This is a genomic window from Psychrobacillus sp. FSL H8-0487 (genome assembly GCF_038008385.1).
In the GTDB taxonomy this organism is placed as follows: domain Bacteria; phylum Bacillota; class Bacilli; order Bacillales_A; family Planococcaceae; genus Psychrobacillus; species Psychrobacillus psychrotolerans.
Window position 1 is genome coordinate 3,489,042 of the sequence record NZ_JBBOZA010000001.1, and the last position, 230,686, is coordinate 3,719,727.

Below are 230,686 nucleotides of genomic sequence, written 5' to 3' on the forward strand. Positions count from 1 at the left end.
TAATGACATTGCGTCTACCCATCCGATCTGCCATTGGTCCACCAAATAATGTCCCAACAGCTCCTAATGCAAGGAAAACAAAGATAATTAACTGCCCTTCTTTAATGGTCATGCCATAGTTCTTCATCAAATGGAAAATATAAAAGTTGGTCATATTGGTCACATAAAAAGATCGCGCAAAAATTATTACCATAAGAAGCGCCAAAGCCACACCAATTTGTTTTTTAGTTAGTGCAGGGAGTGAAGAAAGAAGCGTTCTCTTTCGGTTGGAAAGTTTCTCTTCCTCCAACTGTTTTTTATACCAAGCAGAAATCTTCGACAAAAGAAATATCCCGACTGCCGCAACTACCAAAAAAAGTGCTGCTCCTTTTTGACCTAAAGGTACTAATATAAAAGCGCTAATAAGTGGCGCAAGAGCTTGTCCAGAATTCCCCCCCACTTGATAAATTGATTGTGAGAGACCTCGCTTTGAACCCGCTGCCATAAAGGACACCCGCGAACCTTCTGGGTGAAATACTGCTGAACCCAACCCCAAAAATATGACCGATACGAGAATCATCCAATATTGTGGCGCTAGTGCTAATCCTGCCATTCCAACAAAGGAGCTCATCATTCCAAGTGGCAATGCATAAGGCATCGGTTTTTTATCACTTATGTACCCTACAACCGGTTGGAGGAGTGAGGCAACAATATTTAATGCGAATGAAATGAGCCCTAATTGGGTAAATGTAAGCCCTAATTCTAATTCCAATACAGGAAACATCGCAGGAATTACTGCCTGCAACGTATCATTAAATAGATGACACACACCTATTGCGAACATTATAGGATAAACTGGATTGCCCATTTTATGTTTCTCTTTAGACATACACTCACATTCTTTCTTCATATTAACGAATAAAGTTATTATAGCGTAAAGTTGACAAATTAATTAATAATGAGTGGAATAACGACTTAATTCATGGAAACACTAAGTTCTAAGTTGAACATGAAATGAGGTTAAAGAGAAAATATGGATACCTTTTTCGAGATGAACTTTTGGGAAATGATTTTGAGATCCACTCTTTCCTTTATTGCTTTGCTGATATTAGCAAGAATATTAGGAAAGAAACAACTGAGTCAACTCACATTTTTCCACTATATCACCGGTATAACAGTTGGTTCTATTGCCGCAGAGATTGCCTCTCAACATGAAACACCTTTTCTTGATGGGTTGATTTCACTTATTTGGTGGACATTACTTACTTGGTTAATGAGTTATGTATCATTGAAAATCCCTAAAATTCGAACAATGATTGATGATGAACCTACCATTATCATAAAAGATGGTGAAATTAGTGTGAAATCTTTAAACTCAGCACGTTTACATACGGACGATTTACTAATGCTGCTAAGAGAGCAATCTATTTTTTCTATCCAAGATGTACATTATGCTGTCCTCGAAACAAACGGTCAACTTAGCGTCATGAAAAAGGTTGGTCAGCAGGGAGCAACCAAGCAGGATGTAAAAGTACCTCTTACTCTTCCTTTATTCATACCCTCTGAAATTATAGCGGACGGCAAAATTGTACAAAAGAATCTACAAGAATTAGATTTAACCGAAGAGTGGGTTATGAAGAAACTGAAAAAGCATGGGGTTGACTCGGTAAGTGACGTGTTTTATGCACAGATACAAACAAATGGCTCGTTGTATATTAGCTTAAAAGATAATGGCATATAAAATAATCTTCATACGTCATTAGTAAATGTTTTAAAAGAAACGACAACAAGTGACATAATCACTTGTTGTCGTTTCTCTTTATTACGCTTGATTTAAATAACTTAGAATGGCACTACTCAACTTTTCTGGTGCCTCATACATACTCATATGACCTGCACCCTTTATAACTACATGTTTGAAGTTTTCGCCACTTGCTGTAAATGTCTTGTCTGCAGGAATAAGTTGATCACTTTCACCAGCTATTAATAGTACGGGTAACTTAGTATTCGCCAAAACTTCAGTACGATCCTTCCTTACTTTCATCGCGTTAAGTGCGTCTTTTGCCCCTTCTGGACTAGTTTCGTAGCCAATCTTCTTCACCTTTGTAAGAGACTGTCTATGAGTTTCTACATTTTCTGGGGCAAACAGCTTCGGAACCAGACCATCTATGAAAGGATCGATACCATCTTTGTCTATTTTACCTGCTGAAGCAGTTCTCCCTTTCTTCGCTTCTTCCGAATCCGGAAAACCTGTGGAATGAATCAATGAAAAGCCGTTTAAATATTGACTATAGCTTTCTGCGAATGCCAGTGTAATATAACCTCCGAGTGAATGGCCAAGCATCGTCACCTTCTCTATTTTCAGTTCTTCTAAGAAACTCTTTATAACGGATGCATATTGGTCAATATCTAGCACACCATCATGATTCTTCGATTCTCCATGACCAGGAAGGTCAATAGCAATTACTCTATAATCAGCAGAAAGTTCGTGGATTACTTCATTCCAATATTCAGCGCTTCCACAAAACCCATGGATAAATAGTAATACTTCTCCTTGACCTTCTTCTATATAAGCAATGTTCGAATTAGTAGTCTTCATAAAGTCATCTCCCTAGTATCTCATTAATCGATTGGTTCAACTCTTGAATGTTTACCCCATCTAGTTGTGTATTACTCAAATTATATTTCTTTTTTATAGAAAGAATTCTGTTCACACTTTCATCAATTCTTTGTTCGGAAATTTCTCCTGTTTTTACCGCTTGGAGAATTGCATCTTTCGCTTTAATAACATTTGCATAGTCATGGGCTACTAACACAATGTCATTTCCAGCTTTAACTGCGGATACTGCTGCTTCTCCTATCTCAAATGTATTTACGATTGCTTTCATCGTCATATCATCTGTGATAATAATCCCCTCGTAACCTAATTGTTTCCTCAAAATACCCTTAATAATCTTCTCAGATAAAGATGCCGGATATGTAGGGTCAATTTTAGGTAGCAAAATATGACCTGTCATTACAACTTCTGTCCCTTGATTTATAGCTTTTTTAAAAGGTATTAACTCTAAGCCCTGTAAATCCTTTAAACTCTTTTGAACGATTGGAAGCTCTTTGTGAGAATCTACTGCAGTATCCCCATGTCCTGGGAAATGCTTTATAACAGGAATAACTTGCTCACTCTGAATACCTTCCATCGTTTGTATACCTAGTTCACTTACCTTCTGAGCATCTTTGCCAAAGGAACGGTCTCCAATTATAGGATTTTCTGGATTGCTATTTATATCAAGAACAGGTGCAAAATCTAAGTTAAAGCCAAATGCACTTAATTGTTTCCCTAAAAGCTTTCCGATGCCATAAGAAAATGATGCGTCATTTCGAAATCCAATTTCTTCGTTTGTTGGTAGTTTAGTTAACTCTGGCAGCCTCGATATTCTCCCACCTTCTTCATCAATCCCTAAAAATAATGGCACTTTATTATTAGAGTTTTCTTGTTTGATGGCGTTTAGTAAAGTAACTGATTGATTGGCTTTCTTTAAATTGTCCTTGAACAAAATAATACCGCCGACTTGATGTGTAGATATAATTTTCTCTGTTTCATTGGTCATGACTTTCCCTTTTATACCTGCAAATATCATTTGACCCACTTTTTCTTCTAGACTTAAATCGGATAAAGAGACTTCTTTATCTTCTTTCACTTCCGTGAATACGGAAATGTGATGAACAGTTGGATTAGGATTTTCTTTCGATGGCTTCGGCAATATCCATTTCATTTGAAAGTCTTCAGTGACGTTATATATAAGTATCGTTTGATCTACTTGATCGTCTTTATAGCTTCTAATATCGTCAGGCTCACCTTTAATAGCTATAATATCTTCCAGATGTATTTGTTGTATCTCGGTGGAACTAGAGCGTATATCAAACACAATCTCGGATTGATGACCAACCGTTACATTGTTTAACAAAAATTCTTCATAAATAGCACTACCATTCTCACTTTTCCGCTCTGGGGCTCCCCAGAGTTCACGCACTTTTTGAATGTTGGTTTCTCCTATGATAAAAGGCGTATTAATCGTTTGCCCTTTCTCCGCTAGTTCGAACAATAGGGATACAATGGACACCGTATCCGAAGACACCTCCAATGACACGTCCTCTTGAATTTTGTTCTCCTCCTTAGATTCTTTAAGCATTACAAATACGGCAATTACCAAAAAGAACAGAAGAAGTATTAACACTTTCTTCGTCATCATAAAAACCTCCAAACAAATGATGATGTAATCTCTACTTCCATAAGCCTAACCAATATATCGTTAATTTAACTGCATTATGTTTGATATATTTGTATTTCTCCAATATAGTACTAGATAAATACTAAAACTAGAAAAGAGGAATAGTTATGTCCATTAAAGATGCTATGATATGTGATATAGAAACGGGTATTTGCGGACCAGCAGAAACAGAGGAAGGTAATTCTGTTATAGGGCTAGTCGACTTAACTAACCTTTCTGCAAATAAGAATCCTGACCCAATTGAACAATTAGAAAAAGACAAATAAATAACCTAAAACGCCCTTCAGTAGTAAGTACTTAAGGGCGTTTCCTATTATCGTACTTCCTTCACCTCTAAATGCTTCATACAATTGTATAAATGACAAACATTTTCGTCATCCTTGAGTTCTACAATTGTAATGGCAGTGTTACCGATATCCCGAGAAAATTCACCATCTGGAACTAAAGCGTATAATAATCTACTGATAAAGCCTCCATGACTAACTACAAGTACTCTTTGACCTAAATGTTTTTTCTTTATTTCTTCTATAAAGGACATTCCACGAGATATAATTACATCTTCCGCTTCAAACCCCAGTTCTAAATCCCTCCAGGCCGGTCCCCACTTTGCAATCCGTTCCTCTTCAGTCGTACCTTCTATAATACCTCCGCCAATTTCCCCTAAGCGTTTATCTTCGTAAAAGTCGACTCTTAGATATTTCTGCGCAATAATTTCAGCTGTTTTTTTCGCACGGATGAGCGGACTTGTATATATAACGTCCCACTCCTCGTTCTGTATTCTTGTTGCTGCGCGCTCCGCCATATGAATTCCTTCCTCATCTAACGGTATATCCGTGTTGCCCTGCGCCCTACCTTCTTTGTTCCAAGCTGTAACTCCATGTCTTACAAACCCTATCGTTGTCATGAAATTTCCCCCTTACTTATTGTTTTATTATACTCAAAGTAAAATAGTTGAACAAATATCGCTTGACCTTCACGCAACGTCAAGGTTTAAGCTAAATGTATGAGGAGGTAATGAAGTGGAATACACAGTACAAACGCTTGGGCAGCTTGCTGGTATTAGTACTAGGACACTTCGGTATTATGATGAAATTGGTCTGCTTAAACCCGCACGCATCAATTCATCCGGCTACCGTATATACGGGGCTACTGAAGTAAATCGTCTGCAGCAAATTCTGTTTTATCGCGAACTTGATGTAAGTTTAGATACTATTAAAGCAATCCTAACTTCCCCTACATTCGATGGAACTACTGCACTTAAACAACATCGGGAGAAATTACTAGAAAAAAGAGCAAAATTAGACACACTTATCAACAATGTGGATAAATCGATTGAACATACGGAAAGGAAGGCAAACATGACAGATAAAGAAAAATTTGAAGGCTTTAAACAAAAGCTTATCGATGACAATGAGGAAAAATACGGTAAAGAAATACGAAAAAAATACGGAGAAAATGCTGTAAGCTCATCTAATGCAAAAGTAAAAAATATGACCGAAGAGCAGTATGCAGAAGTACAGAAGTTAGAGGAGCAACTGTTTACCAACTTAAAAGTTGCTATGAAAACCGGAGATCCTGCCGGGGAACTAGCTCAAAAGGCGGCAGATTATCATAAACAGTGGCTTTGCTTTTACTGGGATCAGTACTCTAAAGAAGCTCACGCTGGCCTAGCTGAAATGTATGTCGCAGATGAACGTTTTACAGCTTATTATGATAAAGTACATCCAGGTGCAACTAAATTTTTACGAGATGCAATTGTAATTTATATAAAGTAAAACTTCAAACAGTGGGGTTTATTCATCCCCACTGTTTGTTAGTTGAACCAATCGACTTGTATGGGTAGTTGTCTCGCACCTACGTTTTATTACTTTTCGACCAATATGGATATCCTCTGAATAACTTATCTATACCATAAACACCAACCAGTAACAAAAAGAAAGCTATGATATAATTGAACAAACTTTTCTCTATATCGAGGATATTTAATCAATATAGAAAAACAACAGCCCAGATAATTATTAATCCAATTTTAATACTATCCAACCTCCATTTAGTTTGGAAGTTCATCCATCGCGTTTTTTATTACTTTCTCTATTATGTGGATATCCTCTGGATAAGCTAAATCCAAGGTTTGAATTTCCTCCAGTGACTTCCAAGCAATATCATGAATAAACTCATCTGGATCCTGAATCGTAATTTCTCCACTTATAATCTCTACTAAAAAGTATTCTACAGAATAGGAAATCCCATGTTCACTTATAACACCATTTTTGTTATGTATTTTATCCAATGTTTTTACTACAAATCCCGTTTCCTCTACAAATTCCCTTATACAGCATTCTTCTATCGTTTCATCCTCTTCAAGCGTCCCAGACGGAACTGTCCATTTCTTCTCTTCTCCTGGAGCCGCTTGAAGTACCATCAACACTTCATTCTGTTCATTTACACAAATACCAGCCGCACCTTTCCAGCTAAACATTAGCATTCACTCCCTCTCTCTTATATCCAATCTTCCTCCGCTACATTAAGATCATAACGTGATTCCTTCAAATCCACACGTCCATTGGCAAGGAATTTGACCCCTTCTTCTTTTAACATGGCTTTTTGTGAGTATGCCGATTCTTCATCAGCTATCACAATCTCTCCTTTTGCATTAATAACACGATGCCAAGGAAGATTATAATTGGCGCTCATGGAGTGTAAAACGCGAACTACCTGTCTTGCTCCTCTAGGACTTCCTGCAACTTTTGCAATCTGGCCATACGTCATTACCTTTCCTTGCGGGATAGACTTTATAATTTGAATTGCTTTTTCAGTAAAAGGATTCATCATGCAACTCCTTTCATTTCAACTTATTATAACTGACAATTTATAAAATTATAACTATATTTAGTCTAGTACCTTGCATAAGATAATACCGTATGTTATATTCTATCCAAGGTACTGTACATTAACTAGTAGTGTCAGGGGGAAAGAAAAGATGAATATTCAATTTAAAAAAGGAGTATTAAATTTATGTGTGCTTGTTTTATTGGATAAGCAAGATCGGTATGGATATGAGCTAGTTCAAAAAATATCCGATCAAATCTCAATATCGGAAGGATCTGTCTACCCATTATTAAGACGATTGACGAAGGAAGGCTATTTTACAACGTATTTACAAGAGTCCACAGAAGGACCCCCTCGTAAATATTACAAGCTAACTGACTTAGGTCGCTCCTACCTACATGAACAAATAATAGAATGGCAAAGTTTTACTAACGGTGTAAATAATCTAATTGAAGAGGGTGTAAAAAATGACTGAGCAACAATTTTTATATGAATTAGAACTTGCATTAACAAGCTTACCCGCTGAGGAAAGAAACGATATTCTTTCTGATATTAAAGAGTATTTCTCGAATGGAAGAGAAGATGGAAAATCTGATAGGGAAATCGCAGCTTCTTTAGGATCTCCAAAAGAAATTGCAGAGGAGCTTTCCGAAAACCAAATTCAAATTCCAGATAAAATTACACCGAGCAATAAAATCATTAAAGTACCTCATGCAAATTTCTCGAATGTAATGATGGATATCGACTTCGGTTCATTACACGTGACCTCTTCAGATACCGAGGAAGCAACTATCGAGTTAGTGGGAGAAAACGACAAATTACAATTGACAGCTGAAGTAGTAAACGACACATTATCGATTCGGTTAAAAACTAAAAAGTATAAATTTTTTAGTTTCATATTCTTAATAAAAGAACTAAGAGTAAACGTTGCTCTACCTAAAAAACTGTATACGACTGTAATCATGAAAACCGATAATGGCCGTATTCGTGCAGAAAAAATACTCGGGAAGAATATTAAGATAACATCAGATAACGGCAGTATTGGACTGAAAGAATTTGCTGCAACTATTCTAGTAGCAGAAACGGACAATGGACGGATTGAAATGGAGAAAATTCAAGCTGATAAACTTACCGCTGAAACGGATAACGGCAGAATAGAACTTCAAAATATTGATGCGGAGCAAGTTCACACGGAGACCGATAACGGTAGAATTATGATGCAATATGTTAACGGCAGTATTACAGGAAAAACAGATAATGGCAGAATCGAGCTATTAACTACTAGCTTGGATCGAATGATTGATTTGGAAACGGATAACGGAAGTATATTAGTAGAAACAGAAACAGATCCTACAAATGTATCGATTCATACAAAAGTGGATTATGGCAAAATAAGTGTGTTCGGCGAAAAAAATTCTCGCACTGTATTTGGTGCAGGTGCAAACAAAGTACGCCTTTCTTCAGATAACGGAAAAATTATAGTTGAGAAGAAGAAAGTACCTGTGTTTGAATGAACAAAAAGGAGGAGATTCGTGACTAACGTCATGGATTCTCCTCCTTTTATATATTGGAAGTATTAAACGATTCTAACGAACAAGATCAATTCCCCAACTAAACTGTTCAACATTCCAGCTAAAGACAATTTTTTAATGAAAAAAACCCTTCAAGACAACGAATGTCTTGAAGGACTTTGAAATAAAACTTTTCTATTTGTCCAGACTTCAACGCCTAGCCCCTCGAGTCGCTTCACACTTGCGGGGCTTGCAAAGGCTCTTGTGCTTTTCTTGTTAGTTTTCTTCTACTTCTTTACGGTTTTTCTTGAATAATTTCGATAAAATCTCATAAACGATTGGTACAACAATTAATGTTAATAACGTTGAACTTGTTAAACCACCGATTACCGTAATACCAAGACCTTTCGAGATTAATCCACCGCCACCTGAACCTATTGCTAACGGTATTAATGCACCAATCGTTGCGATTGCTGTCATTAAAATTGGACGAAGACGAGTTGCCCCAGCTTCCAGAATTGCATCACGCATACTCATACCATCACGTTCCATATGAATGATTCGGTCCACTAATACAATTGCATTTGTTACTACGATTCCTATTAACATGAGCATACCCATCATTACCGATACAGAAATAGTTTCTCCTGCGATCAATAACCCAACGAATGATCCGATAACTGCAAACGGTAAAGAGAATAGGATAGCAAAAGGTGCTACACCCTCACGGAATGTTACAACTAAGATAAAGTAAACAATTGCGATAGCCGCAAGCATTGCAATTCCAAGTTGTGTAAACGTTTCTTCCATGTCAGCTGCTACACCAGCAACACCAACTTCAACACCCTTAGGTAAGTCTAATTTATCAATTGCTTTATCTACTTCAGATGTTGCGACTGAGATATCATCTCCAAGGATTGTTCCTGCTACAGTTGCATAATACTCCCCTTTACTACGTGCAAGCGTATTAAGCGTTGTTCCTTCTTCTACTGTTACAAGCTCAGAAAGAGGCATTGTTGTTCCCAATGCTGTAGGAATTTCTGTAGCTAAAATATCATCTACAGACTTTGGTTGTTCTGCTTTTTCTTGTTGAACTACTACATCTAATGTATTGCCTTCTTTTTCAATAGTCGTCAATACATCTTTTGTATTTGTTGGACTTAACATCATGACAATTTGGCCTGTCGTTAAGCCATATTGTAGTAATTCATCCTGCTCTACTTTGAATGTATATTCGACATAAGCATCTTCAGTACTAGAAGAAACGTCTTCTAAACCGTCATTTTTACTCATTACATCTTCTACCATTTTTACAGCTTCATCTAATTTGTTTAAATCTTCACTGTAGAATGTGTAGCTAACTTCATTTGAAGACATTGACATAGCGGAGAAGTTTTGGCTCTTCCACTCGCCTGATTGCTCAAGATTAAATACGTATTCTTCAATTTCTTCACGAGCTCCTGGGAAATCTTCCATTTCTGGATCGAAGATAAGGTACATTAATGCACCACCTGCTCCGCCACCCATCATCGCAGCCGCTGGATCTATACTATCGCTATCTGTTACAGACAGTTGAAGAATATCGATATCTTTACGCTTTAATAACTCTTCTTCTACTGCAGCAACGTTTGCTAATGTATCATCTTTTAATTCACCAGCTTCTGGTGTATATGTTAAATACATAACCTTTTCTTCTTCACTTCCTAAGAAGCTAAAACCGATTAATGGAGTTAATGCTATACTTCCAGCCAGTAAAACAATAGAAACAATAGAAGTAATTACTTTATGGTTTAGCGTCCATTCCAATATACGCTTATACCCATTTGCTAGCTTACCAGCCTCTTTATGATTACTTTCTTTCTTCTCACCATATAATTTCTTCTTAAATAAGAAGTGAGACAATGCTGGAACGATTGTAATTGCCACAAGTAAAGATGCCAAAAGTGCAAACGACATCGTTAATGCGAAAGGTAAGAACAATTCTCCGACCATGCCACCAACAAATAGTAACGGTGCGAATACTGCAATCGTAACTAAGGTAGAAGATAGTATTGGTTTGAACATTTCAATAGTCGCTTCACGTACAAGTGCACGACCAGATAACTTCTCATCTTTTAAGTGAATACGACGATAAATATTTTCCACTACTACAATGGAGTCATCTATTACCCGTCCTATCGCAACTGTAATAGCTCCGAGGGTCATAATATTTAACGTAATATCCATCCAGTTCAATAATAGTAATGCCATGAATATAGACACTGGTATAGATATGATTGAAATTACCGTAGATTTAAAATCACGTAAAAACAGTAATATGATTAATACAGCAATCAATCCACCAAATAGAGCTTTTTCAATCATTGTAAAGACTGACTCTTCAATTGGCTCACCTTGGTCTAACGATATATCAATAACAAGACCATCAATATTTTTTTGTTCTTCTTTAATCAGTTCTTTCACGCTATTAACAACATCAACTGTATTTGCTTCCTGCCCTTTAACAATCTGAACAGAAATTGCATCTTCTCCGTTTGTACGGGATACAGATTGAACTCTTCCTACTTCTTCAATAGTAGCAATATCATTAAGTTTCACAAATGGAGATGGGTTTGTTGCTGATGGTGTTACTGGGATCAGCATTTCTTTTAACTCATCCGAAGTCATGAATTTACCATCTACTGAAATAGCTTCTTCGCCTTCTTCAAATTCATAAAGGCCTAGTGAAACAGCTAAATCACTTGCTTGAATCATTTGCTTGACGTCGTCTGTTTTTAAACCCAACTCAGTCATTTTTGCTTCATTATACGTAAGCTCAACTTCCTCGATATGCTGACCTGCAATAGTTGCAGAGGCTACTCCATCGATTTTCTCGATTTTAGGAACTAAAAGCTCTGAAACTGTAGATGCTAACTCTACAATGTCCTCTGATTTACTACTAACGCTTAACGCCACAACAGGCATCATATTCAAGCTAATAGCAGTGACGATTGGCTCCTGTGCACCTTCTGGTAATTTAACAGCTTCCAATGCAGATTTTAAAGCTCGATTTGCTTCGTCCATATCTTCGCCATACTCGTACTCTACTTGAATACTAGCCATATTAGAATTCGAATTTGAATATACGGATTTTACTCCTGCTAGGTTTTCTACTGCTTTTTCTAAAGGCATGGATACGTCTTCCATAACCTGCTCAGGTGTTGCACCTGGATAGACATCCATAACCATTAAATATGGAATGGAAATATCCGGAATTGTTTCCATGTTCATACGTGTTCCAGAATAAATACCCGATACAGTAATAATAATTGTAAGTAACCATACCGCTAATTTATTTTGAAGAACAAAATTGACTAAACCTTTCACACTTACACCTACCCCTAATTGACTTTAATTTCTCAATTACTTATAATAATGACTAATTAGTCAGTTGTCAACAATATGAACTAGGAGCGATTGTTTTAAATGGGTAAAAAACAGTTAATTATGGAAAGAGCATTAGAGCTTTTTGCAGAACAAGGATTCGAACCAACCTCTGTTCAACAAATTACAGAACGTTGCGGTATTTCTAAAGGAGCATTTTATTTGTCTTTTAAATCTAAAGACGAATTGATAGTAGCATTAATCGATCAATTTATGAGTCAAATGATTTCAAATACTGACTACCAGGTCACTAACATGCAAAATAATGAATTATCATTATATAATTTTTACTTTACAATGTTTCAAGCCTCCCAAAAACATTCAAATTTCGCTAAAATTTTAATGAAGGAGCAGTCACATTCTTTTAATAGCGAGCTTGTATTAAAGTTTCATGATTATGATAAGTTATTAGAGAAAACTATCCTAACCATGACAGAAAAGTTATTTGGAGAAAGAATCGAAAACACCAAATATGATTTAGTCTATTGTATTAAAGGTTTTATAAGTATCTATTCAGAGTTGATATTATTCAACAATGTTCCGGTAGATTTGGAACAACTTGCACAATCTTTAGTTGAAAAAACAAATTTACTTGCATCCCAGGTCACCATTCCATTTGTCACTAAAGAAATTTTTCAGCTCAGACGGTTGTCTAAAACAGAAATTACAAACGATCAATTGTTAGAAGTTCTAGAACAAAGTTTAAATGAAGCGGAAGAACCACTTGAACAAGAGTCTCTGAGTTTGTTAAAACAGCATTTATTGGAGCCCTCTCTTAGTCCCGCCCTAGTAGAAGGCCTGTTAAAAAATATTCAAGATTACCCTAATTGTAAATGGATTGCATTTTTGCTCCGTAATTATTTAAAGTTAAACTCTATTAAATAAGCATGCTTTATTGGAGATTATTACAAGGTTCGTACTGACATAAATCGGGTATTTTATACACAACACTTCAAATAATAAGAGAGTTGAGATAAAATGTTTGGTTTTTCAGATTTGCTTTCTTTAATAATTTCAGCTTTTATCATCTTGCCTATTGTTATATTTTTGCGAGAAACGGGTTATTTAATAGTAAGTGAGATTTTCGGTGTAAAGAACCCCAGATTGACTATTGGATCTGGACCTAGACTTTTCAAATTTTGGATAATTGATGTACGAAAACATTATCATCTATTTAGTTGGTTTTCATACGATGCTCTAAAAAGAGAAAGTAAACTAGCGTATATATGTATATACGCAGGTCCTATTCTGATGAATCTGTCGGTAGCTTTAGTCCTAAACGCGTTATTGGCAAACGGTCTGTTAGAAGAATATCGAACATTTTGGGATCGCTTTGTGTTTTATGCGTTTTATTATGTTTTGTTCGATATTATTCCTATGAGAACTATAAATGGGATGCCAAACAATGGAATGATCATATACGAAATGCTTCGTTATGGAAAACGAACAGATTACAACCATGAACCTTTTATATACAAGACAACCGATATTGAAGAAGAATACCAAGAAACTCAAGAAGAAATAAGGCAGAAGTATAAAGACGAAAAATGATAAGGAAATACGAAGAGCTAGACAAAAGGGTACTTACTTTACCCCAACTTTGTCTAGCTCTTTTTGTATGACAATAAAGATTAAATTATCTTTCTTCCCATTTGCGCTAACGCATAGTGTATACCGTGCTGTAATGTTTGGAAGCAATCGAAGTTAGATAATTGAACATTTGACTGAGTAATAATAATACTTAACTGCGGGGAGATACCCACTAGTATCGTCGTCACACCTATTAAAGTGGAAGCTGACCCGATTTTTTCGATAAAACTCGCTGTATGTTGACTGATATTTTCATTCAGTCCTGTTAAATCAAGTACTACATACTTTGCCTTGTGTGAAGGTAAATTAGTTAATGTTTTCTCTAGTAATGCTTCTGAACGGTCTTCATCATACTTACCAATCAAAGGTACCACAACTATTCCATCCAACACGGGGATAATAGGTGATGAGAGTTCCTGTACTAATTCAGTTAAGTCCCTTACTTTATCCTCCACTACTGCTTCTAAATGAAGAATCTCATCCATTTCTGTTTTTCGAGCAAGCTGACCAATATTATGATTTACTGTAATAGTAGATGGGAAGTACTTTACTTCTGTAAATTCATCACCTTGTATTTGATCTTTTACTACCTCATACCACATATTTTCATTTAGAAGTCCAGAGAATATGCCAGCATAATGAGCAGGCATGTATTTTCCTCCCACCGACTTTTCTTGCGCTTTATTTATTTTGTATTCCCAGCTATTTTTAAATTTTGCAGTGAAAGTCTTTTCTTCGATATTTAGATTTTCTACTTTAGCTAATCCCCAGCCAGCGGAAGAATATGTGTTTGTAATAAGACCAACTGCTTCTGTAACACTTACGTTTTTCATATTTTGAAAGTACTCACCCACCACTATCCCCTGGCGAAATCCTGTAGCTTCAAAAACTAAGTTTGATGCTTCATCCCCAGAAACCTCTTCAATTGTATCGAAGAAGGATTTCATCGCAGAGGAAACCCAGAAAAGAACAGCGTCCTGTTGTTCAAATAGAAACTCCCCTTTTTCCAGATCCCAGTTAAAACTAATTCCACCTATATCAATACCTGCCTGTTTGTCCATTTATAAGACCCCTTTATATTTTCGAAATTATGTATGTACCAGTAAACTTCCTACACAAAAAGAGATTCTACTATAAATTTAGTTTACTACTACAAGGCATAAAAGGACAAAATTATATAGTTTCCAGCTTCAAATGAACAGAATCTACTAGCTTCTTATACCCAATTTCCTGATAAATTTTATTGGAGGTTGGATTGAGCATATCTGTATACAACACACAAAACTCAAATTCCTTTAATAACTCTTTACTCCCTGCCGCAACCACAGTTCTTCCATACCCTTTTCCTCGTTTTTCTGCTGGTGTAAAAACAAGTGAAACCGTAACCCCTTTTTTTGTTGGCCTAGCCTTTTTCATCATGGATACAACTTCCCCTTGGTTTTCCCAAAGAAAGACTTCATTACCCTCTAACATTTTATTCACTCGTTTTTTTATTTCTACTGGAGCTGTCGTTGATAATCCAGTATCGCGTTCAAACTGGCTATACCATTTCTCTATTAGAAGTGCATCGTTAAGAGTTGCGTAACGCCATGATCCTGGACTCATTTTAAGGGACTCCTCTACTTGGTCCAGTCTATAAAGTCCTTGATCCATCATGAAAGAGTATGTTCCTCCTGTTTTTTCTTTCCACTTTTCCGCAAACATAATAGCCCATTCCTTTACACTGATGATGGATTCTACTCGTATGGAATGTTTAATCAATTCTGCGGTACATAAGTCAATACAAGCAGATATATGCTTTTTATCTACAAATACAATATTTAAGGGATGAGGAGGGGTCATTTGAAAAATTGCTAATAACTCACCTTCCTCTTCAATAGTTGCCATGTAAGGATTATTGTATGCACCAGCTCTTATCCCGTTTAAAACACCAAGAAATAAGCTGAACTTATCCTCGTTTGTTTCCAAAAAAGGTGTTACTTTGCCCGCAAATTTCTCTACACTTTCATAATGCTGAAAATTCATATAATTGACCTCCTCTATATCTTTGTATGTTAATATAACTTAAAACACTAAGGAGGGGTATACTTTTATGAAAGTTGTATCAATTCGAGACATCCATATAGGAATAGGTATTCCAAAAGTCATTGTTCCCCTTATAGGAAGAACAATAGAAGAGCTTCTTTTAGAGATAAAAAGCCTACAAACTAACTTCGAAATTATTGAATGGCGAGCTGACTTTTTAGAGGAAATTGAAGATATTACTAAAGTAAAAAAAACACTATCCACATTGCGAGAAGTACTATATCCAACCCCTCTTCTATTTACTTTTAGAACACATCGTGAAGGTGGAAGTAAAATAATAGAAGACTCCTACTACGAAACCCTTCTAGTAGAAGTGATGAAAACAAAAGAAGTTGATTTGATAGACGTGGAGTTGTTTTCCCCGAAAGTGACGGAAATAATGCAAGCAGCAAAAGGAACGGACCTTTTCATCATTATGTCTAATCACGACTTCGAAAAGACTCCTGCCAAGGAAGAAATCATATGGAGACTTAAAAGAATGCAAGAGTTAGATGCACATATACCTAAAATTGCTGTAATGCCAAACAATCCAACAGATGTTCTGACATTGCTAGATGCAACCTACACAATGTACTCCTTATATGCAGACCGTCCAATTATTACTATGGCTATGGCTTCTACTGGTGCAATTAGTCGACTCGCTGGAGAAGTTTTTGGCTCCGCCGCAACATTTGGTTCTGGCGTAGCTTCTTCTGCTCCAGGGCAAATTCCAGCCGTTGACCTTAAATATATTTTAGGGTTAATACATACAAAACAAGAGTAGCAGCTGTTCTCATTGTGCAGGAGTCACCACCGGTAATTAGAAATTCATCATTAAATACTAATAAAACCCCACCCTTTTCTACTAGAAAAGGACGGGGTTTTGTTTATTTTAATATATCTAGGATTTCTTCTGATACATATGTTTTCTTATCTTTTAACACCGGTTTTTCTAAAAATAATTGTAGGCTCTTATTGTAACTAAAAGCTTTTGTATCGCGAAAAATCTGGAAAGAACTGTTGCCTTTTAAAAGTGTCACTAACTTTTGCGTAGAAGTAGAATAGCTTTTTACTTCATATCCAAGTTGCTCTGCTACTTTACGAAGCGGAATCATTTTTGTCCCATTTTGTATAAAGTGATCATTTTCAATAATATGTTTTAAATCAGGAGAAAGATAATTTAGAGCAACAACCTTCAATGGAGTTGTTTGGTCGGGTACGCCTTCCATCCCTCTTTTAGTAACAGCATAAAAGACAATAAGCTCTTTTTCCACTAAATCCTCCTGAGTTATTACTTCGTTTTTCTCATTACGCAATTCAGTTTCTTCGGAAATAGTTAACTGAAGTTCTCGATCTAAACTAATCATATCTTGGTCAAACTTCGCCACTTTCACAAAACTAAATTCTTCTTTGCCAGGAACAAAGAGAAGTTCCGGAGTTATTTGTGCTGGATAAATTAAAATCATTGGCTTGTTTTTATCATAATCAGCCTCTATTTTCTGCCCTATTTGGAAAGACTCTTTTTTAACTGTCTCTGCGTTTTTTCCTTTAAACAATCGTACATTTTTATCAAGTGTGAAGATAGTCGTAATTGGCTCATCCTCTTCTGTCACTACCGTAAGCGCTAACTTATTTTTATCGTTTGTTATTTCTGTTATAACACCTGAAAATTTTATGAAGTCGGACGTATCACTAACTTCACCAGGTGAGGACATAGCTACTATTTTAATAGGAGATGTTTGAGCAGGAATGCTTTTAGTAGCCATCGTATAGAATACAATAAGCTCTTTTCCGCTTAAGTCTGCTCTTGCTATTTTTTCTCCGTCGGTATTTTCTAGAATTGTTTTGTCATCTACATTCAAATTCAATTCATTGTCTAAACTACGAAGCTCTTCATCAAATTTCCCTACTTTAACAGAACCGAATGTTTTAGCATCATGCACAATAACTAATTCGGGTGAAATTTGTGCTGGATATATCATAATCATCGGTTTATCTTTATCATAATAGGCGTCTATTTGTTGACCTTTTTGAAACGCCACTTTTTCCACTTCCTTCGTGGATCCACTACTGTATACCATTGTTTCATCCGTTACGTTGTAAAAAGTAATCTGCGGCTCTTTACCATTTGTTTCTACCGTTAAAGTAACAGTTCCCTTTTTTTCTTCCACTTTTGTTATAACCCCGGTTGCTTTTATAAAGTTAGTCGTTTCTACTTTTGCTTCATCACTTTGTGCAAAGGCAGAACCTTGGCTCCATACAAGCCCGAACATTAAAATCATTACGAAAGCTCCGTATATTTTCTTCATCCAATCACTCCTCTTTTTTCTTCTCTTTCCATTTGACGGAGTAATTTACAAAAACGTTACAAATTAAATGAAACATTCTTTAAGTTGTTTCGTATAAAGTTTAAAGAGAAAAAAGATAGGAGTTTGAATATGACGTTATCAATAAGCCAAGTAACTAAGAAATATCAAGACTTCGTAGCTGTTAACAGTTTGTCCTTTACAATTGAAAAGGGAGAAATATTTGGACTGATCGGTCAGAATGGTGCCGGTAAAACTACAACATTTCGTATGATTTTAGACTTACAGGAAACAACTGAAGGTAGCATTATGTGGAATGGCCAACATATAAATTCCATTAATAGAGATATTCTAGGCTACTTACCTGAAGAACGAGGCATCTTTCCTGCCATGACTGTGGAAGACCAACTATACTTTTTTGGCGAGTTAAGAGGAAAGCTTAAAAAAGATCTAAAAAAAGAAGTAGATTACTGGATTGATCGTTTTGAATTAGACGATAAGCGAAAAGCAAAAGCAGAAACCTTATCCAAAGGAAACCAGCAAAAAGTCCAATTAATCGCAAGCTTTATACATCAACCAGAGTTCCTTATATTAGATGAGCCTTTTAGTGGCTTGGATCCAGTAAATATGGATTTGCTAAAGTCTGCAATTCTAGACCTAAAGCATAAAGGAACAACTATATTATTTTCTAGTCACCAAATGGATAATGTCGAAGAGCTTTGTGACCATTTATGCCTACTAAAACGTGGCGTATCCTTGTTTACTGGAAGTTTACTAGATTTGAAGAAACAATACGGAAAAACGAAGTTAACTATACGTACAGAAATTCCTAAAGAAGTACTAGCAGGACTACATGGTGTACGAGATGTTCAAACAGGCAGAGATCAATACACACTAACACTTGAGGATGAATCGTATGCACAGCCTATTTTTGACTATGTATCTAATGGCAAATACATAGAAAAATTTAGTTTGGATTATTTATCATTAGATGAAATATTCAAAGATAAGGTAGGTGCTAAGCATGTCTAAGTTCTGGTTGTTAGTTAAGCAACTTTACGTTCAAAAAGTCAAAGCAAAATCATTTATATTTTCTATCATTTTATATGTGGCGGTGATCAGTGGTGTTATGTTCTGGTCAGACATTAAGGAAGCATTTTTCCAAGAAGACGCACTACAAATAGCTCTTATTAACGAAACAGATGTGGAAATTGAGGCATTATTTGAGTCGACTAGCGATCTAGAATTTAGCTTTCCAACCGAGGATCTTGAAAAGGTAGAAAAACAAGTAGTTGACGGGGACTTTGCGGCTGTCATTTTCGTGGAAGATCAAGATAATTCACTCACAGCAGAAATTGCCACCTTCGAACCGCTGACATTTAATGATCAGCTAAGCCTTTCTTCTACCCTTCAATACGCTGGGAAAATATATGAAGTGCAGCAGCTAAATTTAACTGCAGAAGAAGCGGATAAAATTCTGCAATCTGAAACTATCATTACGATGAAAAATCTGAATGAACAATCTGTCTCAGGTAAAAGTGAGGATGAGAAAGCTGCTGGAATTGGTGCTTCCTTTTTAGTAGGTTTTCTAATTTATTCATTTGTTATGACCTTCTTATCGATGATTACAACGGATGTTGCTTCCGAAAAAGGTTCGCGTGTTCTCGAAGTTTTACTTGCTAGCGTGAAGCCAGCTACACATTTTATGGCGAAATTAACTGGAACGTTTCTTTTAGCGTTAACACAAATTGGAGGATTATTAATCGTTCAAGGGTTGTTATTCGCATTTATTGACGGAGGCTCAAAATGGGATGTTGTACAGGAAATTGCCAATGAACTATCTCTTGCATTTATCGGATATTCAGTAGCCTTTTTATTGATCACAATCATTTTATATTTGATATTGGGTGCATTATTAGGGTCGTTAGTATCCAAAGTAGAGGAATCGAGTCAAGCTATGATGCCAGCGATGATGGTTGGAATTATTGGTTTTTACGTGCTAATCTCTGGAATGGCTAGTCCTGATACGATGCTCATAAAAGTATTCTCCTATATTCCGTTTACGTCGGGTATGGTCATGCCACTACGAATTGGCGCCACTGACATATCTACATTCGAACCAATTTTGTCCATGGCTATATTAATAGTAACTGTAGTTCTTATGTTCCTACTAAGCTTGTCCTTCTATAAACGAAGTGTACTAACTTATAGTAGTGGAGGAATAATCCAAAAAATTAAGACCGTGCTTAAAGTAACAACATAAGAAAAGCGTCGCAAAAGTTAAAACTTTTGCGACGCTTTTTTGTGTATACAGTTGAAGTGATATAGGTAAAGTAGTGCATTTTTTAAAGTTAATAATATAGACCTATTACCTAATTATCGTCACGCATATGGAAATTTACAGTATTCCTTTGAAATTTCACAAATAAATCTTATTTTTTTATTATTAATACTATTCTTAAATAATCTTATTGACCTACCAATTAAGACATATATAGTATATAAGTAGCAAAGAAATATTTTGCAGATCATATTGGAGGAAACTACTATGTCTATTAAGACAAAACTTTATTCTGGCTTTGGTATTTTGGTCGCTATCCTCATACTAACTTCAGTTTTGGCATTTACTCAGTTAACTAAGGTTGACAATCAATATTCTAATCTTATTGAAGATAGAGTATATAAACTACTTCAGGTAGACCAAATTTTAAATGCTTCATCGTTACAAGGTGTATACATACGTTCATATATCCTTGACCCCTCGGATGAAACGTTAAAAAACTTAGAAGAACAAAAAAATCTTATTCACGAGAAATCGAAGGAATTAGAAGAGTTATTTTATGATCAAGCCATGCTAGACCATCTTAAGCTGTTAGAGGAAAACCAACTTAAATTCGAAGAAGCCTCAGACGAAATCTTAACTACCTTCTCAACGAACGATTTAGATTCTGCCGTTCAATTATTAGCTGATAAAGCGCGTCCTGCTAACGAAGCAATCGAAAGTGCGGTAAATGCAATCGTAGACTTTCAAACAGCTGAAGTTGACAAGGTCAACCAAAAGTCTACAGAGACAGCTGCGTTCAGTAAGTTACTTATCATAGTTATCGCTATTATCGCTACTATTTTTGCCACCGTAATCGGAATATTTATTACTTCCTCAATCACTCGTCCAGTTAACCGTTTAGCTTCTGCAGCAGCAATTATTGCAGGAGGCGATCTAAGTCAAGAGGACGTTGTTGTTAAAACAAAAGATGAAATCGCTAAGTTAGCTGATTCATTTAACTTAATGAAAAAGAATCTCCATGGTCTTATTGCTAACGTATCAATCAATGTACAACAGACAACTGCAGCTTCAGAAGAGTTAGCAGCAAGTACAGATGAAGTTTCTATTTCTTCTAACGATGTTGCTACGCGTATAGAAACTATGGCTGAAGGTAGTAGTCATTCCGCTGAAATGGGTATAGAAAGCTCTCTAGCAATGGATGAAACTGCACACGGTGTACAAAGAATTGCTGAAGCGACGCAAAGTCTTCACTCGAAAGCTATTGATACGCAGACTGTTGCAACTGACGGCGAAAAAACATTGAAAACTGCCGAGGAGCAGATGGCAGTTATCCAAAAATCTTCTCGCGAAACAAGCGAACGTATTAAGCAGCTAAGTATTCAATCAGCTGAAATTGAAAATATTACAAAAGTTATTACAAATATAACCGAACAAACAAATTTATTGGCATTAAATGCAGCTATTGAAGCGGCTCGTGCAGGTGAACATGGTAAAGGATTTGCAGTAGTCGCAGATGAAGTAAGAAAACTTGCGGAGGAATCGAAAAACTCTGCTAGTCAAATTACAGAGTTAACTACTTTGATCCAACAGGATACAAAACTAGTGGAAAATGCAGTTAACATTACTGTACAGAATGTAGATCAAGGAGTTAACTATATTCAAAATGCACAAAGAGCATTTGATAATATTATGGGCTCGATACAAGAAATGTCTTCTCAAATTGAAGAGGTCTCTGCTTCAACTGAGGAAATCTCTGCAAGCACAGAAGAAGTTTCTGCTTCCGTTAATGAAATGTCTTCCGCGGCAACTAATGCAGCTGAACAATCTGAAATGATTGCTGCTGCTGTAGAGGAGCAAACTGCAACTATCCAAGAGATCACTTCCGTTGCGAAGTCTTTAAGTGAAGGTGCAATGGTAGTTCAGGAAGAAATTAATAAATTTAAAATTTAATTAATATACTAAAGACAATCGTTAGGTGTGAAAAACCTGTGCGATTGTCTTTTTTGATACAATTTTCCACCTCTTGCATAAAATAATGGATGAAAGAAGGGATGCATATATGTGTGGAATTACTGGTTGGATTCATTTTCAAAGGGATTTGAGAAACGAATTATCAGCAGTTGCTAAAATGACGGAAACCTTAAAGAAGCGTGGCCCAGATGACGATAATATTTGGAATTCTCCGCACGCCATATTTGGACATCGCCGTTTAACAGTAGTAGATCCAGTCGGCGGAAAGCAACCGATGACTAAAACCTATCATTCTAATGAATATACACTTACGTATAATGGAGAATTATATAATACAGAGGATCTCCGAAGAGAATTATTGAAACGTGGGCATAGCTTCTCTGGTCATTCAGATACAGAGGTATTATTGACCTCCTATATAGAATGGAAGGAAAATTGTGTTGACCATTTTAATGGAATATTCGCATTTGCTATATGGGATGAGTCGGAGCAAAAAGTGTTTATAGCGCGCGATCGCCTTGGAGTGAAACCACTTTTTTATACAGAAAAAAACGGGGGCTTCCTATTTGGTTCTGAGCAAAAGTCGCTCTTTGCCCATCCTGCTATTTCCCCTATCATTAATAGAAATGGTCTAGCCGAAATCATTGGATTAGGTCCCTCACGTACCCCTGGTTCTGGCGTGTACCAGGATATACATGAATTACGCCCTGCCCATGCACTCAGTTTAACTCGCAACGGCATTCGGACTTGGCGTTACTGGAATGTAGAAAGCAAGGAACATACAGATTCTTTAGATGAAACTACGGAAAAGGTTCATTCATTAGTAACCGATGCTGTAGAAAGACAACTTGTATCAGACGTTCCCCTTTGCACATTCCTATCTGGAGGTTTGGACTCCAGTATTATCACTTCAATAGCAGCCAAATCCTATTCTCAGGATTCCAAATCCCCACTGCATACGTACTCCATCGACTATCAAGATAATGACCATCATTTTAAAGGTAATACTTTTCAACCTTCAAGCGATCTTCCATGGATACAAAAAGTGACGGACCATTTAGAAACGGACCATCATTTTTCTATTATTACCCAACAAAAACTAGCAGAGTATTTAAGAGAGGCTGTTCACGTAAGGGATCTTCCAGGCATGGCCGATATCGATTCTTCTTTACTATGGTTCTGCCGAGAAATAAAACAGGACTTTACGGTAGGTTTATCTGGAGAATGTGCGGATGAAATATTTGGTGGCTACCCATGGTTTCACCAAATAGGAAACGCAGAAAAAGGGTTTCCTTGGATACGATCTACTAGTGAACGCTTCCAGTTATTGAATGATAGTTGGCAAGGTAAATTAAATATTGAAGAATATGTACAAAATGCATATGACACTACTTTAGCTGAAACTCCTCTTTTGGAAGGCGAATCAGAAATTGACGCAAAAAGACGCGCATTATTTTATATGAATATGACGTGGTTTATGACGACCTTGTTAGATAGGAAAGATCGTATGAGTATGGGGGCTAGCTTAGAGGTGCGTGTACCCTTTGCGGACCATCGTCTGGTAGAGTATGCATGGAATATTCCATGGGAATACAAGATGGTCGGCAATCAGGAAAAAGGCATATTACGAAAGGCATTTGAAGGCAGTCTGCCATTTGATGTACTTTATCGTAAAAAGAGTCCATACCCAAAAACACATAATCCTGTTTATACAGCTATTGTGAGTAATTTGTTGAAAGAGCAATTACAAGACAAAAACTCTATTCTACACGAACTGTTCCAAAAGCAACGCTTAGCTGATCTTGTCGAATCCAACGGAGAAGCATTTAAAGTACCATGGTTTGGCCAGTTAATGTCTGGACCGCAGCTTCTGGCATACTTGGTACAGATGGATATTTGGTTTAAAGAATGTAATGTTCAACTAGTGGATTAAAAGATACTAACCAAATAGAATGGAATGTATTTACCGGCTCCTTGAGTAAGTGCATAATGAAAGCAAGCAAATTAAAAAGGATTTACTCTGTACTAAACAGAGTAAATCCTTTTTAGTTTGAAATTTTACGGAAATAGGCATCTATAAATGGAACTAGATAGTCTATCACAGCTTCATCGGGACTGAGCTTCGGATGATGCAGTCCATATGATGAGTTAACTCCAGCCCAAAATAGCAGGCCTGGTATTTCTTGAAGGAAATAACCAAAGTCTTCACCAGTCATAGCCGCATCACATAAAATGGCATTCGTTGCTGAATGTACTTCCGCATAGGCTAAAAACTCGTTCGCAAGTAGCTCATCATTTTTCACCTGATAGTAGGACGAACCGTAGTCTATCTGAACAGAGCATTCAAAAGCAATTTCTGTCGCTCGACAAAACGACTCGATCTTCTCTTTAATAATCGCCATCGTATCTGCATCCATCGTACGAATAGTTCCCTCTAGCCTAGCGTGACCAGAAATAATATTTTGTACTGTTCCAGAAGTGAACTTCCCAATCGTAAGAACCGCTGGGTCCATAGGATTGATAGAACGACTTACAATCGTTTGTAATTGCAATAATAGTGTAGCTGCTGCAACAGACATATCTCTCGCCTGATGCGGAAATGCCGCATGCCCTTCCTTTCCAATTACATCAATAAATAATTCAGATGTATTAGCAAAAAGTAAACCTGGACGAGTGGCTACTGTTCCAACAGGATATTCAGGTGCTACATGAAAGGCAAATATTTTATCGGGCATTAAAGTCGTTTGTTCTTCTTTTAACCACTCTCGCATTGGAAGTGCACCTCCGGGACTTTCCTCTGCTGGTTGAAATAGAATAACTACATGATCCTTGATAGGGTTTTCTACTAGTTTCCTAAGTAAACCAAGGGCCACCGTCATATGAACGTCATGACCACAAGCATGCATTTTACCAGGATGGCTAGATTCAAATGGAAGTCCAGTCACCTCCGTAATCGGTAGACCATCTATATCCGTCCTCCAACCAATAGTTTGTGTAGGTTCTGTTCCCTCTACTTTTACGACAATCCCTGTTTTCCAAGTAATTATGGTTAGTCTATCTTGTGGAAGCGCACGAATTTGTTCCAATAAATAACTTTGTGTTTTTACTTCTTCAAAACCTAATTCAGGTATGCGATGTAAATCTCTCCGAATATCTTGTAAGGTTTTCATCAGCCACCAACTTACAACTGACGTAATTCTTGCATGATTTCCGTTTTCGATCTTGTTTGATCATCTATTTCTTTAATGACTTTTGCAGGTGCTCCTACAGCTACCGTATATGGAGGGATATCCTTAGTAACGATGGCACCCGCAGCTACAACTGCACCTTTACCAACTCTACATCCTTCAAGAACTACCACGTTCGCACCAATCATTACGTCATCTTCTATAATTACCGGAGTTGCAGAAGGTGGCTCAATTACCCCCGCTAACACTGCGCCAGCACCAATATGACAGTTTTTCCCTACAGTTGCGCGTCCACCTAGAACTGCGCCCATATCAATCATCGTACCTTCACCAATAACTGCACCAATATTAATAAGTGCGCCCATCATAATAACACTATTATCTCCAATACTAACTTGATCTCGAATAATTGCACCTGGCTCGATACGTGCGTTTATCCCCTTCAGGTCCAAAAGTGGAATAGCGGAGTTACGACTTTCATTCTCCACGACTACATCATCAATTTGATTTTTATATTCATTTAAAACGGATTCAATTTCAGACCATTCTCCAAATAATACTAGAGAATTTCCCTCCCCAAAAACTTTTGTATGTTCCCCGAAAGAAATCTGATCTATGCCGTTTCCTTTTATGTATACTTTCACTTGTGTTGATTTTTTAGCGTGTTGAATATATGAAATAATTTCATGTGCATCTAATTGTTTCATTCTCCATACCTCCTCAAATATGTATTCATTCTACAGGATTTTTTATTAAAAATCACGAATTTAAATACATTTCACGAAATATAATGTAAAATTAATATTTTCAATTAACTCTTTCCATATGTCACTTGTTTCTACCCGTTTTCTAGGCAAATCAGGTAAAAATATGCTATAATTCAATTAACAAATTTGAAGGGACGATGGGTGGACTATGATTATATAATCTTATTTCTTGCATAATATTCGCTGCTTCATGCAGAAAAAATATTTTATACGCAAACGGAAATAGGATTAGTCTGCCCATTATTCTTACAATACGTACGGTATTCTCTACATAGCACTGAATATGTAGTGTTTTTCGTATATGCTTTATGGTCAGCAACATCCTTCCGTATTATTCGGAGGGATTTTTTTATTCCTCCAAAAGGAGTTGTTTGTATGACACTATTAGGAAAACTAAATGATATAAGCATTATTTTTGGCGACGATGTAATCTTAAAGAATGTAAAAGGAGATATACAAGCAGATGTAGTTATTGGAATTGTTGGTGGAAACGGACAAGGTAAGTCTTCGTTACTCACGATTCTTTCCAATGAAGTCCTTCCTACTAGCGGAAGGGTGGAATGGATCGGAACTCCCCCTTCTATAAGCTACTTTCAGCAAGAAGATGAGCACTTTAGTGAAAAAGAAGATGAAATTGATAAGCTAGCCGCTTTAAGTAAATGGACTGTTCCAGAAGGAAGAGAATATGCACAACTGAGTGGCGGCGAAAAGATGAAAAGAAGATTATCTCGTGCATTCGCAGAGAATTCTCAAGTCTTACTTTTAGATGAACCAACAAATCATTTGGATCAGGAGAGCTTATCCTACTTAAGGAAACAGATTCTCACTTATAATGGCACGATCATTCTAGTTTCTCACGATCGGTACTTCTTAGATGAGGTAGCGGATTATATTTGGGAAGTTGAAAATAAAAAACTGACGGCATACGCTGGGAACTATTCGACTTATAGGGATAGAAAAGCAGAAAAAATCCTGACACAACAAAGACTTTATGATGCGCAACAATCAAAAATACAGCAAGTGGAAAGGCAAATTACCGAACTGAAAAACTGGTCATCCAAAGCACATGCGGATTCTACCAAGCATGAATTCAACAAGGAGTATTATCGAGTTAAAGCTAAAAAAATGGATGTGCAAATACGCTCCAAAAAGAAAAGGCTAGAACTGGAACTTACTAAAAACACTGTCGATAAACCTGATAAAGAAAAAGATGTGTCTTTTTCCATTGAAGGGAACAAGAAAAAAGGTAAACGCATCATCGAAGTAAAAGGTCTTAGAAAAGACTTTAAAAATAGCACCCTCTTCCAACCTACTTCTTTCACCATACAAGCTCAAGAACGCGTAGGGTTATTAGGTTCTAACGGTAGTGGAAAATCAACATTTTTTCGCATGCTATTAGGAGAAGAAAGTTATCAAGGAGATCTTTGGAAAACCGAATCTATGAATATTGGCTATTTACGCCAAACCGTGTTCGACTTACCTGAAAACCTAACACCATTTGAATTTTTTGGACCGACTGACTTTGAGATAAGAGGACTTATCCAAACACTAATGACTAACTTAGGCTTTTCAAAAGAACACTGGACACGGCCTATATCAACAATGAGTATGGGAGAGCGGGTGAAGCTGAAGCTAATGGAGTTCATGCTCGACCAAAAAGATGTCTTACTATTAGACGAACCAACAAACCATTTAGATCTCCCTTCTCGTGAACAGTTAGAAAAAACACTGTCTACTTTTCCAGGCACTATTTTACTTGTGACACATGACCGATATTTCTTAGAAAAATTAACAAATAAATTGCTGATTTTTGAAAATGAATCGATTCGAAAGGTAGAAATGAACTATAACGAATGGATGCGTAGAAACAATGAGTCTTCACTTGAAAAACAACTCTTAACACTAGAAACGGAACGGCAGGCAGTTCTCGGCAAACTCAGTTTCCTAAAAAATAATGACCCTAAGTATAGTGAACTCGATGTACAATTCAATGAACTAACTAAGAAAATAAACGACTTAAAAAAGAAATAATATAGAAGGCAGCTCCTATCTTTAAGTTACTTTTATTGTATTTGTCGTTTCAAATCACATCTTATCAATTTCCCAGGAAATATGATTATATATGTCCCTCTATTTACTTTCATGGACTATCAACATATAATAATATAAAATCCGATAAGAAAAGTAGGTTTTAAAATGAAAACAATTCCTAAACCACTTGTAATGCTCAACCAATGGACTATTGTTTTATCTGTAATCATTGCTCTTCTAACTCAATCTGCATGGATATTACTTATTCCGTTAGTTGCAAATTTATCCAGTCTATTAACAGGTTTCCATCCAATTCTAGTTGTAGCCAAAAGGTGGTTCTTGTCTAAACCTGCCTCTCAATATATTCAAGAAGATTATGCACAACTAAGATTTAATCAGTGGCTGGCAGTTGGTTTCTTGTTAGTAGCTACAATTAGCTTCTTTCTAAACTGGTCGTTATTATTTAATATCGCAACTATTATGGTTGGCCTTGCCGCTTCCATTGCAATAGCAGGATTTTGTATTGGTTGTTTCATCCGATTCCAGTTTCAACAGTGGAACTATCGTAGAAAGAAATCGGTAGCTTAACCAGAAGGACAGAAACGCCTAGGTAGCACCAGAGCTAAACAGACGCTGGCTTCGCTATTAAGAAAAACAGCCTTTCCATCGAAAATGGAAAGGCTGTTTATTTGTCTTCCAATCCGAACATTTTTAATATGTTAAATACCTCCACTAACACTAATGAGATCTAAAATCATATTTTTCCTTTGGGACATTTAAAGTATGATTATTGATAATTACTGTATCATTATCCACCCAAGAAATTTCTGCATCTTCTTCTCTATAATTCCAATATATATTTTTGGTTTTCCCATTTTTTTCATTGAAAACGAGTTCTCCACGAACTGCATAGGAAGTAGTAGCTCCGCCGTTTGTAACATAGGCTTTTAACGTGAATTTCCCATCTGGTGATGACTCCTCCACTAAAAATTCTCCTTTCGGTAGACTTTCCATACTAACAAAAAACGTATAAAGGAAGATTCCTAATAGAACTAGAATCAACGTAATAGGTATACTTGTTACGAGGAGAATTACTTTTACTTTTCTGTTCATCCTTCTCTCCTTTTCCCATAATAATTAGTTCTTACAATTGAAATAATAACTAGTAAAATTGCTCCAATGAAAGCTAGAGTAATAACATTATCTATTCCATATTTGTTTCTAGCGTATTCTCCATCTCTTGTAGCTTGAATATATGTTCCATCGTCCTCCTGTATAGCAATGGCTTCCTCCGTATTTATCCCTTGGATGCTATAATACTTCGTCCCTTTTGGATAGACATTGGAGAAATTCCCAGAATAGGTTCCTTCCCTATCTGAATACTTCGTTACATGACCAATTTCTCTATCTACCTCTTCGACTTTTACATCGGTGATAACATATACGTAGTCATCCCACACAACAAATGCATACGCCCAACTTGCTGAAGACTTATTTGGAAATAAAATTGATATAGAAAGAATAAAGACAATAACAATTCGAAGAATTATTTTACTATTCAAGTAATAACCCCCTCTTCACATTGGACGTATTTGTTAAATTTCTGTTCCATCACTCAAATAAAAAAGCTGATCCAAAGTAGAAAACTACGTTGGATCAGCTTTTTTCACTTTTATTCTCCTAAATCTACATTATGGTAGACTTGTTGAACATCTTCTAAATCTTCAATAGCATCAATCATTTTTTCAAATTGCGCTTGAGCGTCTGCATCTAATGCAATATCGTTTTGAGCAAGCATCGTTAGTTCTGCAACTGTAAAGTCTGTAACTCCTGAAGCTCTGAGTGCTTCCTGTACAGCATGGAATTGATCAGGATCCGCATAAACGATTACTGTATCTTCCTCTTCTAAAATATCGCGTGCGTCAACGTCCGCTTCCATCAAAATTTCCAGAACGTCATCAGCCGTTTTTCCTTCTAAACCAATAACGGCTGTTGCATCAAACATATAAGCAACTGAACCACTGACACCCATATTACCACCATTTTTACCAAATGCAGCACGTACATCGGATGCTGTGCGGTTTACGTTATTTGTAAGTGCATCAACGATTACCATTGAACCACTTGGTCCAAAACCTTCATAACGAAGCTCATCGAAACTTTCTTCGGATCCACCTTTTGCTTTTTCAATCGCTTTATCAATAATATGCTTAGGCACACTGTATGTTTTTGCACGTTCCAATACTACTTTAAGCGCTTGGTTAGATGTAGGATCAGGCTCACCTTGTCTTGCAGCAACATATATTTCACGACCAAATTTCGCATAAATACGACTAGTATTAGCGTCTTTGGAAGCTTTCTTTTCCTTAATATTATTCCACTTACGACCCATAAGTCCCACTCTCTTTCGCTAAGCTAAGTTTTATACTGTAACATTATACATGAAACCCTTATAAACTAGCAAAATAAATACATTAACTTCCATTAATATACTATTGATTTGGATATAATTCTTGTATAAATGCTATGGCATTTCTAATCATTTCCTTCAAAACATCTTCATTTATATCTTCGACTTTATTTATATACACGCATGATTTTCCCGCTGTATACTTTCCCAGTCGTTTAAGTGTTTCATCTCGCGTCGTCTCTCCCGATGCAATATACAAACTGTGCTTTGCTTTTCTCGGCGAGAAGCCCACTAAAGGAGCATCCCCTTCGTGACCTGAAGCGTATTTATAATGATAAGTTCCAAAACCTATAATGCTCGGCCCCCACATTTTAGCCTCATAGCCTGAAGTCTGTTCAAAAATTTTTAAAAGCTTGTAAGCATCTTCTCGTTTTTTCGGATGATCGACAGCCTCTATAAATTCAATTACATCAGCATCTGTTTCTTTCATCTTAGCTTCGTATTTAGCCATTTTTTCTATCCCCAATCTATAACTACTTTTTATAATAAGCCCGTGATACGAGGAGTCCAACCACGCCTAGAACTAAAAATAATAATGCCTTAATAGCTACAGAGACAAATGAAATATCGAATAATATAATTTTTGCTAACGTTACAAATAAAATACTGACACCGACGTATTTACCTTGAGGCAACGAAATACGATTAAAGACCATAAATAAAATAGCGGTGATAATCCACAACGAACTAGTAACGACCCGTTCCATATTGCTTCCACTATCCCCAGAAACTAAGACAGCAATCATGTGCAAGTAATATAGAAGCATAATTGCAACAAAAGATACGCCGATATTTAAAATAGTTTTATCTTTAAATAGCCTTGTTAACAAATAGATTCCATACCCAGTACCTATTAAAAACACTGTCCAGTGTAGCATTTCCCAGGATACCCAGCCCGTAATAGAAAAAGATAGAACTTTGTAGAAAGCCACGATATAACTAATACTCAAAAGAATAAGGTGTAATATATGTTTGAACTTTTTATAGATGAAAAAGTAGATGAAGATAAATCCAATAATTCCTTCAAATAATAAATTGTCTATTTGAAGTTGCATTATATTTAGCAAAGTAACAGATGCATTTGCGATAAAAATAGGTGCTCGAACAGAGTCCTCACGATATACATAATAACAAACCCCATAGATGAGAGTAATAATGGTCATTAAAACCGTTGCTTCGTTATCTGTGAATATTATACGAATCCATATAGCAGTTATAAGCATAATGGAAAATAGAGTGTATGCTTGTTCTTTTAGCATCTGATTTGTTTTCAAAAGAATAGCCAATAATACACCATGTTGTACGAATATAGGAAGCATTGCGATCCATTTATATCCATCAGGTACGTTTGTAAAAATAAAGAATATTAATATTGCTACCTGTAAGAAAACGATCGAAATAAAATATAATACCTTGTAGGAATATTTTAAGGCAATCCATAAAAATACCGTAAAAAGAACTGTTTCATATACAGAAAATAAAGGGATATTCGGTGAAGTACTCTTTATCAAAAATGGAACAAATACGCCCCCTACTATAGCAACAATACCGATCCCTTGCGAGCGGTATTTAAAAGTAAGAAATACCCCTAATATTATCCACATAAGATTGAGAATAAAAGCTATGGTTGGTCCAGATATATCATATAGTTGATGCATTGCAAAAGTGGTCAACATTAGGATCGGAATAGACCCACCAAGAAGCATATGCCCTAAATTCTTGCGACCTTTATTAATTTGCCATATACCTAACACGATTAATGCAAAACCAACAATGTACCCAATAATTACTTTTACGATTGGTTGTAAAAAGCCATAATCCGACACTGCTTTGAATCCCCAAATTACTCCCATTATAAATACGATAATAAATAAAGGGGGAAGTATTTTCTGAAAGATTAACACATCCCATTCCACAGGTTCCTTCGCTTGTTCTTGTTGTTGAATGACAGGTCGATGAGGTGGTGAGGTAGATGGTTTAATATGTATTTGGTCTTCTAAAAATAGAATCCGTTTCTCTAACTCCTCTATTCTCTTTTCAAGAAGTTCGCTCTTCTCCATTCAATCCCTCCTTTTTGAATAATATGTTCTACTCATACTATTAGACAAACATTCAAAATATCCTTTAAACAAAAACCCACTCTTCCATACCTCTTCTTTGTCTTCTTTCATATATAATATAAAATAACTTAATCTTTATAGGATGGTGAGAAAAAATGAGAGATCGTGGAGCAACTATCATTATTGAAAACGGACGAGTAGCACTCATTAAGCGCACGAAACCTCATATGACTTATTATGTATTTCCTGGTGGGGGATTAGAAAAAGGCGAAACTCCAGAGCAAGCAGCGATCCGGGAAACATTTGAAGAAATTGGGGTACATGTAAGAATCCAGCGCCCCTTTAAAATTATTGAACAAAGCGGCACTCAACATTTTTTCCTAGCAGATATAATTGGAGGGAAATTTGGACCAGGTATTGGAGAAGAGTATACGGATCCTTCTCCTCATAGGGGTGGCTATGAACCAATATGGTTGGATGTTAAAGAGCTTTCCTCTTTGGATGTTCGTCCTAAAGAAATTATCGAGCTAATTACAGAAGAATAGGCAGTCCCATAAAAGCACAAAATGACAGGATTGCCTCTATGTATTCCACTAAGATACATATAAGGAGTGAAGTCAATGGGGTGGGTAGAGTCGATTCAACAGGCCATAAGCTATATAGAGGATCATTTACTAGAGGATTTATCTATGGAACAAATTGCTAAGGAAGCTAATTCTTCTGCTTTTCATTTTCAACGGACGTTTTCCATCTTAACGGATATGTCCCTAGGAGACTATATTCGAAGAAGACGACTAACTTTAGCTGCACAAGAACTGCTTAATACGGACAATAAAATAATTGACGTCTCCTACAAATACGGCTACGACACTCCTGAATCATTCACAAAAGCGTTCCGTAAACAACACGGAATTACGCCTAGTGAAGCAAGAAAAAATATAGGGAAAATAAATTCCTATAACCGCTTGATCATTCAGGTAAATTTAAAGGGGGCAGAACCAATGAAGTATAAAATTGTCGAAAAAGAAAGCTTTCAAGCTGTTGGAGTGAAAAGAAAATATAACTGTAAGAATGGAGAAAATACACAGGGTATTCCTTTGTTTTGGAATGATGTACATGCAGATGGAACAAATGATTTATTATTTCAATTAAACAACGGAGACATTGAGGGTGTACTCGGTGTTTGTGTTGCAGACGCAGCTTATCGAGAGAATAGCTTAATTGATTATTGGATTGCAACAGATTATGCAGGTGAAGTACCGGAAAACTTATCAGCTATTACAATCCCTGCTTCTAAATGGGTTGTATTTGAGGTGCACGGTCCGATGCCAGATGCTATGCAAAATACCTGGAAACAAATATATGCGGAGTGGTTCCCCTCTAATCCATATGAACCCGCAGGGACACCGGAGCTAGAAGTGTATTCCGATGATGATCCTTCTAGCGAAAACTGCTATTCAGAAATTTGGATACCGATTAAATAATAGGAACGATCTGCAGAGCACAAGTACTACTTAGTGAGTCATGTAGCAGTATACTTTTTTCAATATAAAACCCAAAAAGCCTCATCCTAAATTAGGACGAGGCTTTAAGTTTATTGAAATAATTCAGGATACACTGTTTTAGCAATCAATTCTACTGCTTCACCAATACGAGGCCCTGGTCGAGAAATAACGTCACCATCTACTAAAAAGACTGAATCGTTTTGTACGGCTTGTATTTTGTCCCACCCTGCACGAGATTTAATCTCTCCAGGTGCATCATCTAAATAATTTGCAGTTGTTAAAATAATTTCTGGGTTTTTGACCGTAACATCTTCCTCTGACACACTGATCCAACCTTCTTGATCGCTAAATACATTGTCGACCGATGCTGCTGCTAAAATTTCTTGTTGGAATGTTTTACTACCAGTTGTATAAATATCTGGAGATGGGCTAATTTCATAATATACCTTTTTTAATGGGGTAGCAGATTTTACTCTTTCTTGAACTCCTTGAATAGTATCCTGAATAGAAGAAATAACTTCTTGCCCTTTTTCTTCAATGCCCATTACGGTAGCCAACTGCTCGATATCTCCGTATACATCTTCAAAAGAAGTTGCAGACTCAATTACAAAGACTTTTAATCCGGTATCTTCCAGAAGTTGCAATGCTTCTTCTTGGCCAATTGTATACGCTATTACTACATCTGGGTTCAGTTCTGTAATTCTTTCCGCATTAAATGCAACTGAATCAGATACTCGCTCTATTTCGAGTGCTTCTGCAGGATATGTATCATAATCTGTTGCTCCTACAATTTTATCGCCTACACCTAAAGCAAAAAGAATCTCTGTATTGCTCGGTTGAAGAGAAACAATCGTTTCGGGTACTTCTTCAAATGTAATTTCATTTCCTACATCATCAGTTACTGTGTACTCTTTTACTTCTTCTACTACTTCCTCTTGTTTTTCCACAGTTGTCTTCTCTTCCGCAGAACACCCTACAAGCAAGAATGAAAATAGCAGCACCGACAACCAATTAAATAAATAATCTTTCTTCATAGTATTATTCCTCCAGTTGTTTCTTTTTTCTCATTGGATATGATTTACTGACAAATTGAATTTCTTCCACTCCATGATGTTTGTTCACATAAACTGCCATCGCAAACAACACATTTGCTAATAACTGTGCATAGTCAAACAAAATCTCAGGAATTTCTCTTTCTAACGAAACTTTATGAAGAGCTCTAACTGACTTTTTTGCTTCACTTCTACAAACATGTAATTCACAAGCTGCAGTCGTACCCTGTGGTAGTACAAATATATCTACTCTACCCTTTACTTCCTCTACATAGAAATCGTACATATTACTTAGAATTTGTAAATCGCCTTCTGTAATGGCAATCTTCCCTCGAACAGACCCGTTTAAATGGTATGCCATTGGTGCCAAATACATCAGATCCTCGTAAATCTTTGGTATATCCTTTGTCAAAGAAGCTGCTAATCCAATACGAGTAGTCAACGAATCTGTACGGATTTCAAAATCTACAGTAGAAGGTGTTTCACGCATGAACGGATAGCAAATATAGCGAATATCTTTTTTCATTACTTCTCCTCATTTCCTTTTATTGGTGAATTTTCAAGCATATAACACTTTGTTAGTTAACAGCACAAAAAAAACGCCACCCAAATAAGGGCGGCGTGATACCTATTTAACGATAAAAAAACAGAAAAATAGAAACGTGCCGTACAATCCCTTAACTTCCGAAGAGTATCTATACGTTCAAGAAAAGGCTGGTCTCCTGGCTTATGCATCAATTTACTCTAAGAACCTTCCCATTGACTAGTCAACAGTGGTATTTTTCTTATTTCATCAGCATTTACAGTTGCGGAAACAGCTTCGGATTTTAACCGAATTCCCAAATTAAGCTAACAAGTTAGCACCTTTTCCCTGCGAAAATTATTCACTTACAATTAGTTTACCATAGCCATCTCCCTAGCAGGCACAATAATTTTCACGCATGTAAACTCACCAGTTTTGTGCTAATGTCAGTATATGAAAAAACTTATCCCGCTTTTAATATTACTTGTTATTGTATTTTTGGCATCAGGGCAGCCAGCTGAACAGCAATCTATGCAAGATGTCTTAAAAGCATGGCTTCCTAACAAACCATTAGAATCTTTTCTTCGTATTTTTCAAGTTCCATACTGGGGCATTCTCGTTTCTGTGGAAGAGCGTGGCTACTATGCTTTTGTAGAATTTTTGATAAGAAAAGGTACCCATTTTGTTTATTTTGGAATCATTGCTTTAGCCATTTATATTGCGTTACCTCCATTTAAGTATCGTAAAATTACAACAGTTGTGATCACTATGCTTCTTGCTGTTGCCGATGAATTTCGACAATCTTTCACAAGTGGTCGTACAGCTTCTCTTCAAGATGTCTTGTTGGATACAACTGGGGCTATTACTGCGCTATTATTAATGTCATTTTTTCAATGGTTCCAACAAAAAAACGTTGACCGATAAAGAGTCAACGTTTTTCACTTGTAAGTACAGTGTTGTCTTCAGGTAATGGATATTTCAAAGCATTTTTCTTCATTTTTTGCTGTGCAGCCTCTATTAAATCAATTCCGAGCACATCAGCAAATTGCAAAAGATAAATAAATACATCTGCTACTTCGTCAGCAATTGCCTGCTTGTCTTTTTTTATCGCATCCTCTGCAGTAACCCATTGGAAATGCTCTAATAACTCACTTGCTTCTAATGATACTGAAATAGCTAGACTACGAGCATCGTGATTTCCTCCCCAACCTCGTTCGTCCCGGAATCTCTTTATTTCTTCTGTTAACTCTTTCATTTTATTCTCCTATTCTTGCTGTGAATGCGTATGTGTTCAGTGATGTGTATTTGTTTTGACTTCTTGCTTCCTCTAATAGATGCATTTCTGATTGTATTAAAGCTTTATATTTGATAGGTAAATGGTCGGCAGCTTCGATTAATTCTTTATAATCTGTTAATGTATATTCTATTTCCCATTTGCCATCTTGAAGATGAGTAGAGTCGATAATTTTTTCCGTTGTAATTTCGAAACCAGCTTTTTCCGCAATTTGTTGAATGTCCTTAGGTGTAAATAACGTTCGAACATTAACTAAACTATTTTCTACAAAGCACTCATATTGAGCTTGGATGAGTACTGACAAGAAGTGTGGAAGCTGCTCATTAGTTTGAACTCTCGTGTCCCACTCGGCAAAGCATAATACGTTTGTCCATTTTTTGATTTTCTTTAACATTCCCAGGAATTCTTCGGGTGATTTTAAGTACCAAGAACAATGAGACAGCACAATATAATCAAAATATTTTTCAGGGAAATCCACTTCTTCTTGAAGGATATCCAATTCAAAATTTACCTTAATCCGATTTCCTAGGGGCGAGTTCTTTAAGAAGGCCATTGAATTACCTAAAGTAACTGGGCTGCCATAGTCCGGTGAAGCTATATCGATTCCATGAACAAATCCTGTCTCTCCAACTGTATAAGCCAAAACTGCTGTCGTATCTCCTTGTCCACAGCCAATTTCTAGCACTTTGCTACCTTCTTTAATATTCCAAAAGTCTACTAGCTTTAGTCGATGCTCTGTCTGTACCTTCTGAATGGTCGAATCAAATTCGTTTATTGGCATACATTTTACAATTTCTTCGATGATGTGAGAATTAATTTCGTTTCCTCCTTCCGCTCAATTCAATATTAGTGACATATGATGTTCACCGTAATAAGTATCCCCAACCTTTAATGCCATGTCTTCTGTCCCAAATACTTTAAAGCCTAGTTGAAGATACAGATTCTTTGCCGCCTCATTACTTGTTACTACTGAGAGGTTTATCTTTTCAATTTCACCACTCTCTCTCGCTTGTTCAATGGCCAATCTCATTAGTGCTTTGCCTGTCCCTTGCCCCCTGCCGATTGGACTGACATACATAGCGAAAATATTTGCACGATGTTTCATTTTTAAGTTACTCTCCTGTGCAAGAGTGACCATTCCTACTAATTTAGATTGATCGAACGCCCCAAATGTATAATTTCCCTTTACGCTTAAATTCCCCTTTACTTGTTCAATTGGATTGTCTCGCTGCATTGCCTCTTCATAGCTCGCACCAAAGGCTTCTGGGCTTGTTTTCAATGCTTCTAATCTTAACTCCCAATAAGCACTCGCGTCTTTTGCTACTAGTTGTCTTAACTCCATTCTCATACCTCCAAGCAATATCTATCATTATATAATTCATGAACTTGTATAACTCTTTACAGTAGAAGGTCCCACTTCATAATTCACTTTCCTACGTAATTATGTTCAAAATATGTACTAGATTCCGAAATATCGACAAAACATGACATATAACACTATTGCTAATATAATGTCTAATGTAAATTAGCACTAATAAGATTGCACAAAAAGGAGTTCTACATTATGAAGAAAAAAGTTGCTTGGATTACTGATACTGCCGCTTTATTAGATTCAACTTTCATTGAAAAACATAATATATATGTCCTTCCCTTAAATATCGTATTTGAAGATGGTGCTTTTAAAGAAACAATTGATATGACTCACGACGAATTTTATGACAAGTTACGCACAGCAAAAATTCATCCAAAAACTTCTCAACCTCCAATTGGAGAGATGGTGCAATTATATGAAGATTTAAAAGCAAAAGGATACGACTGTGCCGTTGCAGTACACACATCCAGTGAATTATCAGGAACCTATAATACCTCACAAACTGCTTCAAAAATAGCAAATTTTAAAGTGTATTCAATTGACTCTAAAATAGGATCTTATCCAATGGTCAAAATGTTAGAAGTCGGCAAGCATATGATAGAAGCAAATCATGACATAGAGGAAGTAGTTACTCACATTGAAAATATGACAAATAACTCCGAGTTATCCTTTATTCCATCTAGTTTAACGCAACTTCATAAAAGCGGTCGTGTTTCAGGTACCCAAGCTTTTCTAAGTAATCTTCTAAATATAAAAGTAGTCATTTCTTTCGATAACGGCAAAGTCGTAATGAAAGAAAAGGTTCGTGCAGATAAGCGAGCTAAGAAATATGTAATGAACTTACTTCGTAAAGACATGAAAATATCCAATGTTCCAGAGGTTGCGGTTATTAACTGCAATAATACGACCGATGCTAGAACTTGGAAAGAAGAATTGCTACAAGAATTCCCTAAACTAAAAGTGATCGTTCTTCCCCTTAGCGCTTGTGTAGGAGTACATGCTGGAGAAGGAACAACAGGACTTAGCTGGGTTAGATATTAATGAGTTTGTGCTACTGCACAAACTCTTTTTTTAATAAGGAACAAATTGCCTCATCACAAAAGCGGCCTTTTTCAAACGCAGATTTTCGAAAAGTACCTTCATAAACAAAACCAGCTTTTTCTAGTGTTTTTTTACATGCTATATTATCAGGAGCAAAGAGAGCTTCAATACGATTTAAATCCATTAACTCGAAACCGTAACGTAAAATGGGCTGTAACACCTCTATCATAATGCCTTTACGCCAAAACTCTGGTGCCACTTCAAAACCAATCTCTGCTTTAAAGTGTTTCTTTTCCCAATTATGATATCCACAACTACCGATAATCTTATTCTCTTCCTTCGTAGCTATCCCCCAGCGAATCCCCTCTTTTTTTTGATATTTCTTTTGCCAATTCCCTATTAATGCCTTTGCTTCTTTAACATCTTTAAATGTGTCCAAATCATAATACTTCGTAACCTCATCTTTTGAAAAATAATAGAAAACCTCTTTTGCGTCACTAATTTCAATGGGGCGTAATATAAATCGTTCTGTTTCTAATGTTGGAAATCTTTTTTTATGATTATCATGGATAAGTAAAGCTACAAATTGGGCAATTGCTATTACACCAGCTAACGTACTGAAAATAATACTGACCCAGACATAATTGGCAATTTCTCCATTCCCAATTGGCCCCACCTTTGGCTGATACATTGAATATATTCCCGATGCATTTCCAACTATAATAGCGAATCCCGCAAACAATAACATCCATTTTGCCATTATACGACCTCCATAGAGTTTCATTCGTTATATATAGCCGAAAATCCTTTTAGTATGACAATATTTAATATTTCACCCTTTCCTAGCCTCTTTTAATTTCTCTATAAATGCTGAAACACTCATTTCTCCCAAAACACCTACTTTATGTTGTCGAACAGAAACTGCGCCATTTTCCATTTCATGATCCCCAATAATGAGCATATACGGATGTTTTTGCATTGCAGCTTCACGAATTTTCAATCCGATTTTCTCTACCCGATTGTCTATCTCTACTCGATACCCATCTTGCTCAAGTTGCCACTTTACGTTCTCTGCATACTCTTTATGTGCATCGGCAATTGGTAATATTTTAACTTGAACCGGAGATAACCACAGCGGAAAGCTACCTTGATAGTGCTCCAATAGAATAGCCATGAATCGCTCAATAGAACCGTAAATTGCACGATGAATCATAATGGGTTGTCGCAATTGATTGTGTTCGTCGACGTACTTACAGTCAAACTTTTCAGGCATTTGAAAGTCTAGTTGAACAGTACCGCACTGCCAGCTACGTCCCAATGCATCTAATATATGAAAATCGATTTTCGGACCATAAAATGCTCCATCCCCTTCGTTTACCTGATATTCTACCTGCTTATTCTGAAGAACTGCTTCCAACGCTTGCTCTGCTTGATCCCAAACCTCTACTGATCCCATATAATTTTCTGGTCGAGTGGATAGCTCTACTTTATAGCTAAAGCCGAACTCCGAGTAAAACTCATCCACAAGGTCTAGTACCTTCGCTATCTCACTTTCAATCTGCTCCTCCAATACAAACAGATGAGCATCATCCTGAGTGAAAGCCCTGACTCGTAGTAATCCATTCAATGATCCAGAGAGTTCATGGCGGTGGACTAATCCAAGTTCTGCATATCGAACCGGAAGCTCCCTATAGCTTCTTCGTTTGCTATTGAAGATTAAAACAGCTCCAGGGCAATTCATTGGTTTAATCGCATATTTTTGGTCATCTACCTCTGCAAAATACATATTTTCATGATAGTGATCCCAATGCCCTGATTTTTCCCAAAGCTCCTGTTTCATCAGAATTGGAGTTTTAATCTCTTGATATTCTGCTCGTTGATGCTTTTCTCTCCACAGGTTTTCCAGTTCGTTGCGCAGTATCATCCCTTTTGGTAAATAAAACGGCATTCCTGGTGCTTCCTCCATCGACATGAACAATTCTAATTGTTGCCCTAAATTTTGATGACTTACTCTTTCTTCTGCTTTCACTTTAATTCCTCCATTTACTATTTTTCTCCTAACAAAAAAGACCACACCCATCCCAGTAAAGGGACGAGTGTGGTCGTGGTTCCACCCTAATTTGCAACACAAAAAAATCTGTTGCGCTCATACAAGATAACGGTTTCCCGATTATGGATAATTACATAAATGTGTTCCCCATAATTGCTCCAAGGTGGTAAATCATTTGCATTTCTTTAAGGGCTTTCAGTCGGTGACCCCATTCTCTGATAAGAAAGTTAAAACAATTCATATCCTTTTCTTCGCTTGAATATTAAATTTATATACAAAAAGACCACACCCATCCCGGTAAAGGGACGAGTGTGGTCGTGGTTCCACCCTAATTTGCAACATAAAAATTCTGTTGCGCTCATGTAAGATAACGGTTTCCCGATTATGGATAATTACATAAATGTGTTCCCCATAATTGCTCCAAGGTGGTAAATCATTTGCATTTCTTTAAGGGCTTTCAGTCGGCGACCCCATTCTCTGATAAGAAGTATTTAAATGATCCATGTCCTTTTCTTCGCTTGTTACTAATTGATTTTTCTAAGTATATGCAACAAAATTCAAATAGTCAACATTACTGTTATATTTTTTGGGTAGTACTTCGCTTTGCCATTTGCTGCAGGGGATCCCAAACCCCATTAAATGGTGGGGCATATGCAAGATCAAGATCCAATAACTCGGAAAAGGTCATATGGTGATAAAGTGCAGTTGCTAATACATCAATCCTTTTATCTACACCATTTCCTCCAATAATTTGACCCCCTAAAATTTGTTGGTTATCCTTCCTGTAAATCAATTTCATATGCATCGTTTCCTTACCTGGATAATACCCTGCAATGTCCGTGGCTTCCTGCGTATGCACGTCATAGGAAATACCGAGCTGCTCCGCTTCTTTCTCAGACAACCCAGTTTTTCCAAGAGCCAAATCAAAAAATTTCATGATGGATGTGCCAACAATTCCTTTAAATTCATTCCTTTGACCTATCATATTTAATCCAGCGATTCGCCCTTGTTTATTAGCAGTTGTTCCTAAAGGAATATAATCATTCAGTTGTTTAATACGATGAAAATGACTTGCACAATCTCCTGCTGCGTAGATATCGTCCAAATTCGTTTTTAAAAAATTATTTACTACAATCGCTCCATTATGGTGCAATTGAATGCCAGTCCCCTCTAAAAAACCCGTTGTAGGTTTAACCCCTGTGGCAACTAAAACTAAATCGGTAGGGTAACTTCCTTTATCTGTCCTCACATCACTTACTCTCGTATCTCCCGTGAAAGATTGAACCTCTTCATTTAATATCACTTCTACATTATGAGCCTTTGCATGTTCATGTATGAAACATGCTATATCGTGATCAAATATACCGGCTAGCTGATCTCCTCTTTGTATAATACGTACTTTTTTTCCAATACTAGCAAAGTTTTCGGCCATTTCTAGTCCAATATATCCTCCACCAATTATAGTAACTTGTTGAACATTTTCTAAATCCGCGATAATTTCCTCTGTATTTGGAATGGTTTTAATCGTATGAATCCCTAACAAATGCCCACCGTTCCAATTAGGAACAACTGGAGTAGCACCCGTCGCAATAAGCAAGCGGTCATAGCTTAAGATGAAATTATCTCTCGTTTGCAGAATATTCCCTGACACTGTTTTATTGTTAGGGTCCACATTGGTCACTTCATATCCTGTTTTTGCATCAATTCCGTATTTACTACGGAACATTTCTACACTTCGTGCTATAACGTCCGTTGAAGATACTACTTGTTTTCCTACTACATAGGGTAAACCACACTGTCCATAGGAATAAATATGTCCTTTTTCCAATGTCGTAATTCGAGCGTCAGGATCATTACGTACAATTTCCATTGCCGCACTCATCCCCGCAGCGTCTCCACCTATTATTACGTAGTGCATGAAGTTTCCTCCTTTGACTTTCCTTATTACTCTTTCTATACCCAACAATAACTTCCCTTCAAGTATTAGTGAATAGCTATGTTTGTTATACACTTAAAATTTTTCTTTTTATTTCCTTCTAAAAGTTCTTCATTATCTTATTCTCTCATTCTATGTAAAAAAGGCATGCCCTAATAGGACATGCCCAAAATAATTGTTTATACTACTCTATTCCAGAAACGATGGGCAGCAATAGCATTTAAGAAACTATCAACAAAGCCTTTACCAGTTTCTTTAGTGAGAACACCAGCCTGACCAGTGAAGTGCAGATTATCAACTAGTTGCTCTCCACTAAATGTAGCACCAATCGGTTTAAAATGGGCATATGCTTCCTTAATGAAGTACGAAGCCTCTTTTTCAAACATGGCCGTTTTGCCATGTGAACTTGCTACATATACTGCATCAAATAATACAGAATCAGCAGTTAAGAAAGTATGGTCAACTGGTAACAGTGTGCCATCCGCTCCAGCAACAGATCCATGATGATCACTCACTATTTCAGGCATTGTTCCGCCTGCTTTTAAGTCTGCTAGAATCGTAGGTAAATCCTCTTCAAATCCTTCTCCGACTAAAACAGCAATTTTTCGTGTCTGAGGTTTCATAATAGTATTTAACTGACTAAGTGCTGGAGAAGACTTAGTATTCGTTGCAGTACTTACACCTTGCACTACTAGTCCTAGGTTTTCTGCTACCTTACTCGCTAGATCCAAATCTACTTGTGCAAACATCTCTAATACTTGCTGACGAACAGTAAGTTCCTTACATTTACCAAGTTCAAAGCTAAATGCATTAATGATATGTTCTTTTTCTGTATCGCTCATACTATTCCAGAATAATGTAGCCTGAGTGAAGTGATCTTTGAAACTCTCACTTCGCGCTCTAACTTTACGCGCATCTATTTTTTCCTCATAATGCGTGTATCCACCTTCCGCTTCGCTAACAGGTGTTGGAGTATTGTTAGCAAGAGAGTTTTTATGGTAGCTCACTCTTCCTACATTAATCGATTGTCTACCATATCCGTCACGTTGGTTGTTATGGAATGGGCAAACTGGTCTGTTTATCGGAAGCTCATGGAAATTAGGTCCTCCAAGACGTATTAATTGTGTATCTGTATATGAGAATAATCGCCCTTGAAGTAGAGGATCATTAGAGAAATCAATTCCCGGTACAACACTCCCTGGATGGAATGCTACTTGCTCGGTTTCAGCAAATACATTATCTACATTGCGATTTAATGTCATTTTCCCTAGAATTTTAACTGGGATTTCTTCCTCAGGCCATAGTTTAGTAGGGTCTAAAATATCAAAGTCATATTTAAACTCATCTTCCTCTGCGATAAGTTGTACGCCGAATTCATACTCTGGATAGTCCCCATTCTCAATCGCCTCATATAGGTCGCGACGGTGAAAGTCTGGATCTTTCCCATTTATCTTTTGCGCTTCATCCCATACAACTGAGTGGGTACCAAGCAACGGCTTCCAATGAAACTTCACAAAATGGGATTTACCCGCATCATTAACGAAACGGAATGTATTTACACCGAACCCTTCCATCATTCGGAAACTACGAGGAATGGCACGATCAGACATTGTCCACATGACCATATGTGCTGACTCCTGATTGTTGGCAACAAAATCCCAAAATGTATCATGAGCACTAGCCGCTTGTGGAATTTCATTATGGGGCTCTGGTTTTAAAGCATGTACTAGGTCTGGAAATTTAATAGCATCTTGTATGAAAAAGACAGGAATATTATTTGCTACTAAATCATAATTTCCTTCTTCCGTATAAAATTTCGTTGCAAAGCCACGAGCATCGCGTGCTAACTCTCCAGAACCACGTGATCCTGCCACAGTGGAGAACCTCACGAATACAGGAGTCTTTTTACCCGGTGTTTGCAAGAACTTCGCTTTTGTAAATTCACTTGCAGATTCATATACCTCAAACTCCCCATGAGCCGCATAACCTCTAGCATGTACTACTCTTTCTGGTATACGTTCATGATCAAAATGAGTCATTTTTTCACGAAAATGGAAGTCTTCCATTAAAGTAGGGCCTCGTTCTCCTGCTTTAAGGGAAAACTCATCCTCCGAAACTTTAAGTCCTTGATTTGTAGTCATTGCTTGTCCTTGATCGTCCACTCGAAATTCTTCTAATTGTTCATTTTTACTATTTCCAGCTACTTTCTTATCCAAACAAATTCCTCCTCTAATTATCTCTTCCCTATTGTTAATACCCAGGATGACTTTCTAAAAAACCTATAAATTCAATTACATATTTAAATCCTATTAAAGCAATATGAATTACTATTGACTTCACCTAGATGAAGTAGTAAGATTATTTAAACAACTACATACTACTTATTAAGAGAAGCGAAGGGACTGGTCCGATGATGCTTCAGCAACCGCCAAAGCTATGGTATGGTGCTACTTCCAGCAAGAAATTGAGAGATAAGTATTTATTTAACCACTTACTCTTCTCATTTTGAGATGGGTTTTTTATTTCCTCTTAATACCCACTTAACTAATCGGAATAATTTAAATTAAAGGAGATAGCAACTGTGATAAATTTATACATCAAAACAGAAAAACAGCAGCAATGGATTAATCGTTTGGAAGAATTAGAAGACAAATTTAAAAGCAAATCAGCAGATATAGACGAGAATTCTATTTTCCCAAAAGAAAATGTGGAGGATTTATTGAAACTAGGTTATGCAAGTCTAACTCTACCGGAATCGTATGGGGGCAAAGGTTTTTCTGTCTACGATATGGTTCTTTCACAGGAAATTCTTGCTAGCTTTGATGCAAATACTGCCTTATCGGTAGGGTGGAGTTTAGGCGTAGTAGGCGAACTATACGAAAAAAAATTATGGACACAGGAAAGATTAGACTTTTTCGCTACAGAAGTATTAAATGGTGCACTCATAAATCGTTCCGTCAGTGAAGCACAAACAGGTAGTCCAACACGAGGTGGCAGACCTGGTACTACCGCTATTAAAAAGGGAGATTCTTGGGTACTAAACGGACGTAAAATATTCACAACCGCTTCCCCCGTACTATCCTACTTTTTAACATCTGCTTGGATTAAGGAAGAAGAAAGAATTGGTTTTTTCCTTATACCTCGTGATACGGAGGGGCTTTCCATTGAGGAAACGTGGGATGTAGTTTCCATGCGTGGAACTAGCAGCAATGATTTAGTACTAAGCAATGTAACCGTTCATAAATCCAATTTAGTAGAGCTTCCTGAATTCGCTAGTGGCGGGAAGATCAATGGTTGGCTGCTTCATATACCTGCAACTTATCTTGGAATTGCACAGGCTGCAAGAGACTATGCAGTCCACTTTGCTAATACCCATTCACCCAATAGCTTGAATGGCTCTATTGCACAGCTACCAAACGTGCAGCAGCTACTAGGTGAAATAGATTTAGAGCTTACGAAGGCTAGACTCGTCATTTACGGAGTTGCGTCCTCTTATGACAATGAATCTACAAAAGAACTTCTAACCAACGAAGTAAGCGTGGCAAAGCATATCGTTACTAATTCAGCAATCACTATTGTCGACAAAGCGATGCGATTAGTTGGTGCCAAAAGCTTACAAAGAACAAACCCATTGCAACGTTATTACCGCGATGTTCGAGCAGGACTCCATAATCCCCCTATGGATGATATGACGATAAAAAAACTTGCACTGACTGCGTTAGAGGAAGATAACAATAAAAAATAGTGAAATGAGGAGATTAGATATGAATAAGTACTTTAAATTGGCTGCATTAGGGTTAGCCTCCGTGACAATTTTAGCTGCATGTAGTTCTGGAAAGGCTTCAACAACTTCAGAAGATGGAGATGTTCGAAAAGTAAAAGTAGCTTATGACATGGCTTCTAAGCCTATCTCTTGGTTAGATGATAAAGGAAATGCTACGGGATACGATGTAGAAGTTATGAAATTAGTAGATGAACTACTTCCTGAATACGAATTTGAATATATAGGAACGACAAGCGATGATCTATTAATCGGTGTGGAACAAGGTAAATTTCAAGTAGGTGTAAAAAATGCATTTTGGACAGAGGAACGCACCGAGAAGTTTATTTTCCCTAAAGATTTCCTAGGTCTGAGCAGTGCCGGTCTTGTATTGAAAAAGGAAAATGAGCATATTAAATCATTAGAGGATTTTGCCTCTGCCGGCTACTCTTTAGCCCCTATTGCGGCAAATAATGCGCAATATACAGTAATTGACGAATATAACAAGACCAACCCAGATAATCCAGTCAAACTAGATGCCGGAGATGCTTTCACAGTGGATGTAGTCCAATGGGTCAATGAGGGTCGCGTGGACGGCGGAGTAATAATCGAAGGACCATTCCAAAAACAAGTATTAGATGAAAGCGGCCCTTACTATAATCTAAAAGATGAAGTTGTTTACAATGAATTTGCAGTGATTAAAACATGGCCTTTATTCAATAAAAAAGAACAAGACTTTGCAAATGCGTATGACAAAGCTATTAAACAGTTGCAAGAAGAAAAGAAAACAAATGAACTTAGTAAAGAGTTCTACGGTCGAGACCTTTTTGAGGTGTTAGATAAAGTAGAAAGATAAACTTCGTATTTCCATCAAGGCTGCCTAGCGTTGGATACCTGGGCAGCCTTTCAAATTTAAAAGGGAGGAATATTGCACAATATGGAAAAATATTTTGATGTATCGTACATATGGAGCTCACTTCCTATATTGCTTCCGTTCTTAAAAGTAACTTTTATGGTTGCTGGATTATCCATTATTTTCGGGACTTTTCTCGGGTTAATCCTTGCTGTGATGAAACTTGGAAAGAATAAAATTGCTCAAAAAACAGCGCTTTTTTATACGACGATTTTAAGATGCACTCCATCTATCGTCTTACTATTTTTAGTATATTATGGCGTTCCTGCCTTAGCAGACAACTTCGGGTTATATTTACATGATTTAAATACAGCAGTATTTGTAGTTATTACCTTTACCCTTCAATTCGCTGCGATTATGTCGGAAGTTATTAGATCTGCCTTCGAATCTATTGAAAAAGGACAATTTGAAGCCGCCGTTAGCGTTGGGTTAAGTCCATTTCAATCGTATAGACGAATTATTTTTCCGCAAGCATTGGTTGTCGCACTTCCTAACTTTGGAAATGGACTTATCGCATTACTTCAAGAAGGGTCTCTTGCATATACCATCGGGCTAATCGATATAGTTGGGAAAGCAAACCTAATCATAGCAGCGAACTACAATACCCATGCATTAGAAATTTTCATCGCTCTTGCTATTGTGTATTGGGTCATCTCTATACTAATCGAGAAATTTTTTGGAAAGCTTGAAAAGGTTTTTAGTAAGGGAAAGCAAACAATTAATACGAACTAAGGAGTGTAAATAATGTCGGAAGGTTTAAATTATACGTTTTTAATTGATACATTTTTCATCGCATTATCCGGTGTCCCAATAACACTTCTCGTAACAATTGTTGCTTTGCTTATCGCATTACCTTTAGGTTTTTTATTGGCATTAACACGTATCAACCAAGTACCCGTATTGAACTGGTTCTCCAGAATATATGTTTCCTTCGTTAGAGGAACACCGATCATTATTCAAATTTTCATCGTTTATGCAAGCGTACCCTTAATACTTTCCCTATTTTTCGAAAAGTATAATATCAATATAAATGTCTACAATATCAACCCTATTTGGTACGCGTTTATCGTATTCTCTTTCAGCACTACTGCTATATTGATAGAAGTATTTAGATCTGCTTTAAGTACGGTCAATAAAGGACAACTAGAAGCGGCCCAATCAGTTGGTCTTTCAAATTTCCATGCCTACCACCGTATCGTAATTCCTCAAGCGCTAGTCGTAGCTCTACCTAATATTTGTACTGCTACCGTGAATTTGATAAAAGCTACATCACTTGGCTATGCAATGTCCTTACAGGAAATTACATTAAAGGCAAAAGTAGCGGCAAACGTAGGTTATAACTATGTGGAAGCTTATATAGATATTTTCCTTGTATATATTATTTTGTGCAGCCTTGTAGAATACGGGTTCAAAATATATGAAAAACGACTACGCAGATACAAATACGTGAGTGCATAAGGAGGATGAGTGAATGTTAAAAATTAATGATATCCATAAATCATTTGGAAACAATGAGATATTAAAAGGAGTCGACCTATCCATTGATAAAGGAGATGTAGTAGTCATTCTTGGTCCTAGTGGCTCTGGAAAAACGACGTTATTACGCTGTATTAACTTCTTGGAAAAAGCAGACAGCGGTCAGGCTGTTTTTGGCGATTTAAAGGTCAATTTGCACGGTGCCTCAAAAAGAGATATACACACAATCAGACAAAAAACAGCCTTCGTTTTTCAGAATTATAATTTATTTAACAATAAAACAGCATTAGAAAACGTAACAGAAGGACTCATCGTCGGTCGAAGAGTACCTAAAGCCGATGCAATTGGTATTGGGAAAAAAGCTTTAGACAAAGTAGGTTTATCAGACAAATATGATTCCTATCCGAGTCAACTTTCTGGCGGACAACAGCAGCGCGTTGGAATTGCACGAGCCGTAGCCTTAAATCCCGATATTATTCTCTTTGACGAACCTACTTCTGCATTAGATCCAGAATTGGTTGGCGAAGTACTGACAGTGATGAAAAATATTGCTAAGGAAGGAACGACCATGTTAGTGGTGACCCATGAAATGTCCTTCGCAAAGGATGTAGCTAACCGGGTTATTTTTATGGACGGCGGAGTAGTAGTGGAAGAAGGTTCTCCTCATGATATTTTCGTGAGCCCTAAAGAAGAACGCACGAAGAAATTCTTAAAACGAGTGTTACCTGAAGATTACACATTTTATATTTAGGACAACAAGAAAAATCAGGCAGTCCTTTAAAAACAAATACGTAGATATGCCATTGACTTCCGCTCTAAGCGGACGCTTTCCGTGGGCACGGCTTCAGCCGCTTATTATCTAAGCGAGAGGCTATGCAATATCTCATAGTTAAGTACTACTCACTTAATTGTTTGGATTGAAATGCTTAAATGTTCTACAAATCTAATGTTCATGCTGTATTTTTATATACTTTCTTAATCTTCAAAAAAATCGGTGAAAAATGACCAGGTCATCTTTCACCGATTTTATGAATATCAAATTAACCCATAATATTGTAGCCAGAATCTACGAAGATGACCTCACCTGTTACACCGCTGGATAAGTTACTTAATAATGCCACTGTCATATCTCCTACCTCTTGCTGCGTGACATTCCGTTTTAAAGGAGCCTTCTCTTCAATTTGGTGCAAAATTGTATTAAAAGAAGATATCCCTTTTGCCGCTAATGTTCTAATCGCTCCTGCTGAAACAGCATTTATACGCACATTGTTTTTCCCTAGGTCTAATGCCAAGTACTTAACAGATGCTTCCAGAGATGCTTTTGCGATTCCCATTACATTGTATCCCTCTAGTACTCGTTCTGCCCCTAAATATGTCATTGTTACGATAGATCCACCTTCAGTCATAAAGGGTGTTGCTTCTCTCGCTGCAGCAATAAGTGAATACGCACTTGTATCTTGTGCGAAAGCATAGCCTTCTCTTGAAGTTTGTAAAAAGTCCCCTTTTAAATCTTCTGCGTGCGCAAAAGCAACAGAATGTACTACGCCATGGATCACTCCAACATCTGATCCAATTTGCCCGAACGCCGATTTAATACTATCATCGCTATTTACATCACACTCTACTACTAGTTTTGCCTCTAAATTATTATCCTTCAGTAACTTTTCAATTTTTCCAAGGGAACGTTCTTTACGGTAAGTAAATATAACATTTGCGCCCACTTCGAATAATGACTTCGCCACTCCCCATGCAATACTACGTTCATTGGCCACGCCCATAACAACAATATTTTTGTCTTTTAGTTGAATTAAGTCTCTCATAAATACCTCCAAATTATTATCCTAGTATATTATACCTGTTATTAGTACCTGGTTATTATTTTAATAATAACATAAATCCTTCTTTTTGTATTAAATCATTTTGTGTTTTTGGACTTAATTACACATCAAAAAACCAACTATCTCAGAAAAAATAGTTGGTTTCTTTATATGAATGGGTTCTGATATTACATACTATACGAGCGAGCCACCCGATTTACTATATTTAATAATTCCTTCTGCACTTCTATAAGCCAGAGCTGCAACTGTTCCTGTAGGATTGTAACCCCCATTATGCGGAAAGTTCCCAGCTCCTACTACAAACAAGTTTTCTGCATCCCAATGTTGTAAAAAAGGATTTACTACACTATTTTCTGGACTAGCTCCCATAATAGTCCCACCCGTATTATGAGTCGTTTGATAACCTACAATATCATAATCAGTTATAGGTGCTTTTCCTTCTACCGTTTTTGCTCCCATTTCCTTCATGATATTTACAGTTTTTTCTGTAATAAACTTATGCAATGCTCTATCCTGATCTGTAAAATTATAGGTCATTTGTAAGAGTGGAAGACCATAGACATCCTTATATTTAGTGTCTAGGGATAGATAGTTCTCCTTATGGGGCATCGATGCACCCTGAGTTCCGATGGATAAAGACCGTGTGTAATTGTAGATAGAATTTTTCTTGAACTCTGCTCCCCAAGTTGGTGTCCCTTGTTGTATCGGATTTGTTTCAATAGGTCTATATCCAGTTTGCGTTATGGAAATACTACCACCATGTATAAAATCTAAGTCACTATGATCAAAATTATCTGCGTTAAAGTCATCAATTGTCATTCCAAGGGCACCAGCCCCCATAAAGGTGTTCATTTGTTCTTCAAAGTATCCATTTGCACCAGGTAATATTTGATAACAATAATTTTTACCAAGCGTTCCCTTACCAGTTTCCGGGTCATATTGTTGACCAATATTAGATACCATAAGCAACTTAGCGTTATTCATAACGTAACTTGCTAGAACAACTACTTCAGCTTCTTGGATAAACTCTTCTCCAGACTCCGTGTCCAAATACCTTACACCGGTAACCTTATTTCCGCTTTTTATGACCTCTACAACATTTGCATGAAATTTTGTCTCAAAATTACCGGTTTTGATTGCGGTCGGAATAACGGTTATTTCCGGCGATGTTTTTGCTCCATATTCACAGCCAAATCGTTCACAAAAACCACAGTATTGACAAGCATTTATGACTTCTCCATCGGGGTTTGTGTAAGCTTCTGATAAATTAGCTGATGGGAGCATAAACGGAGAATACCCTAGTGATTGGGTTGCCCCTTCAAACTTTTTCAAAATAGGCGTTCTTTTCATAGGAGGGGTAGGGAAATCCTGCGCTCTCTTCCCCCAAAAAGGATTTTTATCTTCTCCAGAGATTCCAGCGGTCTGATCATATTTATAAAAATAAGGTTCCATTTCATCATAAGTAACGCCCCAATCTTGAAGCAAATAATCACTAGACAATTTGTTTGGACCATATTTTTCATCTGTCATTGTTTTAATTTGAAAATCATATGGATAGAACCTCCATGTATGACCATTCCAATGTGTTCCCGAACCACCTAACCCATCACCGAGTAGGAATGAGCTCATCTGCCTCATCGGCAACGCTGGCATCTTACGGTTATTGCGAATAGTAATGGTCTCTTTTGCTACGTCCTGCATTAGCTCGTAACGAACGGCATATCTATATTCGTCATGTATTTGCTGAAAGTCTTCTGTACCGCGTTTTCTTCCTCTTTCTAAACCAATTACCTTCAAACCGGCTTTTGCACATTCAGCTGCGATGATTCCTCCGGTCCAACCCAAACCAACGACAACCACGTCAACTTTTGATAATGTTGTAGCCATAAATTTTATCCCTCTACTTTCCTTTACATTCCACCAAGTGGTTGTGGTGCAATTTTTTGGAACTTTTCCTTATCAATTACGTTAATATAGGACATTTGGTGACCAGGAAACTCTTTCATCTTCCAGCCATCCATATTTCGATTTCCACCATACATTGGATCTGCATAAGCACCCTCCAATGTGGCCGTGCGAAGTAGACGGAAGAAAAATGCGGAAGTAACTCCTGTCATGGGAATTTCATCATTTTGAAAAGCTGTTAATATTTCATCCATTTGCTCAGCTTCTATACTGGAAAACCCTTTTTCAAATCGTTTGTTCGCTTCTTCATCCAATACGGCAATTCCCTGTCTAAAAATAGACGCTCTTGTCAATCGACTCTGATAACCTTGAGTTTTAGCACCTACAGCAAACGGTCCTTGCATGTATTCTTTCGTATTACTTCCATATTGTCCCGCCAGCTGACGATCAATAAAATAAGGGACCCCTAAATCTATTGCCCCCGGCCCTATATCATCCTTTGGAAAGATACGTTCCGTTGCATTCGAGATTACATTAAATTCTCTTTGATTTTGAAAGAACTGAAATCCCCCATTAGTGCCCATTTCATGATTGGTATTGCCTGTATCAGATACATGCTGATCATCCTTATCGACATTTAACCCAACTAACCCACCTATTAACCCGCCACCTATTAATGCACCAGTTGCAATTCCTGTAGTCTTAAGAAAGTCTCTTCTTGAATAGTTTTTTGGTTTTTCTGTCATTTTCACTGACTCCTCCAAGATAATGATCTTACTAGTAACTGCTTACAAAAGGATATACAAGTTTATAAATTTCTAAACATTACATACTCAGATATTGATCTAGTAAATTTCCTATATCACTCGACCACATCGGCAAATTTCCATGTTACTAAATACATACAAAAAAAACGTCACTAACTCTCTTCTGAGGAGTTAGTAACGTTTATTATTTTTTTAGAATTTCTTCCAAATCTTCACTTAAGTGAATAGATTTTAATTTTTTTTCTTTTAAATACATATGAGAACCCATTCCCCCTAAATAGAAGGTAACATGTTCCTGTTCACTTGCAAAATGATCGAGCCTTCGGATTAACTTAGGATCTTTTTCAAATGGCAAAGTAGTTGAAGCAGATAGTAACACTAATTTAGGCTTTAACTTTTGGACTAATGACTCTATTGCACCTGGCGCTGGTGAAGCACCAACTAATACAGTTTTCCAACCTCTTAGCATGAACTGAAGCAATACTATATGCATAGGCAGCTCATGATGCTCATCCGGTAAGCATGCACCAATAACTAAAGGTGCATCATCTCTTAATTGAAACGTTTTTCTTATTTGTATCAAATAATCACGAACACTCATACTAGAAACTGCCTCTTGGTATTCGTCCCACTCATCTCTTTCCCATCTATCCCCTACTTCTTGTAAAAAAGGAATAATGACCTTACTAATGAATAACTCTAATCCTAAATGATGATAAGCCTGCTGCAGTATTAGGTTTATCTCGACTTCATCACAATAAGTACCTTTTTCCAGTAACTGAATCACATAATCATTAAATTTTTTATAGTCAGATGGTTCCTCTAAGAAGAGTGACTCTGTTTGCTCCGGTTCTTTTTCTAACATATCCACAGCTTGCTTGATAGAGTAGCCTTTTTCTGAGAGAAGCTTAACTCGTAATAATGCATTTACATCCTTTTCGCTATATACTCTATATCCGTTTTCTAATCGTTCAGGTTGTATAAATTCATAACGCTCTTCCCACTTACGGATAACTTGTTTAGACAAACCCGTGACATTAGAAACTTGTTGGATCGTATATATTCCAGTCATCCCTGTTTGGCTCACAAATGTTACCCCCTCTCTTGCCATTAATTTGTATCTATTAATAATGTATATATGCTACATTATAATAAAAAACAGTATAACACACAATAGACAAACACTATACAATGATTTGACGAATAGAATAATAAACTATTTTACAAGGACGTGAACTGTAATGAATTTACACACTCACAATAAATTCTTACTAAGAGCTGCTATATACGGAATGATTGCAGGCTTAGTATTAACCTTATTTTTAAAAGTAATTCAATTCATGACGGGTTATAAAGTTTATACCTTACTATTAAACATTGACTACATCCCTATTTTAAATGATTTTAAGTTTCCGGAAGTAGTCGAAGTTATATTTCATTTGATTGTTTCTGTAGTACTTTCTATTGTTTTAATATTGATAATACGGCAACTTCCAACGATATCTGCTATTACAATTATAGCCCTCTGCGTCTTTGTTAGTTTTATCATTGGAGGTTTATACTTTCCAACTACTATTTTATCGGAAAGAACTCCACCCATCAGTAGCCTTCCATCTTTTATTTATTGGATGGTAGGACATGTTTTGTATGGTTCTATTCTGGGTATTTTATTGTCAAGCAGGTACTGGAGCAGATAACCTCGTGTGCAGAGGCATTATCTGCTTTTTTATTTAACTAAAAAAGATTAGACAAAGGTTAGACAAAATTAAATTAATATGTTATGATTCATTTATCAAATTAACCTACAGGATGTGACAAAGTATGTTTTTAGCGTGGAATGAAATTAAAAAGAACAAACTTCGATTTGCATTAATCGTTGGAGTATTAATGCTAGTATCCTATTTAGTATTTTTCTTATCTGGTTTAGCAACAGGCTTAGCTAGTCTAAATAGAGAAGCCGTAGACAAATGGGATGCTACGGCAATCGTATTAACCGAGGAGTCCGATAAAAGTTTACCTCAATCTTCTCTAACTACCGAAGAAGCGGATAACATTAAGGACAATGACACTGCCACTCTTGGACAGTTAAATTCAATCGCTAGAAATGGCGATGCAAAACAAAATATCGCTCTTTTCGGTATTGATTCGGAAGAATTTATAATGCCCAAAGTAACAGAGGGTGAAAAGTTTGCAGGCGACAACGAAGTGATTGCTAGCGATACGCTTAAAGAGGACGGATTTAAACTGGGTGATGAACTTGAACTATCCTCTACTGATGAAAAGTTAACCATTGTAGGATTTACAGATAGCGCACGTTTCAATGCCGCTCCAGTCCTTTACGGGGATGTAACTACTTTCCAAAAGGTCAAGTTCGGTGAAGGCGCCGCAGAAAATGAAACACAAATAAATGGGATCGTTGTTCGTGGTGACGACTTCTCTTCCATCTCAACATCGAATGAAGATTTAGAGGTTATTGAAGTAGAAGAGTTTATAGAAAACCTTCCCGGTTATACAGAACAAGCCTTAACTTTAAACTTTATGATTTATTTCTTATTTGGGATTTCGTCTGTTATAGTGGCAATCTTCCTTTATGTATTAACAGTTCAGAAGATTAGTATGTTCGGAGTTATGAAAGCACAAGGTATTTCCAACGGCTATTTATCTCGTTCGGTAATTGCCCAAACATTCTTATTGGCCTTCATTGGTGTAGTTGTTGGCTTTGCTCTAACTCTAATTTCTGGAGAATTCTTACCTAGTGCTGTTCCGGTCGCATTTGATATTCCAACCATGATTATTTACGGAGTAATATTAATAGTCGTGGCAATTCTTGGAGCTGTATTCTCCGTGTTAACAATCGTAAAAATTGATCCGCTTAAAGCGATAGGAGGTTAATGAATTGGCTATTTTAGAACTTAATAATGTAAAAAAATCATTTGGCAGTGGACATATGAAGGTAGATGCTTTAAAAGAAACGAATTTTTCTGCTGAACCAGGAGAGTTAATAGCAGTCATTGGTCCTTCAGGATCAGGGAAAAGTACCTTTTTAACAGTTGCAGGTGGACTACAAACTCCCACAAGTGGAGCAATATTAGTAAATAACAAGGATCTTGCGGATTTAAATGAAAAACAACGCTCCAAAATTAGACTAAAAGAAATAGGTTTTATCTTGCAAGCGTCTAATCTTGTACCATTTTTAAATGTCGATAATCAAATGAAATTATTAGATAATGTAAAAAAAGATAATATGAGCAAAGAGGAATTGAATGCGTTATACGATAATCTTGGCATAAAAGAATTACGCAAAAAATATCCTGCTGATTTATCTGGTGGTGAACGTCAACGTGTTGCTATTGCTAAAGCCTTATATAGCAAACCTTCCATTCTCCTCGCAGATGAGCCTACCGCATCTCTAGATTCGGAGAAGGCTTATGAAGTGATGGAATTATTGAAAAAAGAAACAACACAAAATAAAACAACAACAATCGTCGTGACGCATGATACTCGTCTAATAGAGTATTGCGATAAGGTTTATGAAATGACGGATGGTGTACTAAAATCGAAGGAAACATCTAAAAAATCGCAAGCAATCCTTTAAAGAAAAGCCTTTTCTATCGCTTTCGAATCTGGATGGAATCCCCACTATAAGACTACCGAATTTCTAGGAGTATTGGCTGTGACACCCGTCACAACCAATACTCCTTTTTATCTTGAATTTGATACCTTTGGTTGAGGTGACAAATCGTGGGACTCTTCTTTTTTTACCATTTGTAATATATCGCATTCATCTTTATCACAATTATATTGAAAATTGTGATATCATAAAACATAAAATTTTATTAATGAGTTAGGAGTGCTTATATTGAAAGTTCAACCATCTACTAAAATGTCGTTATTTGAAAAAGCTATTTTTGGAGATTTGAAAGCCGCAGCTGCTGCAAAGCAAGCTCAAGGTTTTGACTTATATGATTTAAGCTTAGGCAGCCCTGACCTTCCACCAGATGAACGTGCTAGAAAAGTATTATCAGATCTTAGCTTTGCAACGGATTCATACGGTTATACACTTACCGGAACTAAACGTTTCAATGAAGCTGTTGCAGATTATTATAAGCGTCGTTCCAATGTTATCTTAAATCCAGAGACGCAAATTGTTCAAACAATGGGTTCCCAAGAAGGACTCGTTCATCTACCAATTGCCTTTTGCGATGAAGGAGATATCATTCTTACGACAAATCCTGGATATGTAGCCTATGATGCTGGCATTAAACTTGCCGGTGCTAAACCCTATTATATGGAGCTATTAGAAGAAAACAATTTTTTACCTAATCTAGATGCAATACCAGAAGAAGTTGCGGTAAAGGCAAAACTAATGATATTGAATTTACCTGGAAATCCGGTTCCAGCAATGCCTGATCCGATTTTCTTTGAGAGAGTCGTAGCTTTTGCTAATAAGTACAATATTATTATTTTGCATGATGCGGCTTATTCAGAATTCTATTTTACTGGCGATGCACCGAACAGTTTCCTCTCAACACCAGGAGCTCTAGAAGTAGGTATGGAGATTAACTCTTTATCGAAGAGCTTTAGTCTAGCAGGAACACGCATTGCTTATATTGCAGGAAATGAAGAGATGATTAATATTATGAAACAATTAAAGTCGAATTTAGACTTTGGGATTTACGGCCCTATTCAAGAAGCTGGTATTGTTGTCTTAAATCACGCAGAGGAAATAACAGATCGACTACGTAAGATATTTTCCGAGAGATATCATTTCCTAACCCAGGCTTTAACTGATCTGGGTTGGAAGGTTGCACCTTCTACTGGAGGGATGTTCGTTTGGGCAAAATATCCCTATGAAATGAATGACAAAGATTTTGTATTTGAAGTAATCGATCAAACTGGTGTTGTAATGGTACCAGGCACTGTTTTTGGATCCGCTGGTGCTGGTTATGTTCGCATTGCATTAGTACAAGATATTAATATACTGAAGCTAGCAGTGGAACAATTAAAGAAGTTAAAGGTACTTTCAATTTGCTGAATATCTTCGTTTTTGAATCTAAAAAATAAAAAAGCAATCTCTAGTCATTCCACGACTTGAGATTGCTTTTTAGTTGGGATGATTAAAACGAACTAAATTTTTTCCGGAATTTTTAGCATCATACATAGCCTTATCCGCTTCTTTAAAAACGGATGTAGCTGTAGAACCACTTATAGAAGAAAATGCAATACCAATACTTGCAGAGATATTCAATGCATAATCATTGATTGACCAAGAAGCCTGGATAGCTTGCTGAATATTTTCTACCTTTTCCAAGATTTGACCTTCCTCGTGGATATTGGCGATTAAGGCGATAAATTCATCTCCCCCTAATCTCGCTACAAAATCTTCGGAATCTATGACTTCCCTTAACCTGCTACCAAACTCTTGAATAACATCGTCTCCTGTTTCATGTCCAAAGTTATCGTTGATTTGTTTAAAGTCATCAATGTCTAGAAGGATTACCGCAAAGCCTTCACCCGTTTTTTCTTCTTGCTCTAAAATTTCCTGAAGGCGATTTGTAAAATAACGCCTGTTTGGTAATCCTGTTAAAGAATCATGGTAGGCATAATACTCTAATTGGTCTACATTCTCTTTTTGCAACGAAATATCACGAGCAATTAGTAGCATGTATTTAAACTTGCCACTGTCATCAAATACCGGGGTACCATTTAGTTCCGTCCATATCCACCCCTTATTTACATGCATCGCTTTTAGCTCAACTTTGTAAGATTTCTTGTCTTTAATAGCTTGTTGAAAACGGTCTTCTAAAAGCACTACATCACCTGGATGTATATTCAAAAACGGATGCTTTTCCCCAATTTGTTGGTCATATTCAAATATTTCTTTGCCAGAAGGTGAGACATATAAATACTCTTGCTTATCGTTCAATAAAATAATAACGTCTTGTACATTTTCTGCTATAATACGAAACTTTTCTTCACTATCAATATATTTGCTTGCAAGCTTGTCTAACTCTCTCATATCTTTTACTCCGACGAAAATGCCCGTTTGCCGTCCGTCTAATATAATTGGAGTTAGTTTTACTAAGCATCCCATTAAAGTTCCCGATTTGCCTAAAAAGTTTAACCGATAGTCCCTCAGTTCACCGTTTAATGCTTGAGCAAGACATTTTTTCGCTTCTTCTTTGTCTTTTGTTTCTACAAAGTCGATAAAAAATTCTCCAATAAGTTCGTTCACTGTATAACCACTCAATTGTTCCAGTGCACGATTTCCACTAGTTATATATCCTTCCAAATCAATTTTAAATATAGCATCGGGATTATGGTCATAGAGAGATCTATATTCGGACTCTGTTGCTGCCAACTGACTTTGACTTTTCACCTTTTCGATTTCTATTAATCTCTCAGTTGTTATGTCCTTTGCTAGAGCCACGATATGCGTACATACTTCATCCTCATTTAGGATTGGTGTTAAAGTTATCTCAACATAAATTCTGTCACCCGTTTTAATCTTAATATATTCCTCAAACAAGTGAATTTTCTTCTTCTTGATTACTTCCATACATTCCTTTTGTAGCTTGTTTGCAGGTTCTTCAGAGAGAATGCCATGTAACGATTTTCCAACTGCTTCATGAGTTAGGTTCAATCTATTTTTCAAAGATGTATTTAAAAACTCACATATAAATTGTTTTTTTTCTTCTACCCTCAATATAAAGACCATTTCTGGAATTCCATACATAAGCGCTTTAACTAATGATAGATTTTCATTCGCCATGTTCATTCACCTCTTAATACAATATTTATATTTAAATATACACTACTAAGCTTATTGAATGGAAAAATAGACCAAGAATGAGCCAGATAGGAAATTATCTAGCTACCTCTTGGTCTGTCTTCCCCTTTTGAAGGTTGTATAAGCGCAAACTTTTCCCAACGTCTGCTTTTCCATCTAAAGAACATAATTGTAGCGCGGGTCCATTCATCTGCTGCTATGGCTAACCAAACTCCAACTAACCCTAGATCGAGTACAAATATTAAAAAGTATCCTAACGGTAAACTCATCATTACCATTGACAAGGCTCCCACAAATACAGGGAAAGTTGCATCACCTGCTGCACGTAAAGAATTGATAATGACTATATTTATCGTCCGACCAGTTTCTAAAAGAAAACTTAATAATAGTACAGATGCACCTATCTCAATTATTTCTTTATTGTCAGTGAATAATCCCATTAATGGATAGCGTAATACTATGACAATCGTCACCATTGTTACTGTAAAAATAACTGCCCATTTCACACTAAACCAGACGGACTTATATGCTTCCTCTTTTTCACTTGCACCTACAAGTCGCCCGACGATAATTGCTGTTCCCATTCCAATAGCAATTGCAAACAAGTATGTGAACATCGATATATTTACTGCATATTGTCTTGCAGCCAATGATTCGGCTCCTAAATAGGTCACATAGTACAGGAACACAATTTGACAACCCTGATACAAAATCTGCTCAAATGCAGACGGAAGACCGATCCGTAAAATTTTTGCAATATATTCTTTCGACAGAGTGAAATAATAATGCACTTGCACACGGTACTCCATTACCCGATAAAGCAACCAGAAAAAGACAAGCAAAGCTAGAAAACGACTTAATACAGATGAAATAGCCGCACCTTGTACTCCTAGTTCTGGAAAACCAAATTTCCCGAAAATTAATGCGTAATTTCCTATTACATGAAAAACATTCATACCAAGAGAAACAAGCATGGTCTGTTTTGTATATCCATGTACACGAATAATAGCTGCGAGAGCATTAATAATGGCTTGTAAAAAAATTGCTCCACCAACAATTGTCAAATATTGATTTGCGTGTGCTAAAACATCGCCTTGCAAATTCATCGCAACCATCATTTTTTTGGAAAATAGAACAAAGCCAATACTCAGGATTACTCCGACACATAAATTTAATGTCACTGCCAAACCTGATATCTTTGATGCTTCTACATAACGTTTCGACCCTAGATATTGAGAAACAACAATCGCCGCACCATTACCGACAACTTCTAAAACCAATATTGCTATGTGAATATACTGATTTGCCGCTCCCACTCCTGATACTGCATCATCCGAGAGTGCACTGAGCATAAAAGTATCGGCTATTCCCATTAACATAAATAAAAATACTTCTAAAAATATCGGCCAAGTCAAAGTAAATAAGCTTAACTTTTCCCCTAAATTGTTCTTTTTAGTGACTACCACTGCTACTCCTTCTTTATCCTGAAATTTTTAATAAGAAGAATCTTACCATAGAAACTGATTTTCTCCTATTGGTTTTATTGACTTAATACTAAATTTCTCCTGATCCTTCATACAAAAATACACGTTTGACTATTGAGGAAGTCAAACGTGCAATTATCTATTATTCAATCCCTATATGTTTATGAATATACTCTTTAATCTCTGGAACAGATAACTCTATTTCATATGTCAAAAGATTATCCTTTACATAAGCTAATTTATTTCGCTCTACAGCATCAGATTGGATGTGTAAAATATTGTCTATATATAATATTCCTTCATTAGTAATCATTTGGTCATGGTCACTCAGCAAACCTTTGTTGTTTAGTGCTTCCTGAATACTAGCCAAATTATCTCCTAATGCCTTTGTTAAAACTTCCCCTAATTCGTCAGCATTTTTATCGTTTTTTTCCAAAAAATTACAAACATAGTAAGCTAAAAGAATCTGTTCTTTCTCTACTAATCTCCCCATAGGTTTTCCCCATTTCATCTTTTTCACTATTATTCCTTTTTTCTCTCAAGATTAAACATAAAAAGTTAAATGGAGTCTTATTTTGTTGAGGGTTATTCAGCAACTACTTTTGCAATGTCGGCTTTTATTGATTCCGGACTATCCGTTGGTGCATATCTTTTTATGATATTACCATTTTTATCGACAAGAAATTTAGTAAAATTCCATTTGATGTTTTTTGACAATATCCCTTTACTATTAGATGTTAAATGTTGAAATAGCGGGTGCGCTTCTTTACCATTTAACTTAGTCATTTCATGCATTGGAAATGTAACACCATAGCTCATTCGACATGCCTGCTCGGCTTCTTCCGCGTTACCTAACTCTTGTTTAAATTGATTCGACGGGAATCCTAAAACAACAAGCCCTTCTTCTTTATACTCATTATATATTTTTTCAAGTCCATCAAACTGACCGCTTAATCCACATTTAGTTGCTGTGTTTACGATAAGCATTGGTTTTCCCTTATACTCATTTAATTCGTACTCTTGGCCGTCCGATTTTTTCACTTTAATATCATAGATACTCAAATTACTCACTCCTTAAGTTGATTTAGAAATGCATTTAACTCTTTAAGGTTAGTCATTAAAGTCTTGGCGTTAATATCTAAATAATTGCAGCTAGTAATTTTACTAATAATTGCCCGTTCGATTGGTTTTTCTTGCTCTAATGCCTTTTCTGTCAATGAAATGACGAATGCTCGTTTATCCTTGTCAGACTGCTCTTTGTTAAGCCATCCATTTGCAATCATTCGGTTAATAATTGGATTTAAGGTTCCAATTCCTAGACCTAATTGATTTCCGATATCCTTCACTAACAAGTTATTCTGTTCCCATAACGTGAGCAATACTAGATATTGAGAGAATGTTAAATGGAATGGCTCCAAAGTTCGTGCATACAATTTAGAAAAGTTACTAGATGCTTTATAAACCTCGAAGCATAGCTGCTGTTCCAACTTGGAAGGATTGTTCATGAAAATCACACCTAAATTATTATTTTACGATTATTTCTACATCAATAGAATTTTTTACTGCTTTTGAATATGGGCAGTAATCATGCGCTTTTTTCACATACTTTTCTTTCAACTCATGATCGTCTAACCCAAAAATCTCTACTTCTAGCTTCGCAGCTAATTTCACTCCGCCGTTTTCTTTGTCCGCGATCAATGAAATAGTAGCAGTAACTTCACTTTTTTCTACTTTTACTTTATCCTGTTCTAACACAAGCTCTAAAGCACTGTTAAAGCAAGAACTGTATCCCGCAGCAAAAAGTTGTTCTGGATTTGATGCTGTAGTCGCTTCCCCGCCTAAAGCTTGTGGTTTAGCAATGTCCAAATAAAATATATTATCTAATGAATGTACCTCACCTTGTCGTCCACCAGTATTTACAATAGTTGTTTCGTATAATGTTTTCATATTCTTTCCTCCTCTAGTTTGTATTGCGTTCCATCTAATTATCAGATTAAACTATATCGTGTACGATGTAAAATAATATGCATTACAAAAAAGTGTATGAAATTTTCCATCAGAAAATTCCACACACTTTTATTTAAGAACCTATAAACAATACACACTGACTAATCGCGATAAAAAATCCGACATTATTTACAGGGGAGTTATCATTCACTTCAAGCTGAATTTTAAATAAATCATTAAGCTCTGCCTTCCACTTCGCGATCTCACTATCATTATAGATAAACTTAGACCAGTCTTCCATTTCCTTATCCAATTTTATCTGTACATTACCATCTGATATTAGTAAGTCTGGAACGAGCTCTTTCCATTTATCATAAGCAACTAAGTATTTATTCTCGTTAATATAGTCATAAACCTCAAAATAAACCCTACCTTTTCGAGATAGTTTTTTACACATGCAAATTAAATTCTCGTTACTATCGTAAACGTTATAGATAAGAAAGTAACGGTAATCCATTATTTTATCTAACCGTTTTTTTAAACCATTAGAATAATATCGTTGAAATATAAAAACAACTTCTCCTCTTTCATTGTAAACAGGGGTTTTCGGATTCTCTGCAATATTAACCGGTTGTTCGTATGTATAGTTAGCCATGTTTATTCCTCCTGTGAAAATTACTACATAACTCGACTAAATTATTTCCCGGGAAACAAATCCCTATTAAGGTCTAATAGATTTAGGCCCTTCTGAATCTATATGTAACAAAGCAATGCTCATGAATCATATTAGCTCATGAGCATTCAACAACATTATCTGCACTTATAGATTTTATCATCTATGCTAGCGATTTACGCTGGTAATTTAGAATATCTTCCATTGATTTATCGAAGGGGATAAAAGATGACATATTTTCTACTATAAGATTAGAAGAATGCATAATCTCTTTTTCTTCTAATTTATCTTCAATAGACTCCACTGTGAACTCAACACTAGAAATGGCCTGCAAACTACTAGTAATTTCTTTTAGGTATCTTGGCAGTCCCGAGGTTATATTATGCATACTACCAGATTGACTTTTATTAAAAATAATTTCATATCCACTAACTGCATCACGCACATCTAGAAAATCGCGTTGGGCCAACAAATTGTTTATCTTGAGAACTTTTTCTGACCCTAGTAATTCCATTTCTGCAACCTTTTTAGCTAAAATAGAGCAAACCCCGTTTGATTTTCCTGGACCTATTAAATTTGACGGATTCGCAATGACGATATCCATTTCATATAATAACTGCCAAGACCTTGCTACTAGTGTTTGTAATGTTTTACTTAAGCTATATGGATGTTCTAAAGTTGTAATATCATTTATATCAAAGTGAAGAGTAGACCCTACGACTACAACCCTACATTCAGGAATTTCGTGTCTAATCGCTTCCAGTAAATAAGCTGTGGACATTGTATTTACTTCTAAAGAAGCGATTGGATTTGTCCAGGATGAGGGTACATGGTTTTGCCCTGCCAAATGGAGGACTCTGTCTGGATTGTGCTTTTGTATCAAGTCCATTATTTCATTTTTATTTGTTAGATCACATGGTTCGATTTGCATTTGACTACCTTCTAAAGTAAATGGCTTTCTAGAAACTCCAATTACTTCGTAGCCAGCTTGTTGAAAATGACGACAGGCATGAATACCTGTAAAACCTGTGGCCCCTGTTATTAATAACTTCGTCTGGTTGGTCATCCCATTAGCTCGTTCTCAAAATATGCACTAGAAATATCTCTTTCTAATTGCTTATTAAATGTATACGTTTCTCTTAATCCATCCTCGATTGTATATGACGGATTCCAGTTTAATAGATTTCTAGCTTTATCATTGCACAAGCAACTATGTTTAATATCCCCTTCCCTCGGTGCGGTAAACTCTCGTTGAATGGATATTCCATGAATCTCTGTTAATAAGGATAATATATCGTTTATGGAAGTCTTTTGTGAGGTACTTACCTGGATTGTTTCTTGATCACCTAACTCCAATGCCGCAATATTGGCGGCAACAATGTCCTTTACATAGATAAAATCTCTCGTTTGCTGTCCATCGCCATGTACATTGATAGGTCCACCTTTTTGAAGTCGATCTAAAAATACAGAAACAACCCCACCTTCTCCTTTAGGAAGTTGCCTCGGACCGTATACATTGGCATACCTTAAAATTGTATACGATTGTCTATAGAGCTCGTAGAAAAGCCTTATGTAAGACTCAGCAGTTAACTTGGACAAACCATAAAATGAAGCAGGAACTGTGATTTCTTCTTCTGAAATTATTTCATTGTTTAAATTCCCGTATACAGCGGAGGTGCTGGCAAATATAAATTTCCCCACTTTTGCTCTACGACAAGCCTCTAGTACATTAAGAGTGCCGATAATATTTATATTTCCATCATACTTAGGGTATTGTACAGATTTTCCCACATCGGCTTGTGCAGCTAAGTGATAAAACGCATCTGGTCTGATATTCATAATGACTTTACTTGCTTCCTCGCTACATATATCAACGACGTGTAATTGTGCTTGTGGATTGATATTTTCCTTCCGCCCAGACAGCAAGTTATCTATAATATGAACCTCAATACCTCTGTCTATAAGTGCATCAACAAGATGAGAGCCTATGAAGCCCGCCCCCCCTGAAACTATTACTTTCATATTCAATCTCCTTTTGGCTTTTTCATAATATATGCAGGATGAACAGAAAGATGGGGACATGTGCCTGAAAAAGTGCGAAAGTCCAAAAACAGATTAGACAATTCGTTCGATAAGCAACAAAAAAATGAATGAATCATTAAAGAATCATTCATCTCAAGATTTTTTTAAGAAGAATTGCTGAAATTATGTTTCATAATAATCGGTGCAGCCGTATTATGTCGTTTTGCCCATATACCTATATCTGTTTTAGTACTAGGAATCAAATAAGAGCTGGGGAGATTTTTCATAATTTCTTCCCAGATACGATTATCCACAAAGGTCTTAGAATTACCTGCTAATGGAGAGAAAATATCCTCGTAATACTCACTACTCATAGGTTTCATTAATTTTATGGTTACAGTTGGTGGAATCTCATACCCCTCTGGCAAATTACTCAGTATATCTGTCCATACACTCCGATCTACAAATAAGTTTGGAGTTATTGGCGAATATGGAAACAACAAATTATAATAATCTGATTTCATCGGTTTCAGCAAATTGATTGTTGAAGGATTTGGAAATTGCGTTTCATTTGGAATCGAACTATCTATCTGATCCCATACCTCTTTAACAATAGCTAATTCTGAGTTAAATCCATTACTAGAAAACCTAGAATTGTAATTTTCTGATGAAACAATGGTTTCTTCTTTTATGGACGAATCTGTCACCGATTTCTTATGGTTCCACAACCCTCTCCACCAAGTCTGACACTTGTAATATATGGCCAGAAAAAAAAGATTAATGTAGTGGATTATGCGGGACATCTTCTTCACCATTCTTCCTCATGGAAATGGCATCATTGTAGACTTCCAGTAAACTTTTTACCCCTTGATCAATCGACCAATGTGTCATACCCCATTTTTTCGCATTTGTTCCTAGTTTCTTTCGCAACTGCTCATTATCTAAAAGTAAATTTATGTTTTCAAACAACATATTAGAATCACCAGGAGGTGTTAATATACCCGTTACATTATGCTGGACCATTTCAGGCAAACCTCCAACGTCGCTGACTATTGTTGCTTTCCCAGCAATCTGCGCTTCGATTAACGACAATGGCTGATTTTCTAACAATGTTGGCAATATATAAATATCAGCCTTTCCTAATAAAGCTGGAATATCATCACGTTTCCCTAGAAATTGAACGTAATCATCTAAACCAAGCACCTTACATTTAACTCGTAGTTTAGATTCACTATCCCCTGACCCCACTATCCAACAAACCCAATCTTGTCGTTCCTTTTTTAGTTTCCCTAAAGTATCTATCAAATACTGAATTCCTTTTAGATCAATTAGTCTTCCTGTATAGATAAGCACCTTTTTGTTTTTTGGTGGCGTAATAAGAGACTTCACTTTCATTTGCTTAATAAAGCTTTCAGTATCAAAACCATAATGGAGTACTTTTATTTGTTCCTCTGCTACCTTAAATTCATCTATTAATATATTCTTCAACCAATTGTTCGCTACAACAGTTATTTCCGCAGTATTTGCTCCTAATTTTTCTAAGTCATCGTAATACGCTCTAGCAATGTAAGAATTGGGCGTTTTGTGAATGGTGTTTAGTTGGTGATGGATTTCATGTGCGACAGAACCATGTAAAGTTGCAACGAGCGGAACATGTTTAGGTCGAATTCGATCGATACAAGCTGTAGAAATAACATCTTGTGTGTGTATCAAATCATAATCATCTAACCCAAAGTAAGCTGTTCCCAGTTCGAAAATATATCGTTGAAACTCTGTATATTCAACTAATTTATTTTCATAAATTTCTGGATAATTTTCTTTATTTATCTTCGCTTGAAGTAATGGCAACAACTTGTCTCTAGTAATCTTTTGATCGGAACCTATCATATGGATATTCAAATTATCCTCATCATAACCAAGTACATTTACTTCATGTCCAAGCTGTTCCAACTTCTTTTTCAAATGAACCATATAGTTCCAAACTCCACCTAAATGGGGAATAGGCCAATATGTGGCTAGCAAGATTTTCAAATTATACATCTCCCCGTTTTAACCGCATGTTCTATACTTATTGCCGTTGATGTCAATTGGTGTGGGCTTTTAAATTTGAATCATTTGAAGAACAATTGGACATCCCTTTTCAGGTACATCTTCCGTCAATAACAAAAGTCTTCCTTCCGATACTAGGTAATTTATTTTCGGCTGTAAAATCCCGTTTATAAAAAGGTTCATATAAGACGCATTTGCTGGATTCATCATTTGTTGAAGCCCACAATCAGCAATAGCATCTTGTTCGGTATATACTTTCTTCACACCATCCGATAATACAAAAAATTCAGTTGTCACAACCGTTCTATGGCTCACTACTTTGGACTCTGACTTACTTACTTTTAAAGGAATGATTAAAGGCTCCGAAAAGTATGCAGTCGCTTTCCGCGGGACGTACGGTTGGTTTATCATTTCTTCCCTCCTAACATATAAATAAAGTTAGTGTATCCATGAAATAATAAAAATGTGTATACATTAGGCCCTTCTTCTCATTTTCCGAAAAAATACTCAAATGCCCATATCTCTCTCTGACTTTTAGTCATATGTTGAAAGAGAAATGAAAAGGAGGAACACGTTTGGCTTTAAAAATTGTTAAATTAGCTATCACGCCAAAACAAACGATTTCAACTTCACCTACTGTCGCACGCTACTTTCATGAGGTACCAGAAACTATTACAGAGGTTACCACTCATAAGATTAATGCATCCGATTTTCTAAATGATCAGGGGGAAATAGCTCAATCGTTGCCAGTGCTAAATCTAAACAACAGTTACTTTAATGTATATATAAATGGGGTCCTACAAATGGATGAAAATTTCTCTTATACGGCCGGAGAAGACGGAATAGGCTCCTTACTTTTCTCTCTCCCTGATGATTCGGAAATCCCTAAAGGTACTCCCATTATTATGGAGACGGTCAACTTTCATCCAGAGATAGTATCAGAATAGACAGGGAAACCTGTCTTTTTTTATTTGTACTTTCTCTATTTTTTCGCGCAGCAATCTTGTAATCGAGAATAGTATAGACTATCACTGATAAAAGTCGGATATTGATAAGACAATTACAGACACAATACTAATTTTCTTAGTGAGATAATCTCGGGGAATCTCTAGGCAATCTTTATTATCTATCCTTAAATTATTTTCTACTTATAGGAAACTCGCCCCTGCTCTATTTCATTCTCTAGCATTAACTATTAATAAGGTGCATGTACGCCTTGACGCTAGAGAATGAAGGAGGTGAAATAATTGAATTTAAGTCAACTTAAAGGAGAATATGATGCCATATTTAGCCTTGGGGACCTTTGCTTAGCATCTATACAATTGAAAAAACACAACTTGAGACCATACTCAGGCGTACTAGATTGGATGGCTAGTCCTGAGCTATCTATGGTAAATGAACTATTAGAAAATCGTTTTATAGGCTTCCTTGAATATGATAATCTACGTGTGATCGGTTACGCCGATGATTTTATATGCGTTTCAGATGATGGCTATAATTTTGTTTCCAATCATGATTTTGATGGAGAAAAAAATACACTAACTTATTTAGGCGGCTATGCAGAAGTAATGGAGAAGTATGAACGAAGAATTCAACGCTTTCTTTCAGAAATGGAAAATGCTAAAAGAATATTATTCGTTCGAACAGAAGGTACACTCGAGGATGCAGCTGTTTTACAAGACGTGCTTTCCAGAATAGTAAAACACGACTTCAGTATCCTACTTATCAATCACACATATGTACAAGGAATTGTAGAAAAAAGTTGGCCTTTAGAAAAAGTTTGTTCGATTGAGTTTCCTAATAAAGATAAATGGGAAGGAAATCACGACTTATGGGAGGAGGTGTTAAGCGGGATTCGTTTGCGTACGTAGCTTAATGTACAAAACGTCTCTAAAATCAAACAATTATTAGGGAGGAAAAATGGTGTTTACCAATGCAACAATATTGATAACCGGGGGGACAGGCTCATGGGGAATTGAACTAGTCACACAACTTCTTCTTCTTGACCCTAGGAAAGTTATTATTTTTTCAAGAAACGAAAATAGACAAGTCATGATGCGCCAGAACTTTGAAGATACAAGATTACAGTTTAGTATAGGGGATATACGAGACGAAAACGCTCTATCTTCCGTATGTGCTGGTGTAGATTATGTCTTTCACTTAGCCGCACTAAAACATGTCCCCGTATGTGAGGAAAATCCTTTAGAAGCTATTAAAACAAATATAGTCGGAACACAGAATGTAATTGAAGCTTCCATTAAGAACCAAGTCAAAAAAGTAATTTATATTTCTACTGATAAAGCTGCAGATCCAGCTAATACGTACGGAATGACAAAAGCACTTGGGGAAAAGCTGATTCTTGGTGCAAACGAATTAGGTTCGCACACTAGGTTCTTATGCATTCGAGGAGGGAATGTGCTTGGAAGCAGCGGCAGCGTACTACCAATTTTCATCAGACAACTAGAAGAAGAAAACAAAATCCGGATAACCGATAAAAAGATGACACGTTATTTTGTCACACCAAAACAAGCGATTAAAACGCTACTTCAAGCTACAGAGTTGGGAAATGGAGGAGAAATTTTTGTCATGCATATGAATGCTTGTAATATACTCGACTTGGCAGAAGTTCTCATCGAGTATTACAACAAAAAAAATGTTCAAATCATTGAAACCGGTGCTCGAGTCGGAGAAAAGACTCATGAAGTATTAGTAGCAGAAAACGAAATACCAATGGCCACCGTATTTAACAAGGATCTGATAAAAATTGCCCCTGTGAACTCTACCAGCAAAACTTCTTCTATACCTTCTATTCTAGTAGATACAAAACTAAATTTAATGACAAAACAAGAAATTAAAGAACTATTAGTAGAAGGAGGCTTTCTAAAGTAAGTAAAAGTACATTTCAAATTGCCTTTAAAATAGTAAATAACAAAAAACTAGACTCGCCTAAATTGTCTAGTTTTTTTGTATTTCACTTTTAGGATACCTTTTCATCTGCTGTAGGATAAACAAAAACACACCGACTAGCACTAGAATACCACCAACAATTTGCCAGCCTACTAATCGTTCTCCTAGGAAAATAGCAGCAAGGATAGTTGCTCCTACCGGCTCTCCTAAAATACTCATAGATATCGTAGTAGCTGTTACATAATTCATCAACCAATTGTTTATCAAATGAGAAATAGTCGGTACTACCGCTAACAACACAAAAATTCCCCATTCTCTTGAATCATACCCTCCCATAACAACACCTGCGAGTAGGTTATAGACAATGAGTGCAATAGCGGCAAAGCCAAAAACAGTGAAACTATAAATCCAATGGGAAACTACTTTCACTGCTTTTTGCCCGATCAATAAATATCCAACAACCGCAATCACACTTAGAAAAGAAAGTATATCGCCAAGAATGGCATTTCTACTTAGACCAAAATCGCCCCATCCGACCATCACTGCTCCTATTACAGCAATACCCATGGTCATAAGTGCGGATTTCGTAGTTCTCTCTTTAAACAAAATGACACCGCCAACCAGCGCGATAATCGGCTGCAATGCCAAAATAATTGTTGAGCTAGCAACTGTTGTCAGTTTTAAAGAACCAAACCATAGTGCAAAATGTAGAGCTAAGAACATACCTGCAACAAACAGTAATAGCCATTCTCTGTTTGTTAGTTTTTTAAACTCTGCCCTTTTAATCCATACAACTGGCAGTAATAGCAGGGTCGCTAAAATCATGCGATACATACTTAATATAGTTGCGGGCGCATGAGACCACTTGACGAAAATAGCAGCAAATGAAATTGCTATTATGGAAATGATTAATGGTAATACAATTGATTTGGATGCATTTGCTTGATTCACTAACTTACCCCGTTCTATTAATTTTCTTTGCTTATAAACTAATCTTAATATACTGGATAAAATTAAAATAAGAAATACAAAAAACTTCTCATTTTACAATAAGAAGTTTTAGGACTTATCTCTTTTCCACTTTCTGTATCTATCATAAATACCTTTACAAGTAGTGTAACCTATTATAGCGATCGCTAGACCAATTCCTGTTAATGCTGTAATAAGTGATATCCACTCAAAAAAGGAATATCCCGGAACCTTTGACCAATCTGTTTTTCCCTTCCAATCCTCAATAACAAGATTCATCCCATAGATACCCGAAACTACTGTGAATATAGTTAACATAAACAGCAATGAGTTACGTCGTTTGCTTGCTTGATTGTTTTGAGCCTTATATAGATCATCTACAGTTTGTCTTACCTCATCAAAAAGATCTTGTAAACGAAATACTTCCCGCAACTTCTGGGTAAGCTCTTTTCCTTCTGTTCTAGCCGAAACCTCTTCAAAATAATAGCGTGAATAGAATTTTGATATGAGTTCTATTAACTCCTCTACATATCTTTTATCCTTTGCCCAACTGACTTCACTATGTTCATAAGAAACTTTTAACAATATAATTTTATAATAGTAATGCAACATTAAATTATAATAATGCACACTCATAAATTGAGAAACACTTTGTTTTAACTGTTCTTTTTTCTTGTTAGAGATAGTGACCTGAGTATGTTCAGAAGAAATTGTATATGTATGCGGTGCCCAACGATCATGAATACGCGCATCAACATAGCGGTTCACATATTCTGGGTTGGAGCTAGAGATAAATGCATTTCCGTCTATATCCTTACCATCTAAATGCGCCAAGCGGAACAGCTGATCTTTTGTTATTTCAGTTTTATCATCCGCTATCAAGAAAACAGAAGTATGCATTCGCTCATCCTCAAAATAAGGAAGACTCCCGTAATAACCCGCTAATTTGTCATTATGGATGATATACGGCTTTAACGGTAAACAAATATAGTCAAAAACAAGTTCATTTGTATTATTGAACACTTTACCATCATGGTGGATTTTAGCACCTTTATCCTTGGGAAGCTTGGGTTCAAGCACACAAAAATGATCGATGCAATCCAATAAATTCGTCAATGTTTCCTGCTCTTGATCCATTGCTACCCGGATCGTAATTATACCGATACCGAATGGACACAAGACAATATCCATACTATTAATGATAAAATTTAATGTATGGTCATGTACTTCGTATACAAACGAATCTTTAATTACTTTGGAGTAACGCAAAAATCCCCTATTTTTAGTCGAAGGAGGGAAAAGCTTATCCTCAATAAATGGCAGAAAAAATTGATCCAATTCCTCATTTGAAATGTTAATATTTTCTCCATAGTACTTATCTTGTAGCTCTTCATTATCTAAAGTAAAAAACGTATAATGATTCTTTTCAAGTTGTGCCATTAGCTCTTTCCGTTCTTTCTCTCGAAAAGAAAACGGAAAAAAATACGTCATATATGCATCAGTAATATTCAAGGGTTGGATTTCTATTTTATCCATTTAAGTTCTCTCCCTTGTTTGTCATTATTATTCTTTACCACCGTACATTCATCTATAAACCAAAATACAGTCATTCCTAAAGTTTACTTTAGGAATAACTGTATTAGCTTAACTAATTTTACTAAAGATTGTTGTTGTTGTTGTTATTGTTGTTGCGGTTATTGTTACGTTGGTTTTGGTTGTTGTTGTTTCTGTTTTGTTCGTTTTGGTTTTGCTCGTTTAGATTGTCAAAGTTGAAATCTTCACCGAACTCAGCTGGATTGTTTTGGTTATTGTTATTGCGATTGTTGTTGTTATTATTGTTGTTATTGTTATTTCGGTTATTATTGTTTCCCATGACTGCTCACCTCCCTGACTGTATTAGATTGGTCCAAATAGTGAATTATATACTTACTTTTTAAACTTTTTATCAGTGCTTTTTTCTTGTGCTATCGAATCAGTATTGAATTCCTCAGCAAACTCCGTTTGGAGATTCGTTCGATTATAGTATCCAACCTTCTCATCAGGATTAGCTTTCTTTGGTTCAAAGATATTTGTGTCCATATATCGATGCAACAAAAATTCTCCTATCATTAACAACAGTGCAGTTATAAAAGAAGCTGTCCCTAGAGCAATTGGTCGCTCATAAAAGTATGATCCCAACAAGTAAATGACGGCATAGGCAATGACAAAGTCACTTATCCCCGCCCAAGTATTTCCTATTCTAGGTAATATAAAGACATCTCCTACATATCCTACTGCTGTTAGAACCACACTAGTAATGAGTATATCTGTAAAAGAAACGTCATAAAAAAGACTTAAAACAATCCATAGCACCGCAGTTATCATGACAAATTTCATTAATAATGCTTTCATATACACTATTTAAACCCACCTTCCAAACGCTTTACCTTTTTTTAGTTAATGGATCGGCCTTAGACTGTTGCTTTGCAAACCATTCATTTATTTCACGATAACTCATCCCCGCATTTGCATTTAACCTCTTTACTTCCTCAATGTCTGTCCCTGCAACTGTAAATTTTTTATTATTACTTATAGCAAACCCTTCCTTCCCATTATTGAATGTAGGTCGACTTTTTTTGTACCATTGATAAAACAAGATTATAAGTAGCCCTACCTCCACAGTGTCCCCACCATAGTACATAATCATGCTACCTAATTCCGCTTGATCAATTGGCACTCCCGTTGGAGGATTCGCATAAATATATTTGGAAAGAACGGAATGACCCGCTAAAGCCAATACAAAAACAACAGTCCGGTATAAGTAACTTTTTCTAAAGGGTGTCACATCCACATAAATGATGGAAATTGTAAATACATACCCAGCTAAGAAAATATGTGTATGAATAATCACATATAGGAGCATATTTTCGTGCATCATAAGAAATAAATCGGTTGTGTAAAGCACCCACAAGCCACCAATATTTAATATAGAAGCAACAACTGGATGCTGAACAAAATGTAGAGGACGGCTGTTGCGTAAAATTTTAGTTAGTTTCCTTGCTGTTGGGATACTAATCGTACGGAGGAGTAGCGTCACTGGAGCCCCTAAAGCCATCAAAAGTGGTGCCAGCATCCCCAGTAATACATGCCCAATCATATGAGCAGAAAAATCTGTGTGCGATAAATCTGCGACGGGACCAACTAGCGAAAGCAGCGCACATAATATACCAAAGCTCCAAGCAACCATACGGTACCCTGGCCATGTTTTTTTCTTTCGATTGGACAGAACTACTGCCAAAATATATAAAATGAATAATAGGATAAAAGGAATTACTAAAAAAATCTGGAGACTGGCGGCTGAATACTGTTCATGAGTATGCACCTAAAGTCAGCCCTCCTTTTTACGATTTGTCTGTTGTATTAAAATAGCTCCGATCAAAATCATTAAGGCAGCTAAAATATTCCATACCAAATCATAGGGTAGTATATCTACGCCATAGCGAATCTGGTGTAAACCCATCCATTTATGCTGAATAATACCGTCATACAGCTGAAATACACCTGCACCTAAAAGAATTCCACCAACCCATCTCTTCAACCAAAACGCATGTCGCCTATGAAGGTCTGCTAGTAGAAACGATGCTCCTATCGTAGCTATAAAACTAAACGCATGAAAGAGACCGTCCGACACTAATCCAATATCGGTAGTAGATTTATCATAAAAATGGTGCCAATGAAGAAGTTGATGAAAAACTACTTCATCTATAAATGCCACAATCCCAAGTCCAAATAAAATACCTGTCCACATATTCTGTTTGGCATATGCTTTTTTGTTCGGATTTTGTTTAAAATCAGAGGAAGCGCTTATTGAATTGGTCATTTTAAAACCCCTTTTTAGACTAGCTTTTCCTTTTCCATAAGGAATTAAACTTTTCTCCAATGATTCGTGGCTAATGTTAAGCGAAACAGAGATATTTTTGTAAGAATAAAACTGTTATTAACAGGATATCCACAGAAATTTCTGATAATTTATAAATGTATTACCATCTATACATAGCTCGCCTAATCTAGGAAGAGCCTCTCTTTCAAAGTATATCCCCTTGTGTTTTAGTCCATAAAAATTATCGTTAATTTAAACCCTTCCTTTAAATATGTGTATAAGTTTTCAAGAATTACTAGCTACCAATTATTTTTACTCTCAGTATAAAAAAACTAAGACTTATTCTCTTCTAAAAAATAAATACCAGGGAAATCAACAATGTTAGTTGTTAATTTCCCTGGTATTTTACATAGGATTAGTATCGATTATTAAATTTTCCAACTGCAAGTTCACCTATGCGTATCATGTTGCGGCTGAAACAAATCTTCTTCAGCATTTCTAACCATAGAAAAGTTATCTACATTATAATGTCCATGCAGTACTTTATTGTGGTGATTAATAATTTGCTCCGCTGAAAGAACAGATGACCCAGTTGTTGAATGTCCATCTCCAACTAATGTGACATCTAATTGTGAAACGGTTGCAGTACGTACCGCTGTATCGATGCAATGCTCAGTCTGACATCCCATAATTACTACGTGTTTAATCTCGTGTTTATCAAGATATTCCTTTAATCCAGTTCCATAAAATGAGTTCGTTGCAGCTTTATCGAATGTCTTCGAGTCTGTTGGTAGATTAATATCTCTGTGTACTTGAAACCCTTCACCTTTTCCCTCTGCCACATCTGTATCTCTTACAAAAATGATCAAAGCGTCTGATTCAGTGGCTTTCTTTATTACTAAATTGATATTTTCAATTAACTTTTCTTTTTGAAATACACAAACCTCTTGGTCATTTCCTTCTATTAACTCCTGTTGCGCATCGATGATTAATAATGCTTGTTTCATAACCACACCTCTTTTTATTTTTTCAATTCCTGGACGAATGAAGCTCCCATTCCATTAAAAGACTACTATCTTCTATTTCTTTCACAACTCGAAACCCGCATTTTTGATAACACTTTATAGCTTGCAAGTTAGTGCTTTCGACATCCAGTACCACTGTATTGATGCCTAGCCTGGAATTTAAATACTCTAACAAAGCACTAATCATCCGAGTCCCTATCCCTTTACCCCATAAATCAGATCTTCCGATAAATTGATCAATTCCATAGATAGTTTCTTTCAAAGGATAGCCGTATATTTTTAACTGCTCTTTAGGAACTTTATAATATTGAATATAGCCTATCGATTCTTCTTTATATTCCACGATGCAAGGCATCACGTAATGCTCCTTATTAATTCTCGGACCGTACTTTGCAATTACTTGTTCTAATGTTAGCCTCGGACCATAATACTCTATGACCAAATCATCATTTAGCCATTTTGCCATGTAAGGAAAGTCGCTTTCTCTCATAATTCTAATAGTCACGTCATATTTATGAATCATAGCGCTCTCGCTTACTTGTCACAAAAATTCGGAAGATCTGCATGGATATAATACCCCTCCATTAATATTTGCCATTATCAAACAGTGAATCATCTGACTCCACACACTGGATGGTTACTTCAACTCATCGGTGACCAGTGGATTTTGCTTACTACATGAAACGAGTAAAAGTAAGATAAGTAATATAAGATAACAAAACATTTTTGGGGATGAAAAAACATAGCTACCTACTTTTCTATAATTGTCTTATACTTCTAAATATTTCATATTATCATTCATCTCTGATAGAATATAATTCATACAATAACTATTAGAACGAACCTAAAGGGGAGTATGACCATGAATCAAAAACGGTATCGCAGGCGTAATACGATGGCATTTACAGTACTTGCTTACTTTACGTTATTTGCAGGTGTAGTTATGTTCTGCATCGGGCTTTATAACGCAGACAATTTGCAGCTTAATGAAAAAGGATATTATATCGCAGTAATGATTTTGGTTGCAGTTGGAGCCATTCTTACACAAAAAGTTACTCGAGATAATGCTGAGGACAACGACATCATTGCGGAGCAAGAACAGGAACGACAAATGAGCAGCAACCGAATCCCATCGAGTTCTAAAGAGTCTTAATAAAAGTTTAAATCCTGTCGTTATTTTTACACAGGATTTTTTTATTGTTCTATTTTATTTATGTATATAACGCCATTAACTTCCTCCAATAAAAAAATATCTGGGTTTTTCATCTGTTGCCACTGAGCAAACCCAAAAGTTGGATCATAGTGATTAATGAGTAGCGACAAAATATTTCCGTGAGTAACAATTCCTACGCAATGCTTTTGTTTGTGTTCAAACACCTCCTCTAATACTGTTCGTATACGGGACAGTGCATGATTACTAGACTCCCCGCCTAAAAATATTAAATCTCTTTCTATAAACGTTCTCTCTATTTGTTCTAACCAGTCCTCCATAGGTTCTGCACTCAACCTGCGTTCTTGTAAATTTTCATCTATAAGGACAGGAATTTTATTGCTTTCGGAAAACGGTTCAATAGTTTGGAGTGTTCTTTTGTAGGGACTTGAAATAATATAATTGATCTGTAATTTCTCTAACAAAGGAACTAACTGTATGGCTTTTCCTTTCCCTTCATTCGTTAACTCCGCAGATGGTTCTTGCCCCGTTGCCTCACAATGCCTGATTAAATAAATTTTCTTTCCTGTCATTTAATCACCCCTCTACATTAAATTCGCTATTTCTACTTTTATTCCTGTTAAATATATAAATTTTCAGAATTATTATATATACTTAATTTAACTAACTATTGAGGAGTGATTAAGATGAAAAACGTTCTACAGGTGATTGAGAAGTAAAGTATTACACTTTCTCTTTCCAACCCAACAAACCTATACACTATTACTGGATGAAAAGAGGAATAATTTTGTACCAAGACAATGAATTAGTTATTAGACCTATTAAGCGTGAAGATTTAACGAGACTTTGGGAACTAATGTGCAAGGACGAAAAGCCAGAGTGGAAAAAATGGGATGCCCCCTATTATGAATATAAATCGGTACCGTATGACAAATTCATGGAGAAAGCAGATTCATATATAAATAGAGACGACTTTTGGGGGATAGAAGTAGATGGGTTATTAAGAGGAATTGTTTCTTACTACTGGGAGCATTAACCTTCAAAATGGTTGGAGATGGGTATCGGACTTCACGAAGCCGGCAGTTGGGGAAAAGGATTAGGAACACGTGCTTTCAGACTTTGGATGAATCATCTATTCACTACACTACCACTTGTTCGAGTTGGTTATACCACTTGGTCAGGTAACGAGCGAATGATTCGAGTCGGCGAAAAACTAGACATGACAATGGAGGCTCGCATTCGAAAAGTGCGGTACTATGATGGATATTACTATGATTCCATTCGAATGGGCATTTTACGAGAAGAATGGGATAACTCAGCAGCCAACATTTAATCTAAATTGTGTCAGACAGAGCAATATAGTAAAGAATCTACACACTTTTTCTAAGTAGAGTGGGACATTTATTGATATACTACTTAAATAACAATCTAATATGTAGGTGGAATCAGTATGTTGTCCTTTATTTTAACCGTTAAAAGATTTATTGAAGCTTTAGTGAAGGCTTTTAAAACTCCGATGTTCTTATCTCTCTTTACCACGTTATTTCTGATCATTCTTTCTGGCACACTCTTCTATACAAATAAAGAAGGTTGGGGTGTCGTAGATGCCATATACTTCTGTGTTGTAAGTCTAATCCCAACTGGTGTAAATACAAACTTAACACCTGTAACCAATTTAGGTAAAATATTCACCATGCTATACTTGGTTGTAGGTACAGGGGTCATGTTTATCACACTACTTACTTTGGGAAAAACAATGATTAATACAAAAGCATTAGAAGAAAGAAAAACAGAGGGTAAAAAGAAGCTTAATGAGTATAGAAAGAAAAAATAACTATATGAGTATCAAAACCAAGGACGTTCAATGGAGCTCCTTGGTTTTTTTCTTTTAATTGTTTTAATAAAACGTAAAGGAGAACTCTTCTCTTACCACGAACTTATAACTTAGCTGAATAATTAAAGGAGGAACATTAAGATGCATGAAGTTATAGATCACCTTGGTAGAAATGTGATTCTTCCTCATTCACCTAAACGCATTATTTCTATATGCCCAGCCATTACAGAAACACTTTTCTCTTTAGGCTTAGAAAAAGAAGTAATTGGTCGCACTAAATATTGTATCTTTCCTAAAGGTACAGTTGACCAAGTCCCGATTGTAGGAGGAACAAAAGAAGTTGATTTTGAAAAAGTTAAAGCGCTTCAGCCCGACCTTATATTTGCTGAAAAAGAGGAAAACACGAAAGAAATGGTATTGGAACTTGAAAAAATAGCACCAGTTTTCGTGCTAGAGGTAAAATCTATACTGGATGCATATAGGCTCATCAGTACACTTGGTGAAGCTACAAAGACTACAGAGACTGCAAACTTCCTTTTAACTTCCTGCCAAAAATCGTTTCAATCCGTAGTAGGTAAAGGCAATGGTAAAGCCGCATATGTTATTTGGCGGAAACCTTATATGGTCGTTGGTGGCAACACTTATATAAATGACGTGCTACATCAAATGGGTTATCAAAATCCTTTTACTAACGAAGGCTCTAGATATCCTGTTGTAACAAAAGAGCAGTTAGCTAATGCTCAACTTGATAAACTTTTCCTAGCTTCAGAACCATTTCCATTTCAACAGAAACATTTAACTGAGTTCCAATCATTTCTTCCCCATACAGAAATAATATTAGTGGATGGTGAGATGTTTTGGTATGGCTCCAGAATGCTAGTGGCTGGGGAGTATTTAGCAGAATTAGAAAGGGACATGTGAATTGGATTTTATAATAATAATTGGCGGCATTATAATAGTTATTACTTGCCTGGCAATTGAAGTTAGTCTTAAAAAAACAATTGAACAAAATGAAAAAATAATAGAACTGTTAAAACAGTTGGGAGAAAAATAACTTCTATCTTATTATGAAACGGCGGGCGTTAGACTAAATGCAAAATAGGCACCTTCCCAATTCGAGCATTGGGGAGGTGCCTATATTAGTTTTGAAAACGAGTTTCCATTTTTTTAAGCTGCCAGTCATAAATAAAGTTACCAAAAGGAATAAATGCAACCGCCAAGGCTAGCAAAGACCAGATAATATTCCACTTTAATCGAATTTGTACATATAAAATAACAAGTACATACGAAACAAAGATAAAACCATGTACAGATCCAACTATCGTAACTGCCATTGGTATATCCATCCAATACTTTAAGGGCATCGCAATAAACAAAAGGACTACCAAGGATATCCCGTCTAATATACCTGCAATTCTTAATTGTCCAAGTGTATTTTTCATCATACGTTTATACCTACATTTCTATATTTATATCTTCTTCACAAATTCGGATTTTAGCTTCATCGCACCGAACCCATCAATTTTACAGTCAATATTATGATCTCCTTCTACTATTCGGATACTTTTTACCTTAGTACCTTGTTTTAACGTAGAAGAACTACCTTTTACCTTTAAGTCTTTAATAACCGTTACCGCATCCCCGTCATTTAAAACATTTCCATTCGAGTCTTTTACAACTTGTTGTTCCTCATTATTCTCACTATCCACCTGTTGAGACCATTCGTGAGCACATTCCGGACAAACAAACATATTTCCGTCTTCGTATGTATATTCAGAATTACATTTTGGGCAATTTGGTAAAGCTGCCATATTATATTCCCCCATTCACTTATTAGTCTCCATTCTAAAGTATTGCTTCACTGCATTCAACCACATACTTATTCTTTAATGTCTAGATGTTTACCACATTCTTCCGATGGGTACTCAATCTTTAAGACTATAACAGTAGGAGTGAGCTAATATGGAAGAAGAAAAACGTGTAGAGGTTCATCGCGAGGAAAGAACTGACTCAGGAATGGTTGGAGCTACTTTTATCAAATATGCAGCATATTTAATCATATTCTTTGGTGTTCTTTGGTTCTTAATCTCCTATGTGTTCCCGATGTTTTAATTCGAAATGTGGAAGCGCCTATGTAAGCACTGATAAGCACTGGAAGGATTTTAGTAAAGGCGTACCTTGCCTTTACTAAAATCCTGAAGTGACTCGAGGGGCTAGGCGCTAGAACTAGACAAAATAGAAAAGCGATATCCCCATTCGTATTCCAATGGAGATATCGCTTTTCTTATTCTGTTTCCGGAAAGAAAGCTTGAGCAGTCGGAATATCCACTAAACTAGGCCCCGCATAGGCGATTGCACTCTGAATGACAGATTCTAGCTTGTTCTCATCATGGACTCGAAAGGCTTTCCACCCACACGCTTCGGCTATCTTAACAAAGTCTGGATTAGTTAACTTAGTTCCTATTTCTTTTAAACCTGCTGCTTGAATTTTGTCACTTTCCATTTGTAACGAACCATTATTGAATACAATAACGGTAATATCTAAATTATACCGAGTAGCGGTCAAAAGGTCTGCTAGCACCATCTCGAGGCCACCATCACCTACAATAGCAACAACTTGTTCCTCTGGTTTCTCCATTTTCGCTGCGATTGCTGCAGGCAATCCAAAGCCCATGGAACGCCAATAACCCGAAAAAAATATGTTCTGATTACTTTGCCTAAAATTACGATTCATCCATACTGTTACATCTCCAGTATCAATTGTTAGGATTGCGTTTTTTGCAACTGATTTCTCTATGCCTCGTACTATACGTGAAGGGTGTAACGGGTAATCAGTGGCTTTCCCTTCTTGTTCGTTCTCAATAGCCCATTTAGTTTTAATCTGCTCAATACTATTAAGCCAGTCGGTATTCGGCTCATGTCCTGCGATGGTCTCATGAAGAAGTGGAACAACTTGCTCCGTTTTACCTTTAATAGCAAGTTCCACTGGAATACCACTTGTAGCACTTTCTATATGTGTATCAATTTGAATAATTCTCGCCTTTTCCGGAACATAACCTTCTGGCCACCAGGAAACACCAACAAGAAGTACAACATCAGCGTCTTTAAAAACTTTCGGGGCATGAGGGTTTCCTCCTTCTCCAATCCCTTGGAGAAGATATGGAGTTGTCTCCTCAAAAAGTCCTTTTCCACCGAAGCTTGTAATAATGCCTGCTCCCCATAGTTTAGATAAACCTTCAATCGCTTCAGTGGCTTTCCAGGCACCTGCTCCAGCTAATATCATCGGTTTCTTTGCTGTTTTCATCAGGCTCGCTACTTTTTCCAAATCATCCCTTTGGAATGTCTCTGCTCCTTCAATTACTTGAGGAAGTGGTCGTGCCTCTACCTCGGTTTCTTTCTCAAATAAATCCTTTGGAATAGAAAGATGGGTAACCGCTCGTTGTTGCAATGAAATTTGAGTAGCTTTCTGTAGTAACTCAACAATTGCATCTTCACTAGCTAAATTTGCCGAGTAGGTAGCAAATGGTTTAAACAGCTCTTGTTGGTCTACATATTGTTGAAAATTGGTACCAATTTTATTTAATGGTGCTTGACCTGTGATAGCTAGTACTGGGGCTCTATCTGCATATGCATCTCCCAATCCATTTAACAGATTTGTTGCACCTGGTCCCATTGTAGATGTACAAACTGCAAGGTTTCCGGTAAGCTTCGCTTCTGCAGAAGCCATAAATGCTGCCACCGATTCATGTTTCACTGCTATAAATTCAATCTGATCCTGTTTAGCTAATGCATCTAATAATCCAATAATTGTATCCCCTGTGACTCCATAAATACGCTTAACGCCGTAGTAAGATAGCTGATCCAATATCACTTCTGCAACTGTTTTTCTCATAGACTAACCACTCCTTTATATTCTCCTATACTTAAAAGGTGCCCTTTATCCTTATGAAATAAACTTTTATAAATTATATAGAATGGGTCGCAACAAAAAAAGCGTCCATAAAGTCTAGTAATAGACTTCATGAACGCTTATTGATAATTTTATACTAATTGTTTTGAAAGTTTTGTAGCAGCTGCTTTTACTTTTTCTAAGCCTTCTGCAACGATTGCATCTGCTTGTGCAGGCATAGCATTATGGCCTTCAATAATTACTTCGTCCACAATTTGCATACCGAAAACGCCACCTAATACATTTTTCATGTAGTTAACAGCCATTTCCATTGGTGCTGCTTCTGGTGCAGAGTAAATACCACCACGAGCATTTAAGATAACTGCTTTTTTGTCCGTTAACAATTGCACTGCTTGACCATTTTCGTCATATTTGAACGAGAAGCCAGCTTGGTAAATATAGTCAATAAATACTTGTAATGGTGCTGGAATCGTTAAGTTCCAAAGTGGGAATGCGAATACTACTACATCAGCAGCAGTTATAGCATCCATTGCTTTTTGTTTAGCTCCTATTAAACGAGCTTCTAATTCTGTTAACTCTAGTCCCTCTGATAATTTACCAAATGCATTAAAAAGATCTTGTCCGATAAAAGGCATGTCTTCTGCAAATACATCATAAGTTGTTACGTTTGCGCCTTCTAGATTTGCCATAAATGTATCATACATTCTGCTAGAAATAGCTTCTGCAGAAGGACGGTTATTTGCTTTTACTACTAAAATATTCATTAATTATTTCCTCCAATGTTTTATTACCTTGGTAATCATAACAACTTATTATACTACTTTCAATTACTTTGAATTCAAAACGAATATAACTACTTTTTTGTCGTCACTAATTTTTCACAATTCCTTTAGCTTAGTAGCTAAATCTTCTACGTGTTACCAGAATAATAATCATTGCTGGAATTGTACATAAAATCATACCTAAAAAAGATAAACCTGGTTCAATTTCATATAAATAGCCACCAACAAATGTTAAAATAGCTGTGCTTAGGCTAAGTGCTAATCCGGAATAAATACCTTGCGCATTGGCAATTTGTTGTTTTGGTAAAGATAAATTCAAGTAGCGAATAAAAGCAATATGCGCCATTCCGAAAGACAGTGCATGTAGCGCTTGAGAAATGATAAACATTCCAACGCTAGGGAATAAGTAAATCATACCCCAGCGGATGGTAGAACCAATCCCTGCTAACAACAATAAGGAGGAAGGTCTCCACTTAGACAAAAAGGTATCCGCCTTCATGAAATACAAAACTTCAAAAATAACCGCAATATTAATAATCATACCGATATAGAAAGGATTTACATTTAAACCCTGCAAATAAATATATCCATAATTGTAATAGGCAGCATGTGCACCTTGAAGTAAAAAAACAACGACGAGTACAATCGGAAAGGTTTTCACTTTCCAAAGCTCCTTCATCGATAGCTTCCCTTTCCTATCTTGTGGGGAGGGAGTTACAAGTAAGACTGGCGGAGTCGGCATGAACTGCTTGATCAATAAAAATAATAATCCTATAATCATACTCCAAAGAATCGCTTGCTCTCCCCAAACCCCTGTTAACATACTTATAATAAGTACTGCAACGACAAACCCAATGGATCCATACGACCGACTTTTTCCGTAGTGCACCTCTCCTTGTCGTACAAGTGAAGAAGCCCCACTTTCAATGGCTGGCATTAACGTCGGATACACTAAACTAAATAATAATGTGATCAGTAGCAAAGACATGCTAGAAGTTGCCGGTATATAGAGAACAGTTGCAAATAAAGCCAGTATAGTAAAGGTAATAATTATTTTTTTGCTACTCATAAATTTAGACATAAAAGGAAATAAAAACATTGTTGCTGCTGCACGTGCAACTAAACCAAATGCCATAATCATACTTGCATTAGCTACAGTTAAATTCTTCCCTTCAACTAACCAACCGGTCCAGTATGGTAAAAAGATTCCCCATGTAAAAAAGAAGACAAAAAAGCTCTGCGAAAGCCAACGCTGATTGTTTATCATTTTACAAAACCTCCATTCGCTAGATTGAATGTTAGCATGAGTCAAATTATAATAATAGGAGATATCTCATATATTTGAAGGGTGGATGACATACCATGAATTTACTAAAGGGGTTAGAAAAGGCATATTACATAGAAAAATATACAATTCAATCACTTTTTTCTTTTGACATTTCTCCCTTTGTACAGGTTTTTCAATTTGAAAAGGGCGATTTTATCATTCAAGAAGGATCAGCACCTGAGTATCTCTTTTATATGGTAGAAGGTAAGGCAAAACTCTACGTGTCCCACAAAAATGGCAAAGTTTCATTGATCAACTTTTTAACCCCACCAATATTCATGGGAGAAATCGAGCTATTAAACGAAGAAAAGTATTCTAAAAGTATACAAACTAGCTCAAAATGCATTTGTTTAGGAATCGCAATTGAAAAATGCAAAGAAAAACTACTAGCGGATGCTCATTTCCTGAAATATTTATGTATATTTTTAAGTAATAAATCAACTGCTCATTCTACCAAGTATACAAAGCATCAAGCGTATCCGCTAGAAAATAAGCTAGCAGAGTTTATACTTTTATCCTCACACGAAGATATATACAGGGAAAAGCATACGGAAATCAGCGATTACTTCGGCGTATCCTACCGACATTTACTGCATACATTTGCTCAATTATCAGAAGCAGGTATGATAGAAAAAATAAAAATGAGTTACAAAATATTAGATAGAGAAAAGCTTCAGGCGTTAGCCGACGAAATCAAATAAAACATAGCGTCAAAATGAGTAGACTTCCATAAATCCTATTGATTAGTTAAATCTGAAAACGTTATGATATCTTTTTAAGACAGCTTTCTAGAGGAAGCACTATTACAAAAAACACCTTGTAACGAATTTCTAATCGCCCCAAGGTGTATATTTATTACTATTGATTTAATACTACTTAGCTGTATATTTTTTAATAGCAGGCAGAATCTCAGTACCTATAAGTTCAATATTCTTCATAAGTTTCTCGAAAGGTACGCCGCCAAAGTCCATTTGTCCGATATATCTTTGATGGCTAAATACTTCATGCTGGTATAGAATTTTTTCGATGATTTGCTGCGGACTTCCGATATTCATGACATTATGCGGGTCTGCTCCTAACGCAAATGCGTCTCTTGGATAACCACTGCCATTCGATAATTTCATTCCTTCATTGATATAAGGATAGTATTCGTTTTGTGCTTGTTGTGTCGTTTCTGCTGCATAGAAGAAACCAGCAGTTGCTACTGGAAGTTCAGCAGGATTATAGCCACTACTTTTAGCTGCATCGCGATATGCATCAATGGAGCGTTTAAAAGAAGAAGCTGGTCCTCCTAAAGTAGCTAAAAACATTGGGACACCAGCATGCCCCGCCTTAATCGCACTTGCAGGATGCCCACCGACTGCACGCCAAATGGGTAGTGAACCGTCTTGCGGGCGTGGGATAACACTTGCATCTTTCAATGGTGCTCGGAATTGTCCACTCCAATTGATGACATTCTCTTGGTTTATCTTCAATAATAGCTCGAACTTTTCTTCGTATAACTCCTCATAATATCGAACATCATACCCTAACAATTCGAATAGACCTATTCTAGATGCGCGTCCAGCTACAATTTCTGCACGTCCTTTGGAGAGCAAATCTATTGTGGCAAAGTCTTCATAGACTCTTACTGGGTCTGACGTACTGATGATTGAGGATGAACTCGCAATCTTAATCTTATTAGTTGCTTGTGCAATTGCCGCTAAGACAACTGTGTGAGCTTGTGTTGCAAAATATTCCTGGTGACTTTCTCCAACACTGAAAAAGTCAATTCCCGCCTGCTCTGCTAACTTTGCCAACTCTATAATTTCATGTATGCGCTGCGCTGCAGAAATACGTTCTCCTGTATGTGGATTCGGCATATGATCCCCTAATGTATATAACCCAAATTCCAATCCTTTGCTTTGATCAATACGATATTTTTCCATTTACCTCACCCTTCTAATTTATGGTGTTAATAACTATTACCTCTACGAGTAGTATAATATTGAAAGTCAAAATACATAAGTACGCACAAAAAAGTGGTATAGTATACTAAATGATACTAATGAGAGGAGATGGCATTATGGGGATAGATATGCAACCAGAGCTTTGCAAAGTAGACGACGCTTTAGGTATTCTAGTGGGAAAATGGAAACCGATTATTTTATTAATCCTATTACAAGAAGGTACAAAAAGATTCAGCGATTTAAAACGTAGTGTACCTGGCATTACTCAAAAAATGCTAACAAAACAGCTTCGAGAGTTAGAAGAGGAAGATATTATTACACGTAATGTCTACGCTCAAGTCCCACCGAAAGTGGAATATTCCATGAGTGAGTATGGAAGAAGCTTAGAACCAATTTTGATGGCTATGCATGAATGGGGAACTGCACATACTCTTCATAAAACAAAAAAAGTACAACAACAAACAGGTTGACTTGCGATTGATTCTCATGATATTTCAACTAATGCCATAAAAATCGGCCCCTAAAAAAGGAGCCGATTTTTTATGTACAATAACTAGTTCATTTCTCCAGCTGGCATTACCATATCAATATGAGGAATATTATCCTCCAAATATACCTCTGACACTGTTTCAAAACCAAAGGACTTATAGAAATCCTCCAAATGAGCTTGAGCCTGAGCATAAATAGCCATTCCCGGATAAATAGTTTCGATATATTCCATCCCCCTAGCTACAAGCTCTCTACCTAAACCAGATTTTCTATGAGCTTGGTCAACTAAAACTCTACCAATATGGATCATATCTTCTTTCGGGAACACACGCATGTATGCACTTAGTTCATTATTTTCTTCTTTAAAAATATGTGTACTAATAAGATCTACATCGTCTACTTCCGGATAAGGACAATTCTGCTCCACTACAAAAACTGCCACTCTTACTTTATAAATTCGTTGTAATTCCAATGCACTCAACTCTTCAAATGCCATATAATTCCACATACCCACCACTCCTTACGATAAATCCTATTATATACCATCAATGAGATTACCGATAACTCTTCCTACGCCTCTAACTAACCAGAAACCCATTCGGAAAGGCAGGAGAAGTAACTCTGGTATCCAAAAGAAAACATCAAATACAAAGTCACCAAAAGTATAATGTTCACTATACTTTCTACGTTCCTTTCTAACTTCTTTCTTATTCTCCCATCGCTCACCCAATTATTACCACTCCCCCAGTAAATGACTTCATTTCATCTATGCCCATCTTTTCTCGCTTGTATGTACCCATAATAAGTACATGTTCCATGTTGGTTTAAATCCTTTACTTCAAAGCCACATTTCTCATAAAAACTAAAATTATTAGCAGATGTATGAGCGAACCAATCGCCGTGAGGAAGCTTTTGCACACATAATTGTACAAGCTTTTGGCCAATTCCTTTTCCTCGATATTCCGAATGCACTGCTAAATCCATAATATTTGCTGCCATTATTTGATCGGAAATAACTCTGACCATTCCAATCATTCTTTCATCCTCCCAAACGGTATATGCCCAGGTAGAATTTTCAAATATTAAGGTGAACTTCTCTTTCTGCCAGTCTGGTGTATGCTTACTCCAACCCGCATCTTTAAAGAGTTCCTCTACATATTCGGCAGGAATCCCCTTTGTTCCTTCTCTAATAACGAGCCCTTCAAAATAGTGATACATTCCATACTGCCCCCTTCATGTCATTAATATATATACTACATGTAGGTAGTTATTTCCTTTTTTACATCTATCCAAAAAAAGACTGCCCATGGATATGGACAGCCCCTACTTAACTAATCATTAAATCTCACAAGTGTTCTTTCTTCTACACCATAATCACTTAATCCGTCTGCACTAGGATCTTTGTCATACTCTAGTAAAGCCATCATTTTTTCTGTTCCTTTAATCGAAGCCCAATCAGCATCATTTACGATTAGAAACATGTCCGCATATGCTCTTCCTCTTCCAATGACATTGTTCCCCTCATATTTTACGTTTAACTCCATGCCCTCTAGGTTAAGTGCTGCTGGCTCTTTCTTAGCAAAAAGTATTCCCTCGCCTACCGCTACTTTCGGTAGAGATGAAATTACTGCTGTTTTAGCTTTTTCTTGATTTGTTATTTCTCTTATTAATTTTTTCTTTACAAGTGATTGAGCAGTTTCGTCTTTTAAGACAAGGATACGTTGCCCATCATTTTCCACGATTTTAATCTTGTATTGATCTTCCTTTACTAATTCATCCTTCTCTTGCTCTAAAGAATCGATGATTTGTTGTTCTTCCCCATATAGAATTACTCCATTTGCTTTTTCGAACATACCGCACCCTGTTAACACTGTTGATATTAAAAAGGCAGTTAGACATACAGTAAGTAATTTTTTCATTTTAATTAGCTCCTTTTCTATTTTCTTAAACCTTCCTTGCTACTGACTTTAGTATAGGAGAAATCGTTATTTCGAGCATTCGCTTTAGATGACGTTAGCATTACATTTTTGCAACATTGCATTTTTACGCAAAAAAAAGAAGAGTCGTCTATTTTAAAGTAGACGACTCATTGTTTGAAATTATCCTGTGAAAACCTGATCATACGGGTATCGATAATGAACGTTCTTTGGCTTCATAAGTATGAAAAACAAAGTTAGAGGACCAATTCTCCCGATAAACATTACCATACATAAAAGCACTTCACCTATATCACTAATTTGTGAAGTTATCCCCATTGATAGTCCAACTGTTCCAAAAGCCGATACAACTTCAAATGCTAGAGGTAAGAAGGAGATCTTTTCGGTAACAGTTAATAGAAATAAAAAGAAACAGACTATAAATAAACTTATCGTTGAAATCGCTAGAGATCTTATAACTGTCTCCAAACGAATAGACCTTCCAAATAATTCTGGCTCACTACGTTTACGTAAAAAAGAAAATGTTGCTAAAACGATTACGATAAATGTTGTTAGCTTTATACCAGACGCTGTCGATGCACTACCTGCTCCTATAAACATTAAAACCATCGTGACGAGTATAGTCGGATCTTCCATATCACCGTAATTTAATGTATTAAATCCTGCTGTACGAGGGCTTACACCTTGGAAGTAGGATACCATTAGTTTATCCTGTAATGGCATAGAGCCAATTGTTGCCGGATTATTATATTCCAACAGGAAAACAAAAGCGATAGCTATAACATTGATAATGATGGTTCCTACAACCATCATTTTCGTATGAAGGGACCATTGCTTAAATGACTTTTTTTGTTGAATATCCACAACTACAGTAAACCCGATTCCACCGATTATAAATAATAATGATAAAACGATATTCACAATAGGGTCATGCGCAAAGCCAATGAGGTTATCAGGAAATAAGGCAAACCCAGCATTATTAAATGCCGAGATTACATGAAAGACACTTAAATATAAAGCTTCCTTAAAACCGAAAGTCGGTATCCAGTGTATAGTCAAAACCAATGTGGCGAAAAGTTGAACTGATAGAACGAATGTTAAAATCAGCTTCACTAGCTTTATAATGCCGCCAACTGAGTTTTGATTGAATGATTCTTGTATATAAATACGGTTTTGGAAGCCTATCTTCTTCTTTAACAGTATTAGTATAGCTACTGCAAATGTCATTAAACCAATGCCACCACATTGAATAAGTATCATTAATACAACTTCTCCAAATATAGTCAATGTACTCCCAGGGTCAAACACACTAAGCCCTGTCACAGTAGTCGCGGACGTAACTACGAATAATACGTCTATCCAAGATACATGGGTGGTTGTTGCAATAGGCAATTTTAACAAAAGGGTTCCAACGAATATTAAAAACAAAAAACTTCCTGCAATAATAACAGGTGGCGACATAGTCCTTCTTTTCCTTTTAAGAGTTTGCACACGAGCACTTCCTAGAACCAAATTTGAAAAACCTATTTCTTGAAGAGAATTTGAAGGTAATAATACTCCGAAGTATTGAACTTGTAAATATATTTTTTAGCTCGAAAGGTACCATCCCATAGACTAATATAAAACTAATCGCCGTTCTCCAAAGATAGAAAAAACATTCTATATCATATCTATGTTATAAATAAAGAAACTATCAATGGAGGTGCAGGAATGGAGGGAAATAAGGAACAGATTGTGTACTGGACATTCTTAAATTGCGGACCATGGGAGATGTATATTGCCGCTACTACAGAAGGTCTTTGTTATGTTGGTTCACAGCATGCGCCATTTGAAGAACTTGCTAAATGGGTAAAGAAACGACTCCCTAGTTATATACTTTCGGAAAATGAGGATGTACTGAAACCCTATGAAACGGAACTGACGGACTATCTGGAGAGCCGACGTACAGAATTCACAGTGCCAATGGCTCTTCATGGTACAGCGTTTCAACAAGCTGTTTGGAAAGTGTTGCAGGAAATCCCGTATGGTCAAACAGTTTCGTACACGGATATCGCTCACCAGATACAGAAACCTAATGCAGTTCGTGCTGTTGGCACTGCTATTGGTGCAAACCCTTTATTAATCACCGTTCCTTGTCACCGGGTCATCGGAAAAAGCGGAAAATTGACCGGATACAGGGGTGGTTTAGACATGAAAGAACAGTTATTAGGGATTGAAAAGTAGCAAGACCCCTTGTGTTAAAATATTTACTTCAAAATAAAAAGGTTGACCAATAGGTGGTATCATACTATAATTTCGTTTAATATTATTTATATTAAACGAGCGACGAAAAGAACTATATTAAGCCGGTCTCCCTGTTGGTAGAGAATCAGTGGTTGGTGAAAACTGATACAAAGATTAGGTGAATTTCATTCTTGGAGCTTTTTTTATACTACATCAAAAAAACGACGTAGTATAAGAACGGATTAAACCGTTATTTTAACCAAGTGGGAAACATAGATTTGTTTCCAATTAGGGTGGTACCGCGTGAATAGCCACGTCCCTATCGTAAAAGATAGAGACGTGGCTTTTTTGTCTTTTCATATAGAATAGACATAATAAAAATAGATTGGAATGGTTCGTTTGCAAACATCAGAGCAATGGTCATCAAAGATTGGTTTTATCCTATCAGCTGCAGGATCGGCTATCGGAGTAGGGGCAATATGGAAGCTCCCTTACGTAACAGGCATTAGCGGAGGAGGGGCATTCTTCCTTCTTTTTATATTATTTACTTTGTTTATGGGATTTCCGTTATTATTAGCTGAGTTTGTCATTGGGAGAAGCACGCAAAAAGAAGCGATTAGTGCATATCGTAGTCTTGCTCCTAATACTAATTGGCATTGGATCGGAAAGTTAGGAGTATTCACCAGCTTTCTTCTATTGTCTTTTTATAGTGTAATTGGTGGTTGGATTCTAATCTATTTTGCTAAAGGGATGTTTGGTGGAGTAATTAGTGAGGGTGCAGATTATGGGTCCGTGTTTAACACGACCATTGGAGATCCTCTCATAGTTATTATTTCTCAATTTGTATTCTTGGCTATTACAGTTGTCGTGGTTGCTAATGGGATACAAAATGGTATTGAAAAAGCAAATAAAATTTTGATGCCCGCTTTGTTTGGACTATTTATCGTTCTTATCATTCGCTCCCTTACACTAGATGGCGCTATGGAAGGCGTGAAATTCTTTCTAGCCCCTGATTTCTCGAATATCACATCCCAAAGTGTGCTATTTGCGATGGGACAAGCTTTCTTCTCACTAAGTGTCGGCGTGTCAGTAATGGTTACTTATAGTTCTTATCTCTCTAAAAAAGAAAGCCTTATACAACCAGCTATTTCAATCGTTTCAATGAACTTGTTGATTGCATTATTGGCAGGGTTAGCTATTTTCCCCGCTGTTTTTTCACTAGGCTTAGAACCAGCTGAAGGTCCTGGTTTGCTATTTGTTGTATTACCTGCTGTTTTTGATCAAATTGTTTTTGGAGAAGTCTTCTTAATAGGATTTTTGGCATTATTTTTATTTGCTACATTAACCTCGGCCTTTTCTATGTTAGAAATAATTGTAGCGTCTTTAGTCAAAGGAAAACAAGAGAAGCGAACAAAGTATGCGTATATCATTGGACTATTAATATTCATAGTAGGAATCCCATCCGCATTATCTTATAGCGTTTTTGCTGATATTCTCATTTTCTCGAAAAGTCTATTTGATTCCGCTGATTATTTAGTTAGTAATATTCTAATGCCTTTAGGAGTACTTTTAATCTCTATTTTCATCTCACATAAGATTGAGAAAAGTACTTTACGAGAAGAACTATTACAGCATTCTCGCTTAGGTGCTACTGCATTTAATATATGGTTTTTCATAATGAAGTTCGTCATTCCATTAGTAATTATTATTGTATTCCTTGATGTAACTGGCTTACTGGATAAATTAATTGCAATCTTTTAATATATACTATGTGGAAAAGTAGTATTTCCAAGCTTTCTACTTATACAATTAAATATGTTGAAAGAGCTTATTCTATAAAGGAATAAGCTCTTTCAATTCTTAAATCTTATTTAATTATTGTTTAGATAATTCACTTTCCGTAACCCATTTGTGATTTTTCACTATTTCTCCACCTGAAGTTGGTGTGTAATCGACCATATATACAGTTGTTAGTTCTGCTGAATCAATATCTGCAGCAGCACCTTTCATTCCAGCCATGTGGTCAGCTTCAATCGTAACCTTTGTCCCCGGCTCTAAAATTTTATCTCCAGCATCTTTCAACTCTTCTTGAATGACCCACTTATGATTTTCTACTCTTTCTCCGCCAGATATTGGTGTGTAGGAAATGATATAGGCAGTCGTATCATATGCACCAATGATAGTTGCCTCTGCACCTTTCATTCCCTCCATATGATCTGTTTTAAGAATGGCTTGACTTCCAACTTCATAGGTCGGATTATCAGCTACTTTCACGTTTTCTGGGACTTCACCTGTACTAGAGTGATTCATGCCTGAATGATCCATCTCGATGTTTTCATGTTTACTTGCTTCCTTGTCATCACTGGCACACGCCGACAACGTAAATGCAGTTGCTAATGAGACAATTCCAATTACTATTTTTTTCATCATTATCCTCCTACCATGAAATTCGTTCTTATCCGCTAGGTCTATTCTTTTCTAGTTTCACTTTTTGAAGACGCAATGCATTCAAGACAACTGATACAGAACTAAATGCCATTGCTGCTCCTGCTACCCAGGGTGCAAGTAAGCCTACCGCTGCAATTGGTATACCTAATACGTTATATCCAAACGCCCAGAATAGATTTTGTTTAATATTCCTCATTGTTTTATGACTCATGATGATAGCATCGGCTATGCTATTTAAGTCCCCCCGGATCAATGTGATATCTGCAGCCTCCATTGCAACGTCAGTTCCTGTTCCAATAGCCATACCTATATTCGCAACTGCTAACGCTGGCGCATCATTAATACCATCTCCAACCATCGCTACCTTCTTACCAGCAGCCTGAAGTTTTTTTACTTCTTCCGCTTTTCCTTCCGGAAGTACCTCGGCAATAACATGATCTATACCGACCTCTCGACCAATTGCTGTTGCTGTACGTTGGTTGTCACCTGTCATCATAATTACTTCAATATTCATATCACGTAAACGCTTGATAGCTTTCTTTGAAGTCTCTTTAACGGTATCGGCAACAGCTACTAGACCTGCATACTGCCCCTCAATACTTGCAAGCATTGCTGTTTTCCCATTAGCCTCAAGCTCCTCCATCACAGGTAATATATTCAAAATATCAACATTGTAACTATTCATGAGTTTTCGAGTACCTACAAGTATTTCTTTGTTATCAACAACTGTTTTCACTCCATATCCTGGAATTGCTTCAAAGCTCTGAACTCCCTTAAGTAATATTCCTCTGTCTTGGATACCTTTTACAATTGCTTCTGCGAGTGGATGTTCCGATTGTTTTTCAGCGGCACCGATTAAAGAAAGAAACTCTTCTTCCGCTATGCCACTTGCTACAACTATATCCGTTAGTTCTGGTTTACCATTTGTAACAGTTCCTGTTTTATCTACAATGACTGTATCGATATGATGAGTAGTTTCTAAATGCTCTCCGCCTTTAAACAAAATCCCGAACTCCGCTGCACGACCTGACCCAGCCATAATAGATGTAGGGGTAGCAAGTCCTAGCGCACATGGGCATGCAATGACAAGAACAGCAATCAGAGCTTCCAGGGCAGGCGTGACTTTACCTGGATTCACCCATATTATCCATACTAAAAAAGTGAGAATCGCAATACCAATTACAATTGGCACGAACACACCAGAGATTTTGTCAGCAAGCCTTTGAATCGGAGCTTTCGATCCTTGCGCATCCTCTACTACTTTAATAATTTGAGCAAGCGCAGTATCTCTACCAATTTTTGTAGCTTTCATTTTTAGAAAGCCATTCTTATTAATAGTTGAACCAAATAATGCATCACCAATATCTTTGTCCACTGGAATACTTTCGCCAGTTAGCATAGATTCATCGATAGCAGTATTTCCTTCTACAACTTCGCCATCAACTGGTATCTTTTCACCAGGCTTTACTAATATAGTATCCCCCGTTACAACTTCTGCTAAAGGTATTTCTATTTCAGTTTCATTTCTAATTACTAAGGCAGTCTTAGCTTGAAGTCCCATAAGTTTTTTAATAGCTTCAGAGGACCGCCCTTTTGCTTTTGCTTCAAACAATTTACCTAATATAATAAGGGTGATTAGCACCGCACTCGTTTCAAAATATAGATTTGCTGTATGGTGTTCACCCGTAGTAATAATTGCTTGATAAACACTATAAAAATAAGCAGCGGAAGTACCCATTACTACTAAGACATCCATGTTGGCACTACCGTTTCTTAATGCTTTATATGCACTTACATAAAACTGTCTCCCAATGACAAATTGGACAGGTGTTGCCAAAGCCATCTGCACCCATGGATTCATAAGGAATTCAGGCATATATATAAATGATGTGAACGAAAAATGACCGACCATCGTCCACAATAATGGGAGAGACAAAATCGCAGAGATAATAAATTTTTTCTTTTGTTTTTGAATGGCTTGTTCTCGGTAGTCAACAGCCTGTTTTTCGTCCTCTTTATTGATGGCCCCATAACCTAATTTCTCTACTCGCCCTATAATATCTGCAACTGAAATCTGAGCAGGGTTATATTCTACCGTTGCATTTTCTAGTGCCAGATTAACGTTCGCCAAGGTTACTCCCTCTAGCTTGTTAAGCCCTTTCTCAATTCTTGTAGAACATGCAGCACAGGTCATTCCCGTAATGACAAACTCTTTGTTTTCCTTGACAACACCATACCCTAAGTCTTGTATTTTCTGTTCAAAGTCTTTATTACTCAATTTTTCAGGATTGTATTTAATCAATGACTTCTCCAGTGCCAAGTTTACATTGGCTACTTCTACACCGTCCATTTTATTTAGCCCTTTTTCGATTCTAGTCGCACAGGCAGCACAGGTCATTCCAGTGATTTGTAAACTAGTTTCTTTTGTTTCACTACTCATTGTAACCTCTCCTTTATACCACCTGGGGGTATAATTATTTGAAAGAAAGAGAGTGCTATTTAGCACTCTACTGTCCTTACACTATATCGTAGCCTTGATCATCAATTGTTTCTTTAATTACCTCTAGTGACACTTTATCTTCTTCAAATGAAATGTCTACTTTTCCTGACTCTAAGTGAACTTTCACTTCATTTACTCCATCTAACTTCCCTACACTGTTTTCAACAGAACTAACACAATGACCACATGACATTCCTTGTACGTTTAATGTTACTTGGTTAACCATTTAAAATTCCTCCTCTTATTTTTTCATTAATTTTTGTATGGTAACTAATAATTCATCGAGTACTTCATCATCGCCTTCTGCTAGCCTGTCGACTACGCAGCCTTTTAAATGCCCTTGTAAAAGTACTTTTGCTACACTATTTAGCGCGGACTGAGTTGCAGAAAGTTGAGTAATAATATCATCACAATAGACGTCTTTGTCTACCATGCCTTTTATCCCTCGGATCTGACCCTCAATACGATTTAACCGATTCGTTAAATCTTTTTTTATATGTTCAGGATGATGACTTTTTCTACAAGAATTATCAGATGTGATTGTCTTTTCTTCCATTACACTATCCAACTCATCAACCTCCTATACTTCTTATTCACATTGTATAGTACCTATAGGGGGTATGTAAAGTATTACGTTTTATTAATTTAGCATAAATGTAAAAAAACTAAGTGTCAGAAGAATCCTAGCAATAACGGCGAGTATATTGATTGACAAAGTACTTAAATGAACATAATCTGTATATATGAATATATTATCATATAACGTTTAATAGAAATGTAAAAATAACGGAGGGATTAATATGGCGGATAATCATAACCATGCACATGGGGCAAATAAGAAAGTATTATTGATCTCATTTTTTATTATTACCACCTATATGGTTGTAGAAGCTATAGGCGGATATATGACAAATAGTCTAGCCCTACTATCAGATGCTGGACATATGTTAAGTGATTCTGTCTCACTAGGGATTGCCTTATTGGCATTTACATTTAGCGAAAAAGCAGCAGATGCTAACAATACTTACGGCTTTAAACGGTTTGAAATTCTAGCAGCAGTATTCAACGGTGTAACGTTGATATTAATTGCACTATTTATATTTTATGAAGCATTTGAACGCTTTACTAATCCACCAGTAGTCGCAACTACGGGAATGCTTGTTATTAGTAGCATCGGGTTAGCTGTCAATATTCTTGTTGCGTGGATTATGATGCGTGGCAGTGATACGAAAGATAATTTAAATATGCGCGGGGCATTTCTTCACGTGATTAGTGATATGTTAGGCTCTGTCGGTGCAATTATTGCAGCCTTATTAATCATGTTCCTTGGTTGGGGTTGGGCGGATCCATTAGCAAGTGTCATCGTTGCAGCACTAGTTTTACGCAGTGGTTACTATGTGACGAAAGCTTCTTTACATGTACTGATGGAGGGTACACCGAGAAATGTTAGTGTAAATGACGTCGTTAAGACAATTGAACAGACAAACGGAATCATAAGCGTTCATGATTTACACATTTGGTCTATTACAAGTGGTTTAAATGCTCTTTCCTGCCATGTCGTAGTCGAAGATCAATTGATGATTGTAGAAGGCGAAAAGATGCTACAGAAAATTGAGCATGATTTAGGACATAAAAATATACAGCATGTGACGATTCAGTTTGAAACAGCTTCTCACAACTGTGATAATTCCATTTTATGTACTGCTAAAGCAGAAGGACCTGATCCACACGCACATCACCACCACTAATATAAGGAATAAACGGAGGTATGAAAAAGTATGCGAGAAGAAGTACAAACGAACCCACATGATTTGGATGAAGAAACGCTGTTTGTCGTATCCCAGACATTTAAAGCTTTAGGTGATCCAACACGTATTCGGATATTAAATTTACTTTGCTGCAAAGAGTATTCAGTAAATGATATTGCAGAGGAACTAAACTTAGGCCAGTCTACGGTATCCCATCAACTTCGGTTTTTGAAAAATTTACGTTTAGTAAAATTTCGACGTGAAGGCACAACCCTATATTATTCAAGTGCTGACGATCACATTATGAATCTGTTGCATCAAGCAATTGACCATGCAAAACATTAATAATGTAATCTCTCCAACTAGATCTTACGGTATTATTTTTTACTAAAGAAGAACGTTATATAAAGTAAAAATACAATCCTATACATCCAAAGCTAATAATAGAAATTAGTAATACATTGGAAGTATCCTTAATCGCTTCCATAATTACTTCTTTCACAATAATCATATAGATTGTACCCACAGCCAAACTAATTGAAAATGACCATAAAAAAGGATTATCGTTTCCTAATGTACTGCCAAAATAAGCTCCCAATCCTACAGGAGCTGCAACAAGTAAGGAAAATATGAACCAGGACCAAATCTTCTGACCGGCTACAAACAAAAGAGTAAATACAATTATGCCTTCCGGTATATTATGGAGGAGAATGGCTTGAAGCATTGAAAATTCTACTGCTGTATCATGTGTAGAACCCAAAACAATCCCAATCGGCAAATTGTGGAATGAAATACTGAGTAATAAGAGGATTCCTACCTTCGGAGGAAGACCTTTACGCTGATCCGCGGTTTTTCCAAGTAAGGTTGTCAAAATAATATGTGCTACTTCAAATAATAGGATTCCCACAACAAAACCAAATATGAAAGTAATCCAATTTCCTAGCTCTATTGCTTCTGGTGCAATTTCAAAACTCAATATGCCAAGAGTTAGCCCCGCACAAACACTGTAAACAAAATCTGTTTTGTGCTGGAAACCCTTCGTGCTCCAAGCTATATACCCACCTATACTAAAGCCAATCGCAGTACACAAATAACCAATAACCCAGATGAAAGACACTTAACCATCCTTATGATTTGTTTTTACTTTATATGGGTTTTCTAAGGTATTTATGAAGATCTCTAAAATTAATATTTACTTCTGTAAGGGTAAATAAAAAGAACTTGAGGGTTCAAGTTCTTTTTAACTCTTGTACTTACCATACATTAAATCATTTCCCAGTTTCAGCAAAACGCTTAATTCTTTCACCAACTTCATCACGAACTCGTTGGAAGGTTGTCCACTTCTCTTCATCCGTTCCTTCTGCTTTTGCAGGGTCTTCAAAGCCCCAGTGATCACGTTTTACATGTGGTGGTGTCATTGGACATTTATCTGCAGCATCGCCACAAAGGGTCACCACAAAATCTGCATTATTGAGTGTTTCCACATTTATCAAGTCTGAGGTCTGGGTAGTAATATCAATTCCAATCTCATTCATTGCTTTAACAGCTTTCGGGTTTAAACCATGTGCTTCAATACCCGCACTTAGAACTTCCCACTCGTCACCTAAATATTTTTTTCCCCAGCCTTCTGCCATTTGGCTTCTGCACGAATTTCCAGTACATAAAAAGTAAATTGTTTTTTTAGACATAAATTAAGTACTCTCCTTTAGTTAGAACGATTTTAACGAAATGTAAAGACCTAATAAGGTAATGAATAAAATTGGAATCGTTAAGACAATACCTGTTTTAAAGTAAGTGCCCCATGATATCTTCACACCCTTTTGAGATAAAACATGAAGCCAGACTAAAGTTGCAAGAGAACCAATCGGTGTTATTTTAGGCCCTAAATCAGAACCAATCACGTTAGCATAAATAAGTGCTTCGCGAATGGTACCAGAAGTATTCGTTTCAGCAATCGCTAATGCATCGATCATCACGGTTGGCAAATTATTCATTAGCGATGACAGGAAGGCTGCAATGAAGCCCATTGACATCGTTGCTGCGAATAGACCTTGTTCTGCAGCTACCTCAATCACACTTGCTAACACACCAGTCAGTCCAGCATTCCCTAGACCGTAAACGACCACATACATGCCTATTGAGAAAAACACAATATTCCATGGCGCTCCTTTAATAACAGTTCTTGTATTAACCGCATTACTTCTTCTAGCCATTAAGATGAAGAAAATCGCTACTATTCCAGCAACTATGGAAACTGGAACTTGGATAAACTCACTACTAAAATAACCAATAACTAATAAAGCCAGTACAAACCATGAAAGATGGAACATTTTAATGTCTTTAATAGCCTCTTTTGGTTCTCTAAGTTTGGATAAATTATATGATCTAGGAATACTTTTTCTAAAATAAAATAGTAATACACTGATAGTAGCAATCAGTGAGAATATATTAGGAATAATCATTCTTGTTGCATATTCAACAAAACCGATATGAAAGAAATCAGCTGAAACAATATTAACAAGGTTACTAACAACAAAGGGTAACGAAGTCGTATCTGCTATAAACCCACTCGCCATAATAAATGGGAAAATCATTTTTTCGTTGAAATTCAAGTTACGAACCATTGCCAAAACAATTGGAGTTAATATTAACGCTGCTCCATCATTCGCAAAAAAGGCAGCAACTAAAGCACCCAACACACTTACATAGATGAACATCTTAAACCCATTGCCTTTTGCAACCCTTGCCATATGTAATGCAGCCCATTCAAATAAGCCAATCTCATCTAATATTAAGGAAATAAGTATAATTGCAATAAACGATAGAGTAGCGTTCCAAGTAATGTCTACTACTTCGAGGACATCACTAAAACCCACAACTCCCACTAATAACGCTATAACGGCTCCTCCACAGGCTGACCATCCAATATTCAAACCTCTTGGCTGCCAGATTACGAAGATAAGCGTTATTATAAAAATTAATGATGCTAAAATAACTGGTGACAAAATACAAACCTCCCTTATTCACATGAGATGCGTAATCCCTGTTTTTCTAATTGTTGTAGTTTAAAATCTTGGTTTGGTAGGTGGTCCATCAAGCTCTGAACAAATGGAAGAATATCACTATCCCTATTTAAAGAATAAATAATCCATTGACTCCTTCTGGTTTCACACACTAATCCAGCTTCTTTTAACTTCTTTACGTGCTGGCTAATAGCGGGTTGACTCACTTTAAATATTTCAACGAATTCACAAACACAATAATCATGTGCCTCTAACATTTTGAGCATTGTTAACCTTGTTTTATCTCCTAACAATTTTAATATCATTGCAGCTTTCTCTATTTCAATTGTCCATAACTCCATGAGGTACCTCCTTAGATCAGTAAATGACTATTATATAAGCATCTCCTTATATAATAGTTTGCTTATGTATGAATTTCAACTGTTTTTATATGACATTAAAAAAGAAACACATCATTTCATTGTTCATGGCTTGTTTAACCATTAAAAATAAGGACACCAAACGCTATCTGATTGACACCCTATTTTTATGCAACATTGATAGTCTTCCACACGAACTATGGGGGAAAAAACTTCAATTAATTTAATTGCAACGTATTAGTTACTATAATTTGTGAGCAGATAGCTAGTTGGGAAAGATGTGCTGAACGTGTTAATATGGAAATATGCCTAAATTATGGAGGTTATTTTATGAATATTGAGTGGGTATTAATTACATCTTTCATTTTATTAATCCTGGGATTATCACTTATTATTTTTGGTCAATCTAAGAAGATCCACGTTTTGAAGGTAGAGAATCAGAAACTGCGCCCCAAAGAAAACAATGATGAATTAATCGCTTTGGTTCGCGAAAAATTAAAAACTCTTGGTGTTGTTAAAACCGTGAAGTATCTAAGGGAACATAGAGGCATGTCCATGATAGATGCTAAGCAACTTGTTGATACCTTTAAAAATTAATTTACGCTAATCAGATGCAATTGCTAATATCGCCTATGGTCTGATAAAACTTAATTGCTTCGTAAGGTTAACCGGATTTTACTGGTTAACCTTATTTTAATACGATTCAATATATTAGAAGCCAGCGTTGACCTTTTAGAAGATAGGTAAAAACTTTTCTTTAGTAATGAATCTCAAAGGGTTACCTTTCTAAACACCAATAAAAAACTGGTTAGGAGGTAACCTAACCAGTTTTACGTCACGACAGAGTATTTGAGAACTGCCAATTACCATTAAGTTGGTAACCTATATCTTTTCTCAAAGTTCTAGGGTCTCACTCACCAACCATACCGTCCTTATCAGCATCGTGCATATATGGATATATCCAATGATCACTCGTTATTGGCATACTAAAACCTGCTGCTTTTGCTTCTTTAATCGTCACCTGTCCATTACCGTTTGTATCAACACTAGAAATATCGCCGCTTATAGTTGAACTAGTTGACTCAGCAGGCTCACTACCAGTTAGACCGAGTGATGAATTTATCTCATCAGGGTTTACATTGTCAAATGTATCAACGATTACGTTACCCTTTACAGTATAGGTATACTGATAACTGGAAGGAATTTGCGTTTCCGTATTCGGATATGTGATAATTGCTTCAAAATTAGTAGCTCCAGCTGCTCTACGGATCACGTCTTCCATATAAGCTTGATCACCATGTCGGTTGAGCGTACTATCTTGTGGTGTAATATTATAGGCATTCGATACCCCTCCAAGAGAATCAGCAATTATATGTCCTTCATCTAAAACGTCACTTTCGACTCCAGGAACCTTTGCCTCATCACGATAGTATCTGCCAGACGATAATACAGGTTCTTTACTGTCATCTTGTAAAATGATTTGGTCCGCAATGACACGTACTAGTTGCCCGTACTCATTAGTAAATGCCCAATATTTACGGTCCCCATAACCAATATCAACAACGACTTTAGGTTCACGATGTCCAGACAAATCACCACCATCAACTTCAATAAGTTTGTATCCTGAAAAAATATCATTATTTGATTGTGCTGGTGTCTCCTTTTCTACTGGTTCATCAATAACCGTAGCGTTAGCTTCTTCTTTTTCACTATTTATATTTGTCTCAACTGTGGTTGCTTCTTGTAGGTCTGTTTCTACATCTGTAACGGATGCATCTTCTAAGTTGGTACAACCAATCATTAAGAAGGTTGTTAAAAGTAAGATTATATAGCTCATTTTCTTTTTCATTTAGGACTCTCCTATAATTGCTTCATACTGTTCATTCTAAAAATCTGGGAATGTTGACTTATGGATAATAGAGAAAAGATACCTTACAGGCATCCACTTGATTCAAGTAAAGCACCATATAGTTCAAGCGTATTTGTAAAAAGACATAAGTATTCAACAAAAAATCACCTCTCTGTTAAACTAGAGAGGTGTTTTAGCATTCTTTTATAAATTTCGGTAACCTACTATAATGTCACTGGACATCAAAATATATTACTTTAACTCTATTCAACTGTTACTGATTTAGCTAGATTTCTAGGTTTATCTACGTCGCAGTCTCTGTGCAATGCTGCATAATAGCTAATAAGTTGTAATGGAATTACGGCTACTAGTGGAGCGAAGAGCTCGTTTACTTTTGGCAGTACGTAACGATCTCCTTCTTCCTCATGGCCTTCCATTGCAATAATACATGGGTTAGCGCCACGTGCAACTACTTCTTTTACATTACCACGAATATTAAGGCTTACTGCTTTTTGTGTAGCTAGAGCGATAATTGGTGTACCGTCTTCAATAAGAGCGATAGTACCATGTTTGAGCTCTCCTCCAGCAAATCCTTCTGCTTGGATATATGAAATTTCTTTAAGTTTTAATGCACCTTCTTGGCTTACGTAGAAATCTACGTTACGACCAATGAAAAATGCATTTCTAGTAGTAGCTAAAAACTCTTTCGCGATTTCTTCCATTTCTTCTTTAGAATCTACAATTGCTTGAACAGCATTGGCTACAATTCCTAATTCTTTTACAGCATCATAGTCTAATGTTTTCCCTTGAGCAAGTGCGTATACAGAAGCCGTTACCATTAAAACAGCAACCTGTGCAACATATGCTTTAGTGGAAGCCACAGCAATCTCCGGACCAGCATGAAGTAAAAGTGTGTGATCTGCTTCACGGGAAAGAGTAGAACCTGGTACGTTAGTCATCGTGATCGTTGGGTAACCTAATTTTTTAATCTTTACAAGAACTTGTCTGCTATCCGCAGTTTCTCCTGATTGTGTTAGGAACATGAAGATTGGTTTTTCAGAAAGTAGTGGCATATTATAACCGAATTCACTAGAAATATGAACCTCTACTGGTATACCTGCAATTTTTTCAAAGTATTCTTTTCCGATTAACCCACCATGATAGCTCGTTCCTGCCGCAATAATGTACAGGCGGTCAGCGTCTTGCAGTGCTTTTAAAATAGCAGGATCAATTGTAAGTTCCCCTTGCTCATTTTGATAAGCTTGAATAATTTTACGAATAACAGCTGGCTGCTCATCGATTTCTTTTAACATATAGTGAGGATATGTTCCTTTTTCAATATCGCTCATATCTAGTTCTGCTTTATATGGAGCACGTTCAACTTTTGTGCCTTCCAATGTTTGAATTTCTACAGAATCTTTGCGTACGATTACGATTTCTTGATCATGAAGTTCCACATATTGCTCAGTTACTTGAAGCATCGCCATTGCATCCGAAGCTACAACATTGAATCCTTCTCCAACACCAACTAGTAATGGTGATTTGTTTTTTGCTACATAAATAGTTTCTTCGTCTTCATTATCCAGTAAAGCAAGTGCGTATGAACCATGTATTAAATGCAATGTTTTGCGAAGTGCATCAACTGTAGATAATCCGTCTTTAGAAAAATGCTCTATAAGTTGTACAATTACTTCTGTATCTGTCTCAGAAGCCATTTCCACGTCCGATAAATAAGCTTTTTTCATCAAATGATAGTTTTCAATTACTCCATTATGCACTAATGTGAAGCGTTTAGTTGTACTTTGATGAGGATGTGCATTTTCATGGTTTGGTACTCCGTGAGTTGCCCAGCGAGTATGACCAATTCCAATAGTTGCCGCTACTTCTGTATCTACTACGCCACGTAAATCCGCAATTCGACCTTTTTCTTTAAATACCATAACTCCATCTTCGTTAAGCACAGCAATACCTGCTGAATCATAACCGCGGTATTCTAACTTCTCTAACCCTTTTAATAAAATTTCTTTTGCATCTATTTCTCCAATATATCCAACAATTCCACACATAATTTAAATTCCTCCGTTTACATTCATGTCAAAATAAGCTCCCTACACAAGGCGTGTAGTAGCCAATTAAGCAAAGAATGCCTTCTATTCCACCTGTCATTCGATCACTCGAATGTTTTATGAAAAAGAATAACAACCGGGCAAATACGGTCGGGAGGCATCCGCCGAAATTTCGATAACCTCCACCTCGTCTGCTGAAGATGATTTTCCGTCCAATTTCTTCAGCTCTGGCGCTATAATTGTTTTCTATGTTTTACGCGTTACCTGTCCTCCACATCTACGCGGTTACTAATACTAGATTAGCAACTTCTACATTATATATGTTCATAGTATGCTCGTCAATTTAATGGGTGTAGGGGACTTTAACCGAATAAAAGAGCCATTACTATAGTAATGGCTCTTTTAACACAAGATAATCTTTTACCATGCTGCAATTGAACCATCCGTACGAGACTCTGTTCCTCCTTGTAGAACCCCAGTTTCAGCATTCCGCCAAATAATCTGACCTCTGCCGAATGTCCCACCGTCCGAAGCAATCTGAACTTGGTGCCCTTTTCCTATTAGACTTTGTACAAGATAGCTAGGGAATTCTGGTTCTACATGAATTACTTTCCCTTTTATCCACTGCCAACGAGGCATATCTAATGTAGCCTGTGGGTTTAACATATAGTCTACTGTATTCGTCACAACCTGGAAATGCCCTTGTGGCTGCATATATCCACCCATTACTCCGAAAGGTCCTACTGCCTTCCCATTTTTGCTTAAGAAGCCTGGAATAATAGTATGTAATGTTCTTTTCCCGGGCTTTAATATATTTGGGTGCGCGACATCTAAAGAGAAGTCATGCCCTCTATTTTGCAAGGCAATTCCTGTATTTGGAATAACTATCCCTGATCCAAATCCCATATAGTTACTTTGGATGTAAGAAACCATATTACCTTCTTCATCTGCAGTAGCTAAATATACAGTCCCACCTTTAGGGATGTCATAGATTTCTGGATTGCCAGCTTCTTCGTTTATTACGTTGGATCTTTTATTTGCGTATTCCTCTGATAATAATTGTTCTACGCTTATCGGCATTTCCTCAGACTCCGTTATAAAAGCTAACCCATCTGTGAAAGCTAACTTCATCGCTTCTATTTGATGGTGGAGAGTTTCCTTACTTTGCCATCTCGGTTCCCCTAAGTGCTTGTATATATTCAGTGCCATTAATGCAACCATTCCTTGTCCATTTGGCGGGATTTCCCAAACATCATAACCCTTATAGTTGACCGAAATAGGCTCTACCCACTCCACCTTGTATGTACGAAGATCTTCTTTCGATAAATAGCCTCCATGTTTTTTCATAAACGTATCAATTTTGTCGGCAGTTTCCCCCTCATAAAAGTCACGGGCATTCGTTTCTCCAATCGCTCGAAGAGAACGTGCGTGATTAGGAGAGTTCCACATCTCGCCTATTTCTGGAGCTCGTCCATTTGGTGCAAAGGTTTCAAACCAAGCATTAAATTCCTCTGAAGTAAATGTAGTTTTATATTTATCATAGGCTAGTTTCCAGTATTTTCCCAGGATTGGAGTTAACGGGTATCCTTCTTCTGCGTATTGAATAGCAGGTTCTAAAACTTCTTGGAGCGAGAGTTTACCAAATCTTTCTGATAAGGCGGCCCAAGCAGCAGGAACTCCTGGGACGGTCACAGGAATCACACCGTGAACAGGCATTTCATCATACCCTTTTTCTCTTATCGCTTCTGGGGATATCGACTGCGGTGCAGGACCAGATGCGTTTAAACCGTAGAGCTTATCTTTTGTCCATACTAATGCAAAAGCGTCTCCGCCAATTCCGTTAGAGGTCGGTTCTACAACGGTAAGTGCTGCTGCCGTAGCAATTGCCGCATCAATTGCATTACCACCTTTTTTTAAGATATCTAATCCTGCCTGAGCAGCTAAAGGCTGTGAAGTTGCTACCATACCCTTTTTAGCAAATACCGTATGACGCTTTCCTTGAAACGGGTGATGTAAATAATCCATATGAACTCCCCCTCATACCTTTATACCGATATGATTTAATTCCTTAAGTATAATGAAAGAAATGCCTAAAATAAATAAGAATATTCTATCAATTAAAAGAGCATCTTCCAATAAAAGAAGATGCTCTTAATAATTTTATATAGTTTATATTACTAATTAACCTAACAGCTTAACGATTTCTCTATTAAACGCTGGAATATCGTCTGGTGTACGGCTTGTTACCAATTGATTTTGACAAACGAATACTTCTTCGTCATGGAATTTTACACCGGCATTTTCTAAGTCTACTTTGATCGACTTATATCCTGTCGCATCCCTACCATCTAACGTCTTCGCAGTGATGAGTAATTGTGGACCATGACAAATTGCAAACACTGGTTTTTTCTCATCCATAAAATACTTCGCAAATTGAACAAAACGATCATCTGCTCGTAAAATATCTGGTGAAAATCCTCCAGGTATAAATAATGCGTCAAAGTCTTCAGGTTTTACTTCGTCAATGCCATAATCGATTTTCACCGTAGCTTCGCCGTTTTTCCCTGTTACCTCTTTACCTGCTTCTTTTTCAATTGCAAATACCTCATGTCCTGCATCGTTTAGTGCTTGTGCTGGACCTGTGTATTCTACGTCCTCAAACATATTTGTGATTAATGTTGCTACTTTAGCCATTTCCTCACTCCTTAATTGTTTGTACACTCTTACTATTCCACTAAACTTTACCTGATAAACATAAAATTTTTTAGCGTAACTTTTTCATTTCCTGAGCCACTTGATGGGCTTCAGGTGAAGTTTCTTGATGAAGCTGCGTTATGATGTTGGCATAATCTCTGTCATTTCGATTCTGGCTCATTTTATAGGCTGCTTGAATGTCTGTAACGGTAAGTTTGAATCCAACTATACCTTTCAATTCCCGTTCAAGAAGCTCAGGTGATAGTGTATCCCACAATACCGGATGTTGTCGATGATGCTCATATACGTGTAGAAGCGTCTTCAAATCGTCTATTAGTTCCTCTTGCGTTTGGAGACTAACATTCCCATACACATGAACGGACTGATAGTTCCATGTCGGGACTTGCTGCTCTTCATACCATGAAGAAGAAATGTAGGAATGAGGTCCCTGAAAAATTATCAAGGTTTCCTGCTCCTCATTAAGCGTGCGCCACTGTCGGTTACCATATGCCAAATGCCCACTTACCACAATTTCTTCTCCTTCGCGTTTAACCATTACAGGAATATGCGTTGCTACTGGTCTCCCTTTATCTGTTGTAACCAATGTTGCAAACGTGTGTTGCTTAAGAAAGGACCAAATTTCTTTCTCGTCATCTACCTTAAATCGTTTAGGAATATACATAGGTACCTCCTTTATTTGTCTATGGTCTTTAGAAACTCACTCGCTTTTATTCATAATATCATAAAATCCCTAACTCTTCGAAAAGAGAAAGGGATCGATATTAGTAATTTACATAGCTCGCAGATTGTTGAAATGTGATTCTTTACACTTATTCTTCAAGTCCCATTTCAGCTTTTACAACTTCTACGATGCGGTTTACGTAGGTTTCGCATTCCTGTTCAGTTGCTGCTTCTACCATTACGCGAACCAATGGCTCAGTACCCGATGGACGTACAAGGACACGACCATTTCCAGCCATTTCACTTTCTACTTCACTAATAATAGCTGCTACTTTTTCATTTTCTGTTACCGCATGCTTATCTGTCACTCGAACATTTATAAGTTTTTGTGGATAGATTGTCATTTCAGCAGCAAGCTCGGAAAGTTTTTTCCCTGTTACCTTCATAATATTCACGAGCTGTAACCCAGTCAACAAACCGTCACCTGTAGTATTATAGTCAAGGAAAACGATATGTCCTGACTGCTCCCCACCTAGGTTATAGCCATTCTTTTTCATTTCTTCTACTACATATCTATCTCCAACCGCTGTTTTTACACTAGTCATATCATGTGTTTCTAATGCTTTATAGAAGCCCATATTACTCATCACTGTGGAAACAACTGTCCCGTTATTTAAACGTCCATTTGCATGAAGATGTTTGGCACAAATATACATAATTTGGTCACCATCTACAATTTGTCCTTTTTCATCTACTGCAATCAGACGATCTCCATCGCCATCAAAAGCAAGCCCTACGTCTGCTCCTTTTTCTAGAACAAACTTCGCTAAGTTTTCTGGATGCGTAGAACCAACACCATCATTAATATTCAACCCATTTGGTGAAGAACCCATTGTAGATAGATCAGCATCTAAATCAGCAAATACATGTGTTCCAAGAGACGATGTTGAACCATTTGCACAGTCAAGAGCTACATGAATTCCTACAAATTCCTCATCTATTGATTGTTTCAAGTAATGAATATACTTTTGACCACCCTCGAAGTAATCAGATACAGAACCAACATCTGCCCCAGTTGGACGTGGTAATTCATCTATATCTTGGTCTAAAAGCTGCTCAATTTCTTCCTCTTGTCCATCAGATAATTTAAATCCATCCGACCCAAAGAATTTTATACCATTATCTGCCATAGGATTATGAGATGCAGAGATCATTACTCCGGCACTTGCACTCATAGCTCTCGTTAAATAAGCTACAGCTGGTGTACTAACAACACCTAGACGCATTACTTCAACCCCAACAGATAATAGACCAGCAACTAGTGCCCCCTCTAGCATATGACCAGATATACGAGTATCTCGACCAATTAACACTTTTGGACGATCTGTTACATCTTTCGTTAGTATATAACCACCAACTCTACCTAATTTAAATGCAAGTTCTGGTGTTAGTTCTGAGTTTGCTACTCCTCTAACTCCATCTGTACCAAAATATTTTCCCATTTATACTCTCTCCTTAAAATCCTGTTGTACTATCTATAAAGATTCTTTAACTGTTAGGACTGCTTCTTGTTCAGAAGTTTGCCATTCTACATCAGAAGAACCCTCTACTTGTATAGGGAGAGTACTTTCTCCGACTTCGGAATTAGTTGCTTCTACATATACAGATAGATTATTTAATTGAAGCTTATTTAAGGCCTCTGTTGTCCCTTTAGCAACGACTGTCACGATGCCATCCGTAGGTTTTTCAAAAAAACTTATCAGTTGCTCAGGTAAGCCTCTTACGGTTATAGGTACTTGCTCAAATGACTTTTCTGAAATAGTAGAAACAGGTTCTTCCTGTTCCACCGTTTCTTCTGAATCAGGGTCATTCACAACCGTAACATCGCCAGTAATCTCTATTACCTCTTTTGACAGTTTTGTAACCCCTTCTGGTAAAGCTAATTTCATATCAAAGCTACCAGTCTTCTCTATTTTACTTAGATCTACATCAACATTTAGTTGATCTATTTTATCAAGGACTGCTTTTGGTCCATATAATCGAATTGAATCTGTCTTTGTAGTGAGCTCATTTATGGTGACCCCTTCTTTGGGATTACCTTGTTTTACTAGAGCTAACGGTACCACTTTACTATACTCTTCTATTTTCACACTTACGTGAACAGAGCTTGGTTCAACGACAACGTCTAACTTATTTAAGTCAAGATCGAGTACTTTGACTGTTGTATCCTGTTCAAAGGACTTATTCATGCCTTGATCTCCTGCGACTGTTGCTTTTACATAACCTATGCTATTGATAACACTTTTTGCTCCAGTAATGGTTACTTTTTGTGGTTTTACTTCATAGGACTTCACTACATAGTTTTCAGCCAACAATCCTTCATTCATATCTGTTTCAACATTAAACTCTCGAGAAATACGCTCTTCAATCACTACATCTACATATTGAGGATCTGTTCGCACATTAAGCTTTTCTATGAAGTTTTCAGTTGAAACCGGAACTCGATGAGTACCTATAGTTAGTTCCCGAAGATCTACAAAAACTTTAAAATCTTTCATCAACTTAGCCGATAATACTAAGTTTTTAGGACCTTCAACATTTACGTTGACGGTCTTTGGTGGACCAGTTACAACCAGGTTTTCATGGTCATAATAAACTTCTAGAGGGATATCACGAATGACATCAACGTCATTACCACTTGCATTCTTATTATCGCTTTCTAATTCACTTCTCACACTTATAAAAAGTGCGATTGCTAATATTAGTGCAGTTATCCGCAAGAACCATGGATTATTCATCATTTTATCCATTTTGTTTCCCCCTCCATAACCATTTAGAAGAAGTTACTTGCTCTTCCACTGGAAACCAAAGGCGAGTTAAATGGGTCTCAAATTCCTCTAACGATAAATCTCTTCGTAAATCTCCATTGGAGGTTAAACTAATCGCCCCAGTTTCTTCTGAAACAACAATCGTTATCGCATCTGTCACTTCACTTAAACCAATTGCAGCTCGATGCCTCGTACCTAATTCTTTCGATATGAAAGGACTTTCAGACAAAGGCAAATAGGATGCTGCTGAAGCAATTTTATCTTTTTTTATAATAACGGCTCCATCATGAAGTGGAGTATTTGGAATGAATATATTAATAAGAAGCTCTGATGTGATATAAGAGTTTAACGGAATACCCGTTTCTATATAATCGGTCAAACCGGTTTCTCTCTCTATGGAGATGAGGGCACCAATTCTTCTCTTTGCCATATAACTAATCGATTTCGTCATGGCTGTTATGAGTCGACCTTGTTCTTCTTCCAGCTGCATGGTGCTTCTAGAGAATAACTTCCCTCTACCGATCTGTTCAAGTGCTCTTCTTATTTCCGGTTGGAAAATAATAATAATAGCTAAGAACCCAAACTCAATTACTCGATCCAATAACCAGTCAAGCGTATTTAAGCCGAAAAAGTCCGTCACAACTCTTGCAATAACAATCACAAAAATTCCTTTTAACAATTGAACTGCTTTAGTTCCTTTAATCAAGGTAATAACCTTATAAATAACAAACCATACAAATAAAACATCCAAAATATTTACAATAACGTTTACTGGCATAAGGTCTGTAAATTGCTCCATAAACGACATGTGGCATCCCCCACTTTTCCTCACTAATCCATTCTAAATAAGTATAACATAATTACGATAATCCCTCGCTTTTGGAACACAAAAAGTCTATCCAATAATATTTATGGATAGACTTTCATTTCTATTTGTCCTCTTTTTCAAAGAATGACACAACATTCTTCGCACCGTCTTTAATGTGGAACCATAGCCAGTCAAATACTTCATTGATTTCTTCACTAGTTCCGGTAACATTCGCAGTAGAAGCCATATATGCAGTTCCATTGATAATCGTTAAGTTTCCATCTAATTCTCCGTCAATCTGAACATCCCCGTTTCGAACAACCAGATCTCCCTTAACGACTTGTCCTTCAGGTATAATAACTGTTTCTCCTTCTACAAGAACGTTTTCTTGCTTAGTAAAGGAGAATTGTTGCTCATCATTAAAGTTCGTAAAAAGTGCACTACTCATCAATAATAAGAACATTGCAGCAGCTGCAAGAACTGGATGACGTCGCAACCATTTACTAACCCCTGCAGAAGATTTTTCTTTCGGCAATCTAGCTATAACCGAATGATTGAAATCATTTGGTGCCTCTATGTGAGCAGCTCCTTTGACGAAAGCAACAACATCGCTTAACTCATGCATATGAGCCTGGCAAGCTTCGCATGATTGCAAATGAGATTTAAGTTCCAGCTCATGTTCACGGCTGATTTCACCATCTAAATATTCGTGCATAAAGTGAACAATTCGTTCTGGACACGCATTCATCTTGATTCCCTCCTATATTATATATGAGGCTGTCTGCTTAACTGTTTTCTAAGCGCTTCTCGTCCTCTATGAATCCTTGTTTTAACTGTTCCAAGTGGCAAATCTAATATCTCGCTTATTTCTTGCAAAGATAATTCTTCCATATACTTTAATACAATAGCCGATCTATATTTATCGGGAAGTCTACTAATTTCATACTGTATACGTTCCTGTAGTTCCAGTTTCATGAGTTCTTCTTCTGGAAGTTCATCAGAGGCTGCAATTTGAGAATACATATCAAGGCCTTCTGTACCTCTTACTTCTGCATCTAAATAGTAATCCGGCTTTTTTTTACGAATACGATCAATACATAAATTAGTAGCAATTCTATACAGCCAAGTTGAAAATTTTCTTTTTTGATCGAACGTATGAATATTGATGAAAGCACGGACAAACGCCTCTTGAGCTATATCTTCTGCTTCATGACGGTTCCCAAGCATCCTAAAGCACACTTGAAATAGTCTATGCTGATACAGGTCGACAATCTCCGCGAATGCGTCTTTATCACCCTTTAATACTTGTTTTATTCGTTTATTCACTAACGCATCCATCGTGATATCTCGCCTCCGCCCCATGCGGCTGTCTTACCTTTACGTATGAAGGTATCCACAGGTTTCATTTATTTATAATATCTTAATATTATCAAACTTTTCCAACTTTGTCTGGATTATCAAAAAGAAAAAGCAGACAACATGTCCGCTTTTTCTTTTGAGCTATTTAACTTATCTATGAATAATGTTGGTCCCTATATACCCTTCTTAAATAAGGCTTTCTCCTAATAGTGATCCCATTAGTCCTACTGCTACATCAGCTGTTTTATTTTTTTCATCCAAAATTGGATTTACTTCTACGAATTCAGCAGAAGTGATCATATTTGAAGCATAGAGCATTTCCATTGCTAAATGACTTTCTCGATATGAGATCCCACCAGCCACGGGAGTTCCTACGCCGGGTGTATATAGTGGATCTAGACCATCTAAATCGAGTGAAAGATGCACTCCATCAACCTTACGATCCACAAAATACTGAATGGCTTGTGTCATTACTTCAGACATTCCAAGCTTGTCAATTTCATGCATAGAAAATACTTTAATACCTTTTTCTTTGATCAGTTCACGTTCTCCTGGATCTACCGAACGAGCACCTATAATAACAACATTCTCTGGTTTAATCTTCGGTGCAAAATCTCGAATATTCACTAACTCCTCATGTCCTAATCCAATACTTACTGCAAGTGGCATCCCATGAATATTACCAGTCGGCGATGTTTCAGCAGTATTTAAATCGGCATGTGCATCATACCAAATAACTCCCAAGTTTTCATAGCGATCTGCCAATCCAGCAAGTGTTCCTATAGCAATACTATGATCCCCGCCAAGGACTATTGGAAAATTGCCTTCCCCAATAATATTGTGAACTCGGTTAGCAAGTATTGTATTAGCTGCCACCACTTCTTCTAGATTACGTAATTTCGTATTTTGAGATGTCTCTCTTCTACCTATTGCAATGTCCCCTACATCATCTACAGAGTGACCAAGCTCTTGAAGTCTCTCCACTACCCCAGCATATCGTATAGCACTCGGTCCCATATCGACACCTCGTCTATTTTGCCCTAGATCCATTGGGACCCCGATAATTGATATATTTAATTTATTCATAATTTTATGCCCCCTTTAGTTCTTACATCTATTGTAAATGCTAGAGGGTGTTTGGCTCAACCAAGCATAATTACGAATATTTATTCATTAATTGAACTAGCTTGTATTTCACTTCCGACCATTCGCTATCTGTAATAGAGTAGACAACCGCATTTCGAACAAAACCATTAGATCGTATCCGTTCATTTCGCAGTATACCCTCTTTTACACCGCCAATTCGTTCAATTGCCCTTTGAGAAGATACATTTAACTCATCTGTTTTAAACTGAACACGAATTGTCCCCATTTGCTCAAAGCAATACTTTAACAATAAATATTTACACGTCGTATTTACGTGTGTACGCTGATACTGTTTCCCATAGTAAGTAGAGCCTATCTCGCAACTATAATTTGTCTGGTCTATTCCATAAATACGAGTGGTACCCATAATTTCTTTTGTTTCTGTATTTTCTACTACAAATGCAAGAGCTGTCCCCTCAACATTCATTTGGTGAATACCAACTGCCAACCACTTTTCTAGCTGTTGCTTGTTTTCTATTTTATTTAACATAAATTCAAAAATTTTGGGTTCATACAGTTCCCACAATGCTCCACTATCTGAAGTTAGTAATGGACGTAAGGTTACATCCCCATAGGTTAGTGTCTCAGTCAAATTGTACACCTCGCTTTTTATTTCATCATAAAGGAAAATGCACTATATTGAAAAGTATTTTCACCCATAAAAAAACTCTCTCAACTTTAGGTTGAAAGAGTTTTACTATATTTATGGAGCCTAGCGGGATCGAACCGCTGACCTCCTGCGTGCAAGGCAGGCGCTCTCCCAGCTGAGCTAAGGCCCCAATACTATTTGAAAAAGTTGGCTGGGGTACCTGGATTCGAACCAGGGCATGATGGAATCAAAATCCATTGCCTTACCGCTTGGCTATACCCCATTAAACTGGTGGAGGGGGACGGATTCGAACCGCCGAACCCTAAGGAGCGGATTTACAGTCCGCCGCGTTTAGCCACTTCGCTACCCCTCCAAAGCTAAATTTAAATATTATGGTGGAGGATGACGGGCTCGAACCGCCGACCCTCTGCTTGTAAGGCAGATGCTCTCCCAGCTGAGCTAATCCTCCTGGGTTTTATAAAATCTAGTACGTTATAGCATTCCATCTGGAAAAACTATTATACATTCTGTTGAAAGTATTTTCTTATTTAAATGAAAACCAGACAAGAACTATAATATCATATATCTGACATTAGGACAAGTTTTTTCCTTAAAATAAATTAATGAGAAGCTTCCAACCGGATTTGAACCGGTGACCTCTTCCTTACCATGGAAGCACTCTACCTACTGAGCTATGGAAGCAAAACAAAAAAATGGCTCCGAAGGTAGGACTCGAACCTACGACCAATCGATTAACAGTCGATTGCTCTACCACTGAGCTACTTCGGAACGTTTAATTATTTTAAAGTACAAGTATAATTATAGCAACTCTATTTAAAATTTCAAGCCTGTATTAAAAGTATATTTCAACAACTTATGTTACTCTAAAATATATCTTTGACTAGCATATATTTAGATTTTTTTTATGTTAATAAAACAGGAATTTATAAATTTTAATCGTTTGTATTCACTAATAGCTACTTAAGAAAAGCACGAAAAGTCGTTGCCGACTCTATCAATAACGTTTTTTGCACGCAGCATTAAAGTCTTCGTAAGCGACACTCGCTCGCTTCTCACGTATACCTACGCTTCTAGCCCTCTCTATTTTCTCAGTAACTGCCTGCAGCTTATTTTAATTCTGTAAACACAAAGAAGTCGTTACCGATATAACTCGGTAACGACTTCTTTTTGGTGCCCAGCGACGTCCTACTCTCACAGGGGGAAACCCCCAACTACCATCGGCGCTGAAGAGCTTAACTTCCGTGTTCGGTATGGGAACGGGTGTGACCTCTTCGCCATCATCACTAGACTTATTCGGCTTCCAATATACGGCGCATTGCGTTGTCAACTTCATTCGATCTGTCAGTCACGTACGTTAGTACGTTCCTTCCTTCTCTCACTTGTTTCCTAGCACTGCTTGTATCTTGAAACCCTCATGTAAACTAGAGTGCTTGTTCACTCAAAACTGGATAAACGACATTGTTACGTTAAACAAATTTGGTTAAGTCCTCGATCGATTAGTATTCGTCAGCTGCACGTGTCGCCACGCTTCCACCCCGAACCTATCTACCTCATCGTCTTTGAGGGATCTTACTTACTTGCGTAATGGGAAATCTCATCTTGAGGGGGGCTTCGTGCTTAGATGCTTTCAGCACTTATCCCGTCCACACATAGCTACCCAGCGATGCTCTTGGCAGAACAACTGGTACACCAGCGGTGTGTCCATCCCGGTCCTCTCGTACTAAGGACAGCTCCTCTCAAATTTCCTACGCCCACGACGGATAGGGACCGAACTGTCTCACGACGTTCTGAACCCAGCTCGCGTACCGCTTTAATGGGCGAACAGCCCAACCCTTGGGACCGACTACAGCCCCAGGATGCGATGAGCCGACATCGAGGTGCCAAACCTCCCCGTCGATGTGGACTCTTGGGGGAGATAAGCCTGTTATCCCCGGGGTAGCTTTTATCCGTTGAGCGATGGCCCTTCCATGCGGAACCACCGGATCACTAAGCCCGTCTTTCGACCCTGCTCGACTTGTAGGTCTCGCAGTCAAGCTCCCTTCTGCCTTTACACTCTTCGAATGATTTCCAACCATTCTGAGGGAACCTTTGGGCGCCTCCGTTACACTTTAGGAGGCGACCGCCCCAGTCAAACTACCCGCCTGACACTGTCTCCTACCCGGGTTACGGGTATGGGTTAGAATTTCAATACAACCAGGGCAGTATCCCACCGACGCCTCCTCCGAAGCTGGCGCTCCGGGCTCTAAGGCTCCTGCCTATCCTGTACAAGTTGCACCAAAATTCAATATCAAGCTATAGTAAAGCTCCACGGGGTCTTTCCGTCCTGTCGCGGGTAACCTGCATCTTCACAGGTACTATAATTTCACCGAGTCTCTCGTTGAGACAGTGCCCAGATCGTTACGCCTTTCGTGCGGGTCGGAACTTACCCGACAAGGAATTTCGCTACCTTAGGACCGTTATAGTTACGGCCGCCGTTTACTGGGGCTTCAATTCGCACCTTCGCTTGCGCTAAGCACTCCTCTTAACCTTCCAGCACCGGGCAGGCGTCAGCCCATATACTTCACCTTACGGTTTTGCATAGACCTGTGTTTTTGCTAAACAGTCGCCTGGGCCTATTCACTGCGGCTCTTCTAGGCTATGAACCCAAAAGAGCACCCCTTCTCCCGAAGTTACGGGGTCATTTTGCCGAGTTCCTTAACGAGAGTTCTCTCGCTCACCTTAGGATTCTCTCCTCGACTACCTGTGTCGGTTTGCGGTACGGGCACCTTTCACCTCGCTAGAGGCTTTTCTTGGCAGTGTGAAATCAGGAACTCTAGACATACGTCCTCGCCATCACAGCTCAATGTTAAAGAATGCGGATTTGCCTACATTCACACCTTACTGCTTGGACATGCATAACCAACAGCATGCTTACCCTATCCTTCTGCGTCCCCCCATTACTCAAACGGTGGTTTGGTGGTACAGGAATATCAACCTGTTATCCATCGCCTACGCCTATCGGCCTCGGCTTAGGTCCCGACTAACCCTGAGCGGACGAGCCTTCCTCAGGAAACCTTAGTCATACGGTGGACGGGATTCTCACCCGTCTTTCGCTACTCATACCGGCATTCTCACTTCTAAGCGCTCCACCAGTCCTTCCGGTCTGACTTCAACGCCCTTAGAACGCTCTCCTACCACTGATACCAAAGGTATCAATCCACAGCTTCGGTGATTTGTTTAGCCCCGATACATTTTCGGCGCAGCGTCACTCGACCAGTGAGCTATTACGCACTCTTTAAATGATGGCTGCTTCTAAGCCAACATCCTGGTTGTCTAAGCAACGCCACATCCTTTTCCACTTAACAAATACTTTGGGACCTTAGCTGGTGGTCTGGGCTGTTTCCCTCTTGACTACGGATCTTATCACTCGCAGTCTGACTCCCAAACATAAATCATTGGCATTCGGAGTTTGTCTGAATTCGGTAACCCGGGATGGGCCCCTAGTCCAAACAGTGCTCTACCTCCAAGATTCTAACGTTTGAGGCTAGCCCTAAAGCTATTTCGGAGAGAACCAGCTATCTCCAGGTTCGATTGGAATTTCTCCGCTACCCACACCTCATCCCCGCACTTTTCAACGTGCGTGGGTTCGGACCTCCAGTAAGTGTTACCTTACCTTCATCCTGGACATGGGTAGATCACCTGGTTTCGGGTCTACGACCACATACTCATTCGCCCTATTCAGACTCGCTTTCGCTGCGGCTCCGTCTTCTCGACTTAACCTTGCATGGGATCGTAACTCGCCGGTTCATTCTACAAAAGGCACGCTATCACCCATTAACGGGCTCTAACTACTTGTAGGCACACGGTTTCAGGATCTATTTCACTCCCCTTCCGGGGTGCTTTTCACCTTTCCCTCACGGTACTGGTTCACTATCGGTCACTAGGTAGTATTTAGCCTTGGGAGATGGTCCTCCCAGATTCCGACGGAATTTCACGTGTTCCGCCGTACTCAGGATACACTCAAGAGAGAATGAATTTTAGACTACGGGGCTTTTACCCTATCCTGCGGACCTTTCCAGATCGCTTCGTCTAACTCATTCCTTTGTAACTCTATGTAGAGTGTCCTACAACCCCAAAAGGCAAGCCTTTTGGTTTGGGCTATTCCCGTTTCGCTCGCCGCTACTCAGGGAATCGAATTTTCTTTCTCTTCCTCCAGGTACTTAGATGTTTCAGTTCCCTGGGTGTGTCTCAGATGCGCTATGTATTCACGCAAATGTACTGCTCCATTACGAACAGTGGGTTTCCCCATTCGGAAATCTCCGGATCAAAGCTCACTTACAGCTCCCCGAAGCATATCGGTGTTAGTGCCGTCCTTCGTCGACTCCTAGTGCCAAGGCATTCACCGTGCGCCCTTATTAACTTAACCTAAAAGTTAAAAAGTCTTACACGTCGTGATTACGTAAATAATCACAACAGAATTTCTTGTTGTTTATTGTTTCAATGTCGTTTTATCCAGTTTTCAAAGAACAAGAGTTGAATCTTCATATAAAATGAACATTCAAAACTGAACTGCAAAACGTTAAGATACGAATAAAAATTCGTATTCCGATATTATCCTTAGAAAGGAGGTGATCCAGCCGCACCTTCCGATACGGCTACCTTGTTACGACTTCACCCCAATCATCTGTCCCACCTTCGGCGGCTGGCTCCCGTAAGGGTTACCCCACCGACTTCGGGTGTTACAAACTCTCGTGGTGTGACGGGCGGTGTGTACAAGGCCCGGGAACGTATTCACCGTGGCATGCTGATCCACGATTACTAGCGATTCCGGCTTCATGTAGGCGAGTTGCAGCCTACAATCCGAACTGAGAACGGTTTTATGGGATTTGCTCACCCTCGCGGGGTTGCGACCCTCTGTACCGTCCATTGTAGCACGTGTGTAGCCCAGGTCATAAGGGGCATGATGATTTGACGTCATCCCCACCTTCCTCCGGTTTATCACCGGCAGTCACCTTAGAGTGCCCAACTAAATGCTGGCAACTAAGATCAAGGGTTGCGCTCGTTGCGGGACTTAACCCAACATCTCACGACACGAGCTGACGACAACCATGCACCACCTGTCACCGCTGTCCCCGAAGGGAAAAGCCTATCTCTAGGCCGGTCAGCGGGATGTCAAGACCTGGTAAGGTTCTTCGCGTTGCTTCGAATTAAACCACATGCTCCACCGCTTGTGCGGGCCCCCGTCAATTCCTTTGAGTTTCAGTCTTGCGACCGTACTCCCCAGGCGGAGTGCTTAATGCGTTAGCTGCAGCACTAAGGGGCGGAAACCCCCTAACACTTAGCACTCATCGTTTACGGCGTGGACTACCAGGGTATCTAATCCTGTTTGCTCCCCACGCTTTCGCGCCTCAGCGTCAGTTACAGACCAGAAAGCCGCCTTCGCCACTGGTGTTCCTCCAAATCTCTACGCATTTCACCGCTACACTTGGAATTCCGCTTTCCTCTTCTGTACTCAAGTCCCCCAGTTTCCAATGACCTTCCACGGTTGAGCCGTGGGATTTCACATCAGACTTAAAGGACCGCCTGCGCGCGCTTTACGCCCAATAATTCCGGACAACGCTTGCCACCTACGTATTACCGCGGCTGCTGGCACGTAGTTAGCCGTGGCTTTCTAATGAGGTACCGTCAAGGTACGAGCAGTTACTCTCGTACTTGTTCTTCCCTCACAACAGAGTTTTACGATCCGAAAACCTTCTTCACTCACGCGGCATTGCTCCATCAGACTTTCGTCCATTGTGGAAGATTCCCTACTGCTGCCTCCCGTAGGAGTCTGGGCCGTGTCTCAGTCCCAGTGTGGCCGATCACCCTCTCAGGTCGGCTACGCATCGTCGCCTTGGTGAGCCGTTACCTCACCAACTAGCTAATGCGCCGCGGGCCCATCCTGTAGTGACAGCCGAAACCGTCTTTTAACATCTCCCCATGAGAGGAAATGGATTATTCGGTATTAGCCCCGGTTTCCCGGAGTTATCCCAATCTACAGGGCAGGTTGCCCACGTGTTACTCACCCGTCCGCCGCTAAATCAGAAGAAGCAAGCTTCTTCGTCATTCGCTCGACTTGCATGTATTAGGCATGCCGCCAGCGTTCGTCCTGAGCCAGGATCAAACTCTCCATAATAGTTCCTTCCGATATGCAGAGCACATCGGAAGGAACAAATTAGAACTAGTTTAAAAGCTCATTTTGTTTTGCTGGCATCATCATTAAATGATGTCCAAAATTGTTTTGCTATCATACTAACAAGTAGTTGAAAGCTATGTTTCTTAACGTTTTGCATGTTCAGTTTTCAATGTTCATGTTGTTTAAGTGTCGTCTTGTTTCAGCGACCTTTGTATCTTAACATCTTTTTAACATTAATGTCAACACTAAATCATAAAATTAATTAAAACGATTTGAAAAGGTGTGTGTCCCTTGAAAAAATTAGCTGTCTTAGTTGGTTTAGTAATAGTTTTAGGATTGGTTTTATTTAATGTACCAAAACAAATGCCATCGCTGCTCCCTGTTTTTCAGCTCACAGAAAAACCTGCTGTTATTTCAAAAGGTTCGTACGGCAATACAATTACAATAGATTTAACTTTTGGAAGGGATGACGTAGAAAAGTTTGTAACCGAATTACAAGCTCCTTATCCACATTTTTTTATAAGTATCGAATGGATTGAGCGATCTGAGGAAATTATAGAAGTAATGAAAGATAAAAATATACCTATCAGCCTCTTAGGTAAAAATGGATCAACTTATATAGAAAATCCCACTTTGTTTAAAAAAGAGGTTAAACAATTCGAACAAGTAATTGGGGAAAAACCACTTTGGTTTAGAACAATCGATTATGAGTTTCCTATTGAATTACAAAAGGACGCGTGGGGACAGGAAGTAAATTTGCTTAGTTCTAGTAAGTACTGGTCCAACAAAGTTCCAAGTTTTGAAAAGGGAGACATTCTATCTATTCCTCTACACCAAAACGAACGAATTGATATTCAACAATTAACAAAGATCGTTCAATCCACAGAAATGATTACCATTGAACAAAATATATTTGGCTTAAAAGTAAAAACTAAAACCTTTCCAAATTAAAAATTAATTAGCACAAAGAAAAAAAGTAATATAAAAGTTGCTCCGACAATCAGTCGGAGCAACTTTTATTAGTTCTTAGCAGATGCTGCTTCTCTTCTTTTCTTTCTTCGTTCTTCTAATTTCAACCGATCCACTTCTGACTGCGCGTTATATTTTGGCAAAGCCAGTAATTGGTATGCATTCACAGCAAGAATTGGGAATAATAAAAGTGTAACCCAACTATCGACATTATCTGCTCGTACCATTAATACCGGTAGCCACTCCAAAGTAGAAATGACAATCATAAAAAACAAAGCAGAGATGAGTGCATGCTTTTTCGTTAGATTTGCTTTAACGACTGCTACTACTACTGATGTAATGATTAAGACCGCAAGTAAGATAACGTATAGCCATATTTGAGCAGTAGTTTCTGCATTAGGTCTAAAACGGAACATGATCAAATCAAAAATAACGAATGCAATAATTAATAACTGTACCCAATTCCACAAAGTAAGAGTTCTAAAAATATTTACTCCCATTTGGTGAACGGTTAAATAGGCAAAGAAACCCATTTGAGCAATTACACTTATTGTAAAGCCCATTACTACCATAAAGGCAAAGGCAGCAAAGAATTCACTCCATTGTCCCGCTTCAAAATATACGGAAAAAGCATCATCCCAACGTATAAATAAACCAAAAATACCTGTGATTAAACCGCCAATTAACAAGGCATTTAGAAAGAATTTGAACCAATTTCTAATAGTCACTGCAATATTTCCTCCATATTTTCTATTTCCTTTATAAAGTGTAACAAGCCTTTTAGGAAAAATCTATTTCTTCCTACTGACTATACATATTTCCAAACCAAATGTGAACAATAATCGAAAGGATGGTGAACGGATATATGAAATACTTCGCACTATTATTAATGAGTATTGGATTTCTTGCTAGTTGTAGTTCTCCCGCTGCTCAGCCTTCTTATGAAGAAAACAAAAAAATGTTCATCGATGCTCTACAGACAGAGGATGGTAAAAAAGCGATTCGCACATTATTATCAGATCCTCAATTTAAGGAACTACTTGTATTGGACAGCGAACAAGTGAAAACTTCGGTGGAAGAAACGATGCTTTCAAAAGAAGCAGAGGACTTTTGGAAGGAAGTTTATTCGGACCCCAAATTTTCAGAAACAATGGCTAAGAGTATGGTTAAGCAACAAGAGGAATTGATGAAAGCCTTAATGAAGGACCCTACTTATTTAAAGGACTTAGAAAGCTTTTTTGGTTCAGCAGAGATGAAAAAAGAATTAGGAAAAGTATTGGAATCCAGCGATATGAGAAAAGAAATACAAAAAGTAGTGGAAGAGACTATTCAAAGCCCATTGCTACAAGCTAAATGGCAAAAACTAGTCGAGGAAGCTGGAGGTAAATCTGAAAAAGGTGGAGCAGAAGGAGGAGGAGGAGAATCCGGGTCCTCTGAAGAAGATAAGAAAAAAGAAGAAGAAAAATAAGGCCGCTCCACTAAGGAAACGGCCTCTTTTTTATGCTTTTTCAATAACTTTTTGTGCAATTTCCAGATAGATTTTCCCTGTATTATGTGTTTCATCATAAACGGATGGAGCAAAATCAATGTCGTTCCAGTCCGGTTGCCCTAAAGGTAGTTGCCCAAGTAATTCAGTACGAAGCTCATCGGCAAGCTTTGGACCTCCACCTTTACCAAACACAAATTCTTTTTCCCCTGTAGATTTAGACTCATACCATGACATATTCTCTATTACACCGAGAATTTCATGGTCTGTTTGAAGAGCCATTGCCCCTGCTCTAGCAGCAACGAATGCAGCTGTCGGATGTGGTGTAGTTACGACGATCTCTTTTGATGTAGGTAGCATTTGGTGAATATCTAAAGCCACATCTCCAGTACCTGGTGGTAAGTCTAGTAGAAGAAAGTCTAACTCTCCCCATTCAACATCTTTGAAGAACTGGTCCAGTACTTTTCCAAGCATTGGCCCTCTCCATACTACTGGTGTATTATTCTCTACAAAGAAGCCCATAGAGATTACTTTAACGCCTTTGCGTTCTACCGGAATGATCCGATCTTCAATGATTTGCGGGATATCTTTTACGCCCATCATATCTGGTACACTGAATCCATAAATATCCGCGTCTACAAGCCCTACTTTTTTACCTAATCGAGCAAGTGCCACAGCTAAGTTAACGGATACGGTAGATTTACCTACGCCACCTTTACCAGAAGCTATAGAAATAATTTTAACTTTGCTGTTTGGAGAAAGAATGTTTTCATTATCACTTTCTTTTGTTTTCCCTCGGAATTGTTCCAGTACCTCTTTAGGTAATTCCTCAAAACGAATACCTACTGTTGCTGCTCCAGCTTCTTTTAAAACTTCCACAACTTTTCCTTGTAGTTGCATTTGTTCAGCAGAATTTATTTTAGCTATAGCTAACTTTACACTTACATGATTTTTTTCTTCTTTAATTGACACTTCGGATATCCCGTTTGTTTCTTCTAATGTTCTATGTAAAAACGGGTCGTTTAATGCTCCTAGCAATGTACGAACTTGTTGCTCATTAATCATCTGTAGACACTCCCCTTAAGTTTAACTATTCGCCTCATAGTATACCATAATAGAGTGTCTACAATACGCTACTTTGTCTTAGTAAATATTATCCTCAACAAATTGAACTACACCTTCAGATATAGCTTCCACCATTTGCTTTTGATACTTTTCAGACTTTAGTAATTCCCGCTCTTCGTTATTACTTAAAAAACCAGTCTCTACTAATACTGCTGGTGCATTTGCTTTCTTCAAAATATATACCTGCTTAATCGCTAGTGCTTCTCGTTCTGTGTTTCCAATCTTTTCTCTAATAGAACCTTGGATAGATTTAGCTAATAATTCTCCACCCGCGTGCCCTTCCGCATGATAAAAGACTTGAGCACCTCTCCATCTTTCCTCTGGAACTGCGTTCACGTGCAAACTTATGACTATGTCCGCCTCTGAGTTATTCATAATTTCTTCACGTAACAATAGGTCGGCAACCTTTCTAGCTCTCGTAGTCGGAAAATCTTCATCCGGCTTGTGCTCAGCTATAGCATCACCTTCTTTGCTGCGCGTCATAATTACTGTCGCACCCTGTGACTTTAACTTTTTCTCTAGCTTCAATGACATAGCGAGTGTTATATCTCGCTCAACTGTATCCCCGTTACTAGCCCCACCATCAATTCCCCCATGCCCTGGATCAATGACAATTCTTACTCCACTCATAGGTTCAGGCAAGAAGAAACCAATATCACTCGCTTTTGTTCCATACACAACTGCAAGAAGGGATATCAAAAACAAAACCAAGATAATTAGCCATTTTTTCAGGTTCATCGCTCCTTTTTCACTCATTATACGTACAAAGGACAAATAGTATGATTAGAATTGTCCACGTATTTTTGAACTATAATAGAACGATGGGATTGCCAGTAAAGTAACTACCGAAATGATGAAAAAGACTAAAGCACCGCTGCTCATTGTATCTAACAGTACTCCACCTAGGCTCGGACCCACTATTCGACCGACAGACTTTACACCGGAAAGAGCGAAGTAAGTACCCTTCTCCTGATCCTCACACATTCCATCCAAATGGATATCGACCATGGTAAATACTAATACTTCGCCAGCAGTAAAAATAACCATCGCGGCTATCAACCATAAAATTGAATCACTTTGCCCAAAGAAAAATAATCCCATAGACAATAACCCACTTCCAATCATTAAGGAAGTAGTGGTGCTTATCAATTCTCCAAGCTTGTAAACGAAGTACTGAATGACTAATACAGTAATAGCATTTGTAGTTATGAGCCAAGCAAAGTATTGTATCGCTAGTTCATGGTGAAAGGACTTCCCTAAGTATTGACTAAAAGTGGAGTCAAACTGACTATATCCGAAGCTAATAAATATCAATGCCAACACAAAAATTAAAAAACTAGTATCCTTTTTAAAGACATGAAACGAATGAAATATTGACGGCTTCGTTGTGCTGATCGGATTCAGTTTCAACGGTATAATGATGAAGATCAATATATTAAGTAAGAAAATAAAACCTACAATAAAAAATAAGTTCGCCATTCCATACTGTTGAAAGTATACAGAAGTAAGCGGTGCAATTGCCGCAGATATATTAATCAAAAAGTAACGCATATTAAATATTAACCGTCGATTTTCCGGCTCTGTATATAAACTCAGTAATACTCGATAAGTAGGCTCCACCACTGCTTGACTTACTCCAAGCAAAGCAGCAAATGCGATAAACCCTGAATAATGCTCGATAAAAGGGAAATAAAAATAACAGATTAAATATCCAATGAGCCCAATAATAATGACTTTGTTTTTCGGATACTTATCAATATATGGTCCTACAAAAAAACTCATTACCAAATTGGATAGAGCCAAAGTTGATATAATCGTTCCAATTTGCATGCCCGAGTAGTGGAATTCGTCGAGCAGAAAAAGCGTTAAATAAGGCAACACTAAAAACGTTCCAAAACGAGCAATAAAAATACTAACAAGAATTGTGCTCGTGACAATATTAAATTTGCTTCTCATACATTTCCTCTTTTTCTTTCTATATCATTACTTTTTTTGATATGTATACACACTAACTTCTTTACCCTTTAAGATTACTTCTTTCTCTAAATGCATTCCATTTTTGTTGGCTATACGGATAGACCTGGTGTTTTCCTTCTGAATAAGAGAGATTAGACGCGTTAAACCTAACTGTTCAACTCCTCTGTTAAGTAGGGCACTTGCTGCTTCTATTGCGTAACCATTTCCCCAAAATTCTTTAGCGATCCAATAGCCAATTTCTAGTTCATCTTCTCCATCAATTTGTTGTGGTATTATTCCCGCATGTCCCACTGGAACTCCATCTTTTTTACGAATTAGCAGCTTTAAGCCATACTCTCCATTCTTCTTGTAGTGACTCTGAATTCTTTCTAAAAAGGCATGTGATTCTTCTCTATTCCGCGTATTGCCATTCCCTATATACTTCATCATCTGGGAATCGCTTAACATCGAATATAAAAAGTCCATGTCCCCTTGCTCATATTGACGAAAAATTAATCTTTGTGAGGTAAACTCCATATACTCCTCTCCTTTATAGGTATTATTGTTTTTAAATATACACCTCTCAAAATATACACACAATCACTTTTTAAACAATTGGACAATCGTCTATTTTCCCTAAAGACTAATAAAAAAAGCACTCCCCGAGAAATCTCGAGAAGTGCTTTGAACTGATAATATAATATTAACGTTTTGAGAACTGAGGTGCACGACGAGCGCCTTTAAGTCCTGGTTTTTTACGTTCTTTCATACGTGGATCACGTGTTAAGAATCCTGCTGATTTCAATGCTGGACGGAAATCAGGATCTACTGTAAGTAGTGCACGTGCAATACCATGACGGATTGCTCCTGCTTGTCCTGTGAATCCACCACCGTTAACGTTTACGTGTACATCGTAGCTACCTAAAGTTTGAGTAGTTACTAATGGTTGTTTAATAATTTCACGTAAAGTTTCGTATGGTACGTAGTCTTCTACGTCACGTTTGTTGATAACGATATTTCCTTCGCCCGGTACTAAACGTACACGTGCTACTGAACTTTTACGGCGACCAGTGCCGATATATTGAACTTGTGCCAAGTGAATGTCCTCCTCTTAATTATTATCCGCGAAGCTCGTATGCTTCTGGTTTTTGTGCTGCATGTGGGTGTTCTGCTCCAGTGTATACATGAAGCTTGCTGAACGTTTGACGACCTAAAGAGTTTTTAGGAAGCATTCCTTTAATAGCTAGCTCAAGCATTTTTGTTGGGTACTTAGTACGCATTTCTAAAGCTGTACGTTGTTTAAGTCCACCAGAGAATTGAGTGTGACGGTAGTAAATTTTGTCATTTAGCTTGTTCCCAGTTAAATGAATTTTTTCTGCATTAAGAATGATCACATGATCACCTGTGTCAACATTCGGTGTGAATGTTGGTTTGTTTTTTCCACGTAAAATAGCTGCAACTTCTGAAGCTAGACGACCAAGTGTTTGGCCTTCAGCGTCTACTACTAACCATTTACGTTCTACTTCGTGACCCTTAGCCATGAATGTTGTACGCATGTATTTTGTCCTCCTAATTCAATCATAATCGATCTAAAATTTTCTATATCCTCATACCAATAAGTTTCGGGGCTTATATTGTGGGGTTAAGAAATACCATACATCATCATACCCCGGAAACAACAATTAGTCAAGCGTTTTTCGTAAAACACCTGGTGATGTTGTTTCATCCACCATACGCTACTTTTTCAAGGTATAAACCGTGTGCTGGCGCGGTTTTCCCTGCTTCCTTTCTGTCACACGATGAGAGGATCTTGGAAATACTCTCCACACTTTTTTTTTGAATGCCAACTTCCCATAATGTACCCGCAATTATACGCACCATATTATATAAAAACCCACTTCCACTAATGACCATTTGAAGTTGTTGAGTTTCTTTTTTCACTTCAAAGTTAATAGAGTAAATAGTTCTCACAAAGTCATTTACATTCGTCTTCGCTGCACAAAAACTTGAAAAATCATGGGTTCCCAGTAAATGTTGAGCTGCTTCCTGCATCAATGCAATATCTGGTTTGTAACGATCTGCATGGACGGAAAAATCACGCTCAAAAGGACTATGTATTTCACTAAGTGACCAAATATAACGATACGTTTTTCCAACAGCATGGTATCTGGCATGAAAATCATCCGATACTTGCTCAATCGACAAAATACGAATATCTCTAGGAAGTTGAACATTCAAAGCAGTGCTCCAACGATCTACCGGAAATGTTAGTGGACTATCAAAGTGAATAACTTGTCCTGTTGCATGAACACCAGCATCTGTTCTTCCACTCGCAACTATTTTTACAACTGTGCCTTTATGAATCGTTTCTAAGACACGCTCTATTTCTAATTGAACAGTCCGTTTCCCTGGTTGAATTTGATAACCAGAAAACTGACTTCCATCATAACTAATAATCGCTCGAAGTCTCATCCTACCCCCTCCTCATCAGTTTCTAAAGTAAACCAGTATTACAGCTAATACGACGAGCGTAAGGAGGGTTAGCGTGTCTCTGAGCGCCCATTCTAGCTTCCGGTATCTCGTGCGACCTTCGCCCCCTCTATACCCTCTTACTTCCATCGCTGTTGCTAAGTCTTCTGCTCGCTTAAAAGCACTAACAAACAACGGGATAAGAAGTGGTACAATTGCATTCATTCTTTCCTTCATATTCCCCGTTGTCATATCAGATCCTCTAGCCATTTGTGCTTTCATAATCTTATCCGTCTCATCCATTAAAGTTGGGATAAATCTTAACGAAATAGACATCATAAGTGCCAATTCATGTACAGGTAATTTCCATTTTTTTAATGGATTCAACAAGATTTCTAATGCATCTGTTATCGAAATAGGTGTAGTAGTTAATGTGAGAATTGATGTTAAAATAACGAGTACGGTAAAGCGAATTGAGATGAATATCCCTTGCTTCAAGCCTTCCTCATAAATTTTGATAAACTTCCAATCCAATATAATTGGACCTTCTCGAGTGAAAAACAAATGCAATAAAAACGTAAATATAATTAAAAAAACGACCGGTTTTAACCCATTAATCAAAAAATATAGTCTAATTTTCGATAGTTTAATGATAAGAAAAGTAAACACCAACAAGATCCCGTAGGTAATCCAGTTATTTGCAATAAAGACAACCATAATAAAGAAAAATACAAATATTAACTTTGCACGAGCGTCTAAACGGTGTATAAAAGAATCCCCCGGAATATAGCGACCAAATATCATTTTCTCTAGCATTAGATTTCACGCTCCTTTTTCAACAGGCGTGCAAGTTCCTCTGCTAAGGCCTCTTCCGTTAAACAAAGACTTGGCAGTTTTTTGTTCATCATCTCTTCTAGTTTCTTTTGAAACTTAATAGATTGAGGTAATTCTAAACGATAATCCATTAAACGATCCTCATCAGAGAATATCTCTTTTGGTATTCCTTGCAGCACACATCGACCATTATGCATAATTGCAATTCGATCTGCATATCTTGCCGCATCTTCCATGCTATGCGTTACAAGAATAGTCGTTAAGCCTTTTTCTATATGGAGTTTATAAAACAGGTCCATAATTTCTTTCCGACCTCTTGGATCAAGCCCAGCTGTCGGTTCATCTAATACTAATACTTCCGGATTCATCGCAAGGACTCCCGCAATAGCAACTCTTCGCATTTGCCCACCAGAGAGGTCAAAGGGTGACTTTTCCATTACCTCTTCAGGCAACCCAAGTAACCTCACTAATTCAATAGCACGTTGTCTTGCTTCCTCTTCTGGCACCCCAAAGTTCATAGGTCCAAACATAATATCCTTTAAAACTGTTTCATCAAATAATTGATGCTCGGGAAATTGAAAGACTATCCCTACCTTTTGTCTAATTTCTCTTAGTTTTTTGTTCTTTTTACCTGCCACAACTTCCGTGCCACCTATACGAATAACACCTTCTGTAGGCTTCAGCAAAGCATTTAAATGCTGTAGCACTGTAGACTTCCCTGAGCCTGTATGACCAATGATAGCTTGATAAGAACCTGAGGGAATTAGTAAATCTACATCGTATAAAGCTCTTTTTTCAAATGGTGTATCTTTGGCATACGCATAACTTACTTGTTGAAGTGAGATGTCCATAAATCATTCACCAACTCTTCTTCTGACATATGGTCTGCTACAAGTTGCACACCTTGCGCTCGCAGTAGCCTAGACATATTCATTGCAAAAGGAAGATCCAATCCTAAATCGATTAGCTCCTGCCCTCTTTCAAATACCTCATGTGGTGACCCTGTTGCATATTTCTCTCCCTGATTCATAACAATTACACGATCAGCGAGAAGTGCTTCTTCTAAATCATGTGTGATAGAGATTACTGTTAGATCAGTTTCTTTCCTTAACTCATGCACTGTTTGAAGTACCTCTTCTCTCCCCTGAGGATCTAACATAGAAGTTGCCTCGTCTAACAGCAAAATACTTGGTTGAAGCGCGATAGCTCCCGCAATGGCAACTCTTTGCTTCTGTCCACCAGAGAGATGGTGCGGCTCACTATTCATAAAGTCACTCATTTTCACTTTTGCTAATGAAGCATGTACTCGTTCCACCATTTCCTCAAAGGGGATGCCGTTATTTTCTAACGCAAATGCAACATCATCTTGAACTGTTGCTCCAACAAACTGGTTATCTGGATTTTGAAATACCATTCCCATTTTAGAGCGTGTGTCCCATAAATTATGTTCGTTTAATGGTTCTCCAAATATCCGTACTGTTCCCGTCTGAGGAAATAGAAGACCATTCATTAATCGTGCTAATGTCGATTTGCCAGACCCATTATGGCCAACAATCGCCACCCATTCACCTTCATTAATAGTATAAGAGACATTCTGTATAGCTGGGCGTATACCGATATCTTCCTCTGCATATGTAAAAGTAACTTCCTGTAAAGAAATAATTTCGCGTTTCATCCTTTACCTCCTCTGCTCAACTCAGCTGTGCTAATAGTTTACAACATTTTACGATAAATTAAAAAAGCGCGCACCTCATTTTGAGAAATGCGCTCTTCTATAACTTATTTCTTGATTGGTTGCTCAAGACCAACCAGAAAATGAGGTGCGTAGAGCTAGACGAGACGCCACTTCTTAAAATTCAAAGAATTTCATAAGCCCGCTCATCGTAACACTCTGCTTTTATATTGTCGTATAAATCTGTTTGAAAAAAAGAGGGCGGTAGAAACCCACCAAATACCCTCTTCAATTTGGCAGACGAATAAACGTCTGAAAATTAAATTAAACTAACTCAATTACTACTACTGGTGCTCCGTCTCCGCGACGAGGTCCAGCTTTCATAATACGAGTGTAACCGCCTTGACGATCAGCATAGCGTGGTGCTACATCATCAAACAATTTTTGTAAAGCATAGATTGTTGATTCGTTTCCTTCTTCATCAGTAGAAGTAACGACCTCACGACGAATGTAAGCCGCAGCTTGACGACGAGCGTGTAAATCTCCGCGTTTACCTAAAGTGATCATTTTTTCAACAACAGAACGTAATTCTTTTGCACGTGCTTCAGTAGTTTGAATACGCTCATTAATAATTAGGTCCGTTGTTAAGTCACGTAACATCGCTTTACGTTGAGAACTTGTACGTCCAAGTTTTCTGTAACCCATGGATGTTTCCCTCCTTTGGTGAATAATTCAAGTCTTGCTATATCAAAACCCGTTTAGTCTTCTTTACGTAATCCTAAACCAAGCTCATCTAACTTCGCTCTTACTTCTTCTAAAGATTTACGGCCAAGGTTTCTTACTTTCATCATATCGTCTTCTGACTTGCTTGCAAGCTCAAGTACTGTATTAATACCAGCGCGTTTTAAGCAATTATAAGAACGAACAGAAAGATCAAGTTCTTCAATAGTCATCTCTAAAACTTTTTCTTTTTGATCTTCTTCTTTTTCGACCATGATTTCAGCAGTTTGTGCCTCGTCTGTCATCCCTACAAAAATATTTAAGTGCTCTGTTAAAATTTTCGCTCCAAGAGAAATCGCCTCTTTAGGACCTGTGCTGCCATCTGTCCACACATCAAGTGTAAGCTTATCGAAGTTGGACATTTGCCCAACACGAGTATTTTCCACTTGGAAATTCACGCGTGAAACTGGAGTATAAATAGAGTCGATCGGGATTACGCCGATAGGAAGATCCTCACGTTTGTTTTGAACAGCAGGAGTGTAGCCACGGCCTCGACCTGCGTACATACGCATACGGAAATGACCATTTTTGCTGATTGTAGCAATATAGAGTTCCGGGTTTAAAATTTCTACGTCACTGTCATGTGTAATGTCAGCAGCAGTAATCATTCCCTCACCTTTAACATCAATCTCAATGACTTTTTCCTCGTCAGAGTAGATTTTTAAAGCTAGCTTTTTCACATTCATAATAATAGATGCTACATCTTCCACTACGCCTTCAATAGTTGAAAACTCGTGTAAAACGCCATCAATTTGAATAGAAGTAACTGCAGCTCCTGGTAAAGACGACAGAAGGATGCGTCGTAAAGAATTTCCCAAAGTATTTCCATAGCCACGTTCAAGCGGTTCTACAACAAATTTACCAAACTTGGTATTTTCGCTGATTTCTACACTTTCAATCTTTGGTTTTTCGATTTCGATCATTCCAATTTACCCTCCCTCAAAACATCGAATGTATAGGTTCTTTCCATCATGAATTCGATCGTTAACTGATTGCTGTTAATACAACCTCAGTCTGTACAATAAATGATGTTCTCAAACAAGTTGAGTATCACCTATTAAACGCGACGACGTTTTGGTGGACGGCAACCATTATGTGGTACTGGTGTTACGTCTTTAATTGCTGTAACTTCTAGACCTGCAGCTTGAAGTGCGCGAATTGCCGCTTCACGACCAGCTCCTGGTCCTTTAACTGTTACTTCTAAAGTTTTAATACCATGTTCCATTGAAGTCTTTGCAGCAGCTTCTGCAGCCATTTGTGCAGCGAATGGAGTAGATTTACGAGAACCTCTAAATCCAAGAGCTCCAGCACTTGACCAAGAAAGTGCATTTCCTTGCATGTCTGTGATAGTCACAATTGTGTTGTTAAATGTTGAGCGAATGTGAGCAATACCGGATTCGATATTCTTTTTCACACGACGCTTACGTGTTTGTTGTTTACGTGCCATGTTAAGAAGAAACCTCCTTTACCGATTATTTTTTCTTGTTAGCTACTGTTTTACGTGGACCTTTACGAGTACGTGCATTGTTCTTCGTATTTTGTCCGCGTACTGGTAAGCCTCTACGATGACGGATACCACGGAATGATCCGATTTCCATCAATCGTTTAATGTTTAGTGATACTTCGCGACGAAGGTCACCTTCTACTTTATATACACCGATTTGTTCACGGATTTTGTTTAGTTCGTCTTCTGTAAGATCACGTACACGTGTTTCTTCAGAAATACCAGCTCCCGCTAATACTTTTTGAGAAGTCGTTTTACCAATACCGAAAATGTATGTTAATGCAATAACAACGCGTTTGTCGCGTGGAATGTCAACACCAGCAATACGTGCCATATGTGTCGTGCACCTCCTTCTTATTATCCTTGTCTTTGTTTGTGTTTAGGATTTTCACAGATTACCATTACTTTACCGCGTCGGCGAATTACCTTACATTTTTCGCAGATCGGTTTCACAGATGGTCTCACTTTCATCTAACCTAACCTCCTTAGTAGTCCGGAGTGCAAAAGATTATTATTTAAAACGGTACGTAATACGACCGCGAGTTAAATCGTAAGGAGAAAGTTCAATTGTGACTTTATCTCCAGGTAAAATACGGATGAAATGCATACGAATTTTACCCGATACATGCGCAAGAATCGTATGACCGTTTTCTAATTCTACCTTAAACATCGCGTTTGGCAAAGTCTCAACAACTGTTCCTTCGACTTCAATTACATCATCTTTCGCCATCAACCCTGTCTCCCTTCTATATACAAATCAGGTTCTCATCAATACTCAAACGTAATTTGCTGTTAGTATAGCCTCAATAGGAACGAAACTATTCGTTCAAGCATATGTTTGGAAATCATGAGAGATGTTCGAAAGACACTCGTAAGGTTTCGCTTATAGCAATCCACGGAGTAGACCGTCTCCCTCATGTCAACATGTTCGTACGAATGTGTTGGATGAGTTCCATAGTACCCGTTCGTTACACAGATGCTTCCACGAAACCCATTATACATCGTAAGTATTTTAAATGCACGTGGACAAGGGAGTCCGCGCTTTTGATGCATTCCTTTTCCTCCGAACGTATACCGGGCGCAATATGCTTTTGCAGCTCTCGAAAAAAACATTTTCGTTCTTTGCATACTACCCGGGTATTCAGTCGTCTGCGACAGGCACCGGGCAATTATATGCGGTTGCCCTGTAACAGAGCATCAAGATCAGCGAATACTAGTTTAATATCCTGCTGTCCATCTATATTAGATAAAACACCTTTGTCTTCATAAAAATCAAGCAAAGGTTGTGTTTGCTTCATATTTACTTCCAGACGGTTAGTTACCGTTTCCGGATTATCATCAGCACGTTGATAAAGCTCTCCACCATCTTTGTCACATACCCCATCTTTAGCAGGTGGATTAAAGACTAAATGATAAGCAGTTCCACATTCTTTACAAATGCGGCGACCTGTTAGACGTTTGATTAATTCTTCTTGTTCTACTTGAATATTAAGCACATGCTCAATAGATTTGTCGATATCCGAAAGCAAAGCATCTAGTGCATCTGCTTGTGGAACTGTACGAGGAAATCCATCAAGTAGGAATCCTTTTTCACAGTCTGGTTTACTTAATCTTTCGCGGACAATACCAATCGTTACTTCATCAGGTACCAAGGCACCTTGATCCATAAACGATTTTGCTTTTAAACCTAGTTCCGTACCATCTTTAATAGCTGCACGAAACATATCGCCTGTAGAAATATGAGGGATTGCGTACTTCTCAACAATTTTATCTGCCTGCGTACCTTTACCAGCACCAGGTAAACCCATTAAAACGATATTCATACGAAAATGCCCCCCAGGACTATATAGTTGATTTTTAGGAACATTAACGTCCCTAAAAACCCACCTTATTTCATAAAGCCTTTATAATGACGTTTAACTAGTTGGGATTCTAGCTGTTTCATCGTTTCGAGTGCAACCCCAACTACGATTAACAAACTTGTTCCGCCAATTTGTGCTGATTGCGGTAAATCCGCATACTTCACAAATAGCATCGGCATGATTGAAATAATAGCTAAGAATATAGCTCCAACAAATGTTAAACGATACAAGACGCTAGTTAAATAGTTTTGTGTATTGATCCCTGGACGAATTCCAGGAATATACGCACCTTGCTTTTTCAAATTGTCTGCTACATTTTCTGGGTTCACTTGAATGAACGCATAGAAGTAAGTAAAAGCAATGATCAAAGCAATATAAATTGTCATACCAATAGGTTGTGTATAATCTAATGCTCTCGTAATAGCATCGGTAGTGTTATTCTGACCGAAGAATAAAACGATTGACTGAGGCGCCATAAGAAACGCTGATGCAAAGATTACCGGGATTACTCCCGCAGCATTAACTTTTAAAGGTAAGTGAGTCTGTTGACCGCCTGTTTGAGCAGCACCAGAAACACGTTTCGCATATTGAATTGGAATTTTACGCAACGCTTGTTGAACGTAAATTACTCCAACTGTTACTGCGATAATCGCCAATAAAAGTAGAATGATGATTACTATATTGATAAACAGTGCATCTCCTGCACCTTCAATTTGTTGCGCATACACTTGGTTAACTGCGTTTGGAATGGCAGCAGCAATACCAGCGAAGATAATAATAGATATACCATTACCAACACCTTTAGCGGTAATTTGCTCTCCTAACCACATTAAAAATGCAGTTCCGGCTGTCAAAACAAGTGCAATAACTAAGTATGTCAATATACCGTCATCTTTTATTAAAGAACCACTATACATACGGTTGAAACCGTAAGACATAGCAATTGCTTGAACAAAAGCTAACACAATTGTGAAGTATCGAGTGAATTGTGCAAGTTTCCGTCTTCCGACTTCCCCTTGTTTTGCCCACTCAGTAAACTTCGGAACAACATCCATTTGTAGTAATTGTACTATGATGGATGCAGTGATGTAAGGCATGATACCCATTGCTAAAATAGAAAAGTTAGCAAGGGCTCCGCCACCGAATGTATTAAGGAAACCAATCAAACCCATTTGGTCTGTTTGTTTTAATACATCAGCATCAACGTAAGGTACTGGAACAAATGTCCCAATACGGAAGACGATTAACATCAATAAAGTAAAAATGATTTTATTTCTTATATCTCTAACACGCATAAAGTTGGAGATTGTCTGAAACATTAAACCACCTCTGTTGATCCGCCAGCGTTCTCAATTGCTTCTTTTGCTGATGCAGAGAATTTATGAGCTCTTACAGTTAACTTTTTACCAAGAGTTCCATTACCTAGAATCTTGATACCAGATTTCTCACTGCTCACAACACCTGTTTCTATTAATAGAGCAGGTGTAACTTCTGTGCCGTCTTCGAAACGATTTAATGTGTCAAGGTTCACAATTGCGAATTCTTTACGATTAATGTTCGTAAATCCACGTTTTGGTAAACGACGGAATAACGGGTTTTGACCGCCCTCAAATCCTGGACGAACGCCTCCGCCTGAACGAGCGTTTTGACCTTTATGACCTTTACCTGATGTTTTACCAGTTCCAGACCCGATTCCACGTCCGATACGCTTGCGCGAAGAACGAGAACCTTCTGATGGCTTTAACTCATGAAGTTTCATATGGTGGCACCTCCTTATTCTTAAAATAAAACTTATATTTCTTTAGTTGTTACTAGATGAGCTACTTTTTTAACCATGCCACGAATAGCGACATTGTCTTGATGCTCAACTGTTTGATGCATTTTACGTAATCCAAGAGCTTCTACTGTTTTGCGTTGAGTTGGTTTAGTACCAATCAAGCTTCTAGTCAGGGTAATTTCTAGTTTAGTTGCCATTGTAATTTCCCCCCCTTATCCTAACAGTTCTTCTACTGATTTACCACGCAATTTAGCAACGTCTTCAGCACGTTTTAACTGAGTTAAACCTTGTACTGTAGCACGTACCATGTTAATTGGTGTATTAGAACCAAGTGATTTAGAAAGAATATCTGTAATACCAGCTAATTCAAGTACTGCACGAACTGGTCCACCAGCAATAACTCCTGTACCAGGCGCTGCAGGTTTAACTAGAATAGAACCGGCACCAAAATGTCCTACAACTAAATGAGGAGTAGTCCCTTTAACTCTTGGTACTTCTATTAAGTTTTTCTTCGCGTCTTCAACAGCTTTACGGATAGCATCTGGAACTTCTTGTGCTTTACCAGTACCAAATCCTACATGTCCATCTTTGTCACCGACAACTACTAATGCAGTAAAACGGAAACGACGTCCACCTTTTACAACTTTAGCAACACGGTTGATCGTTACTACGCGTTCTTCAAGTTCAAGTTTGTTTGGGTCAATACCACGCATGAAATATGTCCCTCCTTCTTCTTAAAATTCTAAGCCGTTTTCACGTGCAGCTTCAGCTAACGCTTTAACACGTCCATGATATAAGTAACCGCCACGGTCAAATACAACAGATTTGATGTTTTTTTCTGTAGCGCGTTTTGCGATTGTTTCACCGATCAATTTAGCAGCTTCTACATTTCCAGCTGTTCCATTGAAATCTTTATCCATAGTGGATGCACTTGCGATTGTAACACCTTGAGTATCATCAATCAGTTGTGCGTATAAATGTTTATTAGAACGGAATACATTTAAACGAGGACGTTCAGTAGTACCCGTGATTTTTGTACGAACACGTACATGACGTCTCTTACGAACTTGATTTTTGTCTTGTTTCGTAATCACAGTGGTCACTCCTTTCTAATGCGAAAAGCATTATTTACCTGTTTTACCTTCTTTACGGCGTACAACTTCGCCTTCATAACGAATACCTTTACCTTTATACGGCTCTGGTGGACGAACTTGACGAATGTTAGATGCTAAAGCACCAACACGTTCTTTATCAATACCGCGAATGATAATTTTTGTATTTGCAGGAACTTCAACTACTAGTCCGTCTTCAGGAGTGAACTCAACTGGATGTGAGTACCCTACATTAAGTACAAGTTTAGTTCCTTGTAATTGTGCACGGTAACCTACCCCAACTAATTCAAGTGCACGTTCAAATCCTTGAGAAACACCCGTGATCATGTTAGCTAGCAAAGCGCGAGTTGTACCATGAATCGTACGGTGCTCTTTTGAATCCGAAGGGCGTACTAAAGTTATTACAGTACCTTCTTGCTCAATTTTAATATCTTGGTTAAAAGATTTTGTTAATTCACCTTTTGGTCCTTTTACAACTACTGTGTTTTCAGCGCTAACTGTTACAGTAACTTCTGCAGGAACCTCTATTGGTTTTTTACCTACTCGAGACATTTTGTTGCACCTCCATTCGTTTGTTGATTATTACCAAACGTAAGCTACGATTTCTCCGCCAACTTGTTTAGCGCGAGCTTCTTTATCTGTTAATAAACCATTTGAAGTAGAAACTAAAGCGATTCCTAAACCGTTCAATACTTTAGGTACTTCGTTTGTTTTAGCGTAAACGCGTAGACCAGGTTTTGAAATACGTTTCAAACCAGTAATAACGCGCTCGTCATTTTGACCATATTTTAAGAAGATACGGATGATACCTTGTTTGCTATCTTCTACATATTCAACATCACGGATGAAACCTTCGCGTTTTAAAATCTCCGCGATTTCCTTTTTCAGGTTTGAAGCAGGAACTTCTAATTTCTCGTGACGAACCATGTTAGCATTACGAATGCGTGTAAGCATATCTGCAATTGGATCTGACATTGTCATTACATTTACCTCCTTCCCAGTTATAGGGGATTACCAGCTTGCTTTTTTAACGCCAGGAATTTGTCCCTTGTATGCAAGTTCACGGAAACAAATACGGCAAAGCTTGAATTTACGATATACAGAGTGCGGACGTCCACAACGCTCACAGCGTGTGTATGCTTGCACTTGGAACTTTGGCGTACGTTGTTGTTTAACGATCATTGATTTTTTAGCCACGTTTTCGCCTCCCTTATTTTACTTTTGGAATGGCATACCGAATTGTGTTAATAACTCGCGAGCTTCTTCGTCAGAATTCGCAGTTGTTACAATTACGATGTCCATACCGCGTACTTTCGAAACTTTATCATAATCGATTTCAGGGAAGATCAATTGCTCTTTGATTCCTAGAGTGTAGTTACCGCGACCGTCGAATGCTTTTTTAGAAACACCACGGAAGTCACGTACACGCGGAAGAGAAATAGCGATTAATTTATCCAAGAAGTCATACATACGTTCTCCACGTAGAGTGACTTTTGTACCGATTGGCATACCTTCACGTAGACGGAATGTAGCGATCGATTTTTTAGCTTTCGTAACTACAGGTTTTTGTCCTGAAATAATTTGTAATTCCTCAACAGCTGCGTCAAGCGCTTTTGTATTAGAAACAGCATCACCAACACCCATGTTGATAACAATTTTATCAACTTTAGGTACTTGCATTACTGATTTATATTCAAATTTGCTCATTAGAGCAGGAGAAACTTCCTTAAGATACTTTTCTTTTAGGCGGTTCATGTGTGTACCTCCCTTCTCTTTACTTATTTAATAATTTCACCGGATTTTTTCGCAACACGAACTTTTTTGCCATCTTCCACTTTAGAACCTACGCGAGTCGGCTCGCCGGTTTTAGGGTCAATTAACATAACATTCGATACGTGGATTGCAGCCTCGTGGCTTACAATTCCTCCTTGCGGATTAGCTTGGTTTGGCTTCATATGTTTTTTGATGATGTTTACACCTTCAACTAACACACGGTCTTTCTTAGGAAAAGCAGTAAGAACAACACCTGTTTTACCTTTGTCTTTACCTGAGATTACCATTACTTTGTCGCCTTTTTTAACATGCATTCTTGTCGCACCTCCTTGATTGGCACTTTCATGTAAATTAAAGAACTTCTGGAGCTAATGAAACGATTTTCATAAAGTTGCTGTCGCGTAATTCACGAGCAACTGGTCCGAAGATACGAGTTCCACGCGGGCCTTTATCATCTTTGATAATAACGCAAGCATTTTCATCAAATTTGATATAAGTTCCGTCTTTACGGCGTACGCCGCTTTTAGTGCGAACGATTACAGCTTTAACGACGTCACCCTTCTTGACAACGCCACCTGGTGTTGCTTTCTTAACTGTACATACGACGATATCGCCGATATTAGCAGTCTTACGTCCAGTACCACCAAGTACTTTAATAGTTAAAACTTCGCGTGCACCTGAGTTGTCAGCAACTTTCATACGAGTTTCTTGTTGGATCACTTAGGTAACCTCCCTTCGGAATATATTAGTTCCGAACTTATTATTAGATAATAACCGCTTTTTCTACAACTTCCAATAGGCGGAAACGTTTAGTAGCTGATAGCGGACGAGTTTCCATGATACGGACGATATCTCCGATTTGGGCTTCGTTCTGCTCATCATGAGCTTTAAATTTCTTAGAATACTTAACACGTTTACCGTATAACTTGTGTTTTTTATGAGTTTCAATTAAAACAGAAATTGTTTTATCCATTTTATCTGATACCACACGGCCAGTGTATACTTTGCGTTGATTACGCTCAGTCATGCCAGAAAACCTCCTTTATCAGTTGTTTGCACTGATTTCTCTTTCACGAACCACAGTTTTCATACGCGCGATCGCTTTACGAACTTCGCGAATGCGAGCTGTGTTTTCTAATTGACCAGTCGCCAATTGGAAGCGTAGGTTGAAAAGCTCTTCTTTCAGTGATTTTACCTTTTGTTCTATTTCTGCAGTAGTAAGGTCACGGATGTCATTAGCTTTCATTAGATTCACCACCAATTTCTTGACGTTTGATTATTTTACATTTAATCGGAAGCTTATGTGATGCTAATCTCAATGCTTCACGAGCAACTTCTTCAGAAACGCCAGCTATTTCAAACATAATTTTTCCAGGTTTTACAACTGCTACCCATCCTTCAGGAGCACCTTTACCTGAACCCATACGTACCTCAAGAGGCTTTTTCGTATAAGGTTTGTGAGGGAATATTTTAATCCATACTTTACCGCCACGTTTCATGTAACGTGTCATTGCAATACGGGCTGCTTCAATTTGACGACTTGTGATCCAGCTTGCTTCAGTTGCTTGTAAACCAAACTCACCGAATGCTATTTCTTTGCCGCCTTTTGCTTCACCACGCATTTTCCCACGGTGTTCACGACGATATTTAACGCGTTTAGGCATTAACATATTATTTGCCTCCTTCCTCAGAGTTCTTCTTAACTGGAAGGACTTCACCACGATAGATCCATACTTTAACGCCAAGCTTACCATAAGTTGTGTCAGCTTCAGCATGTGCATAATCAATGTCAGCACGTAATGTATGAAGTGGTACAGTTCCTTCGCTGTAATGTTCAGCACGAGCAATGTCAGCGCCGCCTAAGCGTCCAGATACTTGAGTTTTAATACCTTTAGCGCCAGAACGCATTGTGCGTTGAATTGCTTGTTTTTGAGCACGACGGAAAGATACGCGCCCTTCTAGTTGGCGTGCAATACTTTCTGCTACTAATTTAGCATCTAAGTCAGCTCGTTTTATTTCAACAATATTTATGTGTACACGTTTACCAGTTAAATCGTTCAAGTGCTTGCGAAGTGCTTCCACTTCCGTACCACCTTTACCGATTACCATACCTGGTTTAGCTGTGTGAATTGAAACATTAACACGTTTTGCAGCGCGTTCGATTTCTACAGTAGAAACAGAAGCTTCTTTCAAACGAGTTTCGATGTACTTACGGATTTTCAAGTCTTCGTGTAGTAGAGTTGCATAGTCTTTACCAGCGTACCATTTTGACTCCCAGTCACGAATGATGCCTACTCGTAATCCTATAGGATGTACTTTTTGACCCACGAATTATCCCTCCTTCTTCTCTGATACCACGATTGTGATGTGGCTAGTACGTTTGTTAATAGCACTTGCACGTCCCATAGCACGTGGGCGGAAACGTTTTAATGTTGGACCTTCATCAACAAAGACTTCAGAAACAACTAGGTTATTTACATCTAAATCATAATTGTGCTCAGCGTTGGCAACTGCGGATTTTAATACCTTTTCAACTACAGGCGATGCTGCTTTTGGAGTAAGTTTTAAAATTGCAACTGCTTCACCGATTTGCTTACCTCTGATTAAATCAACGACTAATCTTACTTTACGAGGGGCAATGCGCACTGTTTTAGCAATAGCTTTTGCTTGTGACATTTTAATGACCTCCTCTCAAATTAGCGTCTTGTTTTCTTATCATCAGAACCATGACTACCTATAGCGCGTGTTGGTGCAAACTCGCCAAGTTTATGACCTACCATATCTTCAGTTACGTATACAGGAACATGTTTGCGTCCGTCATATACAGCGATTGTTAACCCGATAAAAGTAGGGAAAATTGTAGAACGGCGAGACCAAGTCTTAATCACTTGTTTTTTCTCAGAGTCCTTTTGTGCATCGACCTTCTTAATTAGATGATCGTCTGCGAAAGGTCCTTTTTTCAAGCTACGACCCATGCTGAAACCTCCCTCCGTGATGACACCACGGTTCTATCTGCGAACCGTAGTAAGACCACTTTATTTTTTACGACGACGAATGATAAGTTTGTCGGATTTGTTTTTCTTGTTACGAGTTTTGTATCCAAGAGTTGGTTTACCCCATGGAGACATTGGTGACTTACGACCGATTGGAGTTTTACCTTCACCACCACCATGTGGGTGATCGTTCGGGTTCATTACTGATCCACGTACAGTTGGGCGTTTACCTAACCAACGATTACGACCAGCTTTACCAATGTTCACAAGTTCGTGTTGTTCGTTTCCTACTTCACCGATAGTTGCACGGCAAACACCTAGGATTAAACGAACTTCACCAGATTGTAAACGTACGATTACGTACTTACCTTCTTTACCAAGTAATTGAGCAGATGTACCAGCAGAACGAACTAACTGACCACCTTTACCAGGTTTCATTTCAATGTTATGGATAGTAGTACCCATTGGGATGTTTTGTAATGGAAGAGCGTTTCCTGCTTTGATATCAGCTTCTGGTCCTGACACGATTGTCATTCCCACTTCTAAGCCTTTAGGAGCTAGGATGTAACGTTTTTCCCCATCCGCATAATTAATTAATGCGATATTCGCAGTACGGTTTGGATCATATTCAATAGTAGCAACGCGTCCTGGTATACCATCTTTATTTCGTTTGAAATCAATGATACGGTATTGACGCTTATGTCCACCACCATGATGACGAACAGTAATTTTACCTTGATTGTTACGGCCGCCTTTACGTTTCACAGGAGCAAGTAGAGATTTCTCTGGCTTGTCAGTTGTGATTTCAGCGTAATCTAATGAAGTCATGTTACGACGTCCGTTTGTCGTTGGTTTATACTTTCTAATCGCCATGTTATTCCCTCCTTCTTGATTATTAATTCCTTTTTATAAGGATTAGATTTCGAATAACTCGATTTCTTTGCTTTCTAGAGTTAACGTAACAATAGCTTTACGACGCTTGTTCGTATACCCACCAAATTTACCTACGCGTTTGTATTTTCCTTTGTAGTTCATGATGTTAACTTTCTCAACATCTACTCCGAAAATTTCTTCAATTGCGTATTTAACTTGAGTTTTATTGGCACGAGTGTCCACTTCGAAAGTGTACTTTTTATCTGCCATTACTTCAGAAGAACGCTCGGTAATGACCGGACGTTTAATAATATCACGTGCTTCCATTATCCAAGCACCTCCTCTACTTTTTCTACTGCTGCTTTAGTCATTACAACTTTGTTATGACCGATTAAATCTAAAACGTTAATGCCTGTTGCAGACACTACTGTGATTCCAGGGATGTTACGAGCAGCTAATGCTACTGTTTCATCTAAATCAGCAGTTACGAATAACGCTTTTTTATCGATTGAAAGGTTAGATAACACTTTCACGAAGTCTTTTGTTTTTGGTGCATCAAATGCTAAACCTTCAAGTACTACGATACTTTCTTCACGAGCTTTTGTTGAAAGCGCTGAAAGAAGTGCTAAACGACGTACTTTTCTAGGTAATTTGAAGCTGTAACTACGTGGAGTTGGTCCGAAAACAACACCACCACCACGCCATTGTGGAGAGCGGATAGAACCTTGACGAGCACGTCCAGTTCCTTTTTGTTTCCATGGTTTACGTCCACCACCAGCAACTTCAGAACGGTTTTTCACTTTGTGATTACCTTGACGAAGTGAAGCGCGTTGAGAAATGATAGCGTCAAATAAGACAGATTCATTTGGTTCGATACCGAAAATTTTATCGTTCAATTCGATTTCGCCAACTGAAGTTCCTGCTTGATTGAATAATGATACTTTTGCCATTCCTGTTTCCTCCTTTCTTTAGAGAATTATTTCGATTTAATAGCAGCTTTAACTACTACTAATGATTTACGAGAACCAGGAACATTACCTTTTACTAATAATAGGTTACGTTCAGCATCCACTCTTACGATTTCTAAGTTTTGGATTGTTACTGTATGTCCACCCATTTGACCAGGTAATTTCTTTTGTTTGAATACACGGTTCGGAGCAACTGGCCCCATTGAACCTGGACGACGGTGGTAACGAGATCCATGGGCCATTGGTCCACGAGATTGTCCGTGGCGTTTAATAACACCTTGGAAACCTTTACCTTTAGTAGTACCTGTTACATCAATTACATCGCCTTCTGCAAAACTTTCTACCTTGACTTCTTGACCAACTTCGTAATTAGCTGTATCCAAGCCGCTGAATTCGCGGATGAAGCGCTTAGGAGCAGTGCTTGCTTTAGCTACGTGCCCTTTCGCAGGTTTGTTAGAAAGCTTTTCGCGCTTGTCTTCAAAACCTAACTGAATAGCTTCGTAACCGTCTGTTTCAACTGTTTTCTTTTGAAGTACTACGTTTGGAGTAGCTTCAATAACAGTTACAGGGATTAAGTCACCGTTCTCAGCAAATACTTGCGTCATACCGATTTTTCTACCTAAGATTCCTTTGGTCATCCGTCACACCTCCTATAATAATTTGTGTTTTTTATTTTTTACCATTAAAGTTTGATTTCAATATCAACGCCAGATGGTAAATCAAGCTTCATTAACGCATCAACAGTTTGTGGTGTTGGGTTAACGATATCGATAAGACGTTTATGCGTACGCATTTCGAATTGCTCACGAGAATCTTTATACTTATGAACAGCACGAAGAATCGTATAAACAGATCTTTCAGTCGGAAGTGGAATCGGACCCGATACACTTGCACCTGAACGTTTAGCAGTTTCCACAATTTTCTCAGCAGATTGATCCAGAATTCTATGATCATACGCTTTTAAACGGATACGAATTTTTTGTTTTGCCATTACTTTCCCTCCTTTTCGCCTATTTTCTAGACATTCTCCACGAAAATTTTCCGTACACTCGCCATGGCAAAGCGGCCGGGTGTGTCGGTAACCTCTCGCTTCATCGCAGTCAAAGACCAACATTCAACATTATACACATTAAAAAAATATTTCGCAAGTGTTTTTTACGAAATTATTTTTAAAGTTATAACCGCATTACTTTTCTATAATACTTATGTTTTTCTAAGCCGTTTTCTAGTATATAAAATTCTAGTGAAAATAGCAACTGATAACAATAATAATATATACACAACACGCATACTCTTCTTCAAGCTCTTTAAAGTTACTATAACTAGAAAGGGATATCTCTTCTATAGAGATATCCCTTTCTAGTTATTACTATAGAACAAACACAACTGCAATCCATCCGAAAAGCACGAGCGGAATATTATAAGCAACAAACGTGGGAACACAAGTATCCCATATGTGGTTATGTTGTCCATCTACATTCAATCCTGCAGTTGGGCCAAGCGTTGAGTCAGAAGCAGGTGACCCGGCATCACCTAAAGCACCTGCTGTGCCTATTAATGCAATTGTTGCTAATGGACTTAATCCAAGTTCCATTGCAAGTGGTACAAAGATGGCAGCTATTATTGGGATAGTAGCAAATGATGAACCGATCCCCATCGTTACAACCAAGCCTACTATTAACATAATCAGCACTGCTATACTCACATTACCCTGTAGTAATCCCGAAGATGCTTCTACAAGACTTTCTACATGCCCCGTAGCATTAATAACCGCTGCAAATCCATTTGCGGTAATCATAACGAATCCTACAAAGGCCATCATACGCATTCCTTCAGTGAGAAGTACATCCGCTTCTTTCCTTTTTAATGCACCACTGACATAAAGGACAACGATACCAGCAAGCGCTCCGGCAATCATAGAATCGGTTTCAACTTGAACTGTCAAAGCCGCAACCAAAGAAATAATAGTAAAAACTATACTACTTTTCTTTACATCTACTTCTAGATCATTCACTTCTACTTCTTGCTGCTTATAACTTCTGGGTTTCCGAAACAAAACAAATGCCATTACAAGTCCAAATACCATTCCTAGAGCTGGAACTGCCATCGCCTTAGGAATATCGCTTAAAGCTATTTCTAATCCTGATAACCCCATCTGTGTAGCAACGATGTCTTGATAAATTGCACCAAACCCGTATGGCAAAAACATATACGGAGTAATTAAACCGAAAGCTAAAATACAAGCTATCAATCTTCGATCCACTTGCAACATATTTAACACTTTTAAGATGGGTGGTACCAGTAATGGGATGAAGGCAATATGAATCGGAATTAAGTTCTGTGAGAATACAGCCATCATAAGTAACAACAAGAATACTAAAGCTTTCACTAGCCCTACTTTATTGGAGTCTCCTTTACTCTTTACTAACTTCAAGATGGCTAACACTAATAACTCAGGTATACCAGTCTTGGAGATAGCGATGGCAAAGCCTCCTAGTAACGCATAGCTAAGTGCTATGGTCGCCCCAGCACCTAACCCACCTGTAAATGCATCAATGGTTTCCGCAACGGATAAACCGGCTGTAAGGCCTCCTACAAGGGCCCCTATAATTAAGGAGAATACTACGTTGATACGAAGTAAACTCAATACTAACATGACTATTACCGCTATTAAGACAGCATTCAACTTTACCACTCACTTTCATGCACTAGATTACTAATAGGTAGAAGTTTATATTTTTTTAATGAAAATGTCAATAGATTATATAATAATCTAAATCACTTTTAAAACTAACCTTGTCGGAATAAACAAGTCTATCTCCTGAGCACAAGCCTGTACTAATAAAATATTACTCATTCAATATCTATGAAAAACTCTATGCAAAAACAAAAGCCTGACCTCCAAATGGAAATCAAGCTTTTGTATTATAAGGCTGCTTCTACTACCTTTCGATAATAACCTGCTGAAAGAATTGCAAAGATGGAGTAAAGAACAATATATATACCCATTGTGATCAATAAGGGAGCAACCAACTCGGTGCCAAATAAAATCCAACCCGATTTTACTGCAAAATAACTATGTGCTAAGCCTATTATTAATGGAAAACCGAAGTTAAACAACTGCTTACGTCGGATCCCACTCATAATCTCATTAGTAGTAAAGCCCATTTTGCGTAAAATTTTATAGGTTCCTTTTTCTTCATCCGCCTCAGACATTTGTTTAAAGTACAGAATACTACCTGTAGCTATTAAAAACGCTAAGCCTAAAAATCCACTTATAAAAATGGTCATTCCAAGTGAATCTAACATATTTATGCGATAATCTTCCTGTGATTCTACACTGACTGTGTTTGTTGCTCGATCATTACCTGGAATTGGCATTTCCACTGACACTTTATTTGCTTCAAATACTTCTTGCGCCTTTATTAATTGATTTTCTTCCTTCAAATCCATACCAACTATTTTTTGGTTCTTAGTAAGAGGGTCATTAAGTAGCTTTTGAAAATAAGTGTCTGACACTACGACTGTAAAAAAACCAAAATAGTGATAATCAGGTATTAGTCGATCCTCTATAACTTCCTTAATAAATATTTCATCTTTACCTGTAGAAGTATTAAACTGTATAGGTTTTTGTCCTTCTATTCTTATGTTTTCTGCGCTCAAACTATCGTAACCTATTATATAACCTTCCTCTTCTTGTAATTGAAGATTAGGAAGCTTTTTTTGAATTGCCTTTAGGCTAACAACTTGTACACCTAACTCGGTGGACAAAGTTTTATCTAACGCAGCTTTCTTGATCAATAAAGTACGGACATCTGATGGAACCGCTAGTATGTCAATATCATACCTAGTATATTGAATTCCTTCTTTATCAAATTCTCCAACCATTTCAAAACCAGTATCCTCATACATTATAAAATCATAAGGTACTGCTTGATTCGCCACTGAGTCCGTTGAATAGTAGGAGATGTAGGTTAATGTTAATATTGCTAGCGTAGTCGCGGACAATACTGTAATAGTAGTCAGAGACATCGCATTGGCTTTCATACGATGCATGATCGTCGATAACGATAATACATCTTGAATAGATAGCAAACCTTTTTTACTTTTTCTTATAAGGTTTAGGATTAACGCTACCGAGAATCGAAATACAAAATAGGTTCCACCAACCGTTAAAGCAAGTATAGAAACCATTTTGAATAACAGTATATTGGCAGAAGGTAAGTTATCCAAATCTAATAGTGTCGTTGATAAATAGTAGCCATACCCTATAGAAATCAATCCTACAAATCCTAAAAACATCTGAAAGGCATTAAACTTTTTGACCCTTTCATCTGCGACTGCGGTTGTTGTAATTAGAGCTAGTAGAGTTACTCTTTTAATTCTTATCGCAGTTTGTAAAATTACTATCAATAAAAGTACCGAGAAAACAACTACAGTAACCATTAACGCTTCCATAGAAAATGAGAGCTCTACAAATACATCCTTTTCTACTATTTTTAAGAGTATCATTACAAATATTCTTGAGGTAAGTAAACCTACTAATACACCAATGAGAATAGCACTGAACCAAAGAATAATATTCTCAATTGCTATTAGTCTAGCCACTAGGCTCTTGGACATGCCGACTAGTTGGTATAAACCTATTTCCTTGCTCCGTCTATTCATGAAGAGCTTATTAGCATAGAGTACAAAGAAAGTTACGATAAATAATAATAAATAGGAAGCTGCTTTTAATGCAGCTGAAGATCTACCAGTACCGATTTCATTAACGATTGCTGGATTGTACTGTAAAGTAACAAAAGAATAATATAATGAAACACTGAATACTAAAGCAAAAACATAGAGATAATAACTCTTTATATTTTTCCTCATACTTCTTAAAACCAATTGATTAAGCGTCATAGCCATCACCACTCAATACACCTTGGGTATTCATGATCTCTTGGAAAAATTGTTTGCGATCCTTGTCACCCTTATACAACTCAGAATATATCTGTCCGTCCTTTAAAAATAGAACACGTGAGCAAAAGCTTGCCGCTACAGAGTCGTGTGTTACCATCATAATCGTGACTTTCTTTTCTTTGTTGATTTTTTCCAAATTACTTAACAATGCAGTAGCAGATTTGGAATCTAGAGCTCCAGTTGGCTCATCTGCAAATACAATAGAAGGATTACCGACTAGTGCCCTTGCCGCTGATGTTCTTTGCTTTTGTCCACCAGATATCTCATTAGGATATTTGTTTAATATATCTTCAATTCCTAAAAGAGCTGTAATCTCCCTTATCTTGTCCTCCCCCTCGCTCTTAGAGGTTTTCCCTACAGATAATGGAAGATAAATATTTTCTTTAACTGTTAGCGTATCCAACAAATTATAATCCTGAAAGATAAAACCAAGCTGTTCTCTTCTAAATTTGGAAAGCTTCTGTTCTTTCATTTTTTGAAGATTATTATTGTTAATCTCAATTATTCCAGATGTAACTTTATCAATTGAAGCTAAGACATTTAATAGGGTTGTTTTCCCTGAGCCCGAAGGTCCCATAATCCCAACAAATTCCCCTTCTCGTACTTCTATGTCAATATCCTTTAACACTTCCTGAGTATTGGATTTTTTACCAAATACTTTTTTAATCTTTCGACCTCGTAAAATAACCATGGTCTACCTCCTACCTTTTATTAACTTCATTTTACCCATTATTTCAAGATTAATCGTTCGTTTTAGGTGACAAACAAAGAAAGTAGATGACATTTTCGTCACCTACCTAGTATTTCTTGCATCTCATTTTGTATGGGGAATTGTAAGGAAAAGGTAGAACCAACACCTATCTCCGAAGTAACGTTTATATTAATCCCAAGTTTTTCCGCGGAATTCTTAGCTAAGTATAGCCCCATTCCAGTTGAAGCAGCACTTTCTCTTCCAACCCTACCGGTAAAGGACTTTTCAAAAATTCTAGGCAAGTCCGCTTGCGATATTCCTACCCCTTCGTCTTTTATAGAAAGGACTAGATGACCCAAATTGTCTATTGTTGTACTTATATGAATTTCTTTGTGCTCTTTGCTATATTTCACAGCATTTGATACGATTTGCCTTACAATAAATGCTAGCCACTTGTGATCAGTAAGTGTTGTTTTATCTAACCCTTCTGTTTCAAATCCAATATTCCGTTGCATACACCACGGCTTCAATTCTTTAATTTCCCGGAATATAACTTTTTGCAGATTTACTTTTTCTATAACGTTATCTTTCTCAATAAATGGTAGTCGTGTTTTATGAAGTTGTTGGTCTAATAGCATATGCATTCTAAGCCATTCTACTTCTAGTTGTTTCTTAAGGATCGAATCTTCTACATTATCTATCATTAGCTTCATACTCGTAAGCGGTGTTTTCATCTCATGTATCCAAGAAAGGGTCTGGTCCTTTTCTTCTAGAAAAAGTATATGGGAACCATTGAGCTCATGTTTTCCTGATTGAATAATTTCTTGTATCTCATCCATCATCATCTTATCAAAAAGGGATTGTCCGTCAGGTAGTCTAGCTATAAGCTGATCGAACGTCGAATCACCACGATTGACCTTTAATACATTTTTAATAAACTTTGTTTCCCTAAAATACCTCCATAAAAAAAATACTAAAAATAAAAGTAGATTAGTACTATTCATATATAGAATAGAAGTATTAGTAAAGTTCACGTCTAATGTAAGGAGAATATTTAGCCATAGCTGTAGAAAACTAAAAAATATAATCCAAGCTGATCGTTCTTTTATATATAATAGAAACAGCCTCATAGCCCCTCCTTTGTTATTGCTATATAACCTAATCCCTTTTTGGTCACGATGACTTCTTCCAACCCAATTTGCTCTAGTTTTAAGCGCAATCTATTAACATTTACAGAAAGTGTATTGTCATTCACAAACTTTTCGTCATCCCATAATCTTCTCATAAGCTCATCTCTAGAAACAATTTTATCTAAAGACTGAACTAACACTCTTAGGATAAACAACTCATTTTTAGTAAGTTCAACCTCTTGATCTTCTCTGGAAATAGCGCTTCTAGAATAATCAATGATAGCATCATTCCAATGCACAATATCTAATTGCTCATCCCCATAATCATAAGTTCTTCGAAGTATTGCTTGGATTTTCGCCAATAACACTTCCATATTAAAAGGTTTTTGTACAAAATCATCTGCACCCATTTGCATTGCCATAATCATGTCCATTGGATGATCTCTAGACGAAAGAAAAATAATAGGAACTTTCGAGTGTCGACGAATTTCTCGGCACCAATGAAAACCATCATATGCTGGAAGTTGAATATCTATAATAACCAACTGTGGTTTCTCTTCTAAAAAAGTAGGAAGTATTTGCTGGAAATTAATTGGGCCAATTACTTCAAATGACCAATGAAGAAAATGATCTTTTATCAAATTGAATATAGAAATATCATCTTCTATTAACAAAATTTTTTGCATTTTATACACCCCTTTACTCAGTGTACACAATTTTAGGCATAAAAAAAACCATCTCGTCGTCACGAGATGGTTTTTATATAAGAATTATAGATTACTTAGTGATAGTAGCAACTACACCAGCGCCTACAGTACGTCCACCCTCACGGATAGAGAATTTAGTACCTTCTTCGATAGCGATTGGTGAAATTAGAGATACTGTCATTTCGATGTTGTCTCCAGGCATAACCATTTCTACGCCTTCTGGTAAGTTACAAACACCAGTTACATCAGTTGTACGGAAGTAGAACTGAGGACGGTAGTTTGAGAAGAATGGAGTATGACGTCCACCCTCTTCTTTAGAAAGAACATAAACTTCAGCTTTGAAGTCTGTGTGTGGAGTAATTGTACCTGGTTTAGCTAAAACTTGACCACGTTGGATATCTTCACGAGCTACCCCACGAAGAAGAGCTCCGATGTTGTCTCCAGCTTCTGCATAGTCAAGAAGTTTACGGAACATTTCAACACCAGTTACAGTAGTTGATTTAGCTTCTTCTGTAATACCGATAATGTCTACAACGTCACCGATTTTAACTTGGCCACGTTCAACACGTCCTGTTGCAACTGTACCACGACCAGTGATTGAGAATACATCCTCAACTGGCATCATGAATGGTTTGTCAGTTTGACGTTCTGGTGTTGGGATATAGCTATCTACAGCGTCCATTAATTCAACGATTTTTTCTTCCCATTCTGCTTCGCCTTCAAGAGCTTTAAGAGCAGAACCTTTGATTACTGGAATGTCGTCGCCTGGGAAATCGTATTCAGAAAGAAGATCACGAACTTCCATTTCAACTAATTCTAGTAATTCTTCGTCGTCTACCATATCACATTTGTTCATGAATACAACTAGGTATGGAACACCTACTTGTTTAGATAAAAGAATGTGCTCACGAGTTTGTGGCATTGGGCCATCAGCAGCAGATACTACTAAGATACCACCATCCATTTGTGCTGCACCTGTGATCATGTTTTTAACATAGTCAGCATGTCCTGGGCAGTCAACGTGTGCGTAGTGACGAGTTTCAGTTTCATACTCAACATGTGAAGTATTGATAGTGATACCGCGTTCTTTTTCTTCAGGTGCATTATCGATATCAGCGTAAGACTTAGCTGTTCCACCCATTTTTTTAGAAAGAACTGTTGCGATAGCAGCAGTTAGAGTTGTTTTACCATGGTCAACGTGTCCGATAGTACCAACGTTAGCATGTGTTTTGGAGCGGTCAAATTTTTCTTTAGCCATTAGAGAAGTCCTCCTCAGTAATTGTATGATTTTTTATTATAAAAGTAAGGGACTAAACGCCCCTTAACTTTCATAGACTACAAATTAGTTATACTTTAAATTTGGTGATAATTCAATTATTCACCTTTATTTTTTTTGATAATTTCTTCAGAAATTGATTTCGGAACATCTTCATAGTGATCGAATGTCATTGAGAAGACTCCGCGTCCTTGCGTATTAGAACGTAAAGACGTTGCATATCCGAACATTTCAGCAAGCGGAACCATTGAACGCACTACTTGTGCATTTCCGCGAGCGTCCATACCTTCAACGCGACCACGACGAGAAGTGATATCACCCATGATGTCTCCTAAATATTCTTCAGGAATAACAACTTCAACTTTCATGATAGGCTCAAGAATTACTGGGTTTACTTTAGATACAGCATTTTTCAATGCCATAGAAGCAGCAACTTTGAAGGCCATCTCATTGGAGTCAACGTCATGATATGATCCGTCGTATAATTTTGCTTTAATATCGATTAATGGATATCCAGCAAGTACACCATTGTTAAGTGAGTCACGAAGACCTGCCTCAACAGCTGGAATGTATTCACGTGGAACTACCCCACCGACAACAGCATTTTCAAACTCAAAGCCTTTTCCTTCTTCATTTGGAGAGAATTCGATCCAAACGTGTCCGAATTGACCACGTCCACCTGATTGACGTACGAATTTACCTTCAACTTTAGCTGAAGAGCGGAAAGTTTCACGGTAAGATACTTGAGGAGCACCTACGTTAGCTTCTACTTTAAATTCGCGACGCATACGGTCAACTAAGATATCAAGGTGAAGTTCACCCATACCAGCGATAATAACTTGACCAGTTTCTTGGTCTGTATGAACGCGGAATGTAGGATCTTCTTCTGCTAATTTAACAAGAGCAGCACCCATTTTATCTTGGTCAGCTTTAGATTTTGGCTCAACTGATAACGAAATAACTGGCTCTGGGAATACCATAGACTCTAGAATTACTAAAGCTTTTTCATCACAAAGTGTATCACCAGTAGTAGTATCTTTTAGACCTACTGCTGCAGCGATATCTCCAGCATGTACTTCTGAAATCTCTGAACGAGAGTTCGCATGCATTTGTAGAATACGTCCTACACGCTCACGCTTACCTTTTGTTGAGTTTTGTACATATGATCCGGCTTGTAACGTACCAGAATATACACGGAAGAATGTTAGTTTACCAACATAAGGATCCGTCATAACTTTAAATGCTAATGCAGAGAAAGGTTCTGAGTCATCCGAATGACGTAAAATTTCTTCTTCGCTATCTGGGTCAGTACCAACCATAGCAGCAATATCAAGTGGTGATGGAAGGTATGCAACAACTGCGTCTAGAACTTTACGAACACCTTTGTTTTTGAATGCAGTACCACACACTACTGGATAGAACTCTACGTTTAGGGTACCTTTACGAATACCGTTAACTAATTCTTCGTTCGTGATTTCTTCACCATTTAAATATTTATCCATTAAGTCTTCGTCAAGTTCAGAAACCGCTTCAACTAGTTTTTCACGGTATTCTTGCGCTTGAGCTTTGTACTCTTCTGGAATTTCTATTTCTTCCATATCAGTTCCTAAGTCATTAGGATACATAGTTGCTGTCATCGTAATTAAGTCAATAATTCCGTTGAATTCATCTTCTGCACCGATAGGTAATTGAATTGGATGAGCGTTAGCTTGTAAACGATCATGAAGCGTTCCTACAGAATAAAGGAAGTCCGCACCCATTTTATCCATTTTGTTAATGAAAACAATACGTGGTACGCCATAAGTTGTAGCTTGACGCCATACTGTTTCAGTTTGTGGTTCAACACCAGATTGAGCATCTAGTACTGTAACCGCACCATCAAGTACACGAAGTGAACGTTCAACTTCAACAGTGAAGTCTACGTGTCCAGGTGTATCGATGATATTTACACGGTGATTATCCCAAGCAGCTGTTGTTGCAGCAGAAGTAATCGTAATTCCACGTTCTTGTTCTTGCTCCATCCAGTCCATCTGTGATGCACCTTCATGAGTTTCCCCGATTTTGTGGATTTTACCAGTGTAGTATAGAATACGCTCCGTAGTAGTAGTTTTACCAGCATCGATGTGAGCCATGATACCGATATTACGTGTTTTTTCTAAGGAGAACTCTCTAGCCATATTGTATTTCTCCTTCCATAGTCGGATTAGAGTATAGTTTTATAATAATATTAAAAAAGATTCTACCAACGGTAGTGAGCGAATGCTTTGTTAGCTTCAGCCATTTTGTGTATATCTTCACGTTTTTTAACTGATGAACCAGTATTGTTAGATGCATCAAGAATTTCGTTAGCTAAACGTTCTTCCATCGTTTTTTCTCCACGAAGACGTGAATAGTTTACTAAGTAACGAAGACCTAGTGTTGAACGACGATCAGGACGTACTTCAACTGGTACTTGATAGTTAGCACCACCAACACGGCGAGCACGAACTTCTAGAACTGGCATTACATTGTTTAGGGCAGCTTCAAATACTTCTAATGGATCTTTACCAGAACGTTCTTTTACAAGTTCAAACGCTCCGTATAGAATTTTTTGAGAAGTACCTCTTTTACCATCAACCATCAATTTATTGATTAAACGAGTTACTAGTTTTGAATTGTAAATTGGATCTGGTAACACGTCACGTTTGGAAACAGGACCTTTACGAGGCATGTGTTTTCCTCCTTTCGACGAATGTCAAATTATTAATTATATTATTTTTTTGCTGCTTTAGGGCGTTTAGCGCCATAAAGTGAACGACTTTGCATACGACCAGTAACACCAGCTGTATCAAGAGCACCACGTACGATATGGTAACGTACTCCTGGTAAATCTTTTACTTTTCCTCCGCGGATAAGTACAACACTATGTTCTTGTAGGTTGTGTCCTTCTCCTGGAATATAAGCAGTAACCTCTAACGTATTAGTTAAACGTACACGCGCATATTTACGAAGTGCTGAGTTAGGTTTTTTCGGCGTCATAGTACCAACACGAGTACAAACCCCACGTTTTTGTGGAGAGTTTAAGTTAGTACCAGCCTTTTTGAAGCTGTTATAACCTTTCCCTAGTGCAGGAGACTTTGATTTCGTGATTTTGGATTGACGAGGCTTACGTACTAATTGGTTAATTGTAGGCATCGATTATTCCTCCCTTCATTTGTTCTTGTTAATACCACACATCCAGGTGGTTCATTTTTTGGGTAAAAACAAAGTCTTTGTGATTTACACAAAAACTGTTACACAGTAATAGCTACTACTGACGCCGCTAAGCGCAGTCCACAAGCCTTACCAAGATCTACTTTAGACTCAACATAGTTAATTGAAACATTGTTTTCTTGTGCTGTTGTTCGTGCTAGTTCAATGATTCTCTCTTCTATATCTAGTGCAATATAAACTTCTTTGACAAGCCCTTTTTTCATTGCTTTTACTGCTTGCTTTGTACCTATGATTGTTTCTTTCGCTTGTTTCACTTTTTCATAAGACATTTGCATATCCTCCAAAGGGTACAAGTCAAATAACTATCAACCTTAAATATATTATCACTCATTGAAAAATGTGTCAACAGTAATTATAAAATATTAGGGAGAAATAAAACTTCTTCTCCCTAACATTCAATTGTTTTACTCTGCGTTAACTAACTCTTTTCCAGAATCTGCTTCGTTGTCCGTGATTTTAATTTGGCGATAACGTTGCATACCTGTACCAGCTGGAACTAATTTACCGATAATTACGTTTTCTTTCAAGCCTAATAATTCATCACGTTTCCCTTTAATCGCTGCGTCTGTTAAGACACGAGTCGTTTCTTGGAACGATGCTGCAGATAAGAATGATTCTGTTTCAAGTGAAGCTTTAGTAATACCAAGGATAACTGGACGACAAGTTGCAGGGATTTTACCTTGTAAAACTGCTTCTTTATTCGCTTCAGCAAATTGATGGATATCTAGTAGTGATCCTGGAAGTAGGTCTGTTTCCCCAGCTTCAATCACACGTACTTTACGAAGCATTTGGCGTACCATAACTTCGATGTGTTTATCCCCGATTTCTACCCCTTGCATACGGTAAACTTTTTGTACTTCTTTTAATAAGTACTCTTGAACAGTTGAAACATCTTTAACTCTCAACAATTCTTTAGGATCTATAGAACCTTCTGTTAAAACTTGACCACGATGCATTGTATCGTTTAGTTGTACTTTTAAACGAGCATTGTATGGTGCCAAATATTTACGAGTTTCTACATTCCCTTGAATTGTAATTTCTTTTTGGCCTTCTCTAATTTCATCAATTTCAGTAACAGTTCCTGAGATTTCAGATATAACAGCTTGCCCTTTAGGATTACGTGCTTCAAAAATTTCTTGGATACGCGGAAGACCTTGAGTAATATCGTCTCCTGCAACCCCACCTGTATGGAATGTACGCATTGTTAACTGAGTACCTGGTTCACCAATTGATTGAGCTGCTATAATACCGACTGCTTCTCCTACTTCAACTGTGTCACCTGTAGCTAAGTTTAAGCCGTAACATTTTTTACAAACACCATGTTTTGTATTACAAGTAAATGCTGAGCGAATTGTTAACTCATTAATACCTGCTTCTTCAATAACACGAGCGACGTCTTGTGTGATTAACCCGTCTTTTTCTAGAATCAGTTCATTTGTAGTTGGATGGAAAATTGTTTTCTTCGTATGACGACCGACAATACGTTCGCCAAACTCTTCAATAACTTCCGTACCTTCCATAAGTGAACCAATTAATAATCCGCGGTCCGTTCCACAATCTTCTTCACGTACAATAACATCTTGTGCAACGTCTACTAGACGACGAGTTAAGTAACCTGAATCGGCAGTTTTAAGAGCTGTATCGGCAAGACCTTTACGAGCACCATGTGTAGAGATGAAGTATTCAAGTACTGTTAATCCTTCACGGAATGATGACTTGATCGGAAGTTCAATAATACGACCGGCCGGATTGGCCATAAGTCCACGCATACCTGCAAGTTGAGTAAAGTTAGATGCATTACCACGGGCACCTGAGTCACTCATCATGTAGATTGGGTTCATATGATCTAGTGTTTTCATCAGTCTATCTTGAATAACTTCTTTTGCTTTACTCCAATGTCCAATAACACTTGCATAACGCTCTTCTTCCGTGATTAGACCACGACGGAATTGCTTGATAACTTTATCTACTTTACTTTGTGCTTCTTCAAGAATTTCACCTTTGTCTGGAAGTACTACGATATCAGAAATACCAATTGTAATACCAGCTTTAGTAGAGTATTTAAATCCTAGGGCTTTCATGCGATCAAGCATTTTCGACGTTTCTGTAATATGGAAACGTTTAAATACTTCTGCGATGATATTTCCAAGAATTTTCTTCTTGAATGGCTCTACAAGTTCCATAGACTCGATATGCTTTTTAACATCTGTAATTGTTGGAACAAAATATTTCTCCGGAGTTTCAATTTGTAGATTGAAATCTGTCGGTTCATTAATGTATGGGAACGTTGCTGGAAGTATTTCATTGAAAATTACTTTACCTACAGTCGTTAACAATAGCATCTTGTTTTGTTCTTCTGTAAATGTTTGATTTTTTACAGATGCTGCTGATATTGCAATACGTGTATGCAAATGCACATGACCAGTATTATAAGCAATAAGCACTTCTTCTGGCCCGTAGAACGTTGTACCTTGGCCCATTGCACCTTTACGCTCAAGTGTTAAGTAATAGTTTCCTAAAACCATATCTTGAGATGGTGTAACTACTGGTTTACCATCTTTCGGGTTCAAAATGTTTTGTGCTGCTAGCATTAGTAAACGAGCTTCAGCTTGCGCTTCAGCAGATAAAGGTACGTGAACAGCCATTTGGTCACCATCAAAGTCAGCATTATATGCTGTACATACTAGAGGATGAAGGCGAATTGCGCGTCCTTCTACTAATGTTGGTTCAAAAGCTTGAATACCAAGACGGTGAAGAGTAGGGGCACGGTTAAGTAGCACCGGATGCTCTCTAATAACATCTTCTAATACATCCCATACTTCAGCATGCATACGTTCAATTTTACGTTTTGCACTCTTAATGTTGTGGGCTAAACCACGTTCAACAAGTTCTTTCATCACAAATGGTTTGAATAATTCAATCGCCATTTCTTTTGGAAGTCCACATTGATACATTTTCAAGTTTGGTCCTACTACGATAACCGAACGACCAGAGTAGTCAACACGTTTACCTAGTAGATTTTGACGGAAACGACCTTGCTTCCCTTTTAACATATGTGAAAGTGATTTTAATGGACGGTTACCTGGTCCAGTTACCGGACGGCCACGACGACCATTATCAATCAATGCATCTACAGCTTCTTGTAACATACGCTTCTCATTTTGAACAATAATATTAGGAGCGCCAAGATCTAATAGACGTTTTAAACGGTTATTACGGTTAATAACACGACGATATAAATCATTTAAATCTGATGTAGCAAAGCGTCCACCATCTAATTGAACCATCGGACGTAATTCTGGAGGAATTACTGGTAGAACATCTAAAATCATCCAGTCAGGTTTGTTTCCTGAGTTACGGAAAGATTCTACAACTTCTAAACGTTTAATCGCACGTGTACGACGTTGACCTTGAGCTGTTTTCAACTCTTCTTTTAAATGCTCTGTTTCACTTTCTAAATCAATTTCAGTAAGTAAACGCTTGATAGCTTCAGCACCCATTGCAGCTTGGAATTTAGTACCAAACTTATCGCGATATGCACGGTACTCTTTTTCTGAAAGCAATTGTTTCTTTTCAAGAGGCGTGTCTGCTGGTTCTATTACTACGTAAGAAGCAAAGTAAATTACTTCTTCTAATGATCTTGGAGACATATCCAAAAGTAGACCCATACGACTTGGAATCCCTTTGAAATACCAAATATGTGACACAGGAGCAGCTAGTTCGATGTGACCCATACGCTCACGGCGTACTTTTGAACGTGTTACTTCTACTCCACAACGATCACATACAACACCTTTATAACGAACGCGTTTATATTTTCCGCAATGACATTCCCAGTCTTTTGTAGGACCAAAAATACGTTCACAGAACAAACCGTCTTTTTCAGGTTTTAATGTACGATAGTTAATTGTTTCAGGTTTTTTTACTTCTCCATAAGACCATGAACGGATTTTATCAGGTGAAGCTAAACCAATTTTCATATACTCAAAATTATTAACGTCTATCAAGGAGCCTACCTCCCTTTAGTCTTGTGTCTTTTAAAAGACTTTTCCAAGTAGCTCTGCATTATGCAATTTTATACGGAAACACGGACAGGCATCACCTGTCCGGTTTTTATTATGCTATCTATGCGCAATTACGCTTTTTTATTCTACTGTACTAACTGGTTCCTCTTCTGTTGCAATCGGTAGTATACCAAGTGCATCAGCTGCTGGAATGTCATCATCTTCATCTAAATCGCGAAGCTCAATTTCTTCTTCGTCAATTGTAAGCATTTTAACATCCATACCTAGACTTTGTAGCTCTTTTATCAATACTTTGAATGATTCAGGAACTCCTGGTTCTGGTACACTCTCCCCTTTAACGATTGCTTCATATGTTTTCACACGTCCAACAACGTCATCGGATTTAACTGTTAAAATTTCTTGTAACGTATAAGCGGCACCATAAGCTTCTAGTGCCCATACTTCCATTTCACCGAAACGTTGTCCACCAAATTGCGCTTTTCCTCCTAGAGGTTGTTGCGTAACAAGTGAATAAGGTCCAGTAGAACGTGCATGTAACTTATCATCTACCATGTGGGCAAGTTTAATCATATACATAACCCCAACAGATACGCGGTTATCAAATGGTTCACCTGAGCGCCCGTCATACAGGATAGTTTTACCGTCACGATTAAGTCCAGCTTCTTCCATTGTGTTCCAAACGTCTTCTTCGTTAGCACCATCAAATACTGGTGATGCCATATGAACACCAAGTAATTTAGAAGCCATACCTAAATGGAGTTCTAGTACTTGCCCGATGTTCATACGAGAAGGTACCCCAAGTGGATTTAACATGATATCTACTGGTGTGCCGTCTGGAAGGAATGGCATATCTTCTTCAGGAAGAATACGCGAGATAACACCTTTGTTACCATGACGTCCGGCCATTTTATCCCCAACGGAGATTTTACGTTTTTGAACGATATAAGCACGAACTAATTGGTTAACACCTGGAGATAACTCATCGCCATCTTCACGATTAAATACTTTTACATCTAATACAATCCCGCCAGCACCATGTGGAACACGTAGGGATGTATCTCTAACTTCACGAGCCTTTTCACCGAAAATTGCGTGTAGTAAACGTTCTTCAGCTGTTAGTTCTGTAACACCTTTAGGCGTTACTTTCCCAACAAGAATGTCTCCGTCACGAACTTCTGCACCAATACGGATAATTCCACGGTCGTCCAAGTTACGCAATGCGTCTTCACCGACATTTGGAATATCTCTCGTAATTTCTTCTGGCCCAAGCTTTGTATCACGTGATTCTGATTCATACTCTTCAATATGCACTGAAGTATATACATCATCTTTCACTAGACGTTCACTCATAATTACGGCATCTTCATAGTTGTATCCATCCCATGTCATGAAAGCTACTAGAACATTACGTCCTAAAGCAAGCTCTCCTTGTTCCATAGAAGGACCATCTGCAAGAATATCCAGAGGTTTAACACGATCACCAATTTTTACAATTGGACGTTGGTTTATAGATGTCCCGTGATTTGAACGCTCAAATTTATGAACTTTATAAGATGTTAAATCACCTTTAACTTCTTTGCCATCCACTTCTTCGATACGTCTAACACGAATTTCTTTTGCTTCTACGTGTTCAACAATACCATCGAATTTTGCAATAACTGCAGCACCTGAGTCACGAGCGTTTACATGTTCCATACCAGTTCCAACAAATGGAGCTTCTGGGTTTAATAATGGAACAGCTTGACGCTGCATGTTCGCTCCCATAAGAGCACGGTTGGAGTCATCGTTTTCCAAGAACGGAATACATGCTGTCGCAGCAGAAACAACTTGTTTCGGCGAAACGTCCATGTAGTCAATTTGTTCTTTTCTAAATACGGTGTTATCTCCACGGAAACGACCTACTACTTCTTCTTTAAGGAATGCTCCTTCTTCAGATAATGGAGAGTTTGCTTGTGCTACCACATAGTTATCCTCTTCATCCGCAGTTAAATAGTCGATTCGTGATGTAACTAAGCCGGTCTCAGGATCAACACGGCGATATGGTGTTTCTATAAATCCAAATTTATTTACTTTCGCAAAACTGGAAAGTGAGTTTATAAGTCCAATGTTTGGTCCCTCAGGCGTTTCAATTGGACACATACGACCATAGTGAGAGTAATGTACGTCACGTACTTCAAATCCTGCACGCTCACGTGTTAAACCACCGGGCCCAAGCGCCGATAGACGACGTTTATGCGTCAACTCAGCTAGCGGGTTTGTTTGATCCATAAACTGAGATAATTGCGAGCTACCAAAGAATTCTTTAATAGATGCAATAACTGGACGTATATTGATTAGTTGTTGTGGGACGATAGATTGTGTGTCGTTAATAGACATACGCTCACGTACTACACGTTCCATACGTGAAAGACCAATACGGAACTGATTTTGTAGTAACTCGCCTACAGAACGTAAACGACGGTTACCTAGATGATCAATATCATCCGTGTTCCCAACGTTAAATAACAGGTTAAAGAAGTAACCAATTGATGAAACAATGTCAGCTGGCGTAATATTTTTCACTTCTGTTTCTACATAAGCGTTACTTATTACGTTAACTTCTTTTTGTTCTTCATCATTCGGCGCATAAATTTTAATCGATTGGATTGTAATATCATCCTCTAAGACACCACCTACTTGAGATAATGTTTTAAAGCCAATACCATTTTCAAGATGAGGAATTAGGCGATCTAGTACACGACGATCAATTAATGTACCCGCTTCTACTAAAATCTCTCCTGTTTCCGGATCCACTAGCGTTTCCGCTATTGTTTGGTTAAACAAGCGATTTTTAATATGCAATTTTTTATTCATTTTGTAACGACCAACGTTCGCTAAATCATAGCGTTTTGGGTCAAAGAAGCGAGAGTATAGTAAGCTCTTTGCACTTTCCACAGTTGGTGGTTCACCAGGACGTAGACGCTCATAGATTTCCAATAACGCTTTTTCAGGCGTTTCTGTATTATCTTTTTCTAGCGTGTTACGTAAATATTCGTTGTCACCAATTAAATCGATAATCTCTTGATCTGTTCCAAAGCCTAAAGCGCGAAGTAAAACAGTAACTGGTAATTTACGTGTACGATCAATACGAACGTATACTACATCTTTTGCATCAATTTCGTATTCTAACCAAGCACCACGGTTAGGTATTACTGTTGATCCAAAACCTTTTTTACCATTTTTGTCTGTTTTATCATGGAAGTAAACACTTGGTGAGCGGACTAACTGAGATACGATTACGCGCTCAGCTCCGTTAATAACGAAAGTTCCAGTTTCAGTCATTAGTGGGAAATCACCCATAAAGACATCTTGTTCTTTCACTTCGTCCGTTTCTTTGTTGTGGAGACGTACTTTTACGCGAAGTGGTGCTGCGTATGTTGCGTCACGTTCTTTGGATTCGTCGACCGAATACTTCGGTTCATTTAAACTATAGTCGACAAATTCAAGTGATAGATTGCCTGTAAAGTCCTCGATTGGTGAAATATCCTTAAACATTTCACGTAAACCTTCCTCAAGGAACCATTCATAAGATGCCGTCTGAATTTCAATTAGATTCGGAAGTTCTAGCACCTCACTAATACGCGCAAAACTTCTGCGCTGGCGGTGTTGTCCGTATTGAACTAGTTGACCTGTCAACTCATTCACCCCTCAATTAAAGCGATATTAGGTCTTTTCGATATGAACATTTTGGTGTATGATATCGAAAGACAAAAAGAAAACGAGTTCTTAACAAGAGCTCATTTTCGATTAACCAAACTTTTTCTCGGCCAGTATACCCATTTGTATGACTTCTCATTCAAAAGGGCCAAAAGGGCATACGTCCTCAAAATAATAATTTTGCATTTTCTTATAATATCATAGCGATTTTGTCAAGTCAATCTTTGTAGCTTTGATAATCCAATAACCTCTAGCCTTATCAACAAGGTCTACTTGACCAAAAATCTCTTCTAAATAACTAAAAGTTGATGGTGCCCCTTGTTTCTTTTGAATCACAATCCACAATTCTCCCTTTGAAACTAACTTTTCATAAGATTCATTATAGAAACGAAAAATAGTTTCTTTCCCAGCGCGAATCGGTGGATTAGTTATAATAGCCGCAAAGTTCGCAGTGTCAACCGCTGACAATCCATCACTTTCATAGATTCGTACATTTTGTATCCCGTTAGCAGCAGCATTTTTTTCTGCAAGTTGGATTGCACGTGTGTTAACATCTACCAAATGAACTGTTCTTCTCTCATTTGCTTTTGCAATAGAAAGACCTATCGGGCCATATCCGCAACCTATATCTAAAATTGGACCTTCTAGATCTGGAGCTTCAAAAGCATCGATTAATACACGGGAGCCAAAATCTACTTCGCTCTTACTAAATACACCTGCATCTGTTTCAAATCGAAAATTATGCCCAAGCAATGTGAAATTCCAATGGCGTGGTTTGCTTTCCGTTTGAGGTTTCCTAGAGTAATAATGATCAGACACCAAATCACCCTCCATAATACATACGAAGAAAAGCCCGTCGTTTGCAGACGAGCTTTTTTCTTCGAACTGTACAAAAATTACTTAACTTCTACGCCTGCGCCAACTTCTTCAAGTTGTGTTTTGAAAGCTTCTGCTTCGTCTTTAGAAATGCCTTCTTTAAGTGCTTTAGGAGCATTGTCAACTAATTCTTTAGCTTCTTTTAATCCTAAACCAGTGATTTCACGAACCACTTTGATTACTTTAATTTTTTGATCTCCAGCAGATGTAAGAAGTACATCAAACTCAGTTTTTTCTTCAGCAGCAGCAGCTCCGCCACCAGCAGCCATTGCCATTGGAGCAGCAGCAGTAACACCGAATTCTTCTTCAATTGCTTTTACTAAGTCGTTTAATTCAAGAACTGTCATTGATTTGATAGCTTCTAAGATTTGTTCGTTATTCATTTTATTTTCCTCCTATTATAGGTAATTTTAGGCTGTAAGCCCTTTTGTAGTTATTAAGCCGCGTAATAAATTATGCGCCTTGTTCTTCTTTTTGTTCTGCAACAGCTTTTGTTGCAAGCGCAAAGTTGCGCATTGGAGCTTGAAGTACTGAAAGAAGCATAGAAAGTAGTCCTTCGCGTGATGGAAGTTCTGCTAATGCTTTCACATCTTCAGCAGATGCTACAGTTCCTTCGATAATCCCAACTTTAATTTCAAGTTGTTCATTCTTTTTAGCAAAATCATTAATGATTTTAGCTGGTGCAATTACGTCATCGTTAGAAAATGCTACTGCGTTTGGACCAACAAGACTTTCGTTAATCCCATCAACTCCAGCAATTTCAGTTGCACGGCGTGTAAGTGAGTTTTTGTAAACTTTGAATTCCACACCTGCTTCACGAAGTTGTTTACGTAATTCTGTTACTTGTGACACGTTCAAACCGCGGTAGTCAACAACTACTACGGAAGCAGCAGCTTTAAACTTCTCTGCAATTTCTTGAACTTTTACTTTTTTCGTTTCGATTGCTTTGTTCATCTTGGCACCTCCTATAAGAATTGGCCATTTATACCGACAAAAGAAAAGCCTCTGTTCTACGAATAGACACAGAGGCAGAAAGTCATCATCTAAAAAGAATCTGAATTTACTTGTCCTCGGTAGGAAATTAAGCGATCTATCGCCCCTACTGTCTTCGGTACAAACGTATATTTAACAACAAAAGTCATCTTAACAGATAATCTTTTGAACGTCAACTATTATTTGATTGATTGAGCGTCAACTTTTACAGCTGGTCCCATAGTAGTCGTGATATTCACAGACTTCATATAAACACCTTTAGATGCTGCTGGCTTAGCTTTTTGAACTACTTCAAATACAGCTAAGAAGTTTTCTACTAATTTATCGTCTTCAAAAGAAACTTTACCGATAGGAGCGTGAATAATCCCTGCTTTGTCAGCACGGTATTCTACTTTACCAGCTTTAATCTCTTCGATAGCTTTAGTTACATCAAATGTAACTGTACCAGTTTTAGGGTTTGGCATTAAACCTTTTGGTCCAAGTACACGACCGATTTTACCAACTTCACCCATCATGTCAGGTGTAGCAACGATTACATCGAAGTCAAACCATCCTTGTTGGATTTTGTTAATATACTCAGTATCGCCTACATAGTCTGCTCCAGCAGCTTCTGCTTCTTTAAGCTTTTCGCCTTTAGCGAATACTAATACACGTTGAGTTTTACCAGTTCCGTTTGGAAGTACTACTGCTCCACGGATTTGTTGGTCATTTTTACGAGTATCGATTCCTAAACGAAAAGCAACTTCTACAGTTGCATCAAAGTTAACTGTGCTTGTTTTTTTCGCAAGCTCAACAGCTTCTTTAGCTGAATATAATTTTGAAGCTTCTACTAATTTAACTGCTTCTTGTAATTTTTTACCTTTGTTAGCCATTATAAATGTCCTCCTTGATAGTGGTTTTAGCGGAATAAACCTCCCACGTGTAAAGGTTGTAGTTATCCTTTATGAACAACTACAACCTCCCAAAAAACAATGCGTCATATCAAAATGCACATCAAGTATTAGTCTTCGATCGTAATACCCATGCTACGTGCAGTACCTTCAACCATTAACATAGCTGCTTCAACAGATGCTGCGTTTAAATCTGGCATTTTTTGTTCTGCAATTTCGCGAACTTTTTCACGTTTCACTGTCGCCACTTTTACGCGGTTTGGTTCACCTGATCCAGATTGAATACCTGCTGCTACTTTAAGTAACACTGCTGCCGGCGGAGTTTTTGTAATGAAAGTAAATGAACGATCTTCAAATACAGAAATTTCAACCGGAATGATTAGACCTGCTTGATCAGCAGTACGTGCGTTGAACTCCTTACAGAATCCCATGATGTTAACACCTGCTTGACCCAATGCTGGACCAACCGGCGGTGCTGGATTTGCTTTACCAGCAGGAATTTGTAATTTAACAACTTTAATCACTTTTTTAGCCACGAGACACACCTCCTTAAGTCCGTGATGTGGTAATTGGGTTGCCCCTCCCACTCAAATATCTGTCTCTCAGCTCTGCGCTGATAACATTAGAAAAATTAATACAGACTTATTTTCAGTCTGACCTTTGAAATGATATCATTCTTTTCCACCTTTAGCAAGTGGAAACGGAAATTATATTTTAATAACTTGTTCGAAGTCTAGTTCCATATTAGTTTCGCGACCAAACATGTCTACAGACACAGTTACTTTGCCTTTATCTAGATCAATCACTTCTACCTTACCTTGGAAGTGCGCAAACGGTCCTTCTAATACTTCTACCAATTCTCCAACCGTGAAATCTACTTCTACTACGCGATCAGCGTCACCCATTTGTTTCAACATAGATTGAACTTCTTCAGGAGCTAAAGGTGTTGGTTTTGTTCCGCCACCTGATGAACCAAGGAACCCAGTTACACCCGGCGTATTTCTAACTACATACCAAGCATCATCTGTCATTATAAGTTCTACAAAAACATATCCAGGAAACGTTTTTCTTACAACTACACGCTTTTTACCATCTTTAAAGTCTGTTTCTTCTTGTTCAGGGATATATACTCGGAATATCTTATCCGACATACCCATTGTTTCTACTCGTTTTTCTAAGTTCGCTTTTACTTTGTTTTCATAACCAGAGTACGTATGAACCACATACCAATTTTTTTCCATAGTGTCAGGACTGATCGTCCGTCCCCTCCTTTTCTCAAGACAAATGAAAAAACCCGTTCGTTTAGTAGACGGGCTATTTTCAAATATTTACATACTAGTTATTATAACGCTAAATACCAACGGAACAATTCAGAGATACCTAAGTCTACCACAGCAAAAAATACAGCCGCCGCTACTACAGTAGCAAGCACAATAACAGTGTATTTAGAAAGCTCTTTACGTTTAGGCCAACTTACTTTTCTCATTTCACTCATTACATTTTTGAAAAACCCACCAACATTAGCCATTTAGCTAAACCCCCACACAAAAAATCTATCTTATTTTCTATTCATAACGTTTGTTTGTGAAGCGTATGCGCATTGCAATGTGCACAATACTTTTTCCGTTCAACTCGGATTACATTTTCTTTAGATAAAGGAATCGTATAATTACGATTGCCACATTGGACACAGCTTAAGACAGTCTTTTTTGCCATATTATCACCTTTTTTAAGCATATAAGTCTTTTTCAAGATTATCATCTTACACATACCATGTCAACAAAATACCAATTAAGCGTAATTACTATCAATCTCCATATAACGTTCTAGTTTACGCTTCACTCGTTGTAATGCATTGTCAATCGACTTAACATGACGATTCAATTCTTCAGAAATTTCTTGATAAGATTGGCCGTCCAAGTATAGAGTAAGTACTTGTTGTTCCAATTCACTAAGTATTTCTGCCATCTTGCCTTCCATATAATCGAAGTCTTCTCGATTAATGATTAATTCCTCCGGATCATCTACAACTGAACCAGCAATCATATCCATCAATGTTCGATCAGATTCCTCATCATAAATAGGCTTATCCAATGATACATAAGAATTTAGCGGAATATGTTTTTGTCGAGTGGCTGTCTTAATAGCAGTTATTATTTGTCGGGTGATACATAGTTCGGCAAATGCCCGAAAAGAAGCAAGTTTCTCCTCTTTAAAATCTCGGATTGCCTTATACAACCCAATCATACCTTCCTGGAGGATATCTTCTTTATCGGCCCCTATTAAAAAGTATGACCTTCCCTTCATGCGGACGAAGGAACGATATTTTGTTATTAAAAAGTCTAGCGCTTCAGTGTTTCCTTGATGTACCATCTCTACAAGCTCTTCATCTAGTAAACTATCTAATTGTAGATTCTGCTCTGTCTTTTCCAATGAAGTCACCTCAGCTAACAAGAATATTATTCCAAGTATACAGGAAGGAAATTTATAGCGTCAATGAATCATTTCATTCCTCTTCGCCATTTTTCGAAAATTTCCGCAACTTCTGCTGTTAATGGGATATTAGAAGCGGGTTTGTCATCCTGAATAGTTTTCACTTTTTTTGTTATTTTGGAGGAAATCGACAACATTTCAATTTCTAATTCTCTAGCTGACTTTCTAAGGGCCCCTTGGCCAAATATGACCCTTTGCTCGGTCAGATCAGATGTAGCTACGTAAATCTGGACTCTTCTACCACTCAATTCTTTCGTTAACTTTTCAATACGCTCATCTGCAATTTCGTTTTTTCTCGTATAAATAACTTCTACGTTATATTGCTTCTTTTTATTTTCAATACCAGGCACCAAGTGTGCATCAAAAACTACAATGACTCGGGTACCTGTATATGCTTTGTATTCTGCCATTAGCTCGATCAAGCGGTCTCTAGCTTCTAGTAATTTCACTTCTTTTAACTTTCTTAACTCGCTCCATGCGCCGATGATATTATATCCATCGACAAGTAAAATTTGCATCTTGTTAGCCTTTTAAGGGATTTCTGACGCGCCATATTTCGTATAACAACACAGAGGTCGCTACCGAAGCATTAAGACTCGTCACATGACCGACCATTGGCAAATAGTAAAGAAAATCGCACTTTTCTTTTAACAGTCGACTCATACCTTTACCTTCACTACCAATAATGAGTGCCAAGGGTAGGGTCGCATCCATATTTCGATAATCAGTAGACTTTGCCGCATCAGTGCCCGCAATCCAAACCCCACGCTCTTTTAGTTCATCTACCGTTTGTGCCAAATTAACCGCTCGGTAAACTGGAATATGCTCAATAGCTCCTGTAGACGCTTTTGCAACTACCGCTGTAAGTCCAACCGCTCTTCTTTTCGGAATAATAATTCCGTGGGCTCCAACAGCATCTGCCGTCCGCATGATAGAACCAAGATTATGAGGATCTTCAATTTCATCTAAAATAATAAAAAGAGGATCCTCTTGTTTGCTAGCTGCTAGGTCAAACAAATCATCTAATTCTGCATAACGGTATGCGGCAACTGAAGCAACTATTCCCTGGTGATTTGCATCTGTTAAGTTATCCAGCTTTTTTTTAGGTACGAACTGTACAATTATTCCAGCATCTCTTGCTAATTGAATAATTTCTGTTACCCCACTTTTTTGAATGCCTTCTGCAAGCCAAACTTTGTTCATATCTCTACCTGCTCGAAGTGCTTCTACTACAGGATTTTTCCCTGCAATAAGTTCTCCAGTTTGTTCACTTTGATCGTTTATCTCTGTCATTTATTTTTTCGCCCCTTTCTGTTCATCTATAAAGTTAATAGAGAAATCCAGTACTTCTTGCAAACGTTCTGTTTGTCCACTCAAGTATAGACTACCGATTACTGCTTCAAACGCTGTACTGTGATGATAAGTAATAACATCTGTATTTTTGGGAACTGAACCAGACTTTGCATTACGACCTCTTCGTAGGACAGCTTGTTCATCTTCCGATAAAAAGTCCTTTTCCATCATTTCTCTTACTAACGTTGCTTGCGCTTTAGCTGACACATATCTAGTAGCTTCTTTGTGCAAGATATTCGGTCTGACTCGTCCAGAAAGGATGAGGTGTTCTCGAACGACTTGTTCGAAAACAGCATCACCCATATAGGCAAGTGCTAAGGAATTTAGTTGTTTTACATCGGATGGTTTTAAATTTTCCACCAGTTTATCCTCTTTTCCATCGGATACCCTGTGCAGTATCTTCCAAAATAATATTTAACTCTTTTAATTGATCTCTAATTTCATCGGCACGAGCAAAGTTACGGTCTTTCCTAGCTTGATTGCGTTCTTCAATCAATGCATCAATTTCTTCATCCAGTACTTCCTTTTCTTTCGCAAACGTTAATCCCAGAACAGCATTCAAATCATCCATAACTAAGATAAATTGTTTTAATACAATTTCAGATGTTTGTTTTTCTAGTAAATACGTATTCGCAAGTTTCGACAATTCGAAAATAGCCGCAATACCATTCGCTGTATTAAAGTCATCATCCATAGCTGTTTCAAACTGTACTTTTACATTTGCAATTTTTTGTAACCAAATGTCATCATGATCCCCTAAATTTGCAGTGGTACTTAATCTGTGAACTAAGTTATCATAAGCAGTCCGTATACGATCCAAACCTGCCTCCGCTTGCTCCACTAATTCTTTTGAATAATTAATGGGATTTCGATAGTGAACACTCAGCATGAAAAGACGTAATACTTGTGGATCTATTTGCTGACGAATATCATTTACCAATACAAAGTTGCCGAGTGATTTCGACATTTTTTCATTGTCTATATTTATATACCCATTATGCATCCAATATCTCGCAAATGTCTTACCGGTTCTCGCCTCGGACTGTGCGATTTCATTTTCATGATGTGGAAAAGTTAAGTCTTGCCCGCCCGCATGAATATCAATCGTGTCTCCTAGTATTTCTCGGGCCATGACAGAGCATTCTATATGCCATCCTGGACGACCTTTCCCCCAAGGACTTTCCCAATAGATTTCTCCTGGTTTTGCTGCTTTCCAAAGTGCGAAATCTAGTGCATCCTCTTTTTTGACACCCGTTTCAATTCTAGCTCCGACTTTTAAATCGTCTACCGATTGATGAGAAAGTTTACCGTATCCATCAAATTTTCTCGTACGATAATAGACATCTCCATGCGATTCATATGCATAGTCTTTTTCCTCTAATACTTTAATAAATTCAATAATTTGATCCATATGATCTGTAACTCGTGGATGTGAATCTGCTCGATTACAGCCCAGTGCCTCAACATCCGCAAAATAAGCGTCGATAAAACGTTCCGTGAGCTCTGAGACTTCTTCTCCCAGTTCATTGGCCGCTTTAATAATTTTATCATCTACATCTGTGAAGTTTGAAACATATGTCACTTCATATCCGCGGTATTGTAAATACTTCCTTACCGTATCATAGACGATTACAGGTCGTGCATTCCCAATATGAATATAATTGTAAACAGTTGGTCCACATACATACATCTTAACTTTGCCTTCTTCAAGCGGTATAAACGGTTCTTTTTCACGTTTTAGCGTATTAAAAATTTGGATTGTCATGACTATTTTCCCTCTTCTCTTTCGTCAATTGGTCTATTTCTTTTTGAAGCTTCTCTATTTTGTTTTCCATTTGTTTGCAATGGTCGGTAAATGGATCTGGTAGGTCCTGATGATCTAAATTTCGCTTCACTTTTATACCATCTTGAATTACGACTACACCTGGGATCCCAACAACAGTAGAGTTAGTAGGTACATCTTTTAATACAACAGAACCTGCCCCGACTTTACTATTTTCACCAATGATAATAGATCCTAATACTTTTGCTCCAGTAGCGACTAGCACATTATTATGAAGAGTAGGATGTCTCTTTCCCTTTTCTTTTCCGGTACCACCTAGTGTGACACCTTGGTAGATCGTGCAATCATCTCCAATTTCACAGGTTTCTCCAATGACCACTCCCGAGCCGTGATCTATAAAAAAGCGTCGCCCAATTGTCGCCCCTGGGTGAATTTCGATTCCTGTAAAAAATCTACTAATTTGTGATATGGCGCGTGCTAAGAAAAAGAATTTCTTTTTAAATAAGGCATGTGCAACTCGGTGACTCCAAATTGCATGTAGACCTGCATAAGTTAAAATAACTTCTAACTTGCTATGTGCTGCTGGGTCCTGTTCAAATACTACCGCAATATCTTCTTTCATTCGTTTGAACACATGATTACCTCCTTTCATTTACTCCATAAAAAAAGTCTCTGTCTATAAATATAGACAGAGACGCAATAGCGTGGTTCCACTCTGATTGGAAAACAGAAAAAATTTTCCCACTTAGCATCTTTAACGCAGATGATACGTTCAGCCTACTTAAAAGTTCGGCATGACGCTCTAAGGTGCATTTCAGTAACTCATAAGCTCAGACCACTTTCAGCCGGTGATGGTCCTCTCTAAAGAACGTGCGTTACTTACTTCTCCTCGTCTTCGCTTGCTATTCATTTTGCTTTCGAATTTGTAACACCATTTTCACACCTTGGTAGAGGAAAGTCAATCTTATTGTTTTGCAAATTTGGCAACACGAGCGATTACTATTTCTTTACCAATTAGACTGATTGCATCAGCTAGTTCAGGACCGTGCATTTGACCAGTTGTTACTACACGAATTGGCATGAAAAGATTTTTCCCTTTATGTCCAGTTTCCTTTTGTACCGCTTTAATAGCAGCTTTAATCTCCGCTGGTTCAAATGTCTCTAAGCCCTCTAGCTGTACTTTAAATGCAGCCATTACTTCAGGAACCTGTTCTCCGGCCAATACTTCTGTCGCTTCTTCAGTATATGCAATGTCGTGATCAAAGAATAGTGATGATAATTCAACAATCTCCGCTCCAAAACTCATTTGATCATGGTAAAGTGCAATAAGTTTTGTTGCCCACGTAAGTTCTTCTTCTGATAGTTCAGTTGGTAGCAATTCTGCTTTTTGTAAATGTGGCAATGCTAACTCAACTACTTTTTCTAATGGCAACTGTTTAATATATTGGTTGTTCATCCAAGTAAGTTTTTGTTTGTCGAACATTGATGGTGATTTAGAAAGACGTGATACATCAAAGTTTTTAATGAATTCTTCTTTAGTGAAGATTTCATCCTCCCCTTCAGGAGACCATCCTAATAGGGCAAAGAAGTTAAACATTGCTTCTGGTAAATACCCTAGGTCTTTGTACTGTGTAACAAATTGGATGATTGACTCGTCACGTTTTGAAAGCTTTTTACGGTTTTCGTTGATGATTAACGTCATATGACCATACTTAGGATATTCCCATCCGAACGCATCAAAAACCATCAATTGTTTTGGTGTGTTCGATAAATGTTCTTCCCCGCGGAATACATGAGAGATTTCCATAAAGTGATCATCTAATACTACAGCATAGTTATAAGTTGGAATTCCGTTCGCTTTCACTAATACCCAGTCACCAACATCTTTAGATTCAAAAGTAACCTCTCCACGAACTAAATCTTCAAAGGTATAGGTTACATTTCCCGGTACACGCATACGAATCGTGTACGCTTGTCCCGCTTCTTCTTTTGCTTGCACTTCTTCTGCTGATAAATGACGGCATTTACCATTGTACATTGGAGCTGCAATACCTTTTTCTTTTTGCATTTCACGTTCTGCTTCTAGTTCCTCTGATGAACAGAAACATTTATACGCATGGCCTTTTTCTAACATTTCTTCTGCATGCTTTATATATATATCTAAACGCTCCATTTGGCGGTAAGGTGCATAAGGTCCACCAATATCTATGGATTCGTCATATTCGATTCCTAACCATTTTAAGTTTTCAAGTTGAGATAACTCGCCACCCTCTACATTACGCTCAATATCCGTATCTTCTATACGAACGATGAATTTCCCGTTATGGTGACGTGCATATAAATAGTTAAATAATGCTGTACGCGCTCCTCCTATATGTAAAAATCCTGTTGGACTGGGTGCGTAACGTACGCGAACTTCTTGTGTCATAAGTGTATCCTCCTAGTTTTCTTTCCATCAAATTAGCCTTGGTGCAGTTGCACTTATTTAAAGTATAAGGCAACTAACAATGACTTTAACTTAATCCATTCTACCACTGGTTATACGTTTATTAAAGTTAGTCCTTTTTCAGAAGTAATATTGTTGCCATCGATGCTATTCCTTCTTCACGTCCTGTAAATCCAAGTTTCTCGGTTGTTGTAGCTTTCACATTTACCTGAGAAACATCTGCTTGAAGCAACTCCGCTACACGCGCACGAATTGTTTCGATATGTGGTGCCATTTTTGGCTTTTGTGCAATTATTGTACAATCGATATTTCCTAACTTATACCCACGAGCGTCTACTAGTTTCCAAATATGTTCTAGTAGCTTGGCTGAATCTGCGTCTTTAAAGTCTGGATCTGTATCCGGAAAATGTTTGCCGATATCTCCTTCTCCTATTGCACCTAAAGCAGCATCAGTAATTGTATGTAGTAATACGTCTGCATCTGAGTGACCAATTAGTCCTCGTTCATAAGGAATATCAATTCCTCCTATTATTAACGGACGATTATCCGCAAATTCATGTACATCGAATCCTTGTCCAATTCTCATCATATTAAAATTCCTCCTGCTCTCGCTTATTTAATATTGCTTCTCCGTATAGAAGATCTTCACTCGTTGTCATCTTGACATTATCATAGGTACTTTCAACAATATGAACACGCTCTCCTAATCTTTCTACGAGCATTGCTTCATCCGTCCCAAGAAAATTATCCTTCTCAGCTAATCTTTCCGCTTTTTCTAATATTGTATACCGAAAAGCTTGAGGCGTTTGAATAATCCATAAGCTCTCTCGATCGACCGTTTCTTGAATTATACCATTTTCTACTTTTTTCATCGTATCTTTTGCCCGAACAGCTGCAACTGCTGCTCCAGACGTGTTTGCCTTTTCCACTAATTGTTGTATCACTTGCTGATGAATAAATGGTCTTGCCGCATCATGAACAAGGATGATTCCTTTAAATGAGCTAACTTTTAATGCAGCGTATACACTATGCTGGCGCTCTTCTCCACCTTCTGCGATGTCGGAAACCTTTGTAATACAATGCTCTTTTAGAAGCTGTTCAATAAAAGCCTTTTCCTCTTTCTTTACGGCTAATACTATTCGCTCACAATTAAGATCTCTTTCAAAAACGCGTAAAGTGTGTATCAAAATAGGAATATTGCGTAGCTCTAAAAACAATTTATTTTGACCAGCACCCATTCGCTTCCCACTACCCGCAGCTGGCAATAAAACAGTATATTTCATATTATTGGACCTCCGTTACATAGAAAAAGGGCGTATTCCTTTTGCAAAGGAAACAACCCTTCTTCGTTATTTCGAGTCTTGTGGTTTCGCAAATATCATTCGACCAGCCGACGTTTGAAGCACACTTGTCACTTCTACATTTATAGCCTGTCCAATGTATGCTTTACCGCCTTCTACAACAATCATCGTTCCATCATCTAGGTATGCGACGCCCTGATTGTGTTCTTTTCCATCTTTAATAACGACAACATGCATTATTTCCCCGGGAATAACAACAGGTTTCACTGCATTTGCCAAGTCATTAATATTTAAAACTCTTACTTGATGCAGGTCACAAACCTTATTTAAATTGAAATCATTCGTTACAACAATTCCATTCATCTTTTTAGCTAGACGAACTAATTTCAAATCTACCTCTTGTATATCTTCAAAATCCTCTTCCACGATTAATACAGCAGAAGATCGTTCTGTTTGAAGTTTTTTTAATACATCTAAACCACGCCGACCTCTAGTTCGTTTAAGCGTATCCGAAGAATCCGCAATATGCTGTAACTCCGTCAAAACAAATTGAGGAACGACTAGAACACCTTCGATAAATCCAGTTACCGATATATCTGCAATGCGACCGTCAATAATAACACTAGTATCTAGCAACTTATAAGTTCCTAAACTCAATTCTTGGGTATCGTCGTCCATAGTTTTCTTCTTGCTAGTACTTTGCTTAGAAGGAGTGAAAACTTGAAGAAGTTCATCGCGCTTTTTAAAACCGACTTGGAAACCTAAGTAACCTAAAACAATCGATAACAGCACGGGTACTACTGATCCAATTCCTGGTATAGCAATATTATTAAGTGCAGAACCTAGGAAAAAGGCAACAATTAAACCAATAACTAGACCGAGCGTTCCGAATAACAAATCTCCAATTGGCGCTTTTAATAACCGTTCTTCCATCCATTTGATAAAATTAATCAAGTAGTCGGTCATAAACAATGCAGCCACGTACAACAAAATTGCTCCTACTAAAACAGATACATACGGATTGTGAATCCAAGGGTTGTTAGATAAATTAAAAAGCTCATATAAGTGCGGTAAGAATAGTAACCCCAATGTTCCACCAATTAAAACAAAAGCAATTTGGATAATCCATTTTAACAAGCATGCCACCTCCATTAATTTCATTATACTTGCATCTTTCCCAATAAGTCTAATCAGACAAGCGCAGTTGCCCACTCTATTCCCAAAAATAATGGAAGAATGCTGGATAAAGGCTTCCTTTGCCTTTATCCGGCATTTTGAAACTACTTGATCGGTTGGACACCAGAGCTAGACATATAGAATGCCTTATTATTATGAAAATGCTTCTTTCATCGCTTCGTTAACTGTTTCGATTCCTACAATTTGAATGCCTGGAGGGTAATCCCATCCTCCGAGGTTTGAGGCCGGTACAATCGCTCTTTTAAAGCCAAGCTTTGCAGCCTCTTGAACACGCTGTTCAATTCTAGACACCCTTCTCACTTCTCCAGTTAAACCAATTTCTCCAATAAAGCAGTCAGTTGGTGTAACCCCTGTATCTCGGAAACTTGAGACGATACTTACTAGGACGGCTAAATCGATCGCAGGTTCATCTAATTTTACTCCTCCCGCCACTTTTATATAAGCATCTTGCGTTTGGAGTAGTAATCCCATTCGTTTTTCCAGTACTGCCATTAGTAAGGAAACACGGTTTTGATCAATACCAGTAGCCATACGTTTCGGATAATTAAAACTAGATTGAGTCACTAACGCTTGAATTTCTACTAAAATAGGTCTGGTACCTTCCATCGAGGCAACAATTGCAGATCCAGCTGCTCCATGAGACCGCTCCTGAAGAAATAATTCAGAAGGATTAAGTACTTCTTTTAATCCGGATTGGACCATTTCAAAAATGGCGATTTCATTCGTAGAGCCAAATCTGTTCTTCTGAGATCTTAAAATACGGTACGTATGGTGACGTTCTCCTTCAAAGTACAAAACAGTATCTACCATATGTTCCAATATACGAGGTCCTGCAATTTGTCCCTCTTTTGTTACATGTCCCACTAAAAAGATTGCTACATTTTTAGTTTTGGCAATCCGCATTAGCTCTGCTGTACACTCTCGAACTTGTGATACACTTCCCGGTGCACTTGTTACATCGGGATGATGAACAGTTTGAATAGAATCGACAATAACAAATTTTGGCTCTACACTCTCAATAGTTTCATTGATTAACTCCAAGTTGGTTTCAGCATAGATATAAAGCTCTGCTGATGTTACCCCTAATCGTTCTGCCCGAAGCTTCGTCTGACGGATGGATTCCTCTCCCGAAATATACAGTACTCTTTCTCCTTTATTCGCAAGTAAAGCAGAAACCTGCAAAAGAAGGGTCGACTTACCAATACCCGGATCTCCACCTATTAATATTAACGACCCAGGGACAATACCACCGCCCAACACACGATTCAGTTCAGCAAAGTCAGTTGTCACTCGTGGTTCATCAGCTGTTACTACTGAAATTATTGGGGTCGCCTTCTGTGCTGTGCCATCTGAATGCTGAAACGAGCGTTTCGGGCCTTTGGATATTATTTCCGTTTCTTCTACCATTGTGTTCCATTCACCGCACCCAGGACATCTTCCCATCCATTTTGCGGACTCATATCCACATGAATTACACATAAACTTCGTTTTCTTTTTAGCCATAATACCTCCTACTATGAAAAGCACAAGCGCCTCTGAAAGAATTGCAATAATGACGAACTCTGTCTTTATTGACCAGTCTGTAGCGATCGAACTGCTGCTTCCAGAGCTACAAGTTAAAAAGGGCATTCCGGAAATATTTTTCGGAATGCCCGCTATATTAACCTTCTGTAACTAACGATTTAGTGCTGCGAACCACAAATTCATTGTCTTCTACATCAAATATTACATGTTGCCCGTCTAATACTTCTCCTTTAAGAAGTTCTTCGGATAGACGATCTTCTACATGTTTTTGAATTGCACGGCGTAGAGGACGTGCACCGTATTCTGGTTCATATCCTTCAGTTGTAATTTTGTCTTGTGCTGCTTCTGTAATTTCTAATTCAATACCTTGTTCTTTCAAACGTTTAGATAATTGCTCTGTCATAAGTGAAACAATTTGTTTTAAATGCTCTTTTTCAAGCGAATGGAACACAATCATTTCGTCTAAACGGTTTAAGAATTCTGGACGGAATGCTTTTTTCAATTCTTCTAGCATTTTGCCTTTCATATCTTTATAATCCGTTTTGCCACCTTCTGTTAAGTTAAATCCAACGTATTTATTGAATCTAAGTGCATCCGCACCAACGTTTGATGTCATGATTACTACTGTATTACGGAAATCTACTGTGCGACCTTTAGAGTCTGTTAATCGTCCATCCTCTAACACTTGAAGAAGAATATTAAAGACATCTGGATGTGCTTTTTCAATTTCATCTAACAGGATAACAGAGTATGGTTTACGACGTACTTTTTCTGTCAATTGCCCACCATCGTCAAAACCTACATATCCTGGAGGAGATCCAACTAGACGAGAAGTTGAATGTTTTTCCATGTACTCAGACATATCTACTCGAATCATTGCATCTTCGTCTCCGAACATCACTTCTGCTAAAGCGCGAGCAAGCTCCGTTTTACCTACACCAGTAGGTCCCAAGAAGATAAACGAACCAATAGGACGTTTCGGATCCTTCAATCCCGCGCGAGCACGACGAATAGCTCTTGAAATTGCATCCACTGCTTCACTTTGACCAATTACTCTTTCATGCAATTTATCTTCTAGTTTTAATAACTTTTCAGATTCCGTTTGTGCTAATCTAGACACTGGTACCCCAGTCCACATAGAAACAACTGCTGCGATATCTTCTACTGTTACTTCAGATTCTTCTTTTCCTTGTTTTTCTTTCCAATTGTTTTTCATTTTCTCTAGTTCATCTTTGAGCTTCTGCTCTTTATCACGGAATGATGCAGCTTTTTCGAATTCCTGACTTTGAACTGATGCATTTTTTTCAGATCGGATTGCTTCTAGTTTAGCTTCTAATTCTTTTAGATTAGGAGGTGTTGTATATGAACGTAAGCGTACCTTAGAACCCGCTTCATCTATTAAGTCAATTGCTTTATCTGGCAAGAAACGATCAGAAATATAACGATCTGACATTTTCACGGCCGCTTCAACCGCTGCATCCGTAATCTTCACACGATGATGAGCTTCATAACGATCACGTAAACCGTAAATAATTTGAATCGCTTCATCTACTGAAGGCTCATCTACTTGAATTGGTTGGAAACGACGTTCAAGCGCGGCATCTTTTTCGATATATTTTCTATACTCATCCAATGTTGTTGCACCAATACATTGAATTTCTCCACGAGCAAGAGCAGGCTTCAAAATATTCGAAGCATCAATAGCACCCTCTGCTCCTCCAGCACCAATTAACGTATGAAGTTCATCAATGAATAGGATAACATTACCTGCTTGGCGAATTTCATCCATCACTTTTTTCAAACGATCTTCAAATTCCCCACGATATTTTGTACCAGCAACAACTGTACCCATATCTAGTGTCATTACACGTTTATCGCGTAGGATTTCTGGCACTTCATTTTGGACGATTTGCTGTGCAAGCCCTTCAGCAATAGCCGTTTTACCAACACCTGGTTCTCCAATTAGAACTGGATTGTTTTTTGTACGACGAGCCAAGATTTCAATTACTCTTGTAATTTCTTTACTACGACCAATTACAGGATCTAATGTACCTTCTCTTGCAATTTGTGTTAAGTCACGAGCTAGACCATCTAGTGTCGGTGTACTAGCTGGAGCTGTTCCATTGTTGCCATTGCCGTGCGCTTGCTCTGTACTACCTAATAATTGAAGTACTTGTTGACGAGCTTTGTTTAAACTTACTCCTGCATTATTTAGGACACGAGCAGCTACGCCTTCTCCTTCACGGATTAATGCAAGCAATAGATGTTCTGTTCCAATATATGAATGCCCAAGTTTTCGAGATTCATCTACGGAAAGCTCAATCACTTTTTTAGCACGAGGAGTGTAGTTAACAATTGGGCCAACTTCTTCTTTGCCTGCTCCTACTAGTTCCTCAATCCCTGCTTCAATTACTTTTAAATCTACTTCTATTGCCTCTAATGCTTTTGCAGCAATTCCACTACCTTCTCGGATAAGACCAAGTAATATATGTTCTGTTCCAATAGATTCATGCTTCAAGCGTATAGCCTCTTCTTGAGCTAGTTGTAATACTTTTTGAGATCTTTGTGTAAAACGATTAAACATCATTCAGATTCCTCTCCCTTTGTTTTCTGTTTTTCTTCTTTTTGCAATCTTTCCCTTAACAGCTTCGCGCGAAACATATCCCGCTCAGAAGTATTCAATGAAGTTCCCGCATATTTTTGTAGAAATCCTGGTTGCATAAACACCATACATTCATTCAAGATAGATACATCAACATCTTCTATGAGTCCCATATCTATTCCTAATCGTACATCCGATAGGCATCTCGCTGCTTCATCCGTTGCCATGATACGGGCAAATGATAAAGTTCCTAGAGATCGATATAGTCGGTCTTCTAGTGTATTGGCCGAATGCTTTAGAAGTGCATCTCGTGCTTCTCTTTCTTTTTGAATAATTTGTTCGGTAATACTCTGAAGATCAGCAAGTATGTCTTCTTCTGACTTACCAAGTGTGGTTTGGTTGGACACTTGATATACATTACCGAGCGCTTCACTACCTTCTCCGTAAATTCCTCTAACAACCATTCCAAGTCTTGAAATGATCGTAACAATTCTGTTCATTTGTTTGGTCATCGTTAATGCCGGTAAATGCATCATGACAGATGCACGCAAGCCAGTACCTGTATTTGTAGGACAACTTGTCAAATAACCAAACTGCTCGTCAAACGCATATGGTAATTCTTTATCTAATACACGATCTAGCACATCTGCTTGTGCATAGGCTTCTTGAATTTGAAGCCCTGGAAAAAGACATTGTATACGAATATGATCCTCTTCATTGACCATTACACTAACCGATTCATCATTTGATAATAAAACCGAGCCAGTCATAGGCGAGTTAGCGAGCTTTGGACTGATTAAATGTTTCTCTACTAACACTTGGCGACTTAGTTCCGATACATCCTTTATATGAATGGAAGAAAATTGCATATCTAATTCGTCACTTGCATCTAACAAAGTGGCAGATACAGATTGGTCAATTTTATGCGCCTCGTCTTCTGTAAATGCTAAAGGAAAACGATAGCCATTCAGATTTCTAGCTAAGCGTATTCTTGTACTCATCACGATATCTGAATGCTGTCCAACACCAGCCATCCAACTAGAAATGGAGTTATCTAAAAAGTGTTCAATTGACATTCGTTTGGTCACCTCCTCCTGTTGAAAGTTGACTTTCCAAATCTCTGGCTTCATCTCTCAACTTTGCGGCTTCCTCAAAACTTTCCGTGGCAATAGCATCTTTCATTTGAGTGCGAATGGCTTCTATACGTTTCTTTAAAGCAATCTTCTCTCCTAGTGCACCTGGAGCCTTCCCGGTATGCTTCGTGTTTCCATTATGAAGTCGCTTAAATACATTCGGTAACTGAGGGCGAAAACTGTTATAACAATTTGCACAACCAAATTTTCCTTCATCTAAAAAACGCTGGATCGACCAACCACATTCATCGCATACAATTATATTTTTTTGTTGTTTTTGTTGCATTGGTTGTTGTTCTGTTTGACTAAACCAGTTCGATAATAGTTGATGTAAAGATAGTGGATCTTGTTTGTACTCAACGTAAAACGGGTGGAGGCTATTTGCACAGACTTCACAATAATGTCTTTCAAGATGTTCACCATTATGCACTTGGGTAACCGTTACTTTCGCCGGTCTTTGTTTACAATTTTCACAAATCACCTTTAACACACCCCGTTCATTTTTCACTTTTTTCATATTTTAATGTTAATAACATGGCGCATAAAATACGAGACCTTAGTTCATCTCTGGCAGGTAATGGAATCACCAGAGTCGTTCTATTTAAAGCTGCTAAAATGAGTTTTGCTTCACGTTTAGTAATAACATCTTCATCGATCAATCGAAAAACAATATCTTCCGTGACCGATTCTGAAGCCCCATTTTCTAGTGTTTGTATAATATGCTCTATTAGATCAGCTTTTGTATGAGCTCGAACGCGGAGGATTCGAATATATCCCCCTCCACCTCGTTTACTTTCTACTAAGTATCCGCGATCTTGGGTAAATCGTGTATTGATTACATAATTTATTTGAGATGGAACACACTGAAACTTCTCCGCGATTTCACTTCGCTTAATTTCGATTTGTTCCTTACTTCCTTCTTCTATAATAGCCTTCAAATACCCTTCAATTATGTCAGATATATTTTTCATCTTCTCACCTCTTCTCACAAACTGACTTTGACTAACTTTGACTATATTATAACGAGAATTTTTTGTATGTGCAATTGATACGATTTGCACTTAAAAACAAGAAAAAACTACAAACCATTGTTTGTAGTTTAGGATATATTATTATGACTATTCCTATTCAATAAATCTTTTTTATCTTTCTAGAATGACTAATTGAACCTTCTATAGCTACAGCTAAATTAAATTTTCTTTTTATAATTATTTCGTTGAGACTTCGTAACTTGCTTCCATTTATTCGTTTCTGCTTTTTTGGCTGCAGCATCGCTTTTGCGGTCGATATGCGCAAGCTCTCGCATCAGTTTTACATAACTCTTGTATCGTTCTTGTTTAAGAGTACCATTATCAATAGCCTCCCGAATTGCACAACCAGGCTCTTTTACATGCTGACAATCACGGAAACGGCAATCTAATGCTAGGTCTTCGATATCCTGAAAACTAGCACTCACCCCATCACTTGTATCCCAAAGTTGAAACTCTCTCATCCCAGGTGTATCAATTAGTAAGCCACCTTCAGGTAACAGCGTCAACTCTCTATGAGTGGTTGTATGGCGCCCTTTACTATCATCTTCTCTTATATGATTGACAGTCATTACTTCTACACCTGACAAGGCGTTTATCAAGGATGATTTCCCAACTCCGGAAGAACCTAAAAGTGCACCTGTTTTATGAGAGGATAATAGACTTCCTAATCGATCGATACCTTCGCCGGTCACACTACTCACTGCAAATATATCCACACCAAATGCAATAGCCTCTACTTCTTTCATATAATATTCTAGGTCTTCACAAGCATCTTTTTTCGTTAATACAACGATGGGGGTCGCCCCTGAATCCCATGCTGCCAATAGATATCTCTCTAATCTACGAACATTGAAGTCATGATTAAGCGACATCACTAGAAATACAAAATCAACGTTTACCGCAATTAGTTGAATTTCCGTCGTCAATCCAGCCATTTTCCTAGAGAACTGTGAACTGCGAGGAAGTACTTCATGGATTATCCCCTTTTCCTCACCAGGCATCCGATCGAGCACTACCCAGTCTCCAACTGCCGGAAATGCTTCTCTATCATTCCCAAATTTAAATTTCCCAGAAAGTGAGCATAGTAGCTCTCCTTCATTGGTCATAACTCTATATAAATTTTTATGTTCCAGTAGTACGCGACCTGCAGTTCCACTACCTGTCATTTTTTCTTCCCAATTATTATTCCAACCATATTGTTCGATTAAATTCAATTCAATTTCCCCCTAATTTCCGTATGAATAATGCCCAAGCCACATTAATAGAGCTATAAGCTAAACAATAAAAAACCATGACTGCACGAATCTGCAGCCATGGTTCCCCGGTCATTAGTAAAGAAGCATATATCTGGTTAGAGACATACGGAGTGGGACATCATAAACTTACAGATTCGTGGATACGTATATTCATTTGCCATGATGCCTCACTCCTTTCTTTTCGTTATTTTCAGAATACTACAAGTATTAGCATTTTGTCAATATAAATTATGCAAGGTACGTATTTGTAATATGGGTATCATTATTAATTATAAAGATGACATCCTACAAAATGACCTGGTTCCTGTTCCTTCCAATTTGGCTTTTTTTCCGTACAAATGGACATAGCATGTGCACATCTCGTACGGAATACACAACCTGAAGGTGGATTAATCGGGCTCGGAAGCTCTCCATGCAAAAGAATACGTTCTCGTGACTCCTCTATGTCAGGATCTGGAATGGGAATCGCAGATAACAAAGCCTGTGTGTACGGGTGTAGTGGATTTTCATACAACTGACTACTAGTGGTCATTTCTACCATATGCCCTAGGTACATGACCCCTATTCGGTCAGAGATGTACTTGACCATCGATAAATCATGTGCGATAAACAAATAGGTTAGATTTTTTTCCTTTTGTAGTCGTTGGAGCAGCTTCACTACTTGAGCTTGAACTGACACATCCAAAGCTGAAATAGGCTCATCCGCAATGATAAACTCAGGATCTAATGCAAGCGCTCGAGCTATGCCAATACGTTGACGCTGACCTCCTGAAAATTCATGAGGATATCGATTAGCATGGTCTCTGTTCAAGCCCACATCCTCTAGTAATTCATACACTCTAGACTTTAACTCTTCCTTTTTGTATAGTTTATGTATTTCCATCGGTTCAGCAATAATTTCAAACACAGTGGAACGTGGATTTAAAGATGCATACGGATCCTGAAAGATCATTTGCATCTTTTTCAAGTAACCTCTTCTTTCTTTGTCAGTCATCTCATGCACATTTTCATTTTCAAACAGAACTTTTCCCTCTGTTCTATTGTACAATCCTAAAATAGTTCGGCCTGCTGTGGATTTACCACAACCAGATTCACCCACTAGACCAAATGTCTCCCCTTTGAAGATATCAAAACTTATCCCATCAACAGCCTTCAACGTCTCCCCATGTCCAATGTCAAAATGGCGCTTCAAATCTTGAACAGACAATAGAACTTTTTCCGTCATTTAAATCCCCCCTAAACGGCATATCTTCTAACTGCACAAATCTCCTTTTCTAACAGAGATCCTGCTAGCCTTAAAATTTCTACTGTTTTCCCCGTTGAATGCGAATGCAATAGTTGGCCATCCCCATAATAGAACCCAACATGCCTTACCGTTCCCGTCCCTTCATCATTCGCAAAAAATAGTAAATCCCCTTTTTTCCAAAGCGAAGGGTCTTGTATAGAAATTTCTTCTCCCGATTTAGCCTGGTCACTTGCATCTCGAGGAATTATATAACCACAAGCCTTCAACATATTGTACGAAAAACCCGAACAATCATAGCCATATGGAGACATGCCCCCCCATAGATATGGTAAATCTAAATAATTTTCCCCTAAAACCACCGCTTCCTCTGCAGACCTCTTCGGAATCTGATCCACAGAAGATGAAAATTGGGCATGTACTTTCGATAATAACGCTTTGCCGTGTGGCGTAAGAACGGTATAAAATACTTCATCCTCTGAGATTATCAGTAGAATAGTATTAAAGGCTAAAACGAGTAGCGGATTATGTTGTAAATCCCAGAGCTGTACTTTTGCAGAAGAAACTCTGGCGGAACCCCTGACATCCACTTGCTTTGTAGGTTGTATTTGCGAAAGCGGGATCCAACCTGGATAACCACGACTATCTTTTTTAGAGGGCTGCCAAATGGCAACAACTTTTGCCCATTCCTCTACTATCTCCTCCACAAGCACTGGTTCTCCGTAAAGCAGCTGCGTTTGCACACGATTTTCATCACATAAAGCTAACCTTTCTTTATACGGTAGTGCCTCAAGCCATTCCACCAATAACACAGGATTTGAGATTGCCGGAATATCTATCTCCCTGGCAGAGTTTGGTTCAGTCCAAATAGTTCCCACCTTTACAGCACAAACCCACTCTTTCTTTTCCACTGGCATCTTTTTGCCTCCTAATCCAAATTCACATGAACAATCCCTAATCCTGGTTCGTTGGAGAAGGTCATATCACTCTTATCATAGATAACACCACCGACTATTAAATCATTTTTTAGCATTAACGGTGCGTCAAAGTCAAAATATCGAATATTCGGCTGGCTAGCTGCAAAATGAGCAGCCGCTGTGATTCCCAATTTCGTTTCAATCATGCTGCCTACCATACATTTCACCCCACTTGCCTCTGCAAGTGTATTTATTTTTTGGGCGTGATAAATGCCACCAGATTTCATCAGCTTTATATTTATCAAATCAGCAGCTCGCATTTTTAGAACTTGTTTAGCATCCTGCACAGAAAAAACACTTTCATCCGCCATAATTGGAGTATATGTATGATCGGTAACATACTTTAGCCCTTCGAGATCCCAAGCAGGAACTGGCTGTTCTACAAATTCAATTGATAATCCTGTATCCTCCATTAAGCTAATTGCTTTTACGGCCTCTTTAGCATTCCATCCCTGGTTAGCATCGAGCCTTAACTTTGGCGTCATTCCCACACGATCTCGAATAGCACGAATGCGTTGGATATCATCTTTTATCTCACCAATACCTACCTTGACCTTTAGAACTTTAAATCCATCCTTTATATACTGTTCTGCATCATCTGCCATCTCGCTAGGGTCATTCACACTAACTGTAAAATCGGTTTCTAGCTTTTTCCGATAACCTCCAAGAAATTGATATAAAGGAAGACCTGCATGCTTAGCAAGTATGTCATATAGGGCCATGTCTAATGCCGCTTTAGCACTTGTATTTCTGACTAAGGCTGTGTTTAGTTTCTGGAATATCTGCTCACTTTGTAAAATGTTCATACCAATCAATTGAGGTGCAATTATCTCGTTAATAGCGTATCGAATACTGTCCATCGACTCGCCTGTAATTACATGTGTCGGTGGAGCCTCTCCATGACCTACTATGCCATCACTCGTCGTAATAGTTACATACACTGAGTAAGCCGTCGTCACAGTTCGTAGAGCAGTTTTAAATGGTTTAGTTAGAGGGACTGACACATCAAAGGTTTCAATTGATTTTATATACAATCTCGTCTCCTCCTTATTCAACTCCAGGTAATATAGTTAGAGATAAGTTATTCGCATCCAATTCTGCTTCCATTCCAAGTGGGACGGCAAAATGAGGCTCGCAATGTCCTATTTTAAATCCTTTCACTGCAGGCTTACCTAATTTTCCAATGTAGTGATCAAACACTTCGTCTAAAGACAAAGTAACCGGCCTTTTTTTAGGTTCTGCACCACTAAAATCCCCAATGACAAACCCAGCTGCCGCATCTAAAATACCAGCTTGGCGTAGTTGGTTTAGCATACCATCTACTTTGTAAGGCTCTTCCCCTACATCTTCTATCAGGAGAAGTTTTCCTTTTGTATCTACCTCATATTTTGTACCTACACCATTAGCAAGTAATGATAAATTTCCTCCTGTAAGTTCCCCTCTTACGATACCTGGAGAAACTTGTGCCAATGGAGAGATTGCTTCAGTATAAAATAGCTCCATTGGATTAAACAACTGTTGAAACATTTTTTTGGATAGCTCGGAGAACGTATCTTTTCCCACATCTGAAGCTAACATTGGTCCATGGAAGGTGACGATATCCGAATATAGATTCATACCTGTATGTAGAAAAGTTATATCAGAGTAACCCCAAAAAACCTTTGGATTCTCATGCATCAATTGAAAATCGATTTGATCTGTGTAACGTGCAGAACCATAGCCTCCACCCGCACAAATAATGCCTGCAATATTTGGGTTAGCGAACATCTCATGTAAATCTTCTAAACGTTCCTCATCAGTGCCAGCTAAGTAGCCATGTACATTTTCTAGACTTTTTCCTAATTGATAAGATAAGCCAAGCTCCTCTAAAAAAGCAAAAGAGCCCTTTAAGTTCTCTAGATTCGGTGGACTTGAAGGAGCAATAATACCGATAGTATCTCCTTTTTGCAATCGTTTTGGACGGATTTTCATATGTAATTTCTCCTTTATAATGAAGCCTTAATAAACCAACTCACTGCAAATTTTAACATATCTAATAGGAAAGAAAAGGGCGGTACCAAATGAGGCACCGCAGCTTTCGCATAGTTGCTAGGGCTTTTCTGGCAACTATTCTTTGTCAGCCCACTTTAAGTCCATATATCCAACTGGATGTCTTACGATTCCTGAAATTGTTGGTTTTTCAAGTGTTACTTGGTTGTAATAATGTACTGGGAAAATTGGCATTTCGTCCATTAATAACGCGTCTGCTTGAATAAGCATTTCCCAACGTTTTGCTTCGTCTGTTTCATTTTTTATATCAGCGATTAGTTTATCAAATTTTGCATCTGACCAAGTAGTACGGTTCATAGAGGAACCTGTGATGAAGCTTTCTAAAGCATTCACTGGATCTGCATAGTCAAATAAGAAGGAAGAGCGAGACAATTGGTATTTAAACTCTTTTTGCTCAGTCGCAAACACACTTGCTTCTACATTTTGTAATACTACATCTACTCCTAAAACTTCTTTAAATTTACTTTGCAGTGCTTCCGCTATTTTCTTATGAGTATCACTTGTAGAATAAGTTAACGTTACTTCAGGTAACTCTGTGTAACCCTCTTCTTTCATACCTTCAGCTAAAAGTGATTTTGCTTTTTCTGCATCAAAGCCTACCAGTTTACCAGCTGTTTCTCTGAACTCCTTACCATCAGGCCCTATAAAACCATAAGGAACAAAGCCCTCTGCTGGTTTTTCGCCATTTTTCGTTACAAACTCTACGATTTCTTGTTGATCAACCGCTAAACCAAAAGCTTGACGGATTTTTTTATTTGTAAAAGGCTCTTGTGATACGTTGAAACGGTAGAAATATAACCCTGCTTGATCTTCATTTTTCAATTCAGGAGAATCCAATAACTGATCTGCCAATTCCGCCGGTACACCAGATACATCTAATTCCTCTGTTTCGTACATTTGGTATTCGGTATTGGAATCATCAACCATAGCCCATTCCACTTTATCCAGCTTTACAGTATCGGCATCCCAATAATTTTCATTTTTTGCAAATGTAAAGCTTACATCATGCTCCCATGCTGTTAACTTGAACGGGCCATTTCCTACGAATGTATCTGCTTCTGTATACCAGGTTGCATTCTCAGTAGCCACTTTTTCATTAACTGGGAAGAAACTTGGGTTAGTAATGATGTTTAAGAATGCTTCTGTTGGAGCATTTAATTTCACTTCAAATACTTTTTCCTCTACCGCTTTAATAGCAACGTCCTCAGCTGCGCCTTCCCCACTATTATAGGCTTCTGCTCCATCAATGAAATACGCTAAAAATGCTGCGGGGGAAGCTGTTTCCGGATTTAACATATGCAACCAACCATAAACGAAATCACTTGCTAATACAGGCTCACCATTAGACCATTTCGCATCGTCGCGAATTGTAAATGTATACGTTAGACCATCTTCTGTAACATCAATTTTTTCAGCTGTTGCAGGTTCTGCTACATGGTCCTTTGACAGCCGTACAAGTCCTTCCATTAGATTATTCAATGCATTCCAAGAAACCGCATCAAATCCTACAGATGGATCAAATGATGTTGGTTCATTTCCATTATTTAATTTGAGTATTTTTTCTGTTTCAGTTTCTACTGCTGTTTCCTTCTCTTCTCCTTCGTTTCCTGTATTAGTTTCCTTTTTTTCACCTGCATCTTTCGTGGCTGTACAAGCACTTAACACAAGGACAAATAATGCTACTACAAATAACATTAACCATTTCTTCATCTTAGTTCCCCCTTTGTAATATATATGTGAATGCACTTAAGCGCGCTCATCCTATTTTAAGATAACTCTTGTAATACTTTTGCACGTTCGTCCTGAAGCCAACAGTCAACCGCATGTGATTCAGATATCGTTGTCGTAAAAGGATAAACATGATCACATACTTCCATTGCATACGGACATCTTGCCGTGAAAGGACATCCTTTAGGTGGTGAAAATAAATCTGGTGGCGTCCCTTCAATTGGTTGTAATTCTTCCTCAACCAAGTCCAGACGAGGAACTGAATTTAAAAGCCCTTTTGTATATGGATGCTCCGGTGTGTAAAATATTGCACGTTTATCCCCAATTTCTACTACTTTTCCGGCATACATTACGGCAATTCGATCAGCTATTTTCGCAACGACTCCTAAGTCATGAGTGATTAATATAATGGAAATATTCGTTTTCTGTTGAATCTCTTCAAAGAGTTCTAATATTTGTGCTTGGATCGTTACATCTAGTGCGGTAGTTGGTTCATCCGCAATTAGGAGCTCCGGCTCACATATGAGCGCAATGGCAATCACAATTCTTTGTCGCATTCCTCCTGAAAATTGATGAGGAAATTGCTTTAAGCGCTCTTTAGGATTCGGAATTCCCACCAGTTCCAACATTTCTATCGCTTTATGTTTCGCCTCTTGTTTACTTACTTTTTTATGCGTTCGAAGCCCTTCTGTTAATTGCTCCCCAATCGTGAGCGTTGGGTTTAGTGCTGTCATAGGATCTTGGAAAATCATCGATATGTCTACCCCTTGAATTTTCCGAAGTTGCGGCTTCGACATCCCCGTCAACTCTTTCCCTTTAAAAAGAACACTACCATTCTTAATAATCCCGGCAGGCTCCGGTATTAACCCCATAATGGCATTAGAAGTAACACTTTTTCCACATCCTGATTCCCCTACTATAGCCAGTGTTTCCCCTTGATGAAGATCGAAACTAACCCCCCTAACAGCTTCTACCTCTCCACCATACGTTCGAAAAGAAACTTGGAGATTATTTACCTGAAGTACTTTTACATCTGACCTTATCTTCTTTGTTTTCTTTCTATTCCTTTGCGTTTCAGAGGTACCTACTGGAAGTGATTTATCTACTTCATTAACTCGCTGTTTTACGTGTTCCTTCGCAATATCTAACTGTTGTTCATTCATCCAATCTACCTCCTAAGCTTCGGATCTAGCGCATCCTGAAGTCCGTCCCCTAGCACATTAAAGGCGAACATCGTTAAAGAAATAAACAATGCTGGGAAGAATAAGCGCCACCAATGACCAGATAATATAACAGGAAGTGCATCATTTGCCATAACACCCCAACTTGCAAATGGAGCTGCTATCCCTAAGCCTAAAAAACTTAGAAAAGCTTCCGCAAAGATTGCACTTGGAACTGTAAGAGTCATTTGAACTATAATAGGACCCATTGTATTCGGCAATAAATTTTTCCGGATAATTCTAGAGCTCTTAGCACCAAACGATTTGGAGGCTGTTACAAACTCATAGTTTTTTATCTGTAGTACCTGTCCTCGAACAATACGCGCCATTCCTACCCATCCTGTAACAGTAAGAGCTACTATGATTGTCGTTAAACTTGCCCCCATGATAACCATTAACAAAATAACAACTAACAAATGGGGTAATCCATAAAGTACTTCTACTATTCGCATCATAATGGAATCCGTACGTCCACCTTTATAACCACTAATACCACCGTAAATAATGCCAATAAAGAAATCGATAAGCGCAGCCATTACTCCTACAAATATAGAAATACGGGCGCCATACCAGGTTCTTGTAAACACATCTCTTCCTGCTTCGTCGGTACCAAACCAATGAGCAGCGGATGGAGGTTGGTTTTGGTTAGGGTAATCAGTAGCGGTAACCGAATATGGAGAAAAGATAGGACCAAATATAGCGAAAAGCATCAATAAAATGAGAAAAATTAATCCACCCATTGCCAATTTATTTTTTCGTAATCGACGCCAAGCATCTTTCCAGTAGGATAATGAGGGTCTTACAACCGTTTCTGCTCCTCCATGCTTCTTTGGTAGAGGTTGAAACCACTCATCTTTTACATGCTGTGGGGACACTACTTCTTGTGAATTTGTCATTAGGCATCCCCTTCTTTTCGGTGTAATTTTATACGTGGGTCCAGTAATCCGTAGACAATATCTACAATGAATAGCATGAACACTAGAAATGCGCTATAAAACACAGTTGTACCCATGATTACGGGGTAATCTCGATTATTAATACTCTCCACGAAATATTTCCCCATACCTGGAATGGCAAAAATACGCTCGATTACAAAAGTACCTGTTAGTATTCCAGCAAGCATCGTCCCTAAAATTGTTACAACTGGCATAAGTGCATTTCTTAATGCATGGCGAACAATTATCCGTACGGGAGATAATCCTTTAGCACGGGCCATTTTAATATAATCTTGTGTAAGCACCTCTAACATACTAGATCTAGTTAAGCGAGCAATAATAGCGGTGGGTCCCGTTGCAAGGGCTATTATAGGCAATATCATATGTAACGGACTAGACCAGGTTGCTGCCGGTAGCAAGTCCCAGGTCACAGCAAGTTGTTGAATAAGTAATGTTGCAAGTACGAAGTTAGGTACAGATATACCAACTACTGCAAATGTCATGGCGAAGTAGTCTACCAGGCCATTATGTCGAAGTGCAGCAATCGTACCCAGTATGATCCCTGAAAGCAAAGCTACTAAAATAGTAGCCATCCCAAGTTCAAAGGAAATCGGGAATCCCCGCGCTAACAATTCATTTACGGATTCATTCGGCTTCTTAATAGATGGCCCAAAGTCAAATGTGACAATGGATTTTAAATAACTTAAATATTGAATATGAAGGGGTTCGTCTAGTTTATAAAATTTTTCTAAGTTTGCTTGAATGGTAGGATTAGTCGTCCGCTCTCCCTCAAATGGAGAACCGGGTATTAAGTGCATCAATACGAAGGTTAATGTAGCAATGATGAGAATTGTCGCAATCATCATGATAAAACGCTTAACAATATATTTTCCCATTCAAAAGCCCCCTTAACAGAATTTAGCTTGTAACGCTAATTCCACCATAACAAGCATTGCTCGATATGCTTCTAAAATATCTTTCGCTTTAAACTCCACCACTGTAGTATCTTTTATAATTTCACAACCCGGCATTAAAGCCGCCCACTCCGCTTGACCATAGTTTACAAATTCAATTCTTAGTACTGGTTTTTCAGGAGGAGTTAGAGGCTTTATTTGATCTCGTTTTTCTATAGCCTCCACTATTTTCTCTCTAAGCAAGGCCTGTGATTTTAAAGGATGTAACGTCTTAACAGCTGAACGAGAAATAGACTCCTTCACCACTGCAGTCACGACACCAGGTAGAAGGTCCTCCGCTTCCCTACACGCACCGTCATCTCCTGCCACCATAATAACTGGCACACCATAATATCCTGCTACAAATGCATTTAATCCAAGTTCTCCAACTACTACTTCATTTATGTACATATTACGAACCCCAAATATCATCGAGTGACTCATTACACCGGGTTGTCCAGCCCTTGAATGATAACCTGCAAAAACAGCTCCTAAATACGTTTCATCTAGTGCATGCACCATTGAATAAGGCTTAAAATCCCCTGTGATTAAGGAAGCATCTGGATGTAATTCTTCTACCAGGAGATTATTCATTTTAGAGTGACTGTCATTGACTAGTACTTCTTTTATACCTTTTGATAAAGCACCTTCCACAATGGCATTTGCTTCTTGAGTCATTATACGTCTCGCCCGTTCGTAATTATGCTTGTTGGACTCTACAAACGTGTAATCTGGCAAACCTGTTATTCCTTCCATATCGACCGATAAAAATAGCTTCATATTATTCCCCCGTATCTTTCTACTTTTCTCTTTCTTTTAGAAACCGAAATAATTATAAACTTTATCAAAATATACTGAATATTACAATACATCTAAATACATAGATACATTGTATCGAATGATTAGAAAGAAAAGCTTTACATTAAAATCATAATAAAAAAGCAAATGCACTTTGATATAAAGGCATTTGCTGTTGTTTTCTTCATAACGAAGAAAACTAGAATACAGATGAATTATCTATTCTGACCTGGGAAGAACTGTTGCTGTCCGAATTGTTGTTGCCCAAACTGTTGTCCGTAAGGTTGACCAAATGATTGTTGTGGAAACTGTCCTTGTTGCATAGGAAATGCCTGTTGGCTGCCGGGTACCATTACATTTTGATTTGTAACTGTGTAAAAGTGCTGAGGAACGTTTACGATATGCTCTCTATTCACATTTACAATTGGATGGATAACAGGCTGCATTCTAGGTAAGAACGAATCACGCACTCGGTATTGCGGAGGACAAACAACTGGTTGAGCAGCTGGTTGTTGCCACTGCTTTTGTTGACAAGGATTACAGGAACAGGGTTGTTGATGTTGATGTTGATTCATTGTTAATTCACCTCCTTCTTGCACTACTATTAGTAAATGCAAGAGGAGAAGAAACTAACTAGACAAACATCCCCATTAAGTAAAAATAAAAACAGCTTGATAGGCTTTATTGGGAAAGAAGAAGTTTCAATCTAAGCTAAAATGGTAATACTATAAGGAATAAATATAAGTATTTTGGTTGATTCTATAATATTTTATTAGTATAGTTAAGCGTTTAGGATAAAAACGCGAGAGAGGGAAAACATGAAAAAATTATCAAAGGTATTTTATATAACGATTGGTTTAATAGTTTTAGCTGTTGGATACGGTGCTTTAGCCCCGGAAAGTTTTGAAGCTTTTACTAGTACTATTAAAACTTTCGTTGCTTCATCATTTGGTTGGTACTATATGTTACTTATGACGCTAATGTTAGTATTAAGCATCTTCTTCATCTTTAGTCCCTATGGAAAAATCCGACTGGGAAAAGATTCAGATCGTCCGCAATTTTCAACTATTACTTGGATTTCTATGTTGTTTTCTGCTGGTATGGGAATTGGGCTTGTCTTTTATGGGGCAGCTGAACCCTTGTCACATTTTGCCATTGATCCTGCCACAGCTGAACCAGGTACGAATGCAGCTTTTAAAGAATCCCTTCGTCAAACTTACTTCCACTGGGGATTCCATGTTTGGGCTATGTATGGGGTTGTTGCATTATCTCTTGCATTCTTCCAATTCCGTAAGGGGGAACCAGGCTTAATCTCCTCCACTTTGAAACCAATTTTCGGCAAACGAATGGAAGGCCCATGGGGTACTCTCGTAGATGTGCTCGCTGTCTTTGCCACAGCATTTGGCGTTGCTACTTCTCTTGGATTCGGTGCTGTTCAAATTAATGCCGGCTTAAATTACTTATTTGGCTTCAAAATTGGCATTACGTCTCAGATTATCATTATAGCGGTTGTCACCGTCCTCTTTGTAGCATCTGCTTGGTCTGGATTAAGTAAAGGGATAAAATATTTGTCCAATATAAATTTACTATTAGCTCTTGCTTTACTTGGTTTTGTCGTTATTATGGGACCTACCTTACTGATTCTAGATATGTTTACAGATTCTTTCGGAGGTTATTTAGGGAATATTGTACAAATGAGTTTTCGTACATCCCCATTGAATGGTCATAATCGAGAGTGGCTAGACAATTGGACTATCTTCTATTGGGCTTGGTGGATCTCATGGGCACCATTCGTTAGTATGTTCATTGCTCGAGTATCTAAAGGTCGTACAATACGTGAGTTTGTTACAGGTGTTCTTGTAGCACCTACTTTACTGGGAACATTTTGGTTTTCAGCTTTTGGTACAACAGCCATTGACTTTCAGAAAAGAGGCATTGCTGATTTAGCACAAGCATCTACTGAATTGACTATTTTTGAAATGTTCCATATGATGCCTTTCTCTACAGGTATTTCTGTTTTTGCTGTGTTATTAATTGCTTCCTTTTTCATTACTTCGGCAGATTCTGCCACTTTCGTTCTTGGTATGCAGTCGACCAACGGGTCACTGACTCCACCGAACAGAGTGAAGCTCGCTTGGGGAATCACATTATCCGTAATCGCTATTATTTTGTTATCCGTTAATGGATTAGCGGCATTACAAAATACAATTATTATTGCCGCCTTACCATTTTCATTCGTAATGTTACTTATGATTATTTCACTGTTTAAGGCTTTAAAAGCAGAAAGAAAATAATGAAAACAAATGAAATGCCAAGGGTTTATTCCCTTGGCATTTCATTTATGTTTAAAACTTTACTTTCTTTCTCATTATCAAATGAGACCCGAGAAAGAAAGTTATATTTTTACTCAGCTACAGTATTCTACAAATGAGTATGGAAAGTAGTCGAGATCTTACACGGATTAACTCCAAACTTCTCTAGAAATATCAACAATGTTTTTAATCTTTTATACCGCTGTTCTTCTGTAAGCTTATTACCATGATGTCTAGAAGCAAATCTGCATTGCGGACTAATACTCAACTGCTCCAGCGGAACATATTGAGTTACTTCTGTGTTCAAAGAAGTCTAAAGCCCGCCAGTAAACTTTCTGGTCTTAACAAACTTTCTACAGTGTCCGCTCGAAATGGTGCTTGAATAGCTGTTTGAACTGTCCATTTATCTCACTCCTTCTATGGTAAGATGGCAAATGATCGAACTGGGAATCCAGAGGCTTTTTCTGGCTTCGGGACGATATTGAAAATAATGGCTCCTGTTGCAGGAAGCTTATCTAAGTTCGTCAATAATTCTATTTGGTAAGTGTCTTGTTCAAGAACATAATATTCTCCGTGTAATGCGCCGTTTTTTAGATAATCCGCACTTGAATCCGTGTCGAATGTTTCATGTCCTATTGCTTTAATCTTTCGTTCTTGAAATAAAAACTTTAAAGCTTCTAATCCCCAACCCGGCGCGTGATTATTACCCGCTGCATCCATATTGTTAAATTCCTTTTCGTCTGGCCAACGTTTACTCCAATCGGTTCTAAGAGCGACAAATGAGCCTTCTTCGATTTTTCCGTGAGCTTTTTCAAATGTGAAAATGTCATCCACCGATAAAGTAAAATCATTATCTTCAGCCGCTTCCTTTGACTGATCAATGACGACTAATGGTAATACCAATTCTTTCAATTCGAGTTCTTCTAAGTAACGCGTATCCCTTACAAAATGTATAGGTGCATCTATATGTGTGCCGTACTGTCCTGCAAATTGAAAGCTTTGTGCAAAGAATCCATCATCATGATTAAACAATGTGTCGATTTCAGCTGCTTTAAAAGCGGCGAAATGTGGTGAATTAGCTCCAAATGTGTGTGTTAAATCTACCCACTGCTTTTCCTTCAATGTGTTGAATGCTTTTAGTAATTCCGATGACATATTGATTTCTCCTCCTATTTTTTATAGTTAAAATCAAATAAAACCCCTTCTTAGAAACAAGAAGAGGTTTACACGTCATCGGTGAATTAGTCTCTTCTTATCTTCAAGCATAACGCTTCTGGAATTAGCACAGTACAAATTTTTGCCTGTTGCTGAGGTATCATAGGGCCAAGTCCCTCCACCTCTCTTGATAAGAAAGTTGTTTTATTTGATTAACACCTAGTATACAAATAGAAATTACCTAAGTCAACCATTATTTTCTTTTTATTTAGAATATAATATTTTTAATGGTGGAAGCATCATAATTTTCTTTTCATTTCCTCTGTTTTTTAGGTACATTAATAATATGAAGACTATGAGATAATATGAAAAGAGATAGTGATGAAAAGAGGGGTATGTATGATCCATACGATTGGCATAACGACCGATCATGAAATAGTAAATGACTTTCCTATAGAAGATATAAAACGGAGAAAGTTTGAATGGTACTGGATTGACATTGCCGAGCCAACCAAAGAAGAAGAACTTTTGCTTAGTTCTTTCTTTCGTTTTCATCCACTGGCAATTGAGGATTGCTTACAAAGGCTACAGCGTCCTAAAGTGGACTATTATGATGGTTATAACTTCTTTGTTTTACATTCTTTCAATGAGGAAACATTAGAAGCGGAAGAGTTAGACATATTTGTTGGTCAAGACTATGTAGTGTCATTTCATTTCCATCCGATGCATGAAATGGAGCAAGCACGGCAGCGTATTAGACAAAATTCACAAGGCTGGGATAGAGGTGCTATCCATGCAACTTATAATATCATCGATACAGTAGTAGATGCCTATTTTCCGATTGTCTATAAAATTGAAGGCTATTTAAATGCTGTAGAAGACAAGCTTACTTATGATATGCGCCATTTTTCTATGGATTCAGTGTTTGATCTACGAGGAGATTTGTTGCGTTTAAGACGTACAGTTATTCCTATGCGAGATTTACTTTATAGAATATTAAATTCAGAACGAATGAATTTACAGCAAACAGAACACACCTACTTTGCCGATATTTACGACCATTTAATACGACTGACGGAAATGATTGAATCTAATCGAGAGCTGACAGCTGATATACGTGATAGTCATATGTCGATAAACTCTAGTAGGATGAACCGTATCATGATGATCTTAACGATTGTATCAACTGTTTTTATACCCTTAACGTTCATTGTTGGAGTATACGGTATGAACTTTGCAAACATGCCTGAACTTGAGTGGAAATATAGTTATTTCGTAGTACTCGGTGCTATGGTCCTCATCGCTTTTTCTATGCTTAGTTGGTTCAAATACAAAGGGTGGTTTAATTTGTTTAAAGATTAATATAAGAGAAACCGGGCATAAAAACGCCCGTCCCTTGAAGGTCAAAACTGTTTCTTTCGTTTTCGAGGGACTTTGGACAAACGTCTTGCTATATGATTACCGATTGAATTTTTAGTGATATTGGTTGTGATTTGGTCACAACCAATATCGCTTTTTTTAAGTAATCTTATGGCATTTATCTGCCCGTCGCCCTTCTACAACTCTTAGAACTAGGTAAGTATGTTTTGAGAAAAGTATTACAGAGTAGTATCCTTAATTCAACAGACAATTTTATCACTATATTAGCTTGGGCGACTCATATCATCTAAGCGAAAGGCTGCAATATCTTAAAGTTAAGTACTACACATTTGATTGCAGTGGAAGGTGGCGACTCCAGCGGAAAAAGCGTTATGTGAAGACCCGCAGCGTAGCGAGGAGGCTGAGGCAACGGCCGCGCAAAGCGTCCACCTGAAACGGAAATCAGCAGTACTATTCATTCTTTTAAGTCACCCTAATTCATTTTTCACGTTACATTTTTATATACTTCCTGGGCACATAATGAGTATAGAACATATATTTTCTTTTAAAAAAACGAGTAAATTCTAGATGAATTTGCTCGTTTTTATTGATTGGCTGTCCAATAGTAAAACAATGCAGTAAAAGTAAGTTTTTCTGTGTGCGTTAAATTATGCGCAAGAGAGACATGGACATTCATTGCTTGTATTTCAAATGCAGGATGCGTAGCATATGGGAAAATTCCAAACCGATATGTCGCTAATCTTTGACCACCTAAATCATGAACGTCAATGTCTCCATATACACTTTTCGCTTCCATTTGAAGTAGTTTTTCGTTATTTGCATCAAATATTATAGCTCTATTTTTTAAAGTCATTAGTGGCATAACAATAGTAGTTGCGTGTAAACGATTATGATCTAGTACCTTTATTTTCATAAACTTAAGCTTATTGTGAATGGTAAACGTAGACACTACCTTCTCATCCATCGTTATTATTCGATAAGTAATTGGAAAGAACATTCCCATTTTGAAAATATTTAATGTGGTTAGTTTCCTTCGAAAGGGCTGTTCTTCGGTAGGACTTATTTTATATAATCGCTCCCCTGTACTGGAGACTAAATAGGTCTGTGGAATTAACGAAACGTCGCGTTGGAAATTAAGTTCCTGAATCGGAAAACTAGCTGAGTAATAATTGCTATCCACTTTTTTCTCTTCGGGCAATTTTTCTGCAGCATGTTGAAACAAAAAAGAAGAGCTATATAAAACAAGTAATGTAAAGCCAACAGCAAAATGAGTTTCAAAGTCTTGCCACATAACATCTTTGAAAACTATAAGCAAAACTATGTATATTCCTACTAAGCTTATTGATGCGAATTTTGTATATTGAGCTGATTTTTCATAAATATGTTTCAAGTTTCTCACCTCTAATAGTCTTTACGAAGAAATAGCAAAATAGTTCCAAAAAAAAGCTTTCCCTATGTGTTACAGGGAAGCTTTTAGGAATTACATATTTCTAAAACAGACTGTACTGATTCTACTGATCTATCTAGAGCAAGTTTCTCATCACTAGTTAAAGGAAGTTCGATAATACTTTCTATGCCGTTTCCTCCAATTACTGTTGGTACACCTAAATATAAATCATTATAACCATATTCCCCTTCTAAATAGGCTATAGAAGGTAATATTCGTTTTTTATCGCGAATAATCGCTTCAGCCATCTCTACAAGAGAAGCCGCTGGTGCATAATAGGCGCTACCGTTGCCAAGAAGAGAAACAATTTCGCCCCCACCTTTCCTTGTCCGTTCAACGATTGCAGCTAATCTTTCCTTAGAAATAATCTTTTCTAAAGGGATTCCTCCTGCATATGAATAACGAACAAGAGGAACCATATCATCGCCATGACCACCTAGTACAAATCCTGATATATCTTCCACCGAAATATTTAGTTCCTCCGCAACAAATGTATTAAAGCGTGCAGTATCTAGAACTCCGGATTGACCAATCACTCTATTTTTTGGAAATCCAGTCGTCTTATAACATACATAAGTCATTGCATCTACTGGGTTACTCAATATGAGAACGTAGCTATTTGGTGCGTACTTCTTCACTTTTTCCGAAACAGCGCGCATGATTTTGGCATTTGTACTTACAAGATCATCTCTACTCATACCAGGCTTTCTTGCAATTCCAGCTGTAATAATGACCATATCAGCATCTTTTATATGTTCATAATTGGAAGTTCCCATAATCTTCGTATTAAAACCCTGTACCGGTCCGGTTTCTAATATATCAAGGGCTTTTCCTTTAGCAGGGTTTTCTAACTCTGGAATATCTACAAGTACTATATCTCCTAGCTCTTTTTGGGCAGCCATTAATGCAACAGTTGCTCCAGTATAACCAGCACCTATTACTGCAATTTTATTTCTTCGAAAAGCCAAGTATTTTCACCCTTTCCGATGTTTATGAATCGATTGATGGAGGTGCTTCAGATTTCACTGTTTTAGTACGTAATGCTTTCATTGGTTGTTCTGATTCCAAGTGTTTATTGTAATCTAGTGGTTCAATCATATCGTATACGCTTTGGTCAGGGCGTGGAATAACATGAGCTCCTAATAATTGCCCCACTCTTTTTGCTGCTTCTTGCCCAGCATCTACTGCAGCTTGAACTGCTCCCACATCTCCCTGAACAATCACAGTTACAATACCTCCGTCTATCATTTCTTGTTTAATCAATGTAACATTGGCAGACTTAATCATGGCATCTGCAGCTTCGATGGACCCAACTAACCCCATCGTTTCAATCATCCCTATTGCTTGACTCATTATTTTCACCTCTTTCTACTTCTGTCGAGTCGATAATACCGATGATTACAGCATCAATCGGAATAGGATTCTCTCGCATAATATAGCGTGATGACCCGCCACTCGTAACAAGAACGTCATCTCCAATCCCAGCTCCTATTCTATCGGCTGCAACAAACTGAGTTCTCACGGGTTTTCCCTTTACATCTACTGGCTGGATTATGAGTAGCTTTAACCCTTGTAAACCTTCTTCCTTACGAGTAGCCCAAACATTTCCGATAACTTTTCCTAGTTGCATGCTATCATCACCTACTTCTGTTTTCTAAATGATATGGATATACCAAGCTCTCTTGCTGTATCTCGAGCAAGTGCAGTTATAATGGTTCCTTTTTCAACTACTACTTCTTGTACTTTTAATTCTTTGACATCATCTTTAGAGAGTAATTTTTTTGGATAGATTAAAGAAGAATCTACTTTGCTTCTATCTATTTCTGGGGCTGCTTTAGGTACATTTACCGAATCAGACTTCACCAAATGTCCAAATGCTTTTTTTGTTATTAGACCTGCATTAGCCTCATCCGTATCAATATGCATTTCTAGACGGTATCTTTCCGAAACACGAATTTTTACTTGTCGGTATGAGATCGGCCTAATTCCATCTGTTTCTATCGTTACATATTCACCATTTTGTACACCAAAATGAATTGCATCCGTAGGAGCCATATGAATATGTGCTTGTGCAATAATTAGACCCTCCTCTAGATAAAGACTTCCTCTAGGTCCAATTATCGTAAAAGCTCCTGATCCTTCAATATCTCCTGATTCACGAAGTGGGGGATTCAATCCCAACTTCATCGCATCTGTCCAACTTACCTCAGCTTGCGTCATTTGACGTGCAGGTCCCAGAACTCGAACATGTTCGATACTACCTTTGGGTCCTGCAAGTACAACTGTTTCGTTAGAAGCAAATTGACCAGGTTGAGATAGTTCAGCTCTTACGGTGAGCGCATATCCTTTACCGAATAATACTTCCACATGGTGTGAAGATAAATGAACGTGACGGGCAGAAACAGCGATTGGGATTAAATCGTTCGGAGGCGTTGCTTCAACTTTCCCAAGTTGTCCCAATACCTCCCCGACAATTTTTTCAATCAATTGCTGATTCATAGTGGAACCGCCTTTCTATAAACCTCTTATTAGTTTTCTAATTTAGGCAGAATCATTTCTAATTCATTATGAGGTCTTGGGATAACATGAACAGATAGTAATTCTCCTACTCGTTGTGCTGCCGCAGCACCTGCATCAGTTGCAGCTTTTACAGCACCAACATCTCCTCTAACCAATACAGTTACGATACCTCCACCAACATGTACTTTTCCAACAAGGTTTACGCTAGCAGCCTTTACCATTGCATCTGCTGCTTCAATTGCTCCAACTAATCCTTTTGTTTCTACCATTCCTAAAGCTGTACCTTCTCTTGACATATCCGTTTCCTCCTAATAGGTTATTTAGATAATTTGTTTACTATTTCACTAACTAAGTCCTTCACTATTTGCGGGTCGACATTACTAGATGCCATTGACCGCAATACGCTTTCTACCACTTGATCCGTTACATTGTCTGAATTATTACTTGCTATGTTTACTGTAATCTTAGGCAGGGTTAAATTTACTTCCTTTATTCCGTAAGCCATTCTTTTAATATTCAAAAGATGCTTTGCAGATACATTGTCAGAAGTTATGTTCCCACCAAAGGTCCCGCACCCTAAGGTCATGGATGGCATTAAACCTGTAGTACCGCCTACGGCCCCCACCGAGGACATTGTATTGACTAGAATTCGTGACACTGGCATTTCTAAAGCAAATTCACGTGCTACTGAATCTGTTTCGGTATGAAGAGACAGACTATGTCCCATGCCCCCTAGCTCTAAAAGAGATACACAGATTTCTTTTGCATGTGTAAGATCGGAAGCAATATACATCGCAAATATTGGTGATAATTTTTCAAGTGAAAATGGTATATCTTTTCCTACCTTCGTTTCTAGTCCTACAATTATGCGCGTATCGGAAGGTAATGAAATACCCGCTAGCTTTGCTATCGTTTGAGGACTTTTCCCAACAATTTTTGGATTTACCTTTCCTGGCACCGGGGAAATTATCTTTTCCATTACTTGCTTTTCCTCATCTGACAATATATAAGCGCCATTTTTCTTCAGAGCCCTCGTAACTAGTTCTGCAACGTTCCGATCCACTACTATGGATTGTTCTGTCGCGCAAATAGTGCCGTAGTCAAAGGATTTACTATTAACAATATTCTCTACAGCTTTTTCAATTTTTGCAGTACGTTCAATATACACGGGAACATTCCCTGGACCGACACCGTAAGCAGGTTTCCCCGAACTATATGCGGCCTTTACTAATGCCCCTCCCCCTGTAGCTAGGATAAGATTTATATCCTGATGCTTCATCAACTGCTGTGTTGCTTCCATGGAAGCCATTGTTAAACATTGCACCAAACCTTTTGGAGCACCCGCTGTGACTGCTGCTTCCTCGCACACTCTCAATGCTTCTTGTGTACACTTCACTGCATAGGGATGCGGACTGACAACAATTGCATTTCTTGTTTTTAAAGCTATAAGTGTTTTAAAAAAGGCAGTGGATGTTGGATTTGTGGTGGGAATAATTCCTGCTATAGTTCCAAATGGAACCGCAATTTCAAGTACTTTGTTCGTTTTATCTTCCCCAACAATACCAACAGTTTTTAAGTCTTTAATACTTTCGTACACATCACGAGATCCTACTTCATTTTTTATCTTTTTATGTTCTGCTACTCCCATACCTGTCTCTTCCACAGCCATTTCCCCAAGTCTTGCAGATTCAGCAAAAGCGGCATTTGCTACGGCTGCTACAACTTGATCGACCTGTTCTTGGGAAAATTTCACGTATAATTGCTGCGCTGCTTTGGCACTTTTAACGGCAGTTCTCATTTCCTGTAACGCCAATAAGTCGGTATCTATGACGCTAACCATAGCCATCACTTCCTTTCTAATAATCTAGTGGGCGTTTAGCCATATTAAGAATGGCTTCTCTAAATGCATCCGCTGCTGCTTGGCAAGAAGACTGACTCCCCGCTACTAATCCACCTCCAAAGTTGGTTTCGGAAGGTGGAGCAAAAAGCTCTCGCACTTGAACATCTGCCGCTTTCAAAGCAGCATCTAACCCAACAATTGCTTCTATAGGAGGAGCGATTAAATAAGCAAGAGATCTTCCCTCCTGTACCCTAGCCATCTGGGCCAAATAGCTTCCGCAACTAGAAATGACCTTTGCATAGAGGGCATGACTTTCATCTTCATTTATTGCTTCAAAATACGCATCATTTTCAATTGTAATTCGAATGGAATCAAGTCCACTTTTAACTTCCTCCGGAGAAGATCCCGCGATAATACCGATAAATTCACCCGAAAGAGGACCAGATGGATGCGCTGCTCCTGCATAAAAGCTTTTCGCATATACTACCTCTACATCTGCCTTTTTCGTTGCTTCATCCGCAGCCGTATACCCAACATCATCAATAGTTGTTGTAAACAACCCAAGACTACGCTGATACGGCTTTAAGTTAAATTTTTGAGCGAGTGCTGTATCTACATTGGGTATAACCTGCATGGATAAAATCTCAGCAAATATCTTTTTCACCTTTTAATAGATACCTCCTATCCTTCTTTTCTCACTAGTGATACTCCGCTTGCCTCATATTTCAATATCTTTTGTATAAGAGAACCTAAATATGCCCCGGCCTCAACTGATGGAATTCCACCTTTATGGATATTAGAAACGACCATTCGATCCGCTTCAATTGTCCCGATTCTAGGTTTGTAACAGATATACGCACTTAATGATTCTGCCGATAAGAGCCCCGGTCTTTCTCCTATCAATATAATGACAATTTCAGGTTGAAGTAGTTCTCCAATTTCATCCATCAAAGCTACTCTACCCTTGTCTACGTAAAAAGTTGTACCCATTTCTATATTCAAATTTTTCAAGGACTGCTCCAAGCTTAGATAGACGTCTTCTAAGTTTTCTTCTAATGCTTTGGCACTTAAACCATTTGATGCTACTATTTGGACTTGTGGAGAGTGCCTGCATTTATCTAATACAACTTTTTTAGAGTCATCAGAAAGCCTTCTACCTAAATCGGGGCGACGAATATACTCTTCTTTATCTAGTACTCTTGTGTTTACTTGAAAGAAATTTAAACGTTCTAATATCTCTTTTGGCACCTCTCCATAAACGGCATCTACTGCTGCTGCGTGGTCAAAACGAAATTGTAGCCAAGTATTTGTTTTGGGCCTCGTCCCTGCCCTACCAACAGCAATCCTTGCAGGGGTTTTCTTACATAAATCTATTAAATACTTCTCTTTATCCTGTTCTATAGAAACTTCTTCTCTTTTTGTCTGTGTTTTTTTGTTTTCTAGCTGATGGATATTCACATTGGACGGATAAAATTTCACTTCTCCAGCGGGGTTTGTAAGAATACTTGTTTCTGTTAAACTCCCACTTGGATTCTTTGGAAATAAATTAATGTTTTGTTGCTCCTGTAATTCATTCATCTGAAGTTTTTCAACAACCATTTTTGTAATTTCTTTGATCAATTGATCATTCACATAAGTCATCTCCTAACGTGTGAATAGACTAGGGTCTCCTGCTCGGCCACTCAAACGACCATTCTCATAAATCCCCATCTTCTCTAACCATTTCAAAAATTCAGGAGCGGGTGTTTTATTAAAAGTTTGTAATAAGGTAGCAACATCGTGATAGCTCATCGATTGATAATTCAACATACAATCATCCCCCATTGGAGTTGCAATGATGAAATTAACACCAGCTGCTGTTAAAAGAACACCTAAGTCTTCAATATCATTCTGATCAGCTTTAATATGATTTGTATAACAGATATCTACACCCATAGGTATGCCGTGCATTTTCCCCATAAAATGATCTTCTAGACCTGCTCTTATTACCTGTTTGCTGTTATATAGATACTCCGGTCCTATAAACCCTACAACCGTGTTCACGATGAAGGGATCAAAGTGACGAGCAAATCCATAGTTACGAGATTCTAATGTCATTTGATCAATACCAAAGTGTGCTTCCGCTGAAAGCTCTGAACCTTGACCTGTTTCAAAATACATAACTTGTGGACCAGTCCCAGTCCCTTGTTTTAGAGCTAAATGACGTGCTTCTTTAATAAGTTCAGCCGATATACCGAATGAACGATTGGCAACTTCTGTACCCGCTATACTTTGGAAAATCATATCTGCTGGAGCACCTTGTTCAATTGCTTTCATCTGCGTTGTAACATGTGCTAAGACACAATTTTGTGATGGAATTTTCCAGTCATTGATAAAGTCATGTGTAGCATGTAACAATCGTTTTACACTTTCAACTGAATCATCTACTGGATTTATCCCAATTACGGCATCGCCAATTCCATACGATAGACCATCCATTAGTGAAGCAATCATTCCGTCCACACTGTCCGTTGGATGGTTCGGTTGTAAACGAGATGAAATAGTTCCTCTTTGACCAATCGTTATATTACAAGTGGATAAAATTTCAATCTTGTTAGCTGCATGTACTAGGTCTAGATTGGACATTAGTTTTGCTACTGCCGCAATCATTTCAGAGTTTAGCCCTTTACTAATTCTTTTTAATTCTCGGTCGCCTACTTCATTGCTTAAAATATATTCTCTTAGCTCTGCGACACTCCAGTTTTGGATATCACCGTAAATCTTTTCATTTAAGTCTTCCTCAATTATTCGGGATACTTCATCTTGTTCTATAGGGATTAAGGGATTATTTCTAATATCACTAAGCAAAATCTCACTAAGAACGGACTTTGCAGCAATTCGTTCCTGTACTGTTTCTGCAGCTACCCCCGCTAGGCGATCACCCGACTTTTCTTCATTTGCTTTTGCCATAACTTCCTTCAAGTCTTTGAATGTATAACTAATACCGCCTAACATTGTCTTAAAATTCACTTTTGAAAATCCTCCTTTACGACGAGTGGAATGTTAGAGTTTTCACTACGACTGGTACTACTCCTGAATCGAGTTCTTTTCCAATATCCATGTAGTCGCCATGATCTACACTTACTTGATCAATACAGATAACACTTTGAGGAACACTCATAGCTAGCAGTGTTTGACCAATTACTTTTGCATGGTCTGTCTCTAATACAAGTACAATAGGTAGTAACGGGTCTGACCGTTTTTCCATCACATGTATAATAGCTTTTGAAAGTCTTTGGATATCTCGAAATCCCATATAAGGCAGCTCTGAGATATACAACGCAAAATTTTGTCCCTCTCCAGACGCGTCATACATATCTGTAGCCTTTCTGATCTCACCATCAAATTCTGCTAAACCTTGTTCCAAATTAGAATGAAAGTTAAAACTATAAACAGGTAAATTTTTTAAAGGTAAATCACTTGCAGATATCTGTATCGTCGCCCCACTAATCTCTGTCGTTTGAGTTCCTGCGCCTAGTACAGTCGCACGTACTGTTTCAATGGGCTCAAGCCACTTAAAGCTTTGAAGACTTTTATTCCCCTGTAATTCTCTTGCCAATTCAGGACCAATATCGTCATATTGAGCAAGCCGCTTATCCTTTACTTCATGGCCGTAGACACATTCAGCTATTCCACCCGAGAGTACAATTGTATCGACTGTTTCTTTCCAGTTAGGAGAATGTCCAAGTAAAAGTAACTGATCAATTTCATTTGTCTCATTCCTCAATACTCGATTTAGTGACTCCGCCATAAACTGTGTTACTAATTGAATCGCAGGTGCGGTCTTTGAATCACCTACACGCAAAGATAACCTCAGTGCTACAAGTAATCGCTGTACCGGAGCAGAAATGGATTTAATCTTTTCATCCTCAAATTCTATTAATCTTCCTCCAATATGCATTGTACAAGTACCAAGAAGTACCCTATCTCGATAGACAGCAATATTCGCAGTACCTCCACCAATGTCAATATTCGCAATTATATCTTTGGAACGAGTAGAATATTCATATGCACCAGAACCTTTTGCAGCAATAATACCTTCCAAATCTGGCCCTGCCGTTGCTACTAAAAAATCTCCTACTTCATCTGAAAGATAATGTAACATCTCTTTTGCATTATGTTTTGTTGCTGTTTCGCCTGTGATAATTACAGCACCTGTTTCAATTTGGCTAGCTGTAATACCAGCATTGGCATATTCTGCACGAATAATTTTCTCTATTTCTGACACATGAATGGTCGATGTATCCTTTAGAGGTGTCCTAAAGATAGGACTCTTATATATGATTTCCTTGTCAATAATCTCAATTCTTGGTACGAGAGTGGTCCCGGCTGTATTCATTAAGGAAAAACGACTAATAATAAGCTTTGTCGTACTGGTACCTATATCAATTCCTGCACTAAAAATTGTTTCTTTTTTTTGATTTAAATTGATCAAAACAGCATCTCACTCCTATCAAAAGCTTTCAGTAAGAAGAAAGAACAACTAATAATCATATAAAAACGCCTCTACTAAACACATAGGATTATCCATGTGAAAGTAAAGGCGTCGTTGCCAATTTATAAACTTGTATTTTGATATCTGTAAATATATCAAAAATTCCGTTAACTGTAAAGCTGATTTGTAAATAGGAGATCCTCACTTTGTTCATTTTCCACATATCTCTTCATGGATGCCATATCATTCATCTTCACTAATGCCTTTAAATGTTCCATGCCTGTTCCTTTAACCGAAGAAGTAATAACTATTGGTCCGTATGAAATAACTGAACGAATCATTTCAATAGAACGCTCTAAGTTTGCGTCGTTATGGTCACTCTTTGTTATTACACCAACCGGCAATTTTGAAAAGCCCATGCTAAACCCTGGTGGAAAAATCATCTTAGAGTTTGTTGCATCCTGTAAATAAAATACATGCGTAACTTCTAAGGCTGTAGCCATAATGTTTTTGTAAAAGAATGGATTTTCTGTATATTCTCCTGGTGTATCAACAATCCAATCATAATAGACCAATGTTTGTGTTTTAAAGGCAGGAACAACTTTCCCTAGCAAAGAATTCGTCAATGTTGATTTGCCTGCACCGATTGAACCAATGAGCATTGCTCTATTTTTCATGGCTTTACACATCCTTAAGACTTTGTTATTTCTGCTGGCGTATATCCTAGTCTTTCAGAAAGAAATCTATTTATCTCTATCATGGACATTTCTACTTCAGATACACTTCCCACAATTACAAGACTTCCCGTAAATCTATCTAAAAATCCAATTTGCACATTCGCGGCTTTCGTTGCTAAATCTCCCGCAATGATAACCGTCTCACTTGGAGTACAAGTCATTATTCCTAATGCTCCGGCCACTTGAATACCCAATTTTACAAACATATCAGGATCTGGATTAGCAATTAGGTGACTTAATGTAATTTGTTTTCCAGGTACAAATTCTTGTATGAATCTTTTTTTCTCTACACTCATTTAAGTACTCCTTTCATGCGTAATATAGAATTCCTTACGCTTGTACTGGAACTGCCTCTTTTCTAATATCCTCTTCTAGATACTCTCCATCTTTAATAATCCCAGCAGCTCGGTCCTGTTCCTCTAACCTCAACGCAGTAGGTACAGACAACCAGTACGCAAATGCAATTGCACATATACCCGCAATTAATTTGCCTAGTATAACTGGCAGTATAATATTAGGTTGAAAGTTAGCGGTAAATGATAAATGATCTCCTAATAAGAAAGCAGCACATACTCCAAAAGAGATATTCAAGACTTTATCCTTTGGTCTCATGTAGCGAACTAAAGAGAACATGGCTAGAATATTAGCAACTGTAGCTAATATACCCGCACTTCCTACAGAGGTAAGACCGATTTTGCGTCCTCCTGCTTCTAGAGGTCCCGAAGCATATTTGCGTAACAAATACACCATTGGGAAAGCACCCGCTAACATAATACCGATATATCCAGCGGTTTCAAGCGCTCGGAATTGGTCTGCCTCATCCGCCATAATCGGATCAAAGCCCCACCCACCAAAGACTGTTGAAAATATTCCTGTGAATATTTCTACAATGGAGAAAACTAATACTAATTTAATACCGGCATCCATTACTCGCCCAAATATCATAAAGCCCTTTATCATTCCATTTGGGAAGAATTTTAGTCCCGCTGCAATCAAGACTACAAAAATAAGCAAAGGTGTTAAGTTGATGAGTATTTGCCCATAACTTATGACGAACTCGTATGTTGAATCGGTGGTCGTGCTTATAACATCTCGAACCTTGGTATCAAATAGAACGACTAAAACAGAAGCGATAAATGCACCAATTGGAATAGTAAGTACTCCTGACATAATACCAAGCGCCATGTATTTATGATCTCTTTTGTCTAGCATTGCCAGTCCCATTGGGATTGAAAACACGATTGTTGCTCCTGCCATATACCCTACAATAAGTGCCATTATCCACCCTTCATATGAATCTTTTAGTGCATTTGCTAACTGATATCCCCCCATATCCGATGCCAGTATGGCAGTGGCAGCTATTGCGGGATCTGCTCCTATAGAATCGAATATAGGTCCAACAAATTTATCGATAAACCATGTTAAATACGGAATTGATGCCATAATACCCGCAGCAGGAACAAAAATATGACCAACCGCATGTAAACCAGACATAAATTCTTTCCCTAACCCCTTATCTGGATCTTTTATCGCCGCAAAAGCTCCAAGTACTGCACAAATCATAATTATGTACACTACCACTGTTCCTATCATCGCCATTTCTTTTTCCCCCTTAAGAATTAATATATAATGCCCCATTTAAATTCTTTATTTTCACTAATTGAATAGATCACACCCCCCTTAAAGAAATACAAAAAGGCACTTAAAGAATAAATTCTTTAAGCGCCTTTGCTTATATATTCACTTGTATTTTAAAATTATCTCTTTTGCAACTGACTCCATTGTCATCTGCATAGACATACTAGAATCTCTTAGTCTCTTAAAAGCCTCGGGTTCAGTTATCTCTTCAGCTTGCATTAATAACCCTTTGGCCCGTTCAATTACCTTTCTTTTCGCCACCTCTAGTTTTGCATCATGGATCTCTTTTTTGAGTCTCATTGCTTTTTCTGATTGATGTAAAGCAATTTCTACCGCAGGCATCAAATTAGCTTCAGAAATAGGTTTTACTAAATAACCGACTATATTATCTTGCTGGGCTTTTTCTACAAATTCCTTTTGACTATAAGCAGTTATTATGAGGATAGGTAAATCTAGTTGATTTGCAATTACCTTACTAGCCTGTAACCCATTTATTTTTGGCATCTTAATATCCATAAGTATTAAGTCTGGCTTATGAAAAAAAGCTAACTCTATTGCTTTATCTCCATCCCCAGCTTCTGCTACTACTTCATATCCATGATCCTCAAGCATAAGCTTTATATCCATTCTAATGATAGACTCATCTTCAGCTATTAGTATTCTCTTTTTCATGATAGATAATAACCTCCGAACTTATTGGGAATGTTACTACTGCATGTGTTCCCAGTTTCACAGGCATGTATCTAAACTCTCCATTTAAATCATTCAATACAAGGTTATGAACTATTTCTAAACCTAAGGATGACTTAGACTCTTTCATTCCGACTCCGTTGTCGAAAATATGAAGTTCTAAAAACGTTTTATTTGAATAGAAGCTTACAACAATTTCTCCCGCTAAATCTTCTGGGAATGCATGTTTCAACGAATTTTGAACAAGTTCATTAATAATGAGTGCTATGGAGACCGCTTTTCTGGATGTAGTTAATATCTTATTACCATTCGATTCAATGACTAGGTTAACTTTTATTGCATACTCATTTAACACAAGAGTAGAAGAAACCTTTCTAGTTAACTCTATAATATTCACATCTTCATCATCTGTATTAGAGTTGGCTAATATCAGTTCATAAACGGAGGAAATACTATATATTCTATTAAGAGTATCTTCAAAATATACCTTACTTTCTTCAGGAAAACCTTTTCTCATTTGAAGTCGCAACAAGCTTGCTACCGTCTGTAAATTATTTTTTACTCGATGGTGAATCTCCTGTATAACAACAGATTTCATCATTAGTTCTTTTTCTTTAGTTCGCAGCTCTGTGACGTCTTGAATAAGCAGAAGCGTTCCTTTAAGCTGTTCTTTCTCTTTTACTCTAATTTTTTTTACTATCAAATTTTTTCTATCTATAGTTAAGTCGAATATAAAGACATCTTCTTTAAAATCATAAACAGATTGAAGGAAAGGTAATAATTCTAAAATAGGTTGATGTTGGATTTTATCCATCAGAGTCATTTCTGTTATAAAATTTACTCCAGCTGGATTAGAGTAAGTTAAGCAATCATCTTTGTCTGTAAGAAGGAAAATTTCCATTAAAAGATCTGAAATCATTGGCACTTCCCTGGAGTTACCTCCCAATACTTCACTTAGCTCATCTTGACCAAATGAGACATTTTTATAACTACTACCAATCGGCGTGTGATTATATATTTCTTCTTCCGAAATTAAAACACCAATTACTTGATGTTTATCATTTTTGATCGGGATAACACTTTGTTCTACCGTTTTTCCTTCTTGTGTGACTGCCTGACTAGTAAGTGACTTTTTTCCAGCACGGTAGCTATAAAAAACTCCGGGTTCGAATGATTCGAAAACAATCTTCCCTACTACCGAATTTTCATAAATAGACTCCGATGTTCTAGGAAATGCCTCCGCAACAACTATAGCTTGTTCTGAATTCTTCATCATACAGTCTATAAACATATATGCATTATTCAAATCGGCATATAGTTGCAATGTACTGGCAACATTCTCTAAGATTATTATTTCTTCTAAAGTTAACTCCGTATAGAGTTGACATATCTGTTTCAAGGTCGACTCATTCAAAGTAATTAACCTCGCCTCTACTTATTTGAATTATTTGAATTTATTATACGGAGAAATATACGTTTGGTCAATTATGTCTTTTAACAACTGAAGATCAAAATACTGAACAAAAAAACTGTAAACACACTGCTTTAAGCAATGCACTTACAGTTTTTCATTGTTTTTCCAACGCTCTTCCAAATAGCTTACCGATAAAATACCATAAAATATATATCCCAATTACTATACATACAAAGAACAGAGCACTCTCCATTTTTTCCGGAAGACCTATGGGCTCTAAGAATATTTGAATCGTTACTAACAGATAAATGATACTTGCAATACCTGCTAGTAATACGATACCGATAATAGATAGTTGCGAATAAGTTAGTTGTTTAATATGATGCCGATGCTTACTAAATTCCAAGAGGATTACGAGTATAATTGCCGTGAAAGTGATAGTAACTTCTTGAAGATAAATTGAATTGATCAAATATATGACAAGCAACATAACCATCAAATATTTGTAAAGGTCATCAATTTGTTTTAGCACTTGAGCCACTTCCTACTCTTTTAGTATTTCATTTCTAGGCGTTGCTTACGATGAGCGCGTCTAGCAGGTCCCGTTTCAAATAGACGTTTTTCCTCTTCTGTTTCTGGATGTATGCCCTTAACAGGTACAGGTTTCCCATTATCGTCAACCGCAACCATTGTTACGTAAGATTCTGTTGTTAGTTTTTCTTCCCCTGTAAGTAGGTTCATGGACGTTACTTGAACATAAACTTCCATGGAAGAACGACCTGTAGAAGAAACAACTGCCTCTAGCTCTAATACATCCCCCACTTTAGCAGATGAAAGGAAGTCAACAGAATCTATAGAAGCTGTCACTACAGCTCCTTGTGCATGTTTCATAGAACATATCGCTGCAATTTCGTCGATAAAAGCAAGTACTCTTCCTCCAAAAATTGTTTCGTGGTGATTTGTATCTGGTGGCAATATTAAATGTGTTTGAATAGTTCTTGATTGACTCATTGGATTCGTGTTCATTATTCCTAACTCCTCTAATCTAAATAGTATATGTTTAGTATAGCATGTTCATCAATTTGAGCCAGAATTTGCTGCTGCAGCGCTTGTTGCTGCCATAGTCGAAATCATAATTGCTTGCTGTGCTTGTAAAATAAGCTCTAGAGAAGTTGCCATGGAAATTGCGGCAGTTGCATAAGCTTCTTTAGAGGATCTTAAAGATAATCCGAAAGCAATGGGAAGAGCCGAGTCTTTGTACCATGAAAATAATTTCGTACTTGCAATGGATTCATAGGTTGTTACAACCTCGTTCAGTTGTTCTTCATCTAATTTTAAAGCTGCCATAAATCCAATAATCGGATATTGTGCTGCGGATGTTTTTATTTTGACGCTTTTCAAACCATTGCGGATAATAACTGCCCTATTCACCATATTTTCTTCATATTCAGGGTTAGAGTACGTGAGAACCTGCGACATCCATTGTAGTTCATTCCCTGTGTAGAATTTATGTTGCTTTAGTTCTTTATAATAGCGATTCATCGTTTCCGCTCGAACTGCAGTATCACCTTCCATCTTCCCTAGAAACATTGCATAAGGGTAGTCATCTGTAGAGGTTAAAAAACGATGATACGTCTTCATATCATCCATTAACTTTTGTGCCATCTTCAATTCAAATGGCCATTGCTCTTTTTGATCTGACATCATAAGAGCAGCTAAATAAGTATAGCTATTCATTTTAATACCAAACTGTTTTAAAGCATCTGCTTTTTCCATATACAGATTTACTGCTTGTTCCGGATCTGCTCCTGATACATCTAGAGTTGCTACAAAAAGAGGATGTAAATGTGAGCGTAAAGCAGAAAAGATTCCAGCTCTTTTTTTCAAATGACTAGACACTTCTTTATATCTACTTTCATCAAATTCTTTTTCTAAAGTTACATAATACCCTGCAAGTGACAAAGTTATACGTTTATCTACAGTCCAACCTAATGTTTTTTTCAGTGCATTAAATGTTTGCTCTAATCTTTGTTCAACTGTCATACCAATCACTCCTTTTCTAATTTACGCTATTACTCTAATTTAGTTTCAACTTTTGTTATAATTAATGCATCAAGAAAAGTAGGTGTCTATAATGCGAATTAATAAATTTCTAAGTGAGGCAGGAATTACTTCTAGACGCGGTGCCGACAAGTGGATTACTGATGGAAGAGTAGTGATTAACGGAAAAACTGCAGAACTCGGTAGTAAGGTTGAAGCGGGCGATGATGTTCGAGTTGATGGCAAACAAATTGTTGTGGAGCAACCACTCGTTTATCTAGTATTAAATAAACCTGTAGGTATTACTAGCACTACAGAAACTCATATAAAAGGTAATATTGTCGACTTCGTTAATCATCCACTTCGTATTTTCCATATTGGGCGATTAGATAAAGATTCTGACGGTTTAATACTTCTTACAAATGATGGTGATATTGTAAATGAAATTCTACGTGCAGAAAACAGCCATGATAAAGAGTATATTGTGACAGTCAATGAAAAAATCACCGACACATTTATAGAAAAAATGGCTGCCGGTGTAAATATTCTAGGGACAACAACATTGCCATGTAAAGTAAAGAAAATTGGACCAAAAACCTTTAACATTATCTTGACCCAAGGCTTAAATCGTCAAATTCGTAGAATGTGTTCCGCATTAGGGTTTTCAGTGAAAAGATTACAACGAATACGAATCATGAACATATCTATTGAAGGTCTCCCTATCGGAGAATGGAGAGAACTTACACCTACTGAAAAAACAGAGCTCTTTCAGACGCTTAACTATTCACCAAAACGGTAATAGTGTGCAGCAGAGGGTTAACATGGCATATTGATTGGTAAATTTATACTCATGAAAAAAAGCAGCTCCAACAAAATGGAACTGCTTTTTTCATATTATGTGTTTCCCGCTACACGTTTTTCGAGCGGTTGGAATAATTTCTTTTTATCGACATTCGGACGAATGACTTCTAGTTGTTCAAGTGCAAGTTTTGCGCCATAATCCATTCCTTGGCAACCTGCTAATAACAGTAAGTCCCCATCCCTAACATCGTAAAGACCATGTTTAATAGCTTCAGGCAACTCTGCGTAAAGTTGTACTTTGATACCCGCTTCTTCCATAACTTCGAGGAATACTTCAAGCTCACTCTCCGAAACTACATCCTTTTGAGTCACATGGGAACGACTTAATGTCGCAATCACTTCATGTATACCAAGTTTAGGTGCCCATTTAGCAATAGTCTCTGCATTCTCTCTATTCACTGTCACTCCACGATCTCCACGAATAGCATAAACAAGCTTGATACGTTCAAAGTCCATTTTTTCTAAAGTTCCAAGCGTGATGTCAATGTTTCCACTGTTTGCAAAGTGGTCATCAATAATTTTAAAATCATCTTCAAAAATAATTTCAAAACGACGCTCTACGCCTACAAACTCTGCCAAACTTTTTTGGATAGTAGCTACTGGCACTTCACATAATAGTGCAATCACAATACTGACCATTGAATTATATACAGAGTGAAAACCTGGAGTTGAAAGTTCAATTGTAAATTTTTGCTGAGGTATTACAAGATCCTGCGTTACTAAATCTTGTTGAATTTCCACCGTGAATTTGGCTCTTCCTGTTGATAGGTCTAAATTGGTACAGATAACATCTGCAGATTGATCTTCAACACCAATGGTAATAACTTTTGCTTTCGTTTTGTTCATAAGTGAAGCAGAATAAGAATCATCCAAGTTTAAAATAGCTACTTTATCAGCACCAGCATTTCGAATGAGACTAGACTTATGATGAAAATAGTTTTCAAACGAAGAATGCAAGTCGATATGCTCGCGACTAATATTATTCAATGTAACAATATCAAAGTCTACACAGCCTACACGATTTAATTCCAATGCAGAGGAGGAAACTTCCATTGTTGCATGACTGACATTCTCCTCCACCATTTGTGCATAAAAACGTTGTAAATCAAGTGATTCTGGCGTTGTTAATTCAGAAGGCTCGGCATAATCCCCAATTTTCACTACAACTGTCCCCATTAGCCCTGTTTTAAAGCCATGGTTTTCTAATATGGCATTCGTCATAAACGAAGTAGAAGTCTTCCCATTAGTCGCTGTAATCCCTATCGTCTTCAACTTCCGTGTCGGGTGATTATAGAAAGCATCTGCAAGAGTAGCTAGAGCCACACGTCCATTTTCCACTTTATATTGCGGTAACTCAATTCCATCGATAAAGTCCTCTACTACTAGAGCAACGGCACCATTCTCAACAGCTTGTCCTGCAAATTGATGTCCATCTACTTTGAATCCTTTTATACATACAAATACTTGTCCTTTTTCCACTTTGCGTGAATTATAAGCAAGTCCTGTTACTTTTATTGGTCCAGCATTTTTAGTTTCTAAAACAGGTATATGCTTCAATAAATTTGTAATCTCCATCAAACAGCCACCTTTTATAGTAAATCTTCTCCATCAGTTTACCTCAATTTCGATAAGAATTAAACTCATACAACTATTATTAGTAGAATTCTCTTTAAACAGGTGATTCTGATTAAGAATTAGTTACATACTCCGTTAATAAACAACAAACTTTGAGAAAACAAGCTAAAAATAAAAACCAAGAAGCGATTTAATTCGCTTCTCGGTTTTTATTTACTGTTATAATGTTCTTTACAAAAAGCAAGAACGACTGCTTCTTCTTCGTCTTCTAAACCAAAGTCTAATACTTTACCGTTACTCCGATTTAAGAAATGGTATTGTACAATACGCGCTTCTGTTTCTTCTACGACTAGAATAACACGTAAGTCTAATGAATTATTTTCATCAAAAAGTTCATCGTCTTCAGGTACTTCTAATCCAAGTAAGAATTCATAACGATCGCCTGTTATAATTCCTGTTGGATCGTTTAACTTATCAACTTCGTAGGATGTTATTTTCAAAAAGTCCACCTCCGTACTTATAGTTTATCATTTTTTCTAGATAATAATCCATTTTCATTATTATTGATATAATAATGCTTAGCAACTACCAAGTTTAGGAGTGAAAAAATGCGTCTAAATCCAGAAAAATTTATTTATATTTTAGTTCCTTTATATCTTTTACTATTAATATTCGGTAGAAATATAAATGAAGTGCTGTATTCTATATTGTCTTTTGTCTTGGGAATTAGCATGCTTTACTTGGCTTATAAACTTTTAAAAAAACAACAAAATCGAAAAAAGAAATAAATCCAATATTATTTTAGAACGATTTTTCTAATTCTAGCATCATTGCATATGCTCCTTTAGATTTGTTGGAGCATATAGCTACAATAACGTTATTATGTGGGTAATAAGCCGAGTGAAAACTCACTCCTGGATCATATCCCATTACATGATACTTATGGATTTGATTTTCTTTTTTCTCTATCCAAATACCATACCCATAATAACTATTAGATTCCTCTTGAATATGTGGGGTCATTAATATTGCCTTATCATTCAATAATTTATCTTGTATTAGTGCTTCCCAAAATAACACCATATCATCAGCAGTGACAAATCCTCCACCATCTGATCCTCCTTGTATCGGAATAGAATACATATTCGTTTTCCATGTGCCGTCTTCGTGATCTATATAACCAATTGCTGTTTTAGTAGGTAATGCATCTAAGGCAAAATAACCGGAATTGCACATCCCTGCTTTGTCCATAATATTTCGTTGAACATAGTCTATGAAAAGCATTCCAGTCAATTTTTCTACTATTAAACCAAGTACTATATATCCCGCATTATTATAATAGAACTTTTCACCGGGTATAAATCTTTGCTTCTCGCTTTGAAAAAAGGGTAAAAAATCATGCAAACGGCGGATATGGTACATCGGAGTACTTATCCATAACTCTTCAAAGTCATCCATTATTTCCTCATCAAAATAGTCTGGAATACCTGAAGTATGCGTTAAAAGATGATGGACTGTTATGCCTTCATGAAAATGTGGAAAAGAAGTATCTAAGATTTCTTTTAATAGGCTATCAAATCTTAGTTTTCCAGCTTCTACAAGCTGAGCAATCGCAACTGCAGTAAATAATTTACAACCCGAAGCAATCCCAAAACGTGTATGCTTCTCATTTAGTACTGCATCTGTACGATTTGCATAGCCAAAACTTTCTTGAAACTGTACCGAATCACCTTGTTTTACAACAATAGATCCTGAAAATTGGTTTTCTGTTTGTCTCTTTTTTAATTGTTCTGTTAAAATTTCCATAATAAAACACCCCTATTTTGTATATTGATCAATCCAATTGGTTGTTGTACTTTCCATTAGAGCGTTTTGAACTTTATCTTTAAATATGCTCGGATCTATTAAACTCTCAAAATCATCTCCAAACCATTGCTCCACATTCTCTCTGGTCATCACATAGGATCGGTCTGAAAAACGCATATCTATTACTTCTAAATTTTTTATCAATACAAAAGCAGCTGTTGTATTATATATAACTGCTTTTTCGTCGCTACTCGTGTTGTAATTTATAGCGGCTGTGAATGTATCTGGCTCCAACTCTACCGAGTACTTATAATTAGAAAGTGGAAGTTTATTAAATAGGTTTGTAATGTTAGAGTTATTGCCCATATAATCATTTTCATATGCAAGTACTTTATTGAAATTATGAGTTTCTACAGACAGTTGTTTCACATCTTCCTTTTCGACTTGTTTCTGATTATTACTAAGTACATAAAATACTCCTATTAATAGTACTAAAGCGATTCCGACTACAAGCCCTATTGTCTTTTGCAATTATTTTCCCCCCTCTACTTTTTAAACAATTTAACCAACTCATTAATGATTAATGGCAGCAAGCTAAGTGCAATGACAATTAGCCAATCCACCGAACCCAATGATTGAACGCTAAATAATTTAGCTAATGGTCCAACCGAAACTATTAGGACTTGAATAATTACGCCAACTAGAATAGAAGCTAACAAGAACTTATTTTTGAATATACCTACTTTAAATACAGATTGGTTCATAGATCTAAAGTTCAGCGAATGGATTAACTGTGAAAAACTAAGTGTAATAAATGCCATTGTCTGTGCATGCATTAATACATTCTCGGGAACACCCGATGTTACGCCATTTAAACCAATCATAAAAGCTACAAGGGTAATTATACCGATTAACAATCCGTTCAATATTAAAAATGGTAGCATTCCATGAAAAAGTCCCTCTTTTTGTCTCCTCGGTTTTTCCTTCATGACTCCTGGTTCCTCTGGATCTACACCAAGTGCCAATGCTGGGAATGTGTCTGTCACTAAGTTCACCCAAAGAATATGAATGGAACGGAGTGGGGTTGGCCATCCAGCCACAATAGCAAAAAACAGCGCAATGATTTCACCTAAATTACAGGAAATTAAAAAGATAACCGACTTTTTTATATTTTTATATATATTTCTACCTTCCTCTACCGCTTTCACGATAGAGGCAAAGTTATCATCGGTCAATATCATATCTGACGCACCTTTTGCTACATCAGTTCCTGTTATTCCCATTGCAACTCCAATGTCTGCTTCTTTAAGGGACGGCGCATCATTCACACCATCTCCTGTCATTGAAACAGTATGACCGGCAGACTTTAATGCTTGCACAATTTTCACCTTATGTTCAGGTGATACTCTTGCAAAAACGTTTGTTTTATTACATGCAGTCTTTATTTCTTCGTCTGTTATATTATCCAGTTCAATACCTTCCATTACTTCTGATTCTTGCTTGGCAATACCTAACTCACGAGCAATGGCAAAAGCAGTATCTCTATGGTCTCCAGTTATCATCACTGTTCGAATACCAGCTTTTTTACACACTTCAATAGATTCCTTCACTTCTAATCTCGGTGGATCCATCATTCCCACAAAACCTACAAATATTAAATCCTCTTCAGACCCTACTAGTCCTTTATGTCCCTCCACTTGGTAGGCCGCAGCTAATACACGAAGTGCAGACTGTGACATGGTATGTGAAGCAGAGATAATTTCTGCCTTTATTTTCTCGGTTAAGGGCATGACACCTTCTTCAGTCATTATTTGATTACAATGATTTAATAATCGATCTATTGCACCCTTTGTCATGCGGTAATATTCATTTTCATGTATATGCACTGTAGTCATTAACTTCCGGTTCGAGTCGAATGGAATTTCATGAATACGTGGGTACTCTTTTTCTAGTAAATCTTTATCTAGATGGTTTTGAACTGCTGCTGCCACTAATGCTATTTCAGTGGGATCACCAGTTTCTGCATCTTTTGTATATGTAGCATCATTACATAATACAAAGATTTTCATCAATAGATTTTGTATATCGTTTTCTAACTGAAAATCTTTTAGGGCATGTATTTGACCGTCGGCATAGAATTTCGTTACTGTCATTTTGTTCTGGGTGAGTGTTCCGGTTTTGTCGGAGCAAATAACATTTACTGAACCCAATGCTTCGACAGCTGGTAATTTTCTAATAATGACATGTTGTTTAATCATCCTCTGTACACCGATTGCAAGAACAATAGATACAATGGCAGGCATTCCTTCAGGAATAGCAGCAACCGCCAAACTTACAGCAATCATGAACATTTCTAGAAAATCTCGCCCCTGTAAAATTCCTATTAGAAACATGACCAGTGAAATAATCAAAGCCCCTATACCTAGGTATTTCCCTACTTGTGCCAGGCTTTTTTGTAATGGTGTTTGCTCATCTACAGTAGTATTTAACATACCGGCTATTTTACCAATTTCAGTATCCATCCCTGTAGCTACAGCTATTCCTGTTCCTCGTCCGACTGTTACAAGCGTAGACATAAATAGCATGTTTAGCTGATCTCCAAGTGGAATATCCTGTTCGTCCTTTTCTAACAGAGCAAATGCATCTTTATCAACAGGAACTGACTCTCCCGTAAGTGTTGCTTCTTCTACCTTCAAATTAGCAGACTCTATTAGACGAATATCACATGGGATATAAGAACCTGCCCCTACCACCACAAAATCTCCAGGCACAACCTCTGCTGAGTCTATTTCTTTCATTTCTCCATCTCTTTGCACAATCGCTTTTGGGGTAGCCATATTTTTTAGTGCTTCCAGTGCATCTTCTGCTTTGGATTCTTGAATAACTCCCACAACAGCGTTAATTATTACGACCAGTCCTATAATAAGTGCATCTGCAATCTCGCCAACAAAAGCAGAAACGACAGCAGCAACTATCAAAACATAAATGAGAACATTGTTAATCTGTGAAAATATTCTCTCTACCCAAGTTTTCTTGCGATTAGTAGCTAATCGATTGTGGCCGTATTGCTGCAATCGTTTTTGTGCTTCTAGCTCCGTGATCCCTTTGTCGTTTTTAACATGAAGTTCCTGGAACACTTCTTCTTTAGATTTTTTATACCATATCATCTCGGTTTCATCTTTCCTTTCTAGTAATTGTTTAATTTACGATATTTTGTTCCACCTAAGTGGAATAATTTGTTCAGTACCCTTACAATAATATTAATATTAGAAAGATTGAAGGAGATAGATGAAATGAGTCATCTAAACAAAGAATTATTTGATTTTATCATGACCAATAAATCGGAAATAACAGATGCATGGTTAACTCAACAGTCAAAAGATAATCCAAGCTACTCCCTACCACAAAACAATACATACTTGAGAGATGAAAATGGAGCTTTAATAGAAGCTATCTCTTCTGTCTATATCCGTGATCAATTTGAATATCTTGAATATATCAACACCCGTTCTGCAGTAGTCGCAGAAAAGAGAGCAAAAGAAAAATTCCCTTTGTATGAAAGCATCCGAAGTTTTCGTAATGTCCGGATTGCCTATTGGGCTTTCGTTCAAAAATTTATCCAACAGTCTACAACTCCTGTAACTGGAAAACAGGTCGCGGAATGGTCTAATTTGATGAATACTGCATTTGACCACATCATTGAAAACTTTGCAAAGTATCATCATATATATACAGCAAATCTTCTCGCTACCCAACAAGCTCTGATTACAGAGTTAAGTAGTCCTGTTATTCCTATTAAAGAAGGGATAGGAGTTTTACCTTTAGTAGGAAATATTGATACCGAACGTGCATCCATTATTTTAGAAACCACCTTGGAACAGAGTTCTGCTAAAAAGCTTAGTACCCTTTTTATAGATTTATCGGCAGTACCAGTATTAGACACGATGGTTGCCCAACAATTGTATCAGCTGCATTCTGCACTAAAACTTATTGGTGTGCATGCTATTTTCTCCGGAATTCGACCTGAACTTGCTCAAACGGCAGTTTCACTAGGTATTAACTTTGCAGATATGCAGTCCTACTCCACATTAATGTACGCTTTGAAGGCTAATTCTTAAGTTATTCACAGTGTATCCACAGTACACAAATTTCCGACGAGTTACCCACATGTTAATAACTTTCCAAAAGAAAAGCGACAATTATTCCACTGTGGATAATTAGTCGCTCTCTTTTATTGAATCGTTATTTTTCCTTCTCTATTTACTAGAATTTCTTTTCCAGTCTCCAGAACTATTTCTAGTGGAGAAGTTTTACTCATATTTTTAGAAAAATACCATTTCCTCTGTGGGGGAACTAATAAAATAAACGTATCTTTTTTTCCTAGAAAGTTTAATTCATCCGGTTCAATTTGGACATGTCCGGAAATAGGAATACCAATACTTTGCAGCTTTTCTCCTGTTTCCTCTACAAAGGGAGTAGTAATGCTTACCTCACTTAGATTTAAAAATGACTCGATGCTGAAATCACTCCATTTGTCTACGTTTCTCCTTGCTATTAACTCAATCACATTACCCGTTGGATCTTCAAAGTAGAAAGCATCTGCTTCAAACCGAGCATAATAGATTTCATCTACAGATGCTTCTCTATTTAGCAACACTCTCCCTTTTGCCCAATGCTTTGCAAGGGTGAATTGGTTACCTGGTATATTAATGGCAAAATGATAGGAAGTCTGTAAATCGGAATGTCGAAAAATGAGCGTCGAAGTTCCAATTGATAGTTGGAAATATTCGTCTGTAGATTGTTCTATAGGAAGCTCTAAAACATTCCCATAGAAGCCTCGTAATTGTTTTAATTGATTTGTATATAGCGTTACTGTCTTAAACATATTCTCTCCTCCATTACTTAACGTCTATAAGTTCAAAACGCTCGCAAACTAGTAACATCTCTTCTGAAAACTCCCTATCTAATTCTTTTAACTCATTTGAGAAAAATTCGATATGTACCTTACGCCAATGTTCATAGCTAAGATCCCCTTCTCCTTCTGCATAAGCAAAATCCAAAGGTACCTCTTTCATCGGCATTATTTTCACGTCCGATGTCCGAATTATACAAACTGGTTCATCCTTACTATTAAGTACAATACTATAATCGTTTACCATAGGAAGTGGCTCATTCTCTAACTCATAATGTAAATGCAATGAGCAGGTAGCAGATTTTACTCCATCCTTTACTAGCTGAGCCAATTCATCTGGAATACCACCAAACTGCCATGCAGTGACTGAAAGCGGCTTTTCTTTTCCAACAAAATACGTATCCCAATACTTTTTAGCTAATGCATTCATCATAAAAACCTCATTCAATTTATTTTTTCTTTAAATTCAGTATATTAAACTACGTCTGTAATTACTATTGCAAAGGTAGATTTATTCTTACCTTACATACGTATTAACATTAGCACTCCAACTTGTTTATAATTCTTGTATATTTGTTATAAGCATTTTGCTTTAAAAGCATGCTCAAAACTTTCCAATCCAAAGGAGCCATTTAAATGACTAATAAACTCTATTATGAAAATCCCAACATCCAATCCTTTCATGCAAAAGTAATTGAACAGCAGCAAGATTATGTTGTTCTTTCCAAGACTGCCTTTTACCCTACCGGTGGTGGTCAGCCGCATGATCTTGGCCTGTTAAACGACGTTGAAGTGACAAATGTAGAAATAGTTGATGGTGAAATTAGACATTTCATTAATAATCCTTTACCTGAAAATACTTTGGAGGTAAAGGGACAGCTTGACTGGAAGAGACGTTTTGATCATATGCAGCAACATGCTGGTCAACATATCCTATCGGCAGCCTTTGAACAATTATTTGGATTCCAAACGGTTAGCTTCCATTTAGGAAAAGATACAGTGACGATTGACTTAAATGCAGCCGAAGTAACAGAAGCACAGTTAATAGAAGTAGAGCTACGTGCAAATCAAGTAATTCTAGAAAATCATCCTATTGAAACAAAGTGGATAACGGAAGATGAATTATCAAACTTCCATTTACGAAAAGCGACATCAGTAAAAGAAAATATTCGACTCGTCATCATTCCTGACTACGATTACAATGCATGCGGGGGAACCCATCCATCCTCTACTGGGCAAGTAAGAGCTATTAAAATTCTTCAGACAGAAAAACAAAAGAAACTTGTACGAGTGGAGTTCATATGTGGGGAAAGAATTCTTACACATTTACATAGAAAACACCAGGTACTTGTAAATTTAGTTAGTACATTAAGCACTCCCGAAGACAAAATTATTAAT

At 37.7% G+C, this 230,686-nt stretch carries 243 protein-coding genes, 6 tRNA genes, 3 rRNA genes, 2 pseudogenes, 3 riboswitches and 5 other annotated features (2 of these 262 only partly in view); of the genes and pseudogenes, 49 read left to right on the forward strand and 205 right to left on the reverse strand.

Features of this window, described 5'->3' with window-relative positions:
• A protein-coding gene (locus MHI47_RS17785; RefSeq protein ID WP_340831727.1) for an MFS transporter crosses the window boundary here: on the reverse strand, positions 1-868 show its 5' portion. Its footprint begins 341 nt before the window's first position; the window shows 868 of its 1,209 coding nt (coding positions 1-868); the start codon lies at positions 866-868; the stop codon falls past the left edge of the window.
• Between the two features lie 144 nt (positions 869-1,012).
• Between MHI47_RS17785 and MHI47_RS17790 the strand changes: the two genes are divergently transcribed.
• Positions 1,013-1,720, forward strand: coding sequence for a DUF421 domain-containing protein (locus tag MHI47_RS17790; RefSeq protein WP_340763822.1), 708 nt, complete (start codon positions 1,013-1,015; stop codon positions 1,718-1,720).
• Positions 1,721-1,801: 81 nt separating this feature from the next.
• Here MHI47_RS17790 and MHI47_RS17795 read toward each other — a convergent pair whose 3' ends face one another.
• The gene (locus tag MHI47_RS17795) at positions 1,802-2,578 is read right to left on the reverse strand and encodes an alpha/beta fold hydrolase (protein WP_340831728.1); all 777 of its coding nucleotides are present in this window, start codon (positions 2,576-2,578) and stop codon (positions 1,802-1,804) included.
• Between the two features lie 4 nt (positions 2,579-2,582).
• The gene (gene nagZ / locus MHI47_RS17800; protein WP_340763825.1) at positions 2,583-4,226 is read right to left on the reverse strand and encodes a beta-N-acetylhexosaminidase; all 1,644 of its coding nucleotides are present in this window, start codon (positions 4,224-4,226) and stop codon (positions 2,583-2,585) included.
• Between the two features lie 146 nt (positions 4,227-4,372).
• Between nagZ and MHI47_RS17805 the strand changes: the two genes are divergently transcribed.
• The gene (locus MHI47_RS17805) at positions 4,373-4,531 is read left to right on the forward strand and encodes a hypothetical protein (protein WP_175496279.1); all 159 of its coding nucleotides are present in this window, start codon (positions 4,373-4,375) and stop codon (positions 4,529-4,531) included.
• Positions 4,532-4,578: 47 nt separating this feature from the next.
• Here MHI47_RS17805 and MHI47_RS17810 read toward each other — a convergent pair whose 3' ends face one another.
• On the reverse strand, positions 4,579-5,169 hold the full coding sequence (locus MHI47_RS17810) for a histidine phosphatase family protein (protein ID WP_340831731.1): 591 nt from the start codon (positions 5,167-5,169) through the stop codon (positions 4,579-4,581).
• A gap of 115 nt (positions 5,170-5,284) precedes the next feature.
• Here MHI47_RS17810 and MHI47_RS17815 point away from each other — a divergent pair, with 115 nt between their 5' ends.
• Positions 5,285-6,040, forward strand: a complete 756-nt coding sequence (locus MHI47_RS17815) for a MerR family transcriptional regulator (RefSeq protein WP_340831732.1) — start codon at positions 5,285-5,287, stop codon at positions 6,038-6,040.
• Between the two features lie 275 nt (positions 6,041-6,315).
• On the opposite strand, the gene MHI47_RS17820 is transcribed toward MHI47_RS17815, so the two are convergent.
• Together MHI47_RS17820 and MHI47_RS17825 are read right to left on the reverse strand one after the other, a co-directional pair.
• Positions 6,316-6,744: an NUDIX hydrolase gene (locus MHI47_RS17820; RefSeq protein WP_093537594.1), complete on the reverse strand. Its 429-nt coding sequence runs from the start codon at positions 6,742-6,744 to the stop codon at positions 6,316-6,318.
• 20 nt (positions 6,745-6,764) lie between these two features.
• A complete protein-coding gene (locus tag MHI47_RS17825) occupies positions 6,765-7,094 on the reverse strand; it encodes an MGMT family protein (RefSeq protein ID WP_093537456.1) in 330 nt (109 codons plus the stop codon).
• 151 nt (positions 7,095-7,245) lie between these two features.
• Here MHI47_RS17825 and MHI47_RS17830 point away from each other — a divergent pair, with 151 nt between their 5' ends.
• On the forward strand, positions 7,246-7,569 hold the full coding sequence (locus tag MHI47_RS17830) for a PadR family transcriptional regulator (RefSeq protein ID WP_093537455.1): 324 nt from the start codon (positions 7,246-7,248) through the stop codon (positions 7,567-7,569).
• Positions 7,562-8,608: a DUF4097 family beta strand repeat-containing protein gene (locus MHI47_RS17835; RefSeq protein ID WP_340770674.1), complete on the forward strand. Its 1,047-nt coding sequence runs from the start codon at positions 7,562-7,564 to the stop codon at positions 8,606-8,608. Before MHI47_RS17830 ends, MHI47_RS17835 begins: the two co-directional genes overlap by 8 nt.
• Before the next feature lie 273 nt (positions 8,609-8,881).
• Here the strand turns inward: MHI47_RS17835 and MHI47_RS17840 are convergent, their stop codons facing one another.
• Entirely contained in the window at positions 8,882-11,971 is a 3,090-nt protein-coding gene (locus MHI47_RS17840) for an efflux RND transporter permease subunit (protein WP_340831734.1), read from the reverse strand.
• Positions 11,972-12,070: 99 nt separating this feature from the next.
• Here MHI47_RS17840 and MHI47_RS17845 point away from each other — a divergent pair, with 99 nt between their 5' ends.
• Both MHI47_RS17845 and MHI47_RS17850 read left to right on the forward strand, forming a co-directional pair.
• Positions 12,071-12,913 carry a TetR/AcrR family transcriptional regulator gene (locus MHI47_RS17845; protein ID WP_093537452.1) on the forward strand — a complete coding sequence of 281 codons (843 nt, stop codon included), beginning with the start codon at positions 12,071-12,073 and terminating at the stop codon, positions 12,911-12,913.
• A 93-nt stretch (positions 12,914-13,006) separates the two neighbouring features.
• On the forward strand, positions 13,007-13,579 hold the full coding sequence (locus MHI47_RS17850; RefSeq protein WP_093537451.1) for a hypothetical protein: 573 nt from the start codon (positions 13,007-13,009) through the stop codon (positions 13,577-13,579).
• Between the two features lie 80 nt (positions 13,580-13,659).
• On the opposite strand, the gene MHI47_RS17855 is transcribed toward MHI47_RS17850, so the two are convergent.
• Positions 13,660-14,679, reverse strand: a complete 1,020-nt coding sequence (locus MHI47_RS17855; protein WP_340831735.1) for an STAS domain-containing protein — start codon at positions 14,677-14,679, stop codon at positions 13,660-13,662.
• A gap of 112 nt (positions 14,680-14,791) precedes the next feature.
• Complete coding sequence (locus MHI47_RS17860) at positions 14,792-15,643, reverse strand: GNAT family N-acetyltransferase (RefSeq protein ID WP_340831736.1); 852 nt, start codon at positions 15,641-15,643, stop codon at positions 14,792-14,794.
• A gap of 67 nt (positions 15,644-15,710) precedes the next feature.
• Between MHI47_RS17860 and aroD the strand changes: the two genes are divergently transcribed.
• The gene (aroD, locus tag MHI47_RS17865) at positions 15,711-16,466 is read left to right on the forward strand and encodes a type I 3-dehydroquinate dehydratase (protein WP_340831737.1); all 756 of its coding nucleotides are present in this window, start codon (positions 15,711-15,713) and stop codon (positions 16,464-16,466) included.
• A gap of 103 nt (positions 16,467-16,569) precedes the next feature.
• On the opposite strand, the gene MHI47_RS17870 is transcribed toward aroD, so the two are convergent.
• A complete protein-coding gene (locus tag MHI47_RS17870) occupies positions 16,570-17,991 on the reverse strand; it encodes a stalk domain-containing protein (RefSeq protein ID WP_340831738.1) in 1,422 nt (473 codons plus the stop codon).
• Between the two features lie 129 nt (positions 17,992-18,120).
• Here MHI47_RS17870 and MHI47_RS17875 point away from each other — a divergent pair, with 129 nt between their 5' ends.
• The 4 genes from MHI47_RS17875 (at position 18,121) to asnB (ending at position 24,176) form a co-directional block, all read left to right on the forward strand.
• Positions 18,121-19,020 (forward strand): ABC transporter ATP-binding protein, encoded by a 900-nt coding sequence (locus MHI47_RS17875; RefSeq protein WP_093537446.1) that lies wholly within the window; start codon positions 18,121-18,123, stop codon positions 19,018-19,020.
• Positions 19,013-20,251, forward strand: coding sequence for an ABC transporter permease (locus MHI47_RS17880; RefSeq protein ID WP_340763849.1), 1,239 nt, complete (start codon positions 19,013-19,015; stop codon positions 20,249-20,251). The genes MHI47_RS17875 and MHI47_RS17880 overlap by 8 nt, the downstream gene beginning before the upstream one ends.
• Positions 20,252-20,536: 285 nt before the next feature.
• Positions 20,537-22,222, forward strand: a complete 1,686-nt coding sequence (locus tag MHI47_RS17885; protein WP_340831739.1) for a methyl-accepting chemotaxis protein — start codon at positions 20,537-20,539, stop codon at positions 22,220-22,222.
• A 109-nt stretch (positions 22,223-22,331) separates the two neighbouring features.
• Positions 22,332-24,176, forward strand: coding sequence for an asparagine synthase (glutamine-hydrolyzing) (gene asnB / locus MHI47_RS17890; protein ID WP_093537443.1), 1,845 nt, complete (start codon positions 22,332-22,334; stop codon positions 24,174-24,176).
• Positions 24,177-24,288: 112 nt separating this feature from the next.
• Here the strand turns inward: asnB and MHI47_RS17895 are convergent, their stop codons facing one another.
• Together MHI47_RS17895 and dapD are read right to left on the reverse strand one after the other, a co-directional pair.
• Positions 24,289-25,413, reverse strand: a complete 1,125-nt coding sequence (locus MHI47_RS17895; RefSeq protein ID WP_340770693.1) for an N-acetyldiaminopimelate deacetylase — start codon at positions 25,411-25,413, stop codon at positions 24,289-24,291.
• An 11-nt stretch (positions 25,414-25,424) separates the two neighbouring features.
• Positions 25,425-26,138: a 2,3,4,5-tetrahydropyridine-2,6-dicarboxylate N-acetyltransferase gene (dapD, locus tag MHI47_RS17900; RefSeq protein ID WP_093537441.1), complete on the reverse strand. Its 714-nt coding sequence runs from the start codon at positions 26,136-26,138 to the stop codon at positions 25,425-25,427.
• Positions 26,139-26,573: 435 nt separating this feature from the next.
• Between dapD and abc-f the strand changes: the two genes are divergently transcribed.
• Positions 26,574-28,229, forward strand: a complete 1,656-nt coding sequence (abc-f, locus tag MHI47_RS17905) for a ribosomal protection-like ABC-F family protein (protein WP_340831740.1) — start codon at positions 26,574-26,576, stop codon at positions 28,227-28,229.
• Positions 28,230-28,394: 165 nt separating this feature from the next.
• Entirely contained in the window at positions 28,395-28,817 is a 423-nt protein-coding gene (locus MHI47_RS17910; RefSeq protein ID WP_340831741.1) for a DUF4395 domain-containing protein, read from the forward strand.
• A 150-nt stretch (positions 28,818-28,967) separates the two neighbouring features.
• Here MHI47_RS17910 and MHI47_RS17915 read toward each other — a convergent pair whose 3' ends face one another.
• From MHI47_RS17915 to MHI47_RS17935, 5 genes are all read right to left on the reverse strand, one after another.
• Positions 28,968-29,342 (reverse strand): DUF5412 domain-containing protein, encoded by a 375-nt coding sequence (locus MHI47_RS17915; protein ID WP_340831742.1) that lies wholly within the window; start codon positions 29,340-29,342, stop codon positions 28,968-28,970.
• Positions 29,339-29,791, reverse strand: a complete 453-nt coding sequence (locus MHI47_RS17920) for a hypothetical protein (protein ID WP_340763860.1) — start codon at positions 29,789-29,791, stop codon at positions 29,339-29,341. The genes MHI47_RS17915 and MHI47_RS17920 overlap by 4 nt, the downstream gene beginning before the upstream one ends.
• A gap of 110 nt (positions 29,792-29,901) precedes the next feature.
• Entirely contained in the window at positions 29,902-30,621 is a 720-nt protein-coding gene (locus MHI47_RS17925; RefSeq protein WP_093537437.1) for a YebC/PmpR family DNA-binding transcriptional regulator, read from the reverse strand.
• Positions 30,622-30,721: 100 nt separating this feature from the next.
• A complete protein-coding gene (locus tag MHI47_RS17930; RefSeq protein WP_340763864.1) occupies positions 30,722-31,150 on the reverse strand; it encodes a DUF1801 domain-containing protein in 429 nt (142 codons plus the stop codon).
• Positions 31,151-31,172: 22 nt separating this feature from the next.
• Positions 31,173-32,759, reverse strand: a complete 1,587-nt coding sequence (locus MHI47_RS17935; RefSeq protein ID WP_340763866.1) for a DUF2339 domain-containing protein — start codon at positions 32,757-32,759, stop codon at positions 31,173-31,175.
• Between the two features lie 155 nt (positions 32,760-32,914).
• Between MHI47_RS17935 and MHI47_RS17940 the strand changes: the two genes are divergently transcribed.
• Positions 32,915-33,304, forward strand: a complete 390-nt coding sequence (locus tag MHI47_RS17940) for an NUDIX hydrolase (protein ID WP_340831743.1) — start codon at positions 32,915-32,917, stop codon at positions 33,302-33,304.
• Between the two features lie 75 nt (positions 33,305-33,379).
• Positions 33,380-34,243, forward strand: coding sequence for an AraC family transcriptional regulator (locus MHI47_RS17945; RefSeq protein WP_340831744.1), 864 nt, complete (start codon positions 33,380-33,382; stop codon positions 34,241-34,243).
• Between the two features lie 110 nt (positions 34,244-34,353).
• Here MHI47_RS17945 and MHI47_RS17950 read toward each other — a convergent pair whose 3' ends face one another.
• Entirely contained in the window at positions 34,354-35,298 is a 945-nt protein-coding gene (locus MHI47_RS17950) for an ABC transporter substrate-binding protein (protein ID WP_340831745.1), read from the reverse strand.
• Positions 35,299-35,302: 4 nt separating this feature from the next.
• Positions 35,303-35,842, reverse strand: coding sequence for a hypothetical protein (locus MHI47_RS17955; RefSeq protein ID WP_340831746.1), 540 nt, complete (start codon positions 35,840-35,842; stop codon positions 35,303-35,305).
• A 169-nt stretch (positions 35,843-36,011) separates the two neighbouring features.
• Positions 36,012-36,199, reverse strand: a riboswitch (cobalamin riboswitch).
• Between the two features lie 93 nt (positions 36,200-36,292).
• Between MHI47_RS17955 and MHI47_RS17960 the strand changes: the two genes are divergently transcribed.
• On the forward strand, positions 36,293-36,763 hold the full coding sequence (locus MHI47_RS17960) for a VanZ family protein (protein WP_093537430.1): 471 nt from the start codon (positions 36,293-36,295) through the stop codon (positions 36,761-36,763).
• A 4-nt stretch (positions 36,764-36,767) separates the two neighbouring features.
• Here MHI47_RS17960 and MHI47_RS17965 read toward each other — a convergent pair whose 3' ends face one another.
• From MHI47_RS17965 to MHI47_RS17975, 3 genes are read right to left on the reverse strand one after another with little or no spacing between them, the layout of a single operon-like run.
• Complete coding sequence (locus MHI47_RS17965; RefSeq protein ID WP_340831747.1) at positions 36,768-37,094, reverse strand: nucleotide pyrophosphohydrolase; 327 nt, start codon at positions 37,092-37,094, stop codon at positions 36,768-36,770.
• Position 37,095: 1 nt separating this feature from the next.
• Positions 37,096-37,914 carry a class I SAM-dependent methyltransferase gene (locus tag MHI47_RS17970; protein ID WP_340831750.1) on the reverse strand — a complete coding sequence of 273 codons (819 nt, stop codon included), beginning with the start codon at positions 37,912-37,914 and terminating at the stop codon, positions 37,096-37,098.
• Between the two features lie 54 nt (positions 37,915-37,968).
• A complete protein-coding gene (locus MHI47_RS17975) occupies positions 37,969-38,475 on the reverse strand; it encodes a GNAT family N-acetyltransferase (RefSeq protein ID WP_340831751.1) in 507 nt (168 codons plus the stop codon).
• 222 nt (positions 38,476-38,697) lie between these two features.
• On the opposite strand from MHI47_RS17975, the gene MHI47_RS17980 reads away from it, so the two are divergent.
• A complete protein-coding gene (locus MHI47_RS17980) occupies positions 38,698-39,546 on the forward strand; it encodes a DegV family protein (RefSeq protein ID WP_340831753.1) in 849 nt (282 codons plus the stop codon).
• Between the two features lie 10 nt (positions 39,547-39,556).
• On the opposite strand, the gene MHI47_RS17985 is transcribed toward MHI47_RS17980, so the two are convergent.
• From MHI47_RS17985 to MHI47_RS18000, 4 genes are all read right to left on the reverse strand, one after another.
• The gene (locus tag MHI47_RS17985) at positions 39,557-40,306 is read right to left on the reverse strand and encodes a GNAT family N-acetyltransferase (RefSeq protein ID WP_340831756.1); all 750 of its coding nucleotides are present in this window, start codon (positions 40,304-40,306) and stop codon (positions 39,557-39,559) included.
• A 72-nt stretch (positions 40,307-40,378) separates the two neighbouring features.
• Complete coding sequence (thrS, locus tag MHI47_RS17990; RefSeq protein ID WP_445678302.1) at positions 40,379-41,626, reverse strand: threonine--tRNA ligase; 1,248 nt, start codon at positions 41,624-41,626, stop codon at positions 40,379-40,381.
• Between the two features lie 5 nt (positions 41,627-41,631).
• Positions 41,632-41,857 (reverse strand) — a binding site (T-box leader).
• Between the two features lie 37 nt (positions 41,858-41,894).
• Positions 41,895-42,120 (reverse strand) — a binding site (T-box leader).
• A 53-nt stretch (positions 42,121-42,173) separates the two neighbouring features.
• Entirely contained in the window at positions 42,174-43,514 is a 1,341-nt protein-coding gene (locus MHI47_RS17995) for an FAD-dependent oxidoreductase (protein WP_340831758.1), read from the reverse strand.
• Between the two features lie 197 nt (positions 43,515-43,711).
• Positions 43,712-45,748 carry a catalase gene (locus MHI47_RS18000; RefSeq protein WP_340831760.1) on the reverse strand — a complete coding sequence of 679 codons (2,037 nt, stop codon included), beginning with the start codon at positions 45,746-45,748 and terminating at the stop codon, positions 43,712-43,714.
• A 162-nt stretch (positions 45,749-45,910) separates the two neighbouring features.
• Positions 45,911-46,010, forward strand: a riboswitch (SAM riboswitch).
• Positions 46,011-46,113: 103 nt separating this feature from the next.
• On the opposite strand from MHI47_RS18000, the gene MHI47_RS18005 reads away from it, so the two are divergent.
• The 5 genes from MHI47_RS18005 to MHI47_RS18025 all read left to right on the forward strand — a co-directional run bounded on the left by MHI47_RS18005 (position 46,114) and on the right by MHI47_RS18025 (position 50,432).
• Entirely contained in the window at positions 46,114-47,277 is a 1,164-nt protein-coding gene (locus tag MHI47_RS18005) for an acyl-CoA dehydrogenase family protein (protein ID WP_340831762.1), read from the forward strand.
• Positions 47,278-47,296: 19 nt separating this feature from the next.
• Positions 47,297-48,148 carry a transporter substrate-binding domain-containing protein gene (locus MHI47_RS18010; protein WP_340831764.1) on the forward strand — a complete coding sequence of 284 codons (852 nt, stop codon included), beginning with the start codon at positions 47,297-47,299 and terminating at the stop codon, positions 48,146-48,148.
• Positions 48,149-48,229: 81 nt separating this feature from the next.
• Complete coding sequence (locus tag MHI47_RS18015) at positions 48,230-48,937, forward strand: amino acid ABC transporter permease (RefSeq protein ID WP_340831766.1); 708 nt, start codon at positions 48,230-48,232, stop codon at positions 48,935-48,937.
• Positions 48,938-48,949: 12 nt separating this feature from the next.
• On the forward strand, positions 48,950-49,663 hold the full coding sequence (locus MHI47_RS18020) for an amino acid ABC transporter permease (protein ID WP_340763896.1): 714 nt from the start codon (positions 48,950-48,952) through the stop codon (positions 49,661-49,663).
• Positions 49,664-49,676: 13 nt separating this feature from the next.
• A complete protein-coding gene (locus MHI47_RS18025; protein WP_340763898.1) occupies positions 49,677-50,432 on the forward strand; it encodes an amino acid ABC transporter ATP-binding protein in 756 nt (251 codons plus the stop codon).
• Positions 50,433-50,721: 289 nt separating this feature from the next.
• Here the strand turns inward: MHI47_RS18025 and fabI are convergent, their stop codons facing one another.
• From fabI to MHI47_RS18045, 4 genes are all read right to left on the reverse strand, one after another.
• Entirely contained in the window at positions 50,722-51,501 is a 780-nt protein-coding gene (gene fabI / locus MHI47_RS18030; protein ID WP_340831768.1) for an enoyl-ACP reductase FabI, read from the reverse strand.
• 192 nt (positions 51,502-51,693) lie between these two features.
• Positions 51,694-53,406, reverse strand: a complete 1,713-nt coding sequence (locus MHI47_RS18035) for a GMC family oxidoreductase (protein WP_340831769.1) — start codon at positions 53,404-53,406, stop codon at positions 51,694-51,696.
• Positions 53,407-53,429: 23 nt separating this feature from the next.
• Positions 53,430-54,170 carry a gluconate 2-dehydrogenase subunit 3 family protein gene (locus tag MHI47_RS18040; RefSeq protein ID WP_093537416.1) on the reverse strand — a complete coding sequence of 247 codons (741 nt, stop codon included), beginning with the start codon at positions 54,168-54,170 and terminating at the stop codon, positions 53,430-53,432.
• A gap of 205 nt (positions 54,171-54,375) precedes the next feature.
• Positions 54,376-55,278: a MerR family transcriptional regulator gene (locus MHI47_RS18045; RefSeq protein WP_340831771.1), complete on the reverse strand. Its 903-nt coding sequence runs from the start codon at positions 55,276-55,278 to the stop codon at positions 54,376-54,378.
• Between the two features lie 154 nt (positions 55,279-55,432).
• On the opposite strand from MHI47_RS18045, the gene MHI47_RS18050 reads away from it, so the two are divergent.
• The 4 genes from MHI47_RS18050 to MHI47_RS18065 all read left to right on the forward strand — a co-directional run bounded on the left by MHI47_RS18050 (position 55,433) and on the right by MHI47_RS18065 (position 59,226).
• A complete protein-coding gene (locus MHI47_RS18050) occupies positions 55,433-55,888 on the forward strand; it encodes a hypothetical protein (protein WP_340831773.1) in 456 nt (151 codons plus the stop codon).
• 124 nt (positions 55,889-56,012) lie between these two features.
• Positions 56,013-57,083: an ABC transporter permease gene (locus tag MHI47_RS18055; RefSeq protein WP_093537415.1), complete on the forward strand. Its 1,071-nt coding sequence runs from the start codon at positions 56,013-56,015 to the stop codon at positions 57,081-57,083.
• A 4-nt stretch (positions 57,084-57,087) separates the two neighbouring features.
• Positions 57,088-57,786 (forward strand): ABC transporter ATP-binding protein, encoded by a 699-nt coding sequence (locus tag MHI47_RS18060; protein WP_340831774.1) that lies wholly within the window; start codon positions 57,088-57,090, stop codon positions 57,784-57,786.
• A gap of 264 nt (positions 57,787-58,050) precedes the next feature.
• A complete protein-coding gene (locus MHI47_RS18065; protein ID WP_093537413.1) occupies positions 58,051-59,226 on the forward strand; it encodes an aminotransferase class I/II-fold pyridoxal phosphate-dependent enzyme in 1,176 nt (391 codons plus the stop codon).
• Between the two features lie 69 nt (positions 59,227-59,295).
• Here the strand turns inward: MHI47_RS18065 and MHI47_RS18070 are convergent, their stop codons facing one another.
• From MHI47_RS18070 to MHI47_RS18125, 12 genes are all read right to left on the reverse strand, one after another.
• Complete coding sequence (locus tag MHI47_RS18070) at positions 59,296-60,963, reverse strand: diguanylate cyclase domain-containing protein (RefSeq protein WP_340831776.1); 1,668 nt, start codon at positions 60,961-60,963, stop codon at positions 59,296-59,298.
• A 98-nt stretch (positions 60,964-61,061) separates the two neighbouring features.
• Positions 61,062-62,447 (reverse strand): MATE family efflux transporter, encoded by a 1,386-nt coding sequence (locus tag MHI47_RS18075; protein WP_245762704.1) that lies wholly within the window; start codon positions 62,445-62,447, stop codon positions 61,062-61,064.
• A 160-nt stretch (positions 62,448-62,607) separates the two neighbouring features.
• Positions 62,608-62,985, reverse strand: coding sequence for a hypothetical protein (locus MHI47_RS18080; protein WP_340831778.1), 378 nt, complete (start codon positions 62,983-62,985; stop codon positions 62,608-62,610).
• A 65-nt stretch (positions 62,986-63,050) separates the two neighbouring features.
• Positions 63,051-63,527, reverse strand: a complete 477-nt coding sequence (locus MHI47_RS18085) for a glutathione peroxidase (RefSeq protein ID WP_340831780.1) — start codon at positions 63,525-63,527, stop codon at positions 63,051-63,053.
• A gap of 5 nt (positions 63,528-63,532) precedes the next feature.
• Positions 63,533-63,970: a MarR family winged helix-turn-helix transcriptional regulator gene (locus MHI47_RS18090; RefSeq protein ID WP_093537409.1), complete on the reverse strand. Its 438-nt coding sequence runs from the start codon at positions 63,968-63,970 to the stop codon at positions 63,533-63,535.
• A 19-nt stretch (positions 63,971-63,989) separates the two neighbouring features.
• On the reverse strand, positions 63,990-64,412 hold the full coding sequence (locus tag MHI47_RS18095; protein WP_093537408.1) for an organic hydroperoxide resistance protein: 423 nt from the start codon (positions 64,410-64,412) through the stop codon (positions 63,990-63,992).
• A gap of 133 nt (positions 64,413-64,545) precedes the next feature.
• Positions 64,546-65,067 carry a tubby C-terminal domain-like protein gene (locus tag MHI47_RS18100; protein ID WP_340831781.1) on the reverse strand — a complete coding sequence of 174 codons (522 nt, stop codon included), beginning with the start codon at positions 65,065-65,067 and terminating at the stop codon, positions 64,546-64,548.
• A 181-nt stretch (positions 65,068-65,248) separates the two neighbouring features.
• A complete protein-coding gene (locus MHI47_RS18105; RefSeq protein WP_340831783.1) occupies positions 65,249-66,151 on the reverse strand; it encodes an NAD-dependent epimerase/dehydratase family protein in 903 nt (300 codons plus the stop codon).
• Positions 66,148-67,107 carry an NAD-dependent epimerase/dehydratase family protein gene (locus tag MHI47_RS18110; protein WP_340831784.1) on the reverse strand — a complete coding sequence of 320 codons (960 nt, stop codon included), beginning with the start codon at positions 67,105-67,107 and terminating at the stop codon, positions 66,148-66,150. The genes MHI47_RS18105 and MHI47_RS18110 overlap by 4 nt, the downstream gene beginning before the upstream one ends.
• A 164-nt stretch (positions 67,108-67,271) precedes the next feature.
• Entirely contained in the window at positions 67,272-67,835 is a 564-nt protein-coding gene (locus MHI47_RS18115) for a hypothetical protein (protein ID WP_340831786.1), read from the reverse strand.
• A gap of 49 nt (positions 67,836-67,884) precedes the next feature.
• Positions 67,885-69,138, reverse strand: coding sequence for a glycosyltransferase family 4 protein (locus MHI47_RS18120; RefSeq protein ID WP_434092730.1), 1,254 nt, complete (start codon positions 69,136-69,138; stop codon positions 67,885-67,887).
• Positions 69,139-69,207: 69 nt separating this feature from the next.
• On the reverse strand, positions 69,208-69,567 hold the full coding sequence (locus MHI47_RS18125) for a DUF4183 domain-containing protein (RefSeq protein WP_340831787.1): 360 nt from the start codon (positions 69,565-69,567) through the stop codon (positions 69,208-69,210).
• Between the two features lie 164 nt (positions 69,568-69,731).
• On the opposite strand from MHI47_RS18125, the gene MHI47_RS18130 reads away from it, so the two are divergent.
• The 3 genes from MHI47_RS18130 to MHI47_RS18140 all read left to right on the forward strand — a co-directional run bounded on the left by MHI47_RS18130 (position 69,732) and on the right by MHI47_RS18140 (position 72,045).
• On the forward strand, positions 69,732-70,103 hold the full coding sequence (locus MHI47_RS18130; RefSeq protein WP_340831789.1) for a DUF4183 domain-containing protein: 372 nt from the start codon (positions 69,732-69,734) through the stop codon (positions 70,101-70,103).
• Between the two features lie 300 nt (positions 70,104-70,403).
• A complete protein-coding gene (locus MHI47_RS18135; protein WP_340763928.1) occupies positions 70,404-71,027 on the forward strand; it encodes a DUF1796 family putative cysteine peptidase in 624 nt (207 codons plus the stop codon).
• A gap of 52 nt (positions 71,028-71,079) precedes the next feature.
• The gene (locus MHI47_RS18140; protein ID WP_340832096.1) at positions 71,080-72,045 is read left to right on the forward strand and encodes a polysaccharide biosynthesis protein; all 966 of its coding nucleotides are present in this window, start codon (positions 71,080-71,082) and stop codon (positions 72,043-72,045) included.
• A gap of 66 nt (positions 72,046-72,111) precedes the next feature.
• Here the strand turns inward: MHI47_RS18140 and MHI47_RS18145 are convergent, their stop codons facing one another.
• The 8 genes from MHI47_RS18145 to MHI47_RS18180 all read right to left on the reverse strand — a co-directional run bounded on the left by MHI47_RS18145 (position 72,112) and on the right by MHI47_RS18180 (position 78,439).
• On the reverse strand, positions 72,112-73,014 hold the full coding sequence (locus tag MHI47_RS18145; protein ID WP_340831790.1) for a DMT family transporter: 903 nt from the start codon (positions 73,012-73,014) through the stop codon (positions 72,112-72,114).
• Between the two features lie 108 nt (positions 73,015-73,122).
• Complete coding sequence (locus MHI47_RS18150) at positions 73,123-74,568, reverse strand: hypothetical protein (protein ID WP_340831792.1); 1,446 nt, start codon at positions 74,566-74,568, stop codon at positions 73,123-73,125.
• Positions 74,569-74,689: 121 nt separating this feature from the next.
• A complete protein-coding gene (locus tag MHI47_RS18155) occupies positions 74,690-74,905 on the reverse strand; it encodes a histidinol-phosphatase (RefSeq protein WP_093537400.1) in 216 nt (71 codons plus the stop codon).
• Between the two features lie 53 nt (positions 74,906-74,958).
• Positions 74,959-75,423, reverse strand: coding sequence for a YndM family protein (locus MHI47_RS18160; protein WP_340832097.1), 465 nt, complete (start codon positions 75,421-75,423; stop codon positions 74,959-74,961).
• Between the two features lie 31 nt (positions 75,424-75,454).
• Positions 75,455-76,393, reverse strand: a complete 939-nt coding sequence (locus MHI47_RS18165; protein ID WP_340831795.1) for a cytochrome c oxidase assembly protein — start codon at positions 76,391-76,393, stop codon at positions 75,455-75,457.
• A 6-nt stretch (positions 76,394-76,399) separates the two neighbouring features.
• A complete protein-coding gene (locus MHI47_RS18170; RefSeq protein WP_340832098.1) occupies positions 76,400-76,819 on the reverse strand; it encodes a DUF2243 domain-containing protein in 420 nt (139 codons plus the stop codon).
• A 521-nt stretch (positions 76,820-77,340) separates the two neighbouring features.
• On the reverse strand, positions 77,341-77,898 hold the full coding sequence (locus MHI47_RS18175; protein ID WP_340831796.1) for an isochorismatase family protein: 558 nt from the start codon (positions 77,896-77,898) through the stop codon (positions 77,341-77,343).
• 22 nt (positions 77,899-77,920) lie between these two features.
• Positions 77,921-78,439 carry a GNAT family N-acetyltransferase gene (locus tag MHI47_RS18180; protein ID WP_340831798.1) on the reverse strand — a complete coding sequence of 173 codons (519 nt, stop codon included), beginning with the start codon at positions 78,437-78,439 and terminating at the stop codon, positions 77,921-77,923.
• Positions 78,440-78,778: 339 nt separating this feature from the next.
• Between MHI47_RS18180 and MHI47_RS18185 the strand changes: the two genes are divergently transcribed.
• Positions 78,779-79,069: a YiaA/YiaB family inner membrane protein gene (locus tag MHI47_RS18185; RefSeq protein WP_340763945.1), complete on the forward strand. Its 291-nt coding sequence runs from the start codon at positions 78,779-78,781 to the stop codon at positions 79,067-79,069.
• A gap of 41 nt (positions 79,070-79,110) precedes the next feature.
• Here the strand turns inward: MHI47_RS18185 and MHI47_RS18190 are convergent, their stop codons facing one another.
• Complete coding sequence (locus tag MHI47_RS18190; protein WP_340831799.1) at positions 79,111-79,659, reverse strand: histidine phosphatase family protein; 549 nt, start codon at positions 79,657-79,659, stop codon at positions 79,111-79,113.
• A gap of 215 nt (positions 79,660-79,874) precedes the next feature.
• On the opposite strand from MHI47_RS18190, the pseudogene MHI47_RS18195 reads away from it, so the two are divergent.
• From MHI47_RS18195 to MHI47_RS18205, 3 genes and pseudogenes are all read left to right on the forward strand, one after another.
• Positions 79,875-80,420 (forward strand): annotated as a pseudogene (locus tag MHI47_RS18195) (GNAT family N-acetyltransferase).
• Between the two features lie 117 nt (positions 80,421-80,537).
• Positions 80,538-80,921, forward strand: a complete 384-nt coding sequence (locus MHI47_RS18200) for a potassium channel family protein (RefSeq protein WP_340763952.1) — start codon at positions 80,538-80,540, stop codon at positions 80,919-80,921.
• A 141-nt stretch (positions 80,922-81,062) separates the two neighbouring features.
• Positions 81,063-81,842 (forward strand): ABC transporter substrate-binding protein, encoded by a 780-nt coding sequence (locus tag MHI47_RS18205; RefSeq protein ID WP_340831801.1) that lies wholly within the window; start codon positions 81,063-81,065, stop codon positions 81,840-81,842.
• A gap of 218 nt (positions 81,843-82,060) precedes the next feature.
• On the opposite strand, the gene MHI47_RS18210 is transcribed toward MHI47_RS18205, so the two are convergent.
• Both MHI47_RS18210 and MHI47_RS18215 read right to left on the reverse strand, forming a co-directional pair.
• The gene (locus tag MHI47_RS18210; RefSeq protein ID WP_093537386.1) at positions 82,061-82,366 is read right to left on the reverse strand and encodes a DUF3817 domain-containing protein; all 306 of its coding nucleotides are present in this window, start codon (positions 82,364-82,366) and stop codon (positions 82,061-82,063) included.
• Positions 82,367-82,390: 24 nt separating this feature from the next.
• Positions 82,391-82,732, reverse strand: coding sequence for a zinc ribbon domain-containing protein YjdM (locus tag MHI47_RS18215; protein WP_340831803.1), 342 nt, complete (start codon positions 82,730-82,732; stop codon positions 82,391-82,393).
• Between the two features lie 151 nt (positions 82,733-82,883).
• On the opposite strand from MHI47_RS18215, the gene MHI47_RS18220 reads away from it, so the two are divergent.
• Positions 82,884-83,033, forward strand: a complete 150-nt coding sequence (locus MHI47_RS18220) for a hypothetical protein (protein ID WP_175454042.1) — start codon at positions 82,884-82,886, stop codon at positions 83,031-83,033.
• 172 nt (positions 83,034-83,205) lie between these two features.
• On the opposite strand, the gene MHI47_RS18225 is transcribed toward MHI47_RS18220, so the two are convergent.
• The 3 genes from MHI47_RS18225 to MHI47_RS18235 form a co-directional block, all read right to left on the reverse strand.
• Positions 83,206-84,813, reverse strand: coding sequence for a thiamine pyrophosphate-binding protein (locus tag MHI47_RS18225; protein WP_340831804.1), 1,608 nt, complete (start codon positions 84,811-84,813; stop codon positions 83,206-83,208).
• Positions 84,814-84,962: 149 nt separating this feature from the next.
• Positions 84,963-85,595, reverse strand: coding sequence for an FMN-dependent NADH-azoreductase (locus MHI47_RS18230; RefSeq protein WP_340831805.1), 633 nt, complete (start codon positions 85,593-85,595; stop codon positions 84,963-84,965).
• A gap of 130 nt (positions 85,596-85,725) precedes the next feature.
• Positions 85,726-86,877 carry an MFS transporter gene (locus MHI47_RS18235; protein WP_340832099.1) on the reverse strand — a complete coding sequence of 384 codons (1,152 nt, stop codon included), beginning with the start codon at positions 86,875-86,877 and terminating at the stop codon, positions 85,726-85,728.
• Positions 86,878-86,975: 98 nt separating this feature from the next.
• Between MHI47_RS18235 and yeiL the strand changes: the two genes are divergently transcribed.
• Positions 86,976-87,641 carry a transcriptional regulator YeiL gene (yeiL, locus tag MHI47_RS18240; RefSeq protein ID WP_340831807.1) on the forward strand — a complete coding sequence of 222 codons (666 nt, stop codon included), beginning with the start codon at positions 86,976-86,978 and terminating at the stop codon, positions 87,639-87,641.
• 171 nt (positions 87,642-87,812) lie between these two features.
• Here yeiL and MHI47_RS18245 read toward each other — a convergent pair whose 3' ends face one another.
• A complete protein-coding gene (locus tag MHI47_RS18245) occupies positions 87,813-88,868 on the reverse strand; it encodes an LLM class flavin-dependent oxidoreductase (protein ID WP_340831810.1) in 1,056 nt (351 codons plus the stop codon).
• A 143-nt stretch (positions 88,869-89,011) separates the two neighbouring features.
• Here MHI47_RS18245 and MHI47_RS18250 point away from each other — a divergent pair, with 143 nt between their 5' ends.
• Complete coding sequence (locus MHI47_RS18250) at positions 89,012-89,359, forward strand: winged helix-turn-helix transcriptional regulator (RefSeq protein ID WP_340832100.1); 348 nt, start codon at positions 89,012-89,014, stop codon at positions 89,357-89,359.
• Between the two features lie 83 nt (positions 89,360-89,442).
• Here MHI47_RS18250 and MHI47_RS18255 read toward each other — a convergent pair whose 3' ends face one another.
• The 5 genes from MHI47_RS18255 to MHI47_RS18275 all read right to left on the reverse strand — a co-directional run bounded on the left by MHI47_RS18255 (position 89,443) and on the right by MHI47_RS18275 (position 92,806).
• Entirely contained in the window at positions 89,443-89,886 is a 444-nt protein-coding gene (locus MHI47_RS18255) for a GNAT family N-acetyltransferase (protein ID WP_340770777.1), read from the reverse strand.
• A gap of 27 nt (positions 89,887-89,913) precedes the next feature.
• Positions 89,914-90,108 (reverse strand): hypothetical protein, encoded by a 195-nt coding sequence (locus MHI47_RS18260; protein WP_340831811.1) that lies wholly within the window; start codon positions 90,106-90,108, stop codon positions 89,914-89,916.
• A 32-nt stretch (positions 90,109-90,140) separates the two neighbouring features.
• Complete coding sequence (locus tag MHI47_RS18265; RefSeq protein WP_093537378.1) at positions 90,141-90,596, reverse strand: GNAT family N-acetyltransferase; 456 nt, start codon at positions 90,594-90,596, stop codon at positions 90,141-90,143.
• Positions 90,597-90,709: 113 nt separating this feature from the next.
• Positions 90,710-91,297 (reverse strand): lipoprotein BA_5634 family protein, encoded by a 588-nt coding sequence (locus MHI47_RS18270; RefSeq protein WP_340763976.1) that lies wholly within the window; start codon positions 91,295-91,297, stop codon positions 90,710-90,712.
• Positions 91,298-91,477: 180 nt separating this feature from the next.
• Entirely contained in the window at positions 91,478-92,806 is a 1,329-nt protein-coding gene (locus tag MHI47_RS18275) for a TrkH family potassium uptake protein (protein ID WP_340831812.1), read from the reverse strand.
• Positions 92,807-93,025: 219 nt separating this feature from the next.
• Between MHI47_RS18275 and MHI47_RS18280 the strand changes: the two genes are divergently transcribed.
• Both MHI47_RS18280 and MHI47_RS18285 read left to right on the forward strand, forming a co-directional pair.
• On the forward strand, positions 93,026-93,538 hold the full coding sequence (locus tag MHI47_RS18280) for a methylated-DNA--[protein]-cysteine S-methyltransferase (protein WP_340831813.1): 513 nt from the start codon (positions 93,026-93,028) through the stop codon (positions 93,536-93,538).
• 93 nt (positions 93,539-93,631) lie between these two features.
• Positions 93,632-93,862: a binding site (T-box leader), on the forward strand.
• A gap of 75 nt (positions 93,863-93,937) precedes the next feature.
• Entirely contained in the window at positions 93,938-95,299 is a 1,362-nt protein-coding gene (locus tag MHI47_RS18285) for a sodium-dependent transporter (protein WP_340831814.1), read from the forward strand.
• A 114-nt stretch (positions 95,300-95,413) separates the two neighbouring features.
• Here the strand turns inward: MHI47_RS18285 and MHI47_RS18290 are convergent, their stop codons facing one another.
• The 4 genes from MHI47_RS18290 to MHI47_RS18305 form a co-directional block, all read right to left on the reverse strand.
• Positions 95,414-95,965: a YdhK family protein gene (locus MHI47_RS18290; protein ID WP_340831815.1), complete on the reverse strand. Its 552-nt coding sequence runs from the start codon at positions 95,963-95,965 to the stop codon at positions 95,414-95,416.
• A gap of 28 nt (positions 95,966-95,993) precedes the next feature.
• Positions 95,994-98,426, reverse strand: coding sequence for a heavy metal translocating P-type ATPase (locus MHI47_RS18295; RefSeq protein WP_340831817.1), 2,433 nt, complete (start codon positions 98,424-98,426; stop codon positions 95,994-95,996).
• A 76-nt stretch (positions 98,427-98,502) separates the two neighbouring features.
• Positions 98,503-98,712 (reverse strand): copper chaperone CopZ, encoded by a 210-nt coding sequence (gene copZ / locus MHI47_RS18300; protein WP_093537371.1) that lies wholly within the window; start codon positions 98,710-98,712, stop codon positions 98,503-98,505.
• Positions 98,713-98,727: 15 nt separating this feature from the next.
• Positions 98,728-99,042, reverse strand: coding sequence for a metal-sensing transcriptional repressor (locus MHI47_RS18305; RefSeq protein WP_340764593.1), 315 nt, complete (start codon positions 99,040-99,042; stop codon positions 98,728-98,730).
• A 244-nt stretch (positions 99,043-99,286) separates the two neighbouring features.
• On the opposite strand from MHI47_RS18305, the gene MHI47_RS18310 reads away from it, so the two are divergent.
• Together MHI47_RS18310 and MHI47_RS18315 are read left to right on the forward strand one after the other, a co-directional pair.
• Positions 99,287-100,234 carry a cation diffusion facilitator family transporter gene (locus MHI47_RS18310; protein WP_093537370.1) on the forward strand — a complete coding sequence of 316 codons (948 nt, stop codon included), beginning with the start codon at positions 99,287-99,289 and terminating at the stop codon, positions 100,232-100,234.
• A 30-nt stretch (positions 100,235-100,264) separates the two neighbouring features.
• Positions 100,265-100,579, forward strand: coding sequence for an ArsR/SmtB family transcription factor (locus MHI47_RS18315; RefSeq protein WP_093537369.1), 315 nt, complete (start codon positions 100,265-100,267; stop codon positions 100,577-100,579).
• A 55-nt stretch (positions 100,580-100,634) separates the two neighbouring features.
• Here the strand turns inward: MHI47_RS18315 and MHI47_RS18320 are convergent, their stop codons facing one another.
• The 4 genes from MHI47_RS18320 to MHI47_RS18335 form a co-directional block, all read right to left on the reverse strand.
• Positions 100,635-101,351, reverse strand: a complete 717-nt coding sequence (locus tag MHI47_RS18320) for a ZIP family metal transporter (protein ID WP_340831819.1) — start codon at positions 101,349-101,351, stop codon at positions 100,635-100,637.
• 151 nt (positions 101,352-101,502) lie between these two features.
• On the reverse strand, positions 101,503-101,922 hold the full coding sequence (gene arsC / locus MHI47_RS18325) for an arsenate reductase (thioredoxin) (RefSeq protein WP_340831820.1): 420 nt from the start codon (positions 101,920-101,922) through the stop codon (positions 101,503-101,505).
• A 21-nt stretch (positions 101,923-101,943) separates the two neighbouring features.
• Complete coding sequence (locus MHI47_RS18330; RefSeq protein WP_093537366.1) at positions 101,944-103,239, reverse strand: arsenic transporter; 1,296 nt, start codon at positions 103,237-103,239, stop codon at positions 101,944-101,946.
• Positions 103,240-103,253: 14 nt separating this feature from the next.
• Positions 103,254-103,598 (reverse strand): ArsR/SmtB family transcription factor, encoded by a 345-nt coding sequence (locus MHI47_RS18335; RefSeq protein ID WP_093537365.1) that lies wholly within the window; start codon positions 103,596-103,598, stop codon positions 103,254-103,256.
• Positions 103,599-103,946: 348 nt separating this feature from the next.
• Here MHI47_RS18335 and MHI47_RS18340 point away from each other — a divergent pair, with 348 nt between their 5' ends.
• Entirely contained in the window at positions 103,947-104,213 is a 267-nt protein-coding gene (locus MHI47_RS18340) for a hypothetical protein (RefSeq protein ID WP_093537364.1), read from the forward strand.
• A 313-nt stretch (positions 104,214-104,526) separates the two neighbouring features.
• On the opposite strand, the gene MHI47_RS18345 is transcribed toward MHI47_RS18340, so the two are convergent.
• The 21 genes from MHI47_RS18345 to MHI47_RS18445 all read right to left on the reverse strand — a co-directional run bounded on the left by MHI47_RS18345 (position 104,527) and on the right by MHI47_RS18445 (position 123,811).
• A complete protein-coding gene (locus MHI47_RS18345) occupies positions 104,527-105,465 on the reverse strand; it encodes a DNA/RNA non-specific endonuclease (RefSeq protein WP_340831822.1) in 939 nt (312 codons plus the stop codon).
• Between the two features lie 263 nt (positions 105,466-105,728).
• Positions 105,729-107,531 (reverse strand): glutamine--fructose-6-phosphate transaminase (isomerizing), encoded by a 1,803-nt coding sequence (gene glmS / locus MHI47_RS18350; RefSeq protein WP_340831823.1) that lies wholly within the window; start codon positions 107,529-107,531, stop codon positions 105,729-105,731.
• 420 nt (positions 107,532-107,951) lie between these two features.
• On the reverse strand, positions 107,952-109,556 hold the full coding sequence (locus MHI47_RS18355; RefSeq protein ID WP_340831825.1) for a gamma-glutamyltransferase family protein: 1,605 nt from the start codon (positions 109,554-109,556) through the stop codon (positions 107,952-107,954).
• Between the two features lie 156 nt (positions 109,557-109,712).
• Positions 109,713-110,225, reverse strand: a complete 513-nt coding sequence (locus MHI47_RS18360) for a type 1 glutamine amidotransferase domain-containing protein (RefSeq protein ID WP_093537360.1) — start codon at positions 110,223-110,225, stop codon at positions 109,713-109,715.
• Positions 110,226-110,295: 70 nt separating this feature from the next.
• Complete coding sequence (locus MHI47_RS18365) at positions 110,296-110,907, reverse strand: FMN-binding negative transcriptional regulator (protein WP_340770801.1); 612 nt, start codon at positions 110,905-110,907, stop codon at positions 110,296-110,298.
• Positions 110,908-111,055: 148 nt separating this feature from the next.
• Entirely contained in the window at positions 111,056-112,408 is a 1,353-nt protein-coding gene (gene glmM / locus MHI47_RS18370) for a phosphoglucosamine mutase (RefSeq protein WP_093537358.1), read from the reverse strand.
• A gap of 33 nt (positions 112,409-112,441) precedes the next feature.
• Positions 112,442-113,716, reverse strand: a complete 1,275-nt coding sequence (locus MHI47_RS18375) for a CdaR family protein (protein ID WP_340831827.1) — start codon at positions 113,714-113,716, stop codon at positions 112,442-112,444.
• Entirely contained in the window at positions 113,709-114,542 is an 834-nt protein-coding gene (gene cdaA, locus MHI47_RS18380) for a diadenylate cyclase CdaA (RefSeq protein ID WP_093537356.1), read from the reverse strand. Before cdaA ends, MHI47_RS18375 begins: the two co-directional genes overlap by 8 nt.
• Before the next feature lie 121 nt (positions 114,543-114,663).
• Positions 114,664-115,290, reverse strand: coding sequence for a zf-HC2 domain-containing protein (locus MHI47_RS18385; protein WP_093537355.1), 627 nt, complete (start codon positions 115,288-115,290; stop codon positions 114,664-114,666).
• 17 nt (positions 115,291-115,307) lie between these two features.
• On the reverse strand, positions 115,308-115,880 hold the full coding sequence (gene sigW, locus MHI47_RS18390) for an RNA polymerase sigma factor SigW (RefSeq protein WP_093537354.1): 573 nt from the start codon (positions 115,878-115,880) through the stop codon (positions 115,308-115,310).
• Between the two features lie 207 nt (positions 115,881-116,087).
• Positions 116,088-116,987, reverse strand: coding sequence for an arginase (gene rocF, locus MHI47_RS18395; RefSeq protein ID WP_340831830.1), 900 nt, complete (start codon positions 116,985-116,987; stop codon positions 116,088-116,090).
• A 70-nt stretch (positions 116,988-117,057) separates the two neighbouring features.
• On the reverse strand, positions 117,058-117,648 hold the full coding sequence (locus MHI47_RS18400; RefSeq protein WP_340831832.1) for a GNAT family N-acetyltransferase: 591 nt from the start codon (positions 117,646-117,648) through the stop codon (positions 117,058-117,060).
• 105 nt (positions 117,649-117,753) lie between these two features.
• A tRNA-Ala gene (locus MHI47_RS18405) sits at positions 117,754-117,826 on the reverse strand.
• Positions 117,827-117,844: 18 nt separating this feature from the next.
• A tRNA-Gln gene (locus MHI47_RS18410) sits at positions 117,845-117,919 on the reverse strand.
• A 6-nt stretch (positions 117,920-117,925) separates the two neighbouring features.
• Positions 117,926-118,009: transfer RNA gene (locus tag MHI47_RS18415), tRNA-Tyr, on the reverse strand.
• A gap of 20 nt (positions 118,010-118,029) precedes the next feature.
• Positions 118,030-118,105 (reverse strand) — tRNA-Val (locus MHI47_RS18420).
• 160 nt (positions 118,106-118,265) lie between these two features.
• Positions 118,266-118,338: transfer RNA gene (locus tag MHI47_RS18425), tRNA-Thr, on the reverse strand.
• Between the two features lie 12 nt (positions 118,339-118,350).
• A tRNA-Asn gene (locus tag MHI47_RS18430) sits at positions 118,351-118,425 on the reverse strand.
• A gap of 404 nt (positions 118,426-118,829) precedes the next feature.
• Positions 118,830-118,945 (reverse strand): 5S ribosomal RNA (rrf, locus tag MHI47_RS18435).
• Positions 118,946-119,133: 188 nt separating this feature from the next.
• Positions 119,134-122,062: ribosomal RNA gene (locus tag MHI47_RS18440) — 23S ribosomal RNA — on the reverse strand.
• 195 nt (positions 122,063-122,257) lie between these two features.
• Positions 122,258-123,811 (reverse strand): 16S ribosomal RNA (locus tag MHI47_RS18445).
• The 16S, 23S and 5S rRNA genes sit together here with 6 tRNA genes alongside, the layout of an rRNA operon.
• Before the next feature lie 291 nt (positions 123,812-124,102).
• On the opposite strand from MHI47_RS18445, the gene MHI47_RS18450 reads away from it, so the two are divergent.
• Positions 124,103-124,762 carry a hypothetical protein gene (locus tag MHI47_RS18450; protein ID WP_093537829.1) on the forward strand — a complete coding sequence of 220 codons (660 nt, stop codon included), beginning with the start codon at positions 124,103-124,105 and terminating at the stop codon, positions 124,760-124,762.
• A gap of 68 nt (positions 124,763-124,830) precedes the next feature.
• Here the strand turns inward: MHI47_RS18450 and MHI47_RS18455 are convergent, their stop codons facing one another.
• Positions 124,831-125,508, reverse strand: a complete 678-nt coding sequence (locus MHI47_RS18455; protein ID WP_093537830.1) for a KinB-signaling pathway activation protein — start codon at positions 125,506-125,508, stop codon at positions 124,831-124,833.
• 137 nt (positions 125,509-125,645) lie between these two features.
• Between MHI47_RS18455 and gerD the strand changes: the two genes are divergently transcribed.
• Complete coding sequence (gene gerD / locus MHI47_RS18460; RefSeq protein ID WP_093537831.1) at positions 125,646-126,248, forward strand: spore germination lipoprotein GerD; 603 nt, start codon at positions 125,646-125,648, stop codon at positions 126,246-126,248.
• 30 nt (positions 126,249-126,278) lie between these two features.
• Here gerD and MHI47_RS18465 read toward each other — a convergent pair whose 3' ends face one another.
• The 85 genes from MHI47_RS18465 to MHI47_RS18885 all read right to left on the reverse strand — a co-directional run bounded on the left by MHI47_RS18465 (position 126,279) and on the right by MHI47_RS18885 (position 199,062).
• On the reverse strand, positions 126,279-127,331 hold the full coding sequence (locus MHI47_RS18465) for an Mrp/NBP35 family ATP-binding protein (RefSeq protein WP_093537832.1): 1,053 nt from the start codon (positions 127,329-127,331) through the stop codon (positions 126,279-126,281).
• Positions 127,332-127,409: 78 nt separating this feature from the next.
• Positions 127,410-128,123 (reverse strand): N-acetylmuramoyl-L-alanine amidase, encoded by a 714-nt coding sequence (locus tag MHI47_RS18470; RefSeq protein ID WP_093538023.1) that lies wholly within the window; start codon positions 128,121-128,123, stop codon positions 127,410-127,412.
• A 51-nt stretch (positions 128,124-128,174) separates the two neighbouring features.
• Positions 128,175-129,347 (reverse strand): MFS transporter, encoded by a 1,173-nt coding sequence (locus MHI47_RS18475; RefSeq protein WP_340831833.1) that lies wholly within the window; start codon positions 129,345-129,347, stop codon positions 128,175-128,177.
• A 27-nt stretch (positions 129,348-129,374) separates the two neighbouring features.
• Positions 129,375-129,884: a GNAT family N-acetyltransferase gene (locus MHI47_RS18480; RefSeq protein WP_340831835.1), complete on the reverse strand. Its 510-nt coding sequence runs from the start codon at positions 129,882-129,884 to the stop codon at positions 129,375-129,377.
• A 166-nt stretch (positions 129,885-130,050) separates the two neighbouring features.
• Entirely contained in the window at positions 130,051-130,443 is a 393-nt protein-coding gene (gene rpsI / locus MHI47_RS18485) for a 30S ribosomal protein S9 (RefSeq protein WP_093537835.1), read from the reverse strand.
• A gap of 22 nt (positions 130,444-130,465) precedes the next feature.
• Positions 130,466-130,903, reverse strand: coding sequence for a 50S ribosomal protein L13 (gene rplM / locus MHI47_RS18490; RefSeq protein ID WP_093537836.1), 438 nt, complete (start codon positions 130,901-130,903; stop codon positions 130,466-130,468).
• Between the two features lie 166 nt (positions 130,904-131,069).
• Positions 131,070-131,819, reverse strand: coding sequence for a tRNA pseudouridine(38-40) synthase TruA (gene truA / locus MHI47_RS18495; protein ID WP_093537837.1), 750 nt, complete (start codon positions 131,817-131,819; stop codon positions 131,070-131,072).
• Between the two features lie 15 nt (positions 131,820-131,834).
• Complete coding sequence (locus MHI47_RS18500) at positions 131,835-132,632, reverse strand: energy-coupling factor transporter transmembrane component T family protein (protein ID WP_340764019.1); 798 nt, start codon at positions 132,630-132,632, stop codon at positions 131,835-131,837.
• A complete protein-coding gene (locus tag MHI47_RS18505; protein WP_340764021.1) occupies positions 132,632-133,501 on the reverse strand; it encodes an energy-coupling factor ABC transporter ATP-binding protein in 870 nt (289 codons plus the stop codon). Before MHI47_RS18505 ends, MHI47_RS18500 begins: the two co-directional genes overlap by 1 nt.
• Positions 133,477-134,325, reverse strand: a complete 849-nt coding sequence (locus tag MHI47_RS18510; protein ID WP_093537840.1) for an energy-coupling factor ABC transporter ATP-binding protein — start codon at positions 134,323-134,325, stop codon at positions 133,477-133,479. Before MHI47_RS18510 ends, MHI47_RS18505 begins: the two co-directional genes overlap by 25 nt.
• 321 nt (positions 134,326-134,646) lie before the next feature.
• Positions 134,647-135,027: a 50S ribosomal protein L17 gene (rplQ, locus tag MHI47_RS18515; RefSeq protein WP_093537841.1), complete on the reverse strand. Its 381-nt coding sequence runs from the start codon at positions 135,025-135,027 to the stop codon at positions 134,647-134,649.
• Between the two features lie 53 nt (positions 135,028-135,080).
• Positions 135,081-136,025 carry a DNA-directed RNA polymerase subunit alpha gene (locus MHI47_RS18520; protein ID WP_093537842.1) on the reverse strand — a complete coding sequence of 315 codons (945 nt, stop codon included), beginning with the start codon at positions 136,023-136,025 and terminating at the stop codon, positions 135,081-135,083.
• A 134-nt stretch (positions 136,026-136,159) separates the two neighbouring features.
• Positions 136,160-136,549 (reverse strand): 30S ribosomal protein S11, encoded by a 390-nt coding sequence (gene rpsK / locus MHI47_RS18525; protein ID WP_093537843.1) that lies wholly within the window; start codon positions 136,547-136,549, stop codon positions 136,160-136,162.
• Positions 136,550-136,574: 25 nt separating this feature from the next.
• Entirely contained in the window at positions 136,575-136,940 is a 366-nt protein-coding gene (gene rpsM / locus MHI47_RS18530; protein ID WP_093537844.1) for a 30S ribosomal protein S13, read from the reverse strand.
• Positions 136,941-136,963: 23 nt separating this feature from the next.
• Positions 136,964-137,077 (reverse strand): 50S ribosomal protein L36, encoded by a 114-nt coding sequence (gene rpmJ / locus MHI47_RS18535; protein ID WP_003247619.1) that lies wholly within the window; start codon positions 137,075-137,077, stop codon positions 136,964-136,966.
• 40 nt (positions 137,078-137,117) lie between these two features.
• Positions 137,118-137,336: a translation initiation factor IF-1 gene (infA, locus tag MHI47_RS18540; RefSeq protein WP_016429904.1), complete on the reverse strand. Its 219-nt coding sequence runs from the start codon at positions 137,334-137,336 to the stop codon at positions 137,118-137,120.
• Between the two features lie 439 nt (positions 137,337-137,775).
• On the reverse strand, positions 137,776-138,429 hold the full coding sequence (locus MHI47_RS18545; RefSeq protein WP_093537845.1) for an adenylate kinase: 654 nt from the start codon (positions 138,427-138,429) through the stop codon (positions 137,776-137,778).
• A 65-nt stretch (positions 138,430-138,494) separates the two neighbouring features.
• On the reverse strand, positions 138,495-139,787 hold the full coding sequence (gene secY / locus MHI47_RS18550; RefSeq protein WP_093537846.1) for a preprotein translocase subunit SecY: 1,293 nt from the start codon (positions 139,785-139,787) through the stop codon (positions 138,495-138,497).
• Positions 139,787-140,227, reverse strand: a complete 441-nt coding sequence (rplO, locus tag MHI47_RS18555) for a 50S ribosomal protein L15 (protein WP_093537847.1) — start codon at positions 140,225-140,227, stop codon at positions 139,787-139,789. The genes secY and rplO overlap by 1 nt, the downstream gene beginning before the upstream one ends.
• A 32-nt stretch (positions 140,228-140,259) precedes the next feature.
• A complete protein-coding gene (gene rpmD / locus MHI47_RS18560) occupies positions 140,260-140,442 on the reverse strand; it encodes a 50S ribosomal protein L30 (protein WP_093537848.1) in 183 nt (60 codons plus the stop codon).
• 15 nt (positions 140,443-140,457) lie between these two features.
• Positions 140,458-140,958, reverse strand: a complete 501-nt coding sequence (gene rpsE, locus MHI47_RS18565; RefSeq protein ID WP_093537849.1) for a 30S ribosomal protein S5 — start codon at positions 140,956-140,958, stop codon at positions 140,458-140,460.
• Positions 140,959-140,979: 21 nt separating this feature from the next.
• Positions 140,980-141,339, reverse strand: a complete 360-nt coding sequence (gene rplR / locus MHI47_RS18570) for a 50S ribosomal protein L18 (protein WP_093537850.1) — start codon at positions 141,337-141,339, stop codon at positions 140,980-140,982.
• Positions 141,340-141,369: 30 nt separating this feature from the next.
• A complete protein-coding gene (gene rplF / locus MHI47_RS18575) occupies positions 141,370-141,909 on the reverse strand; it encodes a 50S ribosomal protein L6 (protein WP_093537851.1) in 540 nt (179 codons plus the stop codon).
• A gap of 30 nt (positions 141,910-141,939) precedes the next feature.
• Positions 141,940-142,338 carry a 30S ribosomal protein S8 gene (rpsH, locus tag MHI47_RS18580; protein WP_090567854.1) on the reverse strand — a complete coding sequence of 133 codons (399 nt, stop codon included), beginning with the start codon at positions 142,336-142,338 and terminating at the stop codon, positions 141,940-141,942.
• 30 nt (positions 142,339-142,368) lie between these two features.
• Entirely contained in the window at positions 142,369-142,554 is a 186-nt protein-coding gene (locus MHI47_RS18585; protein ID WP_093537852.1) for a type Z 30S ribosomal protein S14, read from the reverse strand.
• Positions 142,555-142,572: 18 nt separating this feature from the next.
• Positions 142,573-143,112, reverse strand: a complete 540-nt coding sequence (gene rplE / locus MHI47_RS18590) for a 50S ribosomal protein L5 (RefSeq protein WP_093537853.1) — start codon at positions 143,110-143,112, stop codon at positions 142,573-142,575.
• A 23-nt stretch (positions 143,113-143,135) separates the two neighbouring features.
• On the reverse strand, positions 143,136-143,444 hold the full coding sequence (rplX, locus tag MHI47_RS18595; protein ID WP_090567845.1) for a 50S ribosomal protein L24: 309 nt from the start codon (positions 143,442-143,444) through the stop codon (positions 143,136-143,138).
• Between the two features lie 37 nt (positions 143,445-143,481).
• Positions 143,482-143,850, reverse strand: a complete 369-nt coding sequence (gene rplN / locus MHI47_RS18600) for a 50S ribosomal protein L14 (protein ID WP_053591327.1) — start codon at positions 143,848-143,850, stop codon at positions 143,482-143,484.
• Positions 143,851-143,893: 43 nt separating this feature from the next.
• On the reverse strand, positions 143,894-144,157 hold the full coding sequence (rpsQ, locus tag MHI47_RS18605; protein WP_090567844.1) for a 30S ribosomal protein S17: 264 nt from the start codon (positions 144,155-144,157) through the stop codon (positions 143,894-143,896).
• A gap of 18 nt (positions 144,158-144,175) precedes the next feature.
• Entirely contained in the window at positions 144,176-144,376 is a 201-nt protein-coding gene (gene rpmC / locus MHI47_RS18610) for a 50S ribosomal protein L29 (protein ID WP_093537854.1), read from the reverse strand.
• Positions 144,366-144,800, reverse strand: coding sequence for a 50S ribosomal protein L16 (rplP, locus tag MHI47_RS18615; protein WP_093537855.1), 435 nt, complete (start codon positions 144,798-144,800; stop codon positions 144,366-144,368). The genes rpmC and rplP overlap by 11 nt, the downstream gene beginning before the upstream one ends.
• A 1-nt stretch (position 144,801) precedes the next feature.
• Positions 144,802-145,458, reverse strand: a complete 657-nt coding sequence (gene rpsC, locus MHI47_RS18620; RefSeq protein ID WP_093537856.1) for a 30S ribosomal protein S3 — start codon at positions 145,456-145,458, stop codon at positions 144,802-144,804.
• A gap of 3 nt (positions 145,459-145,461) precedes the next feature.
• Positions 145,462-145,806 (reverse strand): 50S ribosomal protein L22, encoded by a 345-nt coding sequence (gene rplV / locus MHI47_RS18625; protein ID WP_093537857.1) that lies wholly within the window; start codon positions 145,804-145,806, stop codon positions 145,462-145,464.
• A gap of 20 nt (positions 145,807-145,826) precedes the next feature.
• Positions 145,827-146,105, reverse strand: a complete 279-nt coding sequence (rpsS, locus tag MHI47_RS18630; RefSeq protein WP_093537858.1) for a 30S ribosomal protein S19 — start codon at positions 146,103-146,105, stop codon at positions 145,827-145,829.
• A gap of 60 nt (positions 146,106-146,165) precedes the next feature.
• The gene (gene rplB / locus MHI47_RS18635; RefSeq protein WP_093537859.1) at positions 146,166-146,996 is read right to left on the reverse strand and encodes a 50S ribosomal protein L2; all 831 of its coding nucleotides are present in this window, start codon (positions 146,994-146,996) and stop codon (positions 146,166-146,168) included.
• A gap of 42 nt (positions 146,997-147,038) precedes the next feature.
• Positions 147,039-147,323 carry a 50S ribosomal protein L23 gene (rplW, locus tag MHI47_RS18640; protein WP_093537860.1) on the reverse strand — a complete coding sequence of 95 codons (285 nt, stop codon included), beginning with the start codon at positions 147,321-147,323 and terminating at the stop codon, positions 147,039-147,041.
• Positions 147,323-147,946, reverse strand: a complete 624-nt coding sequence (rplD, locus tag MHI47_RS18645; RefSeq protein ID WP_093537861.1) for a 50S ribosomal protein L4 — start codon at positions 147,944-147,946, stop codon at positions 147,323-147,325. The genes rplW and rplD overlap by 1 nt, the downstream gene beginning before the upstream one ends.
• Before the next feature lie 26 nt (positions 147,947-147,972).
• Positions 147,973-148,602, reverse strand: coding sequence for a 50S ribosomal protein L3 (gene rplC, locus MHI47_RS18650; RefSeq protein ID WP_340831838.1), 630 nt, complete (start codon positions 148,600-148,602; stop codon positions 147,973-147,975).
• A 44-nt stretch (positions 148,603-148,646) separates the two neighbouring features.
• Positions 148,647-148,955 carry a 30S ribosomal protein S10 gene (gene rpsJ, locus MHI47_RS18655; RefSeq protein ID WP_042478628.1) on the reverse strand — a complete coding sequence of 103 codons (309 nt, stop codon included), beginning with the start codon at positions 148,953-148,955 and terminating at the stop codon, positions 148,647-148,649.
• Positions 148,956-149,333: 378 nt separating this feature from the next.
• Positions 149,334-150,650 (reverse strand): Na+/H+ antiporter family protein, encoded by a 1,317-nt coding sequence (locus MHI47_RS18660; protein ID WP_340771089.1) that lies wholly within the window; start codon positions 150,648-150,650, stop codon positions 149,334-149,336.
• 239 nt (positions 150,651-150,889) lie between these two features.
• Positions 150,890-152,869, reverse strand: coding sequence for an FtsX-like permease family protein (locus MHI47_RS18665; protein ID WP_340831840.1), 1,980 nt, complete (start codon positions 152,867-152,869; stop codon positions 150,890-150,892).
• A complete protein-coding gene (locus MHI47_RS18670) occupies positions 152,859-153,620 on the reverse strand; it encodes an ABC transporter ATP-binding protein (protein WP_093537865.1) in 762 nt (253 codons plus the stop codon). The genes MHI47_RS18665 and MHI47_RS18670 overlap by 11 nt, the downstream gene beginning before the upstream one ends.
• Positions 153,621-153,718: 98 nt before the next feature.
• The gene (locus MHI47_RS18675) at positions 153,719-154,750 is read right to left on the reverse strand and encodes a sensor histidine kinase (protein ID WP_340831842.1); all 1,032 of its coding nucleotides are present in this window, start codon (positions 154,748-154,750) and stop codon (positions 153,719-153,721) included.
• Positions 154,747-155,436, reverse strand: coding sequence for a response regulator transcription factor (locus tag MHI47_RS18680; RefSeq protein ID WP_340764086.1), 690 nt, complete (start codon positions 155,434-155,436; stop codon positions 154,747-154,749). Before MHI47_RS18680 ends, MHI47_RS18675 begins: the two co-directional genes overlap by 4 nt.
• Before the next feature lie 91 nt (positions 155,437-155,527).
• Complete coding sequence (tuf, locus tag MHI47_RS18685) at positions 155,528-156,715, reverse strand: elongation factor Tu (RefSeq protein WP_093537867.1); 1,188 nt, start codon at positions 156,713-156,715, stop codon at positions 155,528-155,530.
• A 116-nt stretch (positions 156,716-156,831) separates the two neighbouring features.
• Positions 156,832-158,910, reverse strand: a complete 2,079-nt coding sequence (fusA, locus tag MHI47_RS18690) for an elongation factor G (protein WP_340771096.1) — start codon at positions 158,908-158,910, stop codon at positions 156,832-156,834.
• A gap of 62 nt (positions 158,911-158,972) precedes the next feature.
• Positions 158,973-159,443 (reverse strand): 30S ribosomal protein S7, encoded by a 471-nt coding sequence (gene rpsG / locus MHI47_RS18695; RefSeq protein WP_093537869.1) that lies wholly within the window; start codon positions 159,441-159,443, stop codon positions 158,973-158,975.
• 41 nt (positions 159,444-159,484) lie between these two features.
• Entirely contained in the window at positions 159,485-159,907 is a 423-nt protein-coding gene (rpsL, locus tag MHI47_RS18700; protein ID WP_093537870.1) for a 30S ribosomal protein S12, read from the reverse strand.
• Positions 159,908-160,005: 98 nt separating this feature from the next.
• Positions 160,006-160,254 carry a ribosomal L7Ae/L30e/S12e/Gadd45 family protein gene (locus MHI47_RS18705; protein ID WP_093537871.1) on the reverse strand — a complete coding sequence of 83 codons (249 nt, stop codon included), beginning with the start codon at positions 160,252-160,254 and terminating at the stop codon, positions 160,006-160,008.
• 135 nt (positions 160,255-160,389) lie between these two features.
• Complete coding sequence (gene rpoC, locus MHI47_RS18710; RefSeq protein WP_340764091.1) at positions 160,390-163,992, reverse strand: DNA-directed RNA polymerase subunit beta'; 3,603 nt, start codon at positions 163,990-163,992, stop codon at positions 160,390-160,392.
• Positions 163,993-164,130: 138 nt separating this feature from the next.
• Entirely contained in the window at positions 164,131-167,685 is a 3,555-nt protein-coding gene (gene rpoB, locus MHI47_RS18715) for a DNA-directed RNA polymerase subunit beta (protein ID WP_093537873.1), read from the reverse strand.
• Positions 167,686-167,904: 219 nt separating this feature from the next.
• Positions 167,905-168,525 (reverse strand): class I SAM-dependent methyltransferase, encoded by a 621-nt coding sequence (locus MHI47_RS18720; protein WP_093537874.1) that lies wholly within the window; start codon positions 168,523-168,525, stop codon positions 167,905-167,907.
• A gap of 77 nt (positions 168,526-168,602) precedes the next feature.
• Complete coding sequence (rplL, locus tag MHI47_RS18725; protein WP_093537875.1) at positions 168,603-168,965, reverse strand: 50S ribosomal protein L7/L12; 363 nt, start codon at positions 168,963-168,965, stop codon at positions 168,603-168,605.
• A gap of 70 nt (positions 168,966-169,035) precedes the next feature.
• Complete coding sequence (gene rplJ, locus MHI47_RS18730; RefSeq protein ID WP_093537876.1) at positions 169,036-169,536, reverse strand: 50S ribosomal protein L10; 501 nt, start codon at positions 169,534-169,536, stop codon at positions 169,036-169,038.
• 32 nt (positions 169,537-169,568) lie between these two features.
• Positions 169,569-169,712: a sequence feature (ribosomal protein L10 leader region), on the reverse strand.
• 42 nt (positions 169,713-169,754) lie between these two features.
• Positions 169,755-170,447: a 50S ribosomal protein L1 gene (rplA, locus tag MHI47_RS18735; protein WP_093537877.1), complete on the reverse strand. Its 693-nt coding sequence runs from the start codon at positions 170,445-170,447 to the stop codon at positions 169,755-169,757.
• A gap of 128 nt (positions 170,448-170,575) precedes the next feature.
• Complete coding sequence (rplK, locus tag MHI47_RS18740) at positions 170,576-171,001, reverse strand: 50S ribosomal protein L11 (protein ID WP_139176005.1); 426 nt, start codon at positions 170,999-171,001, stop codon at positions 170,576-170,578.
• A gap of 171 nt (positions 171,002-171,172) precedes the next feature.
• Positions 171,173-171,706 carry a transcription termination/antitermination protein NusG gene (gene nusG / locus MHI47_RS18745; RefSeq protein ID WP_093537878.1) on the reverse strand — a complete coding sequence of 178 codons (534 nt, stop codon included), beginning with the start codon at positions 171,704-171,706 and terminating at the stop codon, positions 171,173-171,175.
• 101 nt (positions 171,707-171,807) lie between these two features.
• Positions 171,808-171,993 carry a preprotein translocase subunit SecE gene (gene secE / locus MHI47_RS18750; RefSeq protein ID WP_093537879.1) on the reverse strand — a complete coding sequence of 62 codons (186 nt, stop codon included), beginning with the start codon at positions 171,991-171,993 and terminating at the stop codon, positions 171,808-171,810.
• 41 nt (positions 171,994-172,034) lie between these two features.
• Positions 172,035-172,235: a 50S ribosomal protein L33 gene (gene rpmG / locus MHI47_RS18755; RefSeq protein ID WP_407691715.1), complete on the reverse strand. Its 201-nt coding sequence runs from the start codon at positions 172,233-172,235 to the stop codon at positions 172,035-172,037.
• A gap of 21 nt (positions 172,236-172,256) precedes the next feature.
• Positions 172,257-172,898 (reverse strand): RNA polymerase sporulation sigma factor SigH, encoded by a 642-nt coding sequence (gene sigH, locus MHI47_RS18760; protein ID WP_407691716.1) that lies wholly within the window; start codon positions 172,896-172,898, stop codon positions 172,257-172,259.
• Positions 172,899-172,966: 68 nt separating this feature from the next.
• Positions 172,967-173,476, reverse strand: coding sequence for an NYN domain-containing protein (locus MHI47_RS18765; RefSeq protein WP_093537880.1), 510 nt, complete (start codon positions 173,474-173,476; stop codon positions 172,967-172,969).
• Positions 173,477-173,480: 4 nt separating this feature from the next.
• A complete protein-coding gene (gene rlmB, locus MHI47_RS18770) occupies positions 173,481-174,251 on the reverse strand; it encodes a 23S rRNA (guanosine(2251)-2'-O)-methyltransferase RlmB (RefSeq protein WP_093537881.1) in 771 nt (256 codons plus the stop codon).
• Positions 174,252-174,671, reverse strand: coding sequence for a Mini-ribonuclease 3 (locus MHI47_RS18775; protein WP_093537882.1), 420 nt, complete (start codon positions 174,669-174,671; stop codon positions 174,252-174,254).
• A 4-nt stretch (positions 174,672-174,675) separates the two neighbouring features.
• Positions 174,676-176,076 carry a cysteine--tRNA ligase gene (cysS, locus tag MHI47_RS18780; RefSeq protein WP_340831844.1) on the reverse strand — a complete coding sequence of 467 codons (1,401 nt, stop codon included), beginning with the start codon at positions 176,074-176,076 and terminating at the stop codon, positions 174,676-174,678.
• A complete protein-coding gene (gene cysE / locus MHI47_RS18785) occupies positions 176,057-176,728 on the reverse strand; it encodes a serine O-acetyltransferase (protein WP_340764105.1) in 672 nt (223 codons plus the stop codon). Before cysE ends, cysS begins: the two co-directional genes overlap by 20 nt.
• Positions 176,729-176,781: 53 nt before the next feature.
• Positions 176,782-176,999: a binding site (T-box leader), on the reverse strand.
• Between the two features lie 59 nt (positions 177,000-177,058).
• Positions 177,059-178,522: a glutamate--tRNA ligase gene (gene gltX / locus MHI47_RS18790; protein ID WP_340831846.1), complete on the reverse strand. Its 1,464-nt coding sequence runs from the start codon at positions 178,520-178,522 to the stop codon at positions 177,059-177,061.
• Positions 178,523-178,649: 127 nt separating this feature from the next.
• The gene (ispF, locus tag MHI47_RS18795; RefSeq protein ID WP_093537886.1) at positions 178,650-179,129 is read right to left on the reverse strand and encodes a 2-C-methyl-D-erythritol 2,4-cyclodiphosphate synthase; all 480 of its coding nucleotides are present in this window, start codon (positions 179,127-179,129) and stop codon (positions 178,650-178,652) included.
• 1 nt (position 179,130) lies between these two features.
• Positions 179,131-179,823, reverse strand: a complete 693-nt coding sequence (gene ispD, locus MHI47_RS18800; RefSeq protein ID WP_340831849.1) for a 2-C-methyl-D-erythritol 4-phosphate cytidylyltransferase — start codon at positions 179,821-179,823, stop codon at positions 179,131-179,133.
• A gap of 66 nt (positions 179,824-179,889) precedes the next feature.
• Positions 179,890-180,978, reverse strand: coding sequence for a PIN/TRAM domain-containing protein (locus MHI47_RS18805; protein ID WP_093537888.1), 1,089 nt, complete (start codon positions 180,976-180,978; stop codon positions 179,890-179,892).
• A 192-nt stretch (positions 180,979-181,170) separates the two neighbouring features.
• Positions 181,171-182,541, reverse strand: coding sequence for a DNA repair protein RadA (gene radA, locus MHI47_RS18810; RefSeq protein WP_340831851.1), 1,371 nt, complete (start codon positions 182,539-182,541; stop codon positions 181,171-181,173).
• 157 nt (positions 182,542-182,698) lie between these two features.
• Positions 182,699-185,149: an ATP-dependent Clp protease ATP-binding subunit gene (locus tag MHI47_RS18815; RefSeq protein ID WP_093537890.1), complete on the reverse strand. Its 2,451-nt coding sequence runs from the start codon at positions 185,147-185,149 to the stop codon at positions 182,699-182,701.
• Entirely contained in the window at positions 185,146-186,240 is a 1,095-nt protein-coding gene (locus MHI47_RS18820) for a protein arginine kinase (protein ID WP_093537891.1), read from the reverse strand. The genes MHI47_RS18815 and MHI47_RS18820 overlap by 4 nt, the downstream gene beginning before the upstream one ends.
• Positions 186,230-186,778, reverse strand: coding sequence for a UvrB/UvrC motif-containing protein (locus MHI47_RS18825; protein WP_093537892.1), 549 nt, complete (start codon positions 186,776-186,778; stop codon positions 186,230-186,232). Before MHI47_RS18825 ends, MHI47_RS18820 begins: the two co-directional genes overlap by 11 nt.
• Positions 186,779-186,794: 16 nt before the next feature.
• Positions 186,795-187,268, reverse strand: coding sequence for a CtsR family transcriptional regulator (locus tag MHI47_RS18830; RefSeq protein ID WP_093537893.1), 474 nt, complete (start codon positions 187,266-187,268; stop codon positions 186,795-186,797).
• A gap of 218 nt (positions 187,269-187,486) precedes the next feature.
• Positions 187,487-188,542 carry a ribosome small subunit-dependent GTPase A gene (gene rsgA, locus MHI47_RS18835; RefSeq protein ID WP_340771106.1) on the reverse strand — a complete coding sequence of 352 codons (1,056 nt, stop codon included), beginning with the start codon at positions 188,540-188,542 and terminating at the stop codon, positions 187,487-187,489.
• Positions 188,543-188,849: 307 nt separating this feature from the next.
• Complete coding sequence (locus MHI47_RS18840) at positions 188,850-189,809, reverse strand: ABC transporter ATP-binding protein (protein ID WP_340771109.1); 960 nt, start codon at positions 189,807-189,809, stop codon at positions 188,850-188,852.
• An 11-nt stretch (positions 189,810-189,820) separates the two neighbouring features.
• Positions 189,821-190,744: a C40 family peptidase gene (locus tag MHI47_RS18845; protein WP_340831855.1), complete on the reverse strand. Its 924-nt coding sequence runs from the start codon at positions 190,742-190,744 to the stop codon at positions 189,821-189,823.
• 11 nt (positions 190,745-190,755) lie between these two features.
• On the reverse strand, positions 190,756-191,838 hold the full coding sequence (locus MHI47_RS18850; protein WP_340831857.1) for a dipeptide epimerase: 1,083 nt from the start codon (positions 191,836-191,838) through the stop codon (positions 190,756-190,758).
• Between the two features lie 13 nt (positions 191,839-191,851).
• Positions 191,852-192,775 carry a S66 peptidase family protein gene (locus tag MHI47_RS18855; RefSeq protein ID WP_340764127.1) on the reverse strand — a complete coding sequence of 308 codons (924 nt, stop codon included), beginning with the start codon at positions 192,773-192,775 and terminating at the stop codon, positions 191,852-191,854.
• Between the two features lie 135 nt (positions 192,776-192,910).
• Entirely contained in the window at positions 192,911-194,563 is a 1,653-nt protein-coding gene (locus tag MHI47_RS18860; RefSeq protein ID WP_340831858.1) for a peptide ABC transporter substrate-binding protein, read from the reverse strand.
• 56 nt (positions 194,564-194,619) lie between these two features.
• A complete protein-coding gene (locus MHI47_RS18865; RefSeq protein WP_340831859.1) occupies positions 194,620-195,744 on the reverse strand; it encodes an ABC transporter ATP-binding protein in 1,125 nt (374 codons plus the stop codon).
• Positions 195,745-195,749: 5 nt separating this feature from the next.
• Entirely contained in the window at positions 195,750-196,697 is a 948-nt protein-coding gene (locus tag MHI47_RS18870; RefSeq protein WP_340764130.1) for an ABC transporter permease, read from the reverse strand.
• Positions 196,697-197,632 (reverse strand): ABC transporter permease, encoded by a 936-nt coding sequence (locus MHI47_RS18875; RefSeq protein ID WP_093537902.1) that lies wholly within the window; start codon positions 197,630-197,632, stop codon positions 196,697-196,699. The genes MHI47_RS18870 and MHI47_RS18875 overlap by 1 nt, the downstream gene beginning before the upstream one ends.
• A gap of 12 nt (positions 197,633-197,644) precedes the next feature.
• A complete protein-coding gene (locus MHI47_RS18880; protein ID WP_340831861.1) occupies positions 197,645-198,469 on the reverse strand; it encodes a M55 family metallopeptidase in 825 nt (274 codons plus the stop codon).
• Between the two features lie 233 nt (positions 198,470-198,702).
• Positions 198,703-199,062 carry a hypothetical protein gene (locus tag MHI47_RS18885; RefSeq protein ID WP_093537904.1) on the reverse strand — a complete coding sequence of 120 codons (360 nt, stop codon included), beginning with the start codon at positions 199,060-199,062 and terminating at the stop codon, positions 198,703-198,705.
• Positions 199,063-199,305: 243 nt separating this feature from the next.
• On the opposite strand from MHI47_RS18885, the gene MHI47_RS18890 reads away from it, so the two are divergent.
• Positions 199,306-200,781 carry a BCCT family transporter gene (locus MHI47_RS18890; RefSeq protein ID WP_340831863.1) on the forward strand — a complete coding sequence of 492 codons (1,476 nt, stop codon included), beginning with the start codon at positions 199,306-199,308 and terminating at the stop codon, positions 200,779-200,781.
• A 167-nt stretch (positions 200,782-200,948) separates the two neighbouring features.
• Here the strand turns inward: MHI47_RS18890 and MHI47_RS18895 are convergent.
• Together MHI47_RS18895 and MHI47_RS18900 are read right to left on the reverse strand one after the other, a co-directional pair.
• A pseudogene (locus MHI47_RS18895) lies at positions 200,949-201,097 on the reverse strand (5-methyltetrahydropteroyltriglutamate--homocysteine S-methyltransferase); the annotation flags it as partial.
• A 119-nt stretch (positions 201,098-201,216) separates the two neighbouring features.
• On the reverse strand, positions 201,217-201,954 hold the full coding sequence (locus MHI47_RS18900) for a cyclase family protein (RefSeq protein WP_340831864.1): 738 nt from the start codon (positions 201,952-201,954) through the stop codon (positions 201,217-201,219).
• Between the two features lie 94 nt (positions 201,955-202,048).
• Positions 202,049-202,151: riboswitch (SAM riboswitch) on the reverse strand.
• Between the two features lie 202 nt (positions 202,152-202,353).
• On the opposite strand from MHI47_RS18900, the gene corA reads away from it, so the two are divergent.
• Positions 202,354-203,316: a magnesium/cobalt transporter CorA gene (gene corA / locus MHI47_RS18905; RefSeq protein ID WP_093537914.1), complete on the forward strand. Its 963-nt coding sequence runs from the start codon at positions 202,354-202,356 to the stop codon at positions 203,314-203,316.
• Positions 203,317-203,917: 601 nt separating this feature from the next.
• Here the strand turns inward: corA and MHI47_RS18910 are convergent.
• The 19 genes from MHI47_RS18910 to MHI47_RS19000 all read right to left on the reverse strand — a co-directional run bounded on the left by MHI47_RS18910 (position 203,918) and on the right by MHI47_RS19000 (position 220,137).
• Positions 203,918-204,724 (reverse strand): hypothetical protein, encoded by an 807-nt coding sequence (locus MHI47_RS18910; protein ID WP_340771129.1) that lies wholly within the window; start codon positions 204,722-204,724, stop codon positions 203,918-203,920.
• Positions 204,725-204,807: 83 nt separating this feature from the next.
• On the reverse strand, positions 204,808-205,749 hold the full coding sequence (mdh, locus tag MHI47_RS18915; RefSeq protein WP_340771131.1) for a malate dehydrogenase: 942 nt from the start codon (positions 205,747-205,749) through the stop codon (positions 204,808-204,810).
• A gap of 22 nt (positions 205,750-205,771) precedes the next feature.
• Positions 205,772-206,134: a BMC domain-containing protein gene (locus tag MHI47_RS18920; RefSeq protein WP_340771132.1), complete on the reverse strand. Its 363-nt coding sequence runs from the start codon at positions 206,132-206,134 to the stop codon at positions 205,772-205,774.
• Positions 206,109-206,411: a EutN/CcmL family microcompartment protein gene (locus MHI47_RS18925; RefSeq protein ID WP_340771133.1), complete on the reverse strand. Its 303-nt coding sequence runs from the start codon at positions 206,409-206,411 to the stop codon at positions 206,109-206,111. The genes MHI47_RS18920 and MHI47_RS18925 overlap by 26 nt, the downstream gene beginning before the upstream one ends.
• Positions 206,412-206,422: 11 nt before the next feature.
• Entirely contained in the window at positions 206,423-207,280 is an 858-nt protein-coding gene (pduL, locus tag MHI47_RS18930) for a phosphate propanoyltransferase (RefSeq protein ID WP_340831866.1), read from the reverse strand.
• Positions 207,281-207,309: 29 nt separating this feature from the next.
• Positions 207,310-207,597, reverse strand: a complete 288-nt coding sequence (locus MHI47_RS18935) for a BMC domain-containing protein (protein ID WP_211896023.1) — start codon at positions 207,595-207,597, stop codon at positions 207,310-207,312.
• Positions 207,598-207,617: 20 nt separating this feature from the next.
• Positions 207,618-209,141, reverse strand: coding sequence for an aldehyde dehydrogenase family protein (locus MHI47_RS18940; protein WP_340771141.1), 1,524 nt, complete (start codon positions 209,139-209,141; stop codon positions 207,618-207,620).
• Between the two features lie 16 nt (positions 209,142-209,157).
• Positions 209,158-209,805 (reverse strand): ethanolamine utilization microcompartment protein EutL, encoded by a 648-nt coding sequence (gene eutL / locus MHI47_RS18945; protein WP_445678303.1) that lies wholly within the window; start codon positions 209,803-209,805, stop codon positions 209,158-209,160.
• A 17-nt stretch (positions 209,806-209,822) separates the two neighbouring features.
• The gene (eutC, locus tag MHI47_RS18950) at positions 209,823-210,773 is read right to left on the reverse strand and encodes an ethanolamine ammonia-lyase subunit EutC (protein ID WP_340771143.1); all 951 of its coding nucleotides are present in this window, start codon (positions 210,771-210,773) and stop codon (positions 209,823-209,825) included.
• A 12-nt stretch (positions 210,774-210,785) separates the two neighbouring features.
• Positions 210,786-212,135 carry an ethanolamine ammonia-lyase subunit EutB gene (locus tag MHI47_RS18955; protein WP_340771522.1) on the reverse strand — a complete coding sequence of 450 codons (1,350 nt, stop codon included), beginning with the start codon at positions 212,133-212,135 and terminating at the stop codon, positions 210,786-210,788.
• A 31-nt stretch (positions 212,136-212,166) separates the two neighbouring features.
• Entirely contained in the window at positions 212,167-213,615 is a 1,449-nt protein-coding gene (locus tag MHI47_RS18960; protein ID WP_340831868.1) for an ethanolamine ammonia-lyase reactivating factor EutA, read from the reverse strand.
• Between the two features lie 167 nt (positions 213,616-213,782).
• On the reverse strand, positions 213,783-214,292 hold the full coding sequence (locus MHI47_RS18965) for a EutP/PduV family microcompartment system protein (RefSeq protein ID WP_340831870.1): 510 nt from the start codon (positions 214,290-214,292) through the stop codon (positions 213,783-213,785).
• A 14-nt stretch (positions 214,293-214,306) separates the two neighbouring features.
• Positions 214,307-214,648: a BMC domain-containing protein gene (locus MHI47_RS18970; RefSeq protein ID WP_340771147.1), complete on the reverse strand. Its 342-nt coding sequence runs from the start codon at positions 214,646-214,648 to the stop codon at positions 214,307-214,309.
• A 34-nt stretch (positions 214,649-214,682) separates the two neighbouring features.
• Positions 214,683-215,951: an ethanolamine utilization protein EutH gene (eutH, locus tag MHI47_RS18975; protein WP_340771149.1), complete on the reverse strand. Its 1,269-nt coding sequence runs from the start codon at positions 215,949-215,951 to the stop codon at positions 214,683-214,685.
• A 141-nt stretch (positions 215,952-216,092) separates the two neighbouring features.
• A complete protein-coding gene (locus MHI47_RS18980) occupies positions 216,093-216,662 on the reverse strand; it encodes an ANTAR domain-containing response regulator (RefSeq protein WP_340831872.1) in 570 nt (189 codons plus the stop codon).
• The gene (locus tag MHI47_RS18985) at positions 216,637-218,079 is read right to left on the reverse strand and encodes a sensor histidine kinase (RefSeq protein ID WP_340831875.1); all 1,443 of its coding nucleotides are present in this window, start codon (positions 218,077-218,079) and stop codon (positions 216,637-216,639) included. Before MHI47_RS18985 ends, MHI47_RS18980 begins: the two co-directional genes overlap by 26 nt.
• Before the next feature lie 169 nt (positions 218,080-218,248).
• Complete coding sequence (locus tag MHI47_RS18990) at positions 218,249-218,626, reverse strand: hypothetical protein (protein WP_093537916.1); 378 nt, start codon at positions 218,624-218,626, stop codon at positions 218,249-218,251.
• Positions 218,627-218,646: 20 nt separating this feature from the next.
• The gene (locus MHI47_RS18995) at positions 218,647-219,120 is read right to left on the reverse strand and encodes an acyl-CoA thioesterase (RefSeq protein ID WP_093537917.1); all 474 of its coding nucleotides are present in this window, start codon (positions 219,118-219,120) and stop codon (positions 218,647-218,649) included.
• A gap of 51 nt (positions 219,121-219,171) precedes the next feature.
• Positions 219,172-220,137: a DUF4003 family protein gene (locus tag MHI47_RS19000; RefSeq protein ID WP_340831877.1), complete on the reverse strand. Its 966-nt coding sequence runs from the start codon at positions 220,135-220,137 to the stop codon at positions 219,172-219,174.
• A 91-nt stretch (positions 220,138-220,228) separates the two neighbouring features.
• Here MHI47_RS19000 and rluF point away from each other — a divergent pair, with 91 nt between their 5' ends.
• Positions 220,229-220,933, forward strand: a complete 705-nt coding sequence (rluF, locus tag MHI47_RS19005; RefSeq protein ID WP_093537919.1) for a 23S rRNA pseudouridine(2604) synthase RluF — start codon at positions 220,229-220,231, stop codon at positions 220,931-220,933.
• Between the two features lie 95 nt (positions 220,934-221,028).
• On the opposite strand, the gene MHI47_RS19010 is transcribed toward rluF, so the two are convergent.
• The 5 genes from MHI47_RS19010 to MHI47_RS19030 form a co-directional block, all read right to left on the reverse strand.
• Positions 221,029-222,570, reverse strand: coding sequence for a Mur ligase family protein (locus MHI47_RS19010; protein ID WP_340771157.1), 1,542 nt, complete (start codon positions 222,568-222,570; stop codon positions 221,029-221,031).
• A 209-nt stretch (positions 222,571-222,779) separates the two neighbouring features.
• Complete coding sequence (locus tag MHI47_RS19015) at positions 222,780-223,079, reverse strand: DUF6509 family protein (RefSeq protein WP_322788095.1); 300 nt, start codon at positions 223,077-223,079, stop codon at positions 222,780-222,782.
• Between the two features lie 292 nt (positions 223,080-223,371).
• Positions 223,372-224,376 carry a serine hydrolase domain-containing protein gene (locus MHI47_RS19020; protein ID WP_340831879.1) on the reverse strand — a complete coding sequence of 335 codons (1,005 nt, stop codon included), beginning with the start codon at positions 224,374-224,376 and terminating at the stop codon, positions 223,372-223,374.
• A 12-nt stretch (positions 224,377-224,388) separates the two neighbouring features.
• Positions 224,389-224,907 carry a DUF4825 domain-containing protein gene (locus tag MHI47_RS19025; protein ID WP_340831881.1) on the reverse strand — a complete coding sequence of 173 codons (519 nt, stop codon included), beginning with the start codon at positions 224,905-224,907 and terminating at the stop codon, positions 224,389-224,391.
• Between the two features lie 14 nt (positions 224,908-224,921).
• Positions 224,922-227,543 (reverse strand): cation-translocating P-type ATPase, encoded by a 2,622-nt coding sequence (locus MHI47_RS19030; protein ID WP_340831883.1) that lies wholly within the window; start codon positions 227,541-227,543, stop codon positions 224,922-224,924.
• Positions 227,544-227,669: 126 nt separating this feature from the next.
• On the opposite strand from MHI47_RS19030, the gene MHI47_RS19035 reads away from it, so the two are divergent.
• Positions 227,670-228,494 (forward strand): STAS domain-containing protein, encoded by an 825-nt coding sequence (locus MHI47_RS19035; protein WP_340831884.1) that lies wholly within the window; start codon positions 227,670-227,672, stop codon positions 228,492-228,494.
• Positions 228,495-228,607: 113 nt separating this feature from the next.
• Here the strand turns inward: MHI47_RS19035 and MHI47_RS19040 are convergent, their stop codons facing one another.
• Positions 228,608-229,261, reverse strand: coding sequence for a hypothetical protein (locus tag MHI47_RS19040; RefSeq protein ID WP_340831887.1), 654 nt, complete (start codon positions 229,259-229,261; stop codon positions 228,608-228,610).
• Positions 229,262-229,274: 13 nt separating this feature from the next.
• On the reverse strand, positions 229,275-229,718 hold the full coding sequence (locus tag MHI47_RS19045) for an ASCH domain-containing protein (protein WP_340771526.1): 444 nt from the start codon (positions 229,716-229,718) through the stop codon (positions 229,275-229,277).
• Between the two features lie 206 nt (positions 229,719-229,924).
• Between MHI47_RS19045 and MHI47_RS19050 the strand changes: the two genes are divergently transcribed.
• Positions 229,925-230,686, forward strand: partial view of an alanyl-tRNA editing protein gene (locus tag MHI47_RS19050; protein WP_340831889.1) — the 5' portion only. The gene runs 411 nt beyond the window's last position; 762 of the gene's 1,173 nt are visible here — the first part of the coding sequence; it begins with the start codon at positions 229,925-229,927; the stop codon falls past the right edge of the window.

Bases quoted from the DNA above. Each gene is read 5' to 3' on its own strand.
- rplX (WP_090567845.1), bottom strand. From the start codon at position 143,444: ATGCATGTTAAAAAAGGCGACAAAGTAATGGTAATCTCAGGTAAAGAC.
- MHI47_RS18025 (WP_340763898.1), top strand. From the start codon at position 49,677: ATGTTAAAAATTAATGATATCCATAAATCATTTGGAAACAATGAGATA.
- MHI47_RS18095 (WP_093537408.1), bottom strand. From the start codon at position 64,412: ATGAAAACATTATACGAAACAACTATTGTAAATACTGGTGGACGACAA.
- MHI47_RS17960 (WP_093537430.1), top strand. From the start codon at position 36,293: ATGAAAAAACTTATCCCGCTTTTAATATTACTTGTTATTGTATTTTTG.
- MHI47_RS18150 (WP_340831792.1), bottom strand. From the start codon at position 74,568: ATGGATAAAATAGAAATCCAACCCTTGAATATTACTGATGCATATATG.
- MHI47_RS18190 (WP_340831799.1), bottom strand. From the start codon at position 79,659: ATGACAGGAAAGAAAATTTATTTAATCAGGCATTGTGAGGCAACGGGG.
- MHI47_RS17915 (WP_340831742.1), bottom strand. From the start codon at position 29,342: ATGAACAGAAAAGTAAAAGTAATTCTCCTCGTAACAAGTATACCTATT.
- MHI47_RS17795 (WP_340831728.1), bottom strand. From the start codon at position 2,578: ATGAAGACTACTAATTCGAACATTGCTTATATAGAAGAAGGTCAAGGA.
- rpsH (WP_090567854.1), bottom strand. From the start codon at position 142,338: ATGACAATGTCAGATCCAATTGCAGATATGCTTACACGCATTCGTAAT.
- MHI47_RS17970 (WP_340831750.1), bottom strand. From the start codon at position 37,914: ATGCCAATAAACGAATTTGATTCGACCATTCAGAAGGTACAGACAGAG.
- MHI47_RS17975 (WP_340831751.1), bottom strand. From the start codon at position 38,475: ATGGAGTTAAGACAACTAGTAGCAAAAGACGCGAGTGCTTATTGGGAG.
- MHI47_RS18830 (WP_093537893.1), bottom strand. From the start codon at position 187,268: ATGAAAAATATATCTGACATAATTGAAGGGTATTTGAAGGCTATTATA.
- MHI47_RS18340 (WP_093537364.1), top strand. From the start codon at position 103,947: ATGAATATTGAGTGGGTATTAATTACATCTTTCATTTTATTAATCCTG.
- MHI47_RS18675 (WP_340831842.1), bottom strand. From the start codon at position 154,750: ATGAGGCTGTTTCTATTATATATAAAAGAACGATCAGCTTGGATTATA.
- MHI47_RS17790 (WP_340763822.1), top strand. From the start codon at position 1,013: ATGGATACCTTTTTCGAGATGAACTTTTGGGAAATGATTTTGAGATCC.
- copZ (WP_093537371.1), bottom strand. From the start codon at position 98,712: ATGGTTAACCAAGTAACATTAAACGTACAAGGAATGTCATGTGGTCAT.
- MHI47_RS18890 (WP_340831863.1), top strand. From the start codon at position 199,306: ATGAAAAAATTATCAAAGGTATTTTATATAACGATTGGTTTAATAGTT.
- rplW (WP_093537860.1), bottom strand. From the start codon at position 147,323: ATGGAAGCACGTGATATTATTAAACGTCCGGTCATTACCGAGCGTTCT.
- MHI47_RS18935 (WP_211896023.1), bottom strand. From the start codon at position 207,597: ATGTCAAGAGAAGGTACAGCTTTAGGAATGGTAGAAACAAAAGGATTA.
- rplV (WP_093537857.1), bottom strand. From the start codon at position 145,806: ATGTCACAAGCAAAAGCTATTGCTAAAACAGTGCGCATTGCCCCTCGT.
- MHI47_RS18545 (WP_093537845.1), bottom strand. From the start codon at position 138,429: ATGAATATCGTTTTAATGGGTTTACCTGGTGCTGGTAAAGGTACGCAG.
- MHI47_RS18170 (WP_340832098.1), bottom strand. From the start codon at position 76,819: ATGTGGACAGGTATTTTATTTGGACTTGGGATTGTGGCATTTATAGAT.
- rpsE (WP_093537849.1), bottom strand. From the start codon at position 140,958: ATGCGTGGTATTGACCCAAACAAACTTGAACTTGAAGAACGCGTAGTA.
- MHI47_RS19010 (WP_340771157.1), bottom strand. From the start codon at position 222,570: ATGGAGATTACAAATTTATTGAAGCATATACCTGTTTTAGAAACTAAA.
- MHI47_RS18940 (WP_340771141.1), bottom strand. From the start codon at position 209,141: ATGGTTAGCGTCATAGATACCGACTTATTGGCGTTACAGGAAATGAGA.
- MHI47_RS18315 (WP_093537369.1), top strand. From the start codon at position 100,265: ATGCGAGAAGAAGTACAAACGAACCCACATGATTTGGATGAAGAAACG.
- MHI47_RS18205 (WP_340831801.1), top strand. From the start codon at position 81,063: ATGCATGAAGTTATAGATCACCTTGGTAGAAATGTGATTCTTCCTCAT.
- tuf (WP_093537867.1), bottom strand. From the start codon at position 156,715: ATGGCTAAAGAAAAATTTGACCGCTCCAAAACACATGCTAACGTTGGT.
- MHI47_RS18050 (WP_340831773.1), top strand. From the start codon at position 55,433: ATGAATTTACACACTCACAATAAATTCTTACTAAGAGCTGCTATATAC.
- thrS (WP_445678302.1), bottom strand. From the start codon at position 41,626: ATGGGTGTGGTCTTTTTTGTTAGGAGAAAAATAGTAAATGGAGGAATT.
- MHI47_RS18035 (WP_340831769.1), bottom strand. From the start codon at position 53,406: ATGGCTACAACATTATCAAAAGTTGACGTGGTTGTCGTTGGTTTGGGT.
- MHI47_RS18245 (WP_340831810.1), bottom strand. From the start codon at position 88,868: ATGGAAAAATATCGTATTGATCAAAGCAAAGGATTGGAATTTGGGTTA.
- MHI47_RS18230 (WP_340831805.1), bottom strand. From the start codon at position 85,595: ATGAATATTTTAGTAGTAAAAGCAAATAACCGTCCTTCTGCAGAAGCT.
- MHI47_RS18765 (WP_093537880.1), bottom strand. From the start codon at position 173,476: ATGCAAATTTTACTTGTCGATGGATATAATATCATCGGCGCATGGAGC.
- rpsQ (WP_090567844.1), bottom strand. From the start codon at position 144,157: ATGACTGAGCGTAATCAACGCAAAGTATACACTGGCCGTGTGGTATCA.
- MHI47_RS18125 (WP_340831787.1), bottom strand. From the start codon at position 69,567: ATGATAAACCAACCGTACGTCCCGCGGAAAGCGACTGCATACTTTTCG.
- nusG (WP_093537878.1), bottom strand. From the start codon at position 171,706: ATGGAAAAAAATTGGTATGTGGTTCATACGTACTCTGGTTATGAAAAC.
- rocF (WP_340831830.1), bottom strand. From the start codon at position 116,987: ATGAATAAATTAAATATATCAATTATCGGGGTCCCAATGGATCTAGGG.
- MHI47_RS18055 (WP_093537415.1), top strand. From the start codon at position 56,013: ATGTTTTTAGCGTGGAATGAAATTAAAAAGAACAAACTTCGATTTGCA.
- MHI47_RS18885 (WP_093537904.1), bottom strand. From the start codon at position 199,062: ATGAATCAACATCAACATCAACAACCCTGTTCCTGTAATCCTTGTCAA.
- glmM (WP_093537358.1), bottom strand. From the start codon at position 112,408: ATGGGAAAATATTTTGGTACAGATGGAGTTAGAGGAGTAGCAAACTCA.
- MHI47_RS18295 (WP_340831817.1), bottom strand. From the start codon at position 98,426: ATGAGTAGTGAAACAAAAGAAACTAGTTTACAAATCACTGGAATGACC.
- cysS (WP_340831844.1), bottom strand. From the start codon at position 176,076: ATGACAATCCAAATTTTTAATACGCTAAAACGTGAAAAAGAACCGTTT.
- cdaA (WP_093537356.1), bottom strand. From the start codon at position 114,542: ATGTCGTTTATGGAGCAATTTACAGACCTTATGCCAGTAAACGTTATT.
- MHI47_RS18970 (WP_340771147.1), bottom strand. From the start codon at position 214,648: ATGAGTGTAGAGAAAAAAAGATTCATACAAGAATTTGTACCTGGAAAA.
- rplF (WP_093537851.1), bottom strand. From the start codon at position 141,909: ATGTCTCGAGTAGGTAAAAAACCAATAGAGGTTCCTGCAGAAGTTACT.
- MHI47_RS18070 (WP_340831776.1), bottom strand. From the start codon at position 60,963: ATGGCGAATGAAAATCTATCATTAGTTAAAGCGCTTATGTATGGAATT.
- MHI47_RS18355 (WP_340831825.1), bottom strand. From the start codon at position 109,556: ATGGATTATTTACATCACCCGTTTCAAGGAAAGCGTCATACGGTATTT.
- MHI47_RS17940 (WP_340831743.1), top strand. From the start codon at position 32,915: ATGAGAGATCGTGGAGCAACTATCATTATTGAAAACGGACGAGTAGCA.
- ispD (WP_340831849.1), bottom strand. From the start codon at position 179,823: ATGAAATATACTGTTTTATTGCCAGCTGCGGGTAGTGGGAAGCGAATG.
- radA (WP_340831851.1), bottom strand. From the start codon at position 182,541: ATGGCTAAAAAGAAAACGAAGTTTATGTGTAATTCATGTGGATATGAG.
- MHI47_RS17875 (WP_093537446.1), top strand. From the start codon at position 18,121: ATGACGTTATCAATAAGCCAAGTAACTAAGAAATATCAAGACTTCGTA.
- MHI47_RS17965 (WP_340831747.1), bottom strand. From the start codon at position 37,094: ATGAAAGAGTTAACAGAAGAAATAAAGAGATTCCGGGACGAACGAGGT.
- MHI47_RS17870 (WP_340831738.1), bottom strand. From the start codon at position 17,991: ATGAAGAAAATATACGGAGCTTTCGTAATGATTTTAATGTTCGGGCTT.
- MHI47_RS17805 (WP_175496279.1), top strand. From the start codon at position 4,373: ATGTCCATTAAAGATGCTATGATATGTGATATAGAAACGGGTATTTGC.
- MHI47_RS17835 (WP_340770674.1), top strand. From the start codon at position 7,562: ATGACTGAGCAACAATTTTTATATGAATTAGAACTTGCATTAACAAGC.
- MHI47_RS17985 (WP_340831756.1), bottom strand. From the start codon at position 40,306: ATGGCAAAATGGATGTTATTGTTTGCGGGATTCGCTATTATAGTTGGA.
- gltX (WP_340831846.1), bottom strand. From the start codon at position 178,522: ATGACACAAGAAGTTCGCGTACGTTACGCACCCAGTCCAACAGGATTT.
- MHI47_RS18870 (WP_340764130.1), bottom strand. From the start codon at position 196,697: ATGACAAATTCACAAGAAGTAGTGTCCCCACAGCATGTAAAAGATGAG.
- MHI47_RS18220 (WP_175454042.1), top strand. From the start codon at position 82,884: ATGGAAGAAGAAAAACGTGTAGAGGTTCATCGCGAGGAAAGAACTGAC.
- MHI47_RS18820 (WP_093537891.1), bottom strand. From the start codon at position 186,240: ATGTCAATTGAACACTTTTTAGATAACTCCATTTCTAGTTGGATGGCT.
- MHI47_RS19020 (WP_340831879.1), bottom strand. From the start codon at position 224,376: ATGGAAATTTTAACAGAACAATTAAAAAAGAGACAAACAGAAAACCAA.
- MHI47_RS18040 (WP_093537416.1), bottom strand. From the start codon at position 54,170: ATGACAGAAAAACCAAAAAACTATTCAAGAAGAGACTTTCTTAAGACT.
- ispF (WP_093537886.1), bottom strand. From the start codon at position 179,129: ATGATGAGAATTGGACAAGGATTCGATGTACATGAATTTGCGGATAAT.
- MHI47_RS18900 (WP_340831864.1), bottom strand. From the start codon at position 201,954: ATGTCATCGGAATTACTAAAAGCATTCAACACATTGAAGGAAAAGCAG.
- MHI47_RS18100 (WP_340831781.1), bottom strand. From the start codon at position 65,067: ATGGCTAACTATACATACGAACAACCGGTTAATATTGCAGAGAATCCG.
- MHI47_RS18705 (WP_093537871.1), bottom strand. From the start codon at position 160,254: ATGTCTTATGAAAAAGTGAAACAAGCGAAAGAAACAATCATAGGTACA.
- MHI47_RS19045 (WP_340771526.1), bottom strand. From the start codon at position 229,718: ATGAATGCATTAGCTAAAAAGTATTGGGATACGTATTTTGTTGGAAAA.
- rluF (WP_093537919.1), top strand. From the start codon at position 220,229: ATGCGAATTAATAAATTTCTAAGTGAGGCAGGAATTACTTCTAGACGC.
- MHI47_RS18815 (WP_093537890.1), bottom strand. From the start codon at position 185,149: ATGATGTTTAATCGTTTTACACAAAGATCTCAAAAAGTATTACAACTA.
- MHI47_RS18995 (WP_093537917.1), bottom strand. From the start codon at position 219,120: ATGAACACGAATCCAATGAGTCAATCAAGAACTATTCAAACACATTTA.
- truA (WP_093537837.1), bottom strand. From the start codon at position 131,819: ATGAGACTTCGAGCGATTATTAGTTATGATGGAAGTCAGTTTTCTGGT.
- MHI47_RS17880 (WP_340763849.1), top strand. From the start codon at position 19,013: ATGTCTAAGTTCTGGTTGTTAGTTAAGCAACTTTACGTTCAAAAAGTC.
- rpmG (WP_407691715.1), bottom strand. From the start codon at position 172,235: ATGTGTAAGATGATAATCTTGAAAAAGACTTATATGCTTAAAAAAGGT.
- MHI47_RS18925 (WP_340771133.1), bottom strand. From the start codon at position 206,411: ATGCAACTAGGAAAAGTTATCGGAAATGTTTGGGCTACTCGTAAGGAA.
- rpsS (WP_093537858.1), bottom strand. From the start codon at position 146,105: ATGGGTCGTAGCTTGAAAAAAGGACCTTTCGCAGACGATCATCTAATT.
- MHI47_RS19035 (WP_340831884.1), top strand. From the start codon at position 227,670: ATGAGTCATCTAAACAAAGAATTATTTGATTTTATCATGACCAATAAA.
- MHI47_RS18270 (WP_340763976.1), bottom strand. From the start codon at position 91,297: ATGAAAAAATTACTTACTGTATGTCTAACTGCCTTTTTAATATCAACA.
- yeiL (WP_340831807.1), top strand. From the start codon at position 86,976: ATGAATTTACTAAAGGGGTTAGAAAAGGCATATTACATAGAAAAATAT.
- fabI (WP_340831768.1), bottom strand. From the start codon at position 51,501: ATGAGAGACTTAATTCAACTAAAAGACAAAAATATTGTTGTTATGGGC.
- MHI47_RS17910 (WP_340831741.1), top strand. From the start codon at position 28,395: ATGAAAACAATTCCTAAACCACTTGTAATGCTCAACCAATGGACTATT.
- rpmJ (WP_003247619.1), bottom strand. From the start codon at position 137,077: ATGAAAGTGAGACCATCTGTGAAACCGATCTGCGAAAAATGTAAGGTA.
- rpsL (WP_093537870.1), bottom strand. From the start codon at position 159,907: ATGCCTACAATTAACCAATTAGTACGTAAGCCTCGTCAATCCAAAATC.
- MHI47_RS18475 (WP_340831833.1), bottom strand. From the start codon at position 129,347: ATGAGAAGCAAATTTAATATTGTCACGAGCACAATTCTTGTTAGTATT.
- MHI47_RS18680 (WP_340764086.1), bottom strand. From the start codon at position 155,436: ATGCAAAAAATTTTGTTAATAGAAGATGATATTTCTATATTCAATTTG.
- MHI47_RS17955 (WP_340831746.1), bottom strand. From the start codon at position 35,842: ATGAAAAAAGATATTCGCTATATTTGCTATCCGTTCATGCGTGAAACA.
- MHI47_RS18980 (WP_340831872.1), bottom strand. From the start codon at position 216,662: ATGAAAAAGAGAATACTAATAGCTGAAGATGAGTCTATCATTAGAATG.
- rpmC (WP_093537854.1), bottom strand. From the start codon at position 144,376: ATGAAAGCTAATGACATCCGTGACCTTACTACTGCAGAAATAGAACAA.
- MHI47_RS18465 (WP_093537832.1), bottom strand. From the start codon at position 127,331: ATGATTAATGAGCAACAAGTTCGTACATTGCTAGGAGCATTAAACGAC.
- MHI47_RS17820 (WP_093537594.1), bottom strand. From the start codon at position 6,744: ATGTTTAGCTGGAAAGGTGCGGCTGGTATTTGTGTAAATGAACAGAAT.
- secE (WP_093537879.1), bottom strand. From the start codon at position 171,993: ATGGCTAATGTTGGTGGGTTTTTCAAAAATGTAATGAGTGAAATGAGA.
- MHI47_RS18225 (WP_340831804.1), bottom strand. From the start codon at position 84,813: ATGAGAAAAACAGTTGCAGAAGTGATATTGGATCAGCTATCTTACTAC.
- MHI47_RS18365 (WP_340770801.1), bottom strand. From the start codon at position 110,907: ATGTATATTCCTAAACGATTTAAGGTAGATGACGAGAAAGAAATTTGG.
- MHI47_RS18880 (WP_340831861.1), bottom strand. From the start codon at position 198,469: ATGAAGCTATTTTTATCGGTCGATATGGAAGGAATAACAGGTTTGCCA.
- MHI47_RS18955 (WP_340771522.1), bottom strand. From the start codon at position 212,135: ATGTTAGGCGGTATTAGTTATACATTCAAAGACTTGAAGGAAGTTATG.
- glmS (WP_340831823.1), bottom strand. From the start codon at position 107,531: ATGTGTGGAATTGTTGGATATATTGGAGAAATAGATGCAAAAGAAATT.
- MHI47_RS17925 (WP_093537437.1), bottom strand. From the start codon at position 30,621: ATGGGTCGTAAGTGGAATAATATTAAGGAAAAGAAAGCTTCCAAAGAC.
- MHI47_RS18385 (WP_093537355.1), bottom strand. From the start codon at position 115,290: ATGAATGCGTGTCCAGAACGAATTGTTCACTTTATGCACGAATATTTA.
- MHI47_RS18010 (WP_340831764.1), top strand. From the start codon at position 47,297: ATGAATAAGTACTTTAAATTGGCTGCATTAGGGTTAGCCTCCGTGACA.
- MHI47_RS17885 (WP_340831739.1), top strand. From the start codon at position 20,537: ATGTCTATTAAGACAAAACTTTATTCTGGCTTTGGTATTTTGGTCGCT.
- secY (WP_093537846.1), bottom strand. From the start codon at position 139,787: ATGTTTCAGACAATCTCCAACTTTATGCGTGTTAGAGATATAAGAAAT.
- MHI47_RS18860 (WP_340831858.1), bottom strand. From the start codon at position 194,563: ATGAAGAAATGGTTAATGTTATTTGTAGTAGCATTATTTGTCCTTGTG.
- MHI47_RS18670 (WP_093537865.1), bottom strand. From the start codon at position 153,620: ATGGTTATTTTACGAGGTCGAAAGATTAAAAAAGTATTTGGTAAAAAA.
- MHI47_RS19040 (WP_340831887.1), bottom strand. From the start codon at position 229,261: ATGTTTAAGACAGTAACGCTATATACAAATCAATTAAAACAATTACGA.
- MHI47_RS17830 (WP_093537455.1), top strand. From the start codon at position 7,246: ATGAATATTCAATTTAAAAAAGGAGTATTAAATTTATGTGTGCTTGTT.
- pduL (WP_340831866.1), bottom strand. From the start codon at position 207,280: ATGAATCAGCAATTGATTGAAAAAATTGTCGGGGAGGTATTGGGACAA.
- MHI47_RS18110 (WP_340831784.1), bottom strand. From the start codon at position 67,107: ATGAAAGTAATAGTTTCAGGGGGGGCGGGCTTCATAGGCTCTCATCTT.
- MHI47_RS18665 (WP_340831840.1), bottom strand. From the start codon at position 152,869: ATGACGCTTAATCAATTGGTTTTAAGAAGTATGAGGAAAAATATAAAG.
- MHI47_RS18500 (WP_340764019.1), bottom strand. From the start codon at position 132,632: ATGCTAGAGAAAATGATATTTGGTCGCTATATTCCGGGGGATTCTTTT.
- rpsK (WP_093537843.1), bottom strand. From the start codon at position 136,549: ATGGCACGTAAACAACAAACACGTAAGCGTCGTGTGAAAAAGAATATC.
- MHI47_RS18505 (WP_340764021.1), bottom strand. From the start codon at position 133,501: ATGGACATCTCACTTCAACAAGTAAGTTATGCGTATGCCAAAGATACA.
- gerD (WP_093537831.1), top strand. From the start codon at position 125,646: ATGAAATACTTCGCACTATTATTAATGAGTATTGGATTTCTTGCTAGT.
- rplO (WP_093537847.1), bottom strand. From the start codon at position 140,227: ATGAAACTTCATGAGTTAAAGCCATCAGAAGGTTCTCGTTCTTCGCGC.
- MHI47_RS17825 (WP_093537456.1), bottom strand. From the start codon at position 7,094: ATGAATCCTTTTACTGAAAAAGCAATTCAAATTATAAAGTCTATCCCG.
- MHI47_RS18155 (WP_093537400.1), bottom strand. From the start codon at position 74,905: ATGGGAAACAATAATAACCGAAATAACAATAACAACAATAATAACAAC.
- rplE (WP_093537853.1), bottom strand. From the start codon at position 143,112: ATGAACCGCCTAAAAGAAAAGTATCTTAAGGAAGTTTCTCCTGCTCTA.
- MHI47_RS18255 (WP_340770777.1), bottom strand. From the start codon at position 89,886: ATGTGGAATTATATGGCATTTGAAGAGTTGAGTGCATTGGAATTACAA.
- MHI47_RS17950 (WP_340831745.1), bottom strand. From the start codon at position 35,298: ATGAAGAAAGATTATTTATTTAATTGGTTGTCGGTGCTGCTATTTTCA.
- MHI47_RS19030 (WP_340831883.1), bottom strand. From the start codon at position 227,543: ATGATATGGTATAAAAAATCTAAAGAAGAAGTGTTCCAGGAACTTCAT.
- rplP (WP_093537855.1), bottom strand. From the start codon at position 144,800: ATGTTAATGCCTAAACGCGTTAAATATCGTCGTGAACACCGTGGGAAA.
- MHI47_RS18855 (WP_340764127.1), bottom strand. From the start codon at position 192,775: ATGAAAATCCGTCCAAAACGATTGCAAAAAGGAGATACTATCGGTATT.
- MHI47_RS18090 (WP_093537409.1), bottom strand. From the start codon at position 63,970: ATGAACAATCCTTCCAAGTTGGAACAGCAGCTATGCTTCGAGGTTTAT.
- MHI47_RS17930 (WP_340763864.1), bottom strand. From the start codon at position 31,150: ATGGCTAAATACGAAGCTAAGATGAAAGAAACAGATGCTGATGTAATT.
- rplL (WP_093537875.1), bottom strand. From the start codon at position 168,965: ATGAATAACGAACAAATCTTAGAAGCTATCAAATCAATGACAGTTCTT.
- MHI47_RS18305 (WP_340764593.1), bottom strand. From the start codon at position 99,042: ATGGAAGAAAAGACAATCACATCTGATAATTCTTGTAGAAAAAGTCAT.
- arsC (WP_340831820.1), bottom strand. From the start codon at position 101,922: ATGTCTAAAAAAACAATTTACTTTTTATGTACTGGAAATTCGTGCAGA.
- rpsG (WP_093537869.1), bottom strand. From the start codon at position 159,443: ATGCCTCGTAAAGGTCCTGTTTCCAAACGTGACGTGTTACCAGATCCA.
- rplC (WP_340831838.1), bottom strand. From the start codon at position 148,602: ATGACCAAAGGAATCTTAGGTAGAAAAATCGGTATGACGCAAGTATTT.
- infA (WP_016429904.1), bottom strand. From the start codon at position 137,336: ATGGCGAAAGATGATGTAATTGAAGTCGAAGGAACAGTTGTTGAGACT.
- MHI47_RS18015 (WP_340831766.1), top strand. From the start codon at position 48,230: ATGGAAAAATATTTTGATGTATCGTACATATGGAGCTCACTTCCTATA.
- nagZ (WP_340763825.1), bottom strand. From the start codon at position 4,226: ATGATGACGAAGAAAGTGTTAATACTTCTTCTGTTCTTTTTGGTAATT.
- MHI47_RS18280 (WP_340831813.1), top strand. From the start codon at position 93,026: ATGGAGGGAAATAAGGAACAGATTGTGTACTGGACATTCTTAAATTGC.
- MHI47_RS18845 (WP_340831855.1), bottom strand. From the start codon at position 190,744: ATGCCAGTGGAAAAGAAAGAGTGGGTTTGTGCTGTAAAGGTGGGAACT.
- asnB (WP_093537443.1), top strand. From the start codon at position 22,332: ATGTGTGGAATTACTGGTTGGATTCATTTTCAAAGGGATTTGAGAAAC.
- eutH (WP_340771149.1), bottom strand. From the start codon at position 215,951: ATGGCGATGATAGGAACAGTGGTAGTGTACATAATTATGATTTGTGCA.
- MHI47_RS18335 (WP_093537365.1), bottom strand. From the start codon at position 103,598: ATGGAGTTATGGACAATTGAAATAGAGAAAGCTGCAATGATATTAAAA.
- MHI47_RS18290 (WP_340831815.1), bottom strand. From the start codon at position 95,965: ATGAAAAAAATAGTAATTGGAATTGTCTCATTAGCAACTGCATTTACG.
- MHI47_RS18215 (WP_340831803.1), bottom strand. From the start codon at position 82,732: ATGGCAGCTTTACCAAATTGCCCAAAATGTAATTCTGAATATACATAC.
- MHI47_RS18020 (WP_340763896.1), top strand. From the start codon at position 48,950: ATGTCGGAAGGTTTAAATTATACGTTTTTAATTGATACATTTTTCATC.
- MHI47_RS17995 (WP_340831758.1), bottom strand. From the start codon at position 43,514: ATGCACTACGTAATAATAGGTGGAGACGCTGCGGGGATGAGTGCGGCA.
- MHI47_RS19000 (WP_340831877.1), bottom strand. From the start codon at position 220,137: ATGACAGTTGAACAAAGATTAGAGCAAACATTTAATGCACTGAAAAAA.
- MHI47_RS18480 (WP_340831835.1), bottom strand. From the start codon at position 129,884: ATGGAGTTTACCTCACAAAGATTAATTTTTCGTCAATATGAGCAAGGG.
- rpmD (WP_093537848.1), bottom strand. From the start codon at position 140,442: ATGGCAACTAAACTAGAAATTACCCTGACTAGAAGCTTGATTGGTACT.
- MHI47_RS18520 (WP_093537842.1), bottom strand. From the start codon at position 136,025: ATGATCGAAATCGAAAAACCAAAGATTGAAAGTGTAGAAATCAGCGAA.
- rplQ (WP_093537841.1), bottom strand. From the start codon at position 135,027: ATGGGTTACAGAAAACTTGGACGTACAAGTTCTCAACGTAAAGCGATG.
- MHI47_RS17895 (WP_340770693.1), bottom strand. From the start codon at position 25,413: ATGAAAACCTTACAAGATATTCGGAGAGATTTACATCGCATACCTGAA.
- MHI47_RS18200 (WP_340763952.1), top strand. From the start codon at position 80,538: ATGTTGTCCTTTATTTTAACCGTTAAAAGATTTATTGAAGCTTTAGTG.
- MHI47_RS17845 (WP_093537452.1), top strand. From the start codon at position 12,071: ATGGGTAAAAAACAGTTAATTATGGAAAGAGCATTAGAGCTTTTTGCA.
- MHI47_RS17850 (WP_093537451.1), top strand. From the start codon at position 13,007: ATGTTTGGTTTTTCAGATTTGCTTTCTTTAATAATTTCAGCTTTTATC.
- aroD (WP_340831737.1), top strand. From the start codon at position 15,711: ATGAAAGTTGTATCAATTCGAGACATCCATATAGGAATAGGTATTCCA.
- MHI47_RS18105 (WP_340831783.1), bottom strand. From the start codon at position 66,151: ATGACCAACCAGACGAAGTTATTAATAACAGGGGCCACAGGTTTTACA.
- dapD (WP_093537441.1), bottom strand. From the start codon at position 26,138: ATGAAACAATTAGATGCACATGAAATTATTTCATATATTCAACACGCT.
- MHI47_RS18840 (WP_340771109.1), bottom strand. From the start codon at position 189,809: ATGACGGAAAAAGTTCTATTGTCTGTTCAAGATTTGAAGCGCCATTTT.
- rpsM (WP_093537844.1), bottom strand. From the start codon at position 136,940: ATGGCACGTATTGCTGGTGTTGACATTCCACGCGACAAACGCGTTGTT.
- sigW (WP_093537354.1), bottom strand. From the start codon at position 115,880: ATGGATGCGTTAGTGAATAAACGAATAAAACAAGTATTAAAGGGTGAT.
- rplM (WP_093537836.1), bottom strand. From the start codon at position 130,903: ATGCGTACAACATTCATGGCTAAGGGTCACGAAGTAGAACGTAAATGG.
- MHI47_RS18265 (WP_093537378.1), bottom strand. From the start codon at position 90,596: ATGTATCACTATTTTGAAGGGCTCGTTATTAGAGAAGGAACAAAGGGG.
- MHI47_RS18920 (WP_340771132.1), bottom strand. From the start codon at position 206,134: ATGAGTCAAGCAATAGGGATGATTGAAACGATGGGGTTAGTTGGGTCC.
- MHI47_RS18965 (WP_340831870.1), bottom strand. From the start codon at position 214,292: ATGAAAAATAGAGCAATGCTCATTGGTTCAATCGGTGCAGGCAAATCA.
- MHI47_RS18310 (WP_093537370.1), top strand. From the start codon at position 99,287: ATGGCGGATAATCATAACCATGCACATGGGGCAAATAAGAAAGTATTA.
- abc-f (WP_340831740.1), top strand. From the start codon at position 26,574: ATGACACTATTAGGAAAACTAAATGATATAAGCATTATTTTTGGCGAC.
- MHI47_RS18375 (WP_340831827.1), bottom strand. From the start codon at position 113,716: ATGGATAAAATGATGAATAATCCATGGTTCTTGCGGATAACTGCACTA.
- MHI47_RS18510 (WP_093537840.1), bottom strand. From the start codon at position 134,325: ATGAAACGCGAAATTATTTCTTTACAGGAAGTTACTTTTACATATGCA.
- MHI47_RS18865 (WP_340831859.1), bottom strand. From the start codon at position 195,744: ATGAATGAACAACAGTTAGATATTGCGAAGGAACACGTAAAACAGCGA.
- MHI47_RS17860 (WP_340831736.1), bottom strand. From the start codon at position 15,643: ATGAATTTTCAGCATTATGAAAGTGTAGAGAAATTTGCGGGCAAAGTA.
- MHI47_RS18210 (WP_093537386.1), bottom strand. From the start codon at position 82,366: ATGATGAAAAATACACTTGGACAATTAAGAATTGCAGGTATATTAGAC.
- rlmB (WP_093537881.1), bottom strand. From the start codon at position 174,251: ATGACAGAGATAAACGATCAAAGTGAACAAACTGGAGAACTTATTGCA.
- MHI47_RS18345 (WP_340831822.1), bottom strand. From the start codon at position 105,465: ATGAAAAAGAAAATGAGCTATATAATCTTACTTTTAACAACCTTCTTA.
- rplJ (WP_093537876.1), bottom strand. From the start codon at position 169,536: ATGAACAAAGCAATCGAAACGAAAAAAGTAAAAGTTCAAGAAATTGCA.
- MHI47_RS18360 (WP_093537360.1), bottom strand. From the start codon at position 110,225: ATGGCTAAAGTAGCAACATTAATCACAAATATGTTTGAGGACGTAGAA.
- fusA (WP_340771096.1), bottom strand. From the start codon at position 158,910: ATGGCTAGAGAGTTCTCCTTAGAAAAAACACGTAATATCGGTATCATG.
- MHI47_RS18875 (WP_093537902.1), bottom strand. From the start codon at position 197,632: ATGGGAAAATATATTGTTAAGCGTTTTATCATGATGATTGCGACAATT.
- rplA (WP_093537877.1), bottom strand. From the start codon at position 170,447: ATGGCTAACAAAGGTAAAAAATTACAAGAAGCAGTTAAATTAGTAGAA.
- MHI47_RS17855 (WP_340831735.1), bottom strand. From the start codon at position 14,679: ATGGACAAACAGGCAGGTATTGATATAGGTGGAATTAGTTTTAACTGG.
- rpsJ (WP_042478628.1), bottom strand. From the start codon at position 148,955: ATGGCAAAACAAAAAATTCGTATCCGTTTAAAAGCGTATGATCATAGA.
- MHI47_RS17945 (WP_340831744.1), top strand. From the start codon at position 33,380: ATGGGGTGGGTAGAGTCGATTCAACAGGCCATAAGCTATATAGAGGAT.
- MHI47_RS17980 (WP_340831753.1), top strand. From the start codon at position 38,698: ATGAAGAAAAAAGTTGCTTGGATTACTGATACTGCCGCTTTATTAGAT.
- corA (WP_093537914.1), top strand. From the start codon at position 202,354: ATGATCCATACGATTGGCATAACGACCGATCATGAAATAGTAAATGAC.
- MHI47_RS18160 (WP_340832097.1), bottom strand. From the start codon at position 75,423: ATGAAAGCATTATTAATGAAATTTGTCATGATAACTGCGGTGCTATGG.
- rplD (WP_093537861.1), bottom strand. From the start codon at position 147,946: ATGGCAAAAGTATCATTATTCAATCAAGCAGGAACTTCAGTTGGCGAA.
- MHI47_RS17810 (WP_340831731.1), bottom strand. From the start codon at position 5,169: ATGACAACGATAGGGTTTGTAAGACATGGAGTTACAGCTTGGAACAAA.
- MHI47_RS18175 (WP_340831796.1), bottom strand. From the start codon at position 77,898: ATGAAACAAGCATTATTAATCATCGATGCGCAACAGGAGTTAATAGAA.
- rplB (WP_093537859.1), bottom strand. From the start codon at position 146,996: ATGGCGATTAGAAAGTATAAACCAACGACAAACGGACGTCGTAACATG.
- MHI47_RS17935 (WP_340763866.1), bottom strand. From the start codon at position 32,759: ATGGAGAAGAGCGAACTTCTTGAAAAGAGAATAGAGGAGTTAGAGAAA.
- MHI47_RS18185 (WP_340763945.1), top strand. From the start codon at position 78,779: ATGAATCAAAAACGGTATCGCAGGCGTAATACGATGGCATTTACAGTA.
- MHI47_RS18180 (WP_340831798.1), bottom strand. From the start codon at position 78,439: ATGATTCATAAATATGACGTGACTATTAGAATTATGAGAGAAAGCGAC.